We start from the raw sequence: 172,136 nt of genomic DNA on the forward strand, positions 1-172,136 counted from the left end.
GGTAATCGCCAGGCTCTCCCTTGAAACCCCCCAGTACGAAAGTACTGGGGGGTTTTGCTTTTGCGCGATCGAAAGTGTGACGGAAAGTGTGACGGAAATCGCGATGAATTGCCGAGATGGAGATATCCAGATCATTCCAGATCATTCGTGATGAAAAAGGCCGGCAAGCGCCGGCCTTTTTCCATGCGTAATCGCCGCTGACCATTGTCAGCGGCGATAGCATCTCAGTTACCGCACCGTACCAACAATACGCACGAACTTCTGCGTGTCGTCCGCGGTCGTGGATCGGATTTCGACAGTGCGCTGGTCGCCCGCCAGGCCGAATGCCGGGAATACCGCGGTGTTGCAGGGCGTCAGCTGCGCGCTCGATGCCGAATTGGTTGCACTGACCGTATCGCTGCGAGCGGACCGCGCGACAGGCAATCCCTGAATCAGCACGCGCTTTGGCAGTGGCAGCGCACTCTGCAGGGAGCCAAACGCCAGGGCGCGGTCGACCGTCTCCGCGTTTTGCGTCCAGCTGATCTGCGTGCCGGACTGCGCCGCAGTTTTGCTGCCCCCCGTGGTGACAAAGTCCAGGCTGCCTTCGTCGATGCTGTTCCAGGTCTGCCGCGCCAGTACCGACGGCGTGAGCACGCTGCCCGACGTAGTCACGTAGAACGTATCGTCAGCCGCTGCCAGGCTGGTTTTGTAGCTGGAGTTGAGGTTGCGGTTCCACACCTCGAACTTGTAGCGGCCATAGGCCGGAAGGCTCTCGATGGCGGAGTCCGACAGGGCTGCAGGCAGGTACGTGTTGCCGCCGGTGGATAGCCCGCCCCACTTTACTGCCTGGTTGCTATCGATTGCCGTGGCCGCCAGGACCACGGTGCTGCTCGATTGCCCGCTGTCGCCGATGATCTGGTTGGGCATCACAGGATCGTCTGTGGCGTAGGTCAGCGATCCGGCCAGATTTTGTACCACCAGATTGCTGTAGCTGCCGCAAACGCGAGAGCGCGAGAGGATAATGCCCACAGCCGGCAATCCCGGGCCCGTCACCCGTACCAGTTGCACATTCATACCTGCGCCCCGGGCGGGGTTGAACAGAAAACGCAGCGAACTCTCATAGCGCGATACGATCCCCTGCGCCGATAGCGGATTTAACTCAGTGACCTTGCTGATTCGCCGCGTGACCGCAGCTTCGTAGCTGCGCTGGTTGCCCGTCAACTGCCAGCCGGCGGGCGCACGGTTGGTGACAATGCGTGTGATGTGGTCGGTGGATTTGTCGGCGCGAACGAAGGGCAGGCGTACCAGCGCGGTTGCCTGGTTCTGGGCATTGGTCGAATTGAACAGGACAACTGGCGCCTCGAACTTCGCGCCCTTCATGTCGCTCGCTGCCAGCAGGGTGAACATGTCGTCGCGAGCGGTATAGCTGTTGTTCAGGTAATCGCTCGAGAATGCGGTGCTGCAAGCGCCAAGCACGCTGGTGCCATCCGCGCGGGCCGTGGGATCCAGCGCAAAACAAGCCTGCAGGGCAGCACGGATGCCTTCAAACGTCGCGGCATTGGTTTTGACTTCAGGCTTGGGCAACGCGGGCGGAGGCGATGTCAGCGAGTCCGCTGTCAGGATGACTTCGTGTGCGGCATTGTTGCCGGCGATCACGGAGCCGGTACTTGTCAGCTTTGCGCCACTCGTTGTCAGCGTGACCCGGATGACGTCGAGAACGCTATCGGCACCTTCCCCCTGTTTGCTGAGTGGCGTGGAAATCGGATCAAACGCGGCGGGGTCCAGTCCCGCATCGCTCGTGACATTGGCAAGCACGGAGCGCAGCAAGCTGACGAATTGCTGCACCTGGGCGCTGCTTGCTTTGCTGCCAAGCACCGACGGCTTCGTCAGGTCCAGGGGGTTGCCACCAACCAAGAGCGCAGCAACGGCAGTCGTCAGTGGCGTGACATTGACGGTTGCAGAGCCATTTGTTGGCTTGGTCGCCAGCACCGAGACATAGGTCAGCTGGTCGCCGCCGCTGCTGCCCGTTGCGACAACCGCAAACGGTGCACGGAAGGCGGTGACATCGAATTCAAAATGGCCACTGCCATCTGCCGTGTTGCTGCCCACGACTTTTCCGTCAGCGTCATAGACGGTGACCAGGGCATTGGCCATAAAGGCGCCGCTGGCTGCCGTGCCTTGCAGCGTTACCTTGGCAGCCGGGGTCGTCGCCGTGCCGCCGTCTCCACCTCCGCCACACGCGCTCAATACGGCAAGCGTGATCGCTGCCACTGCGGGCGTCAGCAGGGTGCGGCGATTCATCCCCGACCTGGATTTCCCTCTAATACTCATTGGATTTTCCTTTCCTTATTATCTGTAGATACAGCGGGTTTTCGAGTCCCTGACCACGCTGCGCATGCAGATTACAGGAAGAGACGTCAAAGGCACCCCCCCCGGCGGTGGGGTGATTCGGCAATTTTGCAAAAAATGACAATTGGCATTTCGTGTCGGGGATACGCCGGTGCTGATGTGAATGAAAAACCCTGCGCGTGCTAGGATCCAGCGAGATTTCGACGAGAAGCATGCAGGGGAGCCAGGACACCGATGGAAAGCGGCATGACAGAGTACAAAGGGTACGTAGTCCACGTCTTCTGCAAGACGATCAAGGACGGTTTGCACATCGCGTCATGCGCGATCTGGGAGGACGGGGCGGTAGTGCAGGATTCCAAATCCATCGGCCGCAATCACGCCACCGCAGCCGACGCAAAAATCGCGGCTTACGAGTGGGCGAAGCAGTGGATAGATGGAAATAGCTGAGTGGCGCTGGCGCGGCTGCGTGCACTCGCGAGCGTACATGGAGCGGCCGCCGCCGCACGCCAAAAAGAATGGGCGCTAGCACTTTTCAGTTCTTTTTGTATTAAGGCTATCCAGATGCCGCCAATCCGCGTATATTCTCATTCGCGGGGTGGAGCAGTTGGCAGCTCGTCGGGCTCATAACCCGAAGGTCGCAGGTTCAAGTCCTGCCCCCGCAACCAAATTCCAAAAGCCCGTCCGGTTCAAGCCGCACGGGCTTTTTGCATTGTCGCCTTGCCGTTGTGCGCTAGGCGAAATCACCCGGCGGGTCGTCCGGGATGGTCCACTTGATCGGCTTTTCTTCAGTGGCCGGTGGCGGCTTCTGCGATCGCGAAAGGGGTTGGGGCGCAATTTGAGACAGGAGTTGAGCGGACGATACATTGACGGTTTCCTCATCGCCGTCTTCTGACCAATACCTGAGCGTCACTGACATGTTCCTCTCCGGTAAGTGACTCAAAGAACCCCAACTGCCAGTCGCGCAGGAGGGGGCCAACTCTTACCTTAGGACCATTTCGCGTGCTTGCCTGTCGTCAATGGCGATGGCGATGGCATGCGCAGGCGGCGCCCAGAATGGACAAAGCCGCACGCCAGGATGGCGTGCGGCTTTGTAGTGCGAGCCGTTCTTCAGCCCGGCTGGCGCTAAGGCTTCAACAGATCACCCGATCACCCGATCACCCGATCACCAGTTCGAGTCGCTCTTGGGCGGGCCCAGGGACTCTTCCTTGCGCGGTGCTGCCTTCTTCTTGGGCTTGGTATCAGCCGCCGGCACAGGCGGAATTTCCGCGCGCAACTGCAGGGAGCCAGCTGGAACATCGTCAAGCTTTACCTTGACGTCTTCCAGATGCCCGTACGACAAGGAGGGCGTGACCCGGTCCACCACCACGGTGCAGCATTCCTGCTCGGTACGTCCGAGCGAGCGGCCGGTCTGCGGATCGCGCAGCTCGTTGCCCAGCATGACGACCTGATAGGCTGTGCCGCTGCTCACCGACTGGCCACCCTGGCTCAGCACCACGTTGTGGCCATCGCGGGAGGCTACGCTGACCGGGTAGAGGCGCACCAGGATGTCGGCTACCACCTTGGAGACGACGGCGCCTTCCATGGCTTCCACGCGCTCGCCTGCCGCGCGGCCGGCGTCGCCCTTGGCGGTATTGCTGAACAGGACTTCGCTGGTGGTCACGTTGACGAACTTCTGCGAGACCGACCAGTGCCCTGGCACGCTGCCCTCGCCATCTGCATTGGCGCGGCGTCCCGGCTCGAAGGCATTGACGCGGCCAAACCAGATCAGGTCCGCGCCGAGTCCCTGGCCGAGCTTGGCGAACTGGTCCGCCGAGGTCTGGCCGTTCGAGATGCGATCCATTTCGTCACCGAGCTCCGGCGCAACATCGCGCTCCAGCACGGTGAAGCGTCCGCTCTGCGTCAGCGCGTCCATAATGCGCTGGCGCAGCTCGGCGGCGATGCGCACGGTGTCGCCGCCGGCGCGGCTGTCCACGCGCAGCGGGGCGATGGCGATGCGCAGCTTGCCTTGGTCCGCCGGCGCCTTGTACTTGGCCACATTGGCTTCGATGGTGGCCTTGATCATGCGCTCGGTCAGGCCGGGCTCGCTGATCTCGATCACCTTGAAGTTGCTGATGGCGCCACGGCTGCTCTGGCTCACCAGCTCCGCGAAGCCGGCCGAGCTCAGCGTGAGCGGATCGCGTCCCACGGCCAGGCCCAGCACCGACTTGAACTGCGTCGACGACTGCTCGATGGTCATGCCATTGACCTGCATGACGGCCTGGCGCAGTGCCTGGTCGATGGCTTCGGCCGGCGTATGGCCAAGACCGGTGGTGGTGACCCGCACCTTTTCGACCTGGCCCACGTCGGGTGCGCCACTGCCGCTTGCCGCCGGCGCGGAAGCGCCGGCGGATGCGGCGGCAGGTGGCGGCTCTGCGTCACGGCCTTTGCAGCCAGCCACCGACACCGTCAATGCGAGGCCGCAGACGGCCAGCGCACGATGCCATTTCATGGGGAGTGTTCCGCTCTGGTTCACGATGGCAACAGGCTTAGAACTTGGCCGAGAGTGCCGCAGTGGCATCCTTCGGCACGGGGATTTCGTTGCTCTTCGCGTAGGCCGTGGCAGCCTGCAGCGTGCTGCCCAGGCGGGTCACGTGGCCCGGTGCTTCGCTAGCGATGTAGGTGCCCGTCGACAGCTTGTTGGTCAGCGTCAGCTTTTCCATCACCGATGCGCTGGTGAGTTGCGACTGTGCGGCATCCTTGAAGGCGATCAGGCTGGGACGCAGGCCCACATAGCGCAGCACGCCCAGGCCAAGGTGCTTCATGCCTTCGACGTACGATTGCTTGCCGGCGGCGTCGATCTTGGTGTTCGAGTCTTTCAGCTTGGCTTCGATGGCGGCCGAGGCTTCGCTCTGCAGCTTGTCGGAGTCTTCCAGGTTGCCCTTGGTGGCGCCGTCGGTCAACGCGTCAGCCGTTGCCTTTGCCTTGGCCGACAGTTCCTTCAGGCCAACCGCGTCCGCCAGGTGGGACTGGGCCACCAGCACTTCGCGGCCGGCAGCGACGTAGGCCTTGGACAACTGATCTTGCGCGCCGCTTGCGTCGGCGGTGGCGCCGCTGCTGGACGAGGACGAACCACCCGTCAGGCTGCCCAGCGAAGGCAGGGCGTGGGCCTGGCCAGCGGCCAGCAGGGACAGTGCAGCGACCGAGATGACTTTCTTCAACATGTTTGTTCTCCAGGGAAAGCAAAGGGGTAGGAAGGCCGGCCCTACGGCACCGTGACGCGCTTGCGCCGGCCTGGGAGCAATTAGCGGACCTTGGCGTTGTTCAGTTGCGCCGCCAGTTCGCGTGCCGCAGAATCGGCCGCGCGCTTGAGCGCGTTGGTCTGTGCCACGCTGGCGTCCGGGCCGGTGCCGGCGTACTGGACCGGGCCGACCGACGACACCGTGCGCGGGAAACGCGTGGTCACGTCAAGCAGCTTGGCCGTTACCGTCACGTACACGCGGGTCAGGCCGGTGACCGGGTCGCTGTCCTGCATGCCGATGTCGAGCGTGCCGAGCGCCAGGTAAGGGACCTGGGCGGTCTGCAGGCCCAGCACGGCCTCTCGCATGGTGGCGGGTTGCAGGTCGTTGCCGCTCTTGTAGTCGTTTTCCAGCGCGCTGATGCGCAGGTGCCCACCCGAGGAGGGCTCGACATAGGCGGCTTCCACCACCTGGAAGCCCGACTGCGCGAACACGCCGGTGAACACCGAGTTCAGGTTGCCCGACGGCACCAGGCGCCAGCTCACGTCATCCGCTTTGCGGGTGCGGCTGCCGCCAGTTTCGACGGAGACGGAGGCATTGGCCGAATAGCTGTTGCGGGTCGACTTCTCGTTGACGTTTTCCTTCATGTCCGCGCGCTTGTAGACGCGCGTATCGAAGGACTTGACGGAGTCCTGCTGGCGCGCCACGAACAGGAAGGTCAGCGGGGATTTCTGCGCGTCCGAGGCGGTGGCCACAGCCGCGCCGCCCTTGACCGCGTTGCGCAGCTTGGCGACGTTGATGTCGACGCGGACCACCACCGAATACTGGCTGGCGTCCTTCTTGTCTTCCTCGCTGATGATGGTCGCGCCCAGCACGAACTTGTCGAGGTTGGCCGCGACCTTGTCGCGGATGCTGTCGAAATTCTCGGCTTGCGACTCACCGCTCTCGGCGTAGTAGCGTTCGATGGCGTTGACCTGCGCGGTCTTGAAGGCGCGGTCCTTGTCCTCGGCGCTGGCCTTGCTCGAGAACACCGAGCTGTCGTACTTCACGTTTGCCATGCCCTTGGATGACACCACCTGTGCCGACGCCAGGCTGCACGCGAACAAAAACAGCCAACAGAGCTGACGGATTACTTGCATGACTTGACCACTCCTCTTGTGACATCTACTTGTTTACCAACGTTATCGCCCGACGATGCCGCAGCCAGCCAGTCGCTGTCCTGGCCGCCCAGCGAACTGGACAGCTTGGTGAACAGGCCTCGCAGGGAATCCGCGTATGCCGGGAAATCGTCGATCTCTGATTGCGTGACGGGGACGGCTTTCACTTCGCCGTTCTTGAAATCGGCGTCGAGGTACTGCTTGCCGGACATCGGCTCGCCCAGCTTGACGTGGCTGTACACCGCGTAGATGTAGCTGGTGCCGGCCGCGGAGCTGCCGTACTCGACCCGCTTGAAGCCCTTCAGGTCCACCTGGATGGTGTAGTCGGGCTCAGGCAGCTTGAGGTTGAAGACCTCGCCGTCGGCAAAGCGCATCGCCATCGCATTGCCAATGGCATAGCCTTTGGTGAACGGCAGGATCGGTACGCCAGCCTTATCCAGCAGGGCTTCGCCGAACATGTCGGCGAGCCAGCCTTCGGCCACGCCGGAGCCCGACTTCAGGCCTTCGGGCAACTGGGCCAGCGCTTCGGGCGCCACGTTGACTTGCGACACTTGCAGGTAGCGGGTGCCCGACGACGGCAGCTTCGCGCCCGACAGGACCTGAGCGTAACGATCGAACAGGCCCGGCTTGTCGCCGCCGAGCAGCAGGCGCTTGACGCGGTCGCGCTTCTCACGCTCGCTGGGCTGATGGTCGAGCACGTCGAGGTAGGTCACGTTGATCGGGTAGGCGCGCAGCACCGTCATGGCCTTGAAGTCGAACTCCAGGGCTTGGCCACGCACGTTGGCCAGCACTTTGTACAGGCGGCCGAAGCGCTCGGACGAGATAGTCTCGCTGGTTACCACCAGTGCGGTGGCGAGAGCCTGGTCGCTATTCTTCAGGCTGGCCATGCCGTCGCTGGACAGCGTGAAATTGGCGGGCGGGCGCGCGGCCAGGGACCGGCTGATGGCCTTGTTCGGCGCGCTGCCGGAGGCGGTCAGCTCGGCCTCGACCTGTCGCGTAACCGGGAAGCGGGCCGCGATCTGCTGAGCGTCGCCGGCATAGGCAAAGCCAGCAAAGGCGACGCTGTCGGCAGCGGCTGCCTGGGTCGCCGCGAGGGCAGTAAACAGCAAAACGACAAGTCGGAAAGCTTGCATGGGCAGAGTCAAAAATGAAGGGAGGGCAGCGAGAGATGCAAGGTGCCGCGCATTCAAGCGAACGCGCTGGCCTATGAACATTGGCGGGTATTCGGAAATGTCTTAGGACTCAATCCGAAATGTCTTAGGACTCGCGCGCTCGCAAGGCCGGGATTCTACTGTAGAAAAACAGCAAAAATGACTTTAGTGGCTTTTTTTAGAAAAATTGAGAATTGCCTTATTGACTTCTGTGTGCCTTTAATGGCATGCCATGCTGGCGTTGGCAATTAGAGGGCGGTGGAGAATTGCCTCTCAAGGTCGCGGCGCGCTGCGTCAGCCTTCGCTTGGCTGGATATTCAGCAAGCCGGTGCCGGCCTGCGTGAGGAATGGCGAGAACAGGCTCATGACCTGCGACGCGCCCCAATTGATGTGTTCGCGCTTGATGGCATCGATGCCATGGCGTGACCGCAGGTAGTCGATCCAGTAGGTCGATACGATCCACGTGTTGACGACTAACTGGTCAAGTTGCTCGGGCGTGGCGCGCAGCAATCCTTGCGCTTGCATGGCGCCGAACACCCGACGGACATGGTGCTGTCCGTCGTTGGCCAGCGCTTCGGTGCGCAACCTCAGCGTTGGCGCCAGGCCGCGGATGGACGCCGCATCGCGATAGAAGAAGCGCCACTCCCACATCAGGTTGAACCAGCCGCTCAGGTAGCCCGCGAAACGGTTGGGGGCATCGCCTTGTGCCAGATCCGCAACCGAGGTGTCGCGCAGCGCCCTCTCGAAGTTGTCGAACAGGGCATCGAGGATCTGTTCCTTGCGGTGAAAGTGATAGTAGAGATTCCCTTCCTGTATGCCGACAGCCGAGGCGATCTCCGCGGTGGTTACGACGACTGGCCCGCGCTCGTTGAACAGGCTCAGGCAAGCGTCAAGGATGCGCTCGCGCGTTTTGGGGCGCCGGGCTGGCGCGATTTGCACCGTCATGGCTGGTAACTCCCTGCATATTCCGTTATCTGCATGTTTGCACGACAGATGGTTAGGGGTAAGCCCTAGTTTTGGCAATCTCGGTTGATTAATTAGGGTGAACACCCTAGTCTAGTCTGAATACAGCACGGATGCACCGTGAGAATTCGACGCGACAAGCGCCGGCTCGGTTTGGCCAACAGGAGACGATCAATGCTTTCAGGCAATGCGAAGCACCCGCATCCCGACGTTCACGACGGCACAGCGGCGCCGGAGCGCCAGGACGAGCAGGCGCCGGGGCAGGCCGCGGCGCAGCACATCGATGTGCTGGTAGTCGGGGCGGGGCTTTCCGGCATCTGCGCTGGCTACCATCTGCAGACCAGTTGCCCGGGCAAGACTTACGCGATCCTGGAAGGGCGCGACGCCATCGGCGGGACATGGGACCTGTTTCGCTACCCCGGCGTACGGTCCGATTCGGACATGTACACCCTGGGCTTCAGCTTTCGCCCATGGCGAAGCGAAAAATCCATTGCCGATGGTGACTCGATCCTCGAATACATCCGCGGCACGGCGAAGGAATTCGGCATCGAGCGGCACATCCGCTTTGGCCATCGCGTATCGCGTGCGTCGTGGTCGTCCGAGACCGCAAGGTGGACGGTCGATGCCACGGTAGGCCCGCAAGGCACGCCTGCCCGTTTTACCTGCAGTTTTCTCTACCTGTGCAGCGGCTACTACGACTATGCGGACGGCTATATGCCCGGGTGGCCGGGCATGGAGCGCTTCAATGGCCGTATGGTGCACCCCCAGCACTGGCCGGCGGACCTGGCGTACGACGGCAAGCGGGTGGTCGTGATCGGCAGCGGCGCCACGGCCGTCACGCTGCTGCCGGCGATGGCCGAGCGGGCGGCCCACGTGACCATGCTGCAGCGCTCGCCAACGTACATCGTGGCGCGCCCGTCCAGCGACGCTGTCTCCGCATGGTTGCAGCGGCGGCTGCCGGCGTCCATGGCGCATCGGGCCACGCGCTGGAAGAACGTGCTCCTGGGCATGTATTTCTACAATCTCTCGCGCAAGAAGCCGGACCTGGTCAAGAGCAAGATCCTCAAGGGGGTGCGCGCGCAACTTGGTCCGGACTACGATATCGACAAGCATTTCACGCCGTCTTACAAGCCATGGGATCAGCGGCTCTGCCTGGTGCCCGACTCGGATCTGTTCAAGTCCATCCGCTCAGGCAAGGCTTCGGTGGTCACAGACCAGATCGAGTCGTTCACCGAGGCTGGCCTGCTGCTGCGCTCCGGCGAGCGGCTCGACGCGGATGTCATCATCACGGCTACCGGGCTTCAGTTGAAGGTGGCCGGGGGGATGAAGATCGAGGTGGACGGCACCCCGATGAACCCGGCGCAGGCCTTCATGTACAAGGGCATGATGTATAGCGACATGCCGAACCTGGCGGTAGCCATGGGCTATGTCAACGCTTCCTGGACGCTGAAGGCCGAGCTCTCGTCGACCTACGTGTGCCGCCTGATCAATCATATGGACGCGAAGGGCCATGCCTGGTGCGCGCCGCGCCGCACAGATCCGGCATCCGATGAGGAGCCTTCGCTCTCGCTGAGCTCCGGCTATGTCCAGCGGGCCAGCAACATCTTGCCCAAGCAGGGCTCCAGGCGGCCGTGGAAGGTGCATCAAAACTACCTGTTCGACCTGATGGCCCTGAAGTTCGGCAAGGTGGAAGACAGCGAGATGGCCTTCGGCCGCGCGGGCACGGCTGCCTCGGTGGATGGCTAATGGATAATGCTTGAACGTCAAGGTTGAACGTCAAGGTTGAATTTCAAGGGTGAAGGTACATACACAATGACCATATTGATTGCCTGCGTCGCCGTGGGCGCCGTCGTTCTGCTTGGGTTGGTGGCATTCTCCGGCCTGATTGCGCGCAAGGTGGAAAATGCGCTGCCGCCCAAGGGGAAGTTCATCGAGATCGATGGCGCCCGCCTCCATTACATCGACAAGGGCGAGGGCCCGGCCATCGTGATGGTTCACGGGCTGGGGGGGCAGACCGGCAATTTTTCCTACGCACTGCTTGAAAAACTGACCGGCCGGTTCCGTGTGATCCTGGTCGACCGGCCCGGCTCGGGCCATTCGACCCGGCCATCGGCGATGTCGGCCCGCCTGAGCGTGCAGAGCACCGTCGTGGCCAAGTTCATCCGTGCGCTAGACCTGCAGAATCCGCTGTTGGTCGGGCACTCCCTGGGTGGCGCGGTGGCGCTTGGCGTCGCGCTCGATCATCCCGGCACGGTCGGCGGACTGGCGTTGATTGCACCGCTGACGCATCCGGTGGAGGGCGTGCCGCCCATGTTCCGTACGCTGTCGATTTCCTCAGCCACCATGCGCCGTGTGATCGCGTGGACGTGGGCGATCCCACGATCTATCTTGCGCGGCAAGACCATGGTTGAACTGGTCTTCAGCCCCGACCGGCCGCCGCAGGATTTCGGCACCGTAGGCGGCGGCCTTCTCAGCCTGAGGCCGCGCAGCTTCTATGCCACATCGACGGATATGGTCAGCGTGGAGGAGGACCTGCCATCCATGGCGCAGCGCTATGCCTCGCTGGCCTTGCCGATCAGCATCCTGTACGGGACCGGGGATGCCGTGCTCGACTGGCAGGCGCAGGGCAAGGCGATGAAGGACAAGCTGCCGGCGCTGGATCTCGAACTTGTCCCTGGCGGCCATATGTTGCCGGTCACATTTCCCGACCAGACCGCGGCCTGGCTCACGGCGGCTGCCGCGCGGCTCTGACGCGGCACCGACGGGGCGCACGGCAGTCGCCGCGCTGCCGGTCAAGCGTCGATGGTGAATCCGATCTCCTTGATGAACTCGCCCCAGCGCAGGTAGTCCGCCTTGACCTGCGCGGCGAAGGCGGGCGGCGTGATGGCCTGCGGCGGCAGCACGCCGACCGCGAACAGCCGCTTGTGATAGGCCGGGTCGGCGAGCACCTTCTGGATCGCCGCCGAGACCGCGCCAACCACGTCCGCCGGCATGGCCTTGGGGCCGAACAGCGCGAAGTAGCCGCTCAATTGCTCCATGCCCGGAAACCCCAGTTCACGGAACGAGGCGACGCCCGGCGCCATGTCGGAGCGTTCGGGCGTGGTGATGGCCAGCGCCTTGGTCTTGCCCGACTGATAGAGCGGCACGGCGGTGGTCAGCCCGTCGATCATTACCGGCACCACGCCACCCACCAGGTCTTGCGTGGCAGGAGCCGAACCCTTGTACAACACCGGCTCGAGCCGGCTGCCAGATAGCTTGTTCAGCAGCAGCGGGCCAAAGTGCGACGATGTGCCCGGACCATACGAGGCCGAATGCAGCGGCGACTTCGCGCTCTTGGAGTAGGTGATCATCTCCGCCAGCGTGGAGAAGGGCGCGTTCCTGGTGGCGACCAGTAGGACGGGTGCCCGTGCGGCTTCGGCCAGCGCGGTCAGGTCGGTGAGCGGGTCGTAGGGAACCTTGTTGATATGGGCACCCGAAGTGGCCGAGGAGCCGAGCGTCATCAGCAGCGTGTGGCCGTCCGGCTTGGCGCGGATCACGTCGAGCGTCGCGGGAATCGTCGCGCCGCCCGGCTTGTTCTCGACCACGACCGATTGGCCAAGGGCCTTGCCAAGGAAGTCCGCGAACAGCCGCGCGACCACATCGGTGCCGCCGCCAGCAGGGTAGGCCACGACCAGGCGCAGTGGGCGGCTTGGCCAGCCATTGGCAAAGGCGGGGGCTGCGCCGAGCGCGGCGGCTGCAACCGCGGTGGTAAGGAAATGACGACGATCCATGCTTCTGTCTCCTGGCGGTGATGCACATTCATGTGCTCTTTAGTGCGCAAGGAAGATACTCATGGAAGAGGGGATGGTCATGGAATCGGGCGATACCCTTCCCATGACGGCGTGCATGGACGCCGATTGTGCATCTCGATCGCGCGGAGTCGCTCATGCTACGATCCAGCCTCCGAATCAACGTGAGCTAACGATGTCGACAGCCTTCCTGATACTCAATCCGGCCCCGTCCGACGATGGCGAGCAAATCGGTTTTTCCATTGTGGCAAACGGCGTGGACAGCAGCGGCTTTGTTTCGCGCTCGGCGCTGGATGAACTGGCTCAGGGCCAGATTGGCAGCCACCTGGATATTTTCGAGCGTAATCTCGACCGCATCCAGGAAGTGGCCTTGCAGAAGTGGTCTGCGGACCCGTCTATTAACCCCGTCATGCTGGGGGACCACGATTTCTGATTGGGTCACGCGGCCCGCCGCACGCGCTACGCCTGCGAGAACGAGCGGACCAGCTTGGATTTCAGGGGCCAGGGGCGTGAGGCGAGAATCCAGATGCACAGCAGCGGCCCGATGAACGGCAGCAGCGCCAGATACGCGTAGAGGGGACCAAAATGGGCAGCCTTGAATACCTTCCTGAACGGGAAGAACCACAAGGCTTCGAAGAATAGGAATCCGAGTAGATAAAGCGTCATGGTTGTGCTTCCTGTGCGGCTCGCCTGGCGAAGCGTATGCCCCGCGCAGCCGCATTGTAGAACCCATTCGTTCGCTCACAATCCCGCCACTTCGGGGGATTTTTGCCGGTCCGGCATCCATACTTACGTCGCAATTCCGTGCGCCGCTGAGTCCTCCGCCCCCTCCCGCCACCTTCTTTGAAGCGGCTTAGCGCAGCGCGCGCTGCGCCACGGCGATCAGCGCCACGCCCATGCCCAGCAATATGACGGTCACCCAATCCATGCCGCCGGCGTTGAAGCCCAGGAAGAGGGGCCGGCGCTCTTCACGGGCGGCTGCCAGCTGGATGATGATGCGCGACGCGGTGAACAGGCCACCCGCGCCAAGACCCTGCACCGCGCGCGCCAGGCTCAGTTCGAGCGGTGTATTGCAGACGGCGCAAAGCGCGGCGCCCACGGTGGCGATGAGCAGGCCGAGCAGGGTAAATCCGCGATAGCTGATGTCCCGCGCGATGCGCCGCAGCACCAGGTTGGCAACGGTGGCCGCGGCGGCATAGGAGGTGAGGCTCCAGAGAAAGTCCTCAGGCGAGGCGTGAATGCCACCCCGGATATGGGTGCCCGCGACGCCCATCATGGACGACGCCACGAAGTCCACGCCGGTGGTGCAGCCCAGGGTAAAGGCGAAGAGATAAACCTGCGCAGCCGACAGGTCAGGGTGCTTGCCCAGCATCGCACTGCCAGTTGCCATGACGGTCCCATCGATCGCGTAGATGCAATTCGCAGTCTGGCGCCGCTGGGGCGACGACCCGCTTACCCAGTATCGGCGAAATGATCCGGGCGCCCAAGCGGAACCGATGGGGGATGACAGGAGGGCGTGGCTTCAGGCCCGCGGCCTGGTGTGCTGGAACGCGTCAAGCAGCCGGTCGCGCAACGCGCGCCACGCGCGCGGCACCGTGCTGAGCCCGGCGGTCAGGCCGGGATCATAATAGTGGACGATCAATGAGCGGCGCTCGCCCGCCTCGGCATGCAGGTTGGCATGCAGCGTGACGAAGCCGTTGAACGCATAGACATTGCCCGGCACACAGGCGATGCGGTCGCACTGGTGCTCGGCAAGATGGCGGAAGGTCTGCGCGCGGCGGATGACGAACGGCAGGTTACGCAACAGGATCAGGCGGATCTTCGCAACGATATTCGACATGGCCGTCACCGCATGGCGCTGGCGCCGGTAGATGATCAGGTCCCCGTTTTCCTGGGTGGCCTGCGCCTCTTGCAGCGGAATCAGCAGCGTCAGGATATGGGAGTCGTAATGCCGCAGGTGGCTCTGGGCGGGCAAGCCGCTATTGACACAGCGCAGCACGCACAGTGGCGGCTCGCCGTTGAGCTCCCAGCCGGCCTTGCGTGCCCATCGTCTTGAGATCTCGCAGGCCTGCCGTTCCGCCAGTTGAAAGCCTTCGTTTTGCCGCAGCATGTCTGCAAATTGCACGGCTGCCTGCGTGGCGCGGCGGCCATCCGCCGGCCGCCACGTTTCCCGGCTGGCGTCGATTGCCGCATTGATCTCGTCGAGCAGATGTCGAGTCACGACGCCTTCGAATACCTGGAGCCCGGGCGGCTCCGCGTCGATGTCGTAGTCATGCATCGCATGTTGCTCCGCTTCCCGCTCCACTCCGGCCAGTGCAAGGGCCGGGAAGGGGGCGATATGTTGCGGCCGGCCACAAATGGCCCGCCGCTACCGGACGAGGCGCGGCTCGCGTTGCCGGCCTTCCTCCTGATGATCTTGCGCAGGCCGCCGCTGGCATCGATTGGCGTTGCCAGGGAAGAAAACGCGGGCGGTCCCATGTCCGGTGTTATGAATCTACGGCTTCCGAGCGTTACCGAACGGACAAAACTACTTTCAGATCCGCCAGACGACACAATCCGAGTCGCTTCGCTTGTGCGCTTTGTCATGCACTTCTGGATGTTGCGCGTACGGGTGCGCGCCGCAGCCCCACGCGCTCAGGCTCCGGCTTTGCCGGGCAGCGATCCAGGCCGAATATGTTGGGAAAATAATGGATTCCAGGGGCTTGGTCATATTAATTTCATCAGACGGCTCTTATCGGTAAGATAATCATCAAGGTAATCGCCAAGGTAATTTCCAAGATAAGCGCAGCCGTAATGAGAGGCTGCACCGGACCATCAGCTTTCCAGTCAAATGCATTGCTTGGGGGCAGCGTTGGTGGGCGTTGGTGCGTTTGCCCTCACTGCTTACCGTTGTTCAATTGACAACTCCGGTTGCCGGGAACATCATCGCTCGGGAAAATAGACGCGCCTCTGTGCAACGATGTCGCCCGTTCGTCGGCGAAAATTGCATGGAAGGTAGCCATTCCGACGAGGAACCGGGGTCATGATTATTTCGCTACGCCGAATTGCGAGCGCGCTTGCGCTCGGTCTGCTGTTGTCTGCCTGCGCCGCGGGCCCGCAAACTTCCGCGGCGCCGCAGCCAGCTTCGCCGCCGTCCGATGGGGCGATCAAGGCTTTATCTGCCCGGATTTTTGTCTACGCCTATCCGCTGGTGCTGATGGATGTCACGCGTGAGGTCATGAGTGCCCGCGTGCCGGCCAATACCTTCTCGCATAAGCGCAGTTTCCCGGATGCCACCTTCACCGACGTGGTCAGCCCGAATGCCGATACGCTCTATTCGACGGCATGGCTGGATTTGTCCGGCGGCCCGGTGATCCTCTCGCTGCCCGACACGCACGGGCGTTATTACCTGATGCCGCTGATGGACGCCTGGACCAACGTCTTCGCGTCGCCGGGCAAGCGCACCGCGGGCACCAAAAAAGCGGTCTACGCCGTAACGGGGCCGATGTGGAACGGCACCTTGCCGCCAGGGGTCACTGAAATCCGCTCGCCGACCGAGATGGTGTGGCTGATCGGCCGTACGCAAACCAATGGCAAGCAGGATTACGCAGCGGTCCGCCGCCTGCAGGACCAATATCGCCTGGCGCCGCTCTCCGCCTTGCAGCGTAGCGGCAAGGCGCGGCCCAAGCCCGCCGAGGCGATGCTGCCCGAAGCGGTTCCGGTGGATGTGGAAACGCCGCCCGTTGAGCAGGTGGCGGCGATGGACGCGCAGGCGTTCTTCACCCGTTTCGCCGAACTGCTGCCGGCCAATCCTCCGGCCGCGGCCGATGCGGCCATGGTGGAATCGATCAAGCAGTTCGGGATCGTTTCGGGCATGCCCTTCTCCGTGACCGCGCTGGAGCCATCGACGGCCCGCGCGGTGCAGGAGGGCGCCACCGCTGCCCTGGCGGGTATCGTGGCCATGGCCAAGCGCGGTGGCGGCGAAGGGGACGGCAAATGGACCGTGCACCGGGATCTCGGCAACTACGGCACGGCCTACGGCAAGCGCGCGCTGGTGGCCTGGGTTGGGCTTGGCGCCAACCTGCCGGCGGACGCGCTGTATCCCAGCACGCGGGTCGACGCCGCCGGCAAGCCGTTGAACGGGGCAAACCGCTACGTGATGCATTTCAACAAGGGCCAGATGCCGCCGAGCATGGCCTTCTGGTCACTGACGCTCTATAACGACAAGCAGGCGTTTGTCGCCAATCCGCTCAACCGCTATGCCATTGGGGACCGCGACCGGCTGCGGTACAACCGTGACGGCTCGCTCGATATCTATATTCAGAATGCGCGCCCAGCGGGCAAGCGGGTGGTCAACTGGCTGCCGGCGCCGCCTGATGGCTTCAACCTGATGATGCGGGTGTATTGGCCCCGGCAGGTGATGCTGGACGGCACTTGGAGCGCGCCGCCGGTGATGCGGGTGGAGTGATTGCGGGCCCCAAGCCGCGCGCTGAGATGAAAAAAACCCGCCGAGGCGGGTTTTTTTCATGACAAGGCGCAGGCTCAGAACTTGTATTTGACGCCGGCATAGAGCGCGCGGCCTGAACCGGGATAGAACACCGCGGTGTTGGCTGTCCGCGCATCGGCCACGGTGCTGAAGTCGCTCACATAGCGCTTGTTGCCGAGATTGCGCGCATCCAGGAACACCGTCACGCCGCGCTGGAATTCGTAGCTGGCCTGCAGGCCAAACAGCACGTAGCCAGGCGTACGCAGCGTGTTGGCGTAGTCGACATAGGCGCCGCCCGGCACCCAGTCGATGGTGCCGGCAACGCGCAGCCCGGCCGCGCGGCTGTAGGCAACGGTAGTGCGCAGCACGTGCTCGGGTATGCCGGCGATGCGGTTGTTGCCGTACTGCGGATCATTGTCGAAGCGCAAGTCGCTGTAGTTCCACAGTTGCGACAGCGTGAGCTTGTCGCCGGAGCCGAACAGGTTCTGCAGCACGTCGCCGCTGACGCCGAGCTCCACGCCTTGCAGCGTGGTGCGGTTGGCGTTGAAGGTAGCGGCCGGGATGTTCGGGTTGGTGGTGTATTGCAGCAACTGGTCGCGCACCAGCGAGCGATAGGCCGTCACGTCCCAGGAGAACCGCTCGCGCGTGCCCCGCGTGCCCAGCTCAAGCGTCCAGCCGCGCTGCGCGCTTAGTGGCACAAAGCGGGTGGTGGTGGCCATGGTCTGGCTCAGGTCGGTAAAGTCGGGTACGTCCGCGCTGCGCGTGATGTCGGCAAATGCCTGCACGTCAGGCACCGGCTCCCACAGCACGCCGAATTTCGGGTTCACGCCGCTGTAGGTGGCGCTATCGGACTTGGCCGTGGGATTGGCCGACAGGCCACCGTAGTCCTGATAGCGGCGGACATTGCGGTAGGCCTTGGCACCGGCCATCAGCGCGATGGTGGGGGTCACGTAAAGGCGGTCTTCGAGATAGGCCTCGTAGTTGTACGCATCCTGCGCGGCGTTAAGCGTCTGCGCGCCGCGGTTGCCGGCGTTGTTGACGTACTGGCGCGCATCGTTGTTGCCGCCGAAGAAGCGCGCGCCGACGATGAGCTGGTTGCGCAGGCCGCCGATGGTCTGGGTGCCGGTGTAGCGCGGCGCGAAGCCATAGGTCCAGTAGTCCTGGTCGATGACCTGGAAGATCGGGTGGTACAGGCTCTTGTGGATGACCCAGGTGCTGACATCGAGCTGGCCGCTGTCGAGCTTGACGGTGGTGACATTGGCCACGCGCTCGGTGCGGGTGTTGCGCGCCTGGTCGCCGGACAGCGCGGCCGGCGCGGCCTTCTTCGGATTGTTCAGCGCATCGGTGAGCGACAGCGCGCCGGGCAATTGCTGGTCGACGATATAGGCGCCCACGTAGAAACGGGTTTCCACCGCCGGGCTGAACCGATAGCCGAAGTTGGCGTTGAACTGCTCGTACTGGCCGCGCTCGTGCGCACGGAATCCGTCCGAGTGGTTGACGCTCAGGTTGGCGAGAAAGTCGAAGGCGCCGATCTGGCGCGAGACCTGGCCGCTGGCGCGCGCCGTGCCGAAGCTGCCGCCATCGACGCGCACCTGGTTGGGCGCATCGGCGGTGAGCGCGGTGGGCGTGGTGAAGTTGATCGCACCTCCCAGCGTGGTGGTACCGTAGGCCAGCCCGTTGCCGCCCTTGTAGATCTCGGCCGCGCTCAGGCCGAGCGGGTCGATCTGGTAGTAGTCGCCGCTGCCGTCGGCAAAGCTGGTGGGCACGCCATCTTGCAGGAGATCCAGGCCACGCGCGTGATAGCCGCGCGCAACGCCCGAGCCGCGGATCGACAGGCGCAGTTCCTGGCCGTAGCGCTCCTGCACATACACGCCGGGCGCATCCTTGAGCACGTCGCGCAGATTGCTGGCGTAGGTGTCGCTGTAGGACGCGGCGTCGACAAAGCCGACCGAGCCGGCCGTCTGGTCCAGTGCCTGTTGTTGCTGCTGCACGTTCGGCGCGGTGAGCGAGCCTGGGGCCTTGGCCGTAACGGTCGCCGCAGGTAACGTGACAGCTGCATCGGGTGTGGCGGGCGCGCTGGCCTGTGCGAGCGCGGCGGTGGTGAATGTGGTGAATGTGGTGAAGGCGGCGGCGGGCAGGGCGGCGCGCTGCTTCCAGTGTCTGGCTCGTTTCATGATTTCCCTTGTGGCGCCAAGCCTGCTTTGGGCCGCGCCTTTTAACCGTGCTTGGATAGCCGCGTACGATACGGAGGGAAGCCTGGTGTGCGCTATGTGACACAGTGCCGCAACGTGCGCCCGGGGCAGTCTGTCCGTCGCGGTGCGGCGTTTTGCCGCTTTGCGTGCAAGAGAAAGTAAGACGGCCAACGGGCCGGCATGCGAGGCATGCCGGCCCGTTGGCTTGGTAGGACTTGATCGGACCCGACTGGGCGCGGATCAGGCTGCCTGGTTAGCGCAATCGACGCAACCCGCTGCGTGCGCGGCGCCCTGGTGTGCCGCGTGCCCGCCCAGCCCGGTGCGGCGGGTGGCGCGCTGCCACTTGGTCGCGCTGTCCTTGCCGATCTGCTCGCGCAGGCTGCGCGCGGCGGCGACCATATTGGCCAGCGCGGCTTCGGTTTCGGGCCAGGCGCGCGTCTTCAGCCCGCAGTCCGGATTGACCCACAGCCGTTGCGGCGGAATCACCTCGCAGGCGCGCTCCAGCAGGTGCGTGATGGCTTCCACGCTAGGCACGCGCGGCGAGTGGATGTCGTATACGCCCGGTCCGATCTCGTTGGGGTAGTCGAACTCGCCGAAGCCTTCGAGCAGCTCCATGGCGGAGCGCGAGGTTTCGATGGTGATCACGTCGGCGTCCAGCGCGGCAATGGCGGGCAGGATGTCGTTGAACTCGGCGTAGCACATGTGGGTGTGGATCTGCGTTTCATCCGCCACCGAGGCGGCCGAGATCTTGAACGCATGCACGGCCCAGTCCAGGTACGCGGCCCAGTCGCCCTTGCGCAGCGGCAAGCCTTCGCGCAGCGCGGGCTCGTCGATCTGGATGATGCGGATGCCGGCTTGTTCCAGGTCCGAGACCTCGTCGCGGATCGCCAGCGCGAGTTGCAGCGTGGTGGTGGCGCGCGGCTGGTCGTCGCGCACGAAGGACCATTGCAGCATGGTGACGGGGCCGGTGAGCATGCCCTTCATCGGACGCTCGGTGAGCGATTGCGCATAGCGCGTGGTTTCCACCGTCATCGGCTCGGGGCGATACACATCGCCGTAGATCACCGGCGGCTTGACGCAGCGCGAGCCATAGCTTTGCACCCAGCCGTTTTCGGTGAAGGTGTAGCCGCACAGCTGCTCGCCGAAATACTCGACCATGTCGTTGCGCTCGGCTTCACCATGCACCAGCACGTCCAGGCCGAGCGCTTCTTGCTTGCGCACGGCGGTCTCGATTTCACCGCGGATGCGCTGCAGGTATTCCAGCGCGCCGATCTCGCCGCGGCGGTAGGCGGCACGGGTCTGGCGGATTGCCGGCGTTTGCGGGAAGGAGCCGATGGTGGTGGTCGGCAGTGCCGGCAGCTGCAGCGCGGCGCGCTGGCGTTCGATGCGGGTCTGGAACGGGCTCTTGCGCTGGGCCATGGCAGCGGTGACTGCCGCGACGCGTGCCTGCACCTGCTGGTTGACCACGCGGCGCGAGCTGCGGCGCGAGGCCAGCGCGGCATCGGCGGCGGCCAGCTCGGGGGCGACCGCCGCCTCGCCTTCGTTCAAGGCGCGGGCCAGCACGCTGACCTCGGCCAGCTTCTCGGTGGCGAAGGCCAGCCAGGTCCTGATTTCCGCATCGAGCTTGCGCTCGGCCTCTAGCGAGACCGGCACGTGCAGCAGCGAGCAAGACGGCGCGACCCACAGGCGCTCGCCCAGTTCGGCATGCAGCGGTGCCAGCGCGGCCAGCGCGCGGCGCAGGTCGGTGCGCCAGATGTTGCGGCCGTCGATGACGCCGGCGGACAGCACCGCGCCGGCCGGCAGCACCTTGCGCCAGGCGTCGAGCTGCTGCGGTGCGCGCACCAGGTCGATGTGGAAGCCTTGCACCGGCAGGGCGGCGGCGCGTGCGGCGTGGTCGGCGGCGCTGTCGAAGTAGGTGGCCAGCAGCAGCTTGGCGCCGGACTTGGCCAGTTCGGCATAGGCGCCGTCATAGGCATCGAGCCATGCCGGCTCCAGGTCCAGGCACAGTGCGGGCTCGTCGATCTGTACCCATTCGATGCCGCGTTCGCGCAGGCGGGCCAGGATGCGGCCATAGGCGGCCACCAGGCTGGGCAGCAGGCTCAGGCGGTCGAAACCGTCCACGTGGGTCTTGGACAGCCACAGGTAGGTGACCGGCCCGATCAGCACCGGCTTGGCCTTGAGGCCCAGCGCCAGCGCTTCTTCCACTTCGTCGAAGAACCAGTCCACGCCGCCGTCGAAACGGGTGTCGGGGCCGAGTTCCGGGACCAGGTAGTGATAGTTGGTGTCGAACCACTTGGTCATTTCCATGGCCGGCTGGCCTTTGTTGCCACGGGCCAGCTCAAAATACTGCGCCAGGCTCAGCTGCTTCGGGTCGAAGCCGAAACGCGCGGGCAGGGCGCCGAGCAAGGCGCTCAGGCCCAGCACCTGGTCGTAGTAGGCGAAGTCGCCCACCGCCACGCTGTCCAGCCCGGCTTGCGCCTGCGACTGCCAGTGGCGCTGGCGCAGGCCGGCTGCTACCTGGCGCAGGCTGGCCTCGTCCGTTTCGCCGCGCCAGAACGCCTCCTGGGCGAATTTCAGTTCGCGCTGGGCGCCGATGCGCGGAAATCCAGCGATATGAGTGCGTGCCATGCAGTGCTCCGTATTGGGATATTGGGAATGTGACGATGGCGCACAGTGTGGAATCCAGCGTAAAATGAATCAAGCGATAAGATTTAATCAACGTATGAATCAATTTCATATCCTGCCATCCAGGCGCCATTCCTTACATTCCAGGAGCAAGCCGTGATCGAAGTCAGGCACCTGCGCTCGCTGGTAGCGATTGCCGAATCCGGCAAGCTCGCCACGGCCGCCGAGCGCGTGCACGTCAGCCAATCGGCGCTGTCCCATCAGATCAAAGGCATCGAGGCACACTACGGCCTGCCGCTGTTCGACCGCACCCGCCAGGGCCTGCGTTTCACGCCGGCCGGCGACCGGCTGCTGGCGCTGGCGCGCGAGACGCTGGCGGCCATCAGCACGGCCGAGCGTGACCTGGCCCGGCTCAAGGGCGACACGCGCGGCGAGTTGCGCATCGTGCTGGAGTGCCATACCTGCTTTGACTGGCTGATGCCCGTGATGGACGAATTCCGCCGGCGCTGGCCGGAGGTAGAGGTGGACCTGGTGGCGGGCTTCCACGCCGATCCCCTGGCGCTGTTGGCCGAGGGCCGCACGGACATGGTGATCGGCTCGATGCCGCCGGCCAAGCGCGGCCTGGCGGTGGCGCCGCTGTTCCGCTTCGAGATCCTCGCGGTGATCGCCAACGAGCACCGGCTGCGCAACAAGCGCCGGATCGAGGCGGCCGACCTGGACGGCGAAACGCTGATCACCTACCCGGTGCCGGAGCAGCGCATCGACCTGATCCGCGAAGTGCTGGAGCCGGCCGGCATCAAGCTGCAGCGGCGCACGGCGGAGCTGACGGTGGCCGTGCTGCAGCTGGTGGCCAGCCGCCGCGGCGTGGCAGCGCTGCCCAACTGGGGCGTGAAGAACTACGTCGACCACGATTACGTGCTGGCCAAGCGCATCGGCGCCAAGGGTTTGTGGAGCGAGCTCTATGCCACCACGCCGGCGCCGCTTGCGCAGCGCCCTTATGTGCGCGACTTTGTCTCCATCGTGCGCGATACCTGCGCGGCCGAGCTGGATGGGATCGAACTGCTGCCGGAGGGCGAATAAGGGGGCGGCCCTACTGCACGAGCTGCCCGCTACGCTCGGCCACGCCAATGCGGGCCTCGGTGCCCGCGTTGAATTGCAGGAAATCCGCTTCGATACCGTCGCTGAAGATCACGCCGGTTTCCGGCATCAGCGAGCGCAGCACGATCTGCTCGCCGCGCGGCACGTTGCCGTAGACCAGCGTGGCCTGGCTGGCGCGGCTCGGAAAGGGCTCACGCACCGCAAACACCAGCCGGTCGGTATCCCATGGCAAGGGTTGATACGCGGCTTCGGCGCCACCGTCTGGCTGCGCAATGGCGCGCGCGCCGGTGACGATGCTCTTGAGCCAGGCAGTGGACCCAAGTCCCGTGGAGACAATGACGCCGCTCGACGACTGCACCTCGCTGCGCGCGCCGAGCTGGATCTCGTAGCGCGCCGAGGTGTGGCTGCGCGGCCCGATAAAGAAGTCGTTGACCGCGTACAGTACCTGCTGGTCCGATAGTTCGGCACGCGCCATGGTGACCGGGCGCGCGGGGCGGCGGTCCTGCATGGCTTCGGCCAGCACGCGCGCCAGGTCGCCCACCTTGAATGGCAGCAGCACACCGTCGTGGCGCGCCGGATCCGGGTTCACGCCGATTAGCGGCTGGCCGTTCAGGTATTTCATGGTGTTGGCAACCAGGCCGTCCTGGCCCAGCGCCACCACGATGTCTTCCGGGCCGAACAGGAAGTTGGGCAGGAACTGGCGGTCCACCACCTGCCGGCGCAGGTAGCGCGACAGCACGGCTGCCACCTGTTCGCGCGCGGCAAGATAGGTGTCGTGCTCACGCTGGTAATCGGTAATGTCCGCGCCCAGGTGTTCGAGGTAGAAGCGTGCCTGCGCCAGCGAGTGGTAGCGCGCCAGCAGCTCTTCCAGCCGTGTCTTGCGCGTCACCAGCACTACCTTGCGATCGGCGGTTGCGCTCATTGTTCTGGCTCCTTTTTCATTTAACTGCTTAATCCCGCTTGAAGCGTCTTAAAGCGTCTTGAAGCTGCGCGGATCTTCGGTTATTTTGCGCGGCCGCTGCTCTGTGGTGCCAGCAGCGACTGAAGCAGTTCCGGCGACATATTCAGCTGCCCGATCTTCTCGGCCTTGTCGGCAATCCCGCCGAAGGCCTGCGCGATCAACTGGCCCGGCGCCATGCCCGATGCGGCCAGCGCCTGCACGATGCGCGCGTCGGCGCCCTGCAGGGCCTGCATCACGGCGCCCAGACGGTGTGCCTCGGCCTCGGCGGTGGTGCGCGTGTTGTCGGCCTCCAGGCCCACGAACTCCTTGCGGCGTGCCTCCAGCGTGATCTGTGCCTCCATGGTGCTGGCCTCCAGTTCCGCCTGTTTCTTCTGCACCGCGGCTTCGGCTTCCATCTGGGTTTCTCGGATCGTGCGCTGCTTGAGTTCCACCGCGACTTCGGTGTCGAGCTCGCTTTCCTTGATGGCGCGTTCGTTTTCCACTGCCGCGTTGCGGCGCGCGTAGATGGCGTCGTCGGCCGCCTTCAGGATCTGTTCGCGGACCTCGGCTTCGAGCGCCCGCGCGGTTTCGGCGCGCGGCTTGACGGCCACCATCGAGAACGACAGGATTTCCAGGCCAAGGGCCAGCACGTCTGGATGCGCCTTGAGCGCGCCTTCGACCTGGCGGGCCATGCGGTCGGACGCCTGCAGCGCGGAGCGCAGTGTTTCGGCGCTCACGGCCTGCTGCACCAGTACCTCCACCACGCCCTCCACGCGGGTGCGCAGGTTCTGCGGATCCTCGGAGATGTAGTTGCGGCCGTCCGGCTTGAGCGCGAAATTGAGCATGGCGGCCGTCTTGCGCGGCTCGGTGATGCGGTAGGAGAGGTTGCCTTGCACGGTGACGGACTGGAAGTCGGTCGTGATCAGCTCGAAGATATACGGCAGGATCTGGCTGCCCACGGGCACCGCAACGAGGGATGTGGTGGGCGCGTAGTAGTAGAACGACTGGCCGCTGCCTTCGCGGATGATCTTGCCGCTCTTCATCTGCATCAGATAGGTGGTGGGATCTGCCTTGATGAATCGGATGCCGAACATGGTGGTCCTTTCCGGTGGTGGTGTTGGATTCGCCCGCGCCGGGCGCCTGGCATTAAGTGTGTCTGTGCCACTAATATAAGTGTGACTGAGACACTTGTCAATCTATAATCCTGCGTGAATCGCTTCAATCGCTTGAGCCGCTTGAACCGCCTCCTTCCAGGAACGCCCGCCCGATGACGAAACCCACCACTGCCGCATTCCCGCGCCCGCTGACCACCGTCGACGTGGTCATCCTGACGATCCGTGCGGGGGCGCTGCAGGTCCTGCTCGTGCAGCGGCCGCAACAGTCCGGCGAGCCATTTCCTGGCCAATGGGCCTTGCCGGGCGGCTTTGTCGATATCGAACGCGACCAGGATCTGCAGGGCTGCGCGTTGCGCAAGCTGGCAGAGAAGACCGGGGTCAATAGTCCCTACCTGGAACAGGTAGGTAGTTGGGGCAGTGCCACGCGCGATCCGCGCGGATGGTCCACCACCCATGTCTACGTTGCCTTGCTGGCGGATGACACGCTGGCTCTGCAGAAGGGCGGCAACGCCGCCGACTTGCGCTGGGCGCCGGTGGAGGGCGATGGCGTGGGGATGGCGCTGGCCTTTGATCACGCCACGCTGCTGAGCGCCGCGCTCGGGCGCGTGCGGGGCAAGACCGAGTACACGTCGCTGCCCGCGCATTTGCTGCCGGCCGCGTTCACGTTAGGCGAACTGCAGCATGTCTACGAGATCGTGCTGGGCCGCCCTCTCGAAAAAAAGGCTTTCCGCACCCGCATGCTCGCGGCGGACTTGCTGGAAGACCTGGGCGCGCAAAAGGAGACCGGGCGCCGCCCGGCCTCCTTGTACCGCTTGCGCGAGCAGGCCGGCCTGGTCTACTTCACGCGCAGCTTCGAGCAGCGCTGAATCAGGCGGGCGCGGTGCCGGGTTGCGTACCGGGACCGGTTCTTTGGCAACGGCCTAGGCCAATGCCAGCGAAGGTTCCGCCACGTCACGCCGTGCCTCGATGCGCGCCGGCGCCTCGGCGGCACCCTCGCCCGGCGCTGCTATCTCGAAGACCTCCAGCACGTCCACGCCGTTTTCCAGGCGCCTGACGAACAGGTCCAGCCGGTCCGCATCTTCCGCGCCGACCGACAGCGTGAGCTGGTAGGGCGCGGCTGCTTGCCCGAAGCACAGGTCGATCAGGTGCAGGCCGGTGCGGCGGGCGTTGGCCAGCGTCCATTCGACGGCGCCGAAGAGGTCAGTGCGGTCCAGCCGCAGGGCGAGGTTTAAGGTTGACATGGTATCGGCGGCAGTTTTAGTGGGGTTTGTGGCCGGGAAGGCATGCGACAAATTTACCAGCGCCACCCCAGAATGGGTTTCTTTATTGCCTCCTGTTTTGATTAATTTGGAGATGAATTATCTGTGAGTGGTAGAGTTGATGGTGATTCCTTCCTTATCGTAGGCAGAAGACATGGCAACCTCCCCAAAACTGGACGAAACCGACCGCCGCATCCTGCGTGCGCTGCGGCGCGACGGCAGGCTCTCCAACCTCAAGCTGGCCGAGCAGGTTGGCTTGTCGCCCACGCCGTGCTGGAACCGCGTGCGCGCTTTGGAAGAAAGCGGTGTAATCGAGGGCTATGCGGCCCTGCTGAACCAGAAGGCGCTCGGCCTGCCCGATACGGTGCTGATCGAGGTCACGCTGGACCGGCACGACGATGACATGCTGGATCGCTTCGGCGAAGCGCTGGCCGAATTGCCGGAAGTGATGGAGGCGTACCTGCTCACCGGTGAATACGATTACCTGATCAAGGTAGCGGTGGCGGGCACGGAAGGGTATGAGGAATTCCTGCGCCACAAGCTCTACAAGCTGCCGGGCTTGCGGCACAGCCATTCCACTTTCGTGCTGCGCTGCATGAAGCGGGAGCCGTCAGTGGCGCCTTGAGTGGCCAGATGGGGCTTCAGGCGTCCGGCCGGTCCCAGGTGTCCGTGGACATCAGGTCCGCGAGCGGGCGGCCCTGGCGCCAGCCTTCCAACTCCAGCATCGGCGCGGGATAGAAGGCCTGCACGGGGCCGAGGCAGAGAATGGCGATAGGCTGGCCACCCGGGGGCAACCGCAACAGCGCCGCCAGCGCGTCGGGCGCGAACATCGAGACCCAGCCCAGCCCGAGGTTCTCCACGCGCGCCGCCAGCCAGAGGTTTTCAATGGCGCAGGCCGCCGAGCACAGCGCCATCTCGCGCGGCATGGTGCGCCGGCCAAACACGGTGCCGTCATCCGGTGCCATCGCCACCACCAACAGCTCGGCGCACTCGCGCACGCCTTCCACCTTCAGCCGCAGGAATTCGCCATCGCGCTCGCCCAGTGCCACGGCGGTCTTTTGCCGTTCGGCCTCGACCAGCGCGGCGATCTCTTCCCGCAAGGCGGCATCGGCGACGCGGATAAAGCGCCACGGCTGCATCAGCCCCACCGAGGGCGCACTGTGCGCGGCCCGCAGCAGGCGCATCAGGACAGCCTCATCGACCGACGCGCCCGCAATGAAATGCCGCATGTCGCGCCGCGACGCGATGAGACGGTAGAAGCTCTCCTGTTCCTCGGGCGAGAAAACGGCGGAGTAGCTTTCGGTCAGGGGTGCAGGCATCGCGGGGCGCAAGGGCAAAAGCCGGCATTGTATGCCCGTGCGAAGCGGCGGATCGCAAGGGGGGCTTGCGAAGGGCACGGTCAGGACGTAGCGCTGAGTCTTTGCGCTGACACGCTTGATGTTACTCGAGCCAAGGATTCACCAGGCTCAGGCCTATTCCTTCGAAGTCCTTGCCGTTGCGAGTGGCAAGCACGGCGCCGTGGTGACGGCAAATAGCTGCAATCTGCGCATCTGCCATGCTGACGGGCCGTCCAGATCGCTCCCGCTGAGCTACGACTGCGGCGTAATGGGGGGCCGTATGTTCGTCGAATGGAAGCACCATGCCCGCGAATTCGTCTGCAATCATTTGGAGTGCCGCTTCCTGGAGCCCGCTTTTCCTTTGCCCTTCGGGCAAACGGGCAATGCCATATAGAAGTTCAGCAACAGTCACCGCCGTAATCGCGTATTCATGTTGTGAGTGCAGGTCGAGCCAACGTATTACCGCTGGCTCTGGCTGGCCTCGCATGAATTCGGATAGCACATTGGTATCAAGTACGATCATTCGGGTAAATCCGCGGCTCGCGGTTGGTCGTCGCGCGGGGGAAGCTCGAGCCCTGGATCGGACAGGCTTGCGAAGCGCTGGCGCAGTCGACTTCCAAATGCGCCGGGGCCAGGGGGTTTGTTCAGCGCACGCCGCAGAATGGCGCGAACTTCCTCTTCCATCGAGTGGCCGTGCTGCGCGGCCTCCATGCGCAAACGTGCCTTGAGTTCCTCATCAAGATTTCGGATGGTCAATGTCGCCATGTCAATCTCCTGTGCTAGCAATGCATGCAATGCTAGCACAGGGCGCAGATTGGTTCACTACGCCATATCCAGGCGCGCCTCCAACGCCGGCCCGGCAACCCGGCCGGCGCCAATCACCTCGAACCCCCGTGCCAGATCCACCAGCAGGTCATCCACATCCTCCAGCCCGATATGCAGCCGGACCACCTGGCCGCGCCTGGACCAGTCGGTGACGCTGCGCGCGCCGCGCATGTCGGCGATCACGGCGAGGCTTTCGAAGCCTCCCCAGGAGGCGCCGATGCCGAACAGTGCAAGGCTGTCGATAAAGCGTTCGGCGGCGTCCGGTGCTGCTGCGCGCAGCGAGAACGACAGCAGGCCGTTGGTGCCGCGGCAATCGCGCTGCCATAGTGCGTGGCCGGGGTCACCGGGCAGGGCGGGGCAAAAGACCTCCGCCACTTCGGGACGGGTGCGCAGCCAGCGTGCGACCGCCAGCGCGCTGCGCTCGTGCTGGGACAGGCGCGCGCCGAGGGAGCGCATGCCGCGCTGGACCAGGTAGGCGTCGTCCGGGCTGACGCTGATGCCGAAGGCGTCGGCCACTGCGGCGAGTGCCGGCCAGGCGGCTTCCAGGGTGCAGACGGTGCCCATCATCACGTCCGAATGCCCGGACAGGTATTTGGTCGCGGCCATCAGGGAGATATCGGCGCCCAGCGCAAGGGGCTGGTACAGCAGGCCGGAGCCCCAGGTGTTGTCAGCCGCCACCAGCGCGCCGTGCCGGTGGGCGATGTCGGCGATGGCCGGCAGGTCGCACATTTCATAGGCCAGCGATCCGGGCGCCTCCACGTACACCAGCCGGGTTTCGCGCCGCAGCCTGGCTTGCAGGTCGTGGCCATCGGCCGCGTAGATGCTGGCGGCGATGCCGTGCTGCGCCAGGAAACCTTCGGCCAGCTTGCGCACCGGCTCGTACACGCAATCGGGCAGCAGCACGTGCTGGCCGGGGCGCAGGTAGGCCAGCAGCGTCATCGCAGCGGCTGCCAGCCCGCTGGGAAACAGGCGCGTGCGGTAGCCGCCTTCCAGCTCGGTGACCATGTCTTCGAGCGCAAATGCCGTGGGATTGCCGCGCGCGCCGTAGGTAAACAGGCGTTCGCTGCCGCGCCGCGAGCGCATCTCGCGCATCTGTGCCACCGAGTCGAACAACACGGTGCTGGCGCGCACCACGGGCGGGTTGACGGGCTGTCCGCCATCCACGGCGCTGGCGCGGCCGGCGTGAGCGAGGTGGGTAAGGATGCTGGGCTTCATGGCTTGGCCTGGTGGGGTGCCGCGCCAGGGTGGCGCGGCTGGTATGACAACTTGTGGTGGCAGGCAGCAGCAAGAGCCATGCCGCCTGCACCGGCTGCGCCCGGATCAGTCCACGCGGGCGCCGGAAAGCTTGACGATCTGCGACCAGCGCGCGATGTCGCCCTTGAGCTGTGCGGCGAATGCCTCCGGCTTGCTGCCCACCACGTCGCTGCCGCCTTCGTTGATCAGCTTCACCACCTCTGGCATCTGCAGTACCTGCAGGATGGCGCGGTTCAGGTAGGCCACGCGCTCGGGCGAGGTGCCGGCGGGGGCGAATACGCCGTACCAGTCCTCGAAACGGGCATTGCGGTAGCCCAGCTCCTCCAGCGTCGGCACCTTGGCGAACACGCCCAGGCGGCGCGGGCTGGTGACCGCCAGCGCGCGCATGCGGCCGGCCTGGATAAAGCCCGCCACCGAGGAGGTCGAGGTGATCAGCACGTTCACCTGCCCGCCCAGCAGGTCATTGATGGCCGGGCCGGCGCCTTTGTAGGGCACGTGCTGCAAGGCGATGCCGCCATCCTTGTCCAGCACCACGCCGACCAGGTGCGAGAGCGTGCCGTTGCCGGGCGTGGCAAAGGTGATCTTTTGCGGCTGGGCCTTGGCCTGCGTGGCCAGTTCGGCAAATGTCTGCCAGGGCGCGTTGGCTGCCACCACGATGGCCAGCGGCGCCGCATTGATTTGCGTGACCGGCATGAAGTTCTTGATCGGGTCGAAGCCAGGCGCGCTGTACAGCGTCGGGTTCACGGCCATGACCGACACCTGCGAGGTCAGCAGGGTGTAGCCGTCCGGCTTGGCCTCGGCGACGAAGCGCGTGCCGATATTGCCGCCGGCGCCGCCGCGGTTGTCAGTGACGGCGGTCTGCCCCAGCACTTCGCCGAGCCGCGTGGTGACGATGCGCGTGACGGCATCGTTGCCGCCGCCGGCGGGAAACGGCGAGACGAAGCGCAGCGGCTGCGAGGGAAAGCCGCCGACCGGCGCCATCGGCTGTGCGCTGGCGGAGGCGCCGGCCATGGCGAGGGTGACGGTGGCGACGGTGGCAAAGGTGCTGGTCAGGACTTGCTTGATGCGTGACATGAAAAACCCCTGTGTATGTAGAGAGATGTCAGAGCGAAGGGCGGCTGGGCAGGCTTCTTTGGCCCCGCTGGCCGCTGTGGCGTACCGGCTGTTGCCTCTTGCCCTGTGTCCCCGGAGTGCCGGGGCGTCCCCTTGGCGCTGCACCGTCGAGCCGGATGGGAATCAATGCCTTGCGACTCGCCTTGCCAGCCATGCGTACCGTTGCCCGCCGCGAGAGGCGGGAGGTGGCTGCGTGACGGGCTCGGTCGCTGATGGCGGGTCATGTTGAAAGGACGCTGTGCGGATCAGGCGAAGCGGAAAGTGGCCAGTTCCTGGGCGTCGAGCTGGCCGATCAGGTTGGTTTCCCAGGCCAGGTAGCGGCGAGCGGCCTCCTTGTTGCCGTCGTGACGGTCGTGGACGAAGAACAGGAAATCGATGCAGCGCGCGTCTGGCAGGCTGCTTGCTGCATCGCCATCTCCGGCATCGCTTGCCAGCGCATGGCCTGCCGCCTGCCAGGCGCCTGTGCCACCGGCGAGCAGCCTGATGTCGCTGTAGCCCAGTGCGGCCAGTTCGCCGGCGGCCAGCGTGGCCACACCCGGTTGATCGTCATCGCCGATGAGCGCGATCGGCGTGTCGCGCGGCACACCAGCGAGGTCGCGGGCAAACACCGGGCGGATCGACCAGCGGCTGCCCGGCACGTGCCCGGCGCGATACGCCATGCTGGCGCGCACGTCGAGCGCCAGCAGCTGCCGCCCGGCCAGGCCCGCCGCCAGCGAGCTGGCATCGATGCCCGGCAAGGCATGGGAGGGCGCCACGGGGCCGGCGGGCGCGGCGAGGCCGCAGGCAAGCGCAGCCGCAAGCCCGCCTTCGAGCACCACGGCGTCATGGCCCATCTGGCGCAGCCAGCTCGCCACCACCGTGGCGCGCACGCCATCGGCATCGATCAGCACGAGGCGCGCGCGGCGCACGCCCACGTATTGGTCGGTGGCCTGCATCAACTGGCCGCCCGGCGCGTTCTGGGCGCCGGGCACTGAGCCGGCGCCGTATTCCTCCGGCGTGCGCACGTCGCACAGGAAAGTGGTACGCGAGCGGTCGTTCAGCCACGCGCCCGCTTCGGCGGCATCGATGCGCGGCACCGCAAAGCGCACCGCCATTGTCTGCGCCGCGGCCTGGGCGGCATCCAGCCCGGCAGGCGCGGCGCTGTCGGGATAGCGCCGGGTGCCGCCGTGCTCCAGCTTGTAGTCGTTCAGGTACCAGCCCTGAGTGCCGTTTTCCAGCGCGAACACAGGGTTGGGCACGCCGAAGTTGATCAGGGTTTGCGCGCCGATAATGCTGCGCGTGCGGCCTGCGCAGTTGACCACGATCGGCGTGGCCGGATCCGGCACCAGGTCGCGCAGCCGGTAAGCCAGCTCGCCGTTGGGGCAGCAGATGGCACCGGGAATATTCATCTTGCGGAATTCCGCCACGGGCCGGCCATCAAGCACCACCGGAGCTTGCTCGCCTGCCTGCATGGCCGCCAGCTCCGCGGCCGAGACGCGCGGCGTGCCGTAATGGTGCTCGGCCAGCTCGCCGAAGGTCTTGGAGGGCACGTTGACGCCAGCGAACAAGGCGTAACCGGCGGCCTGCCAGCCCGGCACGCCGCCGTCCAGCACGAACAGGCGGGTGTAGCCGAGGGTGGACAGGGCCTGCGCGGCGCGCGCTGCCACGCCGTCGGCGTTGTCCGCCAGCACGATGCGCGCCGCGGTGTTGGGCGCCAGGCGGCCGATATCCAGTTCCAGCCGGCTAAAGGGGAGCGGCACTGCGTAGAACGGATGGCCCTCGCCGTACTGGCCATGCTCGCGGATATCGAACAGGGCAATCTCGTCCTGGTCGTGCAGCCAGGCCTTGAGGGTGACCGGGTCGACTTGGGTGTAGCGGGTGTCGGGCGTGTTCAGGATGGCGGGCATGCGTTTGTTCAGGCAAGAAGGGGGCCAGGCCTCCTGGCCGCACGCGGGCGGGAGGCAACTGGAAATGCGTTGGATATGGGCTTCGGCTGAAGCCGGGAGGTGGGGGTTGCTTAGCGCCGCACCTCCCGGGTGCCGTTTAGCGGCGCGTCTTGACGCCCACGCTCATGGCCTGGCAGCGGCCGGTCTCGAGGTCGTAGGCGGTGCGCCCGGTCAGGGTTTCCAGCGCGCGGCCGTACATGTGCAGGTGGCGGATCACGGATTCGCCGCGGATCTCCACCGAGTGGATGTCCTCGGGCAGCAGCGCGATGCCCGACCCCGGGCCCACTTCCACCGTGTGCGAGTGCTTCAGCGTGCCGACGCCCGGCTCGCTGCCATCGTCGGTGCGCAGGTAGACGTCGTTGTACTCGGTGCCCACCACGCCGGCCACGCAGGCCCAGGTGGTGTGGTCGTGCGGGGGGATGCGCTTGCCGGGGCGCATCACGTTGAGGTACAGCGCGAAGGTCTGGTCGGGGTCTTCGGCGATCAGGTAGCGGGCCTGGCGCTCGCCTTCCTCCGGCGGGGCGAATTCGCTCTGCGCCCACAGGTGCGGCTTGGCCGCGAGCTGCTCCACCTGGCCCAGCACGCTGGCCAGCGATTCGCGGGTGACGCCACCGCTAGCCACGATTTCCTTGATGGATTGAATCGTCTCCCCGACGGCGGCCTGGCGTTGTTGTGCGATCGACATGTCTCTAGAATCCTTGCTGAGTCTTGATGGTTCTTGGTTTACGGGGTGGTACATCACCTTGCATGGTTTCACTTTAATGAAGCCCGGCACCTGAAACCACTTAATCACCCATGAAAATACTTAAGCAAGTCTAATGAATGCGTAATCTCGATCTGGACCTCTTGCGCACGTTGGTGGCCATCGCCGACCACGGTACCTTCGGCGCCGCGGCGCAGCGGTTGCACCGCACCCAGTCCGCCGTCACCCAGCAGATGCAGCGGCTGGAGGAGCAGGTGGCGCTGGTGCTGTTCGAGCGGCAGGGGCGTGGCAAGCAGCTCACGCGGCATGGCAACAAGCTGGTGGAATACGCGCGGCAATTGCTGAACCTGAACGACGAGGCGCTGCGCGTGCTGCGCGAGGGCGACCTGACAGGCTCGCTGCGGATCGGGGCGCCGCACGATGTTGCCGACACGATCCTGCCGCCGCTACTGTCGCATATCGCGCGTGCGTCGCCCGCCCTGCGGCTGGAGATCCATGTGGGGCGCAGCCCCTTCCTGATGGAATCGTTGCGGCGGGGGGAGATCGACCTGACCGTTTCCACCCGGGAAGACACCAGCCTGGACGGCCTGGTCTTGCGCACCTCACCCACGATCTGGGTTTGCGCGGCGGATTTCGCCTATGAGAGCGGCAGCACGGTGCCGCTGATCCTGGCTGACGAGCCGAGCCTGTTTCGCAAGCTGGCGCTGGATGCACTGAAGGAGGCTGGCGTGCCCTGGCGCGCGGCGTATTTCGCGCCGAGCCTGATCGGCATCAAGGCGGCGATCCGCGCCGGGCTGGGGATCACGGCGCGCAGCATCGACCTGCTGGGCGCCGACATGCGGGTGCTGGGCGACAAGGACGGGCTGCCGCGCTTGCCCGATGTGACGTACTACTTGTGGGCGCGGCCCAATGCGGCCAACCCGGTGGCGCGGCAGGTGTTTTCCATGCTCAAGACCACCTTGCAGCGCGGCATCACGGCCGTGTGAAGGTGGCTTGAGGTTGGCTTGAGCTTGGCCTTGGGGGGGCGCCGCGGTCCCTCAGGCTGCCGGCGCGAGCCGGAAGGCACCTACCGCCTCGGCAAGCTGGCGCGCCTGCGCTTCCAGCGATCCGGCCGCGGCGGCTGCCTGCTCAACCAGCGCCGCGTTCTGCTGGGTGACGGCTTCCATCTGCGTCACCGCCTGGCTGACCTGCACGATGCCGGCACTTTGTTCCAGCGACGCCGACGAGATGTCTTCCATGATCCGCGCCAGGCGGCCCACGGCATCCACGGTCTCGCTCATGGTCTGGCCGGCCTGGGCGACGAGCGCGTTGCCGGCGCCCACCTTGCTGGCCGAGTCGTCGATCAGCGACTTGATCTCCCGTGCCGCGTTGGCGCTGCGCTGCGCCAGCGCGCGCACCTCGCCCGCCACCACGGCAAAGCCGCGGCCCGCCTCGCCCGCGCGCGCCGCTTCCACGGCGGCGTTGAGCGCCAGGATATTGGTCTGGAAGGCAATGCCGTCGATCACGCCGATGATGTCGGCGATCCGTTGCGAACTGCTGCTGATGTCGCCCATGGTCTGCACCACGCCGCGCACGTCGTCGCCGCCGCGCGTAGCCAGCCGCGCCGCTTCGGCGGCCAGCGCGCTGGCCTGGCGCGCGCTTTCCGTGTTGTTGCTCACCGTGGAGGTGAGTTCTTCCATGCTGGCGGCGGTTTGCTCGAGCGACGCGGATTGCTGTTCGGTGCGCGAGGACAGGTCGGTATTACCGGCGGCGATCTCGCGTGCGCCGATGTTGACCGAGTCCGAACTGGATCGTACCTGGCTGACAGTGCGCGTTAGCGCCACCTGCATGCGCGCCACGGCGGCGAGCACGCGGCCCACCTCGTTGTTGCCGGCGGCCGCGGCGGGATGGCTCAGGTCGCCCTGCGCCACACGGTCGAGGTGCTCGGCGGCCGTGGCCAGAGGTGCCACGATGGCCGCGCGCAGTCCGAGGTGCACCGCCACGATCAGGCCCAGCGCGGCGGTGATGCCAACCACCACGAGCCGCACCACCCACTGGTAGCGCGCGCTGCTGGTCTCGGTTTCCTGCCGCGCCAACTGGCTCGCTTGCTCCTGGAAGCGCTCGACGCCCACCGAATACTCGGCCCCGGAGGCGGTGATGTCGCGGTCGTTGATCGCCGCGTAGGCGGCGGGGTCTCCCGCGCGCAAGGCGGCCAGGGCTCGCTCGACCGTGCCGGCATGCCGGCGAGCGGCATCCGCGACCTGTCGGCGCTGGGCATCGTCCTGGCCTTCCTGCGCGGGCGCGGCCTCGAAGCGCTGCAACGCCTCGGCTGAGTGCTTGAGCGATTTGCCGGCGGCATCGAGCGCGCTGGCGTTGACTTCAGTGCTGCCCTCGCGGGCCGAAGCGTAGGCGCGCGCGAGCGCCGAGCGCGCACGGGTCATGTCCTTGTACGCGTCGTTGAGCAGCAGGGCGCTGGCGGAGAGTTGCTCCACGCGCCCGGTCGCCTGGTCCGCGGCGCGCAGCGCGAGCACGCCAACGCCCGCGCCGAACACGATCATGCAGGCAAAGGTCACCAGGACTGCCAGCAGGGCAGTGCGCACGCTCAGGTTTTTCATCATCGTCTGGAACAGGGGTTTGAGATCACTGGGCTAACGGACGGCTTTGGCCGGACTTGACCGAAGCCGGCGCGCGGACGCATGAAAGTTTGCGCAAAATCAATCGCGGTGTCTGAATTCGCCCTTCAGGTGCCGTCTTGCGCACAACCGATGGCGCGGCCTCAAGTTGTTGTTGCACCTCACCGATAGACAGGTTTTCCGCCCAGCGCGCCATTTCAGCTTTTCACTATCCGGGCCTCTTTCACATGCTTGCCAGCCTTACCATCCGCGCCCGCCTCATTGCCACCGTCTCCCTGCTGTTCCTGCTTGCGCTTGGTGTGGGCGTGGCCGGCTTGCTTGGCTTGCGCGCCGCCAACGACGCCCATGAGTCTACTTACTCGAACCAGCTTGCCTCTGCCCTGGCGCTGGGCGAGGCGGACCTGAGCCTCACCCGGGCGCGTACCGCGCTGGACCGCGCCATGCTATACCCGGACAGCCCGGAAGCCCCGGGCCTGCTGGAGCGCACCGAAGAGCTCACGCGGCGCTCTGACGAGGCCTGGAAGCGTTTCATGGCCCTGCCGCGCGACAGCGAGGAAGACCAGCTCGCGGTGGCCGTGTCGGCCAAGCGGGAGGCCGCCAACCGCGAAGGCATCGCCGCCATCATCGCCGCGCTGCGCGCCAAGGACCGCGCGCTGGCCGACCAGATCATGGATGGCAAGCTGTCCCGGCTGTTTCGGGACGCCAACGACAGCAGCCTGAAGCTGAGCCAGTTCCAGCTCAAGATGGCGGCAGGTAATTTCGAGGCGTCGCAGGTGGCGTACCGGGTTTTCCGCCATGGCGTGATTGCCGCGATCGTGCTGGCACTGCTGGTCGCGGCCGCCTGCGCGGTGTTCCTGCTGCGTGCCATCGTTGGGCCGCTGGAGCAGGCGCTGACACAATTCGACCGCATCGCGGCCGGCGATCTGAGCCACCCGGTGCAGGTCACCCGCCGCGATGAAATGGGCCGCTTGCTGGAGGGCCTCGCGCGCATGCAGGCCAGCCTTGCGCTGACCGTGGGGCGGGTGCGCCGGGGCTCGGATGCGATCACGTCGGCCACCCGGCAGATCGCCGCAGGCAACTCGGATTTGTCCAGCCGAACGGAAGCGCAGGCTGCCTCGCTTGAGGAAACCGCCTCTAGCATGGAGCAGATGACCTCCACCGTGCGCCAGAACGCAGACAACGCGCGCCAGGCCAGCCAGCTTGCTGTCAGCGCGGTCGAGGTGGCTAGCCAGGGCGGCGCGGTGGTGGGCGATGTGCTGGCCACCATGGGCGATATCAGCACGGCGGCCAGGACGGTCGCGGAGATCATCGGCGTGGTCGACGGCATCGCCTTCCAGACCAATATCCTGGCGCTCAACGCCGCCGTGGAAGCTGCCCGCGCCGGCGAGCAGGGGCGCGGGTTCGCGGTGGTTGCGGGCGAAGTGCGCGGCTTGGCCCAGCGCAGCGCCGGGGCGGCCCGCGAGATCAAGTCCATGATCGAGACGTCGCTGGCGCATGTGGCTTTGGGCAGTGGCCAGGCCGGGCGCGCGGCCAGCACCATGGAGGAGGTGGTTGCGGCGATCCGCCGGGTGACCGACATCATGAGCGAGATTGCGGCGGCTTCAGTCGAGCAGAGCAGCGGCATCGAGCAGGTCAATCAGGCGGTGGCGTCGATGGACCAGTCCACCCAGCAGAACGCGGCGCTGGTCGAGGAGGCTGCTGCTGCCGCCGCGTCGCTGGAGGACCAGGCGCGCCAGCTTAACCAGGCTATCGCGGCGTTCCGCGTATAGGCGGACCAGGAGCGCTGGGAGCGCCGGGAGCGGCGGCGCGTGGCAGGAAATGGCGGGAAGACAGCAGGAAACGCCGGGATGGCGCACGCGCACTTTGTGCGTTAGGCCCCATTGGACTAGGGTATACGTTGTGACGAGAGTGGTGGAATAGTGCCATCGTTGCCAGCAGGCGCCCGGCATAGGCCGACGCGCCTGGAAAAGCCCCGGTTTCCTCGCAAATGGACCTGAATCGTGCGTCGACGTGTCTGGCCCAGGCTCCTGGTATTGGCTCTGCTCGTAGGGGGCGGTTACCTCCTTTGCGCCGTCGTTGCCGAGGAACTTGCCACCTCGCGGTTGCAGGCGCGCTACTTTGCCGGGCGGGCGAAAGACGTCGCCTTCGCGGTAAAGGACGGCCCGAGCGAACGCATCCGCTTTCCGGACGACGGCCCCTATGACCTGCGCTTCGGCTATAGCCGGATGCCGCAGTTCACCGAATTGCTGGAAGCGCGGGGCTTTCGGCGCGAACGCCAGGCGCAGTGGTCCGACCGCATGCTGGAACTGACGGACTCCGGCCTGTTCGCGCCCTATCACGAGAAAACCCAGGCCGGCCTGGACCTGCTTGACTGCAATGACCTGCCATTTGGCGCCAGGCGCACACCGCCTCGTACCTACGCCAGCTTCGAGGACATTCCGGCCCTGCTCGTGAACGCGCTGCTCTTCATCGAGAACCGCGATCTGCTCGATCCCGAATTTCCCACGCGCAATCCCGCGCTGGACGTGCGGCGCTTCACGCGTGCCGCATTGGATCAGGGCGTGCATTTCTTCAACGATAAGCACGACGCCGCTGGCGGCAGCACGCTCGCTACCCAGATCGAGAAATACCGGCATTCGCGCGCCGGCCGCACCGGTTCGCCCAAGGAAAAGCTGCGCCAGATGGCCAGCGCATCGATGCGCGCCTACCTGGACGGCCCGAACACCGTGGCCGCCAGGGAGCGCATCCTGCTGGATTACCTCAACACCGTGCCACTCTCGGCCCGGGCCGGCCTGGGCGAGGTCAACGGACTGGGCGATGGCCTGTGGGCCTGGTACGGGCAGGACTTCGACGAGGCCAACCGCTTGCTGGCGAATGCCGCCGGGCCGGGACCCGGCGCGGGACAGGGCGAGGGCGAACTCGGCCAGCGGCAGGCGCGGGTGTTCAAGCAAGCGCTCTCGCTGATCATTGCGCAGCGCGGGCCATCGCATTTCCTGCGGCGCGATACAGCCACGCTGGTAGAACTGACCGACAGCTATATCCGCTTGCTCTCGGCCGCCGGCGCCATTCCGCCCTGGCTGCGCGACGCTTCGCTGGCCCAGTCCTTGACGCTGGGCGCCCCGGCGCTGGACCGGCCGGAGGTGTCATTTATCTCGCGCAAGGCCATCAGCGGGGTGCGCACCGATTTGCTGCGCTATCTTGACCTTGGCAGCAGCTACGAGCTGGACCGGCTCGACCTGACTGCCCACAGCACCATCAATACGGGCCTGCAACGGGTGGTCACCGAGGCGCTGCTGCGGGCGGGCACGCGTGACGGCGCGCATGGTTTCGGGATGTACGGCCACAACCTGCTGCGCGAGGGCGACGACCCGGGCAAGCTGGCGATCAGCTTCACGCTCTACGAGAAGGTCGACGGCGCCAACCTGCTGCGCGTGCAAGCCGACAACCTGGACCTGCCGTTCGACCTGAACCGCGGCGCGCGGCTGAACCTGGGCTCCACCGCCAAGCTGCGCACGCTGGTGACCTATCTGGAAATCCTCTCCGAGCTCCACGAGAAATATGCCGGCATGTCCGCCGCCGAGCTGCGCGAAATCAAGCCGGCCAAGCTGGATGCGCTGACCCAGTGGGTACTGAGCTACCTGCTCGCCGCACCCGACAAGAGCCGCCGCGCCATGCTGGAAGCCGCCATGCTGCGCCGCTATTCCGGCAGCGCGGGAGAGGCCTTCTTTACCGGGGGCGGGCTGCAGACATTCACCAACTTCGAGCGCTGGGAAAACATGAAGATCATGACCGTGCGCGAAGCGTTCGAGCACTCGGTGAACCTGGTCTTTATCCGCCTGATGCGCGATATCGTGCGCTACGAAACCTATCGCTTGCATCCCGATGCCGACGACTGGCTGAACAATCCGGCCGCGCCGCAACGCCGCGCCTACCTGGTGCGCTTTGCCGACAAGGAGGGCAGCGACTACCTGCGTGCCTTCTACGGGAAGTATCGCGGCATGAGCCAGCAGGAAGCGGCCAGGCGCGTGCTCCAGAACCGCCACTTCTCGCCGGTGGGGCTGGCGGTGACGCTGCGCAGCATCGATCCCGACATCGATCCGGCGCAGTTCAACAAGGTCATGCTCGCCACCCTGCCCAAGGCGGGGCTGACCGATGAGAAGCTGGCCAAGCTGTACAGCAAATACGGACCGACCAGTTTTTCGCTGAATGACCGGGGCTACCTGGCGCGGGTGCATCCGCTTGAGCTATGGCTGCTCAATTACCTGCGCCAGCGCCCCGATGCCAGCCTGGATGAAGCCTTGCGCGACAGCACCGAGCAACGCCAGGAGGTGTATGCGTGGCTGTTCAAGACCCGCCATCCCGGCGGCCAGACGCGCCGCATCCGCAGCCAGCTGGAGCGCCAGGCCTTTGTTGAGATTGCACGCCGGTGGCAGCGCCTGGGCTATCCGTTCAGCGCGATCACGGCGTCCTATGCCTCGGCGATCGGCGCGGCGGGGGACCGGCCGGCTGCGTTGGCCGAGCTGGTCGGCATCGTGCAGGGCAATGGCGTGCGCCAGCAGGCCACGGCGCTGCGCAGCCTGGAATTTGCGGCGGGCACGCCGTACGCGACTGACTTTGGCTTGGGGCAGAAGGGCACGCGCTTGCTGAGCGAGGATATCACCGAGGTGGTGCGTGCCGCGCTGATCGGCGTGGTGGATTCGGGCACGGCGGGCATGCTGAAGTCGGCGCTGGTTGGCAGCGGCATCGTGGCGGGCGGCAAGACCGGCACGGGCGATCATCGCTACGAAGTCTACGGGCCAGGCGGCAGGCTGATTTCCTCACGCGTGGTCAGCCGCTCGGCCACCTTCGTGTTTTTCCTTGGCGACCGTTACTTCGGCAACGTCACGGCGTACGTGCAAGAGCCCTATGCCGCGCGCTATGCCTTCACCAGCGCGCTGTCCGTGCAGTTGCTCAAATCGCTGGCGCCAACCATCCTGCCACTGGTGCGCGACGGCGGCGTGCGTTCACCGCTGGCATGCAAGCACTGAGCGGCAGCGCTGCCGGGGCGAGTCTAATCCCAGCTATGTCGTCGGGCGCAGTACTCGTCTTCGGAGGTGCGGGCGTGCCGTTCGTACTCGGCAATGACCTGCAAGGTGGCGGACTGGAGCAGGGAGCCTGCGGTGAGCAGGGCCGCGAGATCGCGCAGGCCCTGCAGGCAGGTCACGGTGGGGGGTAAGGCTTGGTCCTGCATGATGCGTTGCTGGCTCGGTGATGGGCGGGATGTGCCTCCCGACAATTCGATTGTAGGTAGCACCGGCCGTGCCAAATGCAAACCAATGTGTCCGCGCGTACCTTCAGGGCCTGGAATCGCAAATCAGTTGCTTCGGAGCCACGGAACATAGCGCGCGAGCAGCGCAGCCATCACAAGCGTGCCCCCAATCCACAGCACGATGATGACCGCGGCCGCCACGCGGCTGCTTGGGCGTTGCCCGGCCGCAACGGCGGCGGCCCGGTGCTCGCGCATGAGGTCCGGCGGGATCATCCGGATGGCCAGCATGACCCCGAGCGGCACCAGCACGACATCGTCCAGGTAGCCGAGCACCGGGATGAAGTCGGGGATCAGGTCGATGGGCGACAGCGCGTAGCCCGCCACCAGCAGGGCCACGGCTTTTGCGTACCACGGGGTGCGCGGGTCGCGCGCGGCCAGCCACAGGGCATGGACATCGCGCAATACCTCGCGCGCCCATTTGCGCCCGTAGGCGGTCAGCCGCGCGCCGTGGGCCCGCACATCGTCCACCACCGGCACGAACGCCAGCACCAGCAGCAACGCCGCCAGCGCCAGCGTGGCGCTGAATCCCAGATGCTTGAAGCCCAGCGCGCCGACGACGCCGCCGAAGAAGAACAGCGCCACCAGCATGGCCAGCATGCGCAGCCGGGACCGGTTGGCCAGCACCGGCGGCCTGGCCTCGTCGGATTTGGCGAGGTTCCAGTAGAACAGCTTGCCAAGCTCGATGCCAATATCGGTCACCATCCCGGTGATATGGGTAGTGCGGATCTCGGCGTGGGAAATCTTGGTGATCATGGCGTTTTGCAGGCCCATGATGAAGCACAGCACCATCACCGTGGCGGGTATGAACAGCCATTGGTGATTGCCAAGGTTGCCGCCGAGCAAGCCAAAGCACAGCAACAAGAAGGCCTCCAGCATCAGCGGCAGGGCATATTCGCTGTTCAGGTGCTCGCGCCGTGCCCAGTTGATGAGCACGGCGGAAGTGGCCGCGCCCGCCAGGAAGGACAGCAGCGCGCCAAGTCCCTCCAGGATCAGCCCGACCTGCCCCAGCGCCAGGTGGTCCGCCATGGCCGAGACGATGCCCGTCATGTGGGAGGTGTACTGCTGCACGGCAAGGAAGCCGCCGGCGTTGGTGGCGCCGGCCACAAAGCTGAGATAGCCGGCAAGCTGCCGGTTGGCGTGCGGGCTGCGTACCCGTCCGGTGAGGTTGCGCAGGTAGGTGATGGGCATGGTCGCTGACTGCCGGGCCGGCCGCTTAGTCGGTCAGCAAGGCGCAGATGACGCGCAGCGCCACCGACTCGTCCGGGCCGCTGGCCTGGATGTGCAAACGCAGGCCGGCGCGCGCCGACAAGCGCATGACCTCGGACACATTCTTGGCGTCCGCCGCGCAGTCGTTGCTGCTTAGCTGGATGTTGCACTCGAACTGGCTGGCCGTGGCGGTCAGCCGTGTGGCCCTGCGGCCCTGCAGGCCGTGAGGACTGGACATCTCAATCGTTGCTTCTACCACATCACCCTCGGTAAAACCTCTATGCAGCGTGGACACCGGGCAAGCCGGAAGGCGGGCAACTGGCGCGGCATGGCCTGCCGCCAGGTATTGAATGGTAATCCAATTACCTTGCCTGGCACATGGATGCCTCATGCAGCCCACTTCTTGCAGCCCACTATCTCCCGCCTCGCTGGCAGAATATGGCTTCGCCCGGCCACAACCGATGCCTGTGCCGTTCGCCATGCCGCCATGTCCTTTCCGGAGCCATCGCCCCACCATGCAAGCACGCCCCCAATCCGTTGCCGTCCCGTTCCGTCCGCTTTCCCTGATGCTCGCGGGGCTTGCCCTGGCAGGCACCCACGCGGTTGCGCAGACCATCCCCGTGCCTGCTGTCTCGCCTGTGGTGGAGCGCACCTACGCCACACTCGAAGCCGCCCCGCTAGTCAAGAAGGTGCTGGCCGACGTGAAGGCGGATGACGCGCGCTCGCTGGGCGATCTCAAGACGCTGACCGAGATCCCCGCGCCACCGTTCAAGGAGAAGGCACGGGCCGAGCATTTCCTCTCCCGGCTCAAGGCGCTTGGCCTTGCCGATGCGCATATCGATGCCGAGGGCAATGCCATCGGCATCCGCAAGGGCAGCGGGAACGGCCCCAAGCTGCTGATCTCGGCGCACCTGGACACGGTCTTTCCCGAAGGCACTGATGTCACGGTCAAGCCGCGCGACGGCCGCCTCTATGCGCCAGGCATCTCGGATGACACGCGCGGGCTGACAGTCCTGTTGTCATGGCTCAAGGTGCTCAACGACAACCAGGTGCGCACCGTGGGCGACCTGGTGTTCGTTGGCAACGTGGGCGAGGAAGAGCTGGGCAACCTGCGCGGCATGAAGGCCGTGTTTCGCGACCACCCGGATATCGACGGCATGGTCGGGCTGGAGCCGGGCGTGGGCGACCGGGTGCTGTCGCTCGGCACCGGCAGCCATCGCTATGAGGTGACGTTCCGTGGCCCGGGCGGCCACAGCTTCGGCGCCTTCGGCCTGCCCAGCGCCATCCACGCGATGGGACGGGCCATTGCCAAGGTGAGCGACGTGCGCCCGCCGGAGGATCCCAAGACCACGTTCACGGTGGGCACGGTGGGCGGCGGCACGTCGGTCAACGCGATTGCGGGCGATGCGCGCATGGCGGTGGATATCCGCTCCAACGCTACGCCATCGCTGCTGGAAACCGAGAAGCAGATCATGGCGGCCATCGAGGCCGGGGTTGCCGAGGAAAACCGCCGCTGGCATCCGGCCGACGCTGCCAGCCAGATCACCTACCAGGTCAAGCTGATCGGCGACCGTCCGGCGGGCCGCACGCCGCCAGACGCCACCATCGTGCAGGCAGCGGTGCGCGCCATCAAGGGCTACGGCAAGGGCACGCCCAGCCTGCGCGGCGGCAGCACCGACGCCAATGTGCCGATGTCGCTTGGCATTCCCGCCATCATCATCGGCAGCGGTGGCAAGACCGGCGGCTTCCATGCCCGCGATGAGTGGTACGACCCGACCAACGCCTGGGAAGGCGCCCAGGTCGGGCTAACCACCGTGCTCGGGCTGGTGGGCGTGCAGGGCGTGAGCCAGCCGTTGCTGGAAAAGCGCGCCGCCGCCAGGTAGCCAGCGGGCGGTGCCGGCCTAAGCCGCCACCGCCTCTTCATTCAACGCCGGGAATGCCGCTCCCCATGTTCCGCCGGCTGCCGCTCGACCGCCTGCGGCGCGGCGATCCATTTCGCCACCGCCAAGGCATCCAGCGGGCGCGAGAACAGATAGCCTTGCCCCATATGGCATCCCTGCGATAGCAGGAAGCGCCGCTGGGCTTCGTTTTCCACGCCTTCGGCGATCACCGCGAGCTTCAGGCTGTCGCCAATGCGGATGACGGCGCTGGCCAGCTCGCGGGCGGCGGCATCGCTTTCCAGGTCGATCACAAAGCTCTTGTCCAGCTTGAGCTGGTGCACGGGCAACTGCCTGAGGTAGCCCAGGCTGGAATACCCCGTGCCGAAGTCGTCCATGGACAAGCGCACGCCTTGTGCGTGGATGGCGGCAACGGTGGCGGCGAGGCCCGCGTCGTCTTCCATCAGCAGCCCTTCGGTCATCTCCAGCACCAGCGCCTGGGCGGGCAGCCCATGGCGGGCCAGGGTCTCGGCCACTTGCGCAGGCAGCCCCGGGTCGCGGAAGCTGGCGGGCGAGATATTGACGGAGATCGTGGGTACGGAAAGCCCTTCCCGGCGCCAGGCAGCTAGCTGCGCGCACGATTGCTCCAGCACCCAGCGGTCCAGCGTGCCAATCAGGCCGCTGTCTTCGGCCAGTGGCACGAAGCGGTCCGGCGACACCATCCCAAAGTGCGGGTGGTGCCAGCGCACCAGCACCTCCAGGCCATAGAGGCGCCCATCACGCAGGAACACCTGGGGCTGGAAGTTGAGATGAAGCTCCTCGGCCAGCAGGGCGTCGCGCAGCGCGGACTCCAGCGCCAGGCGCTCCTGGGCGGCCCAGTTCATCTCGATGCTGAAGAAGCGGAACAAGTTGCGCCCCGCGGCCTTGGCGTCGTACATGGCCATCTCGGCGCAGTGCAGCAGGTAGTCCAGCGCATCGCCGTCGGCCGGGAACATGCTGATGCCGATGCTGGCCGAGGGCGCAATGCTGGCGTGGTCGATGCGCAGCGGCTGGCGCAGCGCGGCCAGGATGCGCTTGCCCGCAGCAATGGTCTGGGTGCGGTCGCAGTCGGGGAGCACCAGCGCGAATTCGTCGCCCGACAGCCGCGCCACCAGCGCGGTATCCCCGGCGTGCGCGCTAAGGCGTTGCGCAACCTCGCGCAGCAGCTTGTCGCCGCCGACGTGGCCGAGCGAGTCGTTGATATGCTTGAAGCGGTCCAGGTCGACGAACAGCACGCTGAGCGTGGTGCCGGCCGAGCGCGCCGCGAGCAGCAGGGTGCCGGCCTGCATCTGCAGCAGGCTGCGGTTGGGCAAGCCGGTCAGTGAATCGTAGTGGTCGAGCTGCAGGATCCGCTCGGCGGCTTCCTCGCGCTCGAACGCGAGCTTGCACAGCGAGGCGCATACCTCGGCCAGCTGCTGGTGGAAGGCGTCGGGCTGGCGGACGGTGCGGCAGTAGAAGGCCAGCGTGGCAAGCACGCGGCCATCGCTTGCCTTGATCGGATAGGACCAGCATGCCGCCAGGCCGAGGGGTAGGGCAAGATCACGAAAATCCGCCCATAGCGGATCGTTGGCAATATCGCTGACCATCACCGGCTCGCCCAGCCAGGCGGCCGTGCCGCAGGAGCCCACGGATGGCCCGATGGTCAGGCCGTCCAGCGCGGCCGAATACTCGGGCGGCAGGCCAGGCGCGGCCAGCGGGTGCAGGCGCCCATCGGCGGCCACCCGCAGCACGGACGCGATCACGGCGGGTGCCACGCGTTGTACTTCTTCGCAGATCAATTCCATCACGGCGGGCAGCGGCTGCTCCATCACCATGGCTTGCAGTACCTTTCGCTGCAGCATCTCGTAGGTCCGCTGCTGGGTGATGTCGGAGAGGATGACGATGGCGTGATGCCGGTCGCCGGTCGCGCTGACCAGATGGCGCACGGTGGCGCTGACCCAGAGTGCGCTGCCGTCGCGCGCATACACCAGAGCCTCGTGGCGCTCGCCGCCCGGGGATGAGCGCTGGGCATGCAAGCGTTGCATCACGCCGGGATCGGTGAACTCGCCGGCCAGTATCTCGCGCGGGGTCTTGCCCCTCAGCTCGCAGGGCTTGTAGCCCAGCATGCGCGTGAGCCCGGCGTTGCCGTACACGATGTGCCAGTCGGCATCGACCACCAGCACGGCACTGTCGATCTCGTCGGCAATGACGGATAGCAACGGGTGATGGTCGCGGCTGGCATCCGGGTGGTTGGCCACCTTTACCAGCAGCGTGCGCAGTGTCACGTCGCCCAGGCGGGTGCTGGATTCCGCGACATGGCCAAAGCGAAGTTCGCCATCCGGCCTCAGTATCCGGACGGCGGGCAAGGGCTGGGCGCGCTGCGCGTCGGCATCCGGCAGCTTTTGCACGAGCGCCTCCACGTTCATGCCGAAGACTTGCGTACGGGATGCGCCATAGAGTGCCTCCGCAGCAGCGTTCAGGAAGATCACCTTGTTGTCCGTGTTCAGGATGAAGACGGCATCGGTGGCTTGCTCGAGCGAATTGCGGAACAACTGATGGGGGTCGGCTATGCTGAGCGCTTTGTCTCTATCTGGCATGAGTGAGGTAAACGTCGCTAACGACCGAGGGTGCCTGCCTTGCCCGGTGGGGGCTCGCGGGACATTGACTCGGCTCTGAAGCAGCTATCGGCATCCAGTGCCGGATCCTGAAGTACTTTTTTTTGCGCCAGGCGTTCCTCGGCGCAGGCCTCGCGCTCCGATGGCTTGGCATAATTGCGCCCTGTCTTGACGGGGCGATGCGCGCGCCGTCCCCTTTTGCATCGATCGAACCGGGATTCTTCATGATCATCTGCGCCGGCGTTGGCCCCGGGCACCTCGACTTCCTGACCCACGGCGTGGCGGAACTGGTCCGTGGCGCCGACATCGTGGCCGGCTTCGACACGGTCATCGACGTCATCCGCCCGCTGGTGCCGCCGGCGGCCCAGGTGGTCACCATGGGATACCAGGACCAGGTGGAGCGGCTTGCCTGGGTTGCCGCCGAGCACCATGGCGGCCGGCGCTGCGTGGTGCTGTTCATGGGCGACATGCACTTCAGCGGTTTCCAGTACCTGGAGCGGGTCGAGCGGGCATGCGGCCATCCGGTGGATACCGTGCCCGGCATCTCTTCGGCCCAGGTGCTGGCTGCGCGCGGCAAGGTTTGCTTTGACGAGACCACCTTCCTGACCTTTCACCGGCGCGGAGACCTGGAGCCGTTCAAGCGCCATCTGGTGCACGTGCTGGCGGACCAGCGCAACGCCATCGTGATTCCGCGCCCATGGGATTTCATGCCCAGCGATATCGCCGCCTGGCTGGTGGCGCAGGGCGTGCCGCCCGAGCATCCGGTCGAGGTCTGGGAGAACCTGACGCTGGCCGATGCGGACTGGCGTGGCACGCTGGCCAGTTGCACGCTGGCGTTCACCGATATGAGCATCATGCTGATCCGTGCGCTGGCGCCAATGGCCAGCCAGATCGAGCTGGCGCCGCTTGCGTAGTCCCGCGCGCCGGCCGCGCGGGGCAGGCTTTCGGCATTGATCTGCCGCAATTCGCCCGCATTGCCCGCTTGCGCTGCCCCGCGCACGGAGTAGAGTCCATTTTCGGATAGTCGGAAAAACGTCTGCAACCGTGTGCAGGGGTCTCCGGATCGGAGGAAAACATCATGGATTTCAAGACCGTGCTGGTCGAACTCGGTGCGGATCCCGGCTGTGCGGATCGCGTCAACTTGGCTGCGGAACTGGCGCAGCGCTCGGCCGGCCATGTGATCGGGGTGACGGCCACCGGCATGCGGCTGGAGCCGTTCCGGGGCGCGGGCGACGAGGCGGGATACTACGCGGAACTGGCCCGGCGCCAGTTGCTGGCGCAGGGCGCCGAAGCCAGCGCCGCATTTCATCGGGCCATGAGCGAAGCGGCGCCCGGCGTGGGTTTCACCCACCGGGTCATCGAGGACGACGTGGGCTGGGCGCTGGTCCAGCAGGGGCGGGTGGCGGACGTGGTCGTCCTGGCCCGCTTGCCCGGGCCGGAATCCATTCCCGTGCTGGTGGCACAGACCCCGGAATATGTGTTGCTCAACACCGGCCGCCCGGTGCTGCTGGTGCCGCCGGGCGTGCGGCATCTACCCTGCGAACATGTCGCCATCGCATGGGATGGTGGGCGGGAAGCCGCCCGGGCCGTGGCCGATGCGATGCCTCTGCTGCGCCTGGCCAAGCGTGTCACCGTGGTGTCGGCGTCCAGCGCGCATGACGGCTCGGCGACCCACGGCATGCCCGATGTGCCCGGTGCGCACGCCGGCCTGCGAGATCACCTGGCGCGCCAGGGCATCACCAGCGTCATGCACGCCGTGCAAGGCAGCCATGGGATTGGCCAACTACTGCTGGAGGCGGTGCGGCACTTGCAGGCCGACCTGCTGGTGGCGGGTGGCTATGGGCACGCCCGGCTGCGCGAGCTGGTCACTGGCGGCACCACCCGCACCCTGATGCGCCACGCCGACATACCGGTGTTGATGTCGCATTGAAGGTCGGTCTCGACTGGCATCAATATACCTTTTAATATAATATTAAACCGTATATTGATTAGCAGGCCGGGGTCTCGCCCGGCCTTTGCCGAACCCATGCAAGCGGCTTCTCCCTCCCTGAGCCTGGACACGATGCGCGCCGCCGCGGGCGACGCCACCGCCATGTTGCGCGCCCTCGCCAATGAAGACAGGCTGCTGCTGCTTTGCCAGCTTAGCCAGGGCGAGATGTCGGTGGGCGAGCTCGAAGCGCTGCTTGGCATCCATCAACCCACCTTGTCGCAACAGCTTGGTGTGCTGCGCGCGGAAGGGCTGGTCAACACGCGGCGCGACGGCAAGCGGATTTTTTACGCGGTTGCCGATGCGCGGGCGCTGGCCGTGCTCGAAACGCTTTACGCCCTGTATTGCCCCACTGAATGAAGGAGCCACTGGCCATGATCATCGACTGGACACACTTCACGCCCTGGTCCGCGCTGGGCGGGGGCCTGCTGATTGGACTGGCCGCCGCCGCGCTCGTGCTGTTCAACGGGCGCATCGCGGGCATCAGCGGCATCGTTGGTGGCTTGCTGCGGCCAACGCGCGCGGAAGCCGGCTGGCGTATCGCCTTTGTGCTTGGCCTGCTGGCGGCACCGCTGCTCTGGCGCCTGTTCGGCGCGCTGCCGGAGATCCGGGTCCATGCCGGCGCTGGCCTGCTGGTCGTAGCCGGCTTGCTGGTGGGATTGGGTACCCGCTACGGCGCGGGCTGCACCAGCGGGCATGGCGTTTGCGGGCTGTCGCGGCTCTCTCCGCGCTCGCTGGCGGCCACCGCGGCCTTCATGGGGGCCGGTTTTGCGACGGTCTTTGTCGCACGGCACCTGCTCGGCGCATGAGGAGCGACATGAACCGCCTTTCTTCCTTGCTGATCTCGCTGGCCTCTGGCCTGGTGTTCGGCCTCGGGCTGATCCTGGCCGGCATGGCCAATCCACAGAAGGTGCTCGGATTTCTCGACCTTGCCGGGCGCTGGGATCCCTCGCTGGCGCTGGTGATGGGCGGCGCGATCGCGGTGGGCGTAGTGGCGTTCGGTATCGCCCGGCGGCGTGCCGTCTCGCTGCTGGGCTTGCCCATGCAGCTGCCGGCGTCGCGCCGGATTGACCGGCGCTTGCTTGGTGGTGGCCTGTTGTTCGGCGTGGGCTGGGGGCTGGCGGGGATCTGCCCGGGGCCCGCGCTGGTGCTGCTGGGCGCGGGCGCATGGCAAGGCGCAGTCTTTGCGCTGGCCATGCTGGCCGGCATGGCGCTGTTCGAGTGGCTAGAATGGCTGGGGCGCAGCCGCGCTTTACCCGGCAAGGCATTAACCGGACATTAACCGGACAACAGGAGTCATCCATCGATGCGAACTGATGAGGTCATCGACGAGGCCGAGGTAGAAACGCCCGCCAGAGCCCAGGCGGCGCGGCGCAGCACCTGGGTGAGCGTGGCCGTGAATATCCTGCTGACCTGCATGCAACTGGTGGCGGGCGTGGTGGCCGGCTCCCAGGCGTTGATCGCGGATGCCATTCACTCGCTCTCCGACCTGGTCTCGGACTTTGTGGTGCTGTTCGCCAGTCACCATAGCCGCAAGGGCGCGGATGCCGACCACCAATACGGCCACCAGCGTTTCGAGACCGCCGCCTCGCTGGCAATCGGCCTGCTGCTGCTTGCGGTCGGCGTCGGCATGCTGTGGTCGGCCGTGCAAAAGCTGGAGCATCCCGAGTTGATCCAGCCGGTCAAGGGTGTCGCGCTGTGGGTGGCATTGGGCGCGCTGGCGGCAAAGGAATCGTTGTTCCGCTACATGCTCGCCGTGGCCGAGCGCGTGCGCTCCAGCATGCTGGTTGCCAACGCATGGCATGCGCGCTCGGATGCGGCATCGTCGCTGGTGGTCGCCGTGGGCATCGGCGGCAACCTGCTTGGCTACCACATGCTTGATCCAGTGGCCGCCCTGGTGGTCGGCCTGATGGTGACCAGGATGGGCTGGAAGTTCTCCTGGGATGCCCTGCATGACCTGATGGACCGCGCCGTGGATGCGCAGAGCATCGAGGCGATCCGGCAGGCCATGCTGGCCACGCCAGGCGTGCTGGGCCTGCATGACCTGAAGACCCGCAAGATGGGCGACGCGATCCTGGTCGACGTGCATCTGGAGATCGATGGCGCAATGACGGTCGAGGCGGGGCACCGTATTGCGGTGGAGGCGCGCCTCGCCGCCATGCAGATTCAGGACGTGCTGAATGTGATGACCCATGTCGACCCGGTGCGCGTGCCGCAGCGCCAGGCGGAAGACCCGGCGCGCGCAGGCGCGGCATGATGGACTGGCCAAAGCGTGGGCCGGGCGGGGCAAACGTCCTTTGCCGATGCCCGGTATGATTGCCATCCTGGCTTGAAATGGCTTTCCCGGTGGCAAAAAGCGGTCCGCCCGCTTCGCCGCGCAGACACGCACCCCCCCGCACCCGCCGCTCCATGGACCACACGCGAACCCAGTCATCGTCGATGAGATTCCTGCCGTATCTCGTCGCGGCTACCTTCTTCATGGAGTACCTCGATACCACCGTGCTCGCCACTGCGTTGCCGCAGATGGCGCAGTCGTTCGGGGTCGGGCCGAATGACCTGAGCCTGGGCATGACGGCCTATATGCTGGCGCTGGCGGTGTTTATCCCGATCAGCGGATGGATCGCTGATCGCTTCGGGTCAAGGACGGTGTTCGGCGGGGCGATCGTTGTTTTCACGGTGGCCTCGGTGCTGTGCGGCGCATCGAACGGGTTATTCGCGTTCACCGCGGCGCGCGTGCTGCAGGGCATTGGCGGCGCGATGATGGTGCCGGTCGGGCGGCTGATCGTGGTGCGCAACACGGATAAGCGCCAGTTGATCAAGGCCATCTCCACCATCACCTGGCCGGCCATCGTGGCGCCTGTGGTGGGGCCGCCCATTGGCGGGTTCATCACCACCTACGCCTCCTGGCGCTGGATCTTCCTGCTCAACGTGCCATTCGGCATCGCCGCGCTGATCGCCACCTTCATGATGATCCGCAACGAACGCGCGAGCGAGCCCAAGCCGCTTGATATCGTCGGCTTCCTGCTCAGCGGCGCCACGCTCACCTTCGTGCTGTACGGCACGGAGCTGGCCAGCCAGCAAGGCTCCAGCCTGGCAACGGCGGGCGCGTTCGTGGCCGCCGGCCTCGCCCTGGGCGTGCTCGCCGTGCGCCATGCAGCGGGCCGCGAGCATCCGCTGCTCGATTTCACGACGCTGCGCGTGCCGACGTTCTCGGTCACCGTGATCACCGGGTCCGTCACCCGCATCGGCATCGGGGCGGTGCCGTATTTGATGCCGCTGCTGTTCCAGGTTGGCTTCGGGCTGTCCGCGTTCCGCTCCGGGCTGTTGCTGCTCGCCAGCGCGCTCGGCAACCTCGGCATGAAGGCCTTGACCACGCGCGTGCTGCAACACTACGGCTTTCGCGCCACCGCGATCGTCGACGTGGCTTTCGCCAGCGTGTTCATCGTCGCGTGCGGCTTGCTCACGCCCGAGACGCCGCTCGCCATCGTGCTGTTCGTGGTGTTTATCTACGGCGTGACGCGCTCGATGCAGTTCTCCACGCTCGCCACGCTGGCCTACGCCGATATCCCGCAAAACCAGATGAGCAGCGCCAATACGCTATGGAATGCTGCCCAGCAGATGTCGATCGGCCTTGGCATTGCGTTTGGCTCGCTGTCGCTGAGGATTGCCGCATCGCTGCGCGGCGAGGCCAGCGACGTGCCGCACTTTACGCTCGGTGATTTTCGCTGGGCGTTTCTCTTCGCGGGCGCGCTGACGCTGGTGTCGTTGATCGGGTATGTCCGGCTCGCGCCGGATGCGGGGCGGCATCTGTCGAGCCGGCGGGCGGCTGGATGACGGGTTCCTCCCGATATGAAGTGAGTGGCGGGCGAGCGTGAGCCGGGCGAACGCTGCGCAATGCTCGCCCGCTGCGGGCTACACAAACTGAACGGAACTCGGCAGGGGCCTGACCGGTCACACCATCCGCATCCACCGGAGTCAACGCAAAATGATCCTGTAAGCCCACTTCAAACCTGTTCGCGCTTGTTGAACCCTTGTTAACCCTTGTTGTGCCCTCGTTGAGCACTTGGGTTCCAGGCGCGCTACCTGTCTTGTCTGGAGCTTGCATGGCTGACTTCACATCGATTCCGTTCGCGGTTTTCTCCGCGCCGCAGTCCGGCGGTAATTCTGGTGCCACCCCCCTGGATTCCCACTCAGTTTCGCAGCCGGCGTTCTGGATTTCTTTGCGCCACGTCACCGTGGCGCTGCCCGATGGGCGGGTGCTTCTGGACGAACTGAGCGACACCTTCCCGCCCCGGCGCATCGGCCTGGTTGGCCGCAACGGCACCGGCAAGAGCGTGCTGGCAAAGGTGCTGGCGGGCCTGGTCACGCCGGATGCCGGGCGCGTCGTCAGGCATGCCACCGTTGCCTATGTGCCGCAAGACGGCAGGCTGGCACCAGGCGCGACGCTGGCGGATGTCGCCGGCCTGACGCCGGCTTTCGATGCGCTCGCCCGGGTGGAGCGGGGCGAGCCGGAGGGCGCGGACTTCGACCTGCTGGAAGGGCGGTGGGACCTGCGCGGCCAGCTGCGGCTGGCCTGCGAGGCGGCTGGCCTGGGGCATCTGGAGCCGGAGCGGCTCGCCGCCAGCCTCAGCGGTGGCGAACTCACGCGCGTGGCGCTGGTGGGGGCCTTTCTTTCCAGGGCAGATGGACTGGTGCTCGACGAACCCACCAATCACCTCGACTTCGTCGCCCGGCAATGGCTGCGCGCTCAGTTGCGGCAATGGCGTGGCGGCGTGGTGGTGATCAGCCACGACCGCGAGTTGCTCGAAGACATGGACCATATCGCCGCGCTGACGCCGGATGGCTTGCGCCACTACGGCGGCAACTACACGCTGTATGCGGTGCAGCGCGATGCCGAAGCCGCCGCCGCGCAAGCCGCGCTGGATCACGCGCGGACCAGCCGTAACTCGGCCTTGCGCGACTTGCGGCGCCAGCACGATGCCCATCAGCGCCGTGCCGCGCGCAACGACCGCGCGGGCACGATGGCCAACCTGCCCGGCATCCACCTCGGCCGGCTGAAGGACGGTGCGCAGGGGTATTCCGGCCGCGAGCAGCGGCGCCAGCAGGAAACCCGCGCGACGCTGGACGATGCCGTGCGGCAAGCCGCGCAGCGCATCGAGGCCGGCCCGCCGGTGGCGCTGATGCTGCCCGGCGCGGTGGTCGCCGCGGGCAAGCGCGTGGTGCACGCGCAAGATGCGATCCTGCCGTTTGCGGCCGGCGCAAAGCCGCTCAGCCTGACGCTGGCGGGGCCGGTGCGCGTTGCCGTGACCGGGCCGAACGGCTGCGGTAAAACCACGTTGCTCAAGCTGCTGGCCGGCGTCGAGAACCCGGTGTCCGGGACCTGCTCGGCAGGTGTTCCCAATGCCTGGCTCGATCAGCAGGCGGCGACCCTGCTGCCGCCGGCGATGTCCGTGCTGGAGCGGCTGCGCGAACTGGACAGCCCCTTGCCGGAGGGCGTGCTGCGCAGTCATTTGTCGTTGCTCGGGCTGGGTGCGGCGCTGGTGCGGCAGCCTTCCGGCGAATTGAGCGGGGGCGAGCGCCTGAAGGCGGCGCTTGCCTGCGCTTTATGGGCCGCGCAGCCTGCCCAAATGCTCTTGCTCGATGAGCCTACCAATCACCTCGACCTGGATTCGGTGCGCGCGCTGGAGCAGGCCTTGAGCGCCTATCCCGGCGCCATCCTGGTGGCGTCGCACGACCGGCGCTTCCTCGACGCGCTGGATTTGACCCACATGCTGGCGTGGCAAGGCGGGGACTGGCAACTGGCGGCTTGCAGGTAAGCCGCGCGGGCTGGTGTCACCCGTGCGTGTCGTCGGGGATTTCATCGACCGAGCGCACCGCCGCGCGCCGCAGGGCGTCCAGCGCGGCACTGACCGCGATACGGCCAAAGCCGTCGTCGCGCCAGTACATGGATACCGAGCCAAAGCCCGCCAGCCGCAGCGGCAGGATGCGCAGGGCGCCGAGATGCTCCAGGCGCCGCGCGGTCCGGTGCGAGGCCACGCCGATCATGTTGCTGTGGTTGAGCAAGGTCAGGTTGAGGATGACCGAGTTCGACTCCACGCAATCGGCCGGCATGCCCTGGCCAGCCGCGTTCAGCGCCGACTCCAGCGTGTTGCGGATGGGCGTGCCGCGTGGCCACACGATCCACCGGTATGCCTGCAGGTCGCTCCAGCCCGGTTCGGCCAGCTCAAACAGCGGATGCCGCGGGCGCGTGACGAAATGGATCGGCTCCATGTAGAGCGCCTCGGCGCGCATTTGCCCGTCCTGCAGTTCCGGCGCGGAGCGGCCCACCACGATATCGACCTCGCCCCGGGCCAGTTGCGCCATCAACAGGTTCATGGTGCTTTCCACCAGCCGGACATGGGCTTTCGGCAGGCGCTGCAACAGCGAGGTGACGGCTAGCGGCACGGTATCGGCAGCCGACGCGCCGGAGGCGCCGATCACCACCAGACCGCTGCCGCCTTCGCGCATGGCCTGCATGTCGTCGCGGGCGGTATCCAGGTGCGCCTCGATGCGCCTGGCATGGGCAATCATCGATTCGCCATAGGGCGTGGGGCGCAGGCCGCGCGCGTGGCGCTCGAACAGCGGCAGCCCGATGTCGTCTTCGAGTTCCTTGAGCCATTTCGACAAGGCGGGCTGCGTAGTGCTGAGCGCCGCGGCTGTCTGGCTCATGTTTCCGGTCTGCGCCAGGCTAAGCAGCATCTGCAAGTTGCGCAGCCGGAGCCGCTGGGTCCAATCCATCAGGGTATTCCCTTTGAGATATATCCATATCCATATGGATAAGAGGAATCCATCATTTTACAAGGTATATCTCCGGGCGTATAAATCTTCCATCGCACCCCGCAGCCCACGGCGGCTGCCCAGCGCCCCAACCGGGCGATGAATCGGAGACAAGGCCATGCCAGACGCAAAGAAGAGCACCGACCGTTCAGCTTATTACAGCCGCATCGGCCGCAACCAGATGGCGCCCCTGTGGGAATCGCTGCACGCGCTGGTCCCGCGCGAGCCTCGTCCGCAAGCGCAGCCGGCGATCTGGAAATACGCCGAGATCCGCCCGCTGGTGATGCAGGCGGGCGAGGTCATCAGCGCGGAAGAAGCCGTGCGCCGCGTGCTGGTGCTGGAGAATCCTGGCCTGCCCGGCAAGTCCAGCATCACCTCCACGCTGTACGCCGGCTTGCAGCTGATCCTGCCCGGCGAGATTGCCCCCAGCCATCGCCATACCCAGTCCGCGCTGCGCTTTATCGTGGAGGGCCGCGGCGCCTGGACCGCCGTCAACGGCGAGCGCACCACCATGCATCCGGGCGATTTCATCATCACGCCATCGTGGACCTGGCATGACCACGGCAACCCGTCCGTGGAGCAGGGCGGCGAGCCGGTGGTCTGGCTCGACGGGCTGGATATCCCGCTGCTGCAGCACCTGGACGCTGGTTTTGCGGAAAACTACCCCGAAGCCTCGCAGCCGGTGCTGCGTCCCGAAGGCGACAGTTTTGCCCGCTTCGGCCACAACATGCTGCCGGTGCGCCACCGCGTCACCGATCCCACCTCGCCAATCTTCAGCTATCCCTATGCCCGCAGCCGTGAGGCGCTGGACCAGCTCTACCGCAACGGCGAGCTCGATGCCTGGGATGGCGTGAAGCTGCGCTATGTGAACCCGGCCACCGGCGGCTGGCCGATGCCGACCATGGCTACCTTCATGCAATACCTCCCTGCCGGTTTCCAGGGCAAAACGTATCGCAGTACCGACGCCACCATCTATTCCGTGGTGGAAGGGCGCGGCACCGTGCGCATCGGCGAGGCGCAGTTCCAGTTCGAGCCGCGCGACACCTTCGTGGCGCCGTCCTGGCAGCCGGTGCAACTGGCTTCGGTCGAGGACACGGTGCTGTTCAGCTATTCCGACCGCCCGGTGCTGTCCGCGCTCAACCTGCTGCGCGAGGAGCGCACCTGATCCGGCGCAGTCCCATTTCTTTGCCTTTTTCCCATTTCCTTGCCTGAGGTCTTCCATGTCTTTCGTCATTACCCCTCCCGCTGCCGTGGCCGTGCCGGTCGTTGGCACCAGCGACCAGTTTCCCGTGCGCCGCGTCTACTGCGTGGGCCGCAACTACGCCGCGCATGCCCGCGAGATGGGCTTCGATCCGGACCGCGAGCCGCCGTTCTTCTTCTGCAAGCCGGCCGATGCCGTGATCCCGGTCGCCTACGGCGAGACCCTGACGCTGGCGTACCCGGCCCAGACCAGCAACTACCACTATGAATCCGAGCTGGTTGTCGCCATCGGCAAGGGCGGCTCCGATATTTTGCTGGAACAGGCGCTGGAGCACGTCTGGGGCTATGCCGTGGGCCTGGACATGACCCGCCGCGACCTGCAGATGAAGATGCGCGAGATGGGCCGCCCGTGGGAAATCGGCAAGGCCTTCGACGCCTCGGCGCCGATCGGCCCGATCCATCCGGCTAGCGATGTGGGGCATTTCGAGCAGGCCGCGATCTGGCTGACCGTCAACGGCGCCGACAAGCAGCGCAGCGACGTCACGCACCTGATCTGGTCGGTGGCCGAGACCGTGGCGGACCTCTCCAAGTACTTCCGCCTGGAACCGGGCGACCTGATCTACACCGGCACGCCGGAAGGCGTCGGGGCCGTCAAGCCGGGTGACCTGATGGTTGCCGGCGTGGAGCGCCTCGGCGAGCTGTCGGTGCGGGTGGCCTGACGGCGTCGAGACTCCGGATTTCGAGAAAGAGGGCTTCACCGTGCAGATCTATAGTTTCTTCAACAGCTCCACGTCGTACCGCGTGCGCATCGCGCTGGCGCTCAAGGGCCTGCCGTACGACTACCAGCCGGTCAACATCCGCGTGGGCGAGCATCGCGTCGCGGACTATGTGGCGGCCATCAACCCCTCGGCGGTGGTGCCGGCGCTGGTGGACGGCGACTTCCACCTGGGCCAGTCGATGGCGATCATCGACTACCTCGATGCCCGCCATCCCGAGCCGCGGCTGATCCCGCAAGCGGCGGAGCTGCGCGCGCGGGTGCTGGAGCTGGCCAATGTGATTGCCTGCGATATCCATCCGGTCAACAACCTGCGCATCCTGCGCTACCTGCAGGACACGCTGGGCGTGACACCGGAGCAAAAGGACGCCTGGTACCAGCATTGGGTGGACGAAGGGCTGGGCGCGGTGGAACGGCTGCTGGCGCAGCACGGGCGCGGCCCGTGGTGTTTCGGCGACCAGCCCACGCTGGCCGACTGCTGCCTGGTGCCGCAGATCGCCAATGCGCAGCGCATGGGCTGCCGTACCGAACATTTCGAGCGCGCCATGGCGGTCTACCGCCATGCCTGCGAGCACCCGGCCTTCCAGCAGGCAGAACCTCAGCGGCAGCCGGACTACACGGCGCGCTAACCAACGCGACAGGGCACCCCGAGGCCGGATGGCCACCGGGTGCGCACCCAAGGAGACGAACATGAACAACACGCGCAGCACGGACCGCAAGGTGATCGTGGTCGGTGGCGGCATCGGCGGCCTGGCCGCCGCACTGGCGCTCGCCCGGCAGGGCATCCGCGTTGAATTGCTGGAACAGGCGGCCCAGATCGGTGAAATCGGCGCCGGCATCCAGCTTGGTGCCAACGCCTTTGCTGCGCTGGATGCGCTGGGCGTGGGCGAAGCCGCGCGCAAGCGCTCCGTTTTCACCGACTACCTGGTGATGATGGATGCGATTGACGCCACGGAAATCGCCAAGGTGGATGTCGGCGAGCGCTATCGCCAGCGCTTCGGCAACCCCTATGCGGTGATCCATCGCGCCGACATCCACCTGTCCATCCTGGAAGCCGTGCGGAATCACCCGCTGATTCAGTTCCGCACCGCCACCACGGTGTGCGCGCTGGAGCAGGACGAACGCGGCGTGACCGTGATCGACCAGCACGGCGAACGCCACCAGGGCGATGCCGTGATCGGCTGCGACGGCGTGAAATCCGCCGTGCGCCAGGCCTTGCTCGGCGACGAACCGCGCGTGACCGGCCACGTGGTGTACCGCGCCGTGGTGGATGTGGCCGACATGCCGGCCGACCTGCAGATCAACGCGCCGGTAGTGTGGGCCGGCCCCAACTGCCATCTGGTGCACTACCCGCTGCGCGGCGGCGAGCAGTACAACCTGGTGGTGACCTTCCATAGCCGCGAGAAAGAAGTCTGGGGCGTGCGCGATGGCAGCAAGGAAGAAGTGCTGTCGTACTTCGAGGGCATCCACGCCCGGCCGCACCAGATGCTGGACCGGCCCACCTCCTGGCGGCGCTGGGCCACCGCGGACCGCGACCCGGTGGAGCAATGGAGCTTTGGCCGCGCCACCATCCTGGGCGATGCCGCCCACCCCATGACGCAGTACCTCGCGCAGGGCGCCTGCCAGGCGCTGGAAGATGCCGTGACACTCGGCGCGGCCGTGGCCGAGACAGACGGCGATTTCGTGGCGGCCTTTGCGCTGTACGAGAAGGCGCGCATCCCGCGCACCGCGCGCGTGCTGTACTCCGCCCGCGAGATGGGCCGGCTGTATCACGCCAAGGGCGTGGAGCGGCTGGTGCGCAATTCGTTGTGGGTCGGACGCACGCAGGACCAGTTCTACGACGCGCTGCAATGGCTGCACGGCTGGCGCGCGCAAGACTGCCTGGGCGGGGCGCGGTAGGAGGAGCGCCGGCCCGAAGTGACCCAAAGTGGCCCAAAGTGTCCAAAAGAAGCAAAGAGCAACCAAAGAGCGGCCAAAGAGCCGCCAAAAAATGGCGAGCCGATCGCAAATCGGCCGCTTCGACACACAATGCAGGAGACCGCTGTGCCCACGCAACCATCCATCGGCATTACCGAATTCATCGATCGCCAGCCGCTATCGGCCTTCCAGGTCACGATCGTCGCGCTTTGCTTCTTGATCGTCGCCATCGACGGGTTTGATACCGCCGCGATCGGCTTTATCGCCCCCGCGATCCGCGCCGAATGGCAGCTCACGCCGGCGCACCTGGCGCCGTTGTTTGGCGCCGGGCTCACCGGCCTGATGGCCGGCGCGTTCCTGTTCGGCCCGCTGGCCGACCGCTTTGGCCGCAAGAGCGTGCTGCTCTTCTGCGTGCTGTTCTTTGGCATCGCGAGCCTGGCCTCCGCGTTCTCCGGCTCGCTGTGGGGGCTGGTGGCGCTGCGTTTCCTGACCGGTCTGGGGCTGGGCGGCGCCATGCCCAATACCATCACGCTGACCTCCGAGTATTGCCCGGCCAAGCGCCGCTCTTTCCTGGTCACGACCATGTTCTGCGGCTTCACGATTGGCTCGGCCCTTGGCGGCCTGGCCTCGGCGAACCTGATCGAGGAGCACGGCTGGCGCGCCGTGCTGCTGCTGGGTGGCGTGCTGCCGTTGCTGCTGCTGCCGCTCCTGGTCTGGAAGCTGCCTGAGTCGGTTCGCTACCTGGTGCTGAGCGGCAAGCACCCGGAGAAGGTAGCGGCCATCCTGGAGCGGATCGCGCCGCGCGAGCGTGTCGCACCTGGCAGTATCGTGGTGGCGGACAAGCGCGCGCCCGGCTCGCCGGTTGCGCACCTGTTCAAGCCCGAACTGGTGCGCGGGACCTTGCTGCTGTGGCTGACCTTCTTCATGAGCTTGCTGGTGATCTACCTGCTGTCCAGCTGGCTGCCCACGTTGCTGCGGGCAACCGGGATCTCGCTCAAGACGGCGGCCCTGGTCACCATGATGTTCCAGGTGGGCGGCACACTCGGCGCCATCGTGCTGGGCTGGCTGATGGACCGGGCCAACCCGCACTATGTGCTGGCCGCAAGCTACGCGCTGGCAGGTGTGTTCATCACCGCCATCGGCAGCCTGACCACGGCGCCATGGCTGGCCGGGGTGGCGGTATTCGCCGCTGGCTTCTGCATCTCCGGCTCGCAAGTGGGCGCCAATGCCTTGTCGGCGGCTTACTATCCCACCGATTGCCGCGCCACCGGCGTGAGCTGGGCCAATGGCGTCGGGCGGATGGGCTCGGTGGTTGGCTCGGTCGGGGGCGGCACGATGTTGTCGATGGGCCTGACCATGCCGGCGCTGTTCCTGATGGTGGGGATACCGGCGGTGATCGCTGGCGCCACCATGCTCCGGTTCGGACGCCATCGCGCGGGCCAGGCACGGCGCATGGCGGCGGCTTGAGGGCTGCCAGCGGCGGGTGCGCGTTTCATCCTTGAGTATTCAAATGATAATCGTTATCATTTTAATACTCGGGTTAGTGACACGATCTGAGTCAGCAAATGGGTTACCGGACACGTCTCGTGTCCGGTTTTTTTGTGCCTCCGCCTTACCGTTACTGCGTCTTAGCGTGCCCTTGCGCACGCACGCCGTGCCTGCGGTGCGCCGCTTGCGGTAGCATCTGGCCAGCGCCGGCAGCGTTGTCCTCGCCGCGCGGGCTTTTTCCTTTTCCTTCGATCCAGCGCCACCGATGCGGCTTGCCCGCATGGGGGAAGCCAATGACGGCAGTCGGCAGGCCACCGCAAGACGCTACCTCGCCGGCACACGCCGGGAGGCTCGGTGCTGCTGCCGCCAGTGGCCGGCGCTGGGCATGGCTGCCAGAGCAGGGCGGCTGGAAATACTATGCGCTGCTCGGCGCCATCGGGGTCCTTGTCCTCGGCCCGCTGGGCGGGATTGCCGCGGCGTACATGAACTTCTCGCTCGGCTTCTTCGTAGGCGGGCAGGTGCTGGCCGGCATTCTCGGCTCCACGGTGACCTACGGCTATGGCGCGGACGGCCGCCATGGCGCGAACTATATCCAGACCATTGCCGCATCGGTCGCCGGCATGAGCGGCATGGCCGTGGTGATCCAGGCGATGACCTGGATGGGCCTGCCCGAGCCGCCGATCTGGCAGTTGATGCTGTACATGCTTTGCGTGGGCATGTTCGGTGTGGGCGTGGGCATGTTGTACACGCCAATCCTGGTCGACCGGCTGCAACTCACCTTTCCCTCCGGGCTGGCGGTGGCCAATATCCTGCGCGCCCTGACGGATCCGGTGCTGCTCAGGCAGTCGGTGTCGCGGCTGGCCGGCGGCACGGTGCTGGGCATCGTCAGCGGCATCGGTGCGGCCCGCGTGGAGCGGCTTGCCGCCATCGATTTGTCCGCGTCCACCTATGGCGCGGGCATGATCGTCGGGGCCCGCATCGGCGTGGCGGCGCTGGTTGCCGGGCTGGCGGGCCAGGCGCTGATCCCCTTCTTTGTCGCGATCGGCTGGCTGGCGCCGGGCGACCCCTTTCGCAAGATCACCTTCCTGATTGCGCTCGGCATGATCATGGGCGCCGCGCTGCTCGATATCTCGCTGATCCTGCTCAAGGTGTATCGGCATGGCCAGCAGTTGCCCGCCCGGATACGGCGCGAACCCTCTGCGGCGGCAGGTGGCGGCAGCTTGTGGCGGATGGTGGCGTGGGTGCTGTTCTGGGGGCTCGCGGTGGTGGCGGTGGGCGTGGGCCTGCTGCATCAGCCCGCGGGCTACATGGTGCTGGCGGTGCTGCTGGTGTTCGTGTTCGCCATGGTCAACGGCATCTCGGTGGGCATGGTCGACCAGAACCCGATTTCTTCCGCTTTCGTGCTGTCCGTGATCCTGATGGCCGCGCTGGGTTTGCGTGACCCGAATGTGGGGCTGATCGCGGCAACGGTGCTGCTGGTCTCGACCAGCGAGGCGTGCGACATGCAGCAAGACCGCTCCACCGGCTGGCGGCTCGGCACCAGCCGCACCGTGCAGTTTCGCTTCCAGGTGGCGGGCATTGTTGCCGGCGCGGTGCTGGCGGTGTTGTTCGCCAGGCTGTTCATGCGGGCTTATCCGGTGCTAGCGCTCGACCAGACTGTGCTCTCGGCCGGCGAGCAGCCCCAGCACTGGGCTTCGGCCATGACTTACAAGATCGTCGGCGCGTTGCGCGGCCTGACCAACGACTTGCCGCACCAGCGCACGGCGGTTGTGCTGGGCATCGTTCTTGGGCTGGCCACGGCGGTGCTGCGCCTTCTGGTCAAGTCGTGGCCGCGCTACCAGCGCTTTGCCCGGGCGGGAAGCGGTGGCAGCGTTGCCGATTTCCTGCTGGATGCGGTGGTGCTGCCGTCGCCCTATGCCTCGTCCTTTGGCGGATTCGTCAACCTGCCCACCTCGGCGTGGTTTGCGCTGGGCGGCGTCGTGGCCAGCGTGCTCAACCGTTTGCGCAAGCCCGGGGACGCGCCGGATGCCTTGCCCGAGGACATGAGCACGACATCGCTGGTGGGGGGCGGGCTGATCGCAGGGGATGCGCTGGCGGCGGTCGGGCTGGGCATCGCGGGGCTGCTGTTTACGGCTTTGGGCTAGCGCATGTGAGAAATCGATGACCAGCCTTCCATTTCTGCCATTTGGCTCGAAGCCCAGCCTCGTGTTCAATTCTTTTGAGATGGATCTGAATTCTTTATCCGGGAAGGCGGGGCCGCGCCGGAGGCGAGTGGCTGTGGCGCAAAATAGGCCGCGGCAGCTGGGGGGAAACCTGGCAGCGTGGGCACGCCCGGCCCCGTCGCCACCGCCCTTGTCGCGAGATCGGATGTGCCGGTGTTTGTCGTCAACCTGCCTGAGGCGCAGACGCCATCACACTTACCCCATGCATGTCCATGAACGCCACGGAGCTTCCCAGGACGCCGACACATTGAACGCCATCGAAAACCCCTTTAACCTCATTGATGCCCCCGTCGCCGGCAGCACGCGGCGCGTTTGCGGAGCCCGCCGATGGTGATGGCCTGGTTGATCGCGCTTCCCTTGCTGGCAGCGTTGCTGTTGTTGCTGGTGCGGCGCCGCGTACGCTTTCTGGCCACGCCCATCGTGGTGGGCACGCCGTTGCTTGGCCTTGGCTTGCTGCTCAGCGTGCGCAGCGCCGTGTTCGAGGGCCGCACCATTGCCTGGCGCCAGCCCTGGCTCGAGGACATCGGGCTAAGCCTCAGCCTGCGGCTGGACGGCCTGGCCTACGTGTTTGCGCTGCTGGTGCTGGGCATCGGGTTGCTGGTCATCCTTTATGCGCGCTACTACCTGCCGCGCAGCGAGTCCACCGTACGTTTCTTCTCCCTGCTGCTGCTGTTCATGGCGGCGATGCTGGGTGTGGTGCTGTCCAGCAACCTGCTGCTGCTGGCGGTGTTCTGGGAGATGACCAGCATCGTGTCGTTCCTGCTGATCGGCTTCTGGTCCTATCGCTCCGATGCGCGCAAGGGCGCGCGCATGGCGCTGACGGTGACCGGCGGGGGCGGGCTGGCGTTGCTGGCCGGCGTGCTGTTGCTCGGGCATATCTGCGGCAGCATGGAGCTCTCCGTGGTGCTGGCCCAGGCCGGCAGCGTGCAGCGCCACCCGCTGTATCCGGTGATGCTGAGCTTGATCTTGCTGGCGGCGTTTACCAAGTCCGCGCAATTTCCCTTCAGTTTCTGGCTGCCGCATGCGATGGCAGCGCCCACGCCGGTGTCCGCCTACCTGCATTCCGCCACGATGGTCAAGGCCGGCGTCTTCCTGCTGGCGCGGCTGTATCCGGTGCTGGACGGCACCAACTGGTGGTTCTACATGGTCAGCCTCACCGGCCTTGCCACGCTGGTGTTTGGCGCGGGCATGGCCTTGCTGCAGCGGGACCTCAAAGGCCTGCTGGCGTATTCCACCATCAGCCATCTTGGCCTGATCACGCTGCTGTTCGGCCTGGACACGCAGCTGAGCACGGTGGCCGCGCTGTTCCACATCATCAACCATGCGGTGTTCAAGGCATCGCTGTTCATGGCGGCGGGCATCATCGACCATGAGACCGGCACGCGCGACCTGCAACGGCTGCGGGGCCTGCGCCGCTATATGCCGCACACAGCGTTGCTGGCCATCGTGGCGTCGCTCTCGATGGCGGGCGTGCCACTGTTCAACGGCTTCCTGAGCAAGGAGATGTTCTTCGGTGAGACGCTCGCACAGGGTCTGCTGGGGGATTTCAACTGGATCATCCCGGCGGCGGCGACCCTTGCCGGGGCGTTGACGGTGGCGTACTCGCTGCGCTTTATCTACGGTGTGTTCTTTGGCGGCGAGCCGGACGACTTGCCGAACTATCCGCCACATGAGCCGCCGCGCTCCATGAAGATCCCGGTGGAGGTGCTGGTTGCCATCTGCCTTGTGGTCGGGCTGTTCCCGGCGTATACGGTAGGGCCCTTGCTGGCGACGGCCGCCCTGGCGACGCTGGGCGGCCCGCTGCCGGAATACAGCCTCAGCCTGTGGCATGGCGTCAATCTGCCCCTGGTGATGAGCTTGGTCTCGATGGGCGGCGGCGGCGTGCTGTTCTTCTTGCGGCGTAACGCTTTTCATCGGACGCACGCGCGTTTTGCCCATCTGAACGCGCGCGATGCGTTCGAGGCCGGCATCGACACCCTGGCGCAGATGGCCGGGCGCGTCACCGGCGCATTCGAGACTGGCTCGCTGCAAGGCTACCTGGCGTGGATGCTGGCCGCCATGTTGCTGATTCCCGCCGTCTTCCTGTCCGACCTGGACACGCTGGCTGGCCCGGTGCCATCGATGCCGCTCGACCTCATGACGGTGGCGGGGATGGGTTTGCTGGGGCTGTCGGCGATCGGCGTGGTGATTGCCCACCGGCAACGGCTGAACGCGCTTGTGCTGCTGAGCGCGTGCGGCTTGCTGGTGGCGCTGCTGTTCACGCGCTTCTCGGCGCCGGACCTGGCGCTGACGCAGGTCTCGGTCGAGGTCGTCACGATCCTGCTGCTGGTGCTGGCCTTGTACTTCCTGCCTGTTGACCGGCCGGATTCGTCCTCGGTGGGCCGGCACGTGCGCGACGGCTGCCTGGCGCTGGGCGGCGGCACGCTGCTGGCCATCCTGGCCTACGCGGTGATGACCCGGCCTTACGACGCGATCTCCTCGTTCTTCCTGGCCAACAGCGTGGAAGGCGGCGGTGGCCATAATGCGGTCAACGTGATCCTGGTGGACTTCCGCGGCTTCGATACGATGGGCGAGATCTGCGTGCTGCTGGTCGCCGGACTGGCGGTGCAGGCGCTGCTCAAGGGCATGCGCCTGACAGCGCCGCCAGCGGGGCCCAACGGGCTGCCATGGTCAAGCCAGAGCCATCCCTTGCTGCTCGCCATCCTGGCCCGGCTGATGTTGCCGCTGACCATGCTGGTCGCGGTCTTCGTGCTGCTGCGCGGGCACAACCTGCCGGGCGGCGGCTTTATCGCCGCGCTGATCACGGCGGTAGCCTTGCTGCTGCAGTACGTGGCCAGCGGCGTGCTGTGGACGCAGGCGCGCATCGCGCTGAACTATCGCGCGCTGGCCGGTGGCGGCATCCTGGTGGCGGGGCTGACCGGCCTGGGCAGCTGGGCGTTTGGTTTTCCGTTCCTGACCACGGCCTTCGGCCATTTCCACATACCGGTGCTGGGAGAAATCGAACTGGCGACCGCCATGGTGTTTGACCTTGGCGTTTATTTCACGGTGGTGGGCACGACCTTGCTGATCGTGTCCCACCTCGGTGTGCGCGACAAGCGCGTCAGTGTCAACGGCAATGGCAATGGCAATGTCAATGCGAAGGAGGGGGACTGATGGAAGCCGTCTACGCCGGCACGGTCGGCATCCTGATGGCCTGCGGCATCTACCTGCTGCTGCGTGCGCGCACGTTTTCCGTGGTGGTGGGGCTGGCGCTGATCTCGTACGCCGTGAGCCTGTTCCTGCTGGGGATGGGGCGGCTCTCCACCGGCCGCCCGCCGATCATTGCCACGGGCGCGCAGTATGCCGATCCGCTGCCGCAGGGCCTCGTGCTGACGGCCATCGTCATCGGTTTTGCCATGACGGCATTCGCGGTGGTGCTGGCCTTGCGCTCCCTCGGCATCACGGGCAGCGATCATGTGGACGGCAGGGAAGCGGGCCCGGCGCAGGGCGAGCCGCCGGCGGCCGGTACCCCCGGCCCCTCCGGCACCCCCGGCACAGACACGGCGAGCGGCCAATGACCCACAGCCTCCAACTGTCGATTCTCCTGCCCATCCTGCTGCCGATGTTTGCCGGCGGCCTGCTGGTGGCCGCGCCGGCGCGCTGGGCACGGGCCCAGCGCGTGCTGAGCACCGCGGTCACGCTGCTGTTGCTGCCGGTCGCGGCGTGCATGGTCAGTGTGGCGGCCACGGGCGCCATCATGGTCGATCACATCGGGAACTGGCCAGCGCCGTTTGGCATCGTGCTCCAGCTCGACCGGCTGGGCGCCCTGATGCTGTTGCTGACCGCGGTGCTGGGCGCGGCCGCCGTGGTGGCGGCGGGCCGGGGCGATGCGCGCCTCGGGCGGCATTTCCATGCGCTGTTCCAGTTCCAGCTGATGGGGCTGAACGGCGCCTTCCTGGCCGGCGACCTGTTCAATCTCTTCGTCTTCTTCGAGATCCTGCTGATCGCCTCCTATGCCTTGCTGCTGCACGGCGGCGGGCGGGCACGCATCGGTGCCGGGCTGCACTACGTCGTGCTGAACCTGGCCGGATCCGCTTTCTTCCTGATCGCGATCGGCGTGCTGTACGGGCTGAGCGGCACGCTCAACATGGCGCATATGGGCGTGCGGCTGGCCGGGCTGGCGCCGGCCGATGTGCCGCTGGCCACGGCGGCGGGCGTCATGCTGATGCTGGTCTTCGCGCTCAAGGCCGCGCTGTTTCCCATGGTTTTCTGGCTGCCCAAGGCCTACGCCAGCGCCACGGGCTCGGCTGCGGCGCTGTTCGCCATCATGACCAAGGTGGGCATCTACGCCATCCTGCGCTGCGCCGCGCTGGTTTTCGATGCGCCGGATGGCATGCTGGGCGTGTTCCTGCATGACTGGGTGTGGTGGCTGGCCCTTGCCACCATGGCGTTCGGCGCCCTCGGCGCGCTGGCCGCCCCGAATCTCAAATCGCTGACCTGCTACCTTGTGCTGGCATCGGTGGGGCTGCTGGCGGCCAGCGTGTCGATGCAGACAGCGCAGAGCTGGGCAGGGGCGCTGTATTACCTGCTCAGCACCACGCTGTGCACGGCGGCGCTGTTCCTGCTGGCGGACGCGCTGGAGCCCGCGCCACCTGCCGCCCCGGCGCGCGAGCCGGTGGCGGTGGTCCGTGGCTCGCGGCTGGCAGGCTTGCTGTTCCTGGTCGCGGCGGTGGCGGCGATCGGCTTGCCGCCGCTATCCGGCTTCATCGGCAAGATCATGGTCATGCGCAGTGCCTCGCTGCCGGCGGCGGCCGTGTTGTGGCCTTGCATCCTGCTGTCCAGCCTGGCGCTGCTGATTGCGGTCAGCCGCACGGGCACGCGCCTGTTGTGGCGCCTGCCCCAGGATCACGATCCGGAGCGCCATGGCGCCCGCCAGCGCATTGCGCCCGACGGCTGGAAGCTGGGCTGCTGCGCGTTCCTGCTGGTCTGCAGCTTGGCGCTGGTCGTGTGTGCCCGTCCGCTGAGCCAGTATCTTGCCGACACGTCCGCCCAGTTGTTCGACCGTGGCGCGTACCTGCGCGCGGTGCTGCCGTCCGGGGGAGGCTGACACCATGTGGAAACGCTTGTTCCCGCATCCTTGGCTCAGCCTGGCGCTGCTGGCGATCTGGCTGCTGCTGGCCAATAGCGCATCGCCAGGCAACTTGGCGCTGGGTGCCTTCCTCGGCTGGGCATTCTCGCTGCGAATCGGGTCACGGCTCTGGCTGCGGCCGGTGCGGCTGTCTCGTCCCGACCTGATGCTGCGCTTGTTCGTGCATGTGCTCATCGACATCGTGGTGGCCAATGTGGAAGTGGCCATCCTGGTGCTGGGGCCGGTATCCCGGCTGCGCCCGGCCTTTATCCAGCTGCCGATCGATGTCGAGCACGAGCTGGCGCTGGCCGCGCTGATCAGCATCGTGTCGCTCAGCCCTGGCACCTTGTGCGCCGAACTCAGCGACGACCGCCGCCGACTGCTGGTGCATGTGCTGGATCTTGACGATGAGGCCAGGCTGATCGCGCTGATCAAGACGCGCTACGAGACACCGTTAAGGGAGATATTCGAATGCTTGCCGTCGTAATACCGATTTCGCTGGCGATCCTCGGGGTTGCCTGCCTGCTGGCCTTTATCCGCCTGGTGCGCGGCCCGGGCCTGCCCGACCGCATCGTGGCGCTCGATACGCTCAATATCAATGCCATCGCGCTGATCGTGGTGTTCGGCATCTGGCTGCGCTCGGCGCTGTTTTTCGAGATTGCGCTGCTGATCGCGGTGATGGGCTTCATTGGCACCGTCGCGCTGACCAAGTACCTGCAGCGCGGCGACATCATCGAACTCAAGTAACCGGCACCGGGAGACCCAATGGACTCGATGAGCCCCGTCGCGGAAATCGCCACCTGCGCGCTGCTGCTGATCGGCAGCGTCTTCACCCTGGTCGGCGCGATCGGCCTCGTCCGGCTGCCGGATTTCTTCATGCGCCTGCACGGCCCGACCAAGTCGACTACGCTTGGCGTTGGCGGCGTAGTGTTGGCGTCGGTGGTGTTCTTCAGCAACCAAGGCGACGGCCTGAGCCTGCATGCGTTGCTGGTGACTGCCTTCCTGTTTCTTACCGCGCCGATCAGCGCCCATATGCTGGCCAAGGCGGCCATGCAGCAGCGGCTGCCGGTGGACCCGCGCACGCGCGGGCGATTGTGGGATGCGCAGGACCGGGAGCGCTGCGATGCGCCGGCGCAGGGCGTGGAGCCGGCTTCGCCCCGGGACGCTCAGGGCAACTGAGCGTGCAACCTTCGGCTTTTATCCCTGTTCCCACGAACTGCACCATCCGGCGGCAGCTACCTGCTTGTCGCCAAACAGCACGCAGCCGCCCGTTGCCGGGTTGGCGCCTTCCTGGAACAGCTGGCAGTTGGCGCAGGTCTGGCTGGCGGCATGCCTGGGATATTTGGCCTGGTCTACCTTGCGGGTATCCGCCTTGTAGCCCAGCTTGACCGCCTGCGGATCGGCCTCGTCGAGCGTGGGCGCGGCGGCGTAAGCGCCACGCCAGGCCGGGACGGCGGCAAGGCTTGCGACAACGGCCACCGGCATTGTTTTCATGAATTGACGGCGGGAGGACATGGGGTTTCCTTTTTTTTCTGTGGGCCGGCGGCTATTTTGCGGGGTGTTTCGGTATCCGGCCGGGCGATTGTGGCACAGGCGCTGCTGGCTGGTTGCGGGTTGATGCGGCGCCAACCCATCCGAGCGCTTCGCCGCGCCATATCTGTGGCAAACTCGGCGCTAACTTTTTTGTGCCTGCGCCGCTGGCGCGCATTCAATCCCAAGCCCTCATCAAGTCTAATCAAGCCCATGACCGCGTCCACCAATACCGACACTCTCCGCCAAGCCCTGCAGGAGCCGCTGCCTTTGCAGCTCGCGCCCTTGATGGGCACCGCCTTTGCCGAGGCGGGCGAGGCAGAGCGGTTTGCCATCTATACGGAACCGCCGGAAGCGCCCGGGCGCGATGAGGTGCTCGCTGCGCTGCGCAGCCATCTCGAGGTGCATGCCGGCGACGAGCCGGCCGTTGGCGAAGTCCTCGACAGCGAGGACTGGGAGCCGGGCCAGGCATTCGAGATGGACATGGATACCGATGAGGTTTGCGGCCAGGTGCTGTTCTACCGCCTGATCCTCGCGCGAGACCTGGATCCGGTCGGGTACTGCGCGTTCGAGATCAATGCCGACGAAACCGGCGTGATCTTCGTCACGCTGGTCGAGTCTTGGATTCGCCCGCAGTACCAGCCGCTTGGCCTGCAGCGCGGCTTTGTGCAGCTGCTGGCCAATGCCGTCTACGCCTTGCTGGGCGACCTGGATGCGCGGCTGCAGGTGGCGGGCGAGCGTAGCGCGTCGTTCGAGGTGTTGCTGGGGCAGGACCAAGCGTCCACTACGGGCGCGGCGCTGTTGCAGTCGGTCGCCGAGACGCTGAAGGCGTGGACGGTCGCAGCGGATGCTGCCGGGCGCGAGCCGCTGGGCATTACCAGCGTCCGTGTTTCGGTGCTTCCCGCCAACTCGGCGGGTTGAGGCGAGGGCGGGGAACGCGTTCATGGCCACCGGCATGGCCTGTTCCTGGAAGATTGGCACGCCGGGCGCGCACGATAGCGCTTTCTCCATGGCGATGCTGGAATAAGCGGCCGGCCGAGTCCCTGCCGGTGGCGCAGTAAGGATGCACCATGCCGCTTTGCACCGGGCCCGGCCGGACGATGGCCACCTCGACCACCAGGTCGTAGAACGCGCGGGGCCGCGCGGCGGCTTGTCGCATTTGGGCTTGCCGCTTGTCGCATCCGGGTTTGGCCTGCCCAGGGCGCCTGAATAGACTCGTTGCTTCCATCCAGGGAGAACGCCATGTCATCTGCGCCACGACTGCCTTACCGACCTTTCCATCGATCTTTGCTGTCTTACGGAGCCTACGGGGCTTCGGCCGCCATCCTTGCCGCCCTGAGCTTCGGGACGGCCTTTGCACAAGGCTGGCCTACCCGGCCCATCACGCTGGTCGTCCCGTTCCCGGCAGCCGGGGGCACCGACCTTGTCATCCGGTCGATCCAGCCGCTGCTGCAAAAGGAACTCGGGCAGCCGGTCGTCATCGACAACCGTAGCGGGGCCGGCGGCACCATCGGCTCGACCTTTGTCGCACGGGCCGCGCCGGATGGCTACACCGCCGGGGTCGTCACCACCAGCACGCATGCGGTCAGCGTCAGCGTGTACCCGAAGCTGGCGTATGACCCGGCCAGCGACTTCGCCTACGCGGGTTTCATCGGCACGTCGCCCTATGTGCTGGCAGTCAACCGGTCCTTGCAGGCCAAGGACGTCAAGGCGCTGGTGGAGAAGCTGAAGGCGGCAGGCGGGCAGCCCACGATCGGCTCGGTTGGCGTGGGCACGGTCTCCCACCTGATGGGGGAGCAGTTCAGCAAGCTGGCGAACGTGCCCATGATCCACGTGCCGTATCGCGGCGCGGCGCCGGCCTATACCGACCTGATGGGCGGGCAGGTCCAGTTGATGTTCGATAACCCGGTCGGCCTGGCGCCTTATGTGAAAGCGCAGAAGATCACGGCCATCGCCACGACCGCGCCTACGCCGCTGCTGGCGGACGTGCCGACCTTCGCCAGGCAGGGCATTGTCAATTTCGAGCAGCAGCTCTGGTATGGCGTGGCCTTTCCCAAGGGCACGCCGCTGGCCATCGTCAGCCGCTTCAATGCGGCGCTGAACACGGTGCTCGCGCAGCGCGCTGTGGCCCGCGACCTGGCCACCAAGGGCGTTACCGCTCACCCGGGCACGCCGGCCGAGATGCAGGCAACGGTGAACAAGGACATTCCGTACTGGGGCGCTATTGCTAGATCCGTGGGGGCCACCGTTGAATAAGCCCGCCTCGATCAGCATGCCCACTACGCCCGGCGCGGTCACGGTCATGCGCGTGTTTGTGCGCGGTGCGAACGCGGCCCGTGGCGGCAACCCGGTTCCCCTTGTCGCCGATGCGCGCGGCATGTCCGATGCTGCCATGCAGCAGGTGGCACTCAGCCATGGACATGAATCCGCCTTTGTCCTGCCGCCGAGCGATAGCCGATTCGACTGGCGCCTGCGCTTCTTTGTCCCGCAGCACGAGATGGAAATGTGCGGGCACGCCACCGTCGGCACGCTCTGGGCGCTGCGCCAATGGAAACGCTGGACCAGCCCCACGGCACGGGTGGAGACCTTGAGCGGCCCGGTCGTTGCCCGGTGGGATGAAGCGCACCAGCGCGCCTGGATCTCGCAGCCGCCCGTCAATCGCCGTGCGCTGTTGGAGCCGGAGCGCCAGCGCGTGGCCGACGTGCTTCGTTTGCCGGCCGGCGCCGCGCACTACGCCATGACAAACGCATCCACCAGCCGGGTCAAGACCCTGGTGGCACTGCCGGATGTGGCGGCGCTCAACCGGTTGCAGCCGGATTTCGACGCGATGGCAGCGCTGTGCGAGTCGATCGGTTCCACGGGGCTCTATCCGTTTGCGATGGATGCGACGGCGCCGCACGTTGTGCATGCCCGGCAGTTCCCCAAATCCTCTGGCTACCCCGAGGACGCGGCGACGGGCATCGCCGCGGCCGCGCTCTGGGGGCATCTGATTGGGTCGGGCGCGTTTGCCAACGACGGTGCTGGCTCGCAAGCGGTCACCGTCGTGCAAGGCGAAGCCATGGGCTGCCCGTCCGAGATCCAGGTGAGCCCTCGGTATTCGCCGGAAGGGGGGGAAGATGGTTGCTGGCTAAGCGGCAACGTGGAATGGGAGGCGCCGTGAGCCATGCATCTCCGGAGGCCCGGCTGGCAGCCGCCGGCTTTGCATTGCCGAGCGCTCCCGTGCCGCGCGGCATGTATGCCCCTTCCTGCATCGTGTCCGGACAGGAAGGGCGATGGATTGCCATCAGCGGCCAGACCTGCCGGCAAGATGGGATAGCCATCGCGGGCATTTGCCACGGCGAGTACGACGTGGCCGACGCGCGCCTTGCCGCCGAAGTGGCCATGCTGAATGCGCTGGCGGCGCTACGGGACGCTTGCGGCGGCCAGCTGGACCGGGTGGCACAAGTGATGCGCTTGCGCGGCTTCATTCGTGCATCGGCGGATTTCGCGCACCATCCCGCGGTGCTGGACGCGGCCTCGGCCGTGCTGTGCGTGGCGTTTCCCGGCCAGTTGCTGCCTGCCCGCAGCGCGGTTGGGGTGGCGAGCCTGCCGAGCCAAGCCTGGATCGAAATCGAGATCGATGCGTGGGCGCTGGCTTGCTAAACGCGATGTCGGACGGCTGGCTAACGGGTTTGCTCGCCGGCCGTCCGCAGTAGCCTGGCGAGGTGCCCGCTGGTAGCGAATCCAAGCCGCTCGCTGACCCGGGCCAGTGAATGCCCCTCGCTCAGCAATGCCCTGGCGTGCGCTGCCAGCAGCCTGCGCCGGATGCTGACGGGACTGGCACCGAATTCCTCTTGCGCGGCGCGTTGAAGCTGGCGCGTTGAGACGCCGAGCTCGCAAGCCACCGCTTCCACGGCGGGGAGCGCGGCCTCGTATTCCAATGCCAGCATGAAGCACTGCACCATCCTGCTCCCGATGGAGATGGGCGCTGGCGGCAAGGCCAGCGGCTGGCTCGATAGCACTTGCGCAACGATCGCGCGCACCAATAGCGCGGTGCTGGCCGTGGCGAGGGTTGGCGCCAGCAGGGCATCCAGCATGGCGATGGTGGCGCCGTCCAGACGGAGGGCCCCGAAATGCCGGCACTCGTGCAGGCTGTCGGGCGGCAGGTACAGCTCCCCGTGTTGTTGGCGGCCCGAATCCGAGACGGTGAGGTGCGCGGCATAAACGGGAAGCAAGACGGCCGAACCCCGGACCAGCTTTGCGGCGCGGGAGTCTGCGAGGCCTGGGGCGCGATCGGAATCATGGCCTGGCGCCATCCACGCACTTTTGAGCCTGCCCAGGCGCGGCCACAGCAGCATGGCGCAATCGTGCGTATGCCATTCGAAGCGATAGTCCGGCTGGCGGCTCTCGCGGAACGCGAATCCTTGGGCCGAGATCAGGGCAAGCTTGGAGGAGAGTGGCGCAGTGATGGGCATCGGAACGCGTTGCTGGTGTCGTGGCTTTCGAGCCTTTGCTCAGGTGCGCGTGATCGATGCACCACCATCCACCAGGGATGCGGTACCGGTCACGAAGGCTGAATCGTCGGATGCCAGGTACAGCACCGAACGGGCCAGTTCGTCCGCACTGGCCACGCGCTTGAGGGCGTGGAGGTTGGTGATAAAGGACTGGGACTCCGCCGTGCTGTTCATGCTGCGGTACATGTCGGTGTCCACGGCCCCCGGCAGTATCGCATTGACACGCACTCCTTGTGGCCCGAACTCGGCGGCCAGCGCCTGGGTCAGGCCGATCAGGCCCGATTTGCTCGCCGCGTAGGCTGCCACACCGGGGAACGCAAAGCTGTAGCCGACGAACGTCGAGGTGAAGATGACCGAGCCGCCGCCATTCTTGAGCATTTGCGCGATCTGATGCTTGGCGCCGAGGAAGGAGCCCGTCAGGTTGATCGCGATGGCGTCATTCCAGCCCGCTTCGGAAACACTGGTGCTGGGGCCGGATTCGCCCAGCGTGCCGGCGTTGTTGAACGCGACATCCAGCCTGCCGTAACGCTCGACTGCCAGCGCGACCAGCGCCTTGGCATAGTCCTCCGCGCGCACATCGCCAGCCAACGCGGTGGCGTCGCCGCCGGCCGCGCGGATCTGCGTGGCCAGTTTGTCCAGTTCGTCCTGGCGCCGCGCCCCGATGACGACCTTGGCGCCCTGGGCGGCAAACAGCTTCGCCGTGGCGAATCCGATGCCGCCGCTGGCACCGGTGACGATGGCGACCTTTCCGGCCAAGCGTTCCATAGCGTTTCTCCCGTTCGGCGCATGCGGAGGGTTCCGCCTGATGGCGCCTGGTTAAGCGAGTATGGTTGTCAAAAGCGATTTCCAACAGGGCTGTATCGCAAAATTCACGCAAGCGCATGACGCCATGCCGGCGCTGAAGGCAAGGAAAAAAGCGCCCGCTGCCGGGTAAGAAAAGCCTGGCCCGTTTGAAAAGAGTTCCTATATTAGTAAGGCTCAAAGCATGGGGCGCGCTTCACGCCGCCGCATGTGCACGCACGCGGGCGCCGCGCCCACGAGGCGAATTCAAGGCGAGGGCGTCACGCGTCCTCGATCGATCCGTACGTCCGTATCGGAGAAACACCATGACTAACCCGAAGCTCGAGGTATTGACGCCGCAGAACAGTCAGTTGATTTTCATCGATCACCAGCCACAAATGGCCTTCGGCGTGCAATCCATGGACCGGCAGGCCCTCAAGAACAATACTGTCGGATTGGCCAAGGCGGCGAAGATCTTCAATATTCCCACCACGATCACTACCGTGGAGTCCGAGAGTTTCTCGGGCTTCACCTATCCGGAATTGCTCGATGTGTTTCCCGGCAAGACGCTGCTTGAACGCACGTCGATGAACTCCTGGGATGACCAGAAGGTACGTGATGCGCTCGCGGCGAACGGGCGCAAGAAGGTCGTTGTCTCCGGCTTGTGGACCGAGGTGTGCAACAACAGCTTTGCGCTGTGCGCGATGGCCGAGGGCAACTACGAAATCTACATGGTGGCCGACGCCTCGGGCGGCACTTCCAAGGAAGCGCACGACTATGCCATGCAGCGCATGATCCAGGCTGGCGTCGTCCCCGTGACCTGGCAGCAGGTGCTGCTCGAATGGCAGCGCGACTGGGCGCACCGCGACACCTATGACGCCGTGATGAAACTGGTCAAGGAGCATTCCGGCGCTTACGGCATGGGCGTGGACTATGCCTACACGATGGTGCACAAGGCCGAGCAACGGACCAGCGACAAGCACGAGGCCCTGCCGGCCGTGCCCGCCCGCTAGCGCTCAGACTGCGCTTTGCCGAACCGGCGGGTGCCGCTTTGCCGCGGCCCCCGCTGCATGTCGTTGCCATCGACCGGAGCCTCGCCATGGATGCCACCGCCAAGCCCGAACTGATCCTGATGAACGGGCGCTTTGCCACGCTTGACCGCGCCAACCCGCAGGCCGATGCCGTCGCCATCCGGGATGGCAAGTTCGTTGCCGTGGGCGCGCGGCAGGATGTGATGGCCCTGGCGGACAGCGGCACCCAGGTGATCGACCTGCATGGCCGTTGCGTCGTGCCGGGGCTGATCGACAGCCATATGCACATCATCCGCGGCGGACTGAACTACAACATGGAGTTGCGCTGGGATGGCGTGCGCTCGCTGGCCGATGCCATGCGCATGCTCAAGGAGCAAGTGGCGCGCACACCGGCACCACAATGGGTGCGCGTGGTAGGCGGCTTTACCGATCAGCAATTCGCGGAGAGGCGCCTGCCTACCATCGATGAGCTGAACGCGGCCGCGCCGGATACCCCGGTATTCATCCTGCACCTGTACGACCGTGCCATCCTCAACGGCGCCGCCCTGCGCGCCGTGGGCTATACCAAGGACACGCCGAACCCGCCGGGCGGCGAGATCGTGCACGACAAGGCCGGCAATCCCACGGGCCTGCTGCTCGCCAAGCCAAACGCCACCATCCTCTACGCCACGCTGGCCAAGGGCCCGAAGCTGCCGCCCGAATACCAGAAGAACTCCACGCGCCATTTCATGCGCGAGGTGAACCGTCTTGGCGTGACCGGCGTCATCGACGCTGGTGGCGGCTACCAGAACTACCCCGAGGACTACCACATCATCGAGGAGCTGCACAAGGACGGGCAGCTCACGGTGCGCCTGGCCTACAACCTGTTCACGCAAAAGCCCAAGGACGAGCTCAGCGATTTCAGCGGCTGGTCCAAGCAGATCAAGCCCGGCCAGGGCGACGACCTGTACCGCCACAACGGCGCCGGCGAGATGCTGGTCTACAGTGCCGCCGACTTCGAGGACTTTCGCGTCGAGCGGCCCGACATGCCGCCATCGATGGAAGGCGACCTGGAGCCGGTGATCCGCCTGCTGGCGGAAAACCGCTGGCCATGGCGCCTGCACGCTACCTATGACGAGACCATCTCCCGCGCGCTGGACGTCTACGAAAAGGTGGCGCGGGACGTGCCGTTCGACGGCCTGCACTGGTTCTTCGACCATGCCGAGACCATTACCGACCGCAACATCGACCGCATCGCGGCGCTGGGCGGCGGCATCGCCGTGCAACACCGCATGGCCTACCAGGGCGAGTATTTCGTCGAGCGCTATGGCGCCAAGGCCGCCGAGAGCACGCCGCCCATCAAGCGCATGCTGGAGCGCGGAGTCAATGTGGGCGGCGGCACCGATGCCACGCGCGTGGCGTCGTACAACCCCTGGGTGTCGCTGTCCTGGATGGTCACTGGCAAGACCCTGGGCGGACTCTCGCTGTATCCGCAGGCCAACCTGCTCGACCGCGAAGCCGCGTTGCGCCTGTGGACCGAGGCCAATACCTGGTTCTCCTCCGAGCAAGGCAAGAAGGGCCAGATCCAGGCTGGGCAGCTGGCCGACCTGGCGGTGCTGTCGAGCGACTATTTCTCCGTGCCGGGCGACGAGATCCAGGACATCACCTCCGTGCTGACCATGCTGGGCGGCAAAGTCGTGTATGGCGATGGCGACTTCGGCAAGCTGGCGCCGCCGCTGCCGCCCGCCATGCCGGACTGGGCGCCGGTGCGCGCTTTCGGCGGCTACCAGCCACGGCGGGCGCCAGGCGCGCAGGCGCTGGCCGTGACGGCTGGCTGCGGCTGCGCGAGCGCCTGCGGCGTGCACGGCCATGCACATGCCGGTGCGTGGCAGTCCAGCGCGCCGGTGTCGGATCACCGCGGGTTCTGGGGCGCGTTGGGTTGCTCCTGCTGGGCGTTCTGATGGCAGTGAAGACGGCAGTGAAGACGCTTTGGTCCGCACCACCATCCTGACCGGCGGCTACTTCCAGGGAGAAGCACCATGAAGCTGTTTCTTGTTTCGTTCGGCGCGGGGATTCTGGTTGGCATCATCTATGCGCTGTTGCAGGTTCGCTCGCCGGCCCCGCCCGCCATTGCCTTGATCGGGCTGCTTGGGATGCTGATTGGCGAGCAGGTGGTGCCTACCGCAAAGCGCTTGATGGCCGGCGAGCCGATCACTGTTGCGTGGTTCCGCTCCGAGTGCGTGCCCAAGATCAGTGGTGCACCCCCCGCGCCGCCTGTGTCGGCGCAGGGGGCGGCGGCAACGGTGGCCAGCACAGGAGACAAGAGCGGCACCTAGGTGCCGGCCCACGCGGGGGACATGGCGTCAGGACCTGGACTTATGCCCCGGCTTGCCCATATCCAGCGCTATATCGAGCGAGGCTCATGCCCAAAGCTGCTGCGGGTGCGGATCTGTCCGTCCAGTCCGTGAATCAACAACTCGACCTGCTCGCGCTGGGCGTCGCGCGTGCCGGCCTCCACGGCGTCTTCCTGCGACGCGTGATGCGAGTTGGCATACCGCGCGCCCTCCTGGATCACGTCCCATCCGGAACCATGCGGCAAAACGTGGATGTTATGGGCTGTCATGACGATCTCCTGTGGCTTCTAGCTGATAGCGGCTGACTCCATTCTGGCCCAGTGCCAGCACATGGCTATCGGAGACCGTCTGACTTTAATCGTTGTGGGCGGGCGGGTCGCCGACCGGGTCCGGATGGATCTGCATGATGGCGTCGCGCTTTTCCAGCAAGTGGCGCTTGAGGATGGCGCCCAGCAGCTTGCCGTCACGCGCCTCCAGTGCCTTGATCATGTCTTCGTGATCATGCACGGCGCGATCCCACTTGTCCGTCTGGTGGTTGGAGCGAAAGCGCAGCGCCTTCAGGCGGCGGTTGATGCCCTGGTAGGTCTGGCGCAGCGCGGTGTTGCGCGCCGCCTCGTTGATGCGGTCGTGGATTTCCTGGTTGCGGCTGTAGTAGCCCGGCAGGTCGTTCTGCACACGGCAGGCCAGCATCGAATAATGCAGCGCCTTGATCTCGGCCAGCTCGGCCGGCGTGATGCGCTCGCAAGCCAGCTCGCCCGAGAAGGCTTCCAGGCCGCTCATCAGCTCGAACGTCTCCCAGACTTCCGCCTCCGTCATGCGCGAGACGCTGGCGCCCCGGTTGGGCGAGATCTCGATCAGGCCCTCCGCCGCCAGCACCTTGAACGCCTCGCGCAGCGGCGTGCGGGAGATGCCCAGCGTTTCACATAGCTCACGTTCGTTGAGCTTCATGCCCGGGGACAGCACGCCTTCCACGATGAACTTGCGCAGGTGGTCGACTACCGTGTCGTGCAGCCGCTGGCGCTCGACCTTGGGGAGGACCGCGGCAGGGCGCGTGAGGTCGCTGCCAGATGGATTCTGCATTCAAAGTCCTTATCTTTGCGTTTTTCGCATTCTACTGCATCTCCTGGCAGGCACCCAAATTCGGGGTAAACACCCAATGTTCAGGCCAAAACAGCGCTTGGAGGTGGTGCGTTTCGTCTGCTAAAGTATTTTGAATGCAAAATGCATAATTCACAAAGGAGGGACAACCCATGATCAAACTCGACTTCCACCCCGCTGGCCGCCACTTCCTGCAGATCCCTGGCCCGAGCCCCGTGCCCGACCGGATCCTGCGTGCCATGAGCTATCCGACCATTGACCACCGTGGCCCGGAGTTCGGCGCGCTGGGCCGCAAGGTGCTGGCGGACATCAAGAAGATCTTCAAGACCGAGCAGCCGGTCATCATCTATCCGGCCTCTGGCACCGGCGCCTGGGAGGCCGCGCTGACCAACACGCTGAGCCCCGGCGACACGGTGTTGATGTTCGAGACGGGTCACTTCGCCACGCTGTGGAAAAAGATGGCGCAAGCGCTCGGGTTGAAGCCGGAATTTCTCGGGCTGCCCGGCATCGAGGGCTGGCGCCGTGGCGTGCAGGCCGACATGATCGAAGCTCGCCTGCGCGCCGACAGCGCGCACGCCATCAAGGCGGTGTGCGTGGTGCACAACGAGACCTCGACCGGCGTGACCTCCGACATCGCCGCGGTGCGCCGCGCCATCGACGCGGCCGGCCACCCGGCGCTGCTGCTGGTGGACACCATCTCCGGCCTGGCCTCGGCGGACTATCGCCACGACGAGTGGGGCGTGGACGTAACGGTATCGGGCTCGCAGAAAGGGCTGATGCTGCCACCGGGGATCAGCTTCAATGCGCTGTCGCCCAAGGCCATCGCGGCCAGCAAGGCGGCAAAGCTGCCGCGCGCGTTCTGGGCCTGGGGCGAGATCATCGAAGCCAACAAGAACGGCTACTGGCCGTACACGCCGAACACCAATCTGCTCTATGGCTTGTCCGAGGCGCTGGACATGATCCTGGAGGAGGGCCTGGACAACGTCTTCGCGCGGCACCAGCGGCTGGCCGAAGCCACGCGCCGTGCGGTGCGGGCCTGGGGCCTGGAGATCCAGTGCGCGGATGCCTCCGTGTACAGCCCCGTGCTGACGGGCGTGATGATGCCCGACGGCGTGGATGCCGACGACGTGCGCAAGCGCATCTATGAACGCTTCGACATGTCGCTGGGACAGGCGCTGGGCAAGATACGCGGCAAGATGTTCCGCATCGGTCATCTCGGCGACTGCAACGACCTCACGCTGATGGCCACGCTGTCCGGCTGCGAGATGGGGCTGAAGCTCGCCGGCGTGCCGGTGGCGGCCAGCGGCGTCGTGTCGGCGATGGAGTACCTGGCATCGCATGCGGATAGCCCGGTGCTGAAGGCCGCGGCATAAGCCAGCAAGGGAGGGCCGGGCGGCCTTCCTGAACCGCGCAACGCAATAACAAGCGAGCGAGTGCAAGCAGGCATGGCTTCACCCCTGGGGTGAGGCCAGGGACAGGTGTTGCCCATTTTTGCCGTTCGGCAGCCATGCCAACGCCTGTGCGCAGTAGCGGGAACCGGCCATAGAGCCGGCCGCGATGAATTTGCCCTGGCCCCGGCGTCCCGCCGGGCGGGCAGGAACAACACAACGGAGACAAACCATGAAGCGCCTGCGTGCAACCAGCGTCGTGCTGGGGATGCTATGCATCATGTATTTCATCACCTACCTGGACCGCGTCAATGTGAGCACGGCCGCGGCCGGCTTTGGCCAGGAGTTCAACCTCAGCAAGACCGAGATCGGCCTGGTGTTCTCGGCCTTTGCCTATCCCTACCTGGTGTTCCAGATCATCGGCGGCTGGGTGAGCGACCGGTTCGGCGCCAAGCGCACCCTGATGGTCTGCGGCGTGCTGTGGGCCGTCGCCACGTTGCTCACGGGCTTTGCCGGCGGTCTGGTTTCCCTGCTCGCCGCGCGCTTGCTGCTGGGCCTGGGCGAGGGCGCTACCTTTCCGGCTGCCACCGCCGCCATGGCACGCTGGGTGCCCAAGGAAAAGCGTGGCTTCGCGCAGGGCATCACCCATGCCTGCGCCCGGGTCGGCAACGCCGTGGCCCCGGCCGCGGTCGTCGCCATCATGGCGGTCTACGGCTGGCGCGAGTCGTTTTACATCTGCGGCGCGATCAGCCTGGTCTGGGTGGCGCTGTGGGCGGTGACCTTCACCGAGCATCCGAAGGACCATCCCCGCATGACCCCGGCAGAACTCGAGACGCTGCCCGCCCCCAGGAAAAAGGCTGCCAACGTGCCCTGGCGCCGCCTGTTCAAGCGCATGGCCCCCGTGACCATCGTCTACTTCTGCTACGGCTGGACCCTGTGGTTGTTCCTGAGCTGGATTCCGCAGTACTTCCTGCATAGCTACGACCTGGACCTGAAGAAGTCCGCCATCTTTGCCTCCGCCGTATTCTTTGCCGGTGTGATCGGCGACACCCTGGGCGGCATCGTTACTGACAAGCTCTACGACCGCACCGGCAGCCTGAAGCGCGCGCGCAGCGGGATGGTGGCGGTCTGCATGCTGCTGACCATGTTGTCGCTGCTCCCCCTGCTGTTTACGCACAACCTCTATGTCTCGATGGCTTGCCTGGCCGGCGGCTTTTTCTTTGCCGAGATGACGATCGGGCCGATGTGGGCGATTCCCATGGACATCGCGCCGGAGCATTCCGGCACCGCGAGCGGGATGATGAATTCCGGCTCGGCGCTGGCCGCGATCATCTCGCCAGTGCTCTCGGGCTACCTGATCGATCGCTTCGGCAGCTGGGAGCTGCCCTTTATCGGCAGCATGGTGCTGATGGGTATTGGCGTGATCCTGGCCTTGCGCATGCAGCCAGAGAGCAAGTTCGAAGCCGAGCCCGCGGATGCCTCGAAGCCGTTGCGCGCCTGAGCCACGCAGACATGCCAACCGACCCGCAAACCATGCGCCAGCCCTATGCCCATCTCTATCCCTCGCCGGGTCGTACACGGGCATGCATTTTCCCGCCCGGGCAGGCGTGGCGCTGGGCCGGATCGCGGGCCTGCCGCCAGTTGAACTGATCCTCGCATGACACGGCGCGCCGGCACGGCACCCCTCCACACAAGCCCTGGTAGAAAGCCATGAACCCATCCTCCTCCCCGATGCTCGTCAAGCCGATCCATCTTGTGCCGTCGCCGGGCCGCGCCGGCCCGGCGCTGTCGCCGCTCTCGGCCCGTTTGCGCAAGGAACTGCGCGGCGACGTGTTCTTCGACCGCGCCAACCGGGGCCGCTACGCCACCGATGCCTCGATCTACCAGATCACGCCCATCGGCGTGGTGGTGCCGCGGGACCAGGCGGACCTGTTGCTGGCGCTGGAGATCGCCCGCGACGAAAAAGCCCCGGTACTGGCGCGCGGCGCCGGCACCAGCCAGTGCGGACAGACGGTTGGCGAGGCGCTGGTGATCGACAACAGCAAGTGGCTGAACAACGTGGTGGATTTCGATCCCGTGGCCGCCACCATCACGGTTGAGCCCGGCATTGTGCTGGACCACCTCAACGCCTGGCTGAAACCGCACGGCCTGTGGTTCCCGGTGGATGTATCGACGGGGGCGCAATGCACCATCGGCGGCATGGCCGGCAACAACTCTTGCGGCTCGCGCTCCATCGAGTACGGCAACATGGTGCACAACGTGCTGGGCATCGATGCCGTGCTGGCAGATGGCAGCCAATGCCATTTCGGCTCGCTGAAGGCTCCCGTTTCCGATCCGCGCGCAGCGGGCATCCTGAAGGGCTTGCAACGCATCGCCACGCGCGAGCGCGACGAGATTGCCGAGCGCATGCCCAAGGTGCTGCGCCGTGTGGCCGGCTACAACATCGACCTGTTCGCATGCCAGAATCCGCGTGCCTATACCGACGACGGCCACGCCAATCTCTCGCATATCCTCGTGGGTTCGGAGGGCACGCTGGCTTATAGCCGGCAGGTCACGCTGAAGCTGTCTGCGCTGCCGCGGCACAAGGTGCTGGGCGTGGTGAATTTCCCCACGTTCTACCAGGCCATGGACATGACGCAGCATATCGTCAGGCTCAAGCCGGTTGCGGTGGAACTGGTGGATCGCACCATGATCGACCTGTCGATGGAGAACCCGGCGTTCCGCCCCGTCATCGAGAGCGCCTTGTCCGGCGAGCCGCAGGCCATCTTGCTGGTCGAGTTCGCCGGGGAGGAACACAGCGCGCTGCTGGCGCAGCTCGACGACCTGGCAGCGCTGATGAGCGACCTGGGGCTGCCCGGCTCGGTGGTCAAGATGGCCGACGCCAGGTCGCAGAAGGCGTTGTGGGATGTGCGCAAGGCCGGGCTCAATATCATGATGAGCATGAAGGGCGATGGCAAGCCGGTTTCCTTTATCGAGGATTGCGCCGTGCCGCTGGAGCACCTGGCCGAGTACACCCGCCGGCTTACCGCCGTGTTCCACAAGCACGAGACCGAAGGCACCTGGTATGCCCATGCCAGCGTGGGCACGCTGCATGTGCGCCCGATCCTGGACATGCGGCGCGACGGCGCAGTGCGCATGCGCGAGATCGCCGAGGAAGCGGCAGAGCTGGTGCGCGAGTACAAGGGCGCGTACTCCGGAGAACACGGCGATGGCCTGTGCCGGGGCGAATGGGTGGCCTGGCAGTATGGCCCGCGCATCAACGCCGCCTTCGGCGAGATCAAGGCGCTGTTCGATCCGGACAACCGCTTCAACCCGGACAAGATCGTACGCCCGCCCAGGATGGACGCGCGCGAGAACTTCCGCTTTGCGCCGGGCTATGCCGCCTTGCCACTCACGCCGGCGCTCGACTGGTCCGCATGGAACGTCAGCCGCAACCCGTTGACCGGCGAGGAAACGGCGCCCGGCACGGGCACCGACCGCGCCGGCGGCCTGGCTGCGGCGGTGGAGATGTGCAACAACAACGGCCACTGCCGCAAGTTCGATGCGGGCACCATGTGCCCGAGCTATCGCGTGACCAAGGACGAGCAGCACGTCACGCGCGGCCGTGCCAATACGCTGCGGCTGGCAGTGTCGGGCCAGCTGGGCGATGACGGCCTTGCCAGCCGTGAAGTCAAGGAAGCGCTCGACCTGTGCGTCTCCTGCAAAGGCTGCAAGCGCGATTGCCCGACCGGCGTGGACATGGCCAGGTTCAAGATCGAAGCGCGCCATGCCTGGGCCCAGCGGCACGGCATCACCGTGCGCGAGCGCATGGTGGCGTTCATGCCGCGCTATGCGCCCGTGGCGAGCCGCCTTGCCGCGCTGCTAGCGCTGGCCGATGGCATTCCCGGCATCTCCGGCGTGGTGAAGCGGGCCATGGGATTCGCGCCGCAACGCTCGCTGCCGCGCTTCAAGGCCGCGTTCCTGTCAAAAGCCAAGGCAACGCGCCAAGGCGGGGCGGGCCGCGAAGTCATGCTCTTCGTCGACACCTTCAGCAACTACATGGAGCCGGAGAACGCGCTGGCGGCGCAGCAGGTGCTGGAGGCGGCGGGCTACACGGTGCATTTCAACCGCCGCGAAGGCGAGCGCCCCTTGTGCTGCGGCCGCACCTTCCTTGCGGCGGGGCTGGTGGGCCAGGCCAGGGAGGAGGCGCGGCGCCTGCTGGATGCGGTTAAGCCCTATGTCGATCGCGACATCCCCATCGTCGGCCTGGAGCCTTCGTGCCTGCTGTCCTTGCGCGATGAGTTCCTTAGCTACGGCTACGGCGACGAGGCCAGGAAGCTGGCCGCACAGGCCTTCCTGTTCGAGGAGTTCCTGGTGCGCGAGAAGGCAGCCGGCCGCCTCTCGCTCGATCTTGATGCGCTGCACACGAGCGAGGCCGTGGTGCACGGCCACTGCCACCAGAAGGCATTCGACGCCTTCACCCCGGTGCAGACCGTGCTGGGCTGGATCCCCGGCCTGAAGGTCTCCCCGGTGGAATCGTCCTGCTGCGGCATGGCGGGCAGCTTTGGCTACGAGGCCGAGCACTACGAGGCGTCCAAGGCCATGGCCGAGCTGTCGCTGCTGCCAGCGGTGCGCAAGCGCGCCGCCAATGCCATCGTGGTGGCCGACGGCACCAGCTGCCGCCACCAGATCCTGGACGGCGCCGACACCGAGGCCATGCACGTGGCGCGTGTGCTGGCGATGGCGCTGAAGCGGCAGGGCGGGCCGCAGGCCTGAGGCCCGCGCAGTTCACCGTGGTGCTGCTCTGGCCGCGCAGCGATCGCTGCGTGGATCGCTGTTTTGCCAAGGGGCAAATCCACCGGCCCGGAGGGAGCACTACCGCCGCGGTGCGGCAATTCCATGGCCTGGCGGCATAGCCTGGCAGGTCCTTCGGGGCTATTGCCAAACTCACTGCCTTACTGCGACTCAACCGCGTGAGTCTCGTCCCCCGCTCAGCGCCACGCACGCCCTCAGGGCGACGCTTCACTTGGCTGCCTGCTCGAACAGTTATTCCCGTATCAGGAACAATAGATGTTCCGATTGGATAACTATTTACTTATTGCTGTCACATAAGTGCCTTACGATGCGTCACTCGCATGGAGTTGGCCTTGGCTGTCTCGCTTTCTTGCCAAGGCAGGCTTCCCCGGTAGCGTGACCCTACCGGATCAATCAGAAACCGAAAATGATCATGAAAAAACCTCTCTTCGTTTTGGCAGCAGTCGCTGCGTGCGCCGTGTCCACCGCTGCTTCAGCGCAATCGTCTGGCGTGACGCTTTACGGCATTGCCGATGCTGGCGTTAGCTTCCAGAGTCACGTGCAAGGCCCTAACGGTGGCGGCTCGGTCACAGGCTTGACGTCCGGTGGCCTCTCCGGTTCGCGCTGGGGCATTCGCGGCGTGGAGGACCTGGGCAATAACCTGAAGGGCATCTTCGTGCTGGAAAGCGGTTTTGACCTCGACACGGGAAAGTCCGCCCAAGGCAACCGCTTGTTCGGCCGTCAAGCCTATGTTGGCCTGCAGAGCAACTTCGGCGCAGTCACGCTGGGCCGCCAGCAAAACGCCCTGTATGACCTGTTCGGCGCCTACGACCCGATGGCGGTCGGCAGCAGCTACTCGCTCAACTCGGTCGATACCCAGGGCTTCAACGGCCGCGCCGACAACGCCGTCAAGTACACCGGCAAGTTCGGCGGCCTGACCGCCACCGGTTTCTACAGCTTCGGCCGCGATAGCAACATCACCAACGGTGGGGAAGTGCCGGGTAGCTTCCGGGTTGGCAAGAACTTCGGTGGCGGCTTGGCGTACGCGAACGGCCCGGTCTCGGTGGGTGTCGCCTATGACCAGTACCAGGGCAGCACCATTGCCACGTCCGGCGCTGCGGCCAAGCGCGCCGCAATCGGTGGCGCGTATGCGTTCGGCGATGCCAAGGTGTTCGCCGGCTATCGCTGGATGCGCGATGAGGTCACCAGTGCGACCGTAGTCCGCCAGGACAACCTGTACTGGCTGGGCGCGCTGTATAAGTTCACCCCTGCCTTCAGCCTGACCGGCGCGGCTTACTACACCGACGCCCGCAAGGACAGCAACAGTTCGTGGATGTACGTCTTGAATGCCGACTATGCCCTGTCCAAGCGCACCGACGCCTACGTGCTGCTCGGCTACGTGAAGAACAAGGGGCAGGCAACCTACGGCGTGACCAACGCAATGAACACCCTGCCCGGCCAGAACCAGACCGGCGCCATGGTTGGTGTGCGTCACCGCTTCTAATACCGCTCGCGATATCAGCCAGCGTGCTGTCGGGGTGCGCTGGAGACAAGTCATATCGACCTTGCCTTTGTTCACTGGGTGCAAGGACGCTTGGCCGGCAGATTTGCCGGCCTTTTTTCGCGCAGTCACGTTGCCCAGGGATGACGATACTGTCGTCATTTCTTGACGTATCGGAGCGTGCCAAGGAAATTCAGTACTCAAGTCGTGCACGCACGGTCGGCAATCTGCTCGCGAATCGTCGGAAGCACGGCCTCCTTGTCAAACCATCCCTTGCGCACGTTCCCGCAGATCTACGCAAGACAGACTCCTCGTTTGTCAGTGCCCAGCGAACACGCGGTGATCGGAGGGGGGAGGGCGAGGATCGTGTCCGTCCACATCACCTGTCGCGAGCGCGATTCAGTCACACGCCCATCACGCGAATGGTCTGTCAAGTGCGGCGCTTGCGTCTACACGGTTGGCGTCGGACGCTCTCGCTGACTACGCGGCGTCCGTCTTATGAAAAACTGGAAGGCTCCAGGAATAGCGCAGGGCAAGTAGGCGGATTGCGAAGCAGATCGACGCCGCAAACCAAGGCGTAACTGCCACCCTCCATTCCATGAATTGTCCAAGAACTTGTATGGCTGCGCCGACCAGTGCGGCGAGTGCATAGATTTCTTTCTGCAGGATGATCGGCACGCGATTGAGCACCACATCTCTCGCCATGCCGCCGCCGACAGCGGTCACCATGCCGAGCACGATGGCCACCTCGATGTTGTGGCCAAGCAGCAGCGCCTTGTGTGCGCCAACGACCGCAAAGAAACCCAGTCCAAGCGAGTCAAAAAAAACGACAGGATGCTTGAGGTAGTCAACGATTGGACGCGCCCAGATTGCCATTGCCGAGGCAAACACCGAGGTCGCGAGATACCGCCAATCTGAAATGCCCACCGGCGGTAACGAGCCCAGGCAGAGATCCCGAACGATTCCTCCGCCACAGGCTGTCATGTAGCTGATCGCGACGACACCGAACAGATCGAGGCGCTTCTGTTCAGCGGCAAGAGCACCGCTGACTGCAAAGGCGAAGGTACCAAACAGGTCGACCACGACAAAGAGACTGTGTTCCATCATGGCGCTTGATGACCGCAAAGCCAGGCAGACGCCGCTGTCAACATGGCCTGCAGCCCCGTTTCCAGTGTTGGGTGGATGATCGGTGCAAACTTGGGCGAATGATTGCTAGGTATCTTATTGATTTGCTTTTCCTTCTTGGCCTGTGCATACACACTGGGGTCGGTGCCGCCGACGAACCAGAAAACGTATGGCACATTCCACGTACGCCCGAAGATGCTGAAGTCCTCGCTTGCCGACGCCGGAGAAGTCTCGAAGGCCTTGTCGCCAAACTGTGCTTTGAAGGCTGCCGCGATCTTCTGGGTCGATGCATCGTCGTTTTCGGTTAGCGGGTAACTGCTGAGCGTGGTGAACTCGGGCGGCCGCTCGGCATTGGAGGCATCGCACTCGGCGCAGCAAATTCGCTTGACGGATGACAGCATGTACTCGCGCACATCTTCGTCGAAGGTGCGCATATTGAGCTTGATCGTGGCATCGTCGGGAATGATGTTCTCCTTGGTGCCGGCCTGCAGCGAGCCAATGGTCAACACTGCATTGTCCAGTGGCGAGATTTCACGCGAAACGATGGTTTGCAGGCGCAATGTGGTGGCGGCAGCCATGATCACCGGATCGATGGCGGTCTGCGGTTGTGAGCCATGTGACCCGCGACCGAATAGTTTGATCTTCAAGCTGTCACCGGCTGACAGGATGACACCTGGGCGGTAGCAGACCGTTCCACTCAGTCCTACCATCACGTGCTGCCCCAAGATAATGTCAGGCTTGGGGAAGCGCCCCTCCCCCCAATCCTGAACCATGCTCGCTGCACCCCGGCCCACTTCCTCGCCGGGCTGGAACACGAGCATGACAGTGCCTCTCCAGGCGTCGCGATGTTCTGCAAAAATGCGCGACACCCCCATCAGCCAGGTCACGTGCAGGTCGTGCCCGCAGGAGTGGGCCACGCCTACCTCCACACCATCTTCATCTTTTGCCTTGACGGTACTGGCATAGGGCAAGCCGGTATTCTCCGCCATGGGTAGTGCATCCATGTCGGCACGCAGCATCACGGTAGGGCCTTCGCCATTGCGCAACACGCCAACGACGCCTGTGACGCCCACCGCGCGCGTCACCTCGTAGCCCAGCGTTTCGATGTAATCGGCCGCGAGCTTGGCGGTGCGAACCTCTTGCATCGACAGTTCTGGGTGCTGGTGGATATCCTTGTAGATCGTTTCGAGTTCCGCCAGCAGCTCTGCGCCGCAGGTAGTCAGGGCTTGGATGAGCGGATTCATGGCAACCTCCAGATCGTGAATATGTGGGATGCCTCATGCCATCGCGCTAGCGGCTAGCAGGGGCATGTGATCACTTCATCGCAGCGCATGCTGGACAACGGCTATTGCGGCAATGACAACGCAGGTGAATGCCAGCAGCGCAAACAGATTGCTGGTGGAAACTAGCGTCGCCTGCTGGTCGATCAGTTGCGACAACCGTGCAAGCTCGGTCTGGTCGATCCCCTGTGGGAAGTCAAACGGCGTCACCTTGGCAATCAGTTGCGTGCGGGCCAGGACCTCGCCAAATTGCAGCCAGAGGCTTGCAAGTCCTGTTCCTCCTGCTGAGGCGATCTGTCGCACGATGTTCTTGAACTGGTAGCCATGGGCGAAATCGTCCACGTTAAAGTCCGCCCACGTCAGGCCTGCTACCAGCATCAGGATGAACGGGACCGTTAGGCTCTGCATGGCGAGCGCGGGCAGAAGCACCGCAATGGATGCGCCAGGCATCATGCGCTGAGAGAGCAGCCAGGCGGAACCCGCGAACAACAGATAGCCAATCGCAATATAGCGCCTTGTCCCGACCAGTAGCGTGCTGCCGAAAGTGAAGGCCATGGCTGCGGCAAAGCCGATCAGGCCAGTTGTTGTCAGTACCGTGCCGGTGGTCTGGAATGTGAAACCTAGCCCGCCCTGTAGCATTGTGGACACCACATAGGTCCACAGCCCGTTCAGGAAGTAATAAATCGCGTAAAAGGTCAGCCCGACCAGAAAGCGGCGACCTAGCAGCAGCTTGGGGTCAAGCCAGGGGTCGGGATGCCCGTGCAAGTGAGCGAAGGCAGCTGCGAAGAAGATCAGGCCGACAATCGGGGTCAGGGCAACCGAGGGCGAGCTGGTCAGTTCATAGAAGCGCAGGTCGCCCAGTCCGTGCAGCAGAACTAGCGCACCGGCGCCGAGCAGGACGACCGTCACCCAGTCCATGTCCTGGACATCGACCTCCCATGGCGCACGTGTGGCGGTAAGCCGCTTCGGATAGGTCGCCAGCACAAAGATCAGCGTCAGCAACGCGATCCCCCCCTGCAGAACAAAGACCATCTGCCAGTCCGCACTTTCTACGAGTTTTGCCGTAATCCATGGAGCCAGGGCGACCAGGCCCATGGAGCCAATACTGAAGCCGATAAAGAGCGGGCGCCGCTCCTCGCGCGCCGCAGCGATCTGAATGATGATGCGCGAAGCGGCAAACAGGCCCCCCGCCCCGAACCCCTGGACGGCACGCGCAAGGCTCAATTCCAGCGAATTTCGAGAGAGTGCGCACAACACCGCGCCGAAGCCGGCTATTGCCAGGCCCGCAAGTGTGAAACCACGATAACTAATGTCGCGGGCCAGGCGGCGCAGCATCAGGTTGGCGACTACCGCAGCCGCGGCATAGGAAGTCATGCTCCAGAGGAAATCTTCTGGCGAGGCATGTACCCCACCGCGAATGTGGGTGCCCGCGACCCCCATCATCGCCGATGCCCAAAAGTCGACGCCGGTCGCGCAGCCGAGCGCCAGCCCGATCAGATAGACACGCACAGAGGAGAGCTCCGGATGCATGCTCAGCAGCGGCTTGCTACGCGTCATGGCGGTAGGAGAATCAGCGTGAGTGATTTTTGAATCAATTCACAGAAGAAGCGCATGTTGGTGCCGAACTGGTACGCCATGACCAGGGTGCGGCTCACTGCCGTGTGCAACAGTCACTTCACCCAGAGGGCTTTGATTGATCTCCATTTGGTGTTGGCCGGCCTGCCTGTTCCGACAGAATGTGTTGGGCTGTCCGCAAGGCCACGGCGAGGCCGTTCTCCGTCGAGTTACAGGTACCTGCGGTCGGTAACACCCCGGTGCTCGCGAGGAACAGGTTTTCATGGTCGTACGTGCGCCCCCATTGGTCGCAAACGAACTTTGCGGGGTCGTTACCCATGCTCAGCGTGCCGCAGATGTGCTGGTTATTGGCGAAATCACCGTCCTTGCTTTGGCGCAGATTTGTGCCCCCCATCAGTTCTGCAACCCGCTTGAAATCATCTTTTGAACGTTCGGCTCCCCGGCGTGTGTAGTCGTCGATGGAATAGTGAGCCTGGGGTTTCGGGATACCCATGGCATCTTTCTGGTCGCTCAGGGTAATCCGATTTTCCGGGTGCGGAAGCACTTCCAGGACGTTCTTCAGGCTCATCTCCCGTGCCGCGCTGTAGCGCAAACGCTGTTCGAATTCCACGCCATAGACTCCCGCGCTGATCAATGCTCTCGTGGTGCCATCGATGCGGGAGATATTCGTGAAGTCCAGCCGGTATGGGGCGTGCTCGGAACGGAAGGCGCCATCGCGCAGGGTGTTGATGGAGGTGGGGCTCTGTGGTCCCCGTCCCAGCCACAGGTCTTCATCGGCGTCGAATGTGAGCGAGGTGCTCGGGTGATCCATCAGGTTCCTGCCGACCATGTCGCTGCTGTTCGCCAGGCCCTTGGGGAACTTGTCGCTCGCCGAGAGCAAGAGCAGCCTTGGGCTTTCGATCCCGTTGGCCGCGACGACAAAGATCTTGCCGGTGACACGATGAGATCGCTTGTCCGGATCATAGTACAGGGCTGCGGTGATTCGCCCTTTGTCGTCGTGCTCCAGCTTGTAGACGTTTGCACTTGTCAGGATGGTGACGCCAGCAGCCTCCGCCGAGGCTGCGGCGACGCCGCCATTGTATTGCGCGTCGATCGGGCAGATCGGCTGGCAACTGTTATTGCCGCAACACGGCGGTCTGCCGTCGTAGGTTCGGCTGTTGCGCGCTGTGGTGTTGCTGACCACTTCATAGGCGGGGGCGAGCCGCTCCCGAATCCGGCGCATGGCCCATGCTTCCGCTACTGGCTCCATCGGAAACGGTTTGGTGCGTGGCGAGCCGGTATTGGGCGCTCCCGACACGCCCATGATTTCTTCCGCTTCCTGGTAGAACGGCTCGAGCTCTTCATAGGTGATAGGCCAGTCGACTCCGACGCCATACAAACTCTGTATCCGGAAGTCGTTCGGTACGTTGCGCCAGGCTTGTGCCGCCCAGTGCCAGGTGCTGCCACCGTAGATCCGCATGTATTCAGCGGGATATGGGTAGGGTCCGGCTTGAATCAGATGCCCATTGTCCTTAGGCTGGTAGATCGGGTGTGGTGCCCATGGGGCGGGCGGATAGGGCGACAGCCAGTCGCTCCTGCGCGTGGAGTTCCGGAATCGTGCAACGATTTCGGCGCGAGTGATACGCGGCCCCGCCTCCAGGATCAGTACGGAGGCGCCACTCGTGACCAGTTTTCGCGCGGTCAGCGAACCGATGATTCCCGATCCAATGACGACAAAATCAGCAGATGACTGGTCAGCCATTCTTCGCTCCTGCGTTCGGCTTCGCTGCCCAGCTGCCATAGACGCCAAAACAGTAGGTCGGGGGTTTCAAGACATCCGAGACGATGACGGCATTGAGTGCGTTTTCATAGGCGATAGTCCGCACGTTGTCGCCACTGCCAACCATGCCCATGAACCACGCCGTCGCAATCTTGCGCGGTAAGGTGGCCAGCGGCGACTGCTCACTGTCGAGCACCTGCTGTAATTGAAGTGGGTCGATCTTGCGCTCGTCGATGAGGGCCAGCAACTGGCGGGCCTCCGCGGGGAATTTGGCATCGTCGTCGGTCAGCGCCTGATACAGGCGCTTTGCCAGTGCGCCGTCAAGTGTCTGTCGCCCCGCTATGATGGCGGAGAGCGCGAGAAACGCACCCTGATCGCCATTGGCTACGGGCTGGGCCAGCGCCCAGGGAATCAGCGAGGCTGTATAGGTGGAGAGCAAGCCGGCCAGCAACGCCCGGCGGGCGCGATTTGGCTCAGCGTCCTTCGTCGTTATTTGTTCGCGAGATTCCATAGCGATACCCGTCCAGGAAAGAAATGCCGTCGCCTCCTGCGGAAGCGGTTGACGCCCGGTTTGCTCAAAAATTATGCACGATGCCAAACATGCCAACAAACTGATTGCTGCCAGAAGCCGGCGTACTATTTTGCGAATCGCCCACGGTCGCCGTTGCATTGACGATTTGCGCACCGCCGGCAGCACCGAGCGTCTGCCCGCTTGCGTGCTGGTAGGCCTGCAGCGCGTATAGCGCAGTGCGCTTCGAGAAGTGATAGGACTCCTTGAGCGACACTTGGTGATAGCGGGCGCTATCGGAAATGCCGTTTGAGGTACTGGCGCGCGTGTAGCTATAGCCGACGGCGGCGTCGAACTGCGGGGCGATATCGAAGTGGGCGATGGCGCCGTAAGTGTTGAATACAGCGGTGTCGGTAAATAGCGAACTATTACCTGGCTTGAACCGCACGTTGGTGTAATTAAGTCCAAGGAGCGCCAGCCCCAGCTTGTACGTAGCCGCCGCGCCAACGTGCTGGACATCATGCGCGGACACAAAGCCGGTAGTGACCGATGAGGAACCATAGCTGCCACTCGCATTGGGATCGAGCGCCCGCACGTTTCCGGTGTTGTACAAACGCAGATAGGCTGCACCGATGGTAAACGGCCCATTTGCGTATTTGATGCCCGAGCTGAAGGAACTGCCGCGCTGCAAGGTTCCAGGTATCTCCCCAAAGGCGTATTGCACGGCCGCGCTAAAGCCGGAAAGTAGCGGGGTGACGTACTGGACAGAATTGTTGAGGCGGACCGTGGTATCCAGGGCGTCGAGATCGCCAGGGTGTGCGCCCGTCGCGCCGGTCAGATACCCAACGGGCCCGATCCCGCCGAGTATTTGGTAATAGGCTGAGTACTGGCGACCTAATGTCAGCGTCCCGGCACGTGTGTCCTGCAGGCCGACAAAGGCCTGCCGGTTAAATATCAGGCCGGAACTGGATTCCTTGCCCGAGTCGATATCAAAACCCTCCTGCAGATCGAAGATGGCTGAGGTTGTCCCGCCGAGGGGTTCGCTACCGCGCAGGCCGAAACGCGAAGCCGAGACATTGCCGCTTCGGGTATAGAAATTGGAGTGGCCTTGCTGATTGTTCGCATAGACAAGCGCATCGTCCACGATGCCGTACAGCGTGACGCTGCTTTGCGCGCTGGCCGACGCGCCAGCAAGCCAGAGCAACGGGATAGCTGTAGCCTTGAGAAAATGGGATGGCTTCATCATCTCTCCAGGTGGCTCCGCAAATATGCCAGTTTCAGGTTGACGGTTCGCCCCACAGCCGTCATGCCGGCCCTGCATCCGCTTAGGTTGACCTTCTGCGCTTGCGTCGGACGACGAAAAATACCAGGCCAATGACCACAAGCAGACCTACCGCCATGCCGGCACGGGCGAGGGCGACAAGATTCGACGGCGCTCCGCCCTGCCGCAGCGATTTGACTTCATCGGCCGTGACGATCACCTTGGGATTACCGTAGCGTTGCGTCAGGTAGGACGCCAGCGTCGCGATCTGCTGGTCGGTGAGTGAATGGGCGAATCCGGGCATCCGCAGTTCAGGCGGATCGACCTGGCGCTGAACGCCGTCCAGTATCACCATGACCAGGTTGTTGGCCTTGGACCTGCCAAGCGCCGCATTGTGAAACAATGAGGGCAACCCTCCGTCAAAACTTCCCTCCGCGTGTGCCTGGTGGCAAGTCGCGCAATGGGCATCATAGAGTTGGGGGCCGCTCATCCGGTTCAGGTCAGTGGGCAAGGCAACCCCGCGAATACTGATCAGATCGTCCGCCTTGGCACCCCATGCAGAGGCTGCACGGGTATCCGCGACATCGTGAATCGGGGGCACGCTCTTCAGATAGATCGCAATAGCATGCAGGTCGGCGTCGTTCAGATGTCTCAGGCTGTGATCAATGGCTTCGGCCATTGGCCCGGCGGCCTGTGATTTATTCACGGCATCACCGTTGCGCAGATAGGCGGCAATCTCCTGCTCGTTCCAACTCCCGATGCCGCTGATCGCATCCGAAGTGATATTCGGTGCATACCATGTCCCCACATCCCCGCCACCGAACTCACGAGCGCTATCTTCGGCCATCATGACATTACGTGGGGTATGGCAGGCGCTGCAGTGCGCCAGCCCGCGGCTCAGGTAGGCGCCGCGGTTCCACTCAGCGCTCTTGCCCGGGTCGGTGCGGAATGGCTTGTCGTCGAGGAATAGCAGATTCCAGGCCGCCATCGACATACGGATATTGAAGGGGAAGGGCAGGGCAGTGGCGTTGGGCGCGGCATCTACAGGCGCTACGCCATGCATGAAATAGGCATAGAGCGCTGCCGCATCTTCATCGGTCACCAGCGCATAGGACGTGTATGGCATGGCCGGATACAGACGTTGCCCGTCTGCACGCACGCCTTTGCGCAACGCGTCGGTAAACTGTGCAAGCGTATAGTTGCCGATGCCGTGGGTTTTCGATGGAGTGATATTCGTCGAAACTATGGCACCCAGGGGCGTTGGAAGCGACAGCCCACCTGCATAGGGCTTCCCGGTAGGGGCACTGTGGCAGGCCACACAGTCGCCTGCCGTTGCCAGGTATTGGCCTCGTTTGACCTGATCGGCATCCACGGTGTCCTGTGCCTCGCTTTGCGATGCATAGAAACCTGAGAGCGAAGCCATCACGTAACTCAGGGCAAGGATAAAGCGAGGCATCCATCGGGTTGAGTGCACGCTGATCGATCTCGCTTCCAAGCGAAGAGTGTAAGCTCCTCAATTCGATTGAGCCTAGTGTAAAGAACGAAACTGTGCAATGTACATTCCTCATTGCGGCGCCCGGTGTGCGAACAGTAGTAAGCACCAAGTGATGCGGACGCACGGCGGACAGGCAGCGGACGCGCGGTTGAGCACTCCCGCACGGACCGGCCTTCGGTTGCCTGGGAACTGAAGTGGCGAGCCCGGAGGCGATCGACGGTAAACGTCTCGAGTCGGTACATGCAGTGATCGACGCGCGAGGCCCGGTGGTAGCCGCTTTGAGTACGCGTTCGTCGACCCACATCGTCACGACGCTGCGCAGTCGGCTTGCGCGAGCTTGAGCGGGAGCCTTTCAAGCGGCGCCTCGAGCTGCGCGCCAGCGGGCTATGGCGTCTCAGCCTATGTTGCCAAACAACAGGCCGATGCCTGATGACACAGCCATGGCCAAGGCACTCCAGGAGACCACGCGGATAACACCCGGGCCGACTTTGGCACCGCCGGTTTTTGCGGCCAGGCCGCCCAGGGCAGCCAGCGATATCAACGCCGAGATGACTATGCACGGGATCACTGCTGATTCGGGGGCAAGCGCTGCGACGGTAGCCGGCAGGGCAGCGCCGACCGAGAAACTGCAGGCGGAAGCCAGCGCGGCTTGCAAAGGCCGGGCAGAGGTCGCAATCGAAAGCCCCAGTTCATCGCGTGCATGCGTGCCAAGCGCGTCGTGCGCCATCAGCTTTTCGGCAACCTGCTTGGCAAGCGAAAGATCCAGGCCACGATGCATATAGATTGCGGTCAGTTCTTGCTGCTCGCGTGGAAAATCGGCGTCGAGTTCAGCCTGCTCCTCGGATAAGGCCGCCGCTTCGGTATCCGCCTGAGATGAAACTGATACGTATTCCCCTGTTGCCATCGACATGGCCCCTGCGACCAGACCTGCTACGGCCGTGAGCACGATATTCTCGTGAGCGGTGTGTGCCGATGCCACGCCGATAACGAGACTTGCGGTCGATACGATGCCGTCATTGGCGCCGAGCACCGCGGCACGCAGCCACCCAATGGCCTCAACACGATGCTGTTCCTTATGTCGCCTGGGCATATTTCCTCATCAAGGGGGTTGGCAGAATCGCCTGGACGGCGGCAAAGGGGAACGCCGAAGTAGCGGCTGGCCGCCCGCATCCGCTCAACTTGACGCAGCGCAAGCTTTTGCGTCGAAGTTCCTGTTCAAAGGTTACTTGATTTTCTAGGCTGGGAAAAAGTGCCAGCCTAAGAGCGGAATCCGAGGGGAAGGCGGGGGGACATGATGAGAGCTCACACAAGGTACGCGGTAGAGGCGCTATTGACGCTTGCCTGCGTGGTCGCTCTGCTGCCGAGGCAGGCGGAGGCGGTTCCCGCCTTTGCCCGCCAGACGGGCATGGCCTGCATGGCCTGCCATGTCAATTTTCCCGAACTGACCCCGTTCGGCCGCTTCTTCAAGTTGACTGGCTACACCTTGACGAACAACACCACCATTCCGGTCTCGGCCATGGTGCAGGTATCAAAAACACATACCAGGACCCTTGACCGGGCCAATTACGACTTCCTGCGCGATGGCGACACTACGCTGCAGCAGGCGAGCCTCTTTTATGCCGGCCGCATCGTTGACCATGTGGGCGCCTTTGCGCAATGGACCTACGATGGCATCGCCCATCATGCCGCGCTCGACAACACAGACATCCGCGCCGCGTGGCACTTGACAGATAACGATGTCGACTTCATCTACGGCATGACCGTCAACAATAACCCGACGGTCTCCGACGTGTGGAACAGCACGCCAGCCTTCGGTTATCCCTACGCGTCGAGCAGTGTTTCGCTAACGCCAATGGCGAGCACGCTCATCGATGGCGGGTTGGCGCAACAAGTGGCGGGCGCGTCCGCGTACCTCTTCTGGCAGCGCAGCCTCTATATCGAGTTTGGCCTCTATCGGACAGCTGACCAGGCATTCTCGGTGTTCCGGACCGGACAAGATAGCAACACACCCGGGGGCGTGGCACGCTTGAGTGGCGCGAACCCATATTGGCGCGTGGCGTACAACCGGGAGTGGGGCCCGCACTCCATCATGGCGGGCACCTTTGGCCTGATAGCCGGCCGGTATCCGGACAACACCTTGCCCGGCACGCCCACGGACCGCTTCAGCGACTATGCGTTGGACGCGCAGTACCAGTACCTCACGCTACCCCATGCCTTTGCTGCCCAGGCAGCCTGGATCTACGAGAAACAGGACTGGCGCGCGAGCTTTCCCAGCGGCGGCATAGGCGCTGGCCCCACACCGGCGAACCCGACCGACCACCTTACGACCTTCAAGGCCAAGGCGTCCTATATCTACCAGCGCAAGTATGGTGGCACGCTGGCCTATTTCTCGACCACCGGAAACGCGGATACGGGCTTGTACACTCCGGCGCCGGTCACAGGCAGCGCCAATGGATATCCCGACTCGCGCGGGCTGATCTTCGAGCTCAACTATCTGCCTCACCCGCAAGTCAAGTTTGCGGTGCAGTACACGTGGTTCCTTAAATTCAATGGCGCACGCTCCAACTACGACGGTAACGGCAGGAATGCCGGCGATAACAACACGCTATATCTGCTCGGCTGGCTTCTGTTCTGAACGAGCCACCGGCAACATCTGCCGCTGGAGATTTTCCGGGCCTGGTACGACTATGAAAATGACGCTGACCATCCGTGTACCGTTGTTCGCGCTGCTTACCTTTGCAGGCATGAGCATGGCGATCATGCGGGCTTATGGCGAGGATGGCGCCAAGCTCGCCGCCCAGCTATGCGCAACTTGCCATGGCATTCACGGGCGAAGCGAATCGCCAATGTTCCCCCGGCTTGACGCTCAGACACCTGAATACCTGGAGACGCAGCTCAAAGGTTTCCGGGAGCATGCGCGTGGCGAATCGGAGGCGCGTTCATTCATGTGGGGTATCGCGTCACAACTTGACGACGCAACCATCCGATCGCTGGCCGAATACTATGCAGGTCAAACGGCGGCACCCGGTGCGGCCGGAGACGCGGCACTGATGTCCAAGGGGCAGACCATTTTCGAGTATGGCGCTCCCGATGACGGGGTGCCAGCCTGCGCGTCCTGTCATGGCGCGCAGGGGCAGGGGGCTGCGCAATTCCCGCGACTTGCCGGGCAGCATAGATCCTATCTGCTACGTCAGATCGAGGCTTTCAGGGACAAGTCGCGCGGCAATGCACCGGTCATGAGTGCGGTGGCACACAATCTGAACAACGATCAAGCCAACGCCGTTGCAACCTATCTGCAATCCAAGTGATTCAGATTCAGATTCAGATTCGGATTCAGATTCGGATTCAGGTTCAGTCGTATCTTGTTTGTGATTGTTGGGTGGGCAAAGGAATCGGACCCGACGGTCATAGGTCGATGACCGATTTGCGCGTGAAGGCACCAGACTCAAGAACCTCCTGGCGCCTATCCTGGCGCGGTTCTCTCCCAGGCTGGCGGCTCAGGAGAACGGTATTTCGAAGATCCATTTCAGTGTCCAGCGGTCAGCTGCCTGGGATAGCCCGCGGCCTATGCCGAAATTGAAGACCAGGGGGCCGCGACTCACATCGAAAGCAAGATAGATGATCTGCGCCTGCCAAGGCCCCGTGGCTGGATGATTGACGCGGCCCAGATCCATGTAGTATTCGGCGCCCGCGCGCAACCCTGGCAATACTGTTCGGGCCACCTTGAAGCTAGGGGTTGCGCTGGGGACAGCGCTTTTGTCCGGGCCAGCAAGATCCCATCCCAGCACGGGGTTAAAGGCAAAGAGCCAATTACTGTCCTGATAACCAATGATTGGACGCAGCTCCAGGGTCTTGGTCGCGCTCTCGAATTTCTGTCCGACGCGCGCGAGTTCAACGTTGGCGCCAGCGAAGTATCCAGCGCCATCGACAGTGTGGATTGGCATCCACTTCACGCGAAGCTTTGGACCGGTCACGTAATAGCTGTTGTCTCGCGACAGCATGGTGGGGATGTAAAGCCCAAGTTCCCAGGCAGGCGCGAGGCCATAGGAGAACTCGGCGGTCGCGCGCCAGCCGTGCGGCGTGGTGACTTCCCCGGGATAAGTTGGCCGCGAATGGCCGCTTGGCGTGGTGTTCAGATGCAGTTCGAGTCCGAACTCTCCCGGCGCGTTGATATCGCCGGTGTACACCTGGATTTCATCCGGTAGCACCGCCGAGGCCGGTGCGCTGAGCAAACCGAGCAACGCGGAACACAAGCAAAGGGCGGCGCACGAGTGGGACTTGGCGCGCGTTCCGGGCAGCCCAGTTAGTGGCTCGCGGTCACCCTGCCGGGATTTCAGGCGCGCGCGGCGCGTCTTTTTCATGAGTTGGTGCATATACCGCATCGCTGCAGATCGAGTCAGGAGCGAAGCCGGCCGATGCGGCTGCGCGATTCCGAGATTTGCCAGGCAAGCAGCCCGGGCAGGTAAATCATCAAGTCCCGGATGCGACGGGCACCGGCCAGCGCAATGCAGGTCGTGGGCTCAAGACCCAGCGCGGTCCCGATCAGGACAAAGCCACCCTCCTGGACTCCCAGTGCCGCAGGCACGAAAAAAGCCGCGCTGCTGAGTGCCTGAACCAGGGCTTCGAGCACCAGGGCATCCATCATGTTCACCGGTTCCCCAAGGAAATACAGTGCTAGCCATAGCTCCAGCGCAGTCGCCATGTACTGCAGCGGCTGCCAGAAGAACAGGTAGCGAATGATGACGGCCCGGCGGCGCCAGACAAGCTTGATCGATTGATCGATCCTGGCCGACTGGCCAGTCAGCGCGGCAAATTTGCCGCTGGTCAACCGGCTGAGAGCACGACTGGCCCGTTCGAATGGGCTAGCGTGCTGCACCAATGCGAACAACACCAGCAGCGGCAAGAGCGCGACTACACCCCAGGCGAGACTGCCGGCGAGCTGGAGTGCCTTCGAGTCCGAGTGTGCCGAGAGCAGGAAGCCGATTCCCACCATCGTAAAAATCAGCTGGCTGAGCAAGGTCAGTTGCATATCGACGATCAGGCTGGCCGATGCCGTCGACGCGCGCAGTCCCCAGTGCCGCATCAGCCGGAACGAGACGATCTCGCCCCCTACGCGGGCGACAGGCAGCAAGCCGTTCACCGACTCCCGGATCCAGACCAGGCGCAGCATCGAGCCAATCCCGGGCCGTTTCGTTTCTGGAATCAGTGTCTGCCAGTCGCACGCGTTGAACAGCATGGGAAGCCAATGCGCAAGCCCGGCGATAACAAGTCCGCCCCCCGCGGCGCGCATCAAGGAGAACACCTGGCCGGGGTCTTCGTGCCAGACGAGCCAGAGCGCAGCCACCAGGCCGACAAAGGCCGCTATGGAACCGAGATACTTCATGATGCGATTGCCGCTCCTAGGATGAATAGCGTCAATGACGACAGGAGGATCGAAATCGGATGCCGCCGCCTGGCGGGACACAGCTGTTCGTTCCGGACAGGGCACCGGCATCGCGAATCAGTCCTTCTTGATCGGGTGTAGCAGGCCATTGCCACTGACCTCGAAACTGAGTCCACGCCACACCACGCGTCTGGAGAAAAAGCTGGCAGCAAAGATGCCGAATGATAAAAGGTCCCAGATCGGTAGCAGCCAGGCGTCGCGGTATGGCTGGCACATGGCATGGTCGATTTGCCACTTGAGCAGCAGCCTTGCCAATACCGCTGTCAGTACCAGCGCCAATGACCAGGCCGCGCCGCCGGATGCGAGAGTGGCGAGCGCGGAAAAGATCAGAGGATAGGTCAGCACGGAGCCCAGATGTCCAACCGGGTCGATGGTCCGAATCGTTCGGCTCCAGCGCAACTCGTGTGCCAGCAGTTCGGTTGCGTCGGCTTCGACACAAGCATGCGTGACGACAAATGGCGGGATCGCGACTTTCTCGCCGGCCTCCCGCACGGCCTTGCCGATGGCGTGATCTTCGGCCAGGTGATGCGCGAATTGCAAGAAGCCACCGATCCTCTCCACGGTCGCCCGGCGCGTTGCGATGGTCTGGCCAAAGCAGGGGCGCGCGAGCCCGAGCGCGAGGCCGGTCACCACACCGGGAACAAACTGATAGTTGGTGGCCATCGCCGATAGCCGAGGCCAGATGCCAGGGGCAGGCCGCCCCCGGTAGAGACAGGTCACGAGCCCAACGTCCGGTTTTTGCAGTTCGCCGACGACATGGCGAAGGTAGCCAGGGTCGACGCCAACATCGCTATCTGCGAACACCAGCACGTCGTGCTGCACCTGCGGCAGCATATTGAGGATATTGCTCATCTTGCGGTTGGGGCCGGACAAGCGGGAATCGCTTACCACCGTGATGTGGGCTTCTGGGTGCAGAAGCCGAAGCTGCTTCAGAATTTCCAGCGCGGGATCGCCTGGGTCCTGCACGCCGAACAGGAACTGCACGGGGCCCGGGTAGTCCTGCCTGCAGAAGCTCGCCAGGTTATCGAGCAGCATCCGCTCTTGGCCACGCAGCGGCTTGATGATGGTAACCGGCGGGAAGCTATCGGGCTCTGCGGGTGCGCGAGCGAGGAACCGCCGGATGAGGACACCCGCCGACGCCATATAGACAATGCCAATGACCGCGGCGGCAGCGCAGAACAGCGAGAGTCCCGCATGGATGGCGTGGGCGGTGTGCGCCATGTCTGCGGACGATGCCAGCACAACGGGCAGCAACAAGGCGAACGGCGTGGCAAGTAGTGCAGCACGTTTCATGTTTGACCTTTGTGGCGACGTATGTACCGAAGCTCGTGACGGCCCTGTTGCCCTAAGCGCCGCCGTCAAAGCCATCGAAGGAAGGCATCTGGAGGAAGAGGGTTTTCATGGCGTTTATCTAGGAAATCATGCCGTTAGCAGGCAGTGGCGACGAGCCGTCGTGATCGGAGATCTGTGTCCCCTCGGTCTGCATGGATCGGGGGAGCCCGGTGAAGCCGGCTGCAATGCCAGGCTGGGCATGCGTGCTGGTGACCGGCGGCGGATCCGCGCCGGGCGGTGCCACCGGCGATGCCGTCGGATGGGCTTCGGCCGACGAGGCGTGGTCGTGTACCGACAGCACCTGGTCGCGCCAGCGCACGTGCTGGCCAAACCTGGCGGTAGCCCATCCGGCCAGCAGCAGCGTATCGCGCAGCGGTGCCCGCATGGCCGCGCCGGCACCACCGGCCAGCATGCAGCGCGCCATTATGCCGGCCAGCGACACGCCAAGCACGATGGGCGTGGGTGCCAGCCAGCAGGCGAGTGCCAGCATGGGCCACGTAAAGGTGATGAAGGTGAAGGCAAAGCCTGCCGGATTGAGCGAGCGGATGGTGCGCAGCCAGCGAACCTCGTGCGCCCACAGCGCAGCCAGCCGCGTTTCAGTGACATCCGTAAGGACGATGACGTCCGACAGTACCGTGCGCAAGCCTTGGTGGCGGGTCAGTTCGCCCAGCCAGAAGTCGTCTGCAAGCCGGTTGGAGAGTGCGGAGAAACCGCCGATGGCATCGAGCAGGTCGCGCCGCAGCGCGATGGTGGCGCCAAATGAGAAGCGGCTCGAGCCAAAGCCATGGGCTACACGTACCGATGGCGCAAACCAGTCGTCGATGAATTGTGCGCCGAGCAAGGACCACAATCCGCTCGCCGGTCGGCCCCGGTACAAGCAAGTCACCACGCCAACCGTGGCATCGGACAGCGGCGCTGTGACGCGGGCCAGGTAATCCGGTTGCACCGCGATGTCACTGTCGGCCACGACCAGCCATGTATAGCGTGCCTGCGGCAGCAGGTTGATCAGGTTGCTGACCTTGAGATTGCTACCGTGCACGCGAGGATCGATCACCAGGACGATATCGCAATCCGGGAATTCCGCTTGCAGGCGTTCCACCACGGCGATGGCCGCGTCGTCTGCCGCGCGCACACCGAACACCAACTGGAACGCCGGATGCTGTTGCCGGCACAGGCCGGCGAGGTTGTCATAGAGCCGGGGGTCGGCGCCGCACAACGGCTTCAGTACGCTCACCGGGCGCAGGCCGGTGCTTTCCGGATCGTGGCTGGCAGCCGGTGGCCGCCATGCTGCCCAGGCCGCAGTAGCGGCATACCCGGTCACCAGGCACGCCAGCACGGTGTAGGCAAGCACGCCCCAATTCATCTGGAGAAGCCCTTGGCAGCGACGCTGGCCTGGCCCTGCGTTTCGGGTGCATTGCCAGTGGCCCGCTTACGAAGACACGGGCGGGCGACGTCGCGCAGGCAGATGACGGGAGCTGCAGGCTCCTCGTACCGGAAGCCACTGAACTGGGAAGACATCATTTGCATGGGCTACTCCCGATTCATTCACCGTGGTCCGCGCACGTCGATTCCGACGAGGCTCAATCATACGGTACTGGAAAGAAAGGCACTCTGCCTGATCAGGATAATTATGGAGGGCATTGAAATGAAAACGTAAGGTTCTCGCCCCAATTATCTGCAGTTATTGACAAATTGCTGCGAGAAATATTGCATGTATTGATAATGATTGTTGTTTGAATTTTAAGGGTGGATGGAAGAAAGGGGCCGTGAGGGTGCACGGAATCAGATCGGTATGCGTCCGGAAAAAGAGCGATGGGGGCTGTCAAGGAATGGTGTCCCATGCTTTGGTGGGGTAAGGCGATCTATTAAATTGACAGCTTAAATGTGCTATTGAACGTGCCGTCATATTTGATTGGAATCGTTGATTAAGTAATTCGAAAACAGGGTATATGTCAGGTCGATTTCTTGCTTGGAATGGATGCGGGAAGTCACTGGTGTAGCCGGTCCCGGCAGTACCGGCCGGGATAAATCGTAGCGCCGGGCGGGGGATGCACCGGCAAGGAACAGGAGGCACCTTACGTGAGACGGCGCGTGGAACAAGGGGGGGGTGGGTGCGGATAGCAAATGACAATCGTTACCGTTTTTCGTCGGCCACCCATGAGGAGCTAGATGCTGCGGCGTGCTGGATTTGCCCCGGCCGCGCTTAGCGGCCAGGCGAAGGCGGCACCGGAAAATTGGCTACCACGATGCGCCGCTGGTCTTGCGCAACCAGGTGCATGGGCACCTGGCGCGTGGTCAGCTCGCGGTAGGTATCGGCGGACATGATCGCCAGCGCCGGTGGCCCCTCGCGCCAGCGGGCGACAAAGCTGTCGAGCGTGGGCAGCCATTTCTGCGGCTCCTGCTGGGTGCCGAACTCCAGTTCGTCGGGGTGTTCCACCATCACGGTGGTGTGGCGCAGGTAGTACGGCAGGGTGTGGTCCAGCGTGCGCACGCCGTAGATCGGCATGTCGTCCTTGAGCACCGCCCGGATGGCCGGCACCAGGCTGGCGCCCGAGGCCGGGCCGCCGATCGATTCGTGCCCGAGCAGCGCGGCGGTAAAGCCCGTGAACAGCGCTAGCGTGTAGACCACGATGCTCGGCATCAGGCCGTGGGTGCGCAGCAGCCGGCGCGCCAGCCACGTGCCCGCCAGCATCACCACAAACGCGGCGGCCACCCAGACCGCGTAGCGGCGGTAGTCGGCGGTCGCGGTGTGGTTGGAATGCAGCGTGGCCACCACCGGGCTGGCCAGCAACCCGATCGCCATGATCACCAGCATGGCGTTGAGCTGCTGGCGCCAGCCGCGCTCGCCGATGCGCTCCAGTGCCATGGCTGCCAGCATGCCAAGCGCCGGGAAGACCGGCACGATATAGCCGGGCAGCTTGGAGCCGGACAGGCTGAAGAAGACAAAGATGGCGATGGCCCACACAGCCAGCAACAGCGCCGGCCGGAGGCGCCGCACCGTCGCCACGCGCGCCGCGGCGCCATCGTCGCGGACCACCTCCCACATGCGCGGCGCCAGGCCCAGCCAGGGCACGAAGCCCGCCACCAGCAATGGCACGAAGTACCAGACCGGCCCGCCGCGCGAGTGCACCGTCGAGGTGTAGCGCTGCCAGTGCTCGTGGATAAAGAAGAAATTCGGGAATTCGGGGTTGCGCGCCGACACCAGCCAGAACCAGGGCACCGTGACGATCAGCATCAGCCCGATGCCGGAGATCAGGTGCAGGCGCCGCCACAGGCCGAAGTCGCGCGAGATCAGGGTGTAAATCACCAGCACCAACCCAGGCAGGGCGATGCCCACCAGGCCCTTGCTCAGGATCGCCACGCCCATGGACACCCAGCAGGCCCACATCCAGTAGCGGCGGGCCGCAGGCGTTGCGTCGGGATGCTGTGCCACCAGCATGAAGGCCAGCACGCAGGCCATGGCGCCGGACAGCGTCATGTCCAGCGAGTTGAAGTGCGAGGCCACGCTCCACATCGGCGCGGCCACCAGCACCAGGCCGGTCAGCAGGCCAGCGCGAATGCCGTACCAGCGCGTTGCCGCAAACATCGACGCGATGAGGCCAACCATGCCGGACAGCGCCACGCATAGCCGGGCCTGCCAGTCGCCCACGCCGAACAAGGTATACGACAGCGCCGTCACCCACATATGGAAAGGCGGCTTCTCAAAGTACTTGAGTGCGTTGTAGCGGATCGTTACCCAGTCCCCGCTGGCGAACATCTCGCGCGAGATCTCGGCGTAGCGGCCTTCATCGGAGCTGAGCAGATGGCGAAAATCTAGCGTGCCGAACCACAGCAGCAGGATCAGCAGGCCGGCGAGCAGCCACAGGGCTGTCGGCAGGCCGGCCACCCGCCGGGCGAAGAATGCAGGGGAGCGAGAGTCGGATTGGGGATGCATCGGAACTCCGAATAAGAATGAAGTCTAGCCGTGCACGACCGGCGTTGCCTTTCAGGCACCGTTTTGCGCCGGGAATACCACGGCCACCGTGAGCCCGCGGCCCGCCGGGCCGTCCTCCAGCAACACCGTGGCGCCATGGCGCGCGGCGATGCTCTGCACGATCGCCAGGCCGAGTCCGCTGCCATGCGCGTCGCTGGCGTCGCCGCGATGAAAGCGGCGGAACACATTGTCGCGCTCGGCCGGCGCGATGCCCGGGCCGCTGTCGCTCACGCCCAGCATGGGCGCGCCGTTGCGCCATTCGATGCGCAGGTCGACCCGGCCGCCCGGGCTGGTGTAGCGGATCGCGTTGTCGGCGAGGTTGCGCAGCAGGATGAAGAGATCGCCGCCCACGCCGCGCACCCGGCATTCGGGCGCGCTCGCGTCCAGGCCGAGGTCCACATCCTTGGCTTCGGCCATAGGCAGCAGCTCGCGCACCACCTGCACCGCCACATCGCGCAAGCGCACGTCGGCGAGCGGGGCCTGGGTGGCAGGGGCGCCGTCTTCGCTGCGTGCCAGCGTCAGCAACTGCGCCACCAGGTGGGTGGTGCGGTCCAGGCGCTCGCCCAGCTTGGCGAGCGCCAGTTTCTGCTTGTCTTCGCTGTCGGCGCGCAGGGCCAGCTGCAGTTGCAGCTTGAGCGCGGTGAGCGGCGTGCGCAGTTCGTGCGCGGCGTCGGCGACAAAGGCGCGCTGGGTGTCCATGGATTGCTGCAGGCGGGCCAGCAGGGCATTGAGGGCTTCCACCACCGGCACCAGTTCCGGCGGCCAGCCGTGCGCGTCCAGCGGCGCCAGCGCATCTGCCGAGCGGCTGCCGACCGCGCGCGCGATCTCCTCGACCGGGCGTAGCGAGCGCCTGACCACCAGGTGGATCAGCAAGCCAAGCGCTGGCACCAGCGCCAGGATGGGCAGCAACGCGCCAAGCGACAGCGAGGCCGCCAGCTTGCGGCGGAACACGACCGATTGCGCGGCCTGCACATACCGATCCCCGGCGAGCACGCCATAGATGCGCCATTCGCTGCCGCGCGCCTGCAGGTCATGAAAGCCCGGCAGGTCCGCGCGCGGCAGCGTGACCGGGTGCGAGGCGTAGATCTGGCGGCCCTGCACATCCCAGGCCTGCACCACGATCTCCTCGTCAAGTTCGCTGCCGTTCAGCGGCGGCGTGGCGTCGCGCTCCAGATGTGTCGGCAACATGCGTGCCGCTTGCTGCAGTTGCGCATCGAAGACCTCGTTGGCTTCGCGGCGCACCTTGAAATAGGCGGCCGCGCCTGCCACCAGGGCGCATGCGAGCATGGCCCCGAGCAGGCCAGCCAGCAACTGGGCGCGGATCGTTCTCATGCCGGGCCGCCCAGCTTGTAGCCGACACCGCGCACATTGCGGATAAAGTCGGCGCCAAGCTTCTTGCGCAGCGCATGGATATGGACTTCCACTGTATTGCTGCTGATTTCCTCATTCATGTTGTAGACCGCCTCGCGCAGGCGCTCGTGGGTCACAACGTGGCCCGGCTGCTCCATCAAGGCCTGCAGCACCATGAACTCGCGCATCGACAGCGCCACGATCTCGCCGTCGCAGCGCACCTCGCGCGTGGCGGGGTCCAGGCGCACCGGGCCATGCGCCAGCTCGGTGCTGACGCGCCCGGCACTACGGCGCAGCAAGGCCCGGATGCGCGCGAACAGCTCGTCGAGGTCGAACGGCTTGACCATGTAATCGTCGGCGCCGGCATCCAGGCCGCGCACGCGGTCGGCGGTGGCGTCGCGCGCGGTCAGGATCAGCACCGGCAGCGCCAGCCCGCGGGCGCGCAGTTGCCGCAGCACCGCCTCGCCGGAGCGGCCGGGCAGGCCAAGGTCGAGCAGCACGGCGTCGTAGGTGCCGGGCGCATTGGCGGCCAGCGCGGCATCGGCGAGGCGGCCATCCCTGACCCAGTCGACCGCGTAGCCTTCGGCCCGCAGGCCTTCCTCTACGCTTTCGCCGATCATCGGGTCGTCTTCCACCAGCAGCAGGCGCATGGCATGGATTCCTTGGTTGGTGATGAGTGGGTGCCTTGGGGTCAACGGCGTTGCAGCCGGTCCAGGCGCAAGCGGTGGCGGTGGTCGGTCAGGCGCCGGACCGCCAGCGTGGCGGCCAGGATCACGCCCAGCATGCTGCCACCGGCAAGCAGGAACATCAGCAGGATCTGGTACCGGGCCGCGGCGATCGGGTCCATCCCGGCCAGGATCTGGCCGGTCATGATGCCTGGCATGGTGATGATGCCGGCCGCCGCCATGGTGTTCATGGTGGGCAGCATGCCGCTGCGCACCGCCTGGCGCACGATCACGCGCAGCGCCGCCTGGCGGTCATCGCCAAGCGCCAGGCGTGCATCGATGGCGGCGCGCTGGTGCCAGACCGCGGTAAAGGCGCCATTGAGCGCCAGGCTCGCGGCGTTCATCACATTGCCCAGGATGATGCCGGCCAGCGGGATCGCGTGGCGGGCGTCGTACCAGGGCGTCGGGCGCAAGGCCGTGGTCAGCGCCAGCACGGTCACCAGCAGCGTCGGCAGGCTCACGGCGGCGGCGCCGATCAGCGCGTGCCAGGGCCCCGCCAGGCGGCGCTCCTGCCGGCTGCCCACCTCGCGGGCGGCTGCCGCGATCATGGCCGCTACCGTCAACGCGGTCACCAGCGGCGACGACAAGCCAAACACCGTGCGCAGCACCAGCCCGACCAGCAGCAGTTGCACCACCATGCGGCCGGCGGCCCAGAGCAGGCTGCGGTGCACGTCCAGCGACATCACCAGCGAGGCGCCCGCGCCGGCTAGCACCAGCAGGCTGGCCAGCGCCAGGTCATAGGCTGTGAGCGGGATCGGGCTCATGCCGGCACCGCTTCCAGCCCGGCGGCGCCGAGGCGATAGTGCCGGTCCTGCAGGCGTGCCGCCTGCGCGGGATTGTGCGAGACGATCAGCAGCCCCAGGCCCTGTGCCTTGCAGTCGTGCAGCAGCGCTTCGACGGCCAGCGTGGTCTCGGCGTCCAGCGCGGAGGTTGGCTCATCCAGTAGCAGGAAGCGCGGACGGCGCACCAGCGCGCGGATCAGCGCGAGGCGCTGGCGCTCGCCGGTGGACAGGCGGCTCACGGGCGCCTGCAGGATGTCCGCGGGCAAGCGCAGCCGCGCCAGCAGCGCCTGGGCAGCCGGCACGTCCGTCATATGTTCAAGCACGTCGTCGCCCCACCAGCCGGACTCGGCCGCCACGTACATGACCTGGCGCCGCCAGGCCGGACCGCTCATGCTCTCGCGCGGGGTATGGCCTAGCCGGACCTGCCCGCGATTGGGATCGAGATCGGCAATCATGCGCAATAGCAGGCTCTTGCCCGCGCCGGATGCGCCGGACAGGATCACGCAACTGCCGGGCGCGACGGTGAGGCTGAACGGCCCGCGGCCGGCGCCTTCGAGGCCGCTGATGTCCAGGCTGGCGTCGGCACCGCGCGTTGACGGCAGGGCGCCAACGGTGGCAAGGGGCGGCATCGTGTCAGCCATTGTCATGGGTTGAGCCATCCGCGTGCGATGGGGTAGGCCAGCAGGTGCCGGTAAAGCTGCTCCGCGCGCACAGTGACAGCGGCAAGCAGCGGGCGCGTGAAGGCAGACGTAGTCACGGCCGCGCAGCATGCCGCTATCGCAAATGCGCCGACGATGTCCAGTGGAAAGTGTACGCCGAGGAAGACGCGGGCCCAGCCCGTTAGTGCCGCGGCTACCAGCAAGCCGGTCCCGCTCAGGCGCTGGGCCCTGCCGGGCGCGCGCAGCAGGACGAAGGCCAGCGTGGCCAGCAGCGTGACGTGGTCGCTCGGGAAGGAGGGGTCGGCGGCATGCGCCAGGTAGGTATGCCCGACGCCCGCCATGAAGGGCCGCGGCATCGGCAGCAGCAGGCCGGACAGGGTCGAGCAGAGCCCGCCCAGCGCCACGGCCGCCAGGGCGCTCATCACCATCTGGCGCTCGCCCGGCCGCGCGCGCAGCCAGCCCGCGGCCAGCACCAGCGGCGCGGCTGCGATCAGTCCCTCGGCAAGGAAAGCGGCCACCCAGAGGCCGGCGCCAGACAGCCCAGCGGGGGCGTTCAGGCGCTGGAACAGCGTGAGGTTCAGGGCAAGGAGCGTCGGCATCGGGAACGTTGGATTCTGGCGATGCGACAAGGATAGGGCACAACGGCTTAAGAAACGCTTAAGGCTGGCCGGCTGGCCGTGCCCGGCCCGCTCCATGCCGACGTCGTGGACCCGGGTAAATCATGCGGGTCGCGCAAGGCAGCGTGGGTGGGAACCCGATGTGCTCGCCACGTCAGGCGCGCTGTCAGGCGCGCATTCTAAGCAAATGCGAAACGATCAGTTGGCCGCGCATGGCGGTGCTTTCTATACTCAGCACTCACCGGCATCGAGTGCTGATTGCCAGCCCGCAGTGCCACCGTCGGCACTGGCATCCGCCGCCAACGAACTTCTCTCTTCCTTTCCTTCTGGAGCCAGCATGAGCCTTCGCCCACTGCACGACCGCGTTCTCGTCAAACGGTCCGACAACGAAACCCGCACGCAATCCGGCATCGTCATTCCCGACAGCGCCGCCGAAAAGCCGGACCAGGGCGAGGTGATCGCCGTCGGCCCGGGCCGGCGCAACGAAGCCGGCGAACGCATTGCACTGGACCTGCGCGCGGGCGACCGGGTGCTGTTCGGCAAGTATGCAGGCCAGGCGGTGAAGGTCGACGGCGACGAACTCCTGGTGCTGCGCGAGGAAGACATCCTGGCGGTGGTCGAGCGCTGAATCGCCGCGTGTCCGCCAGCATCGATCCAGTGTTTCCCGAACGAACCCGACAATCAAGACAGGACAGACAGCAATGGCAGCAAAAGATGTAGTGTTCAGCGACGTGGCCCGCGCCAAGGTGGTCGAAGGCGTCAATATTCTCGCCAATGCGGTCAAGGTGACGCTGGGCCCCAAGGGCCGCAACGTGGTGCTGGAGCGCAGCTTCGGCAGCCCTACCGTGACCAAGGACGGCGTCTCCGTGGCCAAGGAGATCGAGCTCAAGGACAAGCTGCAGAACATCGGCGCGCAGCTGGTCAAGGAGGTCGCTTCCCGCACCAGCGATAACGCCGGCGACGGCACCACCACCGCTACCGTACTGGCGCAGGCCATCGTGCGGGAGGGCGTCAAGTACGTCGCGGCCGGGCTCAATCCGCAGGACCTGAAGCGCGGCATCGACAAGGCGGTGACGGCGGCCATTGAAGAGCTGCGCCGCATCAGCAAGCCCACCACCACCAGCCGCGAGATCGCGCAGGTCGGCACCATCTCCGCCAACGGCGAAAGCGCCATCGGCGAGCGTATCGCCCAGGCCATCGACCGGGTCGGCAAGGAAGGCGTGATCACGGTGGAAGACGGCAAGTCGCTGGAAGACGAGCTCGAAGTGGTGGAGGGCATGCAGTTCGACCGTGGCTACCTGTCGCCGTATTTCATCAACAACCCCGACAAGCAGGTGGCGGTGCTCGAGCAACCCTACCTGCTGCTGGTGGACAAGAAGATCTCCAGCATCCGCGACCTGCTGCCCGTGCTGGAGCAGGTGGCCAAGGCCGGACGTCCGCTGCTGATCGTGGCCGAGGACGTGGAGGGCGAGGCACTCGCCACGCTGGTGGTCAACAATATCCGCGGCATCCTGAAGGCCGCCGCGGTCAAGGCCCCCGGCTTTGGCGACCGCCGCAAGGCACTGCTGGAAGACATCGCGATCCTGACCAGCGGCCAGGTGGTGTCGGAAGAGGTCGGGCTGTCTCTGGAAAAGATCGCGCTGGAGCAACTGGGCCAGGCGGGGCGCGTGGAAATCGGCAAGGAGAACACCATCATCATCGATGGCGCCGGCGACGCCGCGCAGATCCAGGCGCGGGTCAAGCGTATCCGCACCCAGATCGACGAGGCCAGCTCCGACTATGACCGCGAGAAGCTGCAGGAGCGCGTGGCCAAACTGGCCGGCGGGGTGGCAGTGCTCAAGGTCGGCGGCGCCACGGAAGTCGAGGTCAAGGAGAAGAAAGCCCGCGTGGAAGACGCGCTGCACGCCACGCGTGCCGCGGTGGAAGAGGGCATCGTGGCCGGCGGCGGCGTAGCGCTGATTCGTGCGCGCCAGGCCATCAAGGATCTGACGGGCATCAACCCGGACCAGCAGGCAGGCATCAAGATCGTGCTGCGGGCACTGGAGGAGCCGTTGCGCCAGATTGTTGCCAACGCCGGCGAAGAGGCCAGCGTGGTGGTAGCGCGCGTGGCCGAAGGGACGGGCAATTTTGGCTACAACGCGGCGACCGGCGAATATGGTGACCTGGTGGAAGGTGGTGTGGTTGACCCGACCAAGGTCACACGCACCGCTTTGCAGAATGCCGCTTCGGTGGCAGGCCTGATCCTTACCACGGATGCTGCGATCGTCGAACTGCCGAAGGATGAGGGACAGCTCGGCGCGCAGGGCGCGGCTGGCGGAGGCGGTGGGCTGGATTTCTGAGGCCGTTGGATGAAGACGCGTCCGGCAAGGCATGAACGAAGGGGGTCCCGCAAGCGGGGCCCCCTTCGCTTTGCATGCATCGCCGCTGCGCATTCGGGCTGGAGCAGCACCAATCTTCGGCACCCTCTGCAGGGTCCTGGCGGGGATGCAAAGCTCGCATGCCTATATGCGTTTCGCGTGTCTATATATAGACGAAATTCATCCTTCGACGGCCAATTCCGTTGCGCTATCGTGAGGGGCTTGTAAGCGCTTGCCTAAGACGGCTGCGGTGGCAACGCCCCCCATCTCCACGCAGTTGCATCATCAGCAGTGTGCTCTGGGAGAACGGCGCGGATCCGTGCCAGGAATGGCGCACAGGCAAAGAACATGGCAATTCACGCGGGCTTGCTTCTTGCCTGATGCATTGCCGGCAACGAAATGCGCCCCGCGCGTGAATCCACAAACCATCGATATCGACAGGAGGTTCTTCCCATGGCTACACCGCTGAAAGTGGTCGCCGTCAACGGCAGCGCGCAGCAGCCCTCGCGCACGCTCGCGCTCGTGCAGGCACTGCTCACGGAACTGGATAGCCGGCTGCTTTTGCAAAGCCATATCGTCAACCTCGGCGATATCGCGCGTCCGCTGGGCGCGGCGCTGTCGCGCGCAGAGCTGCCGGCCGAGATTGAAAACGAACTGGTCGCCATCGAGTCCGCGGACCTGCTGGTGGTGGCCGCGCCGGTGTATCGCGGTTCTTATCCCGGCCACTTCAAGCACCTTTTCGACCTGGTGGGGCAGGAAGCGCTGGTGGACAAGCCGGTGTTGCTGGGGGCGACGGGCGGCAGCGACCGCCACGCGCTGGTGCTGGAGCATCAGTTGCGGCCGCTGTTCGGCTTCCTGCAGGCGCTCACGTTGCCCATCGGCGTGTACGGCAGCCCGGGGGATTTCCACAATGACCAGGTCAGCAGCACCGCGCTGGCCGAACGCATCCGCCTGGCCGCGGATCGTTGCGCGCCGTTGTTCGAAGCCAGCCGCAAATCGCCGCTGCAGCGCGCGGCTTGAAGGGGAGAACCGCGGCAATGAATGTCTTCTGGTTTCTTCCCACGCACGGCGACGGCCACTATCTCGGCACCACGGAGGGCGCGCGCCCCGTTTCGCTGGGTTATCTGAAGCAGATCGCGCAGGCGGCTGACAACCTGGGCTACTACGGCGTGTTGATTCCCACCGGCCGCTCCTGCGAGGATTCATGGGTGATTGCCTCCGCAGTGGCGCCCTGGACGGAGCGCCTGCGCTACCTGGTGGCAATCCGCCCGGGCATCATCTCGCCGACCGTGTCGGCGCGCATGGCCGCCACGCTTGACCGTATTACCAATGGCCGGCTGCTGATCAACGTGGTGACCGGCGGCGATCCGGACGAAAATCGTGGCGATGGGCTGTACCTCGACCACAGCCAGCGCTACGCGGCATCGGCCGAGTTCCTGCGCGTCTGGCGCCGCGTGCTGGAGGGCGAGGCGGTTCACTTCGATGGCGAGCATATCAAGGTGGATAACGCCAAGGCGCTGTATCCGCCGGTGCAGCGTCCTTACCCGCCCCTTTACTTTGGTGGCTCGTCCGAGCAAGCGCACGACCTGGCAGCCGAGCAGGTCGACGTGTACCTGACCTGGGGCGAACCGCCCGAGGCCGTAGCGCAAAAAATCGCCGATGTTCGCGAGCGCGCCGCGCGCCTTGGCCGCAAAGTGCGTTTTGGCGTGCGCCTGCATGTGATCGTGCGCCGTACCAGCGAGCAAGCCTGGCGGGCCGCCGATGAACTGATCGCGCAGATCTCGGACGAAACGATCGCCGCCGCGCAGAAGTCCTTCTCGCGCTTCGATTCCGTCGGCCAGCGCCGCATGGCCGCGTTGCACGGCGGCCGCCGCGACCAGCTGGAGATCTATCCCAACCTCTGGGCCGGCGTGGGCCTGGTGCGCGGCGGTGCCGGCACCGCGCTGGTGGGCAATCCACAGGAAGTGGCCGCACGGATCCAGGAATACGCGGATCTTGGCATCGAGAGCTTTATCTTCTCGGGCTACCCGCACCTGGAGGAAGCGTACCGCTTCGCCGAACTGGTGTTCCCGTTGCTGCCGGAGCCGTACGCCAGCCTGGGCCGCGGCGGCGCCACCAACCTGACGGGGCCGTTCGGCGAGATGATCGCCAACGACGTGCTGCCGGGCAGGAAGGCTGCGGCCTGAGCCGCAACCTCACGCGCTCGCGCCTGATCCAGATCGGCGAGCTGCGGGAGAGCCGGCCCAAGCCCGGCGAGCCGGAAGAGCCAGATGCCGCCGCTGGCGAGCCTCCCGTGTTTGCCATCGCTATCTAAACCCAGACAACAAACGCATGCCAGAACTCAATCCTTCCCAGGCGGCTCTCTTTGCGCGCTTCCGCCCGATCTTTGCGCAGATCGCCGAACGCGCGGCCCAGCGCGAACAGGAGCGCGAGCTTGCTTTCGATGCGGTCGCCCTGCTTCGCGATGCCGGCTTCGGCGCTTTGCGCGTCCCGGTGGCGCTCGGCGGGCTGGGCGCGTCGGTCGAGCAATTGTTCGAACTGCTGATCGAGCTGGGCGAAGCGGATTCCAACTTGCCGCAGATCCTGCGCGCGCATTTTGGCTTTGTCGAGCGGCTCTATGCGGAGATAGCGCCCGAACTGCGGGAGCGCTGGCTGCAGCTCGTCGCGCAGGGCGCGATCTTCGGCAACGCCACTACCGAGCTTGGCGACGGCGCGCCAGGCAAGCACAAGACCACCTTGTCGCCGGATGGCGAAGGCTGGCGGCTCGACGGCGAGAAGTTCTACAGCACAGGCACGCTCTATGCCGACTGGATTGCCGTCAGCGCCAGCCGCGAGGGCAGTGCCGATCCGGTTTATGTGCTGGTGCCGGCCAATGCGCCGGGCATCGACCGCATCGACGACTGGCGGGGTTTTGGCCAGCGCCTCACCGGCTCCGGCACGACACGCTTTCGCGATGTGGCGGTGTCCGGCGAACAGGTGCTGAGCTTCCCGCGCAATGTGCCCACATCCATCACGGCTTACTTCCAGCTGGTGCATCTGGCGACGCTGGCCGGCATCGCCCGGGCCATCGAGCGCGACGCGGCCGCCTTTGTGCGCGCGCGCAAGCGGGTGTACAGCCACGGCAGCGCACGCACGCCAGCCGAGGATCCGCTGGTGCAGCAGGTGGTGGGCCAGCTTGCCGGCACGGCGTTCGTTGCGGCTGCCGCCGTCGCAGCCGTGGCGCAAGGCCTTGGCGAGATCGATCGCCTGCGCCAGCGGGGCGAAGCCGTTCCGGTCGGCTTGCTGGACGACGTGGAGTTGCGTACCGCCAAGGCGCAGGTCGGCATCGCGGACCAGGTGCTGGCGGCGGCCACGCGGCTGTTCGACATCGGCGGCGCTTCCGCGCTGGATGAAGACCGCCGGCTGGACCGCCACTGGCGCAATGCGCGGACACTGGCTTCGCATAATCCGACCCTCTACAAGAGCAGAGTTGTCGGCGATCACGTCATCAACGGCACGGCGCCGACTTACTACTGGTCGGTTGGGGCGAAGGCGGCCTGATTGTCCACATTGCCGGGTTGCGCCTGCACTTGAGATGCACGATGCGCCTGTGATAACGTGTCGCGCCGGTTCGACGCGAAATGGTTGCGTTGAGGCTCGAAGCGAGCAGTGTGTGCCGGGCGACGGGCGAGCTGGTCACCAATCCGTCAAGCTGGCGAACGGCAGGCGAACAATGCGTAGGCCTCGCGACCGTGCAATGGGGAGAGAAGCTTACGCACCGCGATGGACATCATGAGAGATATCAAGGAAATCCGGCGCATTGACTGCGCGTCCGATGCGCTGCTCGACGGGCGGCAACCGCGCGCGTTGCCGGTTGCGGACTACGACACGTGGGAAGGTCCGGGGGCCGGCACATGCGGCTGAAGGCACTGATGATGCGCATGAAAGCGGCCCTTGCTGGCCATCGAGATGCCGCTGCTGACGATTCGGCCGGAGAAGGAATGCGTGCGCCGAGCGAAATCGAAGACCTGATCGCGTCCTTGAGGGCGCAGCCCCCTGACGAGCGGCGCGGCGCGAACGTCAGCCTCACCGATGCGGGGGTGGCCGATGCGTTCGTTGCGCCGTTGCTGGCCGCAGCGCGGGACCAGGACCCGTACATCCGCGCCAGCGCGATCCATGCGCTCGGGCACTACGACATGGAGACGCATGCGCAAGCGGCGCAGGCCGTGCATCGGGCGCTGGCGGGCGACCCCGACGCGTCGATCCGGGCGGCCGCGGCGGCAGCCCTGGCGAGCCAGTCGCCGAAGCACGTGCATGCGCTCGTGCATGCGCTCGTGAAGGCGCTCGATGACGCCAGTGCCGAGGTCCGCAGGCAAGCCGTCCTGGCGCTCGGCGTCTTTCGCACGGAGCCGGCAGTCGAGGCACTGAAAGACCGCCTGCGCCACGATCAGGACGCCGGGGTGCGCGCCTCTGCCGCCTCCATGCTCGGTGAATTACAGTGTGCCGACCTGATCCCGGATCTGCGCGCGGCCGTCAACGACAGCGACGAGGGTGTACGGGCCACGGTACTATCCGCGCTCAGGGAGTGCGCCGGCGTCGAGGCGGGGCCGGCGTTGTGCATCGTATTCTTGGCCGCTTTGTCCGACACCTCGGCAATCGTCCGGGAAACGGCAGCCGAAGCCTTGCGGTTTTCGTCGCCGGAGGCCATCCCGGCGCTCATGCTTGCGGCAAACGACGAGGTGGCTGGCGTGCGGCTGCAGGCCGTCATCGCGCTGGGTTCGATGCAGGTGCATCAAGCCATCGACACCCTCGCCGACCGCATCTTCAGCGATCCGGACGAAGAGGTCCGTTATTACGCGGTCAATGCGCTGGGCGAGATGCGGCACGCGGGCGCCACGCAGCATCTGATTGACGCGCTCAACAATCCTGCCGAGACACGTCGGGTCCGCTGGGCGGTGCTCTGGGCTTTGGGCGACAACAACGACTTTGGCGCGCTGCCGGCATTGCATGCGGCCCTGCAGGATCCCGACCCCGAATTCAGGGAGCGCGCCGCCGACTCGCTCGGCAGCCTCCCGTGGGAGGCGCATCCCGACACCACGGCCACGCTGCAAAGCCTCTGCCGTGCGCTGAGCGATGCCGAGCCGAACGTCAGGCGCAGCGTCTGCGACGCGCTCGCCAGCTTGCGCGATGCGCGGGCCGTCCCGTTTCTTGCCGGTGCGCTGCGCGACGGCGACGACGAGGTTCGGTGCAAGATCATCGAGGCCATCAGCCGCATCGACGCGAAGCACCATGCCGCCCTGATCCTGGGTTGCCTCCAGGATCCGAGCCGGCGCGTTCAGCAGTGCGCAGCCGAAGCACTCTGGCTCCCCGGTGGTGCCGTCACACCGCCGGAAGCACTGGCCTTTCTGCGCGCCCCAGATGCGGATGCACAAGTAAAGGGGGCGCTGGCGAAGTCGCTGACGCGGCATGGCGACCCCGCAGCCATTGCGCACCTGATCGACGTGCTCGCCACCGCGCAGGCAGATGCGCGCGCTGGCCTCGTCGAAGCCTTGCGGGAGCAACCCGATCCGCGCGCGATGCCGTTGCTGCTTGGACTGCTGAGTGATGACGACGATGCGGTGCGTGGCGAGGCGGCGTTGGCGCTGGCGGCCATCGGTGACGATGACGCGGTTCCGCCATTGGCGTCGCGGCTCAAGCGGGAGCCTTCGCCGGATGTCCGGCGCCGGGTCGTCTGGGCGCTGAGCTTCTTCACGCCCGGCAAGGTGCTGCCGCTGCTGACGGGCAGCTTCGGCGACAGCGATCCCCATGTGCGGCAGCAGGCTGTCCAGGCGCTGGCCGAGATCTGCGATGTGTCCGAACTGCGCGACCTGCTATCGGCTCTGCCAAAACGGCGCGAGGATGTGAGGCAAGCGCTGGAGGAGGCGATCGAGGCACTCGAAAGCGACCCGATGCCCGACGAGGCTGGCGGATCCCGTCGCGTCGGCATCGGAACGGTGCACTACGCGTAGCGGCCGCCCTGCAAGGGGGAGGACAGTACTCCCCGCCCGGATATCTCGGATGCCATGTCTTTCCTAGGCGGCGCTATCCGGCGGCGTGGAACTTGCCGCCAACGATCGCAGAATGTCCCGCCAGCTCACGATGCCAACCGGTCGGAACTGCTCGTCGACGATGGGAATGCACGAGACCTGGTGGGCAAGAAATAGTGCAATGGCATCAGCAATCCCGGCCTCGGGGCGCAGCGTTACCGGCTTGCGCGTCATGATCTGGTGCACGCGCTTCTTGAGGGTATTGACGTCCCTGGCCGACTCTACCGTGCTGCCTATAAACGGGCTCATCGCGCGCAGCAGATCGCGGTCCGATACAACACCATGCAGCTTTCCGTCCTCTACGACGAGCACGTGGTGGAACTTAGCCTCATCGAAGATATTCTTGATCGTTGCCAACGTGTCGTCGAACACGACGGTGACGAGCTTTTTGGACATGATGCTATCGATACTCACTACTAGCTCCGTGTTTGTCTTTTCCTATGATCGTAAGCGATCCGCATGCGCATGCGCATGCGCGCGCCTGGCCGGTCACAGACTGAAGCCGTGGTCTTTTCTATCGACCCCCTGGGGGAAAACTTGACCCTACTATCGGGGGGGGCTTGTATTTCTGTATGTACCGCTGCCTGGCGCCAGGTGCATGCCGATAGCAGTTGGGAGGGGCCCTTGGCAAGCATATTGCGGCCATTCGGCGCGACCGGCTGAGCCCGCTGGACAGCGCCTCGATGCGAGGTGTTCCGGGGGGATTCCTCGCCCTTGCGTGCCTTCGGTGCCTTCAATGGGGTGCGCGGGGCTCAGTCCCGGCCATGGCGAAATCCCGCCGCCGCGTGCCGCGTCGGCAGCCGATCGTCTTCGGCGAACAGCTTCTTGCGCAGGCTGCCTTCGGCATAGGCCGTCTTGTAGATGCCGCGATTCTGCAACTCGGGCACCACCATGTCCACGAAGTCCTCGTAGCTCTCCGGCACCACGGTGCGGCTGAGGTTGAATCCGTCGATGCCGGTCTCGTCCACCCAGGATTGCAGTTCATCCGCAACCTGCTGCGCGTCGCCCACGATGGCGGGATAGCGGCCGCCGAGCTCGAACAGCTCCAGCAGCTTGCGCCGGGTCCACCCATGCTGCTGCGCGGTGCGCGTGGCCGACTCGATGGCGTTGCCGCCGCCGTAGTCCACCGGCGCGTCGAGGTCATAGCGGCCGAAATCCACGCCCGTGCTCGCGGCAAAGTGCGCCAGGCCGGCTTCGCGGCTGGCGTAGTCCTTGTACTCGGCGTGCTTCTGGCGGGCTTCTGCAGCAGTCTTGCCCGGTACCACGGCGGTGCCGGCAAAGATCTTGATGTCATCCGGCCTGCGTCCGGCGGCCACCAGTTGGTCGCGCAGTGCCCTCACGGTATGGCGGGCGGCTTCCTTGCTGGGTGGCGAGATGAACACGCACTCGGCATGGCGCGCGGCAAACTGCTGGCCGCGCCCGGAGCTGCCGGCCTGGAACAGCACCGGCGTGCGCTGCGGCGAGGGCTCGGCCAGGTGATAGCCATCGACCTTGTAGTACTTGCCCTCGTGCCTGACCTTATGTACCTTGCGCGGATCGGCGAACACGCGGGCGGCCTTGTCGCGCCGCACCGCATCGTCCTCCCAGCTGCCTTCCCAGAGCTTGTAGAGCACCTCCAGGTATTCGTCCGCGCGGTCGTAGCGCTCGTCGTGCGCGATCTGGCCGGCGAGGCCCATGGCGCGCGCGGCGCTGTCCAGGTAGCCGGTGACGATGTTCCAGCCAACGCGTCCGCGCGTCAGGTGGTCCAGCGTGGAGAAGCGGCGCGCCAGCAGGTAGGGCTGCTCGTAGGTCAGGTTCACGGTGACGCCGAAGCCAAGGTGCTGCGTGACAGCGGCCATCGCAGGCACCAGTAGCAGCGGATCGTTGACCGGCAGCTGGATCGACTCGCGCAGCGTCACGTCCACATTGCCCTGGTACACATCGTAGACGCCGACGATATCGGCGATAAAGAGCCCGTCGAACAAGCCGCGCTCCAGCGTGCGCGCCTGGCCGGTCCAGTACGTCAGGGTGTTGTAGTCAGCCGAGCGGTCGCGCGGGTGCGTCCATAGGCCGTGGTTGATATGCCCGGCGCAGTTCATGTTGAAGGCGTTGAGCAGGATTTCCTTGCGTGCCATTACAGCGCTCCATGCCGGGTCGGAAGCCGGTCGTTGAGGTAGAAGTTGCCGACGGCGTGGTACTTCCAGCGCACCGGGTCGTGCAGGGTGTGGGTGCGGGCATTGCGCCAGAAGCGGTCCAGGCCCAGGTGATCCAGCGTGGCGGCGGTGCCGCCCAGCTCGAACAGCTTGCTGCCCGCCAGCAGCGATGCCGTGGTGGTCAGCACGCGCGCCTCTGCCACGGCGATGGAGGCCTCTGCCACGCTGCGTTCGGTGGGGGCCAACTGGGCGGCATCGACGATGCGCCCGGCGCGGCGCACCAGCGCTTCGGCTGCGCGCAGCCTAACCGAGACCTCGCCCACCTGGTGGATCGTCAGGGTGTCGTCGCTGGCGCGTTGCACGCCGGCGTCCACCCAGGGGCGGGCGCGCTCGCGTACGAAGGGCAGGGTGGCTTCGAAGGCGGCGCGGCCAATGCCGAGGTCGATCGCCGCGTGCAGGAGCTGCGCCACGGGGCCGATGGTGGTCGGCTGTTCAAAGGAGGCCAGGAAGGGCACTACCCATTCGGCCTCGACCCGCACGTTGTCGAAGGACACCGAGCCGCTGCCGGTGACGCGCTGGCCGAAGCCGTCCCAGTCGTCGACGATGGACACGCCTTCGGCGCGGCGTGGCACAAAAGCCAGGTAGGTGACCTCGCGCCCTTGCTCCTCGGCTACCACCAGCGTGGGGATCCAGTGGGCGAAGAGCGCGCCTGTGCAATAGAACTTCTTGCCGTCCACGCGCCAGCCGTCGCCGTCCGGCGCCAGCCGGGTGCGGCGCTTGAAGTCCTTGTGGCCGATTTCGGCAAGGGCGTTGCCAAAGCGCTCGCCGGCGAGTGCACGCTCGTAGAAGAAGCGCTTTTGCGCCTCGCTGCCGCCCACACGCAGCACTTCCAACGCGTAGAAATGGTTTTGCGGGATCTGCCCGAGCGAGCCGTCCGCGGCGGAAATGGTGGCAATGACCTCGGCGAGCGTGACGTTGGACACGCCGGGGCCGCCGTATTCGCGCGGCACCGTGATGCCCCACAGGCCGCTGGCGCTGAAGGCGTCCAGCTCGGCCCAGGGCAGGCGGCGCTCGCGGTCGCGCAATGCGGCCTCGGGGGCAAACCGGGCTGCGAGCTGGCGCGCGCTCAGGATGGCGTGGGCGTCGTCGCGGATCAGTTCGGGCGGCTGGGCGGGCGGTGCGGCTGGCGCGGGACGGCTATCGGTGGGAACCGGGGAGAGGAGCACGGACATATCAGTTCCAGGAGTGGCGCGCGGGCAGCACGTGGTTAAGGTGGTAGTTGCCGATCAGGTGGGTTTTCCAGCGCACCGGGTCGTGCAGCGTGTGGGCGCGCGCGTTGCGCCAGTGGCGGTCCAGGTTGTGCTTGGCGCGCGTGGCGGACGAGCCGGCGACTTCGAATAGTTTCTGGCTGGCTTCCAGGGCGATCTCGGTGGTCAGCACCTTGGCCTCGGCCACCGCCACGGAGGCGCGCGCGCTGGCTTCGGCATCCAGTGGCTGCGCGGCGATCGCGTCAAGCGTGCGGCCGGCTTCCAGCAGCACTTCGCGCGCGGCGTGCACGTCGATCTGCAGGCGGCCGACGTCCTGGATGATGTAGGGGTCTTGCGTGGCGTGCTCCAGGCCGGAGTCGATCCACGGGCGGGCGTACTGGCGCACGAAGGCGATGGCATCGGCCAGCGCAGCCTCGGCGATGCCCTGGTCGATGGCGGCCTGGATCAGTTGCGAGGTGGAGCCATACAGGCCCGGACGGTCGGCCAGCTGCCAGATCGGCAACACGTCCTCGGGCGCCACCGGCACGTTGTCGAACACCACGCTCCCGCTGGCCGTGGTGCGCTGGCCGAAGGAGGACCAGTCGTCGACGATGCGCAGGCCGCGCACCTCGCGCGGCGTCCACACCTGCACGCTGCGGCCCTGGTCGTCGAGCGCCCGTGCGGGAACGCGATGCGCGAACAGCGCGCCCGTGGCGTAGAAGCGTTGGCCGTTGAGCCGCAGGCCCTGGGCGGTTCCGGTGAGGCGGGTGGTGCCTTGGAGGATGGTCTGGCTGGTCTCGGAGCGGCGCTCGGGACCGGCGTTGCCCAGGCGCGCGCCGGTCAGTACCTCGCCATAGAAGCGGCGTTTCTGCGATTCGCTGCCAATTTCGCGCAGCACGCCCAGCAAGCCGAAGTGGTTCTGCGGGATCTGGCCGAGCGCCGGGTCGGCAGCGCAGAGGATGGTGAAGACTTCGGCCAGCGTGGCGTAGGACACATCGGCGCCGCCGTACTCGCGCGGCACGGTCATGCCGCCCAGGCCGCTTTCGGACCAGCGGTCCAGCTCGTCCCAGGGAAGGCGGCGTTCGCGGTCCCGCTCGGAGGCGCCGTCGGCGAATACCGCTGCAAGCTCGCGGGCGGCTTGCAGCGCCTCGGCATCGCTGGCGATGCGGCGCACGCGCTCCGGGTCGGGCAGCCGTGCCGGTGGCGCGGGAATGGGTGTGCAAATGGGTGTGGAAGGGAGATCGTTCAGTTTCGTCATGGCAGTCGTGTGTCGGGTCGGCGCGGGTCAGGCTGGCAGTTCAGGTTGGCAAAGCAGCCCGGCGCGCGCGGCGCAGGCGCGGGTTGAGCGCGGCCTGCAGGCCGTCGCTGAGCAGGTTGAGCGAGAGCACGGTGAGCACCACGGCCAGGCCGGGGATCGCGGTCATGTACCAGCCGGTGCGCAGCGCGTCCCGGCCCAGGCCGATCATCGAACCCCAGCTCACCACGTTGGGGTCGCCCAGCCCGAGAAAGGCCAGCCCGGCTTCGGACAGGATCGCGCTGGCCACCAGCAGGCCCGTGGAGACAATGATCGGCGTCCAGGCGTTGGGCAGGAGCTCGCGGAAGATCAGGTGCGCGTCGCTGGCGCCCACCGCCACGGCGGCCCGCACGTATTCGCGCTCGCGCAGCGTCAGGAACTCCGCGCGCACCAGCCGGGCCACGCTGGTCCATGAGGTCACGCCAAGCGCGAACACGATGGTGCCGAGGCTGGGCTTGAGCACCGCCACCAGGATGATCGCCAGCAGGAAGGCCGGGATGGTCTGGAAGAACTCGGTGATGCGGCTGAGCACCGCGTCCACGGCGCCGCGATAGAAGCCCGCCGCTGCGCCGATCGTGACGCCGATCGCTAGTGCTACCGCGGCCGACGACACGCCAACCAGCAGTGAAACGCGCGCGCCGTGTGCTAGCCCGGCCAGCAGGTCGCGGCCCATCAGGTCGGTGCCGAGCGGCGTGGCCGGGTCCGTGCCGGGCCAGACGAAGGGCGCGCCCACCATGTCGAGCGGATCGGCCGGGAACAGCACGCCGGCCAGCGCCGCAGCGGCTAAGACCAGCAGCAGGATGGTGCCGCCGAGCCAGATGGAAGGTTGCAGGTACCAGCGCTTCATGCCGCGCCTCCTTGTGTTGCCGAAGGCACGGGGGCCGAACCGGCCCGCACGCGCGGGTCAAGCACCGCCTGTGCCATGTCCACCAGCAGGTTGGCCAGCACCACCAGCACGCCGCTGAAGATCAGCACGGCCAGCAGCACCGGGATATCGCGGCTCTTGATGGCCTCGAAGGAGAGCTGGCCCAGCCCGGGCCACGCAAACACCGTTTCCACCACGATCGAGCCGCCCAGCAGCGCGCTGCTTTGCACGCCCAGCATGGTGATCACCGGCAGCACGGCGTTGCGCAGCGCGTGGCCAAAGATGACCCGCGCCTCCCGCGCGCCCTTGGCGCGGGCGGTGCGGATAAAGTCCTCCGCCAGCGTCTCGATCATCGACGCGCGCGCCAGCCGTGCATATACCGCGATGTAGTAGATCGCCAGCGTCAGCACCGGCAGCACCAGGTGATGGATGTAGTCGAGCAACAGCCGCAGGCCGTGGTAGCCGGCATTGACTTCGCGCAGCCCGCCGATCGGCAGCCATTCCAGCTGCACGCCAAACAGCACGATCAGCATCAGCGAGGTCCAGAACATCGGCGCCGAGTAGCCCACCGTAGCCAGCGCGGACAGCACGGTGTCGGTCAGGCCATGCGGGCGCCGTGCCGCCGCCACGCCCAGCAGCACGCCGCCGACGGTGGACAGCAGCAGCGCGGCACCGACGAGCGCCAGCGTTGGCCCAAGCCGGCCGAGCACGAGATCAAGGACAGGCTCGCCGAAGCGGAACGAGTAGCCCAGGTCGCCATGCGCGATGCGTCCGAGATAGCTTGCCAACTGCTCCGGCAGGCTGCGGTCCAGCCCGTAGAGCTGGCGCAGCTGCGTCACGTACTCCGGCGGCACGCTGCCGCTCTCGCTGGCGATCACATCCACCAGGTCGCCGGGCAGCGCCTTGAGCAGCGCGAAGTTGAGCACGGCGGTGGCGACGATCACGCCAAGAAGTTGCAGCAGGCGGCGCAGCAGGCGTCGGGTCATGCGCACGGCAACCTCACTTGGCGCTGAGCCAGACACGGGAGAAATTGTTCTGGCTGTGGTCGAAGGTATCCGTGACGTTGCGCAGGCGCTTGTCCCAGACGCCGAACCAGCGGAACTCGAACAGGTTCAGCAGCGCCAGGTCCTTCTGCGCCAGCTTCTGGAAATCCTGGTAGAGCTGCACGCGCTTGGCGGGATCGCGCTCGACCTGTGCCGCTTCGATCAGCTTGTCTGCTTCCGGGCTGGCATAGCCGGACGCGTTTTGCCACGGCGTGCCCTTGGACTCGGCCTTGGACCAGTAATGCTGCTCCACGCCGATCTGCGGATCCTGCCAGTTGATGCCCCAGGAACTGACCAGCTGGTAGTTGTAGTCGGTGAAGACGTTCTTGGTCCAGGTGGGCAGATCCTGGCCGCGCAGGTTCACATCGATGCCGACAGCGCGCAGCGCCTGGCGCACGAACTCGCCGGTGCGGCGGTAGTCGTCCCCAAAGGGAATGAAGTCGTGATTGAGCTTGAAGCGGAATCCGTCCGCCTTGCGTGGGAAGCCGGCTTCGTCGAGCAGCGCTTCGGCCTTCTTGCGGTCGAACGGGTACTGCTGTGTGTCCTTGGTATAGAAGGTCTTGAGCAGGGAGGACACCGGCCCGGTGGCTGGCACCGCGTAGCCGCCCCACACCGTTTTGACCAGCGCATCGCGGTTGATCGCATACAGGATGGCCTCGCGTACCTTGAGGTTGCCGATGACCGGGTCGCGCAGGTTGGGGATCAGCCACAGCCAGCCGGCAAAGCCGTTGTAGCCCTCGGTGCTCACCACCAGGTTAGGCGACTTGGCCAGGCGGTCGGCGTCGGCAAAGGTTACCGGGTTGCGCTCCCCGTATTGCACCGCGCCGGTCTCCAGCGCAGTGGCGCGGCCCGCCACGTCCGGGATGATCTTGAAGGTGAGCTTGTCGAGGTAAGGCAGCCCCGGCGCCCAGTATTTGTCGAAGCGCTCCAGCGCGATATGCTGGCCGCGCACCCACTCCTTGAAAACGAAGGGGCCGGTGCCGACTGGCTTGTTGTTGTACGGATTGTTCGGGATGTCCGTGCCTTCGTAAAGGTGCTTGGGCAGGATCGGCGCGGCTACCACGTCGAGCGCGTTCAGGATCACCGGCGTTGGCTTGCCGAGCGTGAGCACCACCGTATGGCTGTCCGGCGTATCGACCTTGGCCAGGTGCTGGAACACGCGGCGTGCGGTGGGTGCGTGCTTGCGCCAGATTTCTTCAGCGGAGAATTTCACGTCAGCGGCGGTGAAGGGCTTGCCGTCGTGCCACAGTACGTTCTTGCGCAGCTTGAGCCGCACGGTGAGGCCATCGGGTGAGACGTCGACGCTCTGCGCGAGCTGCGGGCGCGGCTTGAGGTCGGGGCCGTAGTCCAGCAGGCCGTCGAAGATCTTGCTGACCACGGTGCGGCCCGGCGTGGAGGTGTTGATGAAGAACGCCAGCGTGGGTGGCTCGGGGTGCACCACGGCATCGAGAGCGCCGCCGCGCTGGGCGCCATCTTCGGTATTCGGCAGCGGTTTGGTCAGCGCGCTGGCCTCGGGCAGCAGGCCGGCGAACAGGCCACCGGCAAGCAGGGCGCCGGTGGCGCCAAGCAGCTGACGGCGTTGCGCGCTATGCGGCGCGGCGTTGTCCTGGGCAAGGGTGTCGGACGGCTTGGCGAAGGGGAAATCGTGTTCGTTCATGGGGCGTTGAGGTTCCGGTGATGCGGTAACTGCGGAAAAAAGACAGCAAGAGTTCAGCTGTGCGCGAGGGCAGGCAGCGGCGCTTCGGCGGCAGCGTCCGGAGGACAGGCCGGTCGCGCATGGCCGGGCATGGCCGCCAGCAGGGTGCGGGTGTAGGGATGTTGCGCACGCGTCCAGATGGCATCGGGATCGCCTGATTCGACGATCCGCCCCGCCTGCATCACGCACACACGGTCGGCGATATAACGCACGACCGACAGGTCGTGCGAGATGAACAGGTAGGTCAGGCCGTGCTCTGCCTTCAGGTCGACCAGCAGGTTCAGGATCTGCGCCTGGATGGAAACGTCCAGCGCGGATACGGGCTCGTCGCAGATCACCAGCTCAGGGCGCAGCACCAGCGCGCGTGCGATGGCGATGCGCTGGCGCTGCCCGCCCGAGAACTCGTGCGGGTAGCGGCTGCGTGCGCCCGTGCCGAGCCCGACGTCGTCGAGGATGGCGTCGATGCGGCGCGTGCGTTCGGCGCGCTCGCGCACGCCATGGATGGCCAGGGCATGGCCAAGGATGTCTTCCACGCGGTGGCGCGGGTTGAGTGAACCGTAGGGATCCTGGAAGATCAGCTGCACGCGGCGGCGCCAGGGCAGCAGCGCACCGGGCGCCAGTGCCAGCAAGTCCTGTCCGGCAAACGAGATGCTGCCCGCGTCGGCAGGCGCCAGCCGCAGGATGGCGCGCGACAGGCTGGACTTGCCGCAGCCCGATTCCCCCACCAGTCCGAGTGTTTCGCCGGCGGCGATGTCGAGCGAGACGTCGTTGACCGCGCTCACCCGATGCTCGCCGCTGGTGTATGAGACGCGCAGGCCTTGCACCGAGAGCAGCGGTGCAGCGTTGGCGGCCGGCGTGCGCAGCGCGGCCGCGCAAGGCGCTACCGGCGGCTTGACAAGCTGGAAGCCATCCTGGCCATCTGCGCGGATCTCCGCCAGCCGGTCGGTGGTGTAGTGCAGGCCCTGCGCGACGTGCAGCGATGCGCCAAGCAGGCCACGCGTGTAGGCGTGCCGGGGCGCGGCGAATACGCTCTGCGTGGCGCCTTCTTCCAGCTTGCACCCGCTGTACATCACCGCAACGCGGTCTGCATACCGGGCCACGACACCCAGGTCGTGCGTGATCAGCAGCACGGCCATGCCGAGTTCACGGCGCAGGCTGTCGATCAGCGCGAGGATCTGCGCCTGGATGGTCACGTCCAGCGCGGTGGTCGGCTCGTCCGCGATCAGCAGGCGCGGCTTGCAGGCCACCGCCATGGCAATCATCACGCGCTGGCGCTGCCCGCCGGAGAACTGGTGCGGGTACGCATCGAAGCGGCGCGCCGGGTCAGGCAACTGGACCAGGTGCAGCAGTTCGATGGCCTGTGCCCGCGCTGCGCGGCGTGACAGCGGTGCGTGCAGCGTCAAGGCCTCGGCGACCTGCTGGCCGATGCTTAGCACCGGGTTCAGCGAAGTCATCGGCTCCTGGAAAATCATCGACACAGCGCGCCCCCGCATGGCGCTCATCTCCGCCTCGCGCAGCGCAAGCAGGTCCACGCCGTCGAAGCGGACAGTGCCCGACAGCCGTGCATGCGCCGGCAGCAGGCGCATCAACGCCAGGGCCGTCGTCGATTTTCCGCAGCCGGATTCGCCGACCAACGCCAGCATCTCTCCGGCAGCGACCTGCAGGTTCAGGTCGCGCAGCGCATGATTGCCGGGAAAGTGCACGTTGAGGCCATGGATGTCCAGTAATGGCTGCAGGGTCACCGTGCCGGCCCGTGTGCCGGTTTGCGTGACTGGGGAGGGCGACGGAGCAGCGTGGCTGCCCGGCCTGGAGGCTGGATGCGCTAAGTAAACCATTCGCGCATTGCAGCATGGCGCCTCGGCTCTTTCCCACGAATTTTTTTGTAGATGCTTACTCGGTTCCGTGCGTGCGCTCGCTGCAGAAGTAAGCTATCGAACGCCTGCCGAGGCGGTAAACCCGATGCCTGCGGGCCCGGCGAGCACTCCAGCAACAGCAGCGGTTAGCCGGCCCTGCGCTGCGCATATCCTTATCGGCATTCCTTCGTTCCCTTATTTTCCGTCGGCGCTAAGCTGGAGTGACATCCCTCGCGCCGGGAGCCATGCACATGGCGGAGCGCTGGGCGCGGGATGCCCTGGGTGTTCGCATCGCCTCGATTGCCGACCAGCCCGCCACCGATCGACGATGACGAAGCCATGGCAATCTACCTGGATGACATTCAACGCGCCGAGATTGCGCGCGCCTCCCGCCGTTGGTTATGGCGAGCGGAGGCGCCCACCTGGCTGCTGATCGCGGCGGTCTATGGCGCGTGGTTTGGCATTGCCTTCAACGCCACCCGCATCGGCCTGCCGCTGGCTGTTGCGCTGCTGGCCCTTGTCACCGCCTGGTATATGTCTGTGCAGCACGAGTTGCTGCATGGTCATCCGACCCGGCTGGCCTGGTTCAATGCGCTGTTCGGCATGGCGCCGCTGGCGGTATGGTTTCCCTACGGGCTGTATCGCCGCGAACACCTGCGCCATCACGAGGCCGATGATCTCACCCATCCGGGCGCCGATCCGGAGAGCTATTTCATGCTCTCCGGTGACTGGCAGGCGGCCGGTCCGCTAGGGCGGGTGCTGCTGCGCTGTCGCAATACATTGGCGGGGCGTGTGCTGATCGGCCCGGCCTTTGCCATTGCGCAGACTGCGGCCGGCGCAGGGCGCAAGGTGCGCGACGGCGATCTGCGCGACCTGCCGATGTGGCTTGCGCACCTGTTGGCGTTGGGCGCGTTGCTGGCCTGGCTCGACCGCATTTGCGGCATAGCGCCGTGGCTGATGTTGGGCGGCGTGGCCTATCCGGCGCTGTCGCTGTCGGCGGTACGCTCCTTCCAGGAGCACCGTGCCCATGCCTTGCCGGCATGCCGCAGCGTGATAAACGAGGCCGCGTGGCCATGGCGCTTGCTCTTTCTCAACAACAACTATCACCTCGTCCACCATGATCTGCCCGCGGTGCCCTGGTTCGCGCTGGGGCGTATCTATCGTCGCCGCGCGGCCGACTACCAGCGGCGCAGCGGCGGTTTCGTGGTAGATGGCTACGGCGAACGGCTGGCGCGCTTCTCGCTGCGTCCGGCCGCGCCCGTGGTGCATCCGCTGTTTCACGGTCCTGTACGTGACGCGGTGCCCGTTGCAACAGGAAGCGGGCAGGCCAGCAACGATGCCCGTGCGCAACTGGCGGGGTGAACGTGGAAGACCGGCCGATGACCGAACGCAAGCACTGGGTGGCCGCGCTACCCATGTATAACCTGACACCCGCGCTGCATACGGACTGGCTGGCGCTGATCGCACGCGTGGCCGACGTGCTCGCGCGGCAACGCGACCCGCTCCAGCTGAGCATCGTCGAACCCGCCGCGACGGTGGAGGCGCTGCACGACTTCTGGCGCCGGCCGGACCTGCTGCTCTCGCAAACCTGCGGCTATCCGCTGGTGCAGGGCCTGCGGCGCCATGTGCGCATCATTGGCACGCCTCGGTTCAATGCGCCGGGCTGCGACGGCGCCAGCTATACCAGCGCCATCGTGGTGCGCGCCAATGACGGGCCCGCCACGCTCGCCGCATGCCGCGGATTGCGCGCGGCCTACAACGATGAGGGCTCGCACAGCGGCATGAACGCGCTGCGCTACGCGGTGGCGCCGCTGGCGCGGGACGGCCGCTTCTTCTCCGGCACGGTGCGCACCGGCTCGCATCTGGCATCGCTTGACGCCGTGGCCAACGGCGCGGCGGATGTCGCCGCCATCGATTGCGTCACGCTGGCGTTCGCGCGCGATCACCTGCCCGAGCGTCTTGTCGCGCTGCGTCAGATTGGCCGCACCGAGGCCGCCCCCGGACTGCCGCTGGTGTCTTCGCGCCACGCCGCCCCGGCGCATAGCGCGCGCGTTGGCGCGGCGCTGGCCCAGGTGCTTTCCGGCGAGCCGGCACTGGCGCGCCGCTTGCGCTTGCGGGGCATTGCGCGGACCGGACTGGCGCACTACGAGCCGGTGGCGCAGATGGCCCGCGTCGCGGTGGCGGCCGGCTACGCGCGGCTGGTCTGATCGCGGATCAACGCCGCCTGATGCGCGTCGCGCACGCAGGCGCGTTTGCCGGCGCGCGCCGGGCGTCAGTCGCGCGTGAACGACACCGGGAAGCTGTACTCGTATAGCGGGATACCCGCAAACGCGGCGCGTGCGCGCGCGGCAGGGTCGCGCCGTGCCTCCCATGACTTGCCCAGCAGCGCGGTGGTGCGCGCCGAGCCGTCGTAAGGCGCCCAGCCCGCTACCACGCCGCTGCCCGGCTTGCCGGTGCGTGCGAACTGCGCCCAGATTGCCCCCATGTGGTCGCGCACCTCCAGCTGGTCGGCGCTGTCTTGCACCAGAGGCCTCGCCGCGTCCAGCGTGCCGAAGATGAACGGCACCTCCGACGTATGTGCAGCCCCCAGGACGCCGCCGCGCGCCGGCGATTGCCAGTCGAATTCGTAGGCATAGACCGGCGCGCCATTCTGCGCGGCCTTGCGCTCGGCCACGGCCAGCGTCGGCAGGCGGTAGTTGTAGTCGCCGGCAATGCGGATCAGCAGTTCGCTGGGCGTAGCCTTGCCGTCGAGGTCGCGGTAGGCATCGATCAGCCGAGCGGTGCCGGCGTCGTTGAGCTTCAGGAAGCGCTGGATGCGCTGGCGGGCCTGGCCGGCGCTCAACGAGAAATTGCGCGGGTCGGCGGCGAGGAAGAACGTGGCCTCCTGCGCGGCATTGCCGATCAGGACCGGAACGTCCGCCGACAGCGGCGATGCCACCGGGTCGAACGGATCATCGACGAACACCTTGCCGTCCAGCGTGGGCCGGAACTCGCTGACGCCGCCGGCGGCGCCGGACACCTTGGCGAATGCGGCCACCAGTTGCTCCACCGGCAACTGGCGCAGGCGGCCCGCGTTGGCGGCGGTCAAGCCGAACTCACGCAGGAACGCATGCGCGGCGCGTGCCGCCGCATCCGGCCCTGCCAGCTTCCAGGCGCCGGAGCCGCTCTGCACGATGGCCCGCTGGATGTAGCCGCGCGCGGCGGGCAGCCCCAGCAGCGCCGTGACCTTGGCCGCGCCGCCCGACTGGCCGAACACCGTGAGGTTGGCCGGGTCGCCGCCAAACGACTCGGCATTGGCCTTGATCCACTTCAGCGCGGCAAGCTGGTCGAGCGTGCCGAGGTTTCCCGATTCGGCGGACAACTGTTCGGGATGCTCGCCGGTGAACAGCCCGCCCAACACGTTGAGGCGATGGTTGACGGACACCACCACCACGTCCTGCGATGTCGCCAGATGGCTGCCATCGAAGCCCGCCGACGTGCCGGCTCCGATGGCGAATGCCCCGCCGTGCAGCCACACCAGCACGGGGCGGCGCTGATTGTCACGCAGCGCGGGCGTGAACACCGACAACGACAGGCAGTCCTCGCTCGCCGGAATGCCCGACCAGTACCAGGCGAACTCGACCGGGCTGCCGACTTGCGGCTGCGGCGCGGAAGCACCGCCTTCCAGGGCATCGCGAACGCCTGCCCACGGTTGCCGCGCGACGGGCGGGCGGAAGCGGTTGTCGCCAGCTGTTGTCGCCGCATAGGGCACGCCCTTGAAGACGAACGCGCCGCGCGCACGCGTGCCGCGCAGGCGGCCCGATGTGGTATCGACGACCGGCTCGGCGGTGCCCGATACCGTGGCGCATGCCGACAGCGCGCCCAATGCGGCAAGGCTGGCCCCGGCGCGCGCGGTGCTGAGAAGGAAGATGCGCCGGGAGGTGCGTCGGGAAGTGCGAGAAGCGGTACGAGAAGCGTTGGGAGAGAAGGGCGGGACGGCGAGAGTCAAGGTGGATTCCAGTGAGCGCCATGGCGGGCAGGCCGGCTTGCGCGGACCCGGCACGGCAATAGGCGACGATCCTAGCCGCGCCGCAATGCCTTGCATACGAAGGTTCGCTCATATGGGTATTTGCCGACGTGCGAAGGCCCGGCCGGGGCGCGACATAGTCTCGCGCGCGCGTTGGCGCAAGGATGGATTGCGTCTATCCATAGCCATTGACACAACATAAGCAAGCGCGAAATCCTTCGTTCCGATGTGCCGCCGCGGCCGACTATGCTGCGCGCTGGCTTTCAGCGAAGTCCGGCGCTTGCTCCCTGCCTTCAGGCAGGGGAGATGTATCTATCCAGGGGAAGTTCCCGATGGTCGTCGTTTGTCGAGTGCGCTGCGGCACCCCGCCGCGAGGGCTGAATCCAGATATTCCCACTCCATGAACAACGGCATGCCTGCAGACAACCAGAATTCACATCAGGCGAGCGTGCGGCTCGCTGTCGACGTTGGCGGCACCTTTACCGATACCGTCCTGCTGGCCGGCACGCGCCGCTACACCAGCAAAGTCCTGACAACGCCGGCCGCGCCCGAGAACGGCGTGATCCACGGCGTACAGGACCTCCTGGCCAGCGCCGGGCTCTCGCTGGCTCAAGTCGACCTCTTTATCCTCGGCACCACCCTTGCCACCAATGCGCTGATCGAACGCAAGGGCGCGCGTACCGCGCTGATCACCACGGCGGGATTCCGTGATCTGGTCGAGATCGGCTGGGAGGATCGTTTCGCGCAGTACGACATCTTCCTCGACAAGCCAGCACCGCTGGTGCCGCGCTACCTGCGCTTTGGCGTACCGGAGCGCGTCGACGGCCGCGGCAACACGCTGCTGTCCCTCGACGAGGAGGCCGTGGCCGCGCTGGTGCCGCAGTTCGAGGCGCAGGGCGTGGAAAGCGTGGCCGTCACCTTCCTGCACAGCTATGTGAATCCCGCGCACGAGCAGCGAGTGCGCGCCATCCTGGGCGAGCTGGCACCGCATCTGTGGGTCTCGCTGTCTTCCGACGTGTGCCCGGAGATCCGGGAGTACGAACGTTTGTCCACCACCAGCGCCAATGCCTATGTCCAGCCGCTGGTGGCGGGCTATCTCGGACGCCTGCGCGAGCGCGTGGCCGCGTTGGGCCTGCGCAGTCCGCTCTTCCTGATGACATCGGGCGGCGCCATTACCAATATCGAAGCGGGCATCGCGCAGCCGGTGCGGCTGGTCGAATCCGGTCCCGCCGGGGGCGCCATCCTGTCGCGCCGGGTGGCGGAGCAGGGTGGCATCGGGCGCGCGCTGTCCTTCGACATGGGTGGCACGACCGCCAAGATCTGCTTTATCGACGACTACCAGCCGCAGATCTCGCGTAGTTTTGAATTCGGCCGCATGCACCGGCACCTCAAGGGATCGGGCTTGCCGATCCGCATCCCGGTGATCGAGATGGTGGAGATCGGCGCGGGTGGCGGATCGATCGCCCGCATCGACGCGCTGGGCCGCGTGCAGGTCGGCCCGGATAGTGCCGGTTCCGAGCCCGGCCCGGCCAGCTATGGCTTGGGTGGCAGCGCCGCCACGGTGACCGACGCCAACTGCGTGCTGGGCCTGCTGGATCCGCAGCGCTTTGCCGTGGGCAAGGTGGCGCTGCAGCCGGAGCTCGCGCGTGTTGCGCTTGGCACCGATATCGCGCATGGACTGGGTACGACACCGGAGTTCGCCGCGCTGGCGGTGACCGAGATCGTGACGGAGAACATGGCGAACGCTGCCCGCGTCCATGCCACCGAGCTCGGCAAGACGGTGGAGGACTACACCCTGATCGCGTTTGGCGGCGCCGCGCCGTTGCATGCGGCGGCACTGGCCAGGCGGCTCGGCATCCACCGCGTGATCGTTCCCCAATCCGCCGGGGTGGGGTCGGCGCTGGGTTTCCTGTGGGCACCGATTGCTTATCAGGCGGTGCGCAGCTTTTATCAACGCCTTGACGCCTTCGACGCAGCGGCAGTCAATGCCGTGCTCGGGCAGTTGGCGGCCAGCGCGCGGGATATCGTCAGCCAGGCCGCACCCGGCCAGGCATTGGGCGAACAGCGCCTGGCGTACATGCGCTATGCAGGCCAGGGGCACGAAATTCCCGTGCCCCTGCATGCACAGGTTCTGCGCGCGGCAGATGCGGCGGCGCTGGGCGAGAGCTTCGAGCGTGCCTATGCCGCCCTGTACGGCCGCACCTTGCCCGGCAACCCGGTCGAGATCATCAGCTGGTCGATCAATGTGAGTACCGCGCAGCCGGCGATTGCACGCGCGGGGCAGAGCGTGGCGGCGGGCGCCGCGGCGGTGGCCAGCGGTGGCCAGCGGATCCTGTTCGACGGCGAGCACGGTGCGGGGCGCGAAGTACCGGTGTACGAACGTGCCGCGTTGTCCGGCGGCTCGCCGATACACGGCCCCGCGCTGGTGGTGGAGGACGAAACCACGACCGTGGTGCCGGCTGGCTTTGCCTTCTCGCTGGATCCGGATGGCCATCTGGTGCTCGCGGCGTCGATACCTGTCCCGGCCCAAGCGGGCCTTACCGATCTTGTGGAGGTGGCGCAATGAGCCCGGCCAATCCCGTAGTCACCCATGCCGCGCTGCGCTGCACCATCCACGCCCAGTTGATGTGGAACCGGCTGCTGTCGGTCGTGGAGGAGCAGGCGCAGACCCTGATCCGCACGGCCTTTGGCACCTCCACGCGCGAAGCCGGGGATCTATCCGCCGGGGTGTTCCTGCCCGATGGCCGCATGATCGCGCAGGCGGTTACCGGTACGCCGGGGCACGTCAACTCGATGGCCGAATCGGTCAAGCACTTCCTGTTTGCATTTCCCGCCGCAACCATGGCCGAGGGCGATGTCTACCTTACCAACGATCCATGGAAGGGCACCGGCCACCTGTTCGACATGACCATGGTCACGCCGGTGGTGCGCGCGGGCCAGGTGGTGGCGCTGTTCGCCTCGACCCTGCACGTGGTCGATATCGGCGGCATCGGTGCGGGTCCGGATGGCACCCAGGTCTATCACGAAGGCCTGTTCCTGCCGATCCTGAAGCTGTTCGACGCAGGCCAGCCCAATGAAGCCGTGTTCGACATCGTGCGCGCCAACGTGCGCGAGCCGGTGCAGGTGATCGGCGACCTGCATGCGCTGGTTGCCTGCAACGAGATCGGCGGGCGCCGCTTGCGGACGATGATGGATGAGTTCGGACTCGGCGACCTGCATGCGGTGGGCGAGTACATCATCCGCCAGGCCGGCCAGGCCATGACCGCCGCGATCGCCGCGTGGCCCCACGGCACCTGGCACAACGGCATGACCATCGACGGCTATGAAACGCCGATCACCCTGCAGGCCAGCCTGACCATTTCGCCGGACGGCATCGACGTGGACTTCACCGGCTCGTCGCCGGTGGTGGCGCGCGGCATCAATGTGCCCAAGGCCTATACCGACGCCTATACCTCGTTCGGCATCCGTTGCCTGATCGGCGCTGATATTCCCAACAACGCCGGCTCGCTGGCTCCCGTGCGCGTGCATGCGCCCGAGGGTTCGATCCTGAATGCGCCGTTTCCTTGCGCCGTGACCGCGCGCCACATCATCGGCCAGATGCTGCCGGACGTTGTGTTTGGCTGCCTGCGCCAGGCGCGCGCTGGCGTGGTGCCGGCCGAAGGTTCGTCGAGTCTGTGGAATATCCAGCTCTCGGGCGGCCAGCCGCTGGCCGGCGCTGGCGCAGGCGAGCTGCTGCAAGGCCGGCGCTTCGCCATCACCAGTTTCTCCACTGGCGGCACCGGCGCGCGTCCAGGCAAGGACGGGCTGTCCACCACGTCTTTCCCCAGCGGGGTGCGCAATGTGTCGGTGGAAATCCTGGAAACGGTGAGCCCGCTGGTGTTCTGGCGCAAAGAGTACCGTCCGGATTCGGGAGGCGCCGGGCAGCAGCGCGGCGGCCTGGGGCAGGTCATCGAGGTGGCCAACGCCGAAGGTGCGCCCATGGTGCTGGCTGCCGCGTGGGATCGCCTGCTGTTTCCGGCGCGGGGCGCCGATGGCGGCCTGGCCGGCGCGCCCGGCCGGGTCTCGCTTGCCTCTGGCCAGGCCCTGAGGGGAAAGGGCCGGCAACTGGTGCCGGGTGGCGAGCGACTGGTGGTGGAAACGCCAGGCGGCGGTGGCATCGGCAACCCCGCGGCGCGCGATTCGGAGAAACTGGCGGCGGATCTGCGCAACGGCCTGGTCAGCGCCGCGCAGGCGAGCGCCAGCTATGGCCTGGATGCCGCGCCGGGCAATGCCGCATTGGCATGAAGGATTTGCCTCACCTCCCTACGCCGGCTCGCGGCGCTGCCGCCGGCCCGGCGGTGCCCGGCACCGCCATCCATCCGCATTTTCATCAGGATCTCCCACTCATGTCTTCAAAGCCTTCGTTGCCCAAACTGCATGAACGCTTGCTGTCCGGTGTGTTGTCGGCAGTGCTGGTTGTCTCGCTAGGCATTGCCGCGCTGCCGATACCGGTCGCGCACGCCGCGCCCGCGCCAGCTCACGGTGGCACGCTCAACCTCTTGCTCAACTACGAGCCGCCCACGCTGGTGTCGCTTGCCAATGTGGCCACGCCCGCACTCAGCGTCAGTGCCAAGGTGACGGAAGGCCTGCTGGAATACAACTACGACCTGACCCCGCGCCCGCAACTGGCCACCTCGTGGAGCATCAGCCCGGACGGCAAGCAGTACACCTTCCATCTGCGCAAGGGCGTCAAGTGGCACGACGGCAAGGACTTCAGCTCGGCCGATGTCGCGTTCTCGATCCTGCTGCTCAAGAAGGTCCACCCGCGCGGCAGCAGCACCTTCGCCAACGTGACGGAGGTGAAGACCCCCGATCCCTACACCGCGATCATCGTGCTGTCCAGGCCCGCGCCTTACCTGATCAAGGCGCTGGTGGCCACCGAATCACCGATCGTGCCCAAGCACATCTACGAGAACACGGACGCCATCGGCAATCCCAACAACAATGCCCCGATCGGCACCGGCCCCTTCCGTTTCAAGGAATGGGTGCGCGGCAGCCACATCGTCTATGAGCGCAATCCGGACTATTGGGACAAGCCCAAGCCCTACGTGGACCGCGTCGTGGTGAAGTTCATCCCCGATCCGGCCGCGCGCGCCATTGCCTTCGAGACCGGCGCGGTGGACCTGGGCTACCGCACACCGGTACCGCTGTCCGATCTGGCGCGGCTGAAGAAGGTGCCCAAGCTGATGTTCGAGACGAAGGGCAACAGCTACTCCTTCAATGTGACGCGACTGGAGTTCAATCTCGACAATCCGTACTTCAAGAACCTGAAAGTGCGCCAGGCGGTGGCACAGGCCGTCAATCGAGATGTGGTGCTGAACACGGTCTACTACGGCTACGGCACCCGAACCGCATCGCCGATCGCTCCCGGCCTAAGCGCGTTCCACGACAATACGCCCACGCCTTACCCATTCGACACGAAAGCGGCCGACAAGCTGCTGGATGAGGCCGGCTATCCACGCAAAGGCGGCGCTCCGCGCTTTCGCGTCACGCTGGATTACAACCCCATCAGCGAGGACAGCAAGCGCCTGGCCGACTACCTGCGCTCGGCGCTGGGCAAGGTCGGCATCGACGTGACCATCCGCTCGCAAGACCTGCCGGCCTTCGTCAAGCGCATCTATACCGAGCGCGACTACGATTTCACTGTGAATGGCGCGAGCAACCTGTTCGATCCCACCGTCGGCGTGCAGCGTTTGTATTGGTCCAAGAACTTCAAGAAGGGTGTGCCGTTCTCCAACGCAACCCACTACAGCAATCCAGAGGTGGACCGGTTGCTGGAGGACGCCACTTCCGAGATCGACCCCGCCAGGCGGGTGGCGCAGTTCAAGCAGTTCCAGCAGATCGTCGGCAAGGAGGTGCCCGATCTGAACCTCGTGTCGCCGCAGTTCATCACCATCGCCAACACGCGGGTACATGACCATTCGCTGACTGCCGACGGGGTCGAGTCCAACCTCGCCAACGTCTACCTGGACAAATAGTCCGGCCGACCGGGCGCCACACCATGCCAACCTTGCTACGAATCGGATCGGCCCTGCGGCGCACGCTATGGCGCGCGCTGCCCACCGCCCTGGGCGTGATCGTCTTCAACTTCCTGCTGCTGCAGCTGGTGCCCGGCGATGCCGCCGACGTGCTGGCGGGCGAGTCCGGCTCGGCTACCGAGCAGACCATGGCGTTGATACGGGCCCGCTTTGGCCTGGACCAGCCGGTGCTGCACCAGTTGCTGGCCTACCTGGGCCACCTGGCACGCTTCGACCTGGGTTTCTCGCCACGCTACAACATGCCGGTGGCGGACCTGATCCTGGCGCGCCTGCCCAATACGCTGCTGCTGACGGGCGCCGCGCTGTGCATCGCGCTGGCGCTCGGCGTGGCTTGCGGCGCTGCCATGGCCGCGCGCGTGGGCACCTGGGTGGATCGCGCACTCTCGCTCGCGGTGCTGCTGCTGTACTCGGTGCCAGGCTTCTGGATCGGGTTGATGGCAATCGTGCTGTTCTCGGTCCATCTGGGCTGGCTGCCCAGCGAAGGCACCGGCACCATCGGCGCGGAGCTGGGCGGGTGGGCGCGGCTTGGCGACGTGGCCAGCCACCTGGTGCTGCCGGCACTGGCAATGTCGACGTTCTTCATCGCCATCTACGCGCGCCTGACGCGCGCCGCCATGCTCGAGGTACAGCGCCAGGACTTCGTGCGCACCGCTGCTGCCAAAGGGCTGCATCCGCTGCGGGTATCCGTGCGCCACGTGCTGCGCAATGCGCTGATGCCGATCACGACGGTGGCCGGCATGCACTTTGGCGCCTTGTTGGGCGGCACGGTGGTGATCGAGACGGTATTCAGCTGGCCCGGGCTGGGCCGTTTGGCGCTGGAGGCGGTGATGGCGCGGGATTTCAGCGTGCTGCTCGGCGTGCTGTTGCTGTCGTCCTTCTTGGTGGTGCTTGCCAATGTGCTGGTCGACCTCTTGCAAGCATGGCTGGACCCGCGCATCAAGAATGCCTGACGCACCAAGCACGGCATGGCGGGATCGCCGATCAACCGAATCGCGGAGCGCCATACAAGGCGCGTATTGATATGAGTTCCATGTCTTCCTCCGGGCCGGCCGGCGCGGCTGGCACCGCAAACACCACCTCCGTGGACGTATCGCAGGCGGGCACTGCGCGCATGCGCGCGCTGCGCATTTTCCTGCGCAACCCGGCCGCGCTGGGCGGCGTACTGGTGCTGCTGACGATGGTGTCAATGGCCGCGCTCGCCGGCGTGCTGTTTCCCGGCGATCCGCTTGACATGGTGGGCCAGCCCTTCCTGTGGCCCGGCGCAGATCCCGCCTTCCCGTTCGGCACCGACTCGCTCGGCCGCGATGTGCTGGCCGGCATCGTGCACGGGGCGCGCGTGTCGCTGCTGGTGGGGCTGGCGGCGGCGTCGCTGAGCCTGTTGATTGGTATGCTGGTGGGCGCCGTGGCAGGCTACTTCGGGCACGCGGCCGACGCCGTGCTGAGCCGGCTGATCGAGCTGGTGCAGACGGTGCCGAGCTTCTTGCTGGTGATCGTGATCGTGGCCATCGGCAGTCCGTCTGTCACCACCATTGCGCTGGCGATCGGGCTGGCCTCCTGGCCCACGGTGGCGCGCCTGGTGCGCGCCGAGTTCCGTACCCTGCGGGAGGCGGATTTCGTGCTGGCTGCACGCAGCGTGGGCTACCGCAGCAGCCGCATCATCGTTGCCGAGATCCTGCCCAATGCGCTGCCACCGGTGATCGTCACCACCTCGGTCATGGTGGCCAGCGCCATCCTGATCGAATCGGCACTCTCATTCCTGGGCATGGGAGATCCCAATGTCGTGAGCTGGGGCAGCATGATTGGCGCCGGCCGCGAGGTGCTGCGCAGCGCCTGGTACCTGAGCGCGCTGCCGGGGACCGCCATCATCCTGACCGTGCTGGCGCTGAACCTGGTGGGCGATGCACTCAACGATGCGCTCAACCCTCGCCTGCGGTATGACTGAGATATGACTGTGACCGATGCCAGAAAGGCCGGCCGTGGCCTTGCCGCCGTGCATGCGGGCGCACTAGGGGAGAGCGCATGAGCGCACTGTTGGAAGTCGAGAAACTGGAGATCCGCTTCGGTACCCAGCCCGTGGTGCATGACCTGAGCTTTGCCATCGAAGCCGGGCAGACCCTCGCGCTGGTGGGCGAATCGGGCTGCGGCAAATCGGCCACCGCGCTGGCACTGATGCAGCTGTTGCCAGCTCCTGGGAGAATCAGCGGGGGGAGCATCCGCTTTGCCGGGCAGTCTTTGCTGGGCTTGCCGCCACCGGCGCTGCGCGACCTGCGGGGGCGCGCCATGTCGATGATTTTCCAGGAACCGATGAGTTCGCTCAATCCGGTGATGCCGGTGGGCCACCAGATTGCCGAAGTGCTGCGCCGGCATCAGGGCTTGTCGCGCCGCGCGGCGCGCGCGCAGGCCATCGAGCTGCTGGACCTGGTGCGTATTCCCGCCCCGGCGCAGCGCGTGGATACCCATGCGCACAATCTGTCGGGCGGCCAGCGCCAGCGCGTGATGATCGCCATGGCGATCGCCTGCAAGCCGCAGCTGCTGATTGCCGACGAGCCCACCACCGCGCTCGATGTGACCATCCAGGCCGAGGTACTGGCCCTGCTGGATACGCTGCGGCGCGAATTGTCGATGGCGTTGCTGCTGATCACCCATGATCTCGGCCTGGTGGAGCAATGGGCCGACCGCGTAGTGGTGATGTACGCCGGTCGAAAGATGGAAGAGGCGCAGGCGGGCGAGCTATTCGCAGCCCCGGCCCACCCATACACGCGCGGCCTGCTCGACGCCTCGCTGCGGCTGGATCAGGGCAGGTTCTATCGCGACACCCGGCTTGCCGAGATTCCCGGCGGCGTGGAGTCCGCGCGGCAGGCTGCTGGCTGCCCCTTCGCGCCGCGCTGCGCGCAGGCGCAGGCGCAGTGCCTGGTACGGCCGCCAAGGCCAGAACCGCTGCGCTCAGCGGTATACGAACAGTCCCGCGTTGCGCCGCCGGGCGCAACGCTGCACCACGTGGCCTGCGGGCCCGCTCACCGCGGTGCCGCGCCAGGCTATTATCAGAGCGAGAAACAGGATTCTCATGCCGCTGTTGTCAGTCATTGATCTGCATACCCGCTACGCCACCCGCGCGGGCGTTACCCATGCGGTAAGGGGTGTGTCCTTTGACATTGCCGCAGGCGAAACCGTGGGGCTGGTAGGCGAGTCCGGCTGCGGAAAATCGACCCTCGGAAAGACGCTGCTGCAACTGGTGCCCGCCACTTCCGGACGCGTGCTGCTCGACGGTGTGGACCTGGGCGCCTTGAAACCGGGGCCGCTACGCGCATTGCGTCCCCGCGTCCAGATGATCTTCCAGGACGCTTACGCGTCCCTCAACCCGCGCCGCAGCGTGCGCGACACGCTGGAGACGATACTGCGTGTGCATGGCGTGTCCAACGCGAGGGAGCGCTTGCGGCAGGTGGCGCTGATGATCGGCCGGGTGGGCCTGCCGCTGTCGGCGCTGGGGCGCTATCCTCACGAGTTTTCCGGCGGCCAGCGCCAGCGCATCGGTATCGCGCGCGCCTTGCTGCTGCAGCCCGACCTGGTGGTCTGCGACGAGCCGGTGTCGGCGCTCGATGTGTCGATCCAGGCCCAGATCCTGAACCTGCTGGTTGACTTGAAGCGCGAGTTCGGCCTGGCCTACCTGTTCATTTCGCACGATCTCGCCGTGGTGCGCTATCTGGCTGACCGCGTCATGGTGATGCAGGCGGGGCAGATCGTCGAAAACGCGCCGCAGGAGCAGCTCTGGAATTCTCCGGTGCATCCCTACACGCGCGCACTGATTGCGGCCGAGCCCGCGCCTGCACGCCGGGCGCGCGCGGCCTAGCTAAGCCGGGCGGGGTTCCGGGCCCTACCTGGAGTCGCGCATATCCATATCCGAAACCCTTTCTTGTGATCGTCTGGGCGATCCAGCAAGATCCCCGCTTCCCCTTCACTTGCCTCGGTGCGTAGCCCGCATGAATTCCGTTTTCCGCTTCCCGTTCTTTCCCCAAATCGCAGCCGCCGCCTTGCTTTGCCTGGCGGTGGGCGCCGCCCATGGCGATGCCACGCTCGACAAGATCAAGCAGCGCGGCAGGATCAGCGTCGGCATCGACGGCGCCAGCCCGCCGTTTGGCTTCATGGACACGGCTACCGGCAAGGTTGGCGGCTACCAGACCGACCTGGCGAGCGATATCGCCAAGCGCCTGGGGGTGCAACTGGAGACCGTATCCGTTACCGCCAACACGCGCGTCCAGTTTCTCAATACCGGCAAGGTTGACTTGTTGATCGCCAATATCCAGTGGACACAGGAGCGCAGCGAAATCCTCTCTTTCGCGCCGACGCCTTATGACCTCATCGGTGGCGCCGCCATGGTGGCCAGATCGAGCGGCATCCATCGCTGGGAGGATTTGCGCGGCAAGATCGCGTGCGTATCGCAAGGCAGCAATTTCGCCAGGCCGCTGCAGGAAACCTACGGTGCCATCGTCAAGGGGCTGCGTGGCATTCCCGAATCGTTGCTGGCCCTGAAGGGAGGCTCCTGCGCTGCCTCAGTGCATATCCAGCCGGCGCTCTACCAGACGCTGCATGGCCAGGGCGCTGCCGAATGGAAGGACTATGAGCTTGCCACGCAGGACCAGCTGATCCCGTCACCCACTGTGGTCTGGATGCGGCGCGGCGAGACCGATGCGCAGGCGTTCGTCGACCAGGCCATCCGCGACTGGCACCGCTCCGGCCTGCTGCTGCGGACCGCGCGCAAGTATGGCGTGCCGGATGCCTACATCAAGACCCGTAACCAGAAGGCACAGCAGGGCGAATTCGACCATGCGCCCTTCGAGCAATCCAGGAAGTGACATTGCAGATGCTGAAAACCTTGCGTTCCCACTCCCATTCCCGTTTCCCTTTCTGTTTCCGTCTCCCCTCGCGTGGCGTGCGTGCCGCGCTGCTGGCCGGCCTTGCCCTGGTGGCCACTGCCGCGCATGCCGATGCCACGCTCGACAAGATCAGGCAGCGCGGCAAGCTCGTGGTCGGCGTGATCCTGTCCGGCCCGCCCTTCGGCACCATCGACCCGGCCACGCAAAAGCACATTGGCTATAACGTGGAGTTGTCCGAAGGCGTGGCCAGGGGCCTTGGCGTAACACTGGAGACCATCCAGGTGCAGCCTTCGAACCGCGTGCAGTTCCTCCAGCAGGGCAAGGTCGACATCCTGATCGCCAACATGCAATGGACGCAGGAGCGCAGCGAGATCCTGTCCTTCGTGCCCACGCCCTTTGAGGAGGTCGGTGGCGCGGCCATCGCCAGGAAGGGGAGTGGCATCGCCAGGTGGGAAGACACAAAAGGCAAGCCGGTCTGCGTTTCGCAGGGCAGCAACTTCACCAAGCCGCTGGCCGAGCAGTATGGCGCGCAGATCAAGGCTTTCCGCGGCCAGCCGGAGTCGCTGCTGGCGCTCAGGGGCGGCAATTGCGTGGCGGCGGTGCATGTGAGTCCGACGCTGCGCGACCTGGTGGAGAACAACGCCGACTGGAAGGACTACGAGATCGTTTCGCCACGCGACCTGATCCCATCGCCATCGGTGATCTGGGTGCGTAAGGGCGAGACCGATACCCAGGCCGCCGTTGACCGCATCGTGCAGGACTGGCATCGCACCGGCTGGCTGATTGCCGTAGAAAAAAAGAACGGCATGACGCCCACGCCGCTGCTGCGCCAGCTGCACGAGAAGTTTCGCAAGACTCCCGCCTGAGGCGACGCGCACATGGCAGAGAATCGCTACAGCGCAGAAAGCCTGCGCACCCAGGCCGAGACCATCCTGACTCTCGGTGCCGGTCTCTGCGCAGGCTCGGCAATGCCGAGTTCCTGGCCATTTCAGTGCAGCGCGCCCGCGCCTTCTCGGATGTCCTGCTCCACAGCTAGCGTAGTCGCCACTATTACCCGGACGCCGGCAATCAGCGTATCGAGCGCAAGGCTGGGAGCGCCTGGATGGCGCGCCGCCATTTCAGGCAAATAGGGTACGTGTATGAAGCCGCCGCGCAGGCCGGGCCGGCACTCGGCAATGTAGTGCGATAGCCCATAGAAAATCGCGTTGCAGTTGTACGTGCCGGCGGTTTGCGACACCGAGGCGGGCACGCCATGTTGACGGAGTGCGCTGACAATGGCCTTGATCGGCAGGGTGGAGAAATAGGCCGCTGGCCCGTCGCTGACCACCGGTTCGTCGACAGGCTGGCGCCCTTCATTGTCGGGGATCCGTGCATCGACCACATTGATCGCGACGCGCTCTATCGAGATATCGCTGCGGCCGCCGGCCTGTCCGAGGCAAATGACCACGGTCGGATCAAGCTCCTCGATGGCGCGCTGCAGGACCTGGTTCACCTTGCCGATCACGCACGGCAGTTGACGGGCGACGACGCTCGCCCCATCGATGGACTCGCCGTCGAGCGCACGCGCCGCTTCCCATGACGGATTGATTGTTTCGCCATCGAAGGGCTCGATGCCGGTGAGCAAGATCTTGGTCATTGCAGGCTCCAAACCTGGTTAGCTGGTAGATCCGCAAGCATAGATCTGCTGGTATGAATTCTTGAAATGGATAATCAATATCCGTAGTATTGGAGTCATGAATTTAGCTTCCATCGACCTGAACCTGCTGGTGGCCTTCGAGGCAGTGTTCGAGACGGGTAATGTCACGCTAGCCGCGCAGCGTTTGCACAGAGCCCAGCCGTCGGTCAGCAACGCGCTGAGCCGCCTGCGCACGCTGTTTCAAGACGAACTGTTCATGCGGACCGCGGCCGGCATGGTGCCTACCGAACGGGCCATGGCCCTGATGCCGTCCATCGGCCAGGCACTGACGCAGATCCGCGAGGTGCTGGACCAGGGCGCCGGCTTCGATCCCGCGACGGCCAGGGGCAAGCGCTTCACCATCGCCGCCAGCGACTATGCCGATATTGTAGTCGTGCCACATATATTGGCGCGGCTGCGTCGCCTGGCGCCGCACACCGACCTGCGCGTCGCCAAGCTTGATCGCGCTGCCATCTACAAGCAACTGGATGAAGGCGTGCTGGACATGGCCATCGGCGGCCACCTGGCGCCGCCAAAACGCATGCTTGTCACCCATCTGTATGAGGAGCAATTCGTTTGCATCGCTGACCGCCGCCATCCGCGCCTGCGCCGGCACGCGCTGGATCTGCAGACCTTCATCGAGTTGCCGCATGCGCTGTTCGTGCCGAGCGATGACGGTTCCACCCGCGGCGTGATCGATGAGAACCTGGCCAGGCTGGGAGTCAGGCGACGCGTGGCGGCGACCTTCGCCCACATTATTGCGTTGCCCTATGCCGTGCAGAACACCGACCTCGTCGCAACGCTCGCGCGGCGAGCAGCGTTGCCATTGGCAGGCCGGCAGATCGCGCTGCATGCGCTGCCGCCGGAACTGGGCGAAAACGCGTTCAGCATAGACATGGTCTGCAGCCGCCGCGTGCTGGGTAATGCCGCGCTTGAGTGGCTACGCCGCATCGTCGGCGAAGCGGTGGGCGATATGGAGAGGAAGGACGCGGTCTAGCTTCCGCGCATGCAGCGGTGAGCCAGGCTCGCATTCGTCCCGGCCTAGCCTTGGGGATTGTGCATTGTGGCCATTTCGGCTCTTGTTCTGGCGGCGCGCCTGCAGGCCGTCGATGCCGGTTTTGTGCGGCGCATCCAGTCGCTGGTCGGTGGCATCGAAGTTGATCTTGATGCCACCCTTTCGGCAGACGATGAATGAGCGCGAGTCAGCCTGCGCCTTTGGTCATCAACGGTTGGACCGTTTTTGCCCATCCCCTGTTTCTTGCTCAGCTTGAGGGGCTGACCCAACAAGTCGAAGCGCTCAAGCAAAGAGACCCAACCGGGTACGTGAAGAAGAACGCCAGCAAGCGGCTGGCGGCGATCACCAGGTTGGCGTTCGAGGTGATCGCGCAGGAGCCGGCACGGCCGGAATACCGGCAGGGCGGCACTCTCGGCGACGATCACAAACATTGGTTCCGGGCCAAGTTCTTTCAACAGTACCGGCTGTTCTTTCGCTACCACGCGCAAAGCAAGGTAATCGTATTTGCCTGGGTTAGCGACGAAGACACCAAGCGCGCCTGCGAGAGCAGCGACGACGCCTACCGCGTATTCCGCAAGATGCAGGAGAGTGGCCACCCTCCGGACGACTGGAATCAGCGACTGGCCGAGGCGCGCGCAGAAGGTCTGCGCTTGCAGCGGATGGCTGCGGGAGCAGCGCAGGTGCAGCCTTGAATCGCCGGAAGGCTTGGCTTGTGAGGCGGGCTCAGCGCGAATCGATGGGGCCGCTCGGCGCTGGTGGTATGTCGTTGCGGGCCGCGGCCAAGGTTGCCGGCGGCGGTGCGCCGGTGATCTTGGGTACGCACTCCGTGTGGAACCAGGCGGCGGTGACGGGCTCGCCGGCCAGCATGCGCTTGATTGGCGGCACGACTTGCTCGCCGATCAGCATGCCGAGCAGCCCGATCAGCGCGACCACGGGCGGGGCGGGCGAGCGGACCTGCAGCAAGGCGTAGATGATGCCGACGAGGATGCCGGCGCCAAGCGAAACGATATAGAGCTTCATCGCATTTCCAGTGTTCTGTGTTCAGTGTTCAGTGTTCAGCGTGGGTTGCCGAGCTCGCGGCATGGCCAGCCTCATGCCGTTTGCCCGGCCGCGCGGCGGCAGAGGTCTTCCCACGCCACCAGTACAAAGCCGCCGACCAGGCCGATATGCTCGAAAAAGGCGTTGGCCATCATGAACTGCTCGGCTGGCGGCGCCGCCCAGAAGCGGTTGGCCAGCAGGGTCGCCAGCAGCGTGAAGACCGCCAGCGCCAGCGCGCCGAGCCAGCGGTAGACGCCACACAGGATCATCAGCGACGCGCCCAGCTCCAGCGCGATCACCGCGGCGGCCAGCGGCGCCGCCGGCGCGAGGCCGAAGTGCTGCATCTCGCCGATGGCGCCGGCGAAGTCCATGGCCTTGACCAGGCCACCTTGCAGGTAGGCGGCGCACAGCGCCAGCAGTGCAAGCCAGCGCAGCCAGGACGGGAGCGGGACGGCGCCCGCCGCGCAAGGGTGGGTGGAGGCAGAAGGGCGCATCTTGGAGTCTCCCTGGCAGGATGCGTGGATCGGACGCGCGTCTCAGAAGGCCCAGCAGGAACAGCCGAGCGCGCCCCAGAATGTGCTTTCGTCCGACGCAGGCACGCCGGCCGTCCACGCGTTCGCATGGCCGTGGCCGTGCACGCCGCAGGCACTGGCGCAGGCGCACGCGGTGTTGAGCGCGAGCGCTTTGGCCTGCGGCCGTGGCTGGTAGCCGCCAGCGTGGCGCACCGGCGACCAGTCCGGCATGGCGGGCGGCAGCGCCGGCGCGAGCTTGTCAAAATCGCCGTCGCCATACACCACCTTGCCGCCCAGCACGGTCATCACCGAGGTGATGTCCTGGATATCGTCTCCGGGCACGCTGAAGTAGTCGGCGGAGAGCACCGCCAGGTCGGCCAGCTGGCCGGCCTTGATCTGGCCCTTCTTGCCTTCCTCGGAGGAGAACCAGGTGTTGGCTTCGGTCCACAGCCGCAGCGCCGTGTCGCGGTCGAGCAGGTTGGCTTGCGGATACATCGACAGCCCGCCCACCGTCTTGCCGGTCGTCAGCCAGTACAGCGACACCCACGGGTTGTATGAGGCCACGCGCGTGGCGTCGGTGCCGGCGCCGACCTTGACGCCGCGCTCGAGCATGCGCTTGATCGGTGGCGTGGCCTCGGCCGCGCGCGCGCCGTAGCGCTCGACGAAATACTCGCCTTGGTAGGCCATGCGGTGTTGCACGGCGATGCCACCGCCCAGCGCCGCGATGCGGTCGATGTTGCGGTCCGTGATGGTCTCGGCGTGGTCGAAGAACCAGTGCAGGCCGTCGAAGGGCACGTCCTTCGCCACCTTCTCGTAGACATCCAGCGCGCGCGAGATGGTCTCGTTGTAGGTGGCGTGCAGGCGCCAGGGCCAGCGGTTCTCCGCCAGCAGGCGGATCACCGGCTCCAGGTCGCCTTCCATCGACGGCGGCATGTCGGGCCGCTCGACGCGGAAGTCCTCGAAGTCGGCGGCGCTGTAGACCAGCATCTCGCCGGCGCCGTTGTGGCGATACAGGTCGTCGCCCTGGCCAGGCTTGATCTGCTTGGACCAGCCGCTGAAATCGCTGAGCTCGTCCTTGGGCTTTTGCGTGAACAGGTTATAGGCCAGGCGCACCGTGAGCTGCCCGTCCTTGTGCAGTTCCTCGATGATGTGGTAGTCCTCGGGGTAGTTCTGGTAGCCGCCGCCAGCGTCGATGACGCCGGTCACGCCAAGACGGTTCACCTCGCGCATGAAATGGCGCGTGGAGTTCTTCTGGTATTCGGGCGGCAGCTTCGGGCCCTTGGCCAGCGTTGCATAGAGAATGGTCGCATTCGGCTTGGCCAGCAGCAGCCCGGTGGGATTGCCGGCCTTGTCGTGCACGATCTCGCCGCCCGGCGGGTTCGGCGTGTCCTTGGTATAGCCCACGGCGCGCAGGGCGGCGCCGTTGAGGATGGCTCGGTCGTACAGGTGCAGGATGAACACAGGCGTATCCGGCGCCGCCGCATTCAGCTCCTCGATGGTGGGCAGGCGTTTTTCGGCGAACTGATGCTCGGTGAAGCCGCCGACCACGCGCACCCACTGCGGGGCGGGCGTGCGCGCCACCTGGTCCTTGAGCATGCGCATGGCATCGGCTAGCGAGCGCACGCCGTCCCAGCGCAGCTCCATGTTGTAGTTCAGCCCGCCGCGAATGATGTGCATGTGGCTGTCGATCAGCCCGGGAATCGCGCGGCGGCCTTGCAGGTCGACCACCTTGGTGGCGGCGCCGGCCAGTTGCATGATCTCGTGCCGGGTGCCGACGGCGATGAACTTGCCGTCGCTGATGGCCACGGCTTCGGCCTGCGGATTGGCGCGGTCGAGCGTGGCGAACTTGCCGTTGACGAGGATGAGCTCGGGCGTGCTGGTTTGGGTCATGGCGAAACTCCGGCCGGCGGCAGCCGCGCCGAGCGCGGCGGCGCCGGCGATGAACTGGCGGCGGGTCAGTGAGACGGAAGGCGAGGAGGGCCGGGAGGCATCGGATGAAGACAGGCCGTCCCGGCCTGTCTGCTGGTCGCGAGACGGCGTGTTCATCAGGCCGAGAGGAAGGCCAGCAGGTCGGCGTTGACCTTGTCGGCTTGCACCACGCACATGCCGTGCGAGCCACCCGGGTAGACCTTCAGCGTGGCGTTCTTGACGATCTTGGCGCTGAGCTTGCCCGCATCGTCGATCGGCACGATCTGGTCGTCATCACCGTGCAGGATCAGCGTCGGCACATCAATCTTCTTCAGGTCCTCGGTGTAGTCGACTTCCGAGAATTCCTTGATGCACAGGTACTGGCCCAGGATGCTGCCGGTCATGCCCTGCGCCCAGAACGCATCGATGGTGCCTTGCGAAATCTTGGCGCCGGGACGGTTGAAGCCGAAGAAGGGCACCGCCAGATCCTTGAAGAACTGCGAGCGGTTTTCAGCCGTGTTCTTGCGGATGCCGTCGAACACGTCCATCGGCAGGCCGCCGGGGTTGGACGGGGTCTTGACCATGATGGGCGGCACCGCGCCGATCAGCACGGCCTTGGCCACGCGCCTGGTGCCGTGGCGGCCGATGTAGTGGGCCACCTCGCCACCGCCGGTGGAGTGGCCGACCAGCGCCGCACCCTTCAGGTCCAGCGCTTCGATCACCGCTGCCAGGTCGTCGGCATAGGTGTCCATGTCGTTGCCCTTGGCGGGCTGGTCGGAGCGGCCATGGCCACGGCGGTCATGCGCGATCACGCGGAAGCCGTGCTGCACCAGGAACAGCATCTGCGCGTCCCAGGCGTCGGCATTCAACGGCCAGCCGTGCGAGAACACGACCGGGCGGCCGGTGCCCCAGTCCTTGTAGTAGATCCGGGTGCCATCCTTGGTGGTAACGGTGTTCATGCTGCGTGCTCCGGTATGGTGGGATGCGGCGTGGCCCTGCGGCTTGCCGGCGGCAACGGCGGCGGTGCTGCCCAGGGCCGCGAGGGCGGCGGCACCGGCCGTGCTGGCGCCGGAAACCAGCAGCTCGCGCCGCGCTGGGTTCTGGGCCATGCCTTGCTGATTGGATTGCGCGCTCATGCTTGTCTGCCCGAGAGATAAGGGTGGTGTTGGCGGCGAATCAGCGGGCCGGTACCGGCGCGAGCGACTCGTGCGGCGTGGCGGTACGTTGCTCGGCCTTGTGCACCATGGTGTAGGCATAGTCCACGCCCATGCCGTAGGCACCCGAGTGTTCCTTGACCAGTTTCATCACGGCGTCGTAACTGTCACGGTGCGCCCAGTCGCGCTGCCATTCGAGCAGCACCTGCTGCCAGGTCACCGGTACCACGCCGGCCTGCACCATGCGCTGCATGGCGTAGTCATGCGCTTCCTTGCTGGTGCCGCCGGAGGCATCGCCAACCATGTAGATCTCGTAGTCGCCTTCGAGCATCGCGCACAGGGCGAAGGTGGTGTTGCAAACCTCGGTCCACAGGCCGGCGACGACGACCTTCTTGCGGCCGTTGGCTTTCAGCGCGTCGCGCACCTTCTGGTCGTCCCACGAGTTCATCGAGGTGCGTTCCAGCGTCTTCTGGCCGGGGAATACGTCGAGCAGTTCGGGGTAGGTGTAGCCCGAGAACGACTCGCTCTCCACCGTGGTGATGGTGGTGGGGATATTGAAGATCCTGGCCGCCTTGGCCAGCCCGACCGCATTGTTCTTCATGGCCTGGCGATCCATCGACTGCACGCCGAAAGCCATTTGCGGCTGATGGTCGATGAAGATCAGCTGGCTGTTCTGCGGGGTCAGCACTTCTAGCTTGGGATTGGTCATGGTTCTCTCCTGAAGTTGGGTTGGCAGGATCGTGCAGGCATGGCGCGGCACAGGCGACGGACGGCCGATCCTTGGTCGGATGCAGCGCGGGAGTGTGGCGGAGCTCTGCGCAAGCACCTCGAACGAAGGTTAAAGCTGCATGGTGCTCATCGCCATTGTCTCTTCGTATTAGTCAGCCGCTGTGGGGCGTTATGGGCAGGGCTGGCACGGCGGGCTGCTGCTGGTCAGGCGCGGATCAATGCGCCCGCGTGCGGGAATCCCGTGGCATTCCCGTCCCTTGACGCCGATATGGCCAAGACCCGGAAAGGAGATGGGCGCAGCGCCGGGCCAAGCGCCGTTCTGCGTTGCGTCCGGGGCCGGGAATACCTGCCGCCAGGTCAGCGCAAGGCTAGGCGCAGGGGGCCGGGGGCGTCTATTGCCCTTTGGTATGAGGCGATCATACCGGCGAGCCCGGCCAGAAACTGGCCTGCCTCGGTGCGCAGGTTACAGTGGGAGAGGGCGAAGATCAGCCGGGTTGCGGCAATGCACTTGCGACTGCCTGTGCGCTTTGCTTCCAGCTCGACACCGTCATGCCAAAGTGCTTTCTGAACCAGAATGCGAAAGCGCTGGGGCTTGAGAAGCCGAGCAGATCGGCGAGTTCGGCGAGGGAGCGATCGCTGTCGAGTATCTGGCGGGAGGCGAGTTCCGCCCGGACCGCCTGGAGCAGTGACAAAAAGCTCGTGCCTTCCGCAATGAGCCGGCGATGCAAAGTTCGGCGATCCACGCCAAGGTGCTTTGCCACCTGGTCCGACGTACACCTGCCCCCGGGCAACATGGCAATCACGACCTGCCGAACGGTGTGCGACGCACTCTCATCGGATCCAGACATGGCCTGGTCGAGAAAGCGACGGACATAGGGCGTCATGCGGTAGTCATTGGCCGGCATGGGCGCGGCGAGGTCCTTTGCCGCACAGACGATGCCATTGAAACTCGCATTGAATTCAACCACTGAGCCGAACAGCGCTTTGTGACACGTAGCACCGTGCGGTTGACGATGCTCGAAACAGACGCTTCGGGGCCGCCAGGTTGGCCCCAATAGTTCCTGGATCGTGCGGTATAGCACGCCCACGGCCATTTCAATGGACTGCCGCACCGGGTACTTGCCGGTGACCAGGATCTCTTCGCGAATCAATACGGCATCGCCAAAGTCTTCGATGCTAGTCAGCAGCGCCGCATTGATCAGGCGCATATAGCGACACAGGTTGTCCAGCGCCTGCCGGGCATTCGGTGCTTCGCGCATCACAAAGCTGATCGGGCCCAGGTTGGCCAGCCGCCGGTCCATGGCCAGCCGCAAGCCGAAGTCTTCCACGCCCGCCATCGATGCGCTGTCCTCAAGCAACTGGCGTACCGCCATGGAAGTGACCGGCATGTCGGGATCGAGGAGGCTTCGAGGACTCAACCCCACCTTGCGCAGCATTGCCTCAGGGTTGAGTCCATGGTGGCGCGCCAGTTCCATGTAGCCGGTAAGACTGGCGCTTCGGATCAAGGGCGTATATCCGGGCATGGGTGTGTCCCAATTTAGACATTGAATGTCCCAAATAATACATCGCATTTGGTCTTGCAGAGATAGTCTTGCGATGTGGATCCGATGTGGATCTGATCCCCGATAGCTGTTGACAGACCCGAGTTCCAGCACAACCTCAAATCGAAATCCATCATGACAACGTCCACTGTGCTTATCGTCCCCGGCCTGCGTGACCAGGTTGCCGACCATTGGCAGACATTACTGGCCGAGCGACTGCCTGGTGCATGCACGGTGCCGCCGATGGGACGCGAGAACCTGGACTGTTCTCGCCGTGTCGCGGCAATTGAGCGGGCGGTGGCAGACATTGGCGGCCCTGTACTGCTGGTCGCCCACAGCGGTGGCTGCATCATGCTTGCCCACTGGGCCCTGACAACCGCACACGCAGCACGCATCAAGGGCGCATTGCTGGCATGCCCGCCTGACTTTGAACGCCCCATGCCGGAAGGCTACCCGACACTCTCCACGATCCGGTCCAGCGGCTGGCTCCCGGTACCACGCCAGCAGCTTCCGTTTCCCAGCCTGGTCGCTACCAGCCAGAACGACCCGCTGGGCGATCTGCCCAGGGTGATCGAACTCGCGCAGGCCTGGGGCAGTGACACGGTGGACCTGGGCAAGGTCGGTCATCTGAACCCGGCATCTGGCTATGGGCCCTGGCCGATGGCCTCGCAGTTGATCGAGCGGCTTGACACAGGGCGCCGCTCTAGCCGTCCCGAGCCCGCGTTGCAGCACTGACCGGGCAAGCATCAAGCATTGGCGGCAGCTCTCAACGCAAGAGCGGCCCGGCCAGCGCTACGCGCCGCATGTAGCAGGGCGTGCCCACCGCGACTTTGAGTCCCGCAAGACGACGGGCCCGTCCGTGGTGGTGATTTGAACAAAAAAACGAAGGAGACAAACCATGCATATCAAACCGCTGACGTGCGCCATCGGTGCCGAGCTTGTGAACGTGGACCTGGCAGACGCCGTGCACGACGATGGGCTGTTCGCCGAGATCAGGGCCGCGCTGCTCAAGCACAAGGTGCTGTTCCTGCGCGACCAGGACCTCACGCGCGCCGAGCATGTGGGCTTCGCGCGCCGCTTCGGCGAGCTCGAGGACCACCCCGTGGTCGGCAGCGACCCGGATCACCCGGGCCTGGTGCGCATCTACAAATCGCCGGAGGCTCCCAACGACCGTTACGAGAACGGCTGGCACTGCGACGCCACTTGGCGCGAGACGCCGCCAATGGGCTGCGTGCTGCGCTGCGTGGAATGCCCGCCGGTGGGCGGCGACACCATGTGGGCCAACATGGCGCTGGCCTACGAGAAGCTGCCCGACCAGATCAAGCTCCAGATCGCCGGCCTGCGTGCGCGGCACAGCATCGAAGCCACATTCGGTGCGGCCATGCCGATTGAGAAACGCCTGGCACTCAAGGCCCAGTACCCGGATGCCGAACATCCCGTGGTGCGCACCCATCCCGAGACCGGCGAGAAAGTGCTGTTCGTCAACGGCTTCGCCACCCATTTCACGAACTTCCACACGGCGGCCAACGTGCGCTACGGCCAGGACTTCACCCAAGGCGGATCGGCGCTGCTGCAGTACCTGATCGGCCAGGCCTTGATTCCCGAGTATCAGGTGCGCTGGCGCTGGAAGCCGAACAGCATCGCCATCTGGGACAACCGCTCGACGCAGCACTACGCCGTGATGGACTACCCGCCCTGCCATCGCAAGATGGAGCGCGCCGGCATCATCGGCGACAAGGTGTTCTGACCTGGTGTTCTGATCCTCACTCTCGCTAACCCTATCCCCTTTCTTCTTTCCCCCCTGGAGACACGCCATGAACTTTCTCGACGGACACCTGTTCCCCGAAAACCAGCAGCCGCTCATCATCACGGCCGCGCCCTACGCGCCGTCCTATGTCCCCTCTGACTTTCCCGAGGACATCCCGGTGACGATGGAGGCGCAGATCCAGAAGGCCGTGGATTGCTACAACGCGGGTGCCACGGTGCTGCACCTGCACGTACGCGAACTCGATGGCCGCGGCTCCAAGCGTTTGTCCAAATTCAACGAACTGGTCGCCGGCGTGCGCAAGGCCGTGCCCGAGATGATCATCCAGGTGGGTGGTTCGATCTCCTTCGCGCCGGAGACCGATGGCGCTGCCGCCAAGTGGCTCTCCGACGATACGCGCCACATGCTGGCCGATCTCGACCCCAAGCCCGACCAGGTCACCGTGACCGTGAACACCTCGCAGATGAATGTGCTGGAGCACTTCGATTACGAAGACCTGCGTGGCACGTCGATGGAAGATCCGGCCACCTTTCAGGCTTACAAGGAAATGACGGTGCCCTCGCAGCCAGGCTGGGTCGAGGAGCACATCCGCCGCCTGTCGGCTGCTGGCATCCAAAGCGCTTTCCAGTGCTACAACATCAACAGCTTCGAGTCGGTCGAGCGCCTGATGCGCAGGGGCATCTACAAAGGCCCGCTGGTCATGAACTGGGTGGCCATCAGCGGCGGCATGGACGCGCCCAACATCTACAACATGGCTAACATCGTGCGCGCCGTGCCCGATGGCGCAGTGCTGACGGTGGAAAGCTCCGTGCTCAACGTGCTGCCGATCAACATGATGGGCATCGCCATGGGCCTGCACGTGCGCTGCGGCATCGAGGACAACCTCTGGAATCAGCAGCGCTCCAGTAAGTTCAGCACGGTCCAGCAGATCGAGCAACTGGTGCGCATTTCACGTGAGTTCGGCCGCCCGATCGCCACCGCGCAGCAGGCGCGCGAGATTTCCAAGATCGGTGTGTTCTACGACACCGTGGAGGAGTCCCTGGCGGCCAATGGCTTCGCGCCCAACCGCGTCGGTCGCCAGCAGGGTCATCTGCGCAAGGTCGCCTGAGCGCCGCCACGCCCTGGCTCAACTGAGTCGGCGGCGCGAAGCCCCACAGAACATACACAGGAACACAATCATGTCAAAAGCCATTCGCTTGTACGAAACCGGCGGCCCGCAAGTGCTGAAGTTCGAGGACGTCGAAGTCGGCGAGCCTGGCCCCGGCGAGGCCCGCGTGCGCCACAGCTACATCGCGCTGAATTTCATCGATATCTATTTCCGCACCGGCCGCTACCCGCTGGCGCTGCCCAACGGGCTGGGCTCCGACGCGGTCGGTGTGGTCGAGGCCGTGGGTTCCGGCGTGACGGACATCCGCGTGGGTGACCGCGTCGGCTACCTGATCGGACCGCAGGGCGCTTACTCCCAGGTGCGCGTGATGCCGGCCGCGGTGCTGATCCCGCTGCCCGATGGCATTTCCGAGCGCACCGCCGCCACGCTGATGATGAAGGGCATGACGGCGCAATACCTGTTCCGTCAGGTCTACCCGCTCCAGGGTGGCGAGACCATCCTCTACCACGCGGCTGCGGGTGGCGTGGGGCTGATCGCCTGCCAGTGGGCGCGGGCGATGGGCGTCACCATGATCGGAACCGTAAGTACCGACGAGAAGGCCGCGATCGCCAAGGCCAACGGCTGTGCGCACACCATCGTGACCTCGCGCGAGAACATCGTGCAGCGCGTCAAGGAGATCACCGACGGCAAGGGGGTTCCGGTGGTCTATGACTCGGTGGGCAAGGACACGCTGGAAGCCTCGCTGGACTGCCTGCAGCCGCGCGGTTCGCTGATCAGCAACGGCACCTCGTCGGGAGCGGTGATCGTCGACTCCCAGATGCTGGCCGTGAAGGGATCTATCTGGTTCACGCGGCCCGCCATGATGCACTATATCCAGCCGCGCGCGCACATGCTGGACATGGCCAAGGAACTGTTCGACCACGTGCTGGCCGGGCGCATCGCGAGCGAGCCCCAGCAGACCTTTGCCCTGGCCGATGCCGCCGACGCGCATCGGGCGCTCGAGTCGCGCAAGACAGTAGGCTCCACCGTCCTGGTGCCCTGACAGGGCACTGTCACGTTGCAGAAGCACACGCGGCATGCATCAAGGGCGCATTGCTGGCGTGTCCGCCTGACTTTGAACGCACCATGCCGGAAGGTTGCCGGCAATGCCCGTTGCACGTAGCAGACTGTGCAAGCATCAGAGGTGGCTCTCAATGCAAGAGCCGACCCACTATGGAGACACGCATGAACCCGCACATCCCGCATTCCGGACCCGATGATCGCGACGACTATCTGGTCAGCCGGCCCCGAGCTTGGTTTGCCTTTGCCATGACCTTTGCGCTGATGCTGTTCGACTACATCGACCGGCAGGTCATTGTCTCGTTGTTTCCCCACTTGAAGGAGGCGTGGAGCTTGTCGGACAAGCAGCTTGGCGCACTGGTGTCGATCATCTCGATCGTTGTCGCACTGGGCGGCCTGCCCGTCGCTCTTCTGGCCGATCGGATGAGCCGGGTCAAGAGTGTCGCCGTGATGGCAACGGTATGGAGCGTAGCGACCATCTCATGCATGTTTACTCGCAACTACAGTCAGCTATTTGCCGCGCGCGCCATGGTCGGCGTTGGCGAAAGTGGCTATGGTTCCGTCGGTGCGGCACTGATTGCGAGCTTGTTCCCTAAGCGCATGCGCTCCATGTTGCTGGGAGCGTTCTTTGCCGCCGGCTCCATTGGCGCGGTCCTCGGCGTCATGCTGGGCGGCGTGATCGCCCAGCGCTGGGGCTGGCAGGCAGCGTTCGGCGTGGTGGGCTTCCCGGGCCTGGCAATCGCGCTGCTGTACCTGTTCGTGCCTGACTACAAGACCGTGGAACTGACATCCCGGCTGCACAAGGCGAAGGAATCACCATGGAACTTCATCAGGCACGTCGCAAGCGCGTTGTCTGACTCGCGTACGGTTTGGTGGACCTGCGTCGGCGCAGCGTTTCAGCTCATCGTGGTGTCTACCGTCTGGGCCTGGCTCCCCAGCTACTTCAACCGGTTCCACGGCGCAGCCCCGGATGTTGCCGCCAAGCAGGCGGCGCTGATCGTGTTGTGCGGTGCGCTGGGGGCCTTCGTATGGGGTCTCGTGGTGGACAGGGCGGCTGCACGCCGACCGCGCAACAAGCCTCTCGCCGTGGCCTTCCTGTGCGTGGCGACCCTGCTGGTTTTTGTTGCGGCCTTTACCGTTGCGATGCCAGCCAGCCAGCAGTTCCTGCTCATTGCGTTGGGCGGTTTCCTGATGACGTGTACGGTAGGGCCGGCGGCGGGTATTGTGCTCGACGTCGTTCACCCGGGTGTGCGTTCCACCGGCGCGGCACTACTGTCGCTCTTTCAGAATATGTTTGGCCTTGCGGTTGGGCCTTTCGTCGGGGGGGCGATTTCGGACGCCCTTGGCCTGCAGACGGCCCTTGCGGTGATGCCGGCATTCGGCTTGGTCGCCGCCGCATGTTTTCTTTTGGCGGCGCGCCAGTATGAATCGGATCTGCATCGGGCCGACATACGCCTGCAGACTTACACCGAAGTACCGCTCGCATCGGCATCCGCCTGATGGGTTTTGGAAGCAGAGGGGGGTGGAGTCGGATTCGGGTGGCTCAACGCATCGAGCCGATCGCCCCGGTCGCAAGCGCCAGCGTGGCGGCGGCGGCCAGCGCGCCGCTATACGCGTCGGTCGACGCGTTCCATGCCAGCAGCAACTGGGTCTGCGCCAGGTTGGCTTCGGTTACCGATCCCACGCCCTTGCTATATGCAGCAAAGGCCGCGTTGTAGGTGACCTGGGCGGCGTCGGCCAGCGCCTTGGCCGCGTCGTACGCCGCCAGGCTCGATTCGAGCGCGCTCTGGCTGACCACCACTTGCCGTACCGATTCTTCCTTGGCGCGCGTCAGCCGGGCCGATGCGCTGTCGACGTCATTGCGCGACTGCGCGACCACCGCCGAGCGCACCCCGCCGTCGTAAATGGGCACGGTAACGCCAAGGAATACGCTAGCGCCGTAGCGATAGCCGTTGAGGTTCAGCGTCGGCGGCTGCTGGCCGATTGGCGGAATCGCCGAGATGGACGATCCACCCGACGCATATGACGTGTACGCGGACAGGAACACCTTGGGCAGGAACGCCGCCTCGGCCGCCTTGACCTTGGCCTGGCTGGCACGCTCGACCGCGTAGGCGCTCAGCACGTCGGGCCGCTGCGCGATCGCGCTTTCCACGATCTGCTCGATGGAGCCGCGCAAGGCGGGCGACAAGGGCCGCACGGGCATTTCGGCGATGCGTGGTTTGGACAACGGCGAGATACCGATGGCCGTGAGCAGGGCCAGATACGCGTCGGTCTCGGCGCCCTGTGCTTGCACCATCGCAAGGTTGGTCTGCGCACGGTTCTGGGTGGCCTGCGCCACCTCCACGACCGTGCCGATGCCGCGCTGGTAGCGGGCTTTGGCGGCCGCGAGCACGGCATCGGCGTTGGTCATGGCCTGCTGCACCGTGCCGCCGCGCGACCGGGCAGCCTGATAGCGGTAGAACGCCACGCTGACATCGTGCACGATGCGCTGGTGAACAGCCGTGAACGCAATATTGACGGCGATCGAAGTTTGCTCCGCGGCATCGACAATCCCCGCACGTTCACCGAAATCGAACAGCAGCCATTGCAGCGACAGTACCGACACCGCGCCGTGGGTGGATGTGTTGGTGCCGGCCGATCCCAGGGGCGTGCTGGTGGAAAGATGCCCGTTCTGGTAGCCGCCCATGGCCGCGGCCGAGATGTGCGGCAGGTAGCTGGCCTTGGCGATGCCTGCGGCCAGCGCCGCATTGCGTGCGTCGTTCCACGCGATGCGCGTCAGCGGGTTGGCGGACTCGGCCATGTCGATCAGTTCCGGCAGCGAGTAAGCGTGCGCCGGATCGAGCGCGGGCGGCGGTGCGATCGACGCCAGCGCTGAATTGGCGGGTAGCGTGTAGTCGGAAGGCCCTGGCGCGGGTGCGGCCCTGGCCGCGGCGCCGGGCACGATTTCTCCGGATGCCGTGGTGGCGGGCTGCCACGGCCGATCGGCTTGCACAGGCGCGAGATTCAGCGACGACGTGGCACAACCGGCCAGCGTCGCGGCAATCAGCGATAGCGGAATCACCAGCGAATCACGTTTGCGCATGGATTGGGGAAGGGTGGGCCGCCTGCGCGGCGTCGGCAACGGAGGCGGTCAGGCGTTTGTCGATGAGAGCCAGCAAGGCGTCGCGGGCTGGGCCGTCGTGACCGGCGGCGTCAGTGGCCTCAGTGGCGTGGGTGGTATCGGTGGGCTGCACTGGCTGCGGCGCCGTATCGTGCGCCCGCAGCGTGCGAAGCCGCTGCACGAGGTCAGGGTCGCCCGGGAACCGCTCGGCGAACAGGAACGCCGGACCGGCAATCGCGTCGAGCGAGCGCAGGCGCCGCTGGCGGTCTTCGACCCACTCGGGTGCCGGGCCCACGGGCGCAGGCTCGTAGTGCGCGAGGATCAGGTCCTGCGCAATATCGCCCTGCAAGGCCAGCGCGGCCGTGGCATGCCCGCGCCGGTCGTCGGGCCGCCTGGCATGCGCCAGTTGCTGCCATTGCTCGACCAGCCGGCCCAGCGCCGCTTCGATGCGCGCGGCAATGCTGACCGGCCAGATGCGCGTGAAGACCAGGTAGACCATCAGGTTGCCAAGCATGATGCCGATGACCCGGTCACGCGCGATGGTCAGGTCAAAGCCTGGGCCTGCGCCCTGGATGACACACAGGTAGAACGCGAACGCGATCTGGAAGCCAGCGTAGGCGATGCGCGCAGAGCCTTGCGCAACCCAGGCCGATATCCACGAGCCCGCGAAGACGAGCAACATGAGTGCGCCCACCGACGACAGCGAAGGCACGACATAGACGAGGGCGGCCGTGCCGATGACCGCGCCGGCCAGGCAGCCGGCCAGCCGCAGCGCGAGCTTCTCCACGGTCTCCGCGGCGGTCCCGAGCGACACGAGATAACACGTGATGAAGCAGGTATGAATGCCTGGCCAGTTGAGCTGCTGATAGAGCAGGTAGCAGAACATGGCCGCTCCGGTGGTCTTGAGCGCGTAGTGGATGTGGTCGCGATTGCTAAAGGCATCTGCGTCGAGGAAGCCGCCACGGCGGGTTGCGGGCGTCGGGGCTGTCGCTGTGTCCGTCGCCGTGTCCGCTTCAGGGGGCTCGGCAAAGCCGTTGATGGCCGAGTGCAGTTCCCTGGCAACCGCCGCCTGCGCCGGCGCAAGCTGGCTGGAGTCCGGTGGGCTCAGCCCGATCTCCACGGGATAGCCGCCCGCATCGAGCATGCGCGCCATCGCGTCAAGCGTGTCGGCGATCGGATCGGCAACCGGGGCGGGCAGGGGTGCGCCCGGCTGCCGGCAGGCGACATCGACCGCCAGCAGGATCGCCATGGTTGACGCCGCGGCATGACGTAGCGCGGCTACGTCGCTGGCCTTGGCCGAGCCTTCGATCCTTGCCAGCTTCAGCCAGCCCGCCACCGGCTGAACGCCGGCGTGCAAGGCTGCGTGCAGCGCGGCGCCGTCCGGTGGCGGATCGCGCAGGCAGGCCGCCGCCACGCGCAGGCAATGGGCCAGCCGGTCGCAGGCCAGCCGGCGCGGCGCCGCCCCCAGCACCAGGTTGACCACCACGTTCACGCCGATCGGAATTGCCACCATCAGCCAGGCATAGAGCAGGGCGCGCGTGGCGATCTCGCCGCCGGGCACCAGGCCGAGTTCGTCGAGCCCGAACCCGATGATCATGGCGATGATGGCGCCCACCGGGCGCAGCTTGCTGGCTGAGGTCAGGAAGAGCAGGGCGGCCGACAGCACGGCCATGCACACCACCCGGCGCAGTGGGTCATCGACGCTGAAATCGGCCAGCAGCATCACAAGTCCGATGATGATGCTGACCAGCACCAGCGCCGCCACGCTCATCACGATGCTGGTGGTGCGATCCGCCCGGTTGATGAAAAAGACGATATAGGCGGAGATGGCCGCCTCCGGCGTGCCATAGATGCTGGTGACGAGCACCGTCAACGTGCAAGCCACGGCAATGCGCGTGGTGGCCGATGCGCGGCCAGGAAACGGTGCCAGCAGGGCGCCGAGATCGGCCAGCCCGAGACGCAACTTGTCAGCGGCAGGCTGCGCCATGCCGGATCTCGACGGTTGCACTCGCGCCCACCCGGGCCAGCGTTTCCGGCGGTTCTTCCAGCTTGATCCGCACCGGGAATCGTTTGGCAACATGCACCCAGTTCACCGACGGCTGGACATAGGGCAGGGAACGCGGCAGGTTCAGGCGCTCGGTATCGGCGATGCCAATGCCAATGCCCTCGACCTTGCCGCGCATGGCATGGCTGCGGTCGATCATCGAATAGACCGTGGCGCAATCGCCCAGCCGGATATCGGCCAGCTGGGTTTCACGGAAATTGGCGACGGCGAACCATTCGCCGGTATGCACTAGCAGGAAGAGGGACTGATTGGGAATCACCACTTCGCCGGACAACACAGTCAGGCCGCTCACGCGGCCGTCATGCGGGGCGCGAACCACGGTGTCGTCCAGTGCCCGCTGGGCGATGGCCAGAGCCGCCTCGCGCGCTCGCACGGTCGCCGTGGCGTCGTCTTCCGTGCCCACCGCCTTTGCCGCCGCGGCACGCTGCACATTGGCCTGTTTCAGCGATACCGCCGCGTCGCGCTGCGCCACCTCGGCCTGGTCGAGCTGCTGCTTCGGCACGTAGCCATCCGCGGCCAACGGGCGCAGACGCTCCACGGTGCGCGCGGTCAGCGCGTAGTTCTGCTCGGTACGCGCGGTCTGCTCCGAGGCAATCGCCGCGTTGGCGTGTTCGGTGGCAATCGCGCGTCTGCGCGTGCCCAGCGCAGCCTGCGCCAGTTCCAGATCGGCAGTCGCCTGGGCCACGGCTAGCCGGTATGGCACAGGATCGATCTCGAACAGCACGTCGCCCTTGGCCACGTGCTGGTTCTCGCTGACGAGGATCCTCGCGATCCTCCCGCCCACGGGCGAGGCCACATGCACCATGTCGGCATCGAGCCCGGCATCGTCGGAAGACGGAAACCGCACGGTGCGATGCCAAGCATAGATGGAGAGCAGGATGGCCAGAACAACGATCGCCAGGGTGATCAAGTTCCCGCGCAGCGGGCTTTTGCGGACGCCGGCCATTTTCATAGGATGTGTCCCGTAGCCGATAGCCAGACGATTTCAGCGACCATCAGGCCGATTGCCGTGTTCACCAGCAGCGGGAAGCCGACGATATCAGCCCAGCCGGCCAGGATAAACAGCCGCCAGGAAATGACAGCGCCCAGGATGCCGATCAGGGCGCTCAAGAGCCAAAGCGGAAAATAGGCGCCAAACAGGCTGAAGGACGGAGCGCCGGCGCAACCATAGAGCGAAGCGGCCAACGCGACAAGCACAAGCGAGCGTGCCATGGGATCTGGGGCAGGAATGGTTCACGCAATATAGCAGCGAGTATTCGCGATTGTCCAAGGGACAAGGAAAACTTGGCGTTGGAGCTTGAACACAATCCCTCTTGGTCAACTCCGGGCTGACGATGCACTGCGCTGTTGGGGCCAAGGATGGGGGGGATGGATGCTCAGCCAGTCAGTGTCTCAGGCGTGGATTTAGAATTTTTATGATTTAACATAACAATGACTGGGCCAGCCGATGAATGGCTCCAGTGTTGGCTTGCAGGGGAGAAGATGTCACAAAATTTGTGACACTAGCGACCAGAACGGCGAGGGTGGCGGGGGCCGCTGCTGGGGCCATCCTCCTCGAAAAAACTTCCCACAGCGACTTCTGACCAGCACGCTCTGCACGGTCCAGGTCGGCGGCCATGATGACCTGCAACGGGTCATCCATTTCTAGTGCTATAGCCACTCGTAGGCACATCTCGTGGTCCATCGTACGGGTGCCCGTGCGCCATTGGCTGATCGTGTTCGGGCCGACTTCGAGGTAAGCGGCCAACGCACGGTCATTCTTCAAGCTGTACCGCTCCATCACCGCGTCTAGAAACTTTGCGCTTTTCATGTGCACCTCTCCTTGCATATGTTCTCACCCGAGACTATATTCTCACCTGTGAACGTTCTCGCCCGAGAACTTTCACGAATGATAGTCGGTAAACCGCGAGGGGTAAACGATGGTGCTAACGGGGTTGTATCTAGCTGTTGCAGCGGGGGTAGGTGCCGCTGCCGCGCTTGGCGCGTGGGCGGGGCTGTGGGCCGCTGCGAGCGTCGCTACGGCCCTTGTAGACACTCGGCGGGGTGCGTGATGCGCAAGCTCAAGACTGAGTGCACCCCGGTGAACGCGGCGGCGGTGGCTGTGGTGCAGAGCGGCGCGGGTGCTGGGCGCGCTTGCGCGACCGGCGCACGCGGCGCGACAGCGCCGTATGCCCCCCCCTCTAGTAACACGGGGGGAACGGAAGGGATGGCGTGCGCAGTACCGATGCCGATGCAATTGGTCATGACTGACTCTGGCGACGTGAAGGCGGTGATGGTCCGTGTTCCGGTTGACGGTCAGGTGGCCATGATCGATACGCTGCGATTCACTATCGGCGAAGAAACGTTTCGGCATGAGGCAGTCGGCGGGGTCGATGACGTGGCTTACATCATGGCGCTGTCGGACCAGCTCACACAGATTTTTGGTTTCGGCGTCACTAAGGATCTGAAGCACGGGCGGGATTTTTACCTGAGCGCGTGGGAGCTTGGCGACAAGTATGGTCATGTTGGCATCGGCGGGCAGAACCAGCGCGCCACCATGATGGTGAGCCTGACCGGGGCAGGATGCTTGGCTGCGCGGGAAGGTTGGGAACATCGCCTGCACGAGTTTTTCAAGACGAAGGCCAAGCGGCCAACGATCACGCGTGTTGACTTGGCACACGATTGCTTCCAGGGGGAAGTGACCGTGGATCAGGCGGACCAGTGGTATGACGACGGTCTTTTCACCGCTTCGGTGAATGCGCCGCATCACGAGTACAAGGGCAACTGGAAGAAGCCCAATGGCAAGGGCCGCTCGCTGTATATCGGCATGCGCAAGAACGGCAAGCTTTGCCGTGTGTACGAGAAGGGTAGGGAGCAGGGTGACGCTACGTCAGAGTGGGTCCGTATCGAGGTCGAGTATCGCAACGTCAAGCGGATCATTCCGTTTGATGTGCTGATCGATCCTTCGGCCTTCTTCGTGGCGTCCTATCCGTGCCTGCGCTTCATGGACCCGGGTCGCCAGCCGGAGCGCATGGAAATCAAGCGCAAGACTGCGCAAATCAACGTCGATGCATCGCTGGACAACATTCGCACCAGCTATGGCAAGTATGTCCGCGTGCTGGTTGGTCTGCTCGGTGAGGAAGCGTTTCTAAAACGCGTGACTGCCAAGACTGATGACTGGCCCGAGCGTTTGAAGGTGCCCGGACATGAGTACTGCGATACGCCGTTGCACAAGCTGCCGCGTGTTCGCCGTTTCAACGAATTTGACCTCTCCGATGATGGCTGCGCGGGGAAGCCGGTCATACAAGCAGCCGCACAAAGGAATCATCATGCGTTTTACCAGTGAAGTGATCGTGTACGGCCTCAAGGCGTCTAAGGGCGATTTTGAAGGCACGGCGTTTGACTCGTGCAAGGCGTATGTGCTGACGCCTTTCGATGAATCGAAGGGTACGGCACGTGGTGCGGCCACGGCTGAGTATGCCATCGGCAAGTCGGATGAGTTCGATAAGTACGCGAAGATCGAACTGCCGTTCAAGGCTAAGGCCGATATGGAGATCACGACCAACGGCAAGACCATGAAGACCATCGTCCATAGCTTGGTGCCGTTGCCGGTCCAGAAGGCTTCTTAATCATGGGCGCGATTGTGTTCGTCGTACAGGAAGTGAACTCCGGTTTCTTCTTGTATCCCTGCGGGGGCGATGTGGGGTTCACCCATCGGTTGCGCGAGGCGGGCACGTTCGCGTCGCGTGAGGAAGCTGTGGAAACTGCGGTGGATCACTGCGACGAAGCCTTCGATGTGGTGGCCGTGTTGAACGAGAGGGGTTGATTGTGACGATGTGTGTTCAGGTCGAGGCTGGTTCCGGTGCTCTGGTGGCGGTCACTCCGCAGCCGGCTGATCTGAGCACCTGTGCCTATGTGGTGCAGGCGTCGTCGGAGTTTTTGAATAATCCGCTGGCGTTGTCGGCGGTCGATGGGCAGACGATTGGTACGGCGATTCTTTTGGTTTGGGCGGTCGCGTACGCGATACGAGCAGTGCTTGGCGCGTTGGCGTCGGGCGATGATTCTTCAGCGCTGAGCTGAGAGCCTGCCGGGGCATTCCGGCATTTTCGGGAGTTGGAAACATGAAATACGTTCGCAAGCTGGGTTATGCGGTTCCTCTGCTGGTAGTTGGTGGTGCTGCCAATGCATCGATCGATCCTTCGGTTTCGACTGCACTGTCGACCGCGGCTACCGATGCGGCTACGGTCGGCGCTGGCGTGATCCTGATCGTGCTCGCCGTTAAGGCGGTCAAGTGGTTGCGCTCGGCGCTCTGAGCGTCATTCAGGCCGCTTTAGCGGTCGCGGCTGCCGATGTGGGTACGGTCGGCGGTTTGCTCTTGATGTTGGCGCTCGTTATCAAGTCGGTCATTTGGTATCGGCGCTACTTCTAGGGTGCGGGGAGCTTCGGCTCCCCTTTTTTTCGGGGGCGGTATGGGTGTGTTCGTCGTGCTGGCAATCGTAGGCGCTGCTTGGATTATGTTCACGGGAAAATGAGGGGGCTTGTCTATGTCATCGTGCTCTGTGCACTTGGGGGGTGTGCGGCTCTGGATCGGTCGCCACCTGGGTCCTGTGTTACTGGCGTTAGTCATTGCGTTTGGCCTGACGTTGGGTTCTGATGCTCGGGCCGATGCGAGTAGTACCTACACCTGGACTACGTACTATCCCACCAAGATGTTTTCGGACGGAGCAAGTGCGTGTCATTACTATCACGTCACCCGTTATAGCGCTAATAACTGGGTGGAGTCGGTGGTGTCCGGGACTTGCTATTTGAAAGACCCTAGCGGCTATCCCACTTGGGATACTGCAGCGCTTGCTTCTGGTGTTAAGTGCTGGGACGGCTCAAATCCAAATACGGCCTTGCCGGCGAATCAGCAGTGCAGTACGCAGCCGCTGGACTGTACGTCTGCTGCAGTCAAGTCGAAGTACATTGGGGCGTCGGTGCAGGGCACGGCGACTTCGCTGCCGTCTTCCATTTGCATTCAGGGCTGTGCGTATAACGCGGGGTCAGTCGGTGTGCAGTCTGGTGCGAGCTATGCGTCTGATATCGGTAGTGGGACCGGCGCGACGTGCAGCGGTGCGAACTACGATACGTTGGACACCACCACGAAGGCGACTGATCCGCCGTCGCTGATTAGCTGCTCCAAGCGTGGCATGACTTATGGCACGGTCAATGGTGTAGGCATGTGTGCTAAAGCTGGGACTATTCCGAATACGTCTGTGACGACTAACAATTCGCAAACGACGCAGGCCACGGATGCAAGCGGCGTGCAGGCTGCGGCGCAGAACACGAACACGGTTACCAATGTGAGCAACGTGAATGGGGTCCAGACGGTCACGCAAACGAAGACGAATCCGGATGGCTCGAAGACGTCGACTACGCAGCCGCAGGACAGCTTTTGTGCGAGCAATCCGAATGACAAGGTGTGTAAGGGCACCGACCAGAGTCAGGCGTCCGGTGGGGATGATTGCACGTCGCCGCCCGTGTGCAATGGGGATGCCGTGCAGTGCATGATGGTTAAGCAGGAGTACGGCACGCGGTGCGATAGCCAGAAGCCGAACGATGCGTCGGCGTTGGGGGCGAAGATTCTTGCAGGGCAAGATCCGGTCGCTAACCCTGCCGACAGTGTCAATCGGGACACGAAGCCGATTTCCAATTCGCTGGATCAGACGGCTTTTCTTGGCGCTGCTGGCGGGTTGCAGGACAAGGTTTTTACGGTGTCTGGGCAGTCGATCACGTTTCCCTTTTCCCGGCTCAATCAGTATCTGGTGTGGATTGGGCGTTTGTTCGTGGTGATGAGTTTGATTGGCGCGTTGCGCATCGTGCTAGGGGGGTTTAAGAAATAATGCCTGTCGCTCTGCTTGCGTTGCTTGGTGGGCTGGCGTGGATTGTCAGCTCGTTGGTCGGTCGGGTGCTGGTGGCGCTCGGCATTGGCTATGTCAGCTATACCGGGCTGACAGCGTGGGTCGGGTCCGTGAAGGACTTGATTCTGTCGAACCTGTATGCGTTGCCGCCTGAGTTCGTCCAGGTGATGAGTCTGGTCAAGCTCGACACGTGCATCAGTATTTTGTTCTCGGCCATTTCGGTGCGGCTCGTGCTTGAAGGGCTTTCGTCCGATACCATCACGAAAATGGTGATCAAATGAGTACCTCGGTCGTTACGTTGATCACTGGCTTGCAGGGCAATGGTAAGACGCTCATGGGTATCGATATGGTCAAGCGCGTGTCCGAGGCGGATAACGCGCAGGTGTACTACCACGGTATCAATGAGTTGGCGTTGCCTTGGTTGCCGCTGGAAAAGCCAGAGGATTGGCCGGACGTGCCGAATGGCTCCATTGTGTTTCTTGATGAGGCCCAGAAGCTGTTTCGGGTGCGCGCCAACGGTGCGGCGGTGCCGCGTTGGGTGTCCGAGTTGGAGACGTTGCGGCATCGGGGCATACGCTTGTATCTGCTGACGCAACATCCGATGTTGTTGGATACCAATGTGCGGCGGCTGTGCGGGCATCATATCCACTTGGTGCGCAAGTTCGGCGCGCAGGCGTCGAGCAAGCATGAGTGGAATGCGGTGCGCGAGAGCTGCGATAAGCCAGCGGGTCGCAAGGATTCGCAGCGCAGCACGTACAAGTTCAATAAGGCTATCTATACGCTGTACAAGTCGGCGGAGGTGCATACCGTCAAGCGTAAGATTCCGCCCAAGGTGTTGGCGATCATTCCGTTGGCGATTGCGGCGCTGGCGTTGCTCGGGTATGTGGGCTATCGCAAGGTCTATAAGCCGATGCACGGCGAGTCAGAGGAGGCGGCGATGATGAAAGCTGGCGGGCGATCTGGTGCGCCGGGTCAGATTGCTTATGGAACGGAAGGGGACCGGCGTTCGCGTCCCTTGACGACTGCGGAATATGTGCAGTCGTACACGCCGCGAATTGCCGGGTTGGATTACACGGCGCCTGCTTATGATGAGCTCACGAAACCGAAGCGTGTGCCTGTGCCTGCTGCTTGCGTGACGTTCAAGGGCGGCTGTAATTGCTATACGCAGCAGGGCACGCGGTTGCCTGTGCAGAAGGATCAGTGCGCGCAGATCGTGCAGACTGGTTTCTTCATGGCGTTTGATCCTGACGGTGAGCGAGTGCAGCAGGTGGCACCACCTGCGCCGGTTGCTTCGCCACAGCCGGTAGTTGCTCCGGTGCAGCAGGCTCCGGTACAGGTGGTGTTTGCGGATTCGTCGCGTCGTCCCCCGTCTGCGATGGATCTCGAAGTGTTCGATCAGCCGGAAAAGCCTCGGTTTGGCTATCGTCGATAGGGCGCGGCCGCGTGAAGTGGTGGCCTGTCTCGCGAATCCGTTAGGTTTTTTGAATCGACCAGTTTTGGAGTTGCTGGAAAAATCGTTTTTGTATTCTTAGCACTGGCGCGGGTTAGCGGGCGGTCCCAGCTCGAGCGCGTTCGAGCTGGTGCTAGCACCAGGTGCAAACCGCGGTTGTGATGTTTTTCGAAATTTCTGAATCGAGCGATTAGCTTTTTGCGATTTTGAGCAGGCCGCGCAGCATGGCGCCGTCGTAGTCCATGACGCGGGCCACAAGGCTGCGCAGCGTCTTGCAAAAGAACTGCTTGCCGTCCGGTCGAGTCCACACGAAGCCTTTGTTGAAGCGCACCAGCTTGCGTACGTAGAGCTTCAGGCGCAGTTGCACGAACGGGCGGAACAGGCCGGTAGCGCGCTTCACGGTGCGGCGCTTGGTGGCTGCGAGCCACAGTGCGTTGCACACGCCGCCGACCAGTCCGAGGTTCATCTGTTCCATGATTTTTCCTTTCAAAGTTACCGGGACGCTAGATTCTGAAGCCCCTCGTTTGGTGTCTTCGGGAGGCTTGCGAGGGAAGCTTCGTCACCAGTCCGCTGAGTTCCTTGCCCCGCGACCAAAATAGACGGTTGCTTGCGAAACGTGGAATACCGGACTGGAGCGAAGCGGAGGGAGGATATGCCGCGAAAGTTCGCAAGCAATCGGCTATGGTCGAGGAAGGGGCAAGGAACTCGGCGGGCTGGTGACGCTCCGACGCCGACCGGAGACGCTGCGCGGCGAGCGCCTATAGGGCGAAGCCCTCTGACTGTCAGTTTTCGGCGGTCAACCCGGCTGACGCGGCATGGCCGTATCGCTTAGGTGTTTGCCACAATTGACCGCATGACAGAACAAGAAAAACTAGGGGTCGCGCGGGAAATCCGCCATCTGTATTGGTTCATCCGCACCTACGGTCGAGGCCGCTTTGATGCGCTGCGCCGTCGCTACTATCGCAAGATCGCGGGTCAAAAAAAACGCCTACTAGACGCAGGCGTTACACAGAGGGAGGTGCTGGATTTGCTGATGTGCTGCCGTGCCGGGCGGTGTCGGCACTTGGGGTGTCTAGACTGCCGGGCGTGTTGCGCTATACCGTCTAACGATTTGACATAACAATGATTATCGGTGAGTTTGCCTGTAAAGGCCAAATCAGAATGTCCGCTTCCAGCCACATCAGAATGTCCTCTGGATAGACCTATACTGGTAGCGCCTG

At 65.3% G+C, this 172,136-nt stretch carries 155 protein-coding genes and 1 tRNA gene; 79 read left to right on the plus strand and 77 right to left on the minus strand.

The features are described from left to right. Both AC1RQK_RS25810 and AC1RQK_RS25815 read right to left on the minus strand, forming a co-directional pair. On the minus strand, positions 1-223 hold a 223-nt coding region (locus tag AC1RQK_RS25810), incomplete at its 3' end, for a hypothetical protein (RefSeq protein WP_492811846.1). A gap of 5 nt (positions 224-228) precedes the next feature. Next, positions 229-2,280, minus strand: a complete 2,052-nt coding sequence (locus AC1RQK_RS25815) for a hypothetical protein (RefSeq protein WP_492811848.1) — start codon at positions 2,278-2,280, stop codon at positions 229-231. 294 nt (positions 2,281-2,574) lie between these two features. Between AC1RQK_RS25815 and AC1RQK_RS25820 the strand changes: the two genes are divergently transcribed. Beyond that, entirely contained in the window at positions 2,575-2,775 is a 201-nt protein-coding gene (locus tag AC1RQK_RS25820) for a DUF6566 family protein (RefSeq protein ID WP_492371160.1), read from the plus strand. Positions 2,776-2,917: 142 nt separating this feature from the next. Beyond that, positions 2,918-2,993: transfer RNA gene (locus AC1RQK_RS25825), tRNA-Met, on the plus strand. 65 nt (positions 2,994-3,058) lie between these two features. Here the strand turns inward: AC1RQK_RS25825 and AC1RQK_RS25830 are convergent. The 6 genes from AC1RQK_RS25830 to AC1RQK_RS25855 form a co-directional block, all read right to left on the minus strand. Beyond that, the gene (locus AC1RQK_RS25830) at positions 3,059-3,244 is read right to left on the minus strand and encodes a hypothetical protein (RefSeq protein WP_492371161.1); all 186 of its coding nucleotides are present in this window, start codon (positions 3,242-3,244) and stop codon (positions 3,059-3,061) included. Positions 3,245-3,490: 246 nt separating this feature from the next. After that, entirely contained in the window at positions 3,491-4,816 is a 1,326-nt protein-coding gene (locus AC1RQK_RS25835) for a CsgG/HfaB family protein (RefSeq protein ID WP_492371162.1), read from the minus strand. Positions 4,817-4,853: 37 nt separating this feature from the next. Then, positions 4,854-5,528, minus strand: coding sequence for a hypothetical protein (locus tag AC1RQK_RS25840; protein ID WP_492811851.1), 675 nt, complete (start codon positions 5,526-5,528; stop codon positions 4,854-4,856). A gap of 80 nt (positions 5,529-5,608) precedes the next feature. Next, complete coding sequence (locus AC1RQK_RS25845) at positions 5,609-6,682, minus strand: hypothetical protein (RefSeq protein ID WP_441631497.1); 1,074 nt, start codon at positions 6,680-6,682, stop codon at positions 5,609-5,611. Beyond that, positions 6,673-7,833: a hypothetical protein gene (locus AC1RQK_RS25850; protein WP_492811853.1), complete on the minus strand. Its 1,161-nt coding sequence runs from the start codon at positions 7,831-7,833 to the stop codon at positions 6,673-6,675. The genes AC1RQK_RS25845 and AC1RQK_RS25850 overlap by 10 nt, the downstream gene beginning before the upstream one ends. Before the next feature lie 312 nt (positions 7,834-8,145). After that, a complete protein-coding gene (locus tag AC1RQK_RS25855; protein WP_492371164.1) occupies positions 8,146-8,796 on the minus strand; it encodes a TetR/AcrR family transcriptional regulator in 651 nt (216 codons plus the stop codon). 192 nt (positions 8,797-8,988) lie between these two features. Here AC1RQK_RS25855 and AC1RQK_RS25860 point away from each other — a divergent pair, with 192 nt between their 5' ends. Together AC1RQK_RS25860 and AC1RQK_RS25865 are read left to right on the plus strand one after the other, a co-directional pair. After that, the gene (locus AC1RQK_RS25860) at positions 8,989-10,560 is read left to right on the plus strand and encodes a flavin-containing monooxygenase (RefSeq protein WP_492811856.1); all 1,572 of its coding nucleotides are present in this window, start codon (positions 8,989-8,991) and stop codon (positions 10,558-10,560) included. A 66-nt stretch (positions 10,561-10,626) separates the two neighbouring features. After that, on the plus strand, positions 10,627-11,565 hold the full coding sequence (locus tag AC1RQK_RS25865; protein WP_492811858.1) for an alpha/beta fold hydrolase: 939 nt from the start codon (positions 10,627-10,629) through the stop codon (positions 11,563-11,565). Between the two features lie 41 nt (positions 11,566-11,606). Here AC1RQK_RS25865 and AC1RQK_RS25870 read toward each other — a convergent pair whose 3' ends face one another. Further along, positions 11,607-12,584: a tripartite tricarboxylate transporter substrate binding protein gene (locus tag AC1RQK_RS25870; RefSeq protein WP_492371167.1), complete on the minus strand. Its 978-nt coding sequence runs from the start codon at positions 12,582-12,584 to the stop codon at positions 11,607-11,609. A gap of 193 nt (positions 12,585-12,777) precedes the next feature. Between AC1RQK_RS25870 and AC1RQK_RS25875 the strand changes: the two genes are divergently transcribed. Then, positions 12,778-13,035, plus strand: a complete 258-nt coding sequence (locus AC1RQK_RS25875) for a hypothetical protein (protein WP_416052717.1) — start codon at positions 12,778-12,780, stop codon at positions 13,033-13,035. A 26-nt stretch (positions 13,036-13,061) separates the two neighbouring features. Here AC1RQK_RS25875 and AC1RQK_RS25880 read toward each other — a convergent pair whose 3' ends face one another. From AC1RQK_RS25880 to AC1RQK_RS25895, 4 genes are all read right to left on the minus strand, one after another. Continuing rightward, positions 13,062-13,268, minus strand: coding sequence for a hypothetical protein (locus AC1RQK_RS25880; RefSeq protein ID WP_492371169.1), 207 nt, complete (start codon positions 13,266-13,268; stop codon positions 13,062-13,064). 187 nt (positions 13,269-13,455) lie between these two features. Next, positions 13,456-13,992, minus strand: coding sequence for an MFS transporter (locus AC1RQK_RS25885; protein ID WP_492811861.1), 537 nt, complete (start codon positions 13,990-13,992; stop codon positions 13,456-13,458). 132 nt (positions 13,993-14,124) lie between these two features. After that, positions 14,125-14,880, minus strand: coding sequence for a hypothetical protein (locus tag AC1RQK_RS25890; protein WP_492371171.1), 756 nt, complete (start codon positions 14,878-14,880; stop codon positions 14,125-14,127). Between the two features lie 255 nt (positions 14,881-15,135). Continuing rightward, positions 15,136-15,312 carry a hypothetical protein gene (locus AC1RQK_RS25895; RefSeq protein WP_492811863.1) on the minus strand — a complete coding sequence of 59 codons (177 nt, stop codon included), beginning with the start codon at positions 15,310-15,312 and terminating at the stop codon, positions 15,136-15,138. Between the two features lie 312 nt (positions 15,313-15,624). Between AC1RQK_RS25895 and AC1RQK_RS25900 the strand changes: the two genes are divergently transcribed. Next, positions 15,625-17,049, plus strand: coding sequence for a DUF1254 domain-containing protein (locus AC1RQK_RS25900; protein ID WP_492811865.1), 1,425 nt, complete (start codon positions 15,625-15,627; stop codon positions 17,047-17,049). Positions 17,050-17,123: 74 nt separating this feature from the next. Here AC1RQK_RS25900 and AC1RQK_RS25905 read toward each other — a convergent pair whose 3' ends face one another. Both AC1RQK_RS25905 and metE read right to left on the minus strand, forming a co-directional pair. Beyond that, entirely contained in the window at positions 17,124-19,241 is a 2,118-nt protein-coding gene (locus AC1RQK_RS25905; RefSeq protein ID WP_492811867.1) for a TonB-dependent receptor family protein, read from the minus strand. A 258-nt stretch (positions 19,242-19,499) separates the two neighbouring features. Further along, positions 19,500-21,887, minus strand: a complete 2,388-nt coding sequence (gene metE, locus AC1RQK_RS25910; RefSeq protein ID WP_492811869.1) for a 5-methyltetrahydropteroyltriglutamate--homocysteine S-methyltransferase — start codon at positions 21,885-21,887, stop codon at positions 19,500-19,502. Positions 21,888-22,040: 153 nt separating this feature from the next. Here metE and AC1RQK_RS25915 point away from each other — a divergent pair, with 153 nt between their 5' ends. Then, the gene (locus AC1RQK_RS25915) at positions 22,041-22,964 is read left to right on the plus strand and encodes a LysR family transcriptional regulator (RefSeq protein ID WP_006156332.1); all 924 of its coding nucleotides are present in this window, start codon (positions 22,041-22,043) and stop codon (positions 22,962-22,964) included. 10 nt (positions 22,965-22,974) lie between these two features. Here the strand turns inward: AC1RQK_RS25915 and AC1RQK_RS25920 are convergent, their stop codons facing one another. Beyond that, positions 22,975-23,904: a diacylglycerol kinase catalytic domain-containing protein gene (locus tag AC1RQK_RS25920; protein ID WP_150984653.1), complete on the minus strand. Its 930-nt coding sequence runs from the start codon at positions 23,902-23,904 to the stop codon at positions 22,975-22,977. Between the two features lie 80 nt (positions 23,905-23,984). Further along, the gene (locus AC1RQK_RS25925; RefSeq protein WP_416052707.1) at positions 23,985-25,016 is read right to left on the minus strand and encodes an SPFH domain-containing protein; all 1,032 of its coding nucleotides are present in this window, start codon (positions 25,014-25,016) and stop codon (positions 23,985-23,987) included. A gap of 173 nt (positions 25,017-25,189) precedes the next feature. Between AC1RQK_RS25925 and AC1RQK_RS25930 the strand changes: the two genes are divergently transcribed. After that, positions 25,190-25,903 carry an NUDIX hydrolase gene (locus AC1RQK_RS25930; RefSeq protein WP_492371178.1) on the plus strand — a complete coding sequence of 238 codons (714 nt, stop codon included), beginning with the start codon at positions 25,190-25,192 and terminating at the stop codon, positions 25,901-25,903. 54 nt (positions 25,904-25,957) lie between these two features. Here AC1RQK_RS25930 and AC1RQK_RS25935 read toward each other — a convergent pair whose 3' ends face one another. Then, positions 25,958-26,278: a hypothetical protein gene (locus tag AC1RQK_RS25935; protein WP_492371179.1), complete on the minus strand. Its 321-nt coding sequence runs from the start codon at positions 26,276-26,278 to the stop codon at positions 25,958-25,960. A gap of 172 nt (positions 26,279-26,450) precedes the next feature. On the opposite strand from AC1RQK_RS25935, the gene AC1RQK_RS25940 reads away from it, so the two are divergent. Further along, positions 26,451-26,921, plus strand: a complete 471-nt coding sequence (locus AC1RQK_RS25940; protein WP_045240794.1) for an Lrp/AsnC family transcriptional regulator — start codon at positions 26,451-26,453, stop codon at positions 26,919-26,921. A gap of 16 nt (positions 26,922-26,937) precedes the next feature. Here AC1RQK_RS25940 and bluB read toward each other — a convergent pair whose 3' ends face one another. The 7 genes from bluB to AC1RQK_RS25975 form a co-directional block, all read right to left on the minus strand. Further along, entirely contained in the window at positions 26,938-27,615 is a 678-nt protein-coding gene (bluB, locus tag AC1RQK_RS25945; RefSeq protein ID WP_492371180.1) for a 5,6-dimethylbenzimidazole synthase, read from the minus strand. 121 nt (positions 27,616-27,736) lie between these two features. Further along, the gene (locus AC1RQK_RS25950; RefSeq protein ID WP_492371181.1) at positions 27,737-28,156 is read right to left on the minus strand and encodes a type II toxin-antitoxin system VapC family toxin; all 420 of its coding nucleotides are present in this window, start codon (positions 28,154-28,156) and stop codon (positions 27,737-27,739) included. Continuing rightward, entirely contained in the window at positions 28,153-28,398 is a 246-nt protein-coding gene (locus AC1RQK_RS25955; RefSeq protein WP_492371182.1) for a FitA-like ribbon-helix-helix domain-containing protein, read from the minus strand. Before AC1RQK_RS25955 ends, AC1RQK_RS25950 begins: the two co-directional genes overlap by 4 nt. A 57-nt stretch (positions 28,399-28,455) precedes the next feature. Further along, on the minus strand, positions 28,456-29,673 hold the full coding sequence (metC, locus tag AC1RQK_RS25960; RefSeq protein ID WP_492811874.1) for a cystathionine beta-lyase: 1,218 nt from the start codon (positions 29,671-29,673) through the stop codon (positions 28,456-28,458). Between the two features lie 105 nt (positions 29,674-29,778). Continuing rightward, positions 29,779-30,786 carry a Bug family tripartite tricarboxylate transporter substrate binding protein gene (locus AC1RQK_RS25965; protein ID WP_492811876.1) on the minus strand — a complete coding sequence of 336 codons (1,008 nt, stop codon included), beginning with the start codon at positions 30,784-30,786 and terminating at the stop codon, positions 29,779-29,781. 284 nt (positions 30,787-31,070) lie between these two features. Further along, the gene (locus AC1RQK_RS25970; protein ID WP_492811878.1) at positions 31,071-32,711 is read right to left on the minus strand and encodes a rhodanese-like domain-containing protein; all 1,641 of its coding nucleotides are present in this window, start codon (positions 32,709-32,711) and stop codon (positions 31,071-31,073) included. Positions 32,712-32,847: 136 nt separating this feature from the next. Beyond that, on the minus strand, positions 32,848-33,435 hold the full coding sequence (locus AC1RQK_RS25975) for a cysteine dioxygenase family protein (RefSeq protein WP_492811880.1): 588 nt from the start codon (positions 33,433-33,435) through the stop codon (positions 32,848-32,850). Positions 33,436-33,572: 137 nt separating this feature from the next. On the opposite strand from AC1RQK_RS25975, the gene AC1RQK_RS25980 reads away from it, so the two are divergent. Further along, positions 33,573-34,439, plus strand: coding sequence for a LysR substrate-binding domain-containing protein (locus AC1RQK_RS25980; protein WP_492371187.1), 867 nt, complete (start codon positions 33,573-33,575; stop codon positions 34,437-34,439). Positions 34,440-34,490: 51 nt separating this feature from the next. On the opposite strand, the gene AC1RQK_RS25985 is transcribed toward AC1RQK_RS25980, so the two are convergent. After that, positions 34,491-36,047, minus strand: a complete 1,557-nt coding sequence (locus AC1RQK_RS25985; RefSeq protein ID WP_492371274.1) for a methyl-accepting chemotaxis protein — start codon at positions 36,045-36,047, stop codon at positions 34,491-34,493. Between the two features lie 245 nt (positions 36,048-36,292). Here AC1RQK_RS25985 and AC1RQK_RS25990 point away from each other — a divergent pair, with 245 nt between their 5' ends. Both AC1RQK_RS25990 and AC1RQK_RS25995 read left to right on the plus strand, forming a co-directional pair. Continuing rightward, positions 36,293-37,834 carry a methyl-accepting chemotaxis protein gene (locus tag AC1RQK_RS25990; protein ID WP_492371188.1) on the plus strand — a complete coding sequence of 514 codons (1,542 nt, stop codon included), beginning with the start codon at positions 36,293-36,295 and terminating at the stop codon, positions 37,832-37,834. Positions 37,835-38,098: 264 nt separating this feature from the next. Next, a complete protein-coding gene (locus AC1RQK_RS25995) occupies positions 38,099-41,092 on the plus strand; it encodes a transglycosylase domain-containing protein (RefSeq protein WP_492811883.1) in 2,994 nt (997 codons plus the stop codon). A gap of 23 nt (positions 41,093-41,115) precedes the next feature. On the opposite strand, the gene AC1RQK_RS26000 is transcribed toward AC1RQK_RS25995, so the two are convergent. The 3 genes from AC1RQK_RS26000 to AC1RQK_RS26010 form a co-directional block, all read right to left on the minus strand. After that, complete coding sequence (locus tag AC1RQK_RS26000) at positions 41,116-41,295, minus strand: hypothetical protein (protein WP_492371190.1); 180 nt, start codon at positions 41,293-41,295, stop codon at positions 41,116-41,118. Positions 41,296-41,418: 123 nt separating this feature from the next. Beyond that, positions 41,419-42,561: a DUF1275 domain-containing transporter gene (locus tag AC1RQK_RS26005; protein ID WP_492371191.1), complete on the minus strand. Its 1,143-nt coding sequence runs from the start codon at positions 42,559-42,561 to the stop codon at positions 41,419-41,421. Between the two features lie 25 nt (positions 42,562-42,586). Continuing rightward, positions 42,587-42,874: an HPr family phosphocarrier protein gene (locus tag AC1RQK_RS26010; protein WP_492371192.1), complete on the minus strand. Its 288-nt coding sequence runs from the start codon at positions 42,872-42,874 to the stop codon at positions 42,587-42,589. 220 nt (positions 42,875-43,094) lie between these two features. On the opposite strand from AC1RQK_RS26010, the gene AC1RQK_RS26015 reads away from it, so the two are divergent. Beyond that, complete coding sequence (locus AC1RQK_RS26015) at positions 43,095-44,462, plus strand: M20/M25/M40 family metallo-hydrolase (RefSeq protein WP_492371193.1); 1,368 nt, start codon at positions 43,095-43,097, stop codon at positions 44,460-44,462. Positions 44,463-44,503: 41 nt separating this feature from the next. Here AC1RQK_RS26015 and AC1RQK_RS26020 read toward each other — a convergent pair whose 3' ends face one another. Then, positions 44,504-47,071 carry a sensor domain-containing protein gene (locus AC1RQK_RS26020; RefSeq protein ID WP_492371194.1) on the minus strand — a complete coding sequence of 856 codons (2,568 nt, stop codon included), beginning with the start codon at positions 47,069-47,071 and terminating at the stop codon, positions 44,504-44,506. A 242-nt stretch (positions 47,072-47,313) separates the two neighbouring features. Here AC1RQK_RS26020 and AC1RQK_RS26025 point away from each other — a divergent pair, with 242 nt between their 5' ends. From AC1RQK_RS26025 to AC1RQK_RS26060, 8 genes are all read left to right on the plus strand, one after another. Then, a complete protein-coding gene (locus AC1RQK_RS26025; RefSeq protein ID WP_492371195.1) occupies positions 47,314-48,003 on the plus strand; it encodes a cobalt-precorrin-7 (C(5))-methyltransferase in 690 nt (229 codons plus the stop codon). A 164-nt stretch (positions 48,004-48,167) separates the two neighbouring features. After that, a complete protein-coding gene (locus tag AC1RQK_RS26030) occupies positions 48,168-49,019 on the plus strand; it encodes a universal stress protein (protein WP_492371196.1) in 852 nt (283 codons plus the stop codon). Between the two features lie 96 nt (positions 49,020-49,115). Then, positions 49,116-49,436: a metalloregulator ArsR/SmtB family transcription factor gene (locus AC1RQK_RS26035; protein WP_492371197.1), complete on the plus strand. Its 321-nt coding sequence runs from the start codon at positions 49,116-49,118 to the stop codon at positions 49,434-49,436. A gap of 14 nt (positions 49,437-49,450) precedes the next feature. Next, positions 49,451-49,885: a YeeE/YedE family protein gene (locus AC1RQK_RS26040; RefSeq protein ID WP_492371198.1), complete on the plus strand. Its 435-nt coding sequence runs from the start codon at positions 49,451-49,453 to the stop codon at positions 49,883-49,885. Between the two features lie 8 nt (positions 49,886-49,893). Next, positions 49,894-50,358: a DUF6691 family protein gene (locus tag AC1RQK_RS26045; protein ID WP_492811888.1), complete on the plus strand. Its 465-nt coding sequence runs from the start codon at positions 49,894-49,896 to the stop codon at positions 50,356-50,358. 24 nt (positions 50,359-50,382) lie between these two features. After that, entirely contained in the window at positions 50,383-51,333 is a 951-nt protein-coding gene (locus tag AC1RQK_RS26050; RefSeq protein ID WP_174425909.1) for a cation diffusion facilitator family transporter, read from the plus strand. 152 nt (positions 51,334-51,485) lie between these two features. Next, positions 51,486-52,910 carry a DHA2 family efflux MFS transporter permease subunit gene (locus AC1RQK_RS26055; protein ID WP_492811890.1) on the plus strand — a complete coding sequence of 475 codons (1,425 nt, stop codon included), beginning with the start codon at positions 51,486-51,488 and terminating at the stop codon, positions 52,908-52,910. Between the two features lie 269 nt (positions 52,911-53,179). Continuing rightward, on the plus strand, positions 53,180-54,892 hold the full coding sequence (locus AC1RQK_RS26060; RefSeq protein ID WP_492811892.1) for an ABC-F family ATP-binding cassette domain-containing protein: 1,713 nt from the start codon (positions 53,180-53,182) through the stop codon (positions 54,890-54,892). A gap of 16 nt (positions 54,893-54,908) precedes the next feature. Here the strand turns inward: AC1RQK_RS26060 and AC1RQK_RS26065 are convergent, their stop codons facing one another. Then, on the minus strand, positions 54,909-55,853 hold the full coding sequence (locus AC1RQK_RS26065; RefSeq protein WP_150984633.1) for a LysR substrate-binding domain-containing protein: 945 nt from the start codon (positions 55,851-55,853) through the stop codon (positions 54,909-54,911). A 157-nt stretch (positions 55,854-56,010) separates the two neighbouring features. Here AC1RQK_RS26065 and gtdA point away from each other — a divergent pair, with 157 nt between their 5' ends. From gtdA to AC1RQK_RS26125, 12 genes are all read left to right on the plus strand, one after another. Beyond that, complete coding sequence (gene gtdA / locus AC1RQK_RS26070; RefSeq protein ID WP_492371203.1) at positions 56,011-57,057, plus strand: gentisate 1,2-dioxygenase; 1,047 nt, start codon at positions 56,011-56,013, stop codon at positions 57,055-57,057. Positions 57,058-57,112: 55 nt separating this feature from the next. Continuing rightward, on the plus strand, positions 57,113-57,811 hold the full coding sequence (locus tag AC1RQK_RS26075; RefSeq protein WP_492811895.1) for a fumarylacetoacetate hydrolase family protein: 699 nt from the start codon (positions 57,113-57,115) through the stop codon (positions 57,809-57,811). Between the two features lie 40 nt (positions 57,812-57,851). Continuing rightward, positions 57,852-58,496 carry a maleylacetoacetate isomerase gene (maiA, locus tag AC1RQK_RS26080; protein ID WP_492811897.1) on the plus strand — a complete coding sequence of 215 codons (645 nt, stop codon included), beginning with the start codon at positions 57,852-57,854 and terminating at the stop codon, positions 58,494-58,496. Positions 58,497-58,557: 61 nt separating this feature from the next. Beyond that, entirely contained in the window at positions 58,558-59,766 is a 1,209-nt protein-coding gene (locus AC1RQK_RS26085; RefSeq protein WP_492811899.1) for a 3-hydroxybenzoate 6-monooxygenase, read from the plus strand. A gap of 144 nt (positions 59,767-59,910) precedes the next feature. Beyond that, positions 59,911-61,251 (plus strand): MFS transporter, encoded by a 1,341-nt coding sequence (locus AC1RQK_RS26090; RefSeq protein WP_492371207.1) that lies wholly within the window; start codon positions 59,911-59,913, stop codon positions 61,249-61,251. A gap of 314 nt (positions 61,252-61,565) precedes the next feature. Continuing rightward, positions 61,566-63,416: an OPT/YSL family transporter gene (locus tag AC1RQK_RS26095; RefSeq protein WP_492811901.1), complete on the plus strand. Its 1,851-nt coding sequence runs from the start codon at positions 61,566-61,568 to the stop codon at positions 63,414-63,416. A gap of 405 nt (positions 63,417-63,821) precedes the next feature. Beyond that, positions 63,822-66,647 carry a monovalent cation/H+ antiporter subunit A gene (locus tag AC1RQK_RS26100; RefSeq protein WP_492811903.1) on the plus strand — a complete coding sequence of 942 codons (2,826 nt, stop codon included), beginning with the start codon at positions 63,822-63,824 and terminating at the stop codon, positions 66,645-66,647. After that, positions 66,647-67,051: a Na+/H+ antiporter subunit C gene (locus tag AC1RQK_RS26105; protein ID WP_492371210.1), complete on the plus strand. Its 405-nt coding sequence runs from the start codon at positions 66,647-66,649 to the stop codon at positions 67,049-67,051. Before AC1RQK_RS26100 ends, AC1RQK_RS26105 begins: the two co-directional genes overlap by 1 nt. Next, positions 67,048-68,580: a monovalent cation/H+ antiporter subunit D gene (locus AC1RQK_RS26110; RefSeq protein ID WP_492811905.1), complete on the plus strand. Its 1,533-nt coding sequence runs from the start codon at positions 67,048-67,050 to the stop codon at positions 68,578-68,580. The genes AC1RQK_RS26105 and AC1RQK_RS26110 overlap by 4 nt, the downstream gene beginning before the upstream one ends. A gap of 4 nt (positions 68,581-68,584) precedes the next feature. Then, complete coding sequence (locus AC1RQK_RS26115; RefSeq protein WP_492371212.1) at positions 68,585-69,088, plus strand: Na+/H+ antiporter subunit E; 504 nt, start codon at positions 68,585-68,587, stop codon at positions 69,086-69,088. Beyond that, the gene (locus AC1RQK_RS26120; RefSeq protein ID WP_441631606.1) at positions 69,073-69,348 is read left to right on the plus strand and encodes a K+/H+ antiporter subunit F; all 276 of its coding nucleotides are present in this window, start codon (positions 69,073-69,075) and stop codon (positions 69,346-69,348) included. The genes AC1RQK_RS26115 and AC1RQK_RS26120 overlap by 16 nt, the downstream gene beginning before the upstream one ends. 27 nt (positions 69,349-69,375) lie before the next feature. Continuing rightward, a complete protein-coding gene (locus tag AC1RQK_RS26125) occupies positions 69,376-69,780 on the plus strand; it encodes a Na+/H+ antiporter subunit G (RefSeq protein ID WP_492812017.1) in 405 nt (134 codons plus the stop codon). 18 nt (positions 69,781-69,798) lie between these two features. Here AC1RQK_RS26125 and AC1RQK_RS26130 read toward each other — a convergent pair whose 3' ends face one another. Continuing rightward, positions 69,799-70,116: a high-potential iron-sulfur protein gene (locus AC1RQK_RS26130; RefSeq protein ID WP_174425926.1), complete on the minus strand. Its 318-nt coding sequence runs from the start codon at positions 70,114-70,116 to the stop codon at positions 69,799-69,801. Positions 70,117-70,344: 228 nt separating this feature from the next. Between AC1RQK_RS26130 and AC1RQK_RS26135 the strand changes: the two genes are divergently transcribed. Then, positions 70,345-71,052, plus strand: coding sequence for a hypothetical protein (locus AC1RQK_RS26135; RefSeq protein ID WP_492811908.1), 708 nt, complete (start codon positions 70,345-70,347; stop codon positions 71,050-71,052). Here AC1RQK_RS26135 and AC1RQK_RS26140 read toward each other — a convergent pair. Continuing rightward, complete coding sequence (locus AC1RQK_RS26140) at positions 71,006-71,380, minus strand: hypothetical protein (RefSeq protein ID WP_492371276.1); 375 nt, start codon at positions 71,378-71,380, stop codon at positions 71,006-71,008. The genes AC1RQK_RS26135 and AC1RQK_RS26140 overlap by 47 nt on opposite strands. Here AC1RQK_RS26140 and AC1RQK_RS26145 point away from each other — a divergent pair. Genes AC1RQK_RS26145 through AC1RQK_RS26155 form a run of 3 tightly spaced genes read left to right on the plus strand, consistent with a single transcriptional unit; the run spans position 71,374 to position 73,773 of the window. Continuing rightward, positions 71,374-72,387: a Bug family tripartite tricarboxylate transporter substrate binding protein gene (locus tag AC1RQK_RS26145; protein WP_492371214.1), complete on the plus strand. Its 1,014-nt coding sequence runs from the start codon at positions 71,374-71,376 to the stop codon at positions 72,385-72,387. The genes AC1RQK_RS26140 and AC1RQK_RS26145 overlap by 7 nt on opposite strands. 16 nt (positions 72,388-72,403) lie before the next feature. Further along, positions 72,404-73,291, plus strand: coding sequence for a PhzF family phenazine biosynthesis protein (locus AC1RQK_RS26150; RefSeq protein WP_492811910.1), 888 nt, complete (start codon positions 72,404-72,406; stop codon positions 73,289-73,291). Continuing rightward, positions 73,288-73,773, plus strand: coding sequence for a RidA family protein (locus AC1RQK_RS26155; protein WP_492811912.1), 486 nt, complete (start codon positions 73,288-73,290; stop codon positions 73,771-73,773). Before AC1RQK_RS26150 ends, AC1RQK_RS26155 begins: the two co-directional genes overlap by 4 nt. Before the next feature lie 20 nt (positions 73,774-73,793). On the opposite strand, the gene AC1RQK_RS26160 is transcribed toward AC1RQK_RS26155, so the two are convergent. After that, a complete protein-coding gene (locus AC1RQK_RS26160; protein WP_492811914.1) occupies positions 73,794-74,585 on the minus strand; it encodes a helix-turn-helix domain-containing protein in 792 nt (263 codons plus the stop codon). A gap of 39 nt (positions 74,586-74,624) precedes the next feature. Then, on the minus strand, positions 74,625-75,389 hold the full coding sequence (locus AC1RQK_RS26165) for an SDR family oxidoreductase (RefSeq protein WP_492811916.1): 765 nt from the start codon (positions 75,387-75,389) through the stop codon (positions 74,625-74,627). Between the two features lie 341 nt (positions 75,390-75,730). On the opposite strand from AC1RQK_RS26165, the gene AC1RQK_RS26170 reads away from it, so the two are divergent. The 3 genes from AC1RQK_RS26170 (at position 75,731) to AC1RQK_RS26180 (ending at position 78,750) form a co-directional block, all read left to right on the plus strand. Then, entirely contained in the window at positions 75,731-76,417 is a 687-nt protein-coding gene (locus AC1RQK_RS26170; RefSeq protein WP_416052675.1) for a hydrolase, read from the plus strand. Between the two features lie 86 nt (positions 76,418-76,503). Beyond that, positions 76,504-78,375: an amidohydrolase gene (locus AC1RQK_RS26175; protein WP_492371219.1), complete on the plus strand. Its 1,872-nt coding sequence runs from the start codon at positions 76,504-76,506 to the stop codon at positions 78,373-78,375. 78 nt (positions 78,376-78,453) lie between these two features. Next, positions 78,454-78,750, plus strand: a complete 297-nt coding sequence (locus AC1RQK_RS26180) for a XapX domain-containing protein (protein WP_492371220.1) — start codon at positions 78,454-78,456, stop codon at positions 78,748-78,750. 68 nt (positions 78,751-78,818) lie between these two features. Here the strand turns inward: AC1RQK_RS26180 and AC1RQK_RS26185 are convergent, their stop codons facing one another. Continuing rightward, on the minus strand, positions 78,819-79,037 hold the full coding sequence (locus tag AC1RQK_RS26185; RefSeq protein ID WP_174425930.1) for a DUF2188 domain-containing protein: 219 nt from the start codon (positions 79,035-79,037) through the stop codon (positions 78,819-78,821). Between the two features lie 85 nt (positions 79,038-79,122). Further along, positions 79,123-79,848 carry a GntR family transcriptional regulator gene (locus tag AC1RQK_RS26190; protein ID WP_150984617.1) on the minus strand — a complete coding sequence of 242 codons (726 nt, stop codon included), beginning with the start codon at positions 79,846-79,848 and terminating at the stop codon, positions 79,123-79,125. Between the two features lie 170 nt (positions 79,849-80,018). On the opposite strand from AC1RQK_RS26190, the gene AC1RQK_RS26195 reads away from it, so the two are divergent. From AC1RQK_RS26195 to AC1RQK_RS26210, 4 genes are all read left to right on the plus strand, one after another. Further along, positions 80,019-81,239, plus strand: a complete 1,221-nt coding sequence (locus AC1RQK_RS26195) for a pyridoxal-phosphate-dependent aminotransferase family protein (protein ID WP_492811919.1) — start codon at positions 80,019-80,021, stop codon at positions 81,237-81,239. Between the two features lie 247 nt (positions 81,240-81,486). After that, on the plus strand, positions 81,487-82,755 hold the full coding sequence (locus AC1RQK_RS26200) for an MFS transporter (protein WP_492371222.1): 1,269 nt from the start codon (positions 81,487-81,489) through the stop codon (positions 82,753-82,755). Between the two features lie 209 nt (positions 82,756-82,964). After that, on the plus strand, positions 82,965-86,009 hold the full coding sequence (locus AC1RQK_RS26205; protein WP_492371223.1) for an FAD-binding and (Fe-S)-binding domain-containing protein: 3,045 nt from the start codon (positions 82,965-82,967) through the stop codon (positions 86,007-86,009). Positions 86,010-86,460: 451 nt separating this feature from the next. Next, positions 86,461-87,531: a porin gene (locus AC1RQK_RS26210; RefSeq protein ID WP_492371224.1), complete on the plus strand. Its 1,071-nt coding sequence runs from the start codon at positions 86,461-86,463 to the stop codon at positions 87,529-87,531. 477 nt (positions 87,532-88,008) lie between these two features. On the opposite strand, the gene AC1RQK_RS26215 is transcribed toward AC1RQK_RS26210, so the two are convergent. The 8 genes from AC1RQK_RS26215 to AC1RQK_RS26250 form a co-directional block, all read right to left on the minus strand. Continuing rightward, the gene (locus tag AC1RQK_RS26215; protein ID WP_492371225.1) at positions 88,009-88,635 is read right to left on the minus strand and encodes a trimeric intracellular cation channel family protein; all 627 of its coding nucleotides are present in this window, start codon (positions 88,633-88,635) and stop codon (positions 88,009-88,011) included. Next, positions 88,632-89,897: a M20 family metallopeptidase gene (locus AC1RQK_RS26220; RefSeq protein ID WP_492811923.1), complete on the minus strand. Its 1,266-nt coding sequence runs from the start codon at positions 89,895-89,897 to the stop codon at positions 88,632-88,634. The genes AC1RQK_RS26215 and AC1RQK_RS26220 overlap by 4 nt, the downstream gene beginning before the upstream one ends. A 75-nt stretch (positions 89,898-89,972) precedes the next feature. Then, positions 89,973-91,490, minus strand: a complete 1,518-nt coding sequence (locus AC1RQK_RS26225; protein WP_492811925.1) for an MFS transporter — start codon at positions 91,488-91,490, stop codon at positions 89,973-89,975. 118 nt (positions 91,491-91,608) lie between these two features. Continuing rightward, positions 91,609-93,249: a GMC family oxidoreductase gene (locus AC1RQK_RS26230; RefSeq protein WP_492811927.1), complete on the minus strand. Its 1,641-nt coding sequence runs from the start codon at positions 93,247-93,249 to the stop codon at positions 91,609-91,611. Next, a complete protein-coding gene (locus tag AC1RQK_RS26235; RefSeq protein WP_492371229.1) occupies positions 93,242-93,778 on the minus strand; it encodes a sugar dehydrogenase complex small subunit in 537 nt (178 codons plus the stop codon). The genes AC1RQK_RS26230 and AC1RQK_RS26235 overlap by 8 nt, the downstream gene beginning before the upstream one ends. A gap of 64 nt (positions 93,779-93,842) precedes the next feature. Beyond that, positions 93,843-95,021, minus strand: coding sequence for a porin (locus AC1RQK_RS26240; protein ID WP_492371230.1), 1,179 nt, complete (start codon positions 95,019-95,021; stop codon positions 93,843-93,845). A gap of 79 nt (positions 95,022-95,100) precedes the next feature. After that, positions 95,101-96,459: a c-type cytochrome gene (locus AC1RQK_RS26245; RefSeq protein WP_492371231.1), complete on the minus strand. Its 1,359-nt coding sequence runs from the start codon at positions 96,457-96,459 to the stop codon at positions 95,101-95,103. 466 nt (positions 96,460-96,925) lie between these two features. After that, positions 96,926-97,621, minus strand: coding sequence for a VIT1/CCC1 transporter family protein (locus tag AC1RQK_RS26250; RefSeq protein WP_416052661.1), 696 nt, complete (start codon positions 97,619-97,621; stop codon positions 96,926-96,928). Positions 97,622-97,936: 315 nt separating this feature from the next. On the opposite strand from AC1RQK_RS26250, the gene AC1RQK_RS26255 reads away from it, so the two are divergent. Next, a complete protein-coding gene (locus tag AC1RQK_RS26255; protein ID WP_492812019.1) occupies positions 97,937-99,166 on the plus strand; it encodes a cytochrome C in 1,230 nt (409 codons plus the stop codon). Positions 99,167-99,275: 109 nt separating this feature from the next. Continuing rightward, positions 99,276-99,839 carry a c-type cytochrome gene (locus AC1RQK_RS26260; protein WP_492812021.1) on the plus strand — a complete coding sequence of 188 codons (564 nt, stop codon included), beginning with the start codon at positions 99,276-99,278 and terminating at the stop codon, positions 99,837-99,839. A gap of 189 nt (positions 99,840-100,028) precedes the next feature. On the opposite strand, the gene AC1RQK_RS26265 is transcribed toward AC1RQK_RS26260, so the two are convergent. The 10 genes from AC1RQK_RS26265 to AC1RQK_RS26310 form a co-directional block, all read right to left on the minus strand. Further along, complete coding sequence (locus AC1RQK_RS26265) at positions 100,029-100,892, minus strand: hypothetical protein (RefSeq protein ID WP_492811930.1); 864 nt, start codon at positions 100,890-100,892, stop codon at positions 100,029-100,031. A gap of 35 nt (positions 100,893-100,927) precedes the next feature. Beyond that, on the minus strand, positions 100,928-101,914 hold the full coding sequence (locus tag AC1RQK_RS26270) for a lysylphosphatidylglycerol synthase domain-containing protein (RefSeq protein ID WP_492811932.1): 987 nt from the start codon (positions 101,912-101,914) through the stop codon (positions 100,928-100,930). A gap of 117 nt (positions 101,915-102,031) precedes the next feature. Next, positions 102,032-103,267: a bacteriohopanetetrol glucosamine biosynthesis glycosyltransferase HpnI gene (gene hpnI, locus AC1RQK_RS26275; RefSeq protein WP_492811934.1), complete on the minus strand. Its 1,236-nt coding sequence runs from the start codon at positions 103,265-103,267 to the stop codon at positions 102,032-102,034. A gap of 118 nt (positions 103,268-103,385) precedes the next feature. Further along, positions 103,386-104,669: a bacteriohopanetetrol glucosamine biosynthesis glycosyltransferase HpnI gene (gene hpnI / locus AC1RQK_RS26280; RefSeq protein WP_492811936.1), complete on the minus strand. Its 1,284-nt coding sequence runs from the start codon at positions 104,667-104,669 to the stop codon at positions 103,386-103,388. Positions 104,670-105,509: 840 nt separating this feature from the next. Then, on the minus strand, positions 105,510-107,240 hold the full coding sequence (locus AC1RQK_RS26285; RefSeq protein ID WP_492811938.1) for a glycosyltransferase family 39 protein: 1,731 nt from the start codon (positions 107,238-107,240) through the stop codon (positions 105,510-105,512). A 51-nt stretch (positions 107,241-107,291) separates the two neighbouring features. Continuing rightward, positions 107,292-108,611: an ATP-binding protein gene (locus tag AC1RQK_RS26290; protein ID WP_492371234.1), complete on the minus strand. Its 1,320-nt coding sequence runs from the start codon at positions 108,609-108,611 to the stop codon at positions 107,292-107,294. Then, the gene (locus tag AC1RQK_RS26295; RefSeq protein ID WP_492371235.1) at positions 108,608-109,279 is read right to left on the minus strand and encodes a response regulator; all 672 of its coding nucleotides are present in this window, start codon (positions 109,277-109,279) and stop codon (positions 108,608-108,610) included. Before AC1RQK_RS26295 ends, AC1RQK_RS26290 begins: the two co-directional genes overlap by 4 nt. A 41-nt stretch (positions 109,280-109,320) precedes the next feature. Then, positions 109,321-110,118, minus strand: coding sequence for an ABC transporter permease (locus tag AC1RQK_RS26300; RefSeq protein ID WP_043355478.1), 798 nt, complete (start codon positions 110,116-110,118; stop codon positions 109,321-109,323). Continuing rightward, positions 110,115-110,777, minus strand: coding sequence for an ABC transporter ATP-binding protein (locus tag AC1RQK_RS26305; protein ID WP_492371280.1), 663 nt, complete (start codon positions 110,775-110,777; stop codon positions 110,115-110,117). The genes AC1RQK_RS26300 and AC1RQK_RS26305 overlap by 4 nt, the downstream gene beginning before the upstream one ends. 2 nt (positions 110,778-110,779) lie before the next feature. After that, entirely contained in the window at positions 110,780-111,394 is a 615-nt protein-coding gene (locus AC1RQK_RS26310) for a phosphatase PAP2 family protein (RefSeq protein ID WP_492811941.1), read from the minus strand. A 355-nt stretch (positions 111,395-111,749) separates the two neighbouring features. On the opposite strand from AC1RQK_RS26310, the gene groES reads away from it, so the two are divergent. From groES to AC1RQK_RS26340, 6 genes are all read left to right on the plus strand, one after another. Continuing rightward, a complete protein-coding gene (gene groES / locus AC1RQK_RS26315; RefSeq protein ID WP_492371238.1) occupies positions 111,750-112,040 on the plus strand; it encodes a co-chaperone GroES in 291 nt (96 codons plus the stop codon). Between the two features lie 73 nt (positions 112,041-112,113). Then, positions 112,114-113,751, plus strand: a complete 1,638-nt coding sequence (groL, locus tag AC1RQK_RS26320) for a chaperonin GroEL (RefSeq protein ID WP_492371239.1) — start codon at positions 112,114-112,116, stop codon at positions 113,749-113,751. A gap of 471 nt (positions 113,752-114,222) precedes the next feature. Then, the gene (gene msuE, locus AC1RQK_RS26325; RefSeq protein ID WP_492811943.1) at positions 114,223-114,789 is read left to right on the plus strand and encodes an FMN reductase; all 567 of its coding nucleotides are present in this window, start codon (positions 114,223-114,225) and stop codon (positions 114,787-114,789) included. 17 nt (positions 114,790-114,806) lie between these two features. After that, positions 114,807-115,955, plus strand: coding sequence for an FMNH2-dependent alkanesulfonate monooxygenase (ssuD, locus tag AC1RQK_RS26330; RefSeq protein ID WP_492371241.1), 1,149 nt, complete (start codon positions 114,807-114,809; stop codon positions 115,953-115,955). 145 nt (positions 115,956-116,100) lie between these two features. Next, positions 116,101-117,309, plus strand: a complete 1,209-nt coding sequence (locus AC1RQK_RS26335; protein WP_492811946.1) for an acyl-CoA dehydrogenase family protein — start codon at positions 116,101-116,103, stop codon at positions 117,307-117,309. A gap of 353 nt (positions 117,310-117,662) precedes the next feature. Next, positions 117,663-119,756 (plus strand): HEAT repeat domain-containing protein, encoded by a 2,094-nt coding sequence (locus AC1RQK_RS26340; RefSeq protein WP_492811948.1) that lies wholly within the window; start codon positions 117,663-117,665, stop codon positions 119,754-119,756. A gap of 63 nt (positions 119,757-119,819) precedes the next feature. Here AC1RQK_RS26340 and AC1RQK_RS26345 read toward each other — a convergent pair whose 3' ends face one another. From AC1RQK_RS26345 to AC1RQK_RS26380, 8 genes are all read right to left on the minus strand, one after another. After that, positions 119,820-120,230: a CBS domain-containing protein gene (locus AC1RQK_RS26345; protein ID WP_477134584.1), complete on the minus strand. Its 411-nt coding sequence runs from the start codon at positions 120,228-120,230 to the stop codon at positions 119,820-119,822. A 356-nt stretch (positions 120,231-120,586) separates the two neighbouring features. Further along, positions 120,587-121,948: an LLM class flavin-dependent oxidoreductase gene (locus tag AC1RQK_RS26350; RefSeq protein WP_492811950.1), complete on the minus strand. Its 1,362-nt coding sequence runs from the start codon at positions 121,946-121,948 to the stop codon at positions 120,587-120,589. After that, complete coding sequence (locus AC1RQK_RS26355; protein ID WP_492811952.1) at positions 121,948-123,198, minus strand: SfnB family sulfur acquisition oxidoreductase; 1,251 nt, start codon at positions 123,196-123,198, stop codon at positions 121,948-121,950. The genes AC1RQK_RS26350 and AC1RQK_RS26355 overlap by 1 nt, the downstream gene beginning before the upstream one ends. Position 123,199: 1 nt before the next feature. Then, positions 123,200-124,471 (minus strand): SfnB family sulfur acquisition oxidoreductase, encoded by a 1,272-nt coding sequence (locus AC1RQK_RS26360; RefSeq protein WP_492811954.1) that lies wholly within the window; start codon positions 124,469-124,471, stop codon positions 123,200-123,202. Positions 124,472-124,511: 40 nt separating this feature from the next. Continuing rightward, on the minus strand, positions 124,512-125,354 hold the full coding sequence (locus AC1RQK_RS26365; RefSeq protein ID WP_492811956.1) for an ABC transporter permease: 843 nt from the start codon (positions 125,352-125,354) through the stop codon (positions 124,512-124,514). Next, on the minus strand, positions 125,351-126,358 hold the full coding sequence (locus tag AC1RQK_RS26370) for an ABC transporter permease (protein ID WP_492371248.1): 1,008 nt from the start codon (positions 126,356-126,358) through the stop codon (positions 125,351-125,353). Before AC1RQK_RS26370 ends, AC1RQK_RS26365 begins: the two co-directional genes overlap by 4 nt. A gap of 13 nt (positions 126,359-126,371) precedes the next feature. After that, complete coding sequence (locus tag AC1RQK_RS26375) at positions 126,372-128,072, minus strand: ABC transporter substrate-binding protein (protein ID WP_492811958.1); 1,701 nt, start codon at positions 128,070-128,072, stop codon at positions 126,372-126,374. Between the two features lie 53 nt (positions 128,073-128,125). Next, entirely contained in the window at positions 128,126-129,847 is a 1,722-nt protein-coding gene (locus AC1RQK_RS26380; protein WP_492812023.1) for an ABC transporter ATP-binding protein, read from the minus strand. Positions 129,848-130,303: 456 nt separating this feature from the next. Between AC1RQK_RS26380 and AC1RQK_RS26385 the strand changes: the two genes are divergently transcribed. Both AC1RQK_RS26385 and AC1RQK_RS26390 read left to right on the plus strand, forming a co-directional pair. Then, entirely contained in the window at positions 130,304-131,326 is a 1,023-nt protein-coding gene (locus AC1RQK_RS26385; protein ID WP_492811960.1) for a fatty acid desaturase, read from the plus strand. Between the two features lie 17 nt (positions 131,327-131,343). Then, a complete protein-coding gene (locus AC1RQK_RS26390; RefSeq protein ID WP_492811962.1) occupies positions 131,344-132,171 on the plus strand; it encodes a phosphate/phosphite/phosphonate ABC transporter substrate-binding protein in 828 nt (275 codons plus the stop codon). A 65-nt stretch (positions 132,172-132,236) separates the two neighbouring features. Here AC1RQK_RS26390 and AC1RQK_RS26395 read toward each other — a convergent pair whose 3' ends face one another. Next, on the minus strand, positions 132,237-133,952 hold the full coding sequence (locus tag AC1RQK_RS26395; protein ID WP_492811964.1) for a carboxylesterase/lipase family protein: 1,716 nt from the start codon (positions 133,950-133,952) through the stop codon (positions 132,237-132,239). 430 nt (positions 133,953-134,382) lie between these two features. On the opposite strand from AC1RQK_RS26395, the gene AC1RQK_RS26400 reads away from it, so the two are divergent. The 9 genes from AC1RQK_RS26400 (at position 134,383) to AC1RQK_RS26440 (ending at position 145,784) form a co-directional block, all read left to right on the plus strand. Beyond that, positions 134,383-136,536, plus strand: a complete 2,154-nt coding sequence (locus AC1RQK_RS26400; RefSeq protein ID WP_492811966.1) for a hydantoinase/oxoprolinase family protein — start codon at positions 134,383-134,385, stop codon at positions 136,534-136,536. Further along, entirely contained in the window at positions 136,533-138,254 is a 1,722-nt protein-coding gene (locus AC1RQK_RS26405) for a hydantoinase B/oxoprolinase family protein (protein WP_492811968.1), read from the plus strand. Before AC1RQK_RS26400 ends, AC1RQK_RS26405 begins: the two co-directional genes overlap by 4 nt. 101 nt (positions 138,255-138,355) lie before the next feature. Further along, a complete protein-coding gene (locus AC1RQK_RS26410; protein WP_492371252.1) occupies positions 138,356-139,987 on the plus strand; it encodes an ABC transporter substrate-binding protein in 1,632 nt (543 codons plus the stop codon). Between the two features lie 23 nt (positions 139,988-140,010). Beyond that, positions 140,011-140,997 (plus strand): ABC transporter permease, encoded by a 987-nt coding sequence (locus tag AC1RQK_RS26415; protein ID WP_492371253.1) that lies wholly within the window; start codon positions 140,011-140,013, stop codon positions 140,995-140,997. A gap of 161 nt (positions 140,998-141,158) precedes the next feature. Then, positions 141,159-141,989 (plus strand): ABC transporter permease, encoded by an 831-nt coding sequence (locus tag AC1RQK_RS26420; protein ID WP_492371284.1) that lies wholly within the window; start codon positions 141,159-141,161, stop codon positions 141,987-141,989. Between the two features lie 77 nt (positions 141,990-142,066). Then, positions 142,067-143,134, plus strand: coding sequence for an ABC transporter ATP-binding protein (locus tag AC1RQK_RS26425; RefSeq protein ID WP_492371254.1), 1,068 nt, complete (start codon positions 142,067-142,069; stop codon positions 143,132-143,134). Beyond that, the gene (locus AC1RQK_RS26430; protein ID WP_492811971.1) at positions 143,112-143,894 is read left to right on the plus strand and encodes an ATP-binding cassette domain-containing protein; all 783 of its coding nucleotides are present in this window, start codon (positions 143,112-143,114) and stop codon (positions 143,892-143,894) included. The genes AC1RQK_RS26425 and AC1RQK_RS26430 overlap by 23 nt, the downstream gene beginning before the upstream one ends. Before the next feature lie 130 nt (positions 143,895-144,024). Then, positions 144,025-144,897 carry a transporter substrate-binding domain-containing protein gene (locus tag AC1RQK_RS26435; RefSeq protein WP_492811973.1) on the plus strand — a complete coding sequence of 291 codons (873 nt, stop codon included), beginning with the start codon at positions 144,025-144,027 and terminating at the stop codon, positions 144,895-144,897. A gap of 8 nt (positions 144,898-144,905) precedes the next feature. Further along, on the plus strand, positions 144,906-145,784 hold the full coding sequence (locus AC1RQK_RS26440; protein ID WP_492812025.1) for a transporter substrate-binding domain-containing protein: 879 nt from the start codon (positions 144,906-144,908) through the stop codon (positions 145,782-145,784). Between the two features lie 122 nt (positions 145,785-145,906). Here the strand turns inward: AC1RQK_RS26440 and pcp are convergent, their stop codons facing one another. Beyond that, positions 145,907-146,554 carry a pyroglutamyl-peptidase I gene (pcp, locus tag AC1RQK_RS26445; protein ID WP_492811975.1) on the minus strand — a complete coding sequence of 216 codons (648 nt, stop codon included), beginning with the start codon at positions 146,552-146,554 and terminating at the stop codon, positions 145,907-145,909. Between the two features lie 97 nt (positions 146,555-146,651). Between pcp and AC1RQK_RS26450 the strand changes: the two genes are divergently transcribed. The 3 genes from AC1RQK_RS26450 to AC1RQK_RS26460 all read left to right on the plus strand — a co-directional run bounded on the left by AC1RQK_RS26450 (position 146,652) and on the right by AC1RQK_RS26460 (position 148,300). Continuing rightward, on the plus strand, positions 146,652-147,590 hold the full coding sequence (locus AC1RQK_RS26450; RefSeq protein ID WP_492811977.1) for a LysR family transcriptional regulator: 939 nt from the start codon (positions 146,652-146,654) through the stop codon (positions 147,588-147,590). 66 nt (positions 147,591-147,656) lie between these two features. Continuing rightward, the gene (locus AC1RQK_RS26455; RefSeq protein ID WP_492811979.1) at positions 147,657-147,788 is read left to right on the plus strand and encodes a type II toxin-antitoxin system PrlF family antitoxin; all 132 of its coding nucleotides are present in this window, start codon (positions 147,657-147,659) and stop codon (positions 147,786-147,788) included. Continuing rightward, the gene (locus AC1RQK_RS26460; protein WP_492811981.1) at positions 147,785-148,300 is read left to right on the plus strand and encodes a type II toxin-antitoxin system YhaV family toxin; all 516 of its coding nucleotides are present in this window, start codon (positions 147,785-147,787) and stop codon (positions 148,298-148,300) included. Before AC1RQK_RS26455 ends, AC1RQK_RS26460 begins: the two co-directional genes overlap by 4 nt. A gap of 31 nt (positions 148,301-148,331) precedes the next feature. On the opposite strand, the gene AC1RQK_RS26465 is transcribed toward AC1RQK_RS26460, so the two are convergent. From AC1RQK_RS26465 to AC1RQK_RS26490, 6 genes are all read right to left on the minus strand, one after another. Continuing rightward, a complete protein-coding gene (locus AC1RQK_RS26465; RefSeq protein ID WP_492371260.1) occupies positions 148,332-148,628 on the minus strand; it encodes a XapX domain-containing protein in 297 nt (98 codons plus the stop codon). Positions 148,629-148,699: 71 nt separating this feature from the next. Then, positions 148,700-149,140 carry a DoxX family protein gene (locus tag AC1RQK_RS26470; RefSeq protein ID WP_492371261.1) on the minus strand — a complete coding sequence of 147 codons (441 nt, stop codon included), beginning with the start codon at positions 149,138-149,140 and terminating at the stop codon, positions 148,700-148,702. A gap of 42 nt (positions 149,141-149,182) precedes the next feature. Continuing rightward, positions 149,183-151,048, minus strand: a complete 1,866-nt coding sequence (locus AC1RQK_RS26475; protein WP_492371262.1) for an amidohydrolase — start codon at positions 151,046-151,048, stop codon at positions 149,183-149,185. Positions 151,049-151,203: 155 nt separating this feature from the next. Then, positions 151,204-152,025: an alpha/beta fold hydrolase gene (locus AC1RQK_RS26480; protein WP_492371286.1), complete on the minus strand. Its 822-nt coding sequence runs from the start codon at positions 152,023-152,025 to the stop codon at positions 151,204-151,206. A 217-nt stretch (positions 152,026-152,242) separates the two neighbouring features. Continuing rightward, entirely contained in the window at positions 152,243-152,929 is a 687-nt protein-coding gene (locus AC1RQK_RS26485) for a hydrolase (RefSeq protein WP_492371263.1), read from the minus strand. A gap of 505 nt (positions 152,930-153,434) precedes the next feature. After that, entirely contained in the window at positions 153,435-154,454 is a 1,020-nt protein-coding gene (locus AC1RQK_RS26490; RefSeq protein ID WP_492811984.1) for an AraC family transcriptional regulator, read from the minus strand. A 171-nt stretch (positions 154,455-154,625) separates the two neighbouring features. Here AC1RQK_RS26490 and AC1RQK_RS26495 point away from each other — a divergent pair, with 171 nt between their 5' ends. The 5 genes from AC1RQK_RS26495 to AC1RQK_RS26515 all read left to right on the plus strand — a co-directional run bounded on the left by AC1RQK_RS26495 (position 154,626) and on the right by AC1RQK_RS26515 (position 159,922). Continuing rightward, positions 154,626-155,225 (plus strand): RBBP9/YdeN family alpha/beta hydrolase, encoded by a 600-nt coding sequence (locus AC1RQK_RS26495; protein WP_492811986.1) that lies wholly within the window; start codon positions 154,626-154,628, stop codon positions 155,223-155,225. 163 nt (positions 155,226-155,388) lie between these two features. Beyond that, positions 155,389-156,237: a TauD/TfdA dioxygenase family protein gene (locus tag AC1RQK_RS26500; protein ID WP_492811988.1), complete on the plus strand. Its 849-nt coding sequence runs from the start codon at positions 155,389-155,391 to the stop codon at positions 156,235-156,237. 67 nt (positions 156,238-156,304) lie between these two features. Continuing rightward, on the plus strand, positions 156,305-157,363 hold the full coding sequence (locus tag AC1RQK_RS26505; protein WP_492371267.1) for a beta-keto acid cleavage family enzyme: 1,059 nt from the start codon (positions 156,305-156,307) through the stop codon (positions 157,361-157,363). 70 nt (positions 157,364-157,433) lie between these two features. Then, on the plus strand, positions 157,434-158,405 hold the full coding sequence (locus AC1RQK_RS26510; RefSeq protein WP_492371268.1) for a quinone oxidoreductase family protein: 972 nt from the start codon (positions 157,434-157,436) through the stop codon (positions 158,403-158,405). 182 nt (positions 158,406-158,587) lie between these two features. Next, on the plus strand, positions 158,588-159,922 hold the full coding sequence (locus AC1RQK_RS26515) for a spinster family MFS transporter (protein WP_492371269.1): 1,335 nt from the start codon (positions 158,588-158,590) through the stop codon (positions 159,920-159,922). A 43-nt stretch (positions 159,923-159,965) separates the two neighbouring features. Here AC1RQK_RS26515 and AC1RQK_RS26520 read toward each other — a convergent pair whose 3' ends face one another. The 5 genes from AC1RQK_RS26520 to AC1RQK_RS26540 form a co-directional block, all read right to left on the minus strand. Next, complete coding sequence (locus AC1RQK_RS26520) at positions 159,966-161,504, minus strand: TolC family protein (RefSeq protein ID WP_492811991.1); 1,539 nt, start codon at positions 161,502-161,504, stop codon at positions 159,966-159,968. Then, positions 161,491-163,509, minus strand: coding sequence for an FUSC family protein (locus AC1RQK_RS26525; protein ID WP_492371271.1), 2,019 nt, complete (start codon positions 163,507-163,509; stop codon positions 161,491-161,493). Before AC1RQK_RS26525 ends, AC1RQK_RS26520 begins: the two co-directional genes overlap by 14 nt. Beyond that, complete coding sequence (mdtN, locus tag AC1RQK_RS26530; RefSeq protein WP_492811993.1) at positions 163,490-164,539, minus strand: multidrug transporter subunit MdtN; 1,050 nt, start codon at positions 164,537-164,539, stop codon at positions 163,490-163,492. The genes AC1RQK_RS26525 and mdtN overlap by 20 nt, the downstream gene beginning before the upstream one ends. Beyond that, entirely contained in the window at positions 164,536-164,799 is a 264-nt protein-coding gene (locus tag AC1RQK_RS26535) for a hypothetical protein (protein ID WP_492811995.1), read from the minus strand. Before AC1RQK_RS26535 ends, mdtN begins: the two co-directional genes overlap by 4 nt. A 208-nt stretch (positions 164,800-165,007) precedes the next feature. After that, positions 165,008-165,397 (minus strand): helix-turn-helix domain-containing protein, encoded by a 390-nt coding sequence (locus tag AC1RQK_RS26540; RefSeq protein ID WP_492811997.1) that lies wholly within the window; start codon positions 165,395-165,397, stop codon positions 165,008-165,010. Between the two features lie 240 nt (positions 165,398-165,637). Between AC1RQK_RS26540 and AC1RQK_RS26545 the strand changes: the two genes are divergently transcribed. The 8 genes from AC1RQK_RS26545 to AC1RQK_RS26580 all read left to right on the plus strand — a co-directional run bounded on the left by AC1RQK_RS26545 (position 165,638) and on the right by AC1RQK_RS26580 (position 170,898). Continuing rightward, positions 165,638-166,912: a replication initiation factor domain-containing protein gene (locus AC1RQK_RS26545; RefSeq protein ID WP_492811999.1), complete on the plus strand. Its 1,275-nt coding sequence runs from the start codon at positions 165,638-165,640 to the stop codon at positions 166,910-166,912. Then, entirely contained in the window at positions 166,896-167,195 is a 300-nt protein-coding gene (locus AC1RQK_RS26550; protein WP_492812001.1) for a hypothetical protein, read from the plus strand. The genes AC1RQK_RS26545 and AC1RQK_RS26550 overlap by 17 nt, the downstream gene beginning before the upstream one ends. Before the next feature lie 2 nt (positions 167,196-167,197). Next, a complete protein-coding gene (locus AC1RQK_RS26555) occupies positions 167,198-167,392 on the plus strand; it encodes a hypothetical protein (protein WP_492812003.1) in 195 nt (64 codons plus the stop codon). After that, the gene (locus tag AC1RQK_RS26560) at positions 167,389-167,646 is read left to right on the plus strand and encodes a hypothetical protein (protein WP_492812005.1); all 258 of its coding nucleotides are present in this window, start codon (positions 167,389-167,391) and stop codon (positions 167,644-167,646) included. The genes AC1RQK_RS26555 and AC1RQK_RS26560 overlap by 4 nt, the downstream gene beginning before the upstream one ends. Before the next feature lie 41 nt (positions 167,647-167,687). Then, positions 167,688-167,879 carry a major capsid protein gene (locus AC1RQK_RS26565; RefSeq protein ID WP_492812007.1) on the plus strand — a complete coding sequence of 64 codons (192 nt, stop codon included), beginning with the start codon at positions 167,688-167,690 and terminating at the stop codon, positions 167,877-167,879. A gap of 492 nt (positions 167,880-168,371) precedes the next feature. Continuing rightward, complete coding sequence (locus AC1RQK_RS26570; RefSeq protein ID WP_492812009.1) at positions 168,372-169,448, plus strand: hypothetical protein; 1,077 nt, start codon at positions 168,372-168,374, stop codon at positions 169,446-169,448. Then, complete coding sequence (locus tag AC1RQK_RS26575; protein ID WP_492812011.1) at positions 169,448-169,747, plus strand: DUF2523 domain-containing protein; 300 nt, start codon at positions 169,448-169,450, stop codon at positions 169,745-169,747. Before AC1RQK_RS26570 ends, AC1RQK_RS26575 begins: the two co-directional genes overlap by 1 nt. Continuing rightward, positions 169,744-170,898 carry a zonular occludens toxin domain-containing protein gene (locus tag AC1RQK_RS26580; protein WP_492812013.1) on the plus strand — a complete coding sequence of 385 codons (1,155 nt, stop codon included), beginning with the start codon at positions 169,744-169,746 and terminating at the stop codon, positions 170,896-170,898. The genes AC1RQK_RS26575 and AC1RQK_RS26580 overlap by 4 nt, the downstream gene beginning before the upstream one ends. Positions 170,899-171,106: 208 nt before the next feature. Here the strand turns inward: AC1RQK_RS26580 and AC1RQK_RS26585 are convergent, their stop codons facing one another. Next, positions 171,107-171,391 (minus strand): hypothetical protein, encoded by a 285-nt coding sequence (locus AC1RQK_RS26585; protein WP_492812015.1) that lies wholly within the window; start codon positions 171,389-171,391, stop codon positions 171,107-171,109. Positions 171,392-172,136 lie beyond the last annotated feature (745 nt).

It is taken from the genome of Cupriavidus sp. GW822-FHT02D05 (assembly GCF_058802485.1).

Excerpts from the sequence above, each read along its gene's own strand:
- AC1RQK_RS25815 (WP_492811848.1), bottom strand. The coding sequence starts at position 2,280 with ATGAATCGCCGCACCCTGCTGACGCCCGCAGTGGCAGCGATCACGCTT.
- AC1RQK_RS25820 (WP_492371160.1), top strand. The coding sequence starts at position 2,575 with ATGACAGAGTACAAAGGGTACGTAGTCCACGTCTTCTGCAAGACGATC.
- AC1RQK_RS25830 (WP_492371161.1), bottom strand. The coding sequence starts at position 3,244 with ATGTCAGTGACGCTCAGGTATTGGTCAGAAGACGGCGATGAGGAAACC.
- AC1RQK_RS25835 (WP_492371162.1), bottom strand. The coding sequence starts at position 4,816 with ATGAAATGGCATCGTGCGCTGGCCGTCTGCGGCCTCGCATTGACGGTG.
- AC1RQK_RS25840 (WP_492811851.1), bottom strand. The coding sequence starts at position 5,528 with ATGTTGAAGAAAGTCATCTCGGTCGCTGCACTGTCCCTGCTGGCCGCT.
- AC1RQK_RS25845 (WP_441631497.1), bottom strand. The coding sequence starts at position 6,682 with ATGCAAGTAATCCGTCAGCTCTGTTGGCTGTTTTTGTTCGCGTGCAGC.
- AC1RQK_RS25850 (WP_492811853.1), bottom strand. The coding sequence starts at position 7,833 with ATGCAAGCTTTCCGACTTGTCGTTTTGCTGTTTACTGCCCTCGCGGCG.
- AC1RQK_RS25855 (WP_492371164.1), bottom strand. The coding sequence starts at position 8,796 with ATGACGGTGCAAATCGCGCCAGCCCGGCGCCCCAAAACGCGCGAGCGC.
- AC1RQK_RS25860 (WP_492811856.1), top strand. The coding sequence starts at position 8,989 with ATGCTTTCAGGCAATGCGAAGCACCCGCATCCCGACGTTCACGACGGC.
- AC1RQK_RS25865 (WP_492811858.1), top strand. The coding sequence starts at position 10,627 with ATGACCATATTGATTGCCTGCGTCGCCGTGGGCGCCGTCGTTCTGCTT.
- AC1RQK_RS25870 (WP_492371167.1), bottom strand. The coding sequence starts at position 12,584 with ATGGATCGTCGTCATTTCCTTACCACCGCGGTTGCAGCCGCCGCGCTC.
- AC1RQK_RS25875 (WP_416052717.1), top strand. The coding sequence starts at position 12,778 with ATGTCGACAGCCTTCCTGATACTCAATCCGGCCCCGTCCGACGATGGC.
- AC1RQK_RS25880 (WP_492371169.1), bottom strand. The coding sequence starts at position 13,268 with ATGACGCTTTATCTACTCGGATTCCTATTCTTCGAAGCCTTGTGGTTC.
- AC1RQK_RS25885 (WP_492811861.1), bottom strand. The coding sequence starts at position 13,992 with ATGGCAACTGGCAGTGCGATGCTGGGCAAGCACCCTGACCTGTCGGCT.
- AC1RQK_RS25890 (WP_492371171.1), bottom strand. The coding sequence starts at position 14,880 with ATGCATGACTACGACATCGACGCGGAGCCGCCCGGGCTCCAGGTATTC.
- AC1RQK_RS25895 (WP_492811863.1), bottom strand. The coding sequence starts at position 15,312 with ATGACCAAGCCCCTGGAATCCATTATTTTCCCAACATATTCGGCCTGG.
- AC1RQK_RS25900 (WP_492811865.1), top strand. The coding sequence starts at position 15,625 with ATGATTATTTCGCTACGCCGAATTGCGAGCGCGCTTGCGCTCGGTCTG.
- AC1RQK_RS25905 (WP_492811867.1), bottom strand. The coding sequence starts at position 19,241 with ATGAAACGAGCCAGACACTGGAAGCAGCGCGCCGCCCTGCCCGCCGCC.
- metE (WP_492811869.1), bottom strand. The coding sequence starts at position 21,887 with ATGGCACGCACTCATATCGCTGGATTTCCGCGCATCGGCGCCCAGCGC.
- AC1RQK_RS25920 (WP_150984653.1), bottom strand. The coding sequence starts at position 23,904 with ATGAGCGCAACCGCCGATCGCAAGGTAGTGCTGGTGACGCGCAAGACA.
- AC1RQK_RS25925 (WP_416052707.1), bottom strand. The coding sequence starts at position 25,016 with ATGTTCGGCATCCGATTCATCAAGGCAGATCCCACCACCTATCTGATG.
- AC1RQK_RS25930 (WP_492371178.1), top strand. The coding sequence starts at position 25,190 with ATGACGAAACCCACCACTGCCGCATTCCCGCGCCCGCTGACCACCGTC.
- AC1RQK_RS25935 (WP_492371179.1), bottom strand. The coding sequence starts at position 26,278 with ATGTCAACCTTAAACCTCGCCCTGCGGCTGGACCGCACTGACCTCTTC.
- AC1RQK_RS25940 (WP_045240794.1), top strand. The coding sequence starts at position 26,451 with ATGGCAACCTCCCCAAAACTGGACGAAACCGACCGCCGCATCCTGCGT.
- bluB (WP_492371180.1), bottom strand. The coding sequence starts at position 27,615 with ATGCCTGCACCCCTGACCGAAAGCTACTCCGCCGTTTTCTCGCCCGAG.
- AC1RQK_RS25950 (WP_492371181.1), bottom strand. The coding sequence starts at position 28,156 with ATGATCGTACTTGATACCAATGTGCTATCCGAATTCATGCGAGGCCAG.
- AC1RQK_RS25955 (WP_492371182.1), bottom strand. The coding sequence starts at position 28,398 with ATGGCGACATTGACCATCCGAAATCTTGATGAGGAACTCAAGGCACGT.
- metC (WP_492811874.1), bottom strand. The coding sequence starts at position 29,673 with ATGAAGCCCAGCATCCTTACCCACCTCGCTCACGCCGGCCGCGCCAGC.
- AC1RQK_RS25965 (WP_492811876.1), bottom strand. The coding sequence starts at position 30,786 with ATGTCACGCATCAAGCAAGTCCTGACCAGCACCTTTGCCACCGTCGCC.
- AC1RQK_RS25970 (WP_492811878.1), bottom strand. The coding sequence starts at position 32,711 with ATGCCCGCCATCCTGAACACGCCCGACACCCGCTACACCCAAGTCGAC.
- AC1RQK_RS25975 (WP_492811880.1), bottom strand. The coding sequence starts at position 33,435 with ATGTCGATCGCACAACAACGCCAGGCCGCCGTCGGGGAGACGATTCAA.
- AC1RQK_RS25980 (WP_492371187.1), top strand. The coding sequence starts at position 33,573 with ATGCGTAATCTCGATCTGGACCTCTTGCGCACGTTGGTGGCCATCGCC.
- AC1RQK_RS25985 (WP_492371274.1), bottom strand. The coding sequence starts at position 36,047 with ATGAAAAACCTGAGCGTGCGCACTGCCCTGCTGGCAGTCCTGGTGACC.
- AC1RQK_RS25990 (WP_492371188.1), top strand. The coding sequence starts at position 36,293 with ATGCTTGCCAGCCTTACCATCCGCGCCCGCCTCATTGCCACCGTCTCC.
- AC1RQK_RS26000 (WP_492371190.1), bottom strand. The coding sequence starts at position 41,295 with ATGCAGGACCAAGCCTTACCCCCCACCGTGACCTGCCTGCAGGGCCTG.
- AC1RQK_RS26005 (WP_492371191.1), bottom strand. The coding sequence starts at position 42,561 with ATGCCCATCACCTACCTGCGCAACCTCACCGGACGGGTACGCAGCCCG.
- AC1RQK_RS26015 (WP_492371193.1), top strand. The coding sequence starts at position 43,095 with ATGCAAGCACGCCCCCAATCCGTTGCCGTCCCGTTCCGTCCGCTTTCC.
- AC1RQK_RS26020 (WP_492371194.1), bottom strand. The coding sequence starts at position 47,071 with ATGCCAGATAGAGACAAAGCGCTCAGCATAGCCGACCCCCATCAGTTG.
- AC1RQK_RS26025 (WP_492371195.1), top strand. The coding sequence starts at position 47,314 with ATGATCATCTGCGCCGGCGTTGGCCCCGGGCACCTCGACTTCCTGACC.
- AC1RQK_RS26030 (WP_492371196.1), top strand. The coding sequence starts at position 48,168 with ATGGATTTCAAGACCGTGCTGGTCGAACTCGGTGCGGATCCCGGCTGT.
- AC1RQK_RS26035 (WP_492371197.1), top strand. The coding sequence starts at position 49,116 with ATGCAAGCGGCTTCTCCCTCCCTGAGCCTGGACACGATGCGCGCCGCC.
- AC1RQK_RS26040 (WP_492371198.1), top strand. The coding sequence starts at position 49,451 with ATGATCATCGACTGGACACACTTCACGCCCTGGTCCGCGCTGGGCGGG.
- AC1RQK_RS26045 (WP_492811888.1), top strand. The coding sequence starts at position 49,894 with ATGAACCGCCTTTCTTCCTTGCTGATCTCGCTGGCCTCTGGCCTGGTG.
- AC1RQK_RS26050 (WP_174425909.1), top strand. The coding sequence starts at position 50,383 with ATGCGAACTGATGAGGTCATCGACGAGGCCGAGGTAGAAACGCCCGCC.
- AC1RQK_RS26055 (WP_492811890.1), top strand. The coding sequence starts at position 51,486 with ATGGACCACACGCGAACCCAGTCATCGTCGATGAGATTCCTGCCGTAT.
- AC1RQK_RS26060 (WP_492811892.1), top strand. The coding sequence starts at position 53,180 with ATGGCTGACTTCACATCGATTCCGTTCGCGGTTTTCTCCGCGCCGCAG.
- AC1RQK_RS26065 (WP_150984633.1), bottom strand. The coding sequence starts at position 55,853 with ATGGATTGGACCCAGCGGCTCCGGCTGCGCAACTTGCAGATGCTGCTT.
- gtdA (WP_492371203.1), top strand. The coding sequence starts at position 56,011 with ATGCCAGACGCAAAGAAGAGCACCGACCGTTCAGCTTATTACAGCCGC.
- AC1RQK_RS26075 (WP_492811895.1), top strand. The coding sequence starts at position 57,113 with ATGTCTTTCGTCATTACCCCTCCCGCTGCCGTGGCCGTGCCGGTCGTT.
- AC1RQK_RS26085 (WP_492811899.1), top strand. The coding sequence starts at position 58,558 with ATGAACAACACGCGCAGCACGGACCGCAAGGTGATCGTGGTCGGTGGC.
- AC1RQK_RS26095 (WP_492811901.1), top strand. The coding sequence starts at position 61,566 with ATGACGGCAGTCGGCAGGCCACCGCAAGACGCTACCTCGCCGGCACAC.
- AC1RQK_RS26100 (WP_492811903.1), top strand. The coding sequence starts at position 63,822 with ATGGTGATGGCCTGGTTGATCGCGCTTCCCTTGCTGGCAGCGTTGCTG.
- AC1RQK_RS26105 (WP_492371210.1), top strand. The coding sequence starts at position 66,647 with ATGGAAGCCGTCTACGCCGGCACGGTCGGCATCCTGATGGCCTGCGGC.
- AC1RQK_RS26110 (WP_492811905.1), top strand. The coding sequence starts at position 67,048 with ATGACCCACAGCCTCCAACTGTCGATTCTCCTGCCCATCCTGCTGCCG.
- AC1RQK_RS26115 (WP_492371212.1), top strand. The coding sequence starts at position 68,585 with ATGTGGAAACGCTTGTTCCCGCATCCTTGGCTCAGCCTGGCGCTGCTG.
- AC1RQK_RS26120 (WP_441631606.1), top strand. The coding sequence starts at position 69,073 with ATGCTTGCCGTCGTAATACCGATTTCGCTGGCGATCCTCGGGGTTGCC.
- AC1RQK_RS26125 (WP_492812017.1), top strand. The coding sequence starts at position 69,376 with ATGAGCCCCGTCGCGGAAATCGCCACCTGCGCGCTGCTGCTGATCGGC.
- AC1RQK_RS26130 (WP_174425926.1), bottom strand. The coding sequence starts at position 70,116 with ATGTCCTCCCGCCGTCAATTCATGAAAACAATGCCGGTGGCCGTTGTC.
- AC1RQK_RS26135 (WP_492811908.1), top strand. The coding sequence starts at position 70,345 with ATGACCGCGTCCACCAATACCGACACTCTCCGCCAAGCCCTGCAGGAG.
- AC1RQK_RS26145 (WP_492371214.1), top strand. The coding sequence starts at position 71,374 with ATGTCATCTGCGCCACGACTGCCTTACCGACCTTTCCATCGATCTTTG.
- AC1RQK_RS26140 (WP_492371276.1), bottom strand. The coding sequence starts at position 71,380 with ATGACATGGCGTTCTCCCTGGATGGAAGCAACGAGTCTATTCAGGCGC.
- AC1RQK_RS26150 (WP_492811910.1), top strand. The coding sequence starts at position 72,404 with ATGCCCACTACGCCCGGCGCGGTCACGGTCATGCGCGTGTTTGTGCGC.
- AC1RQK_RS26160 (WP_492811914.1), bottom strand. The coding sequence starts at position 74,585 with ATGCCCATCACTGCGCCACTCTCCTCCAAGCTTGCCCTGATCTCGGCC.
- AC1RQK_RS26165 (WP_492811916.1), bottom strand. The coding sequence starts at position 75,389 with ATGGAACGCTTGGCCGGAAAGGTCGCCATCGTCACCGGTGCCAGCGGC.
- AC1RQK_RS26170 (WP_416052675.1), top strand. The coding sequence starts at position 75,731 with ATGACTAACCCGAAGCTCGAGGTATTGACGCCGCAGAACAGTCAGTTG.
- AC1RQK_RS26175 (WP_492371219.1), top strand. The coding sequence starts at position 76,504 with ATGGATGCCACCGCCAAGCCCGAACTGATCCTGATGAACGGGCGCTTT.
- AC1RQK_RS26180 (WP_492371220.1), top strand. The coding sequence starts at position 78,454 with ATGAAGCTGTTTCTTGTTTCGTTCGGCGCGGGGATTCTGGTTGGCATC.
- AC1RQK_RS26185 (WP_174425930.1), bottom strand. The coding sequence starts at position 79,037 with ATGACAGCCCATAACATCCACGTTTTGCCGCATGGTTCCGGATGGGAC.
- AC1RQK_RS26190 (WP_150984617.1), bottom strand. The coding sequence starts at position 79,848 with ATGCAGAATCCATCTGGCAGCGACCTCACGCGCCCTGCCGCGGTCCTC.
- AC1RQK_RS26195 (WP_492811919.1), top strand. The coding sequence starts at position 80,019 with ATGATCAAACTCGACTTCCACCCCGCTGGCCGCCACTTCCTGCAGATC.
- AC1RQK_RS26200 (WP_492371222.1), top strand. The coding sequence starts at position 81,487 with ATGAAGCGCCTGCGTGCAACCAGCGTCGTGCTGGGGATGCTATGCATC.
- AC1RQK_RS26205 (WP_492371223.1), top strand. The coding sequence starts at position 82,965 with ATGAACCCATCCTCCTCCCCGATGCTCGTCAAGCCGATCCATCTTGTG.
- AC1RQK_RS26210 (WP_492371224.1), top strand. The coding sequence starts at position 86,461 with ATGAAAAAACCTCTCTTCGTTTTGGCAGCAGTCGCTGCGTGCGCCGTG.
- AC1RQK_RS26215 (WP_492371225.1), bottom strand. The coding sequence starts at position 88,635 with ATGATGGAACACAGTCTCTTTGTCGTGGTCGACCTGTTTGGTACCTTC.
- AC1RQK_RS26220 (WP_492811923.1), bottom strand. The coding sequence starts at position 89,897 with ATGAATCCGCTCATCCAAGCCCTGACTACCTGCGGCGCAGAGCTGCTG.
- AC1RQK_RS26225 (WP_492811925.1), bottom strand. The coding sequence starts at position 91,490 with ATGACGCGTAGCAAGCCGCTGCTGAGCATGCATCCGGAGCTCTCCTCT.
- AC1RQK_RS26230 (WP_492811927.1), bottom strand. The coding sequence starts at position 93,249 with ATGGCTGACCAGTCATCTGCTGATTTTGTCGTCATTGGATCGGGAATC.
- AC1RQK_RS26235 (WP_492371229.1), bottom strand. The coding sequence starts at position 93,778 with ATGGAATCTCGCGAACAAATAACGACGAAGGACGCTGAGCCAAATCGC.
- AC1RQK_RS26240 (WP_492371230.1), bottom strand. The coding sequence starts at position 95,021 with ATGATGAAGCCATCCCATTTTCTCAAGGCTACAGCTATCCCGTTGCTC.
- AC1RQK_RS26245 (WP_492371231.1), bottom strand. The coding sequence starts at position 96,459 with ATGGCTTCGCTCTCAGGTTTCTATGCATCGCAAAGCGAGGCACAGGAC.
- AC1RQK_RS26250 (WP_416052661.1), bottom strand. The coding sequence starts at position 97,621 with ATGCCCAGGCGACATAAGGAACAGCATCGTGTTGAGGCCATTGGGTGG.
- AC1RQK_RS26255 (WP_492812019.1), top strand. The coding sequence starts at position 97,937 with ATGGCCTGCATGGCCTGCCATGTCAATTTTCCCGAACTGACCCCGTTC.
- AC1RQK_RS26260 (WP_492812021.1), top strand. The coding sequence starts at position 99,276 with ATGAGCATGGCGATCATGCGGGCTTATGGCGAGGATGGCGCCAAGCTC.
- AC1RQK_RS26265 (WP_492811930.1), bottom strand. The coding sequence starts at position 100,892 with ATGAAAAAGACGCGCCGCGCGCGCCTGAAATCCCGGCAGGGTGACCGC.
- AC1RQK_RS26270 (WP_492811932.1), bottom strand. The coding sequence starts at position 101,914 with ATGAAGTATCTCGGTTCCATAGCGGCCTTTGTCGGCCTGGTGGCTGCG.
- hpnI (WP_492811934.1), bottom strand. The coding sequence starts at position 103,267 with ATGAAACGTGCTGCACTACTTGCCACGCCGTTCGCCTTGTTGCTGCCC.
- hpnI (WP_492811936.1), bottom strand. The coding sequence starts at position 104,669 with ATGAATTGGGGCGTGCTTGCCTACACCGTGCTGGCGTGCCTGGTGACC.
- AC1RQK_RS26285 (WP_492811938.1), bottom strand. The coding sequence starts at position 107,240 with ATGCATCCCCAATCCGACTCTCGCTCCCCTGCATTCTTCGCCCGGCGG.
- AC1RQK_RS26290 (WP_492371234.1), bottom strand. The coding sequence starts at position 108,611 with ATGAGAACGATCCGCGCCCAGTTGCTGGCTGGCCTGCTCGGGGCCATG.
- AC1RQK_RS26295 (WP_492371235.1), bottom strand. The coding sequence starts at position 109,279 with ATGCGCCTGCTGCTGGTGGAAGACGACCCGATGATCGGCGAAAGCGTA.
- AC1RQK_RS26300 (WP_043355478.1), bottom strand. The coding sequence starts at position 110,118 with ATGAGCCCGATCCCGCTCACAGCCTATGACCTGGCGCTGGCCAGCCTG.
- AC1RQK_RS26305 (WP_492371280.1), bottom strand. The coding sequence starts at position 110,777 with ATGGCTGACACGATGCCGCCCCTTGCCACCGTTGGCGCCCTGCCGTCA.
- AC1RQK_RS26310 (WP_492811941.1), bottom strand. The coding sequence starts at position 111,394 with ATGCCGACGCTCCTTGCCCTGAACCTCACGCTGTTCCAGCGCCTGAAC.
- groES (WP_492371238.1), top strand. The coding sequence starts at position 111,750 with ATGAGCCTTCGCCCACTGCACGACCGCGTTCTCGTCAAACGGTCCGAC.
- groL (WP_492371239.1), top strand. The coding sequence starts at position 112,114 with ATGGCAGCAAAAGATGTAGTGTTCAGCGACGTGGCCCGCGCCAAGGTG.
- msuE (WP_492811943.1), top strand. The coding sequence starts at position 114,223 with ATGGCTACACCGCTGAAAGTGGTCGCCGTCAACGGCAGCGCGCAGCAG.
- ssuD (WP_492371241.1), top strand. The coding sequence starts at position 114,807 with ATGAATGTCTTCTGGTTTCTTCCCACGCACGGCGACGGCCACTATCTC.
- AC1RQK_RS26335 (WP_492811946.1), top strand. The coding sequence starts at position 116,101 with ATGCCAGAACTCAATCCTTCCCAGGCGGCTCTCTTTGCGCGCTTCCGC.
- AC1RQK_RS26340 (WP_492811948.1), top strand. The coding sequence starts at position 117,663 with ATGCGGCTGAAGGCACTGATGATGCGCATGAAAGCGGCCCTTGCTGGC.
- AC1RQK_RS26345 (WP_477134584.1), bottom strand. The coding sequence starts at position 120,230 with ATGTCCAAAAAGCTCGTCACCGTCGTGTTCGACGACACGTTGGCAACG.
- AC1RQK_RS26350 (WP_492811950.1), bottom strand. The coding sequence starts at position 121,948 with ATGGCACGCAAGGAAATCCTGCTCAACGCCTTCAACATGAACTGCGCC.
- AC1RQK_RS26355 (WP_492811952.1), bottom strand. The coding sequence starts at position 123,198 with ATGTCCGTGCTCCTCTCCCCGGTTCCCACCGATAGCCGTCCCGCGCCA.
- AC1RQK_RS26360 (WP_492811954.1), bottom strand. The coding sequence starts at position 124,471 with ATGACGAAACTGAACGATCTCCCTTCCACACCCATTTGCACACCCATT.
- AC1RQK_RS26365 (WP_492811956.1), bottom strand. The coding sequence starts at position 125,354 with ATGAAGCGCTGGTACCTGCAACCTTCCATCTGGCTCGGCGGCACCATC.
- AC1RQK_RS26370 (WP_492371248.1), bottom strand. The coding sequence starts at position 126,358 with ATGACCCGACGCCTGCTGCGCCGCCTGCTGCAACTTCTTGGCGTGATC.
- AC1RQK_RS26375 (WP_492811958.1), bottom strand. The coding sequence starts at position 128,072 with ATGAACGAACACGATTTCCCCTTCGCCAAGCCGTCCGACACCCTTGCC.
- AC1RQK_RS26385 (WP_492811960.1), top strand. The coding sequence starts at position 130,304 with ATGGCAATCTACCTGGATGACATTCAACGCGCCGAGATTGCGCGCGCC.
- AC1RQK_RS26390 (WP_492811962.1), top strand. The coding sequence starts at position 131,344 with ATGACCGAACGCAAGCACTGGGTGGCCGCGCTACCCATGTATAACCTG.
- AC1RQK_RS26400 (WP_492811966.1), top strand. The coding sequence starts at position 134,383 with ATGCCTGCAGACAACCAGAATTCACATCAGGCGAGCGTGCGGCTCGCT.
- AC1RQK_RS26405 (WP_492811968.1), top strand. The coding sequence starts at position 136,533 with ATGAGCCCGGCCAATCCCGTAGTCACCCATGCCGCGCTGCGCTGCACC.
- AC1RQK_RS26410 (WP_492371252.1), top strand. The coding sequence starts at position 138,356 with ATGTCTTCAAAGCCTTCGTTGCCCAAACTGCATGAACGCTTGCTGTCC.
- AC1RQK_RS26415 (WP_492371253.1), top strand. The coding sequence starts at position 140,011 with ATGCCAACCTTGCTACGAATCGGATCGGCCCTGCGGCGCACGCTATGG.
- AC1RQK_RS26420 (WP_492371284.1), top strand. The coding sequence starts at position 141,159 with ATGCGCGCGCTGCGCATTTTCCTGCGCAACCCGGCCGCGCTGGGCGGC.
- AC1RQK_RS26425 (WP_492371254.1), top strand. The coding sequence starts at position 142,067 with ATGAGCGCACTGTTGGAAGTCGAGAAACTGGAGATCCGCTTCGGTACC.
- AC1RQK_RS26430 (WP_492811971.1), top strand. The coding sequence starts at position 143,112 with ATGCCGCTGTTGTCAGTCATTGATCTGCATACCCGCTACGCCACCCGC.
- AC1RQK_RS26435 (WP_492811973.1), top strand. The coding sequence starts at position 144,025 with ATGAATTCCGTTTTCCGCTTCCCGTTCTTTCCCCAAATCGCAGCCGCC.
- AC1RQK_RS26440 (WP_492812025.1), top strand. The coding sequence starts at position 144,906 with ATGCTGAAAACCTTGCGTTCCCACTCCCATTCCCGTTTCCCTTTCTGT.
- pcp (WP_492811975.1), bottom strand. The coding sequence starts at position 146,554 with ATGACCAAGATCTTGCTCACCGGCATCGAGCCCTTCGATGGCGAAACA.
- AC1RQK_RS26450 (WP_492811977.1), top strand. The coding sequence starts at position 146,652 with ATGAATTTAGCTTCCATCGACCTGAACCTGCTGGTGGCCTTCGAGGCA.
- AC1RQK_RS26460 (WP_492811981.1), top strand. The coding sequence starts at position 147,785 with ATGAGCGCGAGTCAGCCTGCGCCTTTGGTCATCAACGGTTGGACCGTT.
- AC1RQK_RS26465 (WP_492371260.1), bottom strand. The coding sequence starts at position 148,628 with ATGAAGCTCTATATCGTTTCGCTTGGCGCCGGCATCCTCGTCGGCATC.
- AC1RQK_RS26470 (WP_492371261.1), bottom strand. The coding sequence starts at position 149,140 with ATGCGCCCTTCTGCCTCCACCCACCCTTGCGCGGCGGGCGCCGTCCCG.
- AC1RQK_RS26475 (WP_492371262.1), bottom strand. The coding sequence starts at position 151,048 with ATGACCCAAACCAGCACGCCCGAGCTCATCCTCGTCAACGGCAAGTTC.
- AC1RQK_RS26480 (WP_492371286.1), bottom strand. The coding sequence starts at position 152,025 with ATGAACACCGTTACCACCAAGGATGGCACCCGGATCTACTACAAGGAC.
- AC1RQK_RS26485 (WP_492371263.1), bottom strand. The coding sequence starts at position 152,929 with ATGACCAATCCCAAGCTAGAAGTGCTGACCCCGCAGAACAGCCAGCTG.
- AC1RQK_RS26495 (WP_492811986.1), top strand. The coding sequence starts at position 154,626 with ATGACAACGTCCACTGTGCTTATCGTCCCCGGCCTGCGTGACCAGGTT.
- AC1RQK_RS26500 (WP_492811988.1), top strand. The coding sequence starts at position 155,389 with ATGCATATCAAACCGCTGACGTGCGCCATCGGTGCCGAGCTTGTGAAC.
- AC1RQK_RS26505 (WP_492371267.1), top strand. The coding sequence starts at position 156,305 with ATGAACTTTCTCGACGGACACCTGTTCCCCGAAAACCAGCAGCCGCTC.
- AC1RQK_RS26510 (WP_492371268.1), top strand. The coding sequence starts at position 157,434 with ATGTCAAAAGCCATTCGCTTGTACGAAACCGGCGGCCCGCAAGTGCTG.
- AC1RQK_RS26515 (WP_492371269.1), top strand. The coding sequence starts at position 158,588 with ATGAACCCGCACATCCCGCATTCCGGACCCGATGATCGCGACGACTAT.
- AC1RQK_RS26520 (WP_492811991.1), bottom strand. The coding sequence starts at position 161,504 with ATGCGCAAACGTGATTCGCTGGTGATTCCGCTATCGCTGATTGCCGCG.
- AC1RQK_RS26525 (WP_492371271.1), bottom strand. The coding sequence starts at position 163,509 with ATGGCGCAGCCTGCCGCTGACAAGTTGCGTCTCGGGCTGGCCGATCTC.
- mdtN (WP_492811993.1), bottom strand. The coding sequence starts at position 164,539 with ATGAAAATGGCCGGCGTCCGCAAAAGCCCGCTGCGCGGGAACTTGATC.
- AC1RQK_RS26535 (WP_492811995.1), bottom strand. The coding sequence starts at position 164,799 with ATGGCACGCTCGCTTGTGCTTGTCGCGTTGGCCGCTTCGCTCTATGGT.
- AC1RQK_RS26540 (WP_492811997.1), bottom strand. The coding sequence starts at position 165,397 with ATGAAAAGCGCAAAGTTTCTAGACGCGGTGATGGAGCGGTACAGCTTG.
- AC1RQK_RS26545 (WP_492811999.1), top strand. The coding sequence starts at position 165,638 with ATGCGCAAGCTCAAGACTGAGTGCACCCCGGTGAACGCGGCGGCGGTG.
- AC1RQK_RS26550 (WP_492812001.1), top strand. The coding sequence starts at position 166,896 with ATGCGTTTTACCAGTGAAGTGATCGTGTACGGCCTCAAGGCGTCTAAG.
- AC1RQK_RS26555 (WP_492812003.1), top strand. The coding sequence starts at position 167,198 with ATGGGCGCGATTGTGTTCGTCGTACAGGAAGTGAACTCCGGTTTCTTC.
- AC1RQK_RS26565 (WP_492812007.1), top strand. The coding sequence starts at position 167,688 with ATGAAATACGTTCGCAAGCTGGGTTATGCGGTTCCTCTGCTGGTAGTT.
- AC1RQK_RS26575 (WP_492812011.1), top strand. The coding sequence starts at position 169,448 with ATGCCTGTCGCTCTGCTTGCGTTGCTTGGTGGGCTGGCGTGGATTGTC.
- AC1RQK_RS26580 (WP_492812013.1), top strand. The coding sequence starts at position 169,744 with ATGAGTACCTCGGTCGTTACGTTGATCACTGGCTTGCAGGGCAATGGT.
- AC1RQK_RS26585 (WP_492812015.1), bottom strand. The coding sequence starts at position 171,391 with ATGGAACAGATGAACCTCGGACTGGTCGGCGGCGTGTGCAACGCACTG.